This window comes from Streptomyces sp. MGP-BFMKR1 (assembly GCF_057766585.1).
Genome location: NZ_CM173408.1, coordinates 4,902,501 through 5,129,048, shown reverse-complemented (window position 1 = coordinate 5,129,048; position 226,548 = coordinate 4,902,501). Strand labels below are relative to the sequence as shown.

Genomic DNA, 226,548 nt, shown 5'->3' with positions numbered 1-226,548 from the left:
GGGAGCGGCCGTTGCGGGGCGCGGCCGGGGCCGACGCGCCCCCGGGCGACGACCCGCGTTCCCGGCTGGCCCGCTGGGCCCTCGCCGAGGCGGAGGAACTCGGTGTGACCGGTCGCGGGGCGCTCGCGGCGCACGGCCGCGCGCTCACCGGCCCGAGCGCGCCGCCCGAGCCGACCCCGACGGCCGACGCACCCACCGAGCAGGCCGACCCCGCCGAACAGCCGGTCCCCACCCCGACCCCCGCCGAACTGGCGGCCTCCGGCGCCGCCGCCGCGCGGCTGCTGGCCCCGCTGCTCCCGCAGCCGCTGGACCACGTACTCCTCCAGGCCGACCTGACCGCCGTCGCGCCGGGGCCGCTCGAACGCCACCTCGCCGACGTGCTCGGCGTCCTCGCCGACGTCGAGTCCAAGGGCGGCGCGACGGTCTACCGCTTCACGCCCACCTCCGTACGCCGCGCGCTCGACACCGGCCGCACCGCCGCTGACCTGCACGCCTTCCTCGCCGAGCACTCCCGTACGCCGGTGCCGCAGCCGCTGGCGTACCTGATCGACGACGTCGCGCGCCGGCACGGCCAGTTGCGGGTGGGCGCGGCCTCCGCGTACGTGCGCTGCGACGACGACGCGCTGCTCGCCGAGATCCTGGCCGACCGGCGCTCGTCGGGGCTGCGGTTGCGCCGGCTCGCGCCGACCGTGCTGGCCGCCCAGGCGGACCCCGCGGTGCTCCTGGAGCGGCTGCGCGAGATGGGGTACGCGCCCGCGGCCGAGTCGGCGGAGGGCGACGTGCTGGTGACACGGGCCGACGCGTACCGCACCCCGCCGCGCTCCGCGCCGGCCCCCGTGCCCGACGGGCCGCCGGTGCCGGACGAGACGCTGCTGCACGCGGCGGTACGGGCGATCCGCGCCGGCGACCTGGCGGCGACGGCCGCGCACAAGCCGGCGGCGACGAGCGACGACGAGGCCGGTCCCGCCGCCGCCCCGGGCCAGGCCGCCGACCAGCCCGCGCCGGCGGCTACCGGCGCGGGCCAGCTCCCGCGCACCACGTCCGCCGAGACCCTGGCCACCATGCAGGCGGCGGCGCTCACCGGCTCCGCCGTGTGGATCGGCTACGTCAACGCGGACGGCGCCGCCAGCCAGCGGGTGATCGCCCCGGTGCGGGTCGAGGGCGGGTTCGTCACGGGGTACGACCACACCGCCGACGAGGTCCGCACCTACCCGCTGCACCGCATCACGGGCGTCGCCGAATTGGCCGACGACGCGCTGTGAGCCGGCGGGGCCGCGACCAGCCCCACCCCGACGCCCCAGCCCAACCTCGCAGGTCAGCGCCCGCCCACCACCCCCGCCAGCGGCCCGCCTCCGCCACGTCACCACCCCCGCGTGACCGATCCCACCCCGGCGCCCCGCCGCGATGAGCGACACTGGCTGTTTGGCCGCCCATCGCGCGGCGGCCCCCGGACGCCGTACCTGCCGCCGCCCCCGCGGCGCGCTCGCGCGGTCCAGGGCGGCCCGGGTGGTCGCCGATGCCAGCCGGTCACCAGTGGAACCGGTCACCAGCGGAAAGGGCGAGGCAACGTGAACGGACCCCTCATCGTCCAGAGCGACAAGACACTCCTCCTGGAGGTGGACCACGACCAGGCCGACGCCTGCCGTCGGGCCATCGCCCCGTTCGCGGAGCTGGAGCGCGCGCCGGAGCACATGCACACCTACCGGGTCACCCCGCTCGGCCTGTGGAACGCCAGGGCCGCCGGGCACGACGCCGAGCAGGTGGTGGACGCGCTCGTGGAGTTCTCCCGGTACCCGGTGCCGCACGCCCTGCTCGTGGACGTCGCCGAGACGATGGCCCGCTACGGACGGCTGCGGCTGCTCAAGCACCCCACGCACGGGCTGGTCCTGGAGAGCAGCGACCGGCCGGTGCTTGAGGAGGTGCTGCGCTCGAAGAAGGTGCAGCCGCTGGTCGGGGCGCGCGTCGACGAGGACACCGTCGTGGTGCACCCGTCCGAGCGCGGGCAGATCAAGCAGACCCTGCTCAAGCTGGGCTGGCCGGCCGAGGACCTCGCCGGGTACGTGGACGGCGAGGCGCACGCGATCGAGCTGGACGAGAGCGAGTGGTCGCTGCGCCCGTACCAGAAGCAGGCCGTCGAGGGCTTCTGGCACGGCGGCTCCGGCGTGGTCGTGCTGCCCTGTGGCGCGGGCAAGACGCTGGTGGGCGCCGGCGCGATGGCCGAGGCCAAGGCGACCACGCTGATCCTGGTCACCAACACCGTCTCGGCCCGGCAGTGGAAGCACGAACTGGTACGGCGCACCTCGCTGACCGAGGACGAGATCGGCGAGTACAGCGGCACGAAGAAGGAGATCCGGCCGGTCACCATCGCCACATACCAGGTGCTGACGACCAAGCGGAAGGGGATCTACCCGCACCTGGAGCTGTTCGACTCGCGGGACTGGGGGCTGATCGTCTACGACGAGGTGCACCTGCTGCCGGCGCCGGTGTTCAAGTTCACCGCCGACCTCCAGGCGCGCCGCCGGCTCGGTCTGACCGCGACGCTCGTACGGGAGGACGGCCGCGAGTCGGACGTCTTCTCGCTCATCGGCCCCAAGCGCTTCGACGCCCCGTGGAAGGAGATCGAGGCGCAGGGCTACATCGCGCCCGCCGACTGCGTCGAGGTGCGCGTCAACCTGACCGACAGCGAGCGCCTCACGTACGCGACCGCCGAGGCCGAGGAGAAGTACCGCTACTGCGCGACCACCGCCTCCAAGCGGCGGATCACCGAGGCGCTGGTCAAGCGGCACGAGGGCGAGCAGACGCTGGTCATCGGGCAGTACATCGACCAGCTCGACGAACTCGGCGAGCACCTGGGCGCGCCGGTGATCAAGGGCGAGACGACCAACGCCCAGCGGGAGCGGCTGTTCGACGCCTTCCGGGCCGGCGAACTGTCCGTCCTCGTCGTCTCCAAGGTGGCCAACTTCTCCATCGACCTGCCCGAGGCGACGGTGGCCATCCAGGTCTCGGGCACGTTCGGGTCGCGGCAGGAGGAGGCCCAGCGGCTCGGTCGGGTGCTGCGGCCGAAGGCGGACGGGCACGAGGCCAGGTTCTACTCGGTGGTCGCCCGCGACACGATCGACCAGGACTTCGCGGCCCACCGCCAGCGGTTCCTGGCCGAGCAGGGTTACGCGTACCGAATCGTCGACGCGAGCGAACTCCTCGCGGACGAGGACGTGTGAGGTCGTCGTGAGGTACAGGTCGGTCGGGTACGGGCGGCTCGGGTACGAAGGGGTCGGCTGGGGCTACTTCTTCTTCACGCCCGCGTCCTCGTAGTCGCCGAGCACGGCCACGCTGAACGCGGCGCCCGCGAAGGCCCGCACCGCGTGCAGCGCGGTGCCCAGCGGGCGGCGGGAGCGCGGGAGTTCGCCGGTGCGCGGCGTGGAGGCGGTGGCACAGGCGGCCGTCGACCCGGGGTTCACCGGGGCGGAGCCGTAGCCACTGGTCGTCGGGGCGAGGGGCGCTGAGGTGATGGTCGCGATGCTCATGTACTCCATCATCGATTCCGCGAGCGGCTCGGGCATCGGCCTGCCGATGTAAACGTCGGTGGGCGCCCCTCCCCCTGCGGTCCTATGGCATCCCCTACGGGAGGTGGAGACCAACCCCGAGATTCCCGTCCCGCCCGCACCCGAGCCGGAGCGGAGAACCGCAGTCGGCCTCGTAAAAAACCGGTCGCGTCCGCCTGTCCTCATGGTTAAACTCTCGCTCTTCCCCGGCCATGCCGGGTTCCCCGCCTCCCTCACCGCCAGGGAGCGCCGCCGTCCGGACGGAAACCGGGCGGTCTTCGCTCACATCCGCGCGTAGGCGTCATGCGCCGACGTGCGCCCTCGCGCGCCCGTCGGCACACGCGGGCGCCCACGCGCGCTTGGTACGCCCTCGTACAACAGCCGGAGGCCACACCGTGCCGTCGCACGCCCAGCAACCCGCCGCACCCCTGCCCACCAGCGCCGACGAACCGCCCGAACCGCCCTCGGGCGGCGCGGGCGCGGCCGGCGAGGCCGACACCGCCGACGGTGGGCCGCTCGCCAGGGAGCGCGCGCACCTGGCCGCCTCCCGGGCCGCGCTGCGGGCCATGCGCCAGGACGCGGAGGCGCTCGACACGCGGGACACGGCCGGGAACTGGGTGAGCGCCGAGTCCCTGCGGCACACCATCGACGAGCGGATCAAGGCGCTCGCCGACCTGTCCGACACCCCGCTGTTCTTCGGCCGCCTCGACTACGGGCACGACCACCACACCACCGAGACGCCCGCCGCGCCCACCCCGGCCGACCGGCCGGCCGCGGGGAGCACGGTGGACGAGGTCGGCGACCGGTTCTACATCGGGCGCCGGCACGTACACGACGCCGACGGCGAGCCCATGGTCATCGACTGGCGCGCGCCCATCTCCCAACCCTTCTACCAGGCGTCCCCGAAGAAGCCGATGGACGTCGTACTGCGCCGGCGCTTCGGCTACACCGGCGGAGAGTTGACCGCGTACGAGGACGAACCGCTCAGCGGTCCCGGCGCCGACGGCGGCGAACGGACCAGCAGGCTCCTCCAGTCCGAGATCGAGCGGCCCCGCGTCGGCCCGATGCGCGACATCGTCGCCACGATCCAGCCGGAACAGGACGAGATCGTCCGCGCCGGCATCGGGGGCACGGTCTGCGTGCAGGGTGCGCCCGGCACCGGGAAGACCGCCGTCGGCCTGCACCGGGTGGCGTACCTGCTGTACGCGCACCGCGAGCGGCTGGCCCGCACCGGCACCCTGGTCATCGGCCCCAACCAGTCCTTCCTGCACTACATCGAGCAGGTGCTGCCGGCGCTCGGCGAACTCCAGGTCAAGCAGGCGACGGTGGCCGACCTGGTGGCGCACGTGGAGGTGCGCGGCACGGACAGCGCGGAGCGGGCCCGGATCAAGGGCGACGCGCGCATGGCCGAGGTGCTGCGCCGCGCGCTGCGCTCCGGGGTGCGGATGCCCCAGGAGTCGGTGGTCGTGGTGCGCGGCTCGCGCCGGTGGCGGGTGCCCGCGTACGAAGTGGAGGAGATCGTACGGGAGTTGCTGGCCCGCGACATCCGGTACGGGGCGGCCCGCGCGGCCCTGCCGCAGCGCATCGCGCACGCCGTACTGGTGCGCATGGAGCAGTCCGGCGAGGCCCCGGACGACCGGGTGCAGGACGCGGTGGCCCGCAACGCGGCGGTGAAGGCGGCGGTCAAGGAGATCTGGCCGGCGGTCGACCCGGTCAAGCTGGTGCTGCGACTGCTCTCGGACGCCGACGCGCTGGCCGAGCACGCGGCGGGCATCCTCACCGAGGAGGAGCAGCGCACGCTGCTGTGGGAGAAGCCGGCCCGCGGCCCGAAGTCGGCGAAGTGGTCGGCGGCGGACGCGGTGTTGATCGACGAGGCGGCCGACCTGATCGAGCGCACGCCCTCGCTCGGGCACGTGGTCCTGGACGAGGCGCAGGACCTGTCGCCGATGCAGTACCGCGCGGTGGGCCGGCGCTGCACGACGGGTTCGGCGACCATCCTCGGCGACATCGCGCAGGGCACCACGCCGTGGGCCACCGGCAGTTGGGCCGAGGCGCTGCACCACCTGGGCAAACCGGAGGCCCGGGTCGAGGAGTTGACGCGCGGCTTCCGCGTGCCGCGCGAGGTGATCGCGTACGCCTCGCGGCTGCTGCCCTCGATCGCCCCGGACCTGACGGAGGCGACCTCGGTCCGGGAATCCCCGGGCTCGCTGGAGTTCCACCGGGTAGCGCCGGAGGACGCGGGCGGGGGAACAGCGGCGCTCGACGCGGAGGTGGTCGCGGCCTGCCAACGCGCCTTGGCCCAGGAAGGGTCGATTGGTCTCATCGCCGCCGACGCCCGCGTCCCGGCCCTCGCCGAGGCCCTCGCGTCGGCCGGCCTCAACCACCTCTCCCCCGGCGAGGAGACCACGGCCGACGCCCGCCTCACCCTGGTCCCGGCCTCGCTCGCCAAGGGCCTGGAGTACGACTACGTGGTCCTCGACGAGCCGGCCGCGGTGGTCGCGGGCGAGCCGCTGCTGTCGGGCCCGCCGGCGCAACCCACCACCGAACCCGCTGGTGAGGCCGGTGCCGCCCGCCCGCCCCAGGTCCCCGCCCACCGCACGGGCCTGCGCCGCCTCTACGTCGCCCTCACCCGCGCCGTGTCGGGCCTGACCATCGTCCACGCGCAGCCGCTACCGGCGGAACTCGCGCGGGGGAAGGGGTGGGTGGGGGTGTAGCCCCGGGAGTCGTGAGGCCCATGGTGCACACGGTCACTCTCAACGTCCCGCAGTTCGAAGTCATATTCCAACTGACATATCAACTAGTGGAGGTGAGAGAAGCAGTTCTCGCCGAACGAGGATGTTCGCGAGAAGACGTGCGAGTGCTCTTGTCAGCCGTTTGGGACATGCGCGCCTTCGTCGATCGCGCACGCGCGGGTGACACCTTGAGTATCAGCATCGGGATCAACGAACACGCGACGGTTGAGCGAGGTAACCCACCCACCTCCGTACAGGATGCGGGAATCTCACCGACCGAGCATCTAACGCTGCTTCCGCGGCGGCTGGCTCTCCTGTGGCCCATTCTCCTGAGAACCACGGCTCACGCCCTGGGTGAGATGGAAGTCTTCTATCGGACCGGTTACAGAGACGCCGAGGTTGATGCCGCGTTGCGGGCTCTGACCTCGGGGCGAAGCGGAGGACCGACATCGTGCAGGTGACAGCCCCATGAGGGACACGCTGATCCTGTTCACCGGCGTCACGCACCACCCCACGCTGGTCACCCGCCTCCGCAGCTTCCCCCGCCTAGCAGCAGGGCCGCAATTCGAGCGCTACGCGTGCGGCGCCTGTACGTTCGGGGTGGACTTCAGCCAGGACGTCCTGGACGAATGCGATGAAAGCGAACTCGCCTGGATCGCGGAGCGGATAGGGACCTTCCGCGCCACACTGATCGAATACGAGGACATGGCGTGCGCTCGCACGCTTCTTGAGCGTGCGATCCCGGACCTGAATGGCGTTCTGGATACCAACTACGAAAGCCTGGTCAGTTTTCCCGACGCCATGCGCTGGCTGACACTCCACCCTTATCGGCACTTCCGGGAGGGCCCGCCACCAGACCTGCTGACCGATGACGGCTGACGACCCGCACAAGCGGCCCACGAAAAGCGCCGCCTGACCGTTCACACCCTGCGCCACTCAACCCCGCCTCCCCACAAGGACCCCCGTGCGCTGCCACATCGCCGAAGCGGTGACCGCCCACCTGCACGCGGTCGGCACGGGCCCCGGGCTGGGCGATGGCATGCGTCACTACCCCCGGTACTCGTTGAGTGGCGGGTACGTAGCCGTGGGCCCGTACCGCGACGCCCGAGAGCGCGAGGAACACGCGCGGGTGACGTCGGGGAGTACCGACTGGCTGTGGGCCGATGGAGACGAGATGCGGTTCGAGAAGCAGAGCGGGCTGCTGACGAGTGCGTTTCTCGCCGTGCCGGAGGAACCGTCGCAGGATGACGGGGAAGGCGCGGAGTGGCTGTCCGTGCCTGTCCGCCCGGGCGGGTTGTCCGTCACGCCGGGCACGGACTTCGATCGAAGTCGGGCGGAATCTCGCTGGTGGGACGAGACGGCTGCCGCCCTGGTGTGCCACTACCCCGAGCGACCCACCCGCCCTCGGCAGCGGGTGCGGCTCGCCGTCGCGCCGGGGCTTTCCCTGCTGTGGGGGAACGGGCGGCTGTCGGGCTGGATGCTGGAGGACCCGGCGCGCTACCTCGTCCACGGCTGGGAACCGGCGGCCGACACACCCAGCACGGCCGACACGCGAGCGCTGCTGAGCGCGTACGTCTCCCTGCTCTCACCAGCGTCGATCGACGCGATGCACGCGGGCGACCCGGGCGCGCTGCGGCGGCTTGAGGAACTGCGCGACGCCATCGCCGCCAGTGGCTCCTCGGACGTGCCCCGGAAGGACGTGCTGCTGCACGCCGTGCGCGAGCTGATGGAGCACTGGTACGACCGAGGGGCGTAGGGCGAGCCCCGCTACCCACCACCCCCGCCGTGATCTTGCGCCCACCACCACCGTCACCGAGGATGGCCCCACGGAACGTACGGGCGTTCGAGTCCGTGGCGGGGAGTGGAGGGGAAGCGTGGTCGATCACTGGGTGCGGTTGGAGCTCGACGTGGCGGCGTTCGACGAGGGGCGTTTCGCGTCGTACGTGCGTGGCTGTCAGGCCGCTGGCCTTCGGCTGACCACGCTCGCCGAGTTGGGGGACGCGCCGGACCACCGGCGGGCGTTGTACGAGCTGAACAAGGAGTGTTCCGCCGACATACCGGAGCGCGGGGAGTTCTTCTCGTACGAGGAGTTCGTTCGGCGGCGCTTCGACGATCCCTCGTACGACCCGCGCGGCGTCGTGCTCGCGTTGGACGGCGACGTGTGGGTGGGGATGGCGGCCACCTCGCGGCACAGCACGTTCGCGATGAACGAGATGACCGGGGTGCGCGCCGCCTACCGGGGGCGGGGCCTCTCGCTGGCCATGAAGACGTACGGCATGGCCTTCGTGCGGAAGTGCGGGCTGCCCACGGTCCGTACGATCCACCATCCGGCCAACGCGAGCGCGATCGCGATGAACCGGAGAATGGGGTTCGTCGACGCGGCCACCTGAGTCACTCCCGTACGGGTCTGCCCCGGCCGGGTGCTGTCGTCGCACGGGATCCGTGCGCCCGAGCGCGTGCCGGGTGGCCCGCGCCGCTCCGCGCCTCAGTGTCTACCGCCCCGCACGGAGCCCGGGCCGCCCCGCGTCGCTCGGCGCCTCAGCCCACGCTCACCGGCGTGTCCAGCGCCGCGCGCCAGGCGGCGACGGACTCGGTGTCCACCGGGCCTGACCAGCCCTGGGGCCGGGCGGCGCCGCCGATGTGGAAGGCGTCGACGCCCGCCTCGCGGAGCGCGGGCAGGTGGTCCAGGCGCAGGCCGCCGCCGACGAGGATGGTCGGCTCGTAGCCGGGTTCGCCGGTCGCGCCGCGCTTCGCCTCGGCGACCAGCGTGGCCAGTCCGGCATCCACGCCGGCCGCCGCGCCGGCCGTCAAGTACGTGTCGAGGCCGGGCAGTTCGATCAGCCGCTTGCGGGCCAGGTCGCGGTCGGCGGCCCGGTCGATGGCGCGGTGGAAGGTCCACGGGGCGCCGTCGATGGCCTCGGCCAACGCGCGCACGGTGGCCAGGTCGGGCTGCCCCGCCTCGTTCAGGAAGCCGAAGACGAACTGGTCAGCGCCCTCGGCGCGGAGTGCTCGCGCGCTCGCGCACAGGGCGGCCACCGCGCTCTCGCCGCCCGCGGCGAAGCCGTCGGCGGAGCGCAGCATGACCCGCAGCGGGAGGTCGACGGCGGACCGGATCGCGGCGAAGCCGTCGAGCGTGGGGGTGAGCCCGTCGGCCGCCATGTCGGTGACCAGTTCGAGGCGATCCGCCCCTCCGGCCTCGGCCGCGATCGCGTCGTCCACGCCGAGCGCGATCACCTCAAGAATTGGTCTAGACATGTAACACAGCCTGCCACATCCCGGCCCGGGACCGGAAGGTGTACCTCACAATTGGCCTATGCCAGCCCCCGTGCCACATCCCCATTCCCCTTCCGGCGACGCCTCCTTCGGCGACCGCCGCGCCGGCCGGCCCCGGCGCCAGGACCCGGGCGCGTCGTCGCCCGAGCCGCGCCCCGCGACCCCGGCCGAGCCGGACGACGCCGCTGCCGACGCCGATGCCGCTGCCGCTGCCGCTGCCGACAATGCGGCCACCACCGCCGCCGCGACCGGCTCCCCGCACCCCGCGACCGACGCCCTGCTCTCGCGCTGGGCGCAGGCGCTGATCAACGCGCGCGGGGGCGGCGAGGGGCCCGACCCGCTCCCGTACGGCGAGAACCTGCTCGCCCGCTGGGCCGAGCCGCACCGCCGCTACCACACCACCGACCACCTCATCGCCGTGCTCAACCGCGTCGACGAGTTGGCCCACCACGCGGACGACCCCGACGCGGTGCGGCTCGCCGCCTGGTTCCATGACGCGGTCTACCTGCCGGACCGCTCCACCAACGAGGAGCGCAGCGCCCGGCTGGCCGAGCGCGCGCTGCCGGAGGCGGGCGTCCCGCCGCAGACCACCGCCGAGGTGGCCCGCCTGGTGCGGTTGACCGTCGAGCACGACCCGGCCGAGCGGGACCACAACGGCCAGGTCCTGTGCGACGCGGACCTGGCGGTGCTGGCGGGCGGGCCGCAGGAGTACGCGGCGTACGCGGCGGCGGTGCGCGCGGAGTACGCGTTCGTGCCCGACGACGCGTTCCGCGCCGGGCGCGCCGACGTGCTGCGTCAACTCCTCGGCCAAGAGCACCTGTTCGGGACGCCCACCGGCCAGGCCCGTTGGGAGCGAGTGGCGCGCCGCAACCTCACCACGGAGCTGGAGCTGCTGAGCGCGTAGCGCCGGCTCGGTTCGGGGCAGGTGTGGTGCGGGGACGGGTGCCGGCTCGGTTCGGGGCGCGACGCGGGGACGGGTGACGGCCCGGGCACGGTTTCGGGGGCGCGCGGGCGAGCTGGCCGGACCAGGCCCAGGCCGGGCCCAGACCCGGCGCCGGCCGTGTCGTCCGACCGCTGACGGGGGCGTGACCTGCGGAAAGACACCAGGTAGCAGCGGCGTACCGGGAATGTCAGGCGGCGGCGAACTGTTCTTGCCTGTCATGCCCGTCCCCACTGAACCCACAGCGCCCCACCCTGCCCCCGCACCTCCCGCTTCCCCCGAGTCACCCGCGGCGCCCCACCGCATGCCCATCGCCGTGTACGTGCTCGGCCTCTCGGTCTTCGCGCTCGGCACCTCGGAGTTCATGCTCTCCGGGCTGCTCCAGCCGCTCGCCCGCGATATGGGCGTCTCCATCCCCCAGGCCGGTCTGCTCGTCTCCGCGTTCGCGGTCGGCATGGTGGTCGGCGCCCCGGTGCTGGCCGCCGCCACCCTGCGGCTGCCGCGCCGGACGACCCTGATCGCCCTGCTGACCGTCTTCGGGCTCGGCCAGATAGCCGGCGCGGTCGCCCCCACGTACGCCGTGTTGTTCGTCTCCCGCGTCATCAGCGCGCTCGCGTGCGCCGGGTTCTGGGCCGTGGGCGCTTCGGTGGCCGTCTCGCTGGTGCCGGTGACCGCGCGGGCCCGGGCGATGGCCGTGATGGTCGGCGGGCTGAGCATCGCCAACATCGCCGGCGTGCCCGCCGGCGCGTTCCTCGGCCAGCACGCCGGCTGGCGGGCCGCCTTCTGGGCGGTGGCGGGGCTGTCCGCGCTCGGGCTCGTCGGCGTCATCGCCCTCGTGCCCCGTACGGCGCCCGCGACCGGCGACGACGCGCCCTCGCTCCGCCGGGAGCTGCTCATCTACCGGGACCGGCAGGTGTGGCTCGCGCTGGTCACCACGGCCCTGAACGGCGGCGCCGTCTTCGCCCTGTTCTCCTATCTCGCGCCGCTGCTCACCGACACCGCGGGCCTGAAGGAGAGCTGGGTGCCGACGGTGCTCGGCCTGTTCGGCGTCGGCGCCCTGATCGGCACCGCCATCGGTGGGCGCATCGCGGACGCGCACCTCTTCGGCACCATCTACGGCGGCATCATGGCCTCCACGGCCGTGCTCACGCTGCTGGCGCTCACCGCTCAGTGGCCGGCCGCCGCCGTCACCCTGTCGCTGCTGCTCGGCGTCACCGCCTTCACCACGGCACCGGCGCTCAACGCCCGGATGTTCAACGTCGCGAGCGCGGCGCCCACCCTGGCCGGGGCCACCACGACCTCGGCGTTCAACATCGGCAACACGGTCGGCCCCTGGCTCGGCGGCCTGGTCATCGGCGCCGGCTGGGGCTACCCGGCCGTCGCCTGGACCGCCGCCGCGCTGGCCGCCCTCGCGGTCGGCACCACGGCCGTGGCCTCCCGCCTGCACCAGCGGAGCGCCGCCACCGAGCCCGGCACCCGCGTGGTGGCCAGCTCGGCCAGCTCGGCCAGCTCCGCGCCGAAGCCCGCCGCCCTGGCCAAGACCGACACCACCACGGCGGCGGAGCCCTGCTCCACCACCTGAGCCCGCACCGGCCAGCGGGCGGGCGGCCCTGAACCCCGGGCCCGCCCGCCCCGGCGGCCCGGCGACGTTTACGCAGGTCGCGCGGGCCGCGCAACCGCGTGACCACGGGACACCGGGTTGCGGACCCTGTGGGCCACGGGACCACGACTACGGGGCGGCGCCGCCCGCCGAGCCCGGGTCGCCCAGGCTGTCGTCGCGCAGCGGGGCCGCGCCGTCGGTGCCCTGCTTCGGCCGGCGCAGCCCGGCCCCGGTGAGCCGGCGCACCAACTCCTTGCTGCTCACCTCGATCGCGCCGGCCTCCACCGCCGCCGCGTAGCTGGCCGACGGCAGGTCGTAGTGGTCGCGGTCGAAGCCGCGCCGTGGGACGCCGATGCGCTCGGCGAACTCGTGCAGCTCCGCGTACGAGACGTCGCTGATCAGGTGCGACCACATGCGGCCGTGCCCGGGCCACACGGGCGGGTCGATGTACACGGCCATCAGTGCTCGTCCTCGGCCTCGCGGTCGCGTCTCGGGCCGCGGCCCCCGCCGCCCGACACCACGGAGCCCAGCGCGCCCACCCGGGCGACCGCGACCGTGGTCTTGGCGCACACCCAGTGCGGGTCGGCGCCCAACTCGGGCTCCACCTCAAGGGCGTGCGGGTCGCCCCCGCCCACGCACACCGGGCACAGCGGCCACCGCCCGTACCGCTCAAGCAGGGCGTCCTGGACGTCCTGGGCCACCAGGCCGGCCACGAACTCCGAGCCCTCGGGCCACTGCTCGACCCACCACCGGCGGTGCGCCACCGCGTCCTCCACGAGCGAGACCACGTCCGCCCGTGCCACGTCCCCCGCCGACAGATCGGCGAGCACCAGCGCCCGCGCCATGTGCAGTGTCTGTTCGAGCTCCATGCCTCCATTGTCAGGGGCACCAAGGGTTGACGCCCGCCACGACTGAAAATACCTTTCAAAGAGTGAGCAGCAGACTGAAAGAAACTTTCACCGGCGGCGGTGGCCCGCGCGGTGCCGCCGCGCCGTCCGGGCCGCTGGCCCCGGCCGCGGCTCCGGCACCGGCCCCGGCGGCCCTGACGGCCAAGGTCCGCGCCCTGGCCCCGACCATGACCCGTTCCATGCAGCGGGTCGCCGAGACGGTCGCCGCCGACCCGGCCGGCTGCGCCGCGCTCACCGTCACCGGCCTCGCCGCGCGCACCGGCACCAGCGAGGCCACCGTCGTGCGCACCGCCCGCGTCCTGGGCTACCCGGGCTACCGGGACCTGCGGCTCGCCCTCGCCGCGCTCGCCGCCCAACAGGCCGCCGGCCGCGCGCCGGCCGTCACCGCCGACATCGCGGTGGACGACCCGATATCCGACGTGGTCGCCAAGCTGGCCCAGGAGGAGCAGCAGTGCCTGGCGGACACCGCCGCCGCCCTCGACCCGGTCCAGCTCGACGCGGCCGTGGCGGCGCTGGTGGCCGCCCGCCGCGTGGACGCGTACGGCATCGCCGCCTCCGGACTGGTCGGCCAGGACCTGGTGCAGAAGCTGCTGCGGATCGGGCTGATCGCGCACGCCCACACCGACCCGCACCTGGCGGTCACCAACGCCGTGCAGCTCCGGCCGGGTGACGTGGCCATCGCGATCACGCACTCGGGTCGCACCATCGACGTCATCGAGCCGTTGCGCACGGCCTTCGACCAGGGCGCGACGACGGTGGCGATCACCGGGCACCCGGAGGCCGAGGTCGCCCAGTACGCGGACCTGGTGCTGACCACCTCCACCGCCCGCGAGAGCGAGCTGCGACCGGCCGCGATGTCCAGCCGTACGAGCCAACTCCTCGTCGTGGACTGCCTGTTCGTCGGCGTCGCGCAGCGCACGTACGCCACCGCGGCCCCGGCCCTGTCGGCCTCCTACCAGGCGCTGGCGCACCGCCACGACCCGCGCCCGGGCCACTGAGCCCCACCCGCCGCTCCCGTACGCCGACCGCGAGACCCCGCCCGCGCGGCGTCGCCCGCACCCGCACCCGCGCCCGCGCCCGCGCCCGCGCCCCCGAACCCGTACGCGCACCAGCCGTACCGGCCGCGCCATCCGCACCAGCTCTCTCCTGCGAACCTCCCTCATCCGTACCGAGAAAGAGCCCCCGTCGCATGAACCCCAGCACCCAGGGCCAAGCGCCCGACCGGCTCCGTGCCGAGCTCGACACCCTCACGACCGAGGCGTTCCGCCCCGAGCTGGCCGACGTCGACCGGCTCAACACGCTCGCCATCGCCCGCCTGATGAACGCGGAGGACGCCGCCGTCCCCACCGCCGTCGCCGAGCGGCTTCCCGAGGTGGCCGCCGCGATCGACGCGATCGCCGCGCGGATGGCCGACGGCGGCCGGCTGATCTACGCGGGCGCGGGCACCGCGGGCCGGCTCGGGGTGCTCGACGCCAGCGAGTGCCCGCCCACCTTCAACGCGGCCCCCGACCAGGTCATCGGCCTCATCGCGGGCGGCCCGGACGCGCTGGTGACCTCGATCGAGGGCGCCGAGGACAGCGCCGAGCTGGCCGCCGCCGACCTGGCCGCGCTGAAGCTGACCGACCGCGACAGCGTGGTGGGCGTCTCCGCGTCGGGGCGCACGCCGTACGCCGTCGGGGCCGTGACCTACGCGCGCGAGCGCGGCGCCCTGACGGTGGGGCTGGCCTGTAACGCGGGCTCGGCCCTCGCGGCTGCCGCCGAGCACGGCATCGAGGTCGTGGTCGGCCCCGAAATGCTCACCGGCTCCACCCGGCTCAAGGCGGGCACGGCCCAGAAGCTGGTGCTCAACATGGTCTCGACGCTGACCATGATCCGCCTGGGCAAGACGTACGGGAACCTGATGGTGGACGTGCGGGCGTCGAACGAGAAGCTGCGCGCCCGCTCGCGCCGCATCGTGGCGCTGGCCACCGGCGCGCCGGACGACGCGATCGAGGCGGCTCTCGCGGCCACCGGCGGCGAGGTGAAGAACGCCATCCTCACCCTCCTCGCGGACGCGGACGCCGCGACGGCCGAGCGGCTGCTCGCGGAGGCGAACGGCCACCTCAGAGCGGCGATCGACGCCGCCCGCGCGACCTGAGCCCGGCGGATCGGGACAGCCCGCACGCACGGCAGCCCACACGGCCCGACGGCCCACACGGCACGGGCAGCCCGCACGGTCCGCGCGGCCTGAGCCTCCCGCGCGGCCGGAGGCCGACGGCCCGCGCGGGCCCAGCCGGGCCCGACCCGCGCCGCCCGGGCCCGGTCCCCGGGAAATCCGCCCCGATGAACCGGGCCCGGACGCGCCCGAGGGCGGCACCCGCGGGGGGTGCCGCCCTCGTTCGTAGGAACAGCCGATCCGCGAGGCGGATCAGAAGTCCATGTCACCGCCCGGCATGCCGCCCGGCGCGCCCGCGGGGGCGGCCTTCTCCGGCTTGTCGGCGATGACGGCCTCGGTGGTGAGGAACAGCGCGGCGATCGACGCGGCGTTCTGCAGCGCGGAACGCGTCACCTTGGCCGGGTCGATGATGCCCTCGGCCACCAGGTCGACGTACTCGCCGGTCGCGGCGTTCAGGCCGTGACCCGGGGTCAGGTTGCGCACCTTCTCCACGACGACGCCACCCTCAAGGCCGGCGTTGACCGCGATCTGCTTGAGCGGGGCCTCCAGGGCCAGGCGCACGGCCTGCGCACCGGTGGCCTCGTCGCCCTCCAGCTCCAGCTTCTCGAAGACCGAGGAAGCCTGCAGCAGGGCCACGCCACCACCGGCGACGATGCCCTCCTCGACGGCGGCCTTGGCGTTGCGCACCGCGTCCTCGATGCGGTGCTTGCGCTCCTTCAGCTCGACCTCGGTGGCGGCACCGGCCTTGATGACGGCCACGCCGCCGGCCAGCTTCGCCAGGCGCTCCTGGAGCTTCTCGCGGTCGTAGTCCGAGTCCGAGTTCTCGATCTCGGCGCGGATCTGGTTGACCCGGCCCTGGACCTGGTCGCTGTCGCCGGCACCGTCGACGATGGTGGTCTCGTCCTTGGTGATGACGACCTTGCGGGCGCGGCCCAGCAGGTCGAGACCGGCGTTCTCCAGCTTGAGGCCGACCTCCTCGGAGATGACCGTGCCACCGGTGAGGATGGCGATGTCGCCGAGCATGGCCTTGCGGCGGTCACCGAAGCCCGGGGCCTTGACGGCGACGGACTTGAAGGTGCCACGGATCTTGTTGACCACGAGGGTGGACAGGGCCTCGCCCTCGACGTCCTCGGCGATGATCAGCAGCGGCTTGCCCGACTGCATGACCTTCTCAAGGAGCGGGAGCAGGTCCTTCACCGCGGAGATCTTGGAGTTGACGATCAGGATGTACGGGTCGTCCAGGGACGCCTCCATACGCTCCATGTCCGTCGCGAAGTACGCGGAGATGTAGCCCTTGTCGAAGCGCATGCCCTCGGTGAGCTCCAGCTCAAGACCGAAGGTCTGCGACTCCTCGACGGTGATGACGCCTTCCTTGCCGACCTTGTCCATCGCCTCGGCGATGAGCTCGCCGATCTGGGTGTCAGCGGCGGAGATGGAGGCGGTGGAGGCGATCTGCTCCTTGGTCTCCACGTCCTTGGCCTGCTCGAGGAGCTGCGCGGAGACGGCCTCGACGGCACGCTCGATGCCGCGCTTGAGGGCCATCGGGTTGGCGCCGGCGGCGACGTTCCGCAGGCCCTCCTTGACGAGCGCCTGGGCCAGGACGGTCGCGGTCGTCGTGCCGTCACCGGCGACGTCGTCCGTCTTCTTCGCGACCTCCTTGACCAGCTCGGCGCCGATCTTCTCGTACGGGTCTTCGAGCTCGATCTCCTTGGCGATGGACACACCATCGTTGGTGATCGTGGGCGCGCCCCACTTCTTCTCAAGGACGACGTTGCGGCCCTTGGGGCCGAGGGTGACCCGGACGGCGTCGGCGAGCTGGTTCATCCCGCGCTCGAGACCGCGCCGTGCCTCCTCGTCGAACGCGATGATCTTGGCCATGTGAAGTGGTCCTCCCAGGACTGGGGGTCCCCCCGGCCAGTGGCTGGGGGAGGGTGGATACTCCGGACCGCGCGCGGCGCCCGCGACGGACGGCCTGCCTGCCGAGTGGTTCCTTCCCACCCGACCTGCGGGCCTCACCGACCCGGTCCTGCTGTCACTCTCGACATCAGAGTGCTAACGCCAATGATTAGCACTCGGCACCCCCGAGTGCAAGGCGCGCTCCGCAGGAGCGTCGATGAGGGGTGGTGGTCGGGGACGCCATCAGTGGGTGTCGCTCCGCAGGAGCGTCGATGAGGGGCGGTGGTCGGGGACGCGGTGGGCGCAAGGCGCGCCCCGCAGGAGCGTCGTTGAGGGGTGGTGGTCGGGGACGCCATCAGTGGGTGTCGCTCCGCAGGAGCGTCGATGAGGGGCGGTGGTCGGGGACGCCATCAGTGGGTGTCGCTCCGCAGGAGCGTCGTTGAGGGGTGGTGGTCGGGGACGCGGCGGGCGCAAGGCGCGCTCCGCAGGAGCCTCGCTGCGAGGCGGTGGTCGGGGACGCCGTTCGCAGGTGCGCCACCACGGGAGCCCCGACTCACATTCGCCGTACGCAGTCGCAACGCCCGGGAAGAAAAGGCGGGCCGCCGGGGCGCGGCCCGCGGGGCGCCGGGGGCCGTACGAGCCGTCGGCGGGGGCGCCCGGCGCGGTGGTGTGGGCCGGGGCGGGTCGGGGTGGGACAGGGTGAGCGTGCGCCGTGTGCGAGCCGTACACGCGGCGGCCACGTCCCCGACACGAGCCGGTCCGCCCGCCCGTGCGCCAGCGGTCGTGGACGCGCGCGCCAGCGGGTTCCGAGGGGCGCGCCAGTCGCGTACCACCGCGCGTGACCCGGGCCGCCAGCGGGGCGTGCCGTGGGGTCAGGGCGGGCCGGGGCGCGCGAAGGGCCCGCACCCCCCTGCCGAGGGTGCGGGCCCTTGTTCGCGCTGCAGTCGGTCGGCGCTCAGCCGGCCACGCGGACCATGTCCGCCTGCGGCCCCTTCTGGCCCTGCGAGATCTCGAACTCGACCCGCTGGCCTTCCTCAAGGGTGCGGTACCCGTCCATCTGGATCGCGCTGTAGTGGACGAACACGTCCGCACCACCGTCGACCGCGATGAAGCCGTACCCCTTCTCCGCGTTGAACCACTTGACGGTGCCCTGAGCCATTCCTAACTCCCCTATTGCTGGCCCTTGCGCAGGACCGCACTCCGCGGACCCGGGTCAGACCTCACCCCTGAGAAACCCCAACCTTGCGGAAAGGGGACCCCTGGGGCGTGCGCCGGAACGCGTCGACCGCCGCTGAATGTATCTGCCCAGATGCCCAGAGCAACAGGTCAATCGGACGAGAATTCTGGGCGCGCGTCATCGGCCATACGAGGTGAACTCCGGTGATTACCGGTCAAGTCGGGCCGGACATGGCGGGAGCAACCCGGCAAATCATGTCCACACTTCACGCACATTTTGACGAGCCGCTGCCGCTTCCGCGTGCGGGCCCGTAAGAGAGGGAGGGAGATCAGTTCAACCTTATCGCGGTTTCAAACGCGGAATTGCCCCGTCCGCTTTCTCGTGGACGGGGCAATTCGGGCAGCTCGCGATGCGGAATGCGCGGGTCAGCCGCCGGCGACGGCGGGAATGATGGAAATGCCCGCGCCGTCCGGCGTCGCCGTCTCAAGTCCCTGGGCGAAGCGCACGTCGTCGTCGTTGACGTACACGTTCACGAAGCGGCGCAGCTTGCCCTGGTCGTCGAGCACCCGGGCGGCGATGCCCTGGTGGTTCTTCTCCAGGTCCGCCAGCACCTCGCCGAGGGTCGCGCCCTCGGCGGGCACCTCGGCCTTGCCGCCGGTGTAGGTGCGCAGGATGGTCGGAATGCGAACGTTGACGCTCATGAGGGGGCCACCTTCGTGAAAGAACGGAAAGCTTGCTGATCGCGACGGACGGGGCGCCGGCCGGGTCGTGTGGCCGGCGCCGCGGGCGTCAGCCCGCCAGGCCCGCCGCGCGGAACGCGTCGAGGCTCGGCTTGATCGTCGCGGTGGGCCCGGTGGTGGGCGCGACGGCGTCCAGCGTCTTGAGCCCGTCGCCCGTGTTGAGGACGACGGTGGTGCGGGCCGGGTCGAGCTGACCGGTCTCGATGAGCTTCCTGGTGACGCCGACGGTCACGCCGCCCGCGGTCTCCGCGAAGATGCCCTCGGTGCGCGCGAGCAGCTTGATGGCGTCCACCACCTGCTCGTCGGTCACGTCCTCGACCGCTCCCCCGGTGCGCCGGGCGATGTCCAGCACGTACGGGCCGTCGGCCGGGTTCCCGATGGCCAGCGACTTGGCGATGGTGTTGGGCTTCACCGGGCGCACCACGTCGTGCCCGTTCTTGAAGGCCCGGGAGACCGGCGAGCACCCCTCGGCCTGCGCGCCGAAGATCTTGTACGGCTTGTCCTCGACCAGGCCGAGCTTGATCAGCTCCTTGAGCCCCTTGTCGATCTTCGTGAGCTGCGATCCGGAGGCGATCGGGATGACGATCTGGTCCGGGATCTCCCAGCCGAGCTGCTCGCAGATCTCGTACGCCAGCGTCTTGGAGCCCTCGCCGTAGTACGGGCGCAGGTTGACGTTGACGAAGCCCCAGCCCTCGCCCAGCGAGTCGCCGATCAGCTCGCTGCAGAACCGGTTGACGTCGTCGTACGTGCCCTCGATGGCGACCAGTTCGCCGCCGTAGACCGCGGCCATGACGACCTTGCCGGCCTCCAGGTCGTGCGGGATGAACACGCAGGAGCGGAAGCCCGCGCGGGCGGCGGCGGCGCCGACCGCGCCGGCCAGGTTGCCGGTCGAGGAGCAGGAGAGCGTGGTGAAGCCGAAGGCGCGGGCGGCCTCGACGGCGATGGCCACGACCCGGTCCTTGAAGGAGTGGGTCGGGTTGCCCGAGTCGTCCTTGACGTACAGCCCGCCGGTGACGCCCAGCTCGCCGGCCAGCCGGTCGGCCTTGACCAGCGGGGTCAGGCCGGGGTTCAGGTTGGGCTTGGACGCGACGTCGGCGGGGACCGGCAGCAGCGGCGCGTACCGCCAGATGCTGTTCGGGCCGGCCTCGATGCGCTCGCGCAGCCCCTGCGGGTCGCCGGTCGGCAGGTCGTACGCCACCTCAAGGGGGCCGAAACACAGCGCACAGGCGAAGATCGGGCCGAGGTCGAAGCGTTCGCCGCACTCGCGGCAGGACAGCGCGGCGGCGGGGCCGAGGTCCACGGACGCGGCGGACGCGTCCGGCGTGGCGGGGGCGGTGGTGCTTTCGGTGACTTGCACAGCCATGGAGGCGAGGCCCTTTCTCCTCATCTTCCTCGCGACGCATCTCGCCACGAGACGGAATTGGCACCTTCCCCGCCGGGAGCCTCGCGGTGCGAGAAACCGACTGGAGGGTTGCCGGGGCTTCAACGGGCCGTGTCCCTCTGCCCCTCTGGATGAGCGGTATGGCAGCGGCTCCTTGGAGCCGAGCGTTTGTTGGCGTGATGACCCCGGCATGCGACGGTCATCCGCGTTGTTCAAGACTGTAACCGAAGGCTGGGACCCGGGTGAGGGTCGTCCAAACCACGAGATGAACGTAACATCGAGCGCCGCTCGGCGCGCAAAGGAGTCACGCAGGTGCTGGAAGAGGTGGAGCACTGGCTCAGTCGCCGGTCCTGGTCCGCTGCCGACCGTCCGCTCGACCTGCTCCTCGCGGCGAAACGGGCCGGTGGCACCAGCGTCAGCGTGGTGCTGCCCGCGCTGAACGAGGAGGCGACGGTCGGGGCGATCGTCGACGCGATCCGGCGTGACCTGATGCGGGCGACCCCACTGGTGGACGAGTTGGTGGTACTCGACTCCGGCTCGACGGACGGCACGGCCGAGGTCGCGCGCGCGGCCGGCGCGCGCGTGGTGCACCGGGACAGCCTGCTGCCCCGGGTGCCGGCGGTGCCGGGCAAGGGCGAGGTGCTGTGGCGTTCGCTGCTCGCCACCAGCGGCGACATCGTCTGCTTCGTCGACGCCGACCTGCGCGACTTCTCCGCCACCTTCGTCTCCGGGATCGTCGGCCCGCTGCTCACGGAATCGGATGTGCAGTTCGTGAAGGCCATGTACGACCGGCCGCTCGATCCGGCGCACGGGGCCGAGGCCGGTGCCGGGCCGGTCGGGCAGGGCGGCCGGGTGACCGAGCTGGTGGCCCGGCCGCTGCTGAACCTGCACTGGCCGCAGCTCGCGGGCTTCGTGCAGCCACTGGGCGGCGAGTACGCGGCGCGCCGTTCGCTGCTTGAGCGGCTGCCGTTCCCGGTCGGCTACGGCGTGGAGCTGGGCCTGCTCGTGGACGCGCTGCACACGGTCGGCCTCGACGCGCTCGGCCAGGTGGACGTGGGCGTACGCCGCCACCGCCACCAGGACGGCCAGGCCCTCGGCCGGATGGCGGCGGCCATCTACCGCACGGCCCAACTGCGCCTGACCCGGGGGCACTTGGTGCGCCCACGGCTCACCCAGTTCACCCGCGGCGCCGGCGGCGGGTTCGAGCCGCTGACGCACCCGGTGGACACCGAGGAGCGCCCGCCGATGATCGAGGTCCAGGAGTACGCGGAGCGCTGGGCGGCGTAGCGGGATCGGCGGAGCGCCGTCGTACGGAGGCACACGGGGCGGGCGGGGCGGACGGCGTGGACGCGTCGGGCGGGGCCCGGGTGGGTGGCGGGTGACCGGCCGGGTGGGTGGGGCGGACCGGGTCCGTACGTTTGAGCGGTTCCGGTGCTGGCTAGGCTCGGCACATGGTCTCCGAGCACTCCGAGCAGGACGCCGCCGAACCCGCGCGCGACGCCGACCCCGGGCCCGGCGCCCAGGTGCTGGTCGCGTCGAACCGCGGGCCCGTCTCGTACGCCCTGACATCGCCACCATCCCGTTCGCCATCGCGAACACCGGCCCCCGACGACGCGGGCGCGCCAGAGCCCGAGCCGCCCGCGCTGACCGCCAAGCGCGGCGGCGGCGGGCTGGTCTCCGGCCTCTCCGCGATCGGCGCCGACGCGCGGGCCGTGTGGGTGTGCGCCGCGCTCGGCGACGGCGACCGGGAGGCGGTGCGCCAGGCCGCGGCCCGCGCCGCCGAGGCCGACGGCCAGGAAGAAGCCGGCGGCTCGGCCGGGGCGCTGCTCGACCCGGCGGAGACCGGCGGGCAGCGGGTGCGGATGCTGGACATCGCGCCGGAGGTCTTCACCGCGGCGTACAACGGCATCGCCAACTCGGTGCTCTGGTTCGTCCACCACCTGCTGTACCAGACGCCGCTGGAGCCGGCCTTCGACGCGGAGTTCCGGCGCGAGTGGGAGGCGTACGAGGCGTACAACGCCGCCTTCGCGGACGCGCTCGCCCGCGAGGCCGCGCCCGGGGCGGCCGTCCTGGTGCAGGACTACCACCTCTCGCTGGTCCCGGCGCTGCTCCGGGAGCGCCGCCCCGACCTGCGCATCGGGCACTTCTCGCACACGCCGTGGGCGCCGCCGGACTACTTCCGGATGCTGCCGGACGACGTCGCCGACGCCGTGTTGCGCGGCATCCTCGGCGGCGACCGGGCCGGGTTCCTCACCGCGCGCTGGGCCGAGGCGTTCGCGGACTGCTGCGCCCGGGTGCTCGGCGCGCGCGTCGAGCGGGACGCGGCGTCGGGCGAACTCACGGTCGAGCTCGACGGGCGCACGACCCACCTCGGGGTGTACGGCCTGGGCGCGGACGCGGAGTTCCTGCGCGAGCGCTCGCACGCGGCCGACGTCGAGGAGCGCCGCACCGCGCTGCGCGCGCAGGTCGAGGGCCGCGACGCCGACGCCACGGCCACGCCGTCCGAGGGCGGAGCGGGCGAGCCGGCACCGGACGCGGGCGGCGGGCGGAAGGTCATCGTCCGGGTGGACCGCACGGAGCTGTCCAAGAACATCGTGCGCGGCCTGCTCGCCTACCGGCGGTTGCTCGCCGACCGTCCCGAGTGGCGGGAGCGGGTGGTGCACGTCGCCTTCGCCTACCCGTCGCGACAGGACCTGGCGGTGTACCGGGAGTACACGCAGGAGGTCCAGCGGGTCGCGGACGCGATCAACGAGGAGTTCGGGACGCCGGGTTGGCGGCCGGTGGTGCTGCACGTCAAGGACGACTTCGCCCGCTCACTCGCCGCGTACCGGATCGCCGACGTGGCCCTGGTGAACCCGATCAGGGACGGCATGAACCTGGTGGCCAAGGAGGTCCCGGTGGTCTCCGACGCGGGCTGCGCGCTGGTGCTCTCCCGCGAGGCGGGGGCGTACGCCGAGCTGGGCGACGACGCGCTGACGGTCAACCCGTACGACGTGCGGGCGACGGCTGACGCGCTGCACGAGGCGCTGACGATGGACCCGGACGAGCGCGCCGCGCGGACGAAGCGGCTGGCCGCGGCGGCCACGGCGCTGCCGCCCAAGCAGTGGTTCCTGGCCCAACTGCGCGCGCTGGGCGCGGCGTAGTCGCCGCGTCCCACCACGGGCAAGCCGGCCCGCCGTGACCGGCCACCGCTGAGCCGCCCCCGACACCGGGGGCGGCTCAGCGTGCTCGGAGCGCGCTCAGCGCAGCTCGTGCGCCAGGGACGAGAGCAGGTCGACCACGCCGCGCGGGCCGTCCACGACCAGGTCGGCCCGCTCGGCCAGCGCGGTGACCTCGGCGCTCCCGCTGCCCACGAGCAGCCCCGGCAGCCCCTTGGACCTGCGCCGTTCCACCGCCTCGAAGGCCGCGATGTCACCGAGGTCGTCCCCCGCGTACAGCACGGCCTCCGCGTCCACCTCCCGTACGAACTCCTCGAGCGCGACGCCCTTGTCCATGCCGGGCGGGCGCAGTTCGAGGACCAGCCGGCCCGGTTCGACGATCAGGCCGTGCCGGTCGGCGAGCGCGCCGAGCGGGCCGCGCAGCGCCTCGAACGCGCCCTGCGGGTCGGCGGCCCGGCGGGTGTGCACGGCGATGGCGCGGCCCTTGTCCTCGACCCAGGTGCCGTCGGCCGCGCCGGCCCTGGCGAACACCTCGGCCAGCTCGGCCTGCGCGGCGGCCACGCCCGGGTGCGGCTCGGGGGCGCGCAGGTGGCCGGTGGCGGCGTCCCAGCGCTCGGCGCCGTAGTGGCCGAGTACGACCAGGTGTTCGAGGCCGGGCACGTCGGCGAAGCCGCCGTAGCCCACCGCGACCTCGGCCGGCCGGCCGGTGAGCACGAGGACCGTGCCGACCAGCGGGGCGAGGGCGGCCAGCGCCGGCACGGCCGCGGGGTGGGCCCGGGCCTGCTCCGGGTCGGGCACGATCTCGGCGAGGGTGCCGTCGAAGTCGAGAGCGATCACGGCGCGTTCGGGCCGTGCGAGCAGCGCGGCGAGGCCGTCACGGCCCGCGGCGGTGGAGGGGACGGGAATGGCCATGCGGCCGACCCTACCGGTGCGCCCGCGCGCCGTCGCCGGTGCCGGCTCCGGCCAGCGACGGGGCGTCAGCGGCGGGAGCGGCGGGCGGCGCGCAGCCGGCGCAGCCGGTTGACGGTCACCGGGTCGTACCGCAGGGCGCGCGGGTCGTCGAGGAGGGCGTTGAGCACCTGGTAGTAGCGGGTCGGCGACATACCGAGGCGCTCGCGGATCGCCCGCTCCTTCGCGCCGGGCCCCGCCCAGCCCCGCCGCTCCAGCGCCAGCACGGCCACGTCTCGCGCGGAGAGTTCGCCCTGCTCGGCGGGGTCCGCCGGGGCGGTGGGGTCGGCGGCGGGCGACTCGGGGTCGGCCTCGGGCCCGGCGCTCGCGGCCGGCTCGGCATCGGCGGCGGGCGTTCCCTCGGCGGGACCGCCGGCGGTCGGGCCGTCGGGAGCCGGACCGTCGGGGGCCGGACCGTCGGGGGTCGGGTCGCCGCCGGTGGGTGGGGGGCCGGGCTCGGCGGGGTGTGTCACGCCGCCAACCTAACGTTCCTCGTTCTCCGTGGCGTCGGCCGCGCGCTGGATCTCGCCGAGCGCGGTCGACGGGTCGCCGCCCTTGGCGACCATGGTGCCCACCGAGTCCCGCAGCTTCTGGTTGACCGTGGCCCAGGACGTCTTGTCGAACGGGTAGAACTGCGCGGTCTCCAGGCCGTCGAGGAACTGCCAGAGGCTCTTGAACTCGTCGTTGCGGCGCATCGTGTCGGACGCCTCGGTGGTGACCGGCAGCAGCCGGTATTTCGCGCAGAACTCCACGACGTTCGGCTCGCTGTAGACGAAGTCGAGGAACTCGCCTATCTCCTTGCGGTGGCCGTTCTTCTTGAACGCCATCATCCAGTCGGCCACGCCCATCGTGGTCGACGCGGGGCCGTCGCGCCCGGGCAGCGGGGCCACGTCGTACTCGATGCGGTGCCCGACCACCTGCTGCATCAGCGTCGGGTGGCCGTTGAGCATGCCGACCTCGCCGCGGGTGAAGGCGTTGAAGGCGTCCTGGCGGTTGAGCTTGCCCGGCGCGGTGGGCCCGGTGAGGCCCTTGCCGACGAGTTCGTCGCGCAGCCACTCCAGCGTCTCGACGTTCTCCGGCGAGTCGAGCATGTAGCTGCCGTACCCGTCGGTGTAGCCACCGCCGCCGCTGAGCAGCCAGATCAACGTCTCGGCCTGGGCCTCCTCGCGACCGAGCGGCAGCGCGTACGGGTACTTCACGCCGATGGCCTTGAGCTTCTCGGCCGCCGCCTGGAGTTCGTCCCAGTCGGTCGGCGGCTTGAGCACGCCCGCCTCGCTGAACAGCTTCTTGTTGTAGAAGAGCAGCCGGGTGCTGGCGCCGAACGGCATCGCGTACTGCACCCGCTTCACCTCGCCCGCCCGCGTGATGGCGGTCGGGAAGGACGCCTGGGTGCGGACGGAGAGGATCTGGTCGGCGCGGTAGAGCATGCCCTTGGCGGCGAAGTCCGCGTACGTGCCGAACTGGACGAGGTCCGGGGTGTCGCCGCTCTCGATCATCTGGGCGACCTTCTTGTCGATGTCCGCCCAGCCGAAGACGTTGACATCGATCTTGATACTGCCGTGCTTCGTCTCGAACGCGCGGGCCAGGTCGCCCCAGTAGTTCAGGGAGCTGTTGGTGCTGGTGTCCCCGTAGTCCGCCGCGACGAGCTTGAGCCGTACGTCACCGGAGTCCGAGCCGGCACCGCAGGCGGCGAGCGTCGGAGTCACCGCCGCCGTCGCGGCACCCGCTGCCGTCAGACTCAAGAACCGCCGCCGCTGCACAACCGGTACCCACCCTCGTGCTCTGCTCTGTTTCCCGGAATCTGCCGGAGTGTCACTCTCCGACACGAGTTGCGAGTCTCCCCCCGCAACCCCCCTAAGGTCTACACCACACCTGGTCTCGCTTCGGTATCACCTGTGGCCACTTCCGCGTCACCCACACCGGCTATGGCGGCCCGGAACGCGCCACTCCGCGGAGCGCCACCGAACCCGCTCAGACTAAGCACGACTGTCTCCGGCGAGCGGGGCCATCCCCACCCGAAGCCGGCCACACCCGTATCCCATACAGGATGATTTCCGGGCCATTCCGGCGCCTGGCCGCGCGACCGTGTGCGGTTTCACAGATCGTTTACCGGCCGCCGCCGCTCAGCCCGCGCGCCGACCGCCGTTCACGGCGACGTCGCCGACCCCGTGCGCGGCGCCGGCCCCGCCCCGCGCCGGGCCGCGACCCGCCGGCGCCCCGCGCGGCGCGCGGCGCGCGTCGTCCGCTGGGGTGTTCGGGCCGCCGCCGCTGCCTGACCGCATGCCCGACCGGATGCCCGACCGGATGCCCGACCGGTGGCGAACGGGCGCCATCCGGGCACGGCTTCCGGCCGCCCGCGCGCGGCCGAGAACCCGTGCGGCGACAGGGCGCGACACTCCGCGAAGGCGAAGTGGCCTAGACCTCTAGTGGGGAATCGCGCGAGACTGTCCCGCGTGAAACACGTCATCGCCCTCGATGTGGGCGGCACCGGAATGAAGGCCGCCCTGGTCGGGGCGGATGGCGAGCTGCTGCACACGGCCCGGCGGCCGACGGAGCGCGAGCGCGGGCCGGACGCCGTGATAGCCGGAATCCTCGACTTCGCGGCCGAGCTGCACGCGATCGGCACCGAGCGGTTCGGCACGCCCGCCGCCGCTGCCGGCGTCGCCGTGCCCGGCATCATCGACGAGGCGGCCGGGGTCGCGGTGTACGCCGCCAACCTGGGTTGGCGCGACGCGCCGCTGCGCGCCCTGCTCTCCGAGCGGCTGGCCGGCGTCCCCGTCGCGCTCGGCCACGACGTACGGACCGGCGGCCTGGCCGAGGGGCGCATCGGCGCCGGCGAGGGGACGGACCGCTTCCTGTTCGTGCCGCTCGGCACCGGCATCGCCGGCGCCATCGGCATCGACGGCCGCGTCGAGGCCGGTGCGCACGGCTACGCCGGCGAGATCGGGCACATCGTGGTGCGCCCGGGCGGCCCGGAGTGCGGCTGCGGCCAGCGCGGCTGCCTGGAGACCCTCGCGTCGGCGTCCGCCGTCAGCCGGGCCTGGGCCGCCGCCGTGGGCGACCCGGAGGCGGACGCCGCCGACTGCGCGAAGGCCGTCGCCTCGGGCGACCCGCGCGCGCTGGCCGTCTGGCAGGACGCCGTGGCCGCGCTCGCCGACGGCCTGGTCATCGCCCTCACCCTGCTCGACCCGCGCCGGCTGATCATCGGCGGCGGGCTCGCCGAGGCCAGGGACACGCTGTTCGTGCCGCTGCGCGCGGCGGTGGCCGAGCGGGTCACGTTCCAACAGCTCCCCGACATCGTCCCGGCGGCCCTCGGGGACACCGCCGGTTGCCTGGGCGCGGGTCTGCTCGCCTGGGATCTTCTCGCTACGGAGGTATCCGCCTGATGGCCGAACGAACAGCTCTCGCGGGCGCCCGCGTCGTCCTACCGTCCGGGATCGTGGAATCCGGCGTGGTGACGGTCGCGGACGGCCGCATCGTCAGCGCCGGCCCGGACGCGGCAACCGCCGCGAGCGGCGGGGCCGGCGGGGCCGGCGACCGCGTCGACCTCGCCGGCCACTGGGTGGTCCCCGGCTTCGTGGACCTGCACGTGCACGGCGGCGGCGGCGCCTCGTTCTCCTCCGGCACCGCCGAGGAGTCCCTGCGGGCCATCGCCACCCACCGGCGGCACGGCACCACCACGATGCTCGCCTCCACCGTCACCGGCGACCTGGACGAGGTGGCCCGGCAGGCCCACGCCCTGTCCGAACTGGTCGAGCAGGGCGAACTGGCGGGCGTGCACTTCGAGGGCCCGTTCATCTCGCCGCACCGCTGCGGCGCGCACGAGCCGACGCTGCTGCGCGACCCGGACCCGGCCGACGTGCGCAAGCTGGTCGACGCGGCCCGCGGCACGGCCAAGATGATGACGCTGGCACCCGAGCTGCCCGGCGGCCTGGACTCGGTGCGGCTGCTGGTGGAGGCCGGCGTCATCGCGGCCGTGGGCCACACGGACTCCACATACGACGCGACGCGCGACGCCATCGAGGCCGGCGCGAGCGTGGCCACCCACCTGTTCAACGCGATGCCCTCCCTGCTGCACCGCGCGCCGGGCCCGGTGGCCGCCCTCCTGGAGGACGAGCGGATCACCGTCGAGCTGATCAACGACGGCACGCACCTGCACCCGGCCACGCTGGAACTGGCCTTCCACCGCGCCGGCGCCGACCGGGTGGCGTTCATCACCGACGCCATGGGCGCGGCCGGCATGGAGGACGGCATCTTCCCGCTGGGCCCGATGAAGGTCGAGGTCAAGGACGGTGTGGCGCGCATCAGCGACGGCCCGACGGCGGGTTCCATCGCGGGCTCCACGCTCACCCTCGACCAGGTCTTCCGGCGCGCGGTGACCATCGACGGGCTCTCCGTCGAGCAGACCGTACGCGCCCTGTCCGCAACCCCGGCCCGGGTGCTCGGGCTCAGCGACCGCGTCGGCTCGATCGAACCCGGCAAGGACGCCGACCTGGCGGTGCTCGACGAGGACTTCGCGCTGGTCGGCGTGATGCGCCGGGGCGCGTGGGTGGTCCGCCCGACGACCGGCTGACCCCGGCGCCGTCGGCCGACCACCCCCCGGCCGAGGACGCGCAGCACGCCCGCCCACGGGCGACGGCTCCGGAGCGGGGCCGCAGCGCAACCAGCCGCGGCCCCGCTCCCGCGCTCCCCGCGACCCGTCCGCGCGGGGCGGGGCGCGTGCGCGCGACAGGCAGGCGGAATGCGTCGACAACGGTTCATAACGCGTCGAAGCCGCGCGGTTGGCCTACAGGGGTGGGACAACCGCTCCGGCTTTGGCATGATCGCTGCCAGTAAGCCAACCGCTCCGAGCGCCGCACCGCGCAGCACGGACCCGGCGCGCTGGACCGGACCCCCGGCCCATGGGAACACCGCGCCGGCCGGCCCGCGCCGCGCCGCCGGGGCACCGTCACGACCACCACCAACGGGAGGGGGAGCCCGCAGTGATCCTGACCGTGACGCTCAACGCTGCCCTCGACATCACCTACCGCGTGCCACGCCTGCGGCCCCACCACAGCCACCGCGTCTCCGAGGTCATCGAGCGCCCCGGCGGCAAGGGCCTGAACGTCGCCAGGGTGCTGGCCACGCTCGGTCACGAGGCGGTCGCCACCGGCCTGGTCGGCGGCGCGACCGGCGCCGCGCTGCGCGACCAGCTCAACGCCTACCCGGGCGTCACGGACGCGTTCGTGCCCATCGCGGGCACCACCCGACGCACCGTGGGCCTGGTGGACGCCTCATCCGGCGACACCACGCAGCTCAACGAGCCGGGCCCGCAGGTCACGCCCGCCGAGTGGGCCGCCTTCGCGGACCGCTACGCGGAGCTGCTGGAGGGCGCCGCGGCGGTCGCGCTGTGCGGCAGCCTGCCCCCGGGGCTACCGGTCGGCGCGTACGCCCAGTTGATACGTACCGCGCGGACCGCCGAGGTGCCGGTGCTGCTCGACACCAGCGGCGAGCCGCTGCGCCGGGGCATCGCCGCCCGGCCCGACATCGTCAAGCCGAACGCGGAGGAGCTGGCCGCGCTCACCGGGTCCACCGAGCCGGTGCGGGCCGCGCGCGACGCCAGGCGCCGGGGCGCGCACGCGGTCGCCGCCTCGCTCGGGCCCGACGGGCTGCTTGCCGTCACCGGCGACGGCGCCTGGCGCGCGAGCCCGCCGAGCCGGATCGCCGGCAACCCGACCGGCGCGGGCGACTCGGCCGTCGCCGGCCTGCTCTCCGGCCTCGCCGAGGGGCTGCCCTGGCCGGAGCGCCTCGCCCGGGCGGTGGCGCTGTCGGCGGCGACGGTGCGGGCGCCGGTGGCCGGCGAGTACGACGCGGCCACCTACGACGAACTCCTCCCCAAGGTGCGCGTCGCCAGCCACCCGGCAGCGGCGTGAGACCCCCCTCTTCGTGCCGGGCCCCCGCCCACCAGGGCCGGGGCCCGGCACGAGCGCGACCGGCAAGGACGCCGCACCGCGCGCACAGGTCGCCGGGCCGTGGCCCGGCGCGCGAACGACCGCCCGGGTGGGCCACGCGCGCGGGCTGGGTCAGCCGCGCCGTCGCCGCCGCCCGCGCGGGCACGAGGGGCCGAGCCCGGCCCGGAACGAAGGACGGACATGCCACTGGTCAGCACTGGTGAACTCGTCGGGCAGGCGCGGTCCGCGGGCCGCGCGGTCGCCGCGTTCAACGTCATCTCGCTGGAGCACGCGGAGGCGATAGCCGCCGGCGCCGAGGCGGCGGGCGCGCCCGCGATCCTCCAGGTGTCGGAGAACGCGGTGCGCTTCCACGGCGGGCGGCTCGCCCCGATCGCCGCCGCGGCAGCCGCCGTGGCCCGCGCGTCGAGCGCGCCGCTCGCGCTCCACCTCGACCACGTGGTGAGCGTGGAGTTGTTGCGCGCCGCGCACCCGGAGGGGTTCAGCTCGGTGATGTTCGACGCGTCGAAGCTGTCGTACGAGGAGAACGTGGTGGCCACCGCCGACGCCGTGCGCTGGGGTCACGAGCGGGGCATCTGGGTGGAGGCCGAGCTGGGCGAGGTCGGCGGCAAGGAGGGCGAGGCGCCGCTGGACGCGCACGCCCCGGGGGTGCGCACCGACCCGGTGGAGGCCGCGGCGTACGTGGCGGACACCGGCGTGGACGCGCTGGCCGTGGCGGTCGGCAGCTCGCACGCGATGACCGAGCGCACCGCGGCGCTCGACCACGAGCTGATCGGCCGGTTGCGGGACGCGGTGCCGGTGCCGCTGGTGCTGCACGGCTCGTCGGGCGTGCCGGACGAGGAGATCCGGGCGGCGGTGACCGCCGGCATGGTCAAGATCAACGTCGGGACGGCCCTGAACACGGCGTTCACCGGCGCGGTGCGCGAGGTACTGGCGGCCCAGCCGGCCCTGGTGGACCCGCGCAAGTACGTGGGCCCCGGCCGGGACGCGATGGCCGAGACGGTGGCCCGCTTCCTGGCCGTGGTGCACGCCGACTGACCGGTACTACGCGGGAGGGGGGCCGGCCCGGGCCGGCCCCGCGCCGGGCGGCCCCGGCCCCGCTGGGCGGACTCTGGTCCAGCCGAGGGCGGAAGCAGCCATTCCGGCCGGAGGCGGAGGCGGAAGCCACCAGTCCGGTCGGGCCGAGGGCGGAAGCCGCCGGTCCGCGGCCGGGGGGTGGGTCGCGGTCAGCCTTGGGCGAGCCAGACCTGGTCGAGGTTCACGTCACACTTGTTGCCGGCCTCGCAGGACAGCCGCACCGTGTTCGTCCCCTTGTTCAGGTTGACGATGGCCCAGGTGTGGGTCCAGCCCTTCGCCCAGTCGCCCTTCTTCGCGAGTGCGAAGTTCTTCATGCTGACGGCGCGCGGGTCTCGCTTGCTGTTCACCGTGAGGCTCAGGTTCTGGTCCTCGCCGGGTACGCCGTAGCCGACGTACAGCCGGTACTGGCCGGCCTTCTCGACGTCCACGGTCCAGGTGGCCCCGGCGCCCGGCTTGTTGATGCCGGCGACGTACTCGCCGCCCTCGGCCTTGGCGCCCGGTATGTCGGACGCCAGGGTGGTGCCGCCGTCCAGGCGCATGGCCGAGGCGTCCTCGGTGGGCAGCGGCTCCGGCTTCTTCGTCGGCTTCGGGTCCTGGCTGGGCTCGACGGTCTCGGCCGCGGTGGGGCTGGTGTTCTGGGTGGGCTCGGCCTTGTCGTCCTTGCCGCCCGAGTTGTTGGAGATCATCGCGACGGAGATGCCGATGATCACGACGACCACCACGGCTATCGCGCCGATCAGCAGGCCCTTGCTGTTGGGCCCGCGCCCCCCGCCGCCGTGCCCCGCGCCGCCGCCGCCGTGCCCGCCGCCGTAGCCCGCGGGCGCGCCCTGCCCGTGCGCGGCCTGCCGGGGCGGCACGCCACCGGGCGGCGGGGCCCCGTGCGCGCGCTGCCGGGCCTGCTGGGGCAGCGCCTCGGGGGCGGTGTAGTGCGCGTTGTGCTGCGGGTAGCCGTAGCCGCCCTGCTGCGGCGCGGGCTGCTGCTGGCCGTACTGCTGCTGACCGCCGTACTGCCGCTCGCCGACCGCGCGTACGTGGTTGTACGAGGTCCGGGGGACGCCCGGCTGCTGCGGCCCGGGATAGCCGTAACCGCCCGTGCGTGACGAACCCTGGGTGCCCTGACCCGCGCCCCCGTCGCCGCCCTCTTGGCGGTACAGGTAGGCGAACGGGTCGTCGTCCTGCGGCACCCCCGAGCCGTTATTGCCGGCCGTCATCCCCTGGTCACTCCCACTTCGTCCCTGATGGTCATCCGCGCTGCGGCACTCGCGTGCCAGAACAGCTCTTATCAGGGCCGGGGCGGCCGAAATAGCCGTGCGCTGTCCGGATGGCCAATATTCACGATCGATTCATTCTCGGCAGCCATGCCGACCGGCGCAGCCTACCCCGCCGTGCAAGGCCCGCGCGGCCCGTCCACGGGGCCGCGCCCAGCCATCCCCTGCCCAGCTTGCTAACCCGCACGCCGATTCGCCTTCGACCGCGACCGCTTTTCCACGTACATGCGCTGGTCAGCGGATTGCAGCACTTCCTCGGCCGACATCCCGCAGGCCGCCCAGCTAATACCGAAACTCGCCCCCACGCGCACCGCGCGACCTTCGAAGCGAATGGGCGGAATGATCGCGTTTCGCAGCCGCACGGCGAGATCCTGCGCGTCGGCCCGGCCCAGTCCATCGGCCAGGACCACGAACTCGTCGCCGCCGAGCCTGGCCACCGTGTCGCCGTCCCGCACGCCGTGCGAGAGCCGGCGGGCGACCTCGATGAGCACCGCGTCGCCGGTGTGGTGGCCGAACCTGTCGTTGATCGACTTGAAGCCGTCGAGGTCGCAGAAGAGCACCGCGAGCCCCTTGGTGCCGTCGTCCTCCTCGCCCTCGGCGGGCGCGTAGGTGTGCACGTGGTGGTCGAACGGGCCGCCGTCGGAGCCGCCGGTGAGCCCCTCCAGGGCGTCGGCGTCGAGCCCGGCGAAGCCGCCCAGGCCGCCGAGGTCCACCGCCGAGTCGAAGCCGTCGAGCCCGAACCCCTGCACGTACGCGTCCTGCTCGACACTGCCGACGAGGGCCGCCTCCCGCACGGCCGCCCCGGCCTGGTACGCGCCGTCCGGGCCCACGCCGGCGCTCTCCGCGCCCGCGTAGGCGGGCTGCGGGGGGCGGGCGCACAGCCGGGCGCCGAGCCGGGTGCGCAGCTCGGCGCTGTTGGGCAGCCCGGTCAGCGAGTCGTGGCTGGCGCGGTGCGCGAGCTGGAGCTCGTGCCGCTTGCGCTCCTCGATGTCCTCGACGTGGGTGAGCAGGAAGCGCGGCCCGTCGGCGGCGTCGGCGACCACCGAGTTGCGCAGCGAGACCCACATGTACGTGCCGTCACGCCGCACCAGCCGCAGCTCGGCGCGGCCCCCCTCGGCCGAGGTGCGCAGCAGGGTGCCGATGTCCTCGGGGTGCACGAGGTCGGAGAAGGAGTAGCGGCGCAGCGCGGTGGCCGAGCGGCCGAGCAGCCGGCACAGCGCGTCGTTGGTGCGCAGCAGCCGGCCGTGCTGGTCGCCGCCCATCTCGGCGATGGCCATGCCGCTGGGCGCGTACTCGAACGCCTGCCTAAAGCTCTCCTCGCTGGCCCGCAGCGCCTGCTGGTCGCGCTCCAGGCGCATCAGCGCGCGCTGCATGTTGGCGCGCAGCCGGGCGTTGCCGATGGCGATGGCCGAGTGGAACGCGTACATCTGCAGGGCCTCGCGGCCCCAGGCGCCGGGGCGGCGGCCGTTGCGCGGCTTGTCCACGGAGATCACGCCGAGCAGCTCGCCGTGCGGCGAGCCGGCCGCGCGCATCGGCGCGAACAGCCGGTCCATCGGGTGCCACTCGTCGGGGAACCTCGGCGCCGGACCGGCGACGTGCCACTGCGGCACGTCGTCGTCGTCGAGCACCCAGCCCTCGGTGTACGGGATGAATCTCAGGTCGCCCCAGCGCTCGCCCATCGAGAGCCGGCGCTCCCAGGACGTCCGCGAGCCGACCCGGCCCGCCATGAGCGCCTCGGCCCCGGGGCTGCCGCTGACCGCGGCCACCACCAGGTCTCCGTCCGGGCGGACCAGGTTGACGGCTGACAGCTCGTATCCCAGGCCCTGGATCACTCCGTCGGCGACGGTTTGCAGGGTCTCCGCCAGACTGCGTCCGGTGTTCAGTTCTGCGACTACTTGATGTAGCTGTCGCAGGGTCGCAAGGCGGATGTACGGCTCCGACTCGGTCTCCATCGATCGCTCTCCCCCGAGACCTCGACAGCAACTCCAGAATTTCTCGTCGTCTCTCACTGCCACGGCCACTGAATCACAGCGAGCTGTCCACCCGGTACACAGGGTCAACAATTACTGCCCGTTGTGACTCATGTCACAGCGTGTGTCCGGCGTGGGGATAAAGCCGTTACACGGGCTCAGACGGGCCGTGCGATATTTCCAGAAAGCAAATCCGGAATGCGATTACGTTTACCGGGGGCGACTGTTTCGAATATCGGTGCGGATTTGCGCGCACCTCGCGAGCGCCCCCACGACGCCCCGCCAGCGCCCCGTCAGCGCCTCTTCAGCGCCCCCCAGCGCCCCCTCAGCGTCCCGCCGGCGGCCCGCCAGCGCTCAGCCCAGGGACCTAGGGCTCCCCTCCGCCGGGAGCCCGATGCGGCCGGGCGGGGCGGGGGGTTAGCGTCGAAGGCGTGTTGCGAACCTCGTCCTCTTCGGTCCCATCCGCCCCGTCCGGCCCAGACGTCGCCTCGGCCGCCGCCCCGGGCGCCCCTGACGCCCCGAGCGCCCCGGAGGCCACGCCCGCCCCGGGCGCCAGGCCCCAGGCGGAGCCGGCGCGCGCCGTCCCGCATGCTGGTGGGGTGAGCGAGGACGAGTTCCGGGCCGCCCTGGCGCGGCTGGCGGCCGGCGTGGTGTTGGTGACGGCGCACGACGAGGAGGAGGGACCGCGCGGCGAGGACGTCGGCATGACCGCCACGGCCTTCCTGTCGGTCTCGCTGGACCCCCCGCTGGTGATGGTGAGCGTCCGCAACGAGTCGCGGATGGACGACGTGCTGGAGCGGCAGCCGCTGTGGGCGGTGTCGCTGCTCGCCGAGGGCCAGCGGCAGATCGCGGGCCGGTTCGCGATGAAGGGCCGGGTCAGCGACCGGCTGCTGTTCGAGGAGCTGTCCTACACCCGCGGCGAGGCGTCCGGCGCGCCGCTGATCAGCGGCGCGCTGGCGACCCTGGAGTGCCGCACGGAGCAGCGCGTCGAGGCGGGCGACCACACCCTGGTGGTGGCCCGCGTCCTGACGGCGCACACGCCCAGCGCGGCGAGCGGCCCGCTGACGTACTTCCGCGGCCGGTACCGCCACCTGAGCTGAGCCGCGCCGGGGCCGCGCGCACTCGCGGAGCCTCCCACGCCCCCGCGTCCCCCTGCGTCCCGTGGGACCCGAGCCCCGCCCCACGGGCCGAGCCCTCTCCTGACGTAACTGACAGACCATCAGCTACCCTTCATCTCAGCGTCGTCGCTCCGCGGGCGGGGGTTCGCCCGCGGGCCATGAGGGGGCAGGGGTGGCCGGTCCGACACCTCCGCACGTCATCTCGCCGGGACGGGCACCAACGGCCGACGCGCGCACGCCCCCTCGCGCCGCCCGTACCACCCGCACCGCTCGCGCGACCGCTCACACACCCGCCGCCGACCCGGCGCGCGGCGGGCGTCCGGCGCCCCTTGCCACACCCGGCCGGGCGGCGCGATGGCATGCTCGATTCCGTACCGGAAGGGGTGTCGGACAGCACGCTCTCGCTGTCGGGAACGGGTGTGCGTGATATGCCTGGCGCGACTGCCGTGGCAGCGACGCTAAGTGCCCGACCGGGCAGCGCCGGTGGTACGTACGGCTGTTCGCATACGAGAAGCGGCCGGGCCCGTAATGGCGCCTCGATATCGCCGCGCGGCGGGCCGCCGGCGCTTTGTGATCCACCCTGGCAATAGCCGGCAATTCCGCTCCCGGAGGCGCCGCGATTTCCCCGGGAAACGGGTGGTCGGCGCACTCCCGTACGGCCGGGCGCCGGCGCGATCGGGCGGGGAAACCGTTTCTCGTGGGACGGCGGAGACGGGGTCCCCGGCGCCGTACGACGACGACTCCGCGGCCCGTAACGAGACAGCCCGGGGCCCGCACGAGAGGGCTAGTGCCAGTCGCGCCCGGAACGGCCCCGCTTGGTGTCGCCGCGCTGCTTCTTCTCGCGCAGCCGGCGCTCGTTGATGCCGCGCGGGATGCGGGTGGGGCGGCGCGGCTTGGGGGGCGGCGCGGTGGCCTCGGCGAGCAGGGAGGCCAAGCGGACGGCCGCGGTCTCACGGTTGCGCCACTGGGAGCGGTGCTCCGACGCCCGCACGGACACCACGCCGTTCGCCAGCCGCCCGGCCAGCCGCTGGAGCGCGCGCTCCTTCCACACGGGCGGCAACGCCTCGGTCGCGGCCAGGTCGAACCGCAGCTCCACCTGACTGTCGCTGGTGTTGACGTGCTGCCCGCCGGGCCCCGACGAACGGGAGAAACGCCAGATCAGCTCGGCCTCCGGCAGGGAGACCGAGCCACGGATGACATAGGGGCCGGGCATGCCCCCATGCTCCCGCGTTGACGCGCTCCCGTCACCCGCATTTCCCGCCCGCCCCGCACCACGCGCCCGGCGCGCCCAGCCATCGGCCGGGCCGCCACGCCCGGCCTCCACGCCCGGCCTCCACGCCCGACCTCCACCCCGACCAAATGCGGAACGATTCACTCCGTACCGCCAGAGTTTGGCAAAGAAAGTAAAGGGGGCTGGAACCCTGCGGTCCCCTGCTGGCGTTGTGAGGGGTGACGGTAGCTTCGTGGTCGTCACGAAGACCGACCATCGACCAGTACAAGAAGGGGACACCCCATGGCTGTAAGCCTGTCCAAGGGCGGCAACGTCTCGCTCACCAAGGAGGCACCGGGCCTGACCGCCGTCACGGTGGGCCTCGGCTGGGACGTCCGCACCACCACCGGCCAGGACTTCGACCTGGACGCCAGCGCCATCGCCGTGAACCCGAGCGGCAAGGTCTACTCGGACCAGCACTTCGTCTTCTTCAACAACAAGGCGACGCCGGACCAGTCGATCGTGCACACCGGTGACAACGTCACCGGTGAGGGCGAGGGCGACGACGAGCAGATCAACGTCAACCTGGCCGGCCTGCCCGCCGACGTCGAGAAGATCGTCTTCCCGGTCTCCATCTACGACGCCGAGACCCGCAGCCAGAACTTCGGCCAGGTGCGCAACGCGTACATCCGCATCCTCAACCAGGCCGGTGGCACGGAGATCGCCCGCTACGACCTGAGCGAGGACGCGGCGACCGAGACCGCCATGGTCTTCGGCGAGCTGTACCGCAACGGCGCCGAGTGGAAGTTCCGCGCCGTCGGCCAGGGCTACGCCTCCGGCCTCACGGGCATCGCGCAGGACTTCGGCGTCAACGTCTGAGACTCGACGTCACCGTCTGAGTAGGGGACGGGCTCACCGCCCGCCACCTCGATGAGTCGAGGCATCCCCAGGCCAGGGGCCAGACCTTCGGGTCTGGCCCCTCCCCGCTTCCACGGCCCGCCGCCGGCACGCGTGCTGGTCTGGTGCTGGCTGGTGCTGACTGGTGCTGGTCTGGTACTGGCTGGTGCTGACGTGGCGTCGACTGGCCAGCCGCGCGTCCACACCCGCTCACCCGTCAACCCGACGCCCCCTGCGGTCGGCCGATGACCTGGCCAGGGTCGTCCAGCCAGACGTGCTGGCCGCGCTCGTCCACCGTGAGGCCGAACCGGTCGTACGCGGGCTCGCCGTGCGCCACCCACCAGGCGTGGGCGTCCGCCACCTCGTCCCACAGCCGACGCGGTCCGGCCTGGTAGACCTTGGCCCGCTCGCGGTCGTCCCGGAAGACCACGACGGCCCAGGAGCGGTCCGTGAGCCCGTAGAACCAGACGGCCCGCTGCCCGTCGTGCTTGCGATCGACGTTCCTGGCGACGTGGGGTACCCGCAACCCCAGTGCGAAGTCGACCGCGTCGAAGCTTCCCGTGCCGAGGAGTTGGGCCTCCGTCAGCGTTGTGGACGACGTGTCGGCGGCCGATACCGCGCCGGGTGGGACGTAGTCGTCGTGTCGCGGCCAGACCAGCCGCTGGGAGCGCATCCGCATGAAGGCCACGGGCCGGGTGAACGGGCCGCTGGCGCCGCGTCCGTCCGGCGCGACCACCAGGCGCGCCGTCGCCTCGCCCGGCCCGTAGTACGTCCCCCACGGCACGAGCAGCACTCCACCCGGCCGCACCTGTGCCACCCAGGCGTACGGGATCTGGCGCAGCCCGCAGGTGGCGATCAGGCGGTCGTACGGTGCCCCGTCGGCATGTCCGAGGAAGCCGTCGCCGTGCACCACCCGCACCGGCAGCCCGAAGTCCGTCAGGCGCCGCCGGGCCTCATCGGCCACGGCCCGGTCCACCTCGATGGTGACGACGTTCTCCGCGCCCAGCCGGTGCGCCAGCAGGGCCGCGTTCCAGCCGGTGCCCGTGCCGATCTCCAGCGCGCGCTGTCCCGGCCGCGCGTCGAGGTCGGCCAGCATCGCGGAGACGAGGCTGGGCATGGACGAGGACGAGGTGAACGACCGTCCGGGCGCTTCGCCCCGGTGGTTGCCGTCGTCCCACTGGGTGACGATGGGCTCGTCCGCGTCGGCGTGCCGCTGCCACGCCCGCGGGTCCCGCGCCCTGTCGACCGAGGTGGTCTCGCCGGTCGCCATGTCATGGGGCCATATGAGGTCGGGCAGGAAGCGGGAGCGCGGCACGGCCTCCAGTGCCGAGGCCCAGGCGTCCCGCGCGGCGAGGGTGTGCGGGGCCAGCAGCGCCGGCCTTCCCCCTGCGGGACGGCATGTCCCTGCGGCGCCGGGTGCCGCTTCGGCCTTCCGCGTCACTTGCGGTGCGTCCCGTCGCCGGGGGGCGTCGATCCGTCCGGGTGGGGCTCGTCCGTTGGCTGCCACGGCTGCCCGGGGTGACCGTCACCGTCCTCGTCGCCGTCGCCGTGGCCCCGCTGGGGGCGTGTGGACGTATCCCGCGCGGTCATCTGTGCCTCCGTACGTGGTGAGGTGGCCCGGGAGTGCCGGGTGAGAGCGACGCTCGTGTCGCAGCCCTACGGGTACGCCCGCACGCGGTCGCCGATGCGAACGGGCGGGCGGCGCGCCGGCGTTGTCGCTCGGCTCGCCCAGTGTCGCGGCTGCGGCCAGACCCCCACAACGCCTCCCGCCCGGCGCGCGGGTGCACGCCCAGAGCGTCCACGGCCAGCCCCCACTCCCCACCCCTCCCCCACCCCACCTGCGAAAACCCCGTGACCGGCAGCCGGCCCGGGTGTCATAGTCCCGCCGTGAACACGACCCGCGCCGAGTGTGCGCCCCGCGAATTGCCCGATGGACTCGTCCTGCGCGAGGCGCTCCCCGGAGACCTGGAGCAGATCGGCGCGTTGCTCGCCGCGCGCGGTGCGGAGGAGGACGCACTCGATCACCGGCTGGTGGTCACCGATCCCGACGCCGGCTGGTCCGCGTGCGCGGTGGTGGTGGACGGGGATCGGGTCGTGTCGACGGGGACGCTGCTCGACGAGGAGGTCCGGGTCGGGGACGTACGACTGCCGGCCGGGCAGGTGGAGTTGGTCGCCACCGACCGGGCGTACGAGGGGCGGGGGCTCGTGCGGGCGCTCATGGGGTGGGCGCACGAGCGCTCGGCCGCGCAGGGGCACGTCGTCCAGGTGATGATCGGCATCCCGTACTTCTACCGGCTGTTCGGCTACGCGTACGCCATCGACATCCCGCCCGCGCTCGCCGTCACCGTCCCGCCGTCCGGCGACGGCACGCCCCCGCCGCGCGCCGCGCGACCCGACGACGTCCCCGCCCTCGCGGCGCTCCAGGACGCGGCCCAGGCCCCCTTCGACGTGGCGGTGCCGCACTCGGCGCCGCGCTGGCGCTGGCTGCTCGGGCACGACGCGAGCGACCTGTGGGTGCTGGAGCGGGGCGGCGCCGTCGTGGCCTCCGCGCGCACCACGCTGCCCGGCGACGGCGTGCTGGTGGCGGAGGCCGCGGCCGTGGACGAGGCAGCCGCGCGGGAGTTGCTGCGCGGCGTCGCGGCCCGGTGCCCGGGGGCGGGGCTGCGCGTCGTCCACCGGGCCGGCACCGTGCCGGCCGCGGCCTGGCGGGAGTGGGTGGACCACACGCCGCGCGGCCGGGCGAACCAGTACTACGTCCGCGTACCGGACCCGGCGGCGCTCCTGGACCGACTGCGCCCGCTGCTGTGGCGGCGCCTCACCACGACCGGCGTCGACCTGCCCGACGGCGACATCGTGCTGTCCACCTTCCGCGCCCACTACCGCGTCCCGGTGCTCGCCGACGGCCTCGGCGAGGTCGTCACGGGCGGCCCGCGCCAGTACCCCGGCAAGGGCGGCGCCGCCGTGGCCCCCGACCACCTGCCCGCCCTGTTCTTCGGCCCGCACGGCATGGCCGGCCTCACCCAGCTCCGCCCGGACGTGTACGCGACGCGGCGCGAGTTGTTCCACACGCTGTTCCCGCCGCTCACGGCGGACGTGCTGAGCTACTACCTGCCGCACTAGTCCTCCCGTGCCGTACTGGTCCTCCCGTACGACAGGTCCGTCCCGCCAGCCGACCGGCCCGGCCCGGCACGTTCGCGTGCGGCCGACCAACGCCGGCGGAAGCGGCGCGCGTTCGGTGCCACGGGCGCGTGCCCGGCGCCGGGGAGGAAGCCCGGGAGGGGCGCCGCGTCGGCCTGACTGCCGGGCCCGGTGGCCTGACTGCCGGGCCCGGTGGCGTGACCGCCGGACTGGGTGGCGTGACCGCGGGCCCGGCCCTTGACGTACGCGCCACCGACGGCCAATTCTCCGCTGGTTGGGTCACGACGTGCACACGCACCGCGAACGAGAGGCTCCCCCATGCCCACATCCGAGTCCGCAGCCGAGTCGGCCCCCGAGTCCGTGCCCGAGCCCACGGCCGGTCCCGTCGCCGATGGGCGCTCCGCACCCGCCATCTCCCGGCGCAACGCCGGCCGGTTGCTCGGCGGCGCGGCGGCGGCCTCGCTGTTCGTCGGCGCGCGGCCGGCGTTCGCCGCCGCGTCGGGCAAGGCCGACCTGGTGTTCCGGAACGGCGACGTGATCACGATGGACCCGCGGCGGCCGAGGGCGTCGGCCGTCGCCGTCCGGGCGGGCCGCATCGCGTACGTCGGCGACGACGCCGGCGCCCGCGCGTTCACCGGGCCCGGCACCGAGGTGGTCGACCTGCGCGGCGGCAGCCTGCTCCCCGGCATCAACGACACCCATCTGCACGCCGCCGTCTACCGGTTGAACCTGCCGCCGTACGTGGTCGACCTCGGCCCGACGGCGGTGCGGTCCGTCGCCGACATCGTCGCCGCGGTGGCCGCCGAGGCCGGCCGGTTACCGGCCGGGCAGTGGGTGCGCGGCGCCGGCTGGAACCCGAGCCGGCTGGCCGAGCAGCGCGGCCCGAACCGCGACGACCTGGACCGCGTCTCGCCCGACCACCCGGTCTTCCTCCAGGACAGCGGCTACCACGTCAGCGCGGTCAACTCGCGCGCCCTCACCCTCGCCGGGATCACCGACGTCGGCCCCGGCGACCCCAGACAGCCGGGGGTCGAGTACGACGCGAACGGCCGCCCCACCGGGGTGTTGCGGTACGGGGCGCAGGCGCTGGCGCAGTTGCTGCTGCCGGCCCGGTCCCGGGACGAGCGCAAGGAGGCCGTGCGGGACGCGGTCGCCCGCCTGCACGCCCAGGGCATCACGAGCTTCACCGACCCGGGCCTGGGCCCCGGCGGTGACGGGCTCGGCGGCGGGACGCAGGGGATGGAGACCCTGCACGCGTACGCGGACCTGGCGCGCTCCGGCGAGTTGCACGCGCGGGTGAGCACGCTCTTCCTGCCCTGCTCCCAGTCCGGCGGGTCCGCCGCCGCGGTCGACGCGGCGCTGCGCGGCTTCACGCCGCCGACCGGCGTCGACCCGCGCCGGTTGGCGGTACGCGGCGTCAAGCTGTTCTCCGACAGCGGCGGCGACCTGCTGGTGGAGGGGGACACGAACGAGGAGCGGGCCGCCGAGCTGACCGAGATGATCCGGATCGCGCACGCGGCGGGCTACCAGTTGGGCGTGCACTGCTACCGCTGGGTGCCCACCGTCGTGGAGGCGCTCGTCGCCGCGCTGCGCGGCCACCCGCGACCCGACGCCCGACACGTCGTCATGCACGGCCCGTTCGTCCCGACGAGCCTGTTGCCGACCATGGCCGAGCACCGGATCGGCCTCGGGCCGCAGGCCCAGAGCTGGGCGAACGTGGTGCACGGCGCGGCCCAGGGCCCGGAGGGCGACGCGTTCGTGCCGTGGCGTTCGGTGGTCGACGCCGGGGTGCCCTTCGTCGGCAGCTCGGACGCCCCGGTCAACGAGCCCGACTGGCGGGCGGGCGTACGGGCCCTGGTGACCCGCGTCGGCGCCTGCGGCGAGGTGCACGGACCGGAGCAACGCCTCACCCTGGACCAGGCCCTGGCCGCCTACACCACCGCCGGCGCCTGGCAGGACTTCGCCCAGGGTTGGAAGGGCTCGGTGAGCGTGGGCAAGGTCGCCGACCTGTGCGCGCTCGGCGCCAACCTGCGGACCACGCCCCCGGAGGACATCACCTCCGTGCCGGTGTCGATGACCGTCTTCGACGGGCGGGTGGTGTACGAGGGCGCCGCGGGCTGACGGGTCGCGGGGCCACCGCGGGTCAACTCGCGCTCCACGTCCCGTTGGAGTTCCCCGGCGGCGGCGCCGGAACGGCAGTCGCTGCCGGGGCTCGCGCTACTTCGCCGGGAAGAGCCGCAGCTTCGCGGTGTCCCCCGTGATGGCGAGTACGGAGATCGACAGTTCGTTGACGGTGGAGGGTCCGCCCTGGTCGGGGCGCTGCCCGAGCAGGTTGGAGGTGAATCCGCTCGGGTCGACCGAGCTGATGTCCACACCCTCGGCCCCGACGGCGCTCACCGTGAACGGCCCCGCGCGCAGGCCGGCGGCGCGCGGGAGTTCAGTGCCCTTGGTCACGACGACCGTGCAGCTTCCGTCCGCGCACGCCCGCAGCTCGGCCGGTGACGAAGGCTTCATCGGCTTCGCCTCGGTCGGCGTCGGCGACGCGGAGGATCGCGTGGGCGTGGGTGTGGGTGTGGGCGAGGCGGGCGACGGTTCGGCCGAACGCGAGGGCGCGGCCGGCCCGGGCTCCCCCGCGTCGCCGCCCGAGTCGGAGCCGCAGCCGGTCAGCGCGGCGGCGAGGGCCAGGACACAGACGGCCCCCGCCGCCGTGCCGTGCGCCACGGACAGCCTGGTCCCACGGCGGCGGGCCGGTGATTCCGATGTGGTCATGGGGCCGTTCTATCCGCGCGCGCCCGGGAGGGGTCCCGGGCACCGACCACCCCGGTGTCGGGCCGGCCTCCCCTCCGCGCCCGGCTCGGCTGTCGAGGGGACGCGGGTGGCCGGGGGGTGATGCGCGTACGGTGCGCCGACCCAGGGCCCGGCGCAGCGCGGTGGGTGTCGATCAGCGGGTGGGGAACAACGCCAGGGCGAGGTCCCACTGGTCAGCGGCGCGCAGCAGAGCGGCCGTACTCATCTGGGCCGCCACGAAGTACTGGTAGACGTCCGCTCCGTCGTCGCCCCGCCGCCACGGAGGTGCCGCCTCCATGGACAGGTGCACACGCATCACCGCGCCGTCCTCGCTCCGCTCGACGAGACTGAAGGCCAGGGCCGGCTCGACGAAGCACGTGTCCGGGGACAGCCAACCCTCGGCATCAGGCCCGGTCACCGCGACCGTCCCCGCCGCCACCGCACGCAGCCAAGCGGACACCTGGCGGGCCTCATCGGTCAGCAGACAGGGATCAGCGAAGGACCAGATGCCCTCCGGAGCCCGCACCTCACCACCGATGACCAGCCAGTTGTCGTCGTACGCGTCGCCGCGGAGCGCGGAGAACTGGTACCGCAGCGGGCGGAGCTCGACACCGCTTGTCTGATCACCCAAGAGCATGGCCGAAGGGTGTCACGGGCCTTGGCGACGCCGCACAACTGCGTCGCGTGGGCGGACCACGACGTCCGATGCCCGCCAGCACCACCCCGCCGGGAACACCATGCTGGCGGCATGACGATGTCACCAGCGGCGGACGCCGCGACGGTCCTCACCGGGATGTACGCGGCCGAGGCCGCGTATCTGGCGGCCGGCGGGCCCGGCGAGGCGTCCTTCGCACTCCTCGCCCCCTTCTTCGCGCCGGACGTCACGCTGCACCAGGCCGTCGGCCTGCCGTACGGGGGCACGTGGCGCGGGCACGACGGCATTCGGCGGTTCTTCCTGGCGATGGCGCGGACCTGGGAGTCGTTCGAGATGGTGGAGCAGGAGTTCCTCGCCACCGGTGAGACCGCGGTCGTCCTCACCCACGTGCGCGCCCGCGCGCGGGCGACCGGCCGTGAACTCGCCTTCCCGATCCTGCAGACGGTCACGGTCGAGGGTGGCCGGATCACCGAGGTCCGCCCGTTCTACTGGGACACCCTGGCCATCGCGGACGCCTGCGGCACATCGTCCCCAGCGGCCTGAGACGCCGCGGCCCCGACCGGTTCGCCCGGCCGGGGCCGCGGTGCGGGCGTACGTCAAGCGCCGGGGAACGCACCCGACTTGGGGCCGGCCACGAGCGTCGACCAGGCCGACGCCCCGGAGGGCGGGGGCCCGGTGCCCCTACAGCGCCCGCTCCAGGGCCGTGGTCAGGGCGACCGGTGTGATGTCGAGGCGGTCGAAGCGCCAGCCGGCGTCGGTGCGGCGGGCCCGGTAGCGGTGGATGCCGGCGGCGACGGCCTCCGTCGTGTCGTCGATGACGAAGACGGCGATGTCGTGGGCCCGCACCGTGGCGGTCGCGCCGTCGATCTCGATGACGAGGTTGGCCTTGTTGTGCAGCGTGCGGGCGTAGTCGTCGTGGCGTGCGCGGACGAGGTCGACGAGTTGCTCGATGCCGTGGGCCTCGCCGCGCAGCGAGGTGACCACGACGTCCTGGGTGAAGAGGCGGTCGGTCTCGTCGTAGCGGCCCTCGTCGATCCACAGGCTGTGGCGGGCGACCAGGTCGGACAGTTCGGCACGGTCGGCGAGTTCTCGGAGCAGGGTTTCGGTGCCGGTCATGGCGGCCTCTCAAACGGTTAGTGCTACTAACGTTCGGATTCCTTACGAACGTATATCGTTAGGGGCACTAACGCAAACGGCTAGGCTGTCGGCATGGAGACCGGCGACGAAACGCGTTTCGACCGCGGTGACGCGACCCCCGAGCGGCTCAAGGGCCAGCTCTCGCGCCTCGTCGGGATGACCGCCGCGCAACTGCGGCGCGTGGCGGGCGAGGCGCTCGGCGCGGTGGGGGCCCGCAAGGACCACTTCGTGGTGCTCGCCACGCTCGCCGAGTTCGGGCCGGCGAGCCAGGCGGCCCTCTCCGACCGCACCCGGATCTACAAGAGCGACCTCGTGGCCGTCCTCAACGACCTCGCGAACGGCGGCTGGGTGCGCCGCGCCCCCGACCCGGTCGACAGGCGCCGCAACGTCGTCACCCTCACCGACAGCGGCGAGCACCGCCTCGCGGAACTCGACCGCGTCCTCGCCGACGTCAACGAGCGCGTCATGACCCCGCTCGACCACGACGAGCGCAGGCAACTCTTCGCCCTGCTCGGCCGCGTCAACGCGCACCTCGACACCCCGCCGGGCAGGCCCGGCCACGCCTGAGCGCGCCGCGCGCGCCCGCGCGTACCCGTTCCGCCGGGCCGCGCCCGATCGCACCCACGCTCGTCCGGCCCGCACCCGGTCGCGCCCAACGCGCGCGGTGGCCGGCTCGGCGGCGCCACGGGCGGCGCGAGCCGGGCGGTGGCTCTCCGTATCGCTCACGGCGAGTCGGGCACACAGCGCGACGGAGCGGGTACGCGGACACCACGCGGCCCCCTGGTGGCGGGCGCGCCCCAATGCGAGAGTGGCCGCGCTAGCGGTCACGGTCGTGGCCGGGGCCTGGGCAACCGCCCTGATGTGCGCGGATTTCCCTAGTTTCCGCATAGTTGCCCCCACAGGAGAAGGGAACACGGCAGGTGAGCCAGGAACGCGAGTGGAATCAGGGTGTGGCGGCCCTGTTGCGGCACACCGCGTGGCAGCACCCGAAGCGGTACGTGGGGCCGCACGGCGACTCGTGCTACGTGGCCAGCGAGGCCGCGGACAGTCCCCTGGCCAACCTCATGCAGAGCATGGAGGACGGCGCGCTCGACCACGTGGCGTCGGTGACCGAGCACGCCCGGGCCACCCTGCACGGCACGGCGTCGGAGGACCAGCTCCGGTGCGCGCTGAGCGAACTGGTGCTCTCGTCCGAGAAGGCCCTGCGGATCGCCGCGTGCCGGGGCGAGCGGTTGACCGCTGACGCGGTGGACGAGCCGGCCGACGACGAGGACGCCACCCCCGCCCGCTGATCCCTGCCCCCTGACCCTTTTCCCCGATCCTTTCCTCTCCCTCTCCTCCCGGCCCCGTACGGCGGTCTCGCCCGGTCTCGTCCGGCCTCGTCCGGTGCCATCCCGTTCTCATGCACTCTCGTATGGTCTCGTACGTCTCGCATGGATTCCCTTCCAGTCCGGTGTGGTCTCGTACGGTCGCTGGCGCGCGGGCTCGGGGTGGCGGGGCGTGGGGGCTGACGCCGGGCCGGTTCGCCGACGTCGCACGTCGTGGCGTGGGCCGCGTCGGTTGGACGGTCGGGGCGTGGCGTACGAGAGTGGGGGCCGCGCGGTGCGCGGAGGTGGAACCGCGGGGCGCGAAACGTAGAGAGAGGTAGCTCGCATGGCACAGCAGGTGCGTGGCGTGGTGGCCCTGGGCAAGGGGCAGCCGGTCCGGGTGGAGACCATCGTGGTGCCCGACCCGGGTCCGGGCGAGGCGGTCGTACGGGTCCAGGCGTGCGGCGTGTGCCACACCGACCTGCACTACCGTGAGGGCGGCATCAACGACGACTTCCCGTTCCTGCTCGGGCACGAGGCGGCGGGCGTCGTGGAGTCGGTCGGCGACGGGGTGAGCGACGTGGCGCCCGGCGACTTCGTGATCCTGAACTGGCGCGCGGTGTGCGGCCAGTGTCGGGCGTGCAAGCGGGGCCGCCCGTGGTACTGCTTCGCGACCCACAACGCCACCCAGAAGATGACCCTGGCCGAGGGTCCGTCGGCCGGCGCCAAGCTGACGCCGGCGCTGGGCATCGGGGCGTTCGCGGAGAAGACGCTGGTGGCCGCCGGCCAGTGCACCAAGGTGGACCCGGCCGCCTCGCCGGCCGCGGCCGGCCTGCTCGGCTGCGGCGTGATGGCCGGCATCGGCGCCGCCATCAACACCGGCAACGTGGGCCGAGGCGACTCCGTCGCCGTCATCGGCTGCGGCGGCGTGGGCATCGCCGCGGTCGCGGGCGCCCGGCTGGCGGGGGCCGCCAGGATCATCGCGGTGGACCTGGACGACCGCAAGCTGGAGCAGGCGCGCGGACTCGGCGCCACGCACACCGTCAACGGGCGCACCACGGACGTGGTCGAGGCCGTGCGCGGGCTGACCGACGGCAACGGCGCCGACGTCGTCATCGAGGCGGTCGGCCGCCCGGAGACGTACCAGCAGGCGTTCTACGCCCGCGACCTGGCCGGCACCGTCGTCCTGGTCGGCGTGCCGACGCCGGAGATGAAGCTGGAGCTGCCGCTGCTCGACGTGTTCGGGCGCGGCGGGGCGCTCAAGTCGTCCTGGTACGGCGACTGCCTGCCCTCGCGCGACTTCCCGATGCTCATCGACCTGTACCAGCAGGGGCGGCTCGACCTGGACGCGTTCGTCAGCGAGACGATCACGCTGGACGACATCGAGGAGGCGTTCGCCAAGATGCACCGCGGCGAGGTGCTGCGTTCGGTGGTGATCCTGTGACCGGCGAGGCGCGCATCGACCACCTGGTCACCTCCGGGACGTTCTCGCTCGACGGCGGGACGTGGGAGGTGGACAACAACGTCTGGCTGGTCGGCGACGACCGCGAGGTGTACGTCATCGACGCCGCGCACGACGCGCGGGCCATCATCGACGCGGTCGGCGACCGGCGGCTGCTCGGCATCCTGTGCACGCACGGCCACGACGACCACATCGACGCGGCGCCCGAGGTCGCCGACGCCACCGGGGCGCCCATCCTGTTGCACCCGGAGGACGAGGTGCTGTGGCGGATGCGGCACCCGCGCCGGGCGCCGGACGGGCGGCTGGTGGAGGGCGACGTGCTCACCGTCGCCGACACCGAGTTGCGCGTCCTGCACACGCCCGGGCACTCCCCCGGCGCGGTGTGCCTGTACGCGCCGACGCTGACGGCCGGGGCGCCGGACGAGGGCGGCCTCTCGGGCGTGGGCACGCTGTTCTCGGGCGACACGCTGTTCCAGGGCGGGCCCGGCGCCACCGGGCGCTCGTACTCCTCGTTCCCGACGATCATCGACTCGATCCGCGACCGGCTGCTGACGCTGCCGGCCGAGACGGTGGTACGTACCGGGCACGGCGACTCCACGACGATCGGCGCCGAGGCGCCGCACCTGGAGGAGTGGATCGCGCGCGGCCACTGAGCGCGGCTCGGCGGGGGCCGGCGTGGGGTGTGACCCCGGCGTCGGCCCTCGCCGCTGTCGTTCTCGGTCGCACCCGATCGTGGGAAGAAAAAGGGGAAAAAATTTGGACATACCCGAACCTTTCACCCCGAGTGCCGCGTCCTCGCTTGTGTAGTCCCGACTCTCACGCCCCGGCAGTCGCCGGGCGTGACGACGCAAGGAGATGAGTGACATGGCAGCAAGGACGCGACGCGCCCGCCTGACGGCGGCGACCCTGACTCTCGGCGTGGCGGCGGGCGGTGCGGCGCTGGCCTTCGGCACGGCCTCCGCGCAGGCCGCCGACACGACGAGGGCCGCGGCCCCGGCGAAGCCGCACGTAACCGTCGACACCCGCGGCACGAAGCCGCTCAACGTCCGGATGTACCCGAGCGAGGACGCCACGGACGCCGGCAACCTCAAGAACGGCACCGTCGTCGGCGTGGACTGCAAGGTCCGCGCCCAGCAGGTCCAGGACAGCACCTACTGGTACAAGATCCGCGGCAAGGAGCAGTGGATCACGGCCGAGTTCACCAAGAACCCGTCCGGCACCGCGCCGCTGTGCAAGGACTTCTTCCCGGCCAAGCAGGCCACCCAACAGGGCAAGGCCGTGGGCTGATCCCGCTCGCCCACATAACGCGACACCGGGCCACATCCGACGGCCTTGCCCGGGCCAGCACCGCTGGCCGGCACGCCCCGCCGGGCGCTGAACCACCAGCGCGCCGACGGGGCGTTCCTCTTGCCCGCCGTCGCCCAGCAGCCGCCCCGTCGTCGCTCAGCCGCCGCGCTCAGGGGGTGGCCGGCGGCTCCCAGGCGGCGACCAGGTCGAGGAGGCCGGGGAAGCGGTCGTTCAGGTCGGCGACGCGGACGTGGCTGCGCCGCTCCAGGCCGTACTGGCGCTGCCGGATCAGGCCCGCCTCGCGCAGCGCCTTGTAGTGGTGGGTGAGCGACGACTTCGGCCGGTCGATGCCCAGCCAGGAGCAGGGGTGGTCGAACCGCTCCGACTCCAGCAGCAGCTTGCGCACGATGAACAGGCGCAGCGGGTCGCTCAGGGCGCCCAGGACCGTCTCCAGGCGCAGTTCCGCCGGGGCCGGCTCCGGCAGCGGAGCGGGCAGGTCGGCGGGCTCGGGCAGCACCCGGGCGGCCGGAACGGTGTGCGCACTCGACGGCATGGGCCGCCTCCCGTCGCTCGATTCCCTCAGTACGGACGGTACGGATCGTACGGACCGCGCCGACGCGGCGCGGACTCAGTACGAGATTAATCGTACTGCATGCTAAGTTCGACTCAACTCGTACTGGAGACGGCGAAGGGGGCGGGCATGTCGGGACGGCGTACGGCCGCGGGGGCGGTGGTGACGGTGCGGGGCGGCGGACTCCGCCGCGCCGACGCCGTGGGAGGGCCGGCGGACGGGCGCGCGGCGGTGCCGCTGTGGTGGGTGTGGCTGGCGGCCTGGCCCGTCACGGCGGTCTTCGCGCTGTCGAACGCGGCGACGCCGCTGTACGTGCTGTGGCAGGACGAACTCGGCTTCTCCGGCGGCACGTTGACCGTCGTCTTCGCCAGCTACATCGTCGGCCTGCTCGCGTCGTTGCTCTGCTGCGGCGTGCTGTCCGACCGGTTCGGCCGCCGGCCCGTGCTGCTGCCTGCCCTTGGCCTCGCCCTGGCCGCCTGCCTCATGTTCGCCACCGCGCACCACGTCGCCGTGCTGATCGTGGCGCGGCTGCTCACGGGGCTGGCCGTCGGGGCGGCCGTCTCCGCGGGGATGGCCGCCGTCACCGACGTGGCCGGCCCCGACCGGCGCCGGCTCGGCGCCCTGTTGGCCTCCTCCGCCATGGTCTTCGGCGCCGGCCTCGGGCCCCTCCTGTCGGGCGTGCTGTCCGAGACACTGCCTGCGCCGACCGTCACCGTCTTCGTCGTGGAGGCGGCGCTGCTCGGCACGGCCGCGCTGGTCGTCTGGCGGATGCCGATCCGCCGCCCGCGCGCGCCCGGCGCGCCCGACGCACCCGGCGAGGTCGCGGCGTCGGGGCCGGCGGGGGCGGACGGGGGCGGCTCCAGGGGCGGGGGCGCCTGGGTGCGGGTGCCGGGTGTGCCGCGGGGCAGTGGGTGGCATCTCGCGCTGGGCGTCGCGGTGTTCGGGCCCGGCATCGTGGCGACGTCGTTCGTGCTCTCGCTCGGGCCCTCGCTCCTGACCGACCTGCTCGACAGCGACAGCCGGATCGTCCCGGGCGCGCTGGCGTTCTCGATGTTCCTCGCCTCGACGTGCGTGCAGTTCGCGGTCCAGCGGCGCTCCCGGCACACGATCCTGGTCGGCGGGGCCGTCAGCGTCGTGCTCGGCATGGTGACGCTGGTCGTCGCCGTGCACACCGCGGCCGTCTGGGCGCTGGTCGCCGCCGCCGTACTCGCCGGGGCCGGCCAGGGCATGGGCCAGCTCGGCGGCCTGTCCCTGCTCACCTCCAGCGTCCCGCCCCACCGGCTCGCCGAGGCCAACGCCGCGTTCAGCGTCGGCGGTTACGCCCCGGCCGGCGTGCTCGCGGTCGGCGCCGGATACCTCACCGACGCCGTCGGGCTGACCAGCGCGGCCACCACCTTCGGGGTCACCCTGGCGACCGCGGCCGGCCTCGGCGGCGCCCTCGTCCTCGCGCGCCGGAGCCGCGAAGGGCGCGGCGGGCCCGCACCGCGCTGACCCCGGCCCTCACGGGGCGATCTCGCGGGCCGGCGATACGGGGCGGCCTCACGGGGCGGCCTCGCCGGTCCGGTGGGGGCGCCGCGCCCGGCAGGGGTCCCCGCCGTGCGCGGCGCCCTGACCCGCCGTCAGCCGACGAGGGTCGTCCAGGTCTTCGGGCCCGCCTCGCCGTCGACGACCAGCCGGTTGGCGCCCTGGAAGGCGCGGACCGCGGTGCGGGTCACCGAGCCGAAGCCGCCGTCGACGGCCAGGCCCGCGCTGTGCTTGTTCAGCACGGTCTGCAGACCCCGCACGTGCGCGCCCGAGTGGCCCTGCCGCAGCGCGTACACCAGGTGTGGCCACGTCTTCGGGCCGACCTGGCCGTCGGCCACCAGCTCGCGGGCCGACTGGAACGTCCTCACCGCGCGCACGGAGACCGCGCCGTAGTCGCCGTCGGCGACCAGCTCGTGGCCGCGCCGCGTCAGCACGTACTGGAGGGCCTTGACGGTCGCGCCCCCGGCCCCCGGGTCGAGGGTCGGCCAGCCGCCACCCAGGTCCACGCCGCGGGCGGCGAGGTAGCTGACGGGGTTGGTGATGCCGCCGAGGCCGCCCGAGTGGACCTCGAAGTGCAGGTGCGGGCCGGTCACGTTGCCGGTCGCGCCCATGTCGGCGATCCGCTGGCCGGCGCCGACCCTGGCGTTCAGGCCGACGCGGAACCGGTGGAGATGCCCGTAGTAGGTGTACCGACCGCCGCCGTGCGAGATGACCAGGCCGTTCCCGCTGCGCCCGCCGAGCACGCCCGAGCCGCGCCGGATCACGGTGCCGGCCGCCGCGGCGTAGATGGCCGTGCCGACCGCGTTGGTGACGTCCTGGCCGGCGTGCGGGCCGCCGCCGCGCGGGGCGCCGTAGTGGCCGCCCTTGGGGAAGTGGCCACGGGCGGGGTTGCACCACTGGCCGTTCCTGAGGGACCCGGTGGCGGGCGTCGCGGCGGACGGCGCGGCCACCGCCGGCGACGCGAGCCCCGACGCGCCCGTCAGGACCACCCCGAGGCCGGCCCCGGCGCCGAGCAGCAACCCCCTGCGCGAGAGGCCCACGGGGCCGAGGTCCGCCGCTTCCCGTTCCGCGCCGTCGGCCGGACCGCACTGCTCACACATGTCCCATCCTCCTGAAGTCGCTGTCGGCCGGTACGCGTCGGCCGCCGGTCGTCGACCGACGCGGGTCAGCCGGTCGGTCGTCGCTCACCAGGCGGGCCGCCGACCGGCCCGGGGTGGCCGACGCCCCTCGGGAGCCGGCCGTACGCAGGCGATGTCCCGGCGCCGAGGTCGCGGTGGAGCTGGTTCTACGCGCGTCACTCCAGGGGCGTGACGCACCCACGGCAGGGCGGCGGGAACTGTTGGTCGAGAGCATGACAGACAACGGCCGGATGCTCCACAGGTACGGGAGCGGCGGTGGGGTTTCCGGCGGCGGTTCACCGCCCGGGCCAACGGCCGCGGGCGCCCGTTCACTTCGCGTACGCGCGCCGCATCCGGCGCGCGCGGAACCGGCCGGTCGCGCGCGCCGGGCGGCGGCCGTCACGCGTCGCGGGTGGTCAGCGCCCGAAGCCAACCGGCCAGCGCGCCGGCGGTCACCACGCAGGCCAGCGCCGCCACCCACAGCGCCCCGTCCACGGCCCCCGCAGCCTGCCCCGCCCACGCGCCCGCGCCCGACTCCGCGCCCGCGCCGGCTCCCATGCCGGCTCCCGTGCCGGCTCCCGTGTCGGCGGGGTCGCCCGCCGTCGGGCCGACGAGTGCCACGCCGAGCCCCGCCGCCACGGTGACCACCGTCTTGGTGACCCCGGACGCCTCCCCCGCGCGCCGGGAGTCGATGACCGCCTGCGTGGCGGCCAGCGTCAACGCGTTGGCGAGGCCGAGGGCGGCGCCGGCGGCCGTGGCGGCGCACAGGTAGCGCGGGAGGGTGCCGGCGCCGGCCATCGCGCCGAGCCCCACGGCGCCCGCGACCAGGCACCCGGCCATCACGGCGACCGCGCGCGAGGGCGCGACCCGCCCCGCCACCACGCCCGCGCCGGCCATCGCCGTCGCGGGAGCGAGGAACGCGCACCCCGCCTCCCCCGCCGACAGCGCCCACGCGCCCTGGAGGGCCAGCGGGGTGACGTAGAGGAAGACGACCGTCGCCGCGTTGGCCACCGCACCGGAGCCGGTGAGCGCGACGTACGGGCCGTTGCGGAACAGCGACAGGTCCACCAGCGGATCGGGCGCCCGCCGCTGCCGCCGTACGAAGCCGGCCAGCGCCACCCCGCACGCCCCGAGCGTCGCGGCGCTCGCGCCCGACCACCAGCCCCAGGCGGGCCCGCGGTCGACGAACAGCCCCAGCGCGGCGAGCGCCGCCGTGCCCGCGACCAGCCCCGACCAGTCCCAGCGCCGCGCGCGCCCGCGCTCCCGGACGCCCGCACCACCCCGCCGCCGCGCGCGCCACCCGCCCCGCGCCGACCGCGCACCCCACCCCGCGCGCGGAGACCGCCCAGCGCGCCGGGACCGCGCCGGGCGCTCGGCGGCCCAGGCGGCCAGCGCGGCGCAGCAGACCAGCGGCACGTTCAGCCAGCAGACGGCCCGCCACGACAGGGCCTGGGTCAGGGCCCCGCCGACGAACGGGCCGCACGCGGTGGCCACCCCGCCGAGGCCGAGCGCCCAGCCGATCGCGCGCCCGCGCAGCGCGGGCGGGTAGGCGCCGGTCAGCAGCGCGAGCCCGGCCGGCATGAGGCAGGCGCCGCCGGCGCCCTGCACCACCCGGGCCGCCACCAGGGCCGGCAGCCCGGGCGCGAGCGCGCACGCGGCCGACGCCGCCCCGAACAACGCCAGCCCCAGGAGCAGCATCCGTCGCCGACCCCACAGGTCACCCAATCGCCCGGCCCCGACCATCAACGACCCGGCGGCCAGCAGATAGCCGCTCACCACCCACCGCACGCCCCCCGCCCCGCCCGAACCCGCCCCGCCGGCGGAGTCCGGCCCTCCGGACGCGTCGGGCAAGGCCGCCGGCGCGGGCGCCGGCGCCAGATCGGCCGCGATCTGCGGCAACGCCAGGTTCAGGGCGAACGCGTCCAGTTGCACGCAGCACACCGCGAGGGCCACCGCGACCAGCACCCGCCGCCGCCCCCGAACGGCACCGCCCGCTCCCGGAGCGCTGCCCGGGCCGCCGTCCGCCGCGCCCCTGCCCGCGCCGCCCGGGCCGCCGCCCACCACCGGGCCGCTGCCCGACGCCTCGTACGGCCCGGCCACGGCCTCCCCGTACGCCCCGGCGCGCTCGGCGCCCGCTTTCCCCCGCGCTCCCGGCGCGTCCCCTCGTCCCGCTGTCATGGCGTCGCCCTCCCGGCGTCCGTGGCCCACTCGTCCGTCCACCCGCCACCCGCGACGCGCGCGGCGGGGTACCGCTCCGGAGGGGGAGAGGGGCGCCAGACGCGGCGACGGCAGTGCGTCGCGGGGTGCGCGAGAAGTCGAGAGGTCGAGAAGTCGAGAAGTGGGAGCGCGGGACGCGTGGGTGCGAGCCGGCGCAGCGCCGGTGCGGGCGTCCGCGTCCGTACGGGGCCAGGGGCCGGAAGGGCCAGAGGATCCGGGTCGCGGGCCGGAGGGCGCGCGAGGCCGAAGGGGCCGGTCGTATGGCGGCGGCGCGGGCGACGGGGGCCGCGGGGCGGCGGGAGCCGCCGGGGCGCGCCGTGCCCGTCCACCGTACGCGGGCGGGTGTGGGTACGCCTACCCGTACGCGCACCCGGGCCGGGTGCCGGTCGGGCGGTGCTCGACGGGCCCGGCGGGCGGCGGGGTGCCGCGGCGTGGGGCGGGCCGCCAGCCCGTGACACCATCGGCAGGGTGATCGACCTCGGCTACTCCCTCTCCCCCCGCTTCCCCGACCCGCCGCAGACGGACTACCGGACGGCGGACGCGTACGCGCTGCGGCACGACCTGTTCTGCGGGGACGTGTACCTGGCCGACACGAAGGCGGACCGGGAAGTATCCACAGCCTGGGGATGGGTGCCGGTCTTCGACTTCGCCTGGGCACTGTGCGACATCGTGGAGCAGCTCGACCGCGACCCGCGCGGCAGCCGGTCCGCCCAGCCGGTCCACGCGGAGCTGGACTTCACCGAGTCCAGCGACCGGATGCTCTTCGAGCGCCGGTTCGGCTGGGTGGACGTCACGGCGGACTGGGTGCCGCTTGAGGAACCCCCGTTGACGTTCAACCACGCCGCGCTGCGCCGCGAGGCCCGCGACTTCCTGCACGACGTGATCGCGGACCTCACCGACATGCACGAGGGTCTGGCCGACAACCCCGTGGTGTGGGACGTACAGGCCCGCTTCCCCCGCGTCTGACCCCTCCCGCAGGGCCCTCCCGCACGGCCCCGGCCGTCCGTGGGGCTCAGGACCCGGGGCCCGGGGCCCGGGCCCCGGGGTCTCGCGACGTACGCCGGCACCCCCTGCCCCCCGTACGGTCAGGCCGCGTCGCGCTCCGCCATGTGCCGCGTGATCCGGTCGAACAGCACGGTCAACGGCTCGCCGACCTCCCGGCCGAACTCGGTGAGCCCGTACGTGACCTGAGGCGGCGTCGTCGGCTCGACCTCCCGCCAGACCAGGCCGTCCTGGACCAGCAGGCGCAGGGTCTGGGCGAGCATCTTCTCGCTGATGCCCTGGATGCTCTCGCGCAGCTCGTAGAACCGCAGGCCGCCCTTCCGCAGGGAGATCAGCACCCAGATGCCCCACCTGCTGGTCACATGGTCGACCACGTCACGCGCGGGGCACGCGGTGTGAAACACGTCATACCGCTCCCCCGCCTCAACTCGCCTGCGCTGCACGCCTTCCCCCATGTCATGAACTTACCTCAAGGTATGTCCTTACCAAAAGTTAGCCCGACTTCTAGCGTGCGGATCACAGCGGATCACAGAGCACGAACCGAGAAGGAGCTGACCATGATCGTGGTGACCGGGGCTACCGGAAACGTCGGACGGCCGTTGACGCGGGCGCTGGCCGAGGCGGGCGAGCAGGTGACGGCGGTGTCGCGGCACGCGGCGCGGGTGCCGGACGGCGTCCGGCACGTGGCAGCCGACCTCGCCGAACCGGCCGGGCTGCGGCCCGCGCTGGACGGCGCGAAGTCGCTGTTCCTGCTGCTCTCCGGCGACCTGCACGCCGTCGGGGCCAACCCCGCCGACATCATCGGCGAAGCCGCGGCCAGCGGGGTGCGCCGGGTCGTCCTGCTCTCCTCGCTCGGCGTGGTGACCAGGCCCTTCGGCACCACCCGGATCGCGTTGCGCGCGCTGGAGGACACCCTGCGGGACTCCGGTCTGGAGTGGGCCATCCTGCGGCCGGGCGGCTTCGCCTCCAACGCCCTGTGGTGGGCCGATTCGGTCCGCGCCCAGCGGGTCGTCGCCGCGCCGTTCGGCGACGTCGGGTTGCCGATCATCGACCCGGCGGACATCGCCGAGGTCGCGGCGGCCTGCCTGCTGGACGACCGGCACGCCGGCGGCGCGTACGAGCTGACCGGCCCGGAGGTGATCACTCCGCGCGAGCAGACGGCGGCCATCGCCGCCGCGCTGGGCTCGCCCGTGCGGTTCCAGGAGCTGACCCGGGAGGAGGCCAAGGCCGGCATGGTCCGGGGCATGCCGGCCGAACTCGCCGACGACACACTGGACATCATCGGCGCCCCGAGCCCGGCCGAGCTGCGCGTCAGCCCGGACGTCCAGCACGTCCTGGGCCGCGCCCCGCGCCCCTTCACCGACTGGGTGGCCCGCAACGTCGCCGCCTTCCGCTGAGAGCTGGGACCGGTCGGCGCCAGCCGCGCCGCCCCCTCGCCCGGCGGCCCGCCGCCGGGCGGCGAGGCCCGGCCCGACACCGTGGCCAACCGCCCCGCGTCGGGCCGCTCCGGGGCCGCGACCGACGCCACGACCGGGGCCGGGGCCGGGGCGCGTCGCCGGGGCGGCCGACCCCGCCCACCCCGGCGGCGACGCCCGACGGGCGGCGAGCCCAGCCGGCCCCCTCACCGGGCCGCCCGGCCGGCCCCCGCCAACCGCCGCCACCAGCCACTGCCCCCACCCACCGCCCACGCCGTCGCTACGCCTCCCCCGGCGGCCCCTCGTCGGCCACCCGGACGCCGAGCTGGGCGGCCATCGCCGGGGCCAGGTCGAGGAGTTGGGTGGGGCTGATGACCGCGCCGGAGAGGGCGTCCAGACCACGGGCGATGTCGAGTTCGACCACGCGGCGCAGGTCCACGTCCGTCATCCGGGCCGAGGTGAAGTCCACCCGGCGCAGCACGCAGTTCGCGAACGAGACCCGCTCCAGCGTGGCCCCGCCGAAGTCCGCCTCCACCAGGACGCAGCCGTCGAACGTCACGTCCCTGAGCTTGGCCGTGCGCAGGTTCAGGTAGTCGAACTTGCCGCCCCGGACCAGGACGCCCTCCCACGAGCCGCCGTGCGCCTGGGTGCCGCCCAGCCGGGCGTCGGTCAGCTCCACGTCGCGCAGCGAGGCCGACGACAGGTCCGTCCCCACGCCCCGCACCTCGGTGAGGACGGAGTCGATGAACCGGGCGCCCGCGAGCACCGTCTCGCCGAGCGCGCAGCGCCGCACCTGGCAGTCCAGGAACCGGGCGCCGCGAGCCGCCTGGTCGCTCAGGTCGAGGTCGGTGAAGTCCTGTCCGTCGTAGTCCCCCTCGGCCTCCAACGCGCCGCCCCCGTACGGCACCAGATGGGGCAGCGGCACTCTCGGGCGGCGCGGCGCCCGCACCCCGTCTCCGTCCCCGTCCCCGTCTCCTCGCCGGCCGCCCGCGCCCGCCGCACCGGCCCGCCGTCGCCCTCGCTCCGCCACGCCTTCCGCCCTCCGTCATCGCGCCCGCCACCCGACCACGCCCGCTTCTCGTCCCTGCCCTCACATCGTGCACCCGGGGTCTGACATCGCCCCGCGACCCGCTGTGACCTGCGGCGCTTGACTTCACCTTTGGTTGAAGTCGGACGCTCGTCGCATGAACGCGGCCCCGCGGGGCCCCGACCGATGGAGATCGCCATGCACGCCATTCGTCTGCACGCCTTCGGACCCGCCGAGAACCTCACGTACGAGCAGACGGAGGACCCGCGTCCCGCGCCCGGGCAGGTGCGGATCAAGGTCGCGGCGGCGGGGGTGCACGTCATCGACACCACCTTCCGCTCGGGTGACCCCAACGCCCCGTACGACCTGCCCGAGTTGCCGACGATCCCCGGCCGCGAGGTGGCGGGCACCGTCGACGGGCTCGGTGACGGCGTGGACGCCTCGTGGCTCGGCCGGCGCGTGGTGGCCCACCTCGGCCTGGTGCCCGGCGGGTACGCCGAACTCGCCGTGGTCGCCACCGAGAAGCTGCACGCGCTCCCCGACGACCTGCCCTTCGACCACGCCATCGCCATGATCGGCACCGGCCGCACCACGGTGGGCATCCTGCTCTTCGCCGAACTCACCGCCGACGACGTGGTGGTGGTCACGGGGGCCGCCGGCGGCATCGGCACGCTGCTGACGCAGTACGCCAAGCACGTCGGGGCCACCGTGGTGGGTCTGGCGGGCGGGCCGACCAAGGTCGCGCGGGTGGCCGAACTGGGCGCGGACATCGCCCTCGACTACGACGCCGCCGACTGGACCGAGCGGGCCCGCGCCGCACTCGGTGGCCGCGCGGCCACCCTCGTCTTCGACGCCGTCGGCGGCGAGCGCGGCCTGGGCGCCGTGGACCTGCTCGGGCGCGGCGGCCGGCACATCGTCTACGGCTGGATCGGCGGCCCGCTCGACCTGAGCGAGGCGGAGTTGGAGCGGCGCGGCATCACCTCGCTCCAGGTCGTCGGCAAGCCGATGCTCGACCGGATCGGCGGCCCGGCGGGGATGCGCAAGCTGGAGGAGGACTCGATGGCGTTGGCCGCGTCCGGCGTCCTGGTCCCGTCCGTACACCGCTTCCCGCTCGTCGAGGCCGCGGCGGCGCACCGCGCGATCGAGACCCGCGGCACGATGGGCAAGGTCGTGCTGATCCCCTAACCCCACCCGGGCTCCGGGTGAGCGGCCCGGGCCCCGGGCGAGTGGCCCGCTAGTCAGCGCGCCGGAAGCGGAAGGTCTTCGCGCCCGACGGGCCCGGCGGGACGGCCTCCAGCGTGTCCCCGTCGACCACGATCTCCAGGCTGGTCGGGACGTTGACCGACACGCACGGCGAGCCGAACGCGAGACGGTACGTCCGCTCGCCGCCCTCGCCCTCGTCCACCTCCGCCACCTCGGCGCCGCCGCACAGCCTCGTCGGCGAGGTGCCGAGCGTGGCCTCGCCGTCCTCGTCGACCTGGATCACGGCCTGGTCCGCGAAGTCGGCGTACCCGGGCGGCTGTGGCCCGTCCGCCACCCACTCCCCCTCGATCGGCTCCGGGGACGACTCCTCGGAACACCCGGCCAGCAACAGGGCCACGGCCAGGGCAGGCACGGCGAGCGCGCGGCGCATACGGATCTCCCGGGGGCGGACGACTGGTGGGCGGGCCACAAGTCAAGCAGGCACCTGCCCCCGTCCGCCGCCGGTTCGCCGCCTTCGCCGCCACCGCCGCGGGCGGGGCGGGTCTCAGTCCACGTACCGCAGCGCGTGCGAGGTGTTGTTGAGCCGCTGCCCGCCGGTCTCCGTACAGGTCACGATGTCCTCGATGCGGACGCCGAACCGGCCGCGCAGGTAGATGCCGGGCTCGATCGAGAAGCACATGCCCGGCACCAGCGGCAGGTGCTCGCCCTCGACCAGGTACGGCGGCTCGTGCGTGGTGACGCCGATGCCGTGGCCGACCCGGTGGATGAAGTACTCGCCGTAGCCGGCCTCGGTGATGATCCGGCGGGCCACCCGGTCGATCTCCTGGCAGGCGACGCCGGGGCGCACCGCCTCGAACGCGGCCTGCTGCGCCTCGCGCACGACGTCGTGCACCTTGTGCTCCTCCGGCGTCGCCTCGCCCACGTGCACGGTGCGGGTGGTGTCGGAGCCGTAGCCGTCCTTGAGGCCGCCGAAGTCAAGCACGACCATGTCGCCGTCCTCGATCACCCGCTCGCCCGCCTCGTGGTGCGGGCTCGCGCCGTTCGGCCCCGAGCCGACGATGGTGAAGTCGACCTGGCCGTGGCCGTGCGCGCGCAGCAGGTCGGCCAGGTCGGCGGCGATGTCGAGTTCCCGGCGGCCGGCGAAGCGCGCCGTCGAGATCTCCTCGTACACGGCGTCCGCCGCCGCTCCGGCCGCGGCCAGCCGCCGCACCTCGTGCGCGTCCTTGACCGCGCGCAGCATCGGCAGCACGGCGGTGAGCGAGTCGTACGTCGTGTCGGGGCGGGCGCGTCGCAGGGCGAGCAGGTGCAGGGCCCAGGCGGAGTCGGCGATGCCGTACCGGCCGCGCGGGTCGAGGAGCGTGCCGGCGATCTCGTACGGGTCGTCGCCGTCGGTCCAACTGACCAGTTCGACCGCGCCCGCGCCGACGGCGTTCGCGGCGTTGGCGCGCTCAAGCCCCGGCACGAGCAGGCACGGCGGCCGGTCCGGGGTGATGACCAGGGCGGTCAGCCGCTCGCTCGGCGTCACGTCGTGGTAGCCGCACAGGTGGGTCAGGTCGGGCCCCGGGGTGACGACCAGCCCGGCGAGGCCCGCGTCGAGCGCCGCCCGACCGGCCCGGGCCATCCGGGCGGCGTAGTCCTCGCGGGTGATGGGCGCCGGCTGGTCGGCGGCTTCGGCCATGTCTCTCCTCCGAGCGGGGCGGTGGCGGCTGACGGCGGCTGGTGACGGTCGGCGGCCGGTGGCGGCTGGTGTCGGGTCAGCTCAGCATCGCGCAGCCGGTTCCGCCCCGCGAGGGGACGCGGGACCCGACCGGCGAGCCGACGGCCGCACACCCGGCACACGCCCGCCCGCCCCCGGACCCTCGGCGCGGGTACGCCCCGACAGCCGGCCCCTCTGTGCGGGCACGCCCCGGCAACCCTCGGCACGAGTACGCCCCGACACCCCAGCGCCCGGCGACGCACACGCCCCTACCGCGCGCCGCGACGGCCCCGCGCGCCGGCGCGCGCACGGGCTCGGGCCGCCCGCGCGGCCCGCTCCCGGGGGCCGTTCACTCGGGGAAGCCGCGCCCGATCCGTACCGCCGCGTCCACCAGCTCGCTCACGTGCATCCGGCCGGCGCTGCTGGGCATCCGGTTGCCGGGCCAGTACGCGGAGAGGGCCGCGACCACCCGGCCGCCGGGCCCGTACACCGGCGCAGCGACCTCGGCGCCCTCGCGCTTGCGGACGTCGATGCTCTGCGCCCAGCCCTGCCGCCGCACGCTGGAGAGGGAGGCGGCGGTGAACCGCGACCCGCGCAGCATCTCGTGCAACACCTCCGGCTCCTCCCAGGCGAGCAGCACCTGCGAGGTGGGGCCGGCGTTCATCGGGAAGGCCGCGCCGACGGGCACCGAGTCGTAGGGGCCCGACGTGTCGTACGAGGGGGCGGGCGCCGCGGCGACGCAGATGCGCAGGTTGCCGCGGCGGCGGTAGAGGCGGGCGTTGGCCCCGGTCACGTCGCGCAGTTCGGCCAGGACCGGATTGGCCACCGTCAACAGCCGGTCCTGGCATGCCTGTACGGCCATCACCCCCAGTCGCGGTCCCAGGATGAACCGCCCGTGCTTGTCCCGTGCCAGCAGCCGCAACCGCTCCAGCGCGAGCACCAGCCGGTGGGCCGTCGGGCGCTTGAGGCCGGTGTCGGCCACGAGCCTCGTTAACGAGGCCGGGCCGGCTTCCAGGACCCCCAGCAGAAGAGAGGCTTTGTCGAGGACACCGACGCCGCTGAGCGGTTGCTCAGGGGCCAGCGTCTTCTCCGGACTAGTCGTCGTCATGCGTGTGTCTCCTCATCGGACCGGCCCCGCGGTGTGCCAGGACCGTCCACAACCACGGCTTCGTTGCGGATGTCGAGCGATAACGGGCGGAGGTCCGACGGGACTGGGGGAAGACAGCCGACCCTCCGCCACCGCTGGCGCTCCGGGAGGAGTTGCCACCGGTGGGATTCATCATCCTTAGTTGGCGCGGATTCCAATTCCCACGGACATGTCTATCCGCCCGGATCGAACACCCGCAATGACCACTACAGGAAGCTGCCAGCCCCAGTGGGACACCAGCAATAGTTTGCCTTTCGCGCATTCGGCCACCGCTCAACCCAAACGGCTGTTCTCGGCAACAGATGCCCCACCCGCCGCCACTCGCCCCCCACGGAGCCCCGCCGCCCCGCCCGCAACCGTCACGCACCCCGCCCTGGACACCGGATGCCATCCCGTACCCCGCACGCCCGCCTCGGCCCCGGGCGCCACCTCGTACCCCGTACGACCCGCACGCCGACCCCGCCGCCCACCCGCCCGGCGGCGGCTGCCACCGGGCGTGCCAGGTCGCGGGCGGTGCGGGCCACGGCGGCGTGCGGGCCACGGCGGCGTGCGGGCGCGCGACCTCCCCCGTTCAGCGCGGCTCCGGCACCGGCGACGGGGCCGATGCCGGGACCGGGGCCGATGCCAAGGCCGGGGCCGGGACAGGGGCCGGTCCCGGCGTTGAGCCCGAGGTCGGGGCCGTGCCCGTGCCCGAGCCCGGGGGTGCGGCCGGGGCCGCCGGGAGCAGGCCCAGTTCGGCCGCCCGGACGCCCGCCTGGAACCGGGAGTCGGCGCCGAGCAGCGACATCATCTCCGCCACGTAGCGCCGGTACGTGCGCACCGAGACCGACAGTTCGCGCGCGGCCACCTCGTCCGTGACGCCCAGGCGCAGCCACTCCAGGATCTGCCGGAGCATCTCCTTGCGGCTCCGGTCGCCGTCGTCCAGGCGTTCGCCCGCGGCCAGCGACTTGCGCCAGATGCCGGTGAACAGCGTCCGCATGGCCTCGATGACCCCGGGGTCGCGGATGGTCGACGCCCGTCGACCGACCGCCGCGTCCGCGCAGACCAGGGCCGCCCGGCCGTCGACCACGACGGCCGCGAGCAGCGGGATGCGGGCCACCCTGACCTCCAGCGGCACCGGTCCGCCGGCGTGCCGCTGCACGAACTGCCGGTCCAGCGCGCCCGGCGTGCACAGCAGCCGGGCGCGCACCGCGCGCCGCCCCGCGCCCTGCCCCCGGCCGGCGCCCCCCGCGGCGTCGGCGTCGGGTTGGGCGCGAGAACCGGCCACGGTGCCGACGGTTCCGCTTCGGGCCGCCGCGCGGGCCTCGTCCCCGGGGCGGCCGTCGCCGCCCTGCGCCGACAGCCAGTCGCCCAGCGCGGAGTACAGCACCTGGGCGTGCCCCGCGTCTCCCGCCAGGACGATGTCGACGCTTTCCCGCGCCTCGCCGAACAGCTTCTGCGCGGTCGCCAGAATGTCGTTCTCCTGACTGCCGACCGTCGCCACCCACGAATTGCGGGACTGTCGGTCCCGGTGCTTCACCACCGTCGACTCGACGAGCGCCCGCACCGCGAGGAGTTCCTGCGCTATGTCGTCCTCGGTCGACGGATTACTCGCGCCGGTCGCGGCGTGTACGAATTCCCTCAACTCATTCACCCCCGTGAATTCCACCCCGAGCGGTACGCCGGTTCGCGACGCCGACGGCCCGTTGGCCGGCAATCGCGGCCCGGGCCCCCGGCGGCCCCGCCGACGCGGCGTATTCGGCCGTCGTCGGCGGGCGAGCGCCGCCACCTCTCGGGTTCCTCTCTGGCTTCGCGGACCGAACCCGTCCGGCCCCTTCCCGCTGGCCCCTCTCCGGCTGATCCCGCTCCCGCCGATCTCGCCCTGGACGGCCCTCTCGGGCCGCCGCTCAGGCCGGGCCGAGCAGTCCGAGTTCGTACGCCCGAACGCCCGCCTGGAAACGGGAGTTGGCGCCCACGTCGCGCATGATGGCGGCGACGTGGCGGCGGTAGGTGCGCAGCGAGACCTGGATCTCCCGGGCCGCCACGTCGTCGGTGCGCCCGGCGCGCAGCCGGTCCAGGATCCTGCGTACGGAGTCGGTGCGCAGCCGGTCGGCCAGCCGCAGGTGCTCGGCCATCGGCATCGCGGTGCGCCAGGCGGCGGCGAACATCAGGTCGAGGACGCGTACGGACGCCGGGTCCTCGATCACCGAGGCGTACCGGCCCGGCTGCCCGGGGCCGGCGTGGACGAAGGCCGTCTGGCCGTCCACGATCACCCCGCCCTGCAGGTCGCCCGTCTCCACCCGCACCTCGTGGCCGGCCAGGCCGCGCCGCACGGCGGTCGCGACGCCCGGCGTCTCCAGCGCGTCCGCCGCGCACAGGACGCGCACCGCCACGCCCCGGTTCGCCACTCCGGAGAGCTGGTCGAGGAGCGGCGCGAGCGACTGCGCCTGGTCCGGGCAGCTCGACACGATGACGCTCACGCCGTGCCTGGCCTGGGCGATCAGTTGGTGCACGGTGCGGCGGGCGGCGGGCCCGTCGTCGGTGACGACCATTGCGGCGGGCTGCTCGCCGCGGCGGCGGTGCAGGCTGACGGCCGACTCGATGAGTTCGCAGACCTGCCGCAGCGCGTGCTCCACCGCGTCCGAGTCGCCCGCCTCGTCGCCCGCGCCGGCCTCGCGCCAGTCGGCGTCGGCCCGGCCCACTTCGCGCGCCCCGTCCGGGCTCCACGCGGGCGCGTTCCGCCCCGCCTGCCCGGGATCGGCCCACCCGAGGCCCGCCCGGCCCCCGTCGCCGCCCCGTACCTCGTCGGCCCACCCGTCGCCGCCCCGTACGCCGCCGGTCCACGCCCCGCCGTGTCGTACGGCGCCGGCCCGTGGGCCGTCGGCGCGGGCGGCGGCCGGGTGCTCGCGGGGCGCGTCGTCGGGCCGCTGCCGCACGTCGGCGGGGCAGGCGTACGCGGCGCCCGCGGCCTCCCGCTCCGCGCCGCTGGCCGCGCGCCGCGCGCCGGCCGCGCCCCGCCGCGCGGGTCCGCCCTGGGGCGGAACGCCGCGCTGCGGAACGCCGTGCGGTGAAAGGCCGCGCTGTGAGGGGCCCTGCGGCGGGGCGTCCGGTGCGGCGGCGCCGTGCGTGGGCGCACCCGCCACGGGGGCGAGGGGTTCGCCCGGGCCGCCCCCCGTAGCGGTCCGCGCTCCCCACCTCGCCCCCGCCGGTCCGCCGGGGGCCGTCCCCCGTCCCCCGTCCAGGTGGCCGTGCTCGCTTTCGTGTACGGAATCCGCCGCGCCGATCACCGCGGATTCCGCCGTGGAATCCCGTGCCGCATAGCGCGCGGAATGCGCGGCGGCCGGTGTCCGACGGAGTGTCGGCATTTCCGGGCGGCCGGCCTGTCCCGTATCCGGAAGGCCGACCGGGTGGGCGGATGCCGCGCCGTGCCGCACTCCCAGCGCGCTGTTCAGCGAAGCCCTTACGGGGTTCGCCAGCGGGCCTTTCCGTGGAGTGGTCGACGCGGATGGTTCTGAGTGGGTGGATGGGTCCGGATGTGGCTGGGTCAGTGGATTCGTATGCGGGCTCGTATCCGTGCTCTGTGACATCGTCGCCAGTTCTGCCATGACTCCCCCATGCGATGCGCGGCGCGGCGTTCCCGAACGTGTCGTCAACGCTTCGAACACACAGGTGGAGCGAATCGGCCGCGTTATCGACAGATTCGGTTGATGGAAAATGCGGTGACGGGTTCGTTGTTCTCCCCCGACGCCGCGTCCACCTGTGCGCCACTCGTTCTTCACTCACGAACTTCGCTCATGAGCCGGTGTGCATTTCCGTGGCTGGAATGACCCACCCACTGCGCCGCGAGATTAGTTCGCTGGCCGCGACCCAGTCAACGCACCCCAGAAGGCAAAGAAAAGGCAAAGACCCCGTTGTGTACCGGGTCCGTTACGGGGCTGCCCCGACGGCGCAACGCGCCTGACAGCAAACTGCCGGCGCCGGCCGAAACGTGCGCCCCTCGACGCCGCTTCCTCCACACGCCGCACACGCGTCGCTACGCCGCGCGAGCCCGCGCCAGCGAGTTGTCCGGTTGTGGACAGCCGCACCGCCCGATTGGCAAGTGTGTGTCAGTTACGGAATCCTTACCTGCCCCCGATCAACCACCGGTGGCGCGATTCCGCCCCCCTACCCGCGCGAGACCCCACCACGGCCCGCCGCCACGCCGCCGGCCGACGGGGCACCCGGACGCCGGAACCCCGGGACAACGGAACTCCGGAACCCCGGAACTCCGCCGAGCCAGCAGGTCCGCCAGGCCACCCGCCCGTACGCTCGCACACCCCGCCCCAGCCGGGCACCGCGCGACCGACGCACCGCCGGGCACCGCCGGGCACCGCCGGGCACCGCCGGGCACCGCCGGGCACCGCCGGGCACCGCCGGGCACCGCCGGGCACCGCCGGGCACCGCCGGGCACCGCCGGGCACCGCCGTACCGCCACGCGCCGAGCCCCCGCCCCACCGCGGTCCGCGCCGCGCCGCGCCGACACTGGTACCGCAGCCCAAGGCCAGGGCGCTTCGCCCGACGCGTAGGAGACCGCTCGTGCCCGACCCCCACCACCCGACGACGGACGGCCCCGACCCCGAACCCTCCCCGGCCCCGGGCAGGGGGCCGGACCCGGACCCGGACCCGCATCCGGACTCGGCCCCGGACTCGGACCCGGGTGTCGCCCCGGACACCGACCGCCCCGGCGCCGCCGGCGCACGCGCCGCCGCCCCGGGCGCGCCGCCGCCCGCCGGGCCTCCCCCGCCGGGCGCCCCACACGGCGCGCGGGCGGACGGCGAGCCGGCCCCGCTGCCCCCGTTCCTCGGCCGGCCGCGTGCGGGCACCCGGTGGCGGGTGCTCGCGGTGGTCGCCGCCGGCGGCGCGCTCGGCGCCAGCGCCCGCTACGGCGCCGGGCTGCTCTGGCCCACGGAGCCGGACGCCTTCCCGTGGACGACGCTGGGCGTGAACGTCGTCGGCTGCGCGCTCATCGGCGTCTTTCTCGTGGTCCTCCAGGAGGCGTGGCAGGCGCCCCCGCTCGTGCGACCCTTCGTCGCCACCGGGGTGCTCGGCGGGTTCACCACCTTCTCCACGTACGCCGTGGACGTGGAGCGCCTCGTCCACGACGGCGAGGTCGCCACCGCCCTGGGCTACCTGGCGCTCACCCCGCTGGCCGCGCTGACCGCCGTCTGGGGCGCGGCGGCCGGCACCGACCGGCTGCTCGCCGGACGGCGGGCCCCGGCATGACCTGGCTCCTGGTCGTGATCGGCGCGGCGGTGGGCGCCCCGCTGCGCTACCTGACCGACCAGCGGGTACGCGCCCGCTACGCCACGCCCATCCCCGGGGGAACGTTCCTGGTCAACGTGGTGGGAAGCCTCGCGCTCGGGCTGCTGACCGGCGCCGCCCTCGCGGGCGCCGCCGGCTCGCGGTGGCAGGCGCTGCTCGGCACGGGCCTGTGCGGGGCGCTCACGACGTACTCCACGTTCTCGTACGAGACGCTCCGCCTCGCCGAGACGCACCACCGCCGCCTCGCCGCCGCCAACGTCGCCGCGACGCTGCTCGTCGGCCTCGCCGCCGCCTTCGCCGGCGCGGCGCTTGGCCGCGCCCTGGGGGGCTAGCCGCCGGCTCCGGCGCGCGAGCCGGCGCTAGGCCCCGGCCGCCTGTACGCCGGGGCGCCGCCCGGCCCGTCGGGCGAGGGGGGCCAGGTGGCGCCACTGGTCCAGCGGGAGGGCGGCCGGGTGGGCGGGCAGGGCCTGGAGGCAGACGTGGTCGGCGCCCGCCGCGAGGTGGGCCGTGATCCGCTCCGCGATCCGCTCGTCGCCGATCGCCACGAGGGCGTCGACCAGGCGATCGCTCCCGCCGTCGGCGAAGTCCGCCTCCGTGAAGCCGAGCCGCTGCCAACTGGCCCGGTAGGGCGCGGCCGGCAGGTAGCCCGCGATGTGCTGGCGCGCCCGCTCCCGCGCCCGCTCGGCGGGCAGCCCGGCCACCACGGCCTGCTCCACGATCAGGGCGCGATCCGGGCCGAGCGCCGCCCGGGCCAGCGCCGTGTGCTCCGGCGTGACGAGGTAGGAGAACGCCCCGGCCGACCGCTCCCGGGCCAGCGCGACGGCGCGCGGGCCCAGCGCGGCGAGCACCCGGGGCGCGCCGGGCGCCTCGGCCGCCGGCGAGCCCTCGATGCCGGCCAGCGCGAGGAGCGGGTCGGGCGCGTCGAGTTGGTCCAGGTGTTCGCGCAGCGCCGTCAGGGGCCGCTCGTACCGCAGCCCCAGCACGCCCTCGACCAACCGCGCGTGCGAGGTGCCGAGGCCCAGCACGAAGCGCCCCGGGTGGGCGTCGAGCAGCGCGCGGGCCTGCCCCCTGACCATGCGCGGATGGCGCCCCCAGATCACCGCGATGCCCGTCCCGACGACCAGCGAACGGGTGGCCGCCAGCAGCGTGCCCGCCTCCATGAACGGGTCGCGGACGAGCCCTTCGCTGAGCCAGAGGGCGCCGTACCCGAGCGCCTCGATCTCGGCCGCCGCCGCGGCGGACTCCGCCGGTGGCCGCAGGTCCATGCCGGGCACCCAGAGGCCCACGGCGTTGAGGAAGGGCAGGGTCGGCTCCACGGGTGATCTCCCTACTAGAATCCGGAGTGGCACTCCGCATCGTACCGGAGCGCCACTCCGGTACGTTCGGGTCGGGCGGTGGAAAGGAAGAAGACGTGGTGCGGGAAGGCGACACGGCGGCAGCGGGCGGGGCGGCCCGACCGAGCGCGCCCCGGCGCAGGGACGCCCAGCGCAACCGGGCCCGCCTGGTCGAGGCGGCGAGCGCGCTCTTCGACGAGGTGGGGACGGAGGCGGCGGCGATGAACGACATCGCCCGCCGCGCCGGCGTCGGCCCGGGCACGCTGTGGCGCCACTTCCCGGACAAGGAGACGCTGACGGCCGAGGTCGTCGGCCAGAGCCTGGACGACCTCGCCGACCTGGCCGGCGAACTGCTCGCCGCCCCCGACCAACCGGACGCCCTCGCGCGGTGGGTCGCCGCGCTCGTCCGCCACATCACCCGCTACCGCGGCCTGGCCACCAGCTACGCGCAGGCCGCCCGCGCGGCGGACGGGCCGCTGGGCGCGCGCTGCCAGGCCGTCGAGCGGGCCGCCGCCGAACTGGTGGCCCACGCGCGCGAGCGCGGCCACGTGCGGGCCGACCTGACCGCGGCGGAACTCATCCAGCTCGCGACGGCGGTCGCCTGGGCCGCCGAGACGGCCGCCGGGCCCACCGCCCCGACGCGCCTCCTCGACCTGGTCTTCGATGGCGTACGCCCGCGCTGAACACGCCGCCGCCCCGCCCCGTCCGGCCGACACGGCGGCGGTACGGGGCGGGGCGGGACGAGAGGGGGCTGGTCGCGGCGGGTCGGTCGCGCGCGGGCGTGCGCGGGGCCGCTCACCTCGGTGAGGCGCCGCCGTCACCCACGAAGTCCGCCAGCGGGAAGGCCGCGACGTGCGCCGCGGGCCGGGACACGTACAACTGCGCGTGGTAGTAGCCCTCGTCCTCCTTGCCCCGTGGATCGGCGCCGGCCGCCACCACCCCGGCGATCGCGTGCCGGCGCTCGGCGACATCGGCGAACCGGCGCTGCCTGAAGGTGCGTTCGGGCCCCGCCGTCTCGGTGACGAGCCCGAACCTGCGCAGCGCCTCCGCCACCGGCTCGTACGACACGCCACGCAACACGAACGCCGCCACCCACAGCGGCCCCTCGATCGCCTCGGCCAGCCGGGAGACGGTGCGGCTGGTGATGTAGCCGATGCCGCCGGTGACCGTGATCAACCCGGCGTGCGCCACGGCGCGCCGCAGCTCGGGCCCCGGATCGGAACGCTCCAGGTCCTCTCCGAACGCCTCGTCCAGGAGGCCGGCGGCGCGCGCGTAGCCGACCGCGTGCTTCGCCGCGTCGAGCCCGATCACCCGCGCGGCGTCCGGCAACCGCCGCTCGGCGAAGAACTGACGGTCGCTGGCGATGAGTTGCTCCGACGTCAGGCCGGCTGTCTGCGGGTCGGTGTACCGCTCGTACAGCTCGTCCAACGTCACCTTGTGGTTGAGCAGCGCGGCGTTGATGCCGTACGAGCAGCACAGGTCCACCACGGTCGGCGGGCGCTCGGCCGGCTGAGCGGTCGACGCGTCGGCCAGGACGCGCGCGGCCAGCAGTTGCTGAAAGACCTCTTGCGCGTGCTGGGGAATCTGGTATGCGAGTGGCCGCAGCGTTCGGAAGTATCCGCGGGGATCGGGCAGGTTATAGATCTCATCGAAGCGGGCCTTTCCGCGCAGTCCGTCGTCCAAATCCACTCGTGCACCGGTCATGGCACCTCGTCTCTCACCAAGGCAGGTGACTCCCACCCGTTTCATGGCTAGTGCCTGAGGTGGGGCGAGGGAACAGTGCGGTGTGGATTTCAGCCAGGCACGGCCGTCATTCGGTCGCGCCTCGCATAGCGCCGGGGGCATGTGCGCCCCGGCGCCCGGACCGGGCCGCCGCGCCCCCCGCGCCACCGTGCGCGACCAGCGTCGATACCGGCCCGCGCGGCCCGCCCCTGACACGCCCCCCACGAACGACACCCTTCCGTCCGCGGACCGCCGCTCCCCCTGTCAGGAATCGACGGGACTTCGCCCCCGTACGAGCGGCGCAATGAGCCGGCACAATGCGTGAAACGCCTAAGAAACAAAGGATTTCAGACGATATAGGCAACACTTCCCGGAGTACGGGCGAGGATTTCCCTTTACGTCGGGCCGCCTGCGGCCGGCCGACCCACGCCCCCACCCGCACTCTCGCTACGCGCCCGGCGCACGCAGCCCGCGCCGCGCACGGCAAGCACGGCGCGCGGCGCGCATGGCCCGCTCGTCGCGGGCCAGCCGTGTACCCCGTACGCCCCGCGCATCACGACAACGGGGTACGGGACCGGTCACCGGACGGCCACGGGACCGGGTGCCGGGTGCCGGGCGGTCATAGGGCCGGACACCTGACGACCGCGAGATCAGCCCGCGCACGAAACCAGGCGCGGGGAGACGAACTCACGTCATCGTCCCCACGGAATCAGTCGAGGACGGCCGCCACGGACTCGATCTCCACGAGCTGGTCCGCGTATCCGAGCACGGTGACCCCCATCAGCGTGCTCGGCACGTCGTGGTCGCCGAACCCGTCCCTGACCACCTCCCAGGCGGTGACCAGGTCGGCCTGGCGCTGCGAGGCCACGAGTACCCGGGTGCTGATGACGTCCGTCAGCTCGGCCCCCGCGTCCGCGAGCGCGGTGCGCAGGTTCTCCAGCGCCTTGGCGGCCTGGCCCGCGTAGTCCCCCACGGCCGCCGTGCTCCCGTCAGCGTTGAGCGGGCAGGCCCCGGCGAGGAAGATCAGCCGTGCGTCGGCGGGCGCGGTGGCGGCGTACGCGTACTCGGCGACGTCGGACAGCGAGGCGGAACGGATGAGACGGACGGCACGGGCCATGGCGCGACTCCTCGCGGGGCAGCGGTCGAAACGGACGGTCACAAGCGGACGGTCGCGCCCCACGCGCGTGGCCGGCGACCGGGCCGGCGACCGGCTACCTGTGCCGGCAACGGGCGGGACCGACGACGCGCCCACCCGGCACCTTGCGGCACAGGTCAGCAGGCCACACGGCGTACGGATGGACATCGCCAGCCTGTCACGCACGGCCATGCCCCAGCCAACGCATTTTCCGCTGGCCCGCGAGACCGACCCGGGCGCCGGGGCCAGAGTCCGGGGCCGGGGGCGTCCTCGGGCGGGCCGGTCCGGGCGCCGGGGCCGAGGCGCCCGCCCGTGAGCCGCCCTCGGGCGACGGGACCCGCCGGCCCGGCGACGTCCGCGTAATCCGCCTACGTCAGGACCGGCCGCCGCCCAGCGCGGCCACCGCCACGGCCCGGACGTGGGAGCGGAACCAACGGTGCGCGTGGTCAGCGGAGTTACGGGGGTGCCAGGCCATGCCGACGGCCACCGGCGGGAGGTCCAGCGGCAGGGGGAACGTGCGCAGGCCCAGGGCGGCCATGGTCTCGGGCAGCCAGTCGACGAGGGTGAGTGAGACCAGGTCGCTGGTGCTGGCGAGCATCATGGCGCTGGTGTGGCTGTGCACCACGACGGCCACCCGGCGCCGCAGATCGCGGCGGGCCAGTTCGGCGTCGATCGGGCCGTGTCGCCGGCCGCGCCGGGAGACCCCGATGTGGTCGGCCTCGGCGAAGCGTCGCGCGTCGATCGGCCCGTCGAACAGCGGGTGGCCGCTGCGCGCGACGCCCACCATCGGCACCTCGGCCAGCGTCTCGGCGCGGGTCTCCGGGTCGAGGTGCCCGAGGACGCCCAACTCCAGGTCGGCGTGGCCCTGTCGCAGCGCGGGCCCGCCCTCCAGCGTCTCCGCCAGGAACACCACGTCCACCTGCGGCGCCGCGCCGTGGACCCGTTCGAGCAGCGGCCCGGCGAGGCCGGTCAGCAGCAGGTCGGCGGCCTGGACGGTGAACGTACGCCGCAGACCCGCGACGTCGAACGCGCTCGCCGGCCGGAACAGCGCGTCGGAGCGCCGCACCAGCGCGCTCACCTCCTCGCGCAACTCCAGCGCGCGCGGCGTCGGCACCAACTCCTGGCCCGCCCGGACGAGCAGCGGATCGCCCGCCGCCCGGCGCAACTTGGCGAGCATCCGGCTGGCGGCGGCGGGCGAGGTGCCCAGCCGCTCGGCCGCCCGCGTCACGCTGTTCTCCTGGAGCAGCGCGTCCAACGCCCGCAGTAGGTTCAGGTCCATCCCCACGCCACCCGTCCAGGGTCATTCCGCTGAGCGCAACAATGCCGTGCCCATCTTTGCATTGCCCGTGGCGTGGCCGACTGCCGAGAGTGGAGCCACCCGCGAACGAGCGGAACAGCAACCCACCGGGAGAACTCCGTGCAGCAGTCCGTCCGCGCCCAGTTGGCAGGCGACGTCGTGGCCGTGGTCAGCCAGAGCGGCCCCACCGTGTCGTTCTACGACGCCGCCACCGACCGGCACCTCGACACGGTCGAGGTCATCGCCGAACCGCACGAACTGTGCTTCGACCCGACCCAGCGCCTCCTGTGGTGCTCCACCGCGTACAACTCCGGCTACTACCACGCCAACACCGGCCGGCGCAGCGAACTCACCGTCATCGACGCCGACACCCGCCGCGTCGTCGAGGTCGTCGACCTCGCCCCCGAACACGGCCCGCACGGCCTGGCGCTCGACCCCGTACGCGGTCGCCTCTACGTCAGCGTCGAGGGCTCCGCCGACCGCCCCGGCGGCGTCGTCGTCATCGACACCGCCACCCGCCGCCCCATCGGACGCATCGACACCGACGCCCCCGGGCCGCACTGGTTCGTCATCGACCCCACGGGCACCGTGGGGTGCGCCAGCAACAAGGAGGCGCCCTTCGTCTCCCTCGTGGACCTCGAACGCGGCACCCTCACCGCCAAGGTCGAGGTGCCGGGCAGCGAGGGCCTCGCCTTCTCGCCCGACGGTGCGAAGGTGTTCGTCGCCGCCCCGTACGCGGCCTTCGGCCCCGCCGGCGACACCGCCGGCGCCCGCCCCACCCCCGGCGTCCGCGTCATCGACCCGCGGACCGCGACCGTGACCGACACCCTCACGACCGACCACGTCATGCTCCCGGTACACGCCACCGCCACCGGCAGACTCCTGGTCGGCGAGGTACGCATGGAGCCCGCCCCGGACTCCCCACTCGGCCGACACGCGCCCGGACGGCTCACCGTCTTCGCCACCGACGACCACGCGCGGCTCGGCAGCGTCGAGGTCGGCCTGGCCCCCCTGACCATCACCTCGTCACCCGACGGCCAACTCGGCTACGTCGCCTGCGCCGCGTCCTCCACCGTGGACGTGGTCCACCTCGACACGCTGGAACGGCTGGCCCGCCTGGAGATCCCCAAGCGGGGCGAGCCCGGCGCACACGGCATGGCCTACATCCCCCGTAACCCGTAGCCGCCCACTCCCCTCACTCGCGGGCCAGACAGGAGAGGGCGCGTGCGCGAGCAGCCACCCACTCGCACACGCGCCCTCGCCCACGCCACCCCACCCGTCAGAACGCGCGGCCCAACCGCCGCCTCGCACCGCAGTGGGTGGCACCCTCCCGCGTCAGCAGGTGGCCGCCGGCGTCTCGAACGTCTTCTGCCCCGAGACCTGGATCAGGCCCACGTACTTACGGCCGCACGGGTAGCTCATGTTCCAGGTGCTGTTGGCCCGCTCGCCCGTGCTGATCGTCTTCCACGGCCCGTAGCTCGTGCTGCTGGAACGGAAGCCGAGGCGGGCCTTGATGGCGGAGCCACCCTTCTTGGTGTAGAAGACCTCGATGCGCGACGGGCTGGTGTTCAACGAGATGCAGAGCTGCCCGTTGCTCATGCTGGTGCACTTGACCCGGTCGCTCCCCGACGCCAGCGACGGCGCCGACTGGGCTGACTGGGCCGAAGCGCCACTGTCGGCCGCGTACGCGGGAGCGGCGAGAAGCGAGCCACCCGCGGCGACACACGCGGCGATGGACAGTGCGATACGACGACTCATACGGTCGTTCCCCCTGGTGATTACCGGCCAAGATCAACAGCGGGAGACTACCCGGCCGCCCTCGCGTTTTCCACACCTCCACCCCTGTGACGTGCGCTTCTCCCCCCTCACCGCCCACACCCCGCCACTCACACCCACCCACGCACGCCCAGTTCCAGCCGTCACCGTCACGTGGGTTGGTAGTCCCAGAAGCAGTAGGCGCAGGCACCTCGCCCCTCCCCCCGCGCCTCGGCCAGCACGACGCGGCGCGGGGGGTGGTTCTCCATGCCCAGGCGAAGCGCGTAGTGCTGGCCCTCCCGCAGGGCCTTGCACCCCGACGAGCGATGGAAGACCGAACCCCCCGCCGTCACGAAGACGTGCTTCACGAGCCCCTCGGGAGCAGGCGCGCAGTCCACGCACTGCTCCACGACCATGTCGTGCATGCATCGCTCACTCATACCGCGAGGCTAACCGGGCCCACTGACAACGGAGTTGGTCCGCCCGTCGACACCAACACCCGGCGCGCGGCCGACAGCGACCGGAACGCGTCACCCCGCCCGGCAGGTCACACCGCCCGGTTGCCCTTCGGCTTTCCGTGCTGCTCCGGCGTGCCGTGCGGCGGCGGGTGGATGGGCTCGGTCGACGTGGCCGGGGACACGGGCGAACCCGCGCGGCGCGGCGGCGCCTGCGGACGCGGCGCGGCGGGGTCGGCCCCCGTCGGCTCGGCGCCGGACGCCAACTGCTCCAGCCGCGCCGTGAGCAGTTCGACGACGGCGGTACGTTGCCCGTGGTCCTGCTCGTACGCCAGCAGGGTCCGCAACTCCGTCGCGTCCAGAGCGCGGATGCGGTGCTGGAGTTCCCCGAGGGGGAGTCCGTCGTAGTCGGGCAGCGGAAGGTCGCTGCGGTTCGCTTCGCTCATCGTCGTTCGTCCTCCTCGCGTCGAGGGTGGTACCACCGCCCCGGGTTCCCGCCCGGCCGACCGTCACCCCCGAAACGGAGGTGAACATTCCACCCGGCCGACGGCGGCACGGGGCGCCGCCGAAGAGGCGGCGGGCAGCGGCGGACAGTGGGGATCGACGGGGCGGCGGGAATGGCACGATCGGTCCGGCTCAGGCAGCCCCGTTACGCCCCGGTCTCACCGGGTGTCGACCATCCCGCCGGTGACCGCGATCGTCTCGCCGATGGTGTAGCTGGAATCGGCGTCCGAGGCCAGGTACACGTACGCCGGAGCGATCTCCTCCGGCTGGGCGGGGCGCCCCAGTGGCGTGTCGCTGCCCAGTTGGTCCAGGCCCTCCTTGGGCATGTGGGGGTCGGCGTTGTTGAGCGCCGTCCACGTGGGACCGGGGGCCACCACGTTGGCGCGCACGCCGCGGCGGGCCAGGTGCGGGGCGATTGACTTGGTGAATATGATCACCGCCCCCTTCGAGGCCGCGTAATCGATCATGGTGACGCTGCCCTTGAGCGCCTCCTCGGTGGCCGTGGCGATCACCGCGTCCCCCTCCTTCAGGTGCGGCAGGGCCGCCATCACCAGGTGGAAGTAGGCGTAGACGTTGGTCTTGAACGTACGGTCCCAGTCCTCGGCCGAGAGCTGCTCCAGCTCCAGCTTGCTGTTGAGGTAGGCCGCGTTGTTGACCAGGATGTTGAGCTGCCCGTACTCCCGTACGGTCCGCTCGACCACCTCACGGCAGAACGCCGGGTCGCACACGTCCCCCGGGATGAGCAGGCAGGAGCGGCCGTGTTCCCGCACGGCCCGCTGGGTCTCCTCCGCGTCGGACTGCTCCTCCGGGAGGTAGACGATCGCCACGTCGGCACCCTCCCGCGCGTAGAGCACCGCCACGGCCCGCCCGATACCCGAATCGCCGCCGGTGATCAACGCGACCTTGCCGGCCAGCTTGTCCGCCGCCCGGTAGCGCTCGGCGCGGTAGTGGGGCCGGGGGTCCATCTCGGACTCCAGGCCGGGTCGGGACTGCTTCACCGCATCGAACGGCGGGGCCGGCTCCGAGGTGACCTGCGGCGCCGCCGTCCCCCGGTCGCCATCGTTCGGTGAGCTGTCGTGCTGCACGATGCGCCTCCTGTACGGACTCCCTACAACGTCCGCGAGCAACTGCTCGCACCACGCCCCCGCGGGCCAACCCCACGGATTCGCTGGGCCCGGGTGCCCACACCACAAGGCCGACAAACGAACCACGCTCCCCCGTGTGCACAGCCGTGCCCCGGGGTACCCGTCGACCACTCGAACCCGGACAAGCGACACACACCGCACCACCACCACACCCCCACGAACGGAGGGACGATGACGACTCCCGAGGAGAGCCGCCGCAAGACCCCGAAGACGGACGACGTACTCGGCGACCCGGACACGCACCAGCAGGACGAACAGCAAACCCCCGGCGCGACGGGCCGAACCCTGCGCGAGGCGATGGACGAGGCCAACATCACCCCCGACGACTACGAGCAGGAGCCCGACGACAATCAAGGCTCACGCCCCTGACCCGCGCCTGGCCCTCTCCTTCCCCACCCGCCACCCGGCGCCTCCCGCGAGGGCGCGGCATCCGTACGACCGCCAGCCTCGCGGGCACCAGACCGGCACCGAGCCGGGTCGCCAGCCCGGGCGGGCCGCGCGCGGCCGTTTCGGGCGATGAGCGTGTAGCCGTTCCCGGGCCAGCGCGTGGCCGTTTCGGGCGGTGAGCGCGTAGCCGCCGACGCCCTGCCTCACGGCGCGAAACGGACGCCCCGGAGAGCCCCAAACCAAACGCCCCGGACCAACCCGGCCCGGGGCGTTTCGCGCGGCTCAGCGACGTGGCCACGCACAGAGCCGACTGTCGGGTTCGAACCGACGACCTTCGCTTTACAAGAGCGGTGCTCTACCAACTGAGCTAAGTCGGCGCATCCCCAGCAGTGTACCCACGCTCACGGCGTGCCCCAGACGCAATTTCCCCGGACCCGCGGACCGACCAACCCAAGCCCGAGCCCCCTCCCACACCCCGCCCACACACACGCCCACCCAGCACACGCCCGCCCGCACCCGTGGCCGCGCGCCGCACCCCGCCCCACCACCGAACCCCAGCCACCCAACCCAGCCACCACCCACCCACCGCCGGCACCCGCCCCCGCCCTCACCCAGCACACCCACCGACCGCGCCCACCCCCTCCCGCCGCACCCACCAACCACCTCCACCAACCACCCCCACCCAGCACACCCACCCACCCCCACCACCCGAAACTTCTCCGGCGGTGGCTACTGACATGGGGGCCCTGGCCAGGTACCGTCACGGCAAGTCTGGTCAGTGGACTAGACCCCTTCCCCGTCTTCGTCGGCGTGCGGAAGGCTCCGCTCGACCTTTACTCGGATCGTCCGGCACGTTCCTGCCGGTGAAGGGAATGCACCATGGCTTCGGTCACGTACGACAAGGCGACCCGGATCTACCCGGGTTCCGACAAGCCCGCCGTCGACCAGTTGGAGATCGACATCCAGGACGGCGAGTTCCTCGTCCTGGTCGGCCCCTCCGGCTGTGGCAAGTCCACCTCGCTCCGGATGCTCGCGGGGCTCGAGGACGTCAACGGTGGCGCCATCCGCATCGGCAACCGGGACGTCACCCACCTGCCGCCGAAGGACCGGGACATCGCCATGGTGTTCCAGAACTACGCGCTCTACCCGCACATGACCGTCGCCGACAACATGGGCTTCGCGCTCAAGATCGCGGGCGTCAGCAAGAGCGAGATCCGGGCCAAGGTCGAGGACGCGGCGAAGATGCTCGACCTCACCGAGTACCTGAGCCGCAAGCCCAAGGCGCTCTCCGGTGGTCAGCGGCAGCGCGTCGCGATGGGCCGGGCGATCGTGCGTGAGCCGCAGGTCTTCCTCATGGACGAGCCGCTGTCCAACCTGGACGCCAAGCTCCGCGTGCAGACCCGTACCCAGATCGCCAGCCTCCAGCGGCGGCTCGGGATCACCACCGTGTACGTCACCCACGACCAGGTCGAGGCCCTGACCATGGGTGACCGGGTCGCGGTGCTCAAGGACGGGCTGCTGCAGCAGGTCGACTCGCCGCGGAACATGTACGACCGCCCGGCCAACCTGTTCGTCGCGGGCTTCATCGGCTCGCCCGCCATGAACCTGGTCGAGGTCCCGATCGCCGACGGCGGCGTGAAGTTCGGCAACAGCGTCGTCCCCGTCAGCCGCGAGGCCCTCGCCGTCGCGGCCGACAAGGGCGACAAGACCGTCACCGTCGGCGTCCGCCCGGAGCACTTCGACATCGTCGAGCAGAACGGCGGCGCCGCCAAGACCCTGACCAAGGAGAGCAGCGACGCCCCGGCCGGGCTCCCGGTCACCGTCAACGTGGTCGAGGAACTCGGCGCCGACGGTTACGTCTACGGCAGCGCCGAGGTCGGCGGCTCCACCAAGGACCTCGTCGTCCGCGTCAACGGCCGCCAGGTGCCGGAGAAGGGCGCCGTCCTCCACGTCGTCCCGCGCCCCGGCGAGACCCACGTCTTCGCCACCTCCACCGGCGAGCGCCTCACCGCCTGACGCCCCGTCGCCGTCCCTCCCCCCTCCCGGGATCGCCCAACCACCCCCGTACGGGCGGATTCCCGGGCGGGAACCGGGGGGATGACGGAGGCGTTGGGCACAGGTAGCCAACGCGCGCCGCGCATCTGCCGCATCGCGGATGCGCGGCGTTGTCGTTGCGAAATCCCCGCAGAACAGGCATTTCGAGCCGTGTGCGTCAACACGCGAATCGCATGTGGATGCCATGTCATCCCTCAACAGGGTGACTAAATGTCGCCAAATCATCACTGCTCGCTACGATCGCGGGCATGAACCAGGCCGCCCGCCGTATCGGCAGAACCCTCGCCTTCGTCCTCCCCGTCGTTCTCATCCTCTCCGGCACCCTGGCGGTCACCGCCGTGCCGTGGGCCGGGAACTCCGGGGACTCGGTGCTCACCGCCTCCTCCAAGAACGCCTCCAGCCAGGCCAGCCACCGCGCCCAGCACGAGGTGCTGCGCGACCAACTCCTCTCCGAACTCCAGGAGAAGGACCCGGGCGTGGCCCTCACGGGCCTCCAGGAGGCCATCACGGAGCGCCCCTCGCTCGCCCGGCACTGCGCCTCCATCGCGCGGGCGCTCGGCCGTGCGGCGGTCGCCAAGTACGGCGGCGCCGCCCACCGCGCCCACGCCTTCTCCCGGCCCGTGTGCGACACGTCGTTCGCCTCCGGCGTCGCACAGGCCAACTGAGGCCCGGCCACCGCAGACCCCGACGCGAACCCGACAGCGGGTCACCACCCGACATCCGACCGCCGGCCCGCCCTCGGCCCACCGCGTGAGGGGTGGCCCCACGTCCGAGGTGTGACCCCACGCCCGAGGCGTGCCGCCTCGTCCGAGGTCCGGGCCGCCGTCCGGGGTCCGGACCGGACGAGGCGGGGCCGGCCCGGGCGGGTGCGAGCGCCGTACGAGCCGGCCCGTACGAACTGACCCGTGCGAGCCGGCCCGTACGCGGTCCAGGCCCGCCGTACGGACCGCCGTACGGACCGCCGCACGGGCCACCGCACGCGTCGGCACGCGCGTCGGCATGCGAGGTCCGGCGTCTGGTCGGCGTCCGCGCCGGCCAGCACTTATCGTGCGGACCATGACCGACGATCCCATCCGTCCCACGACCCCTGCCGGCCCCGACGCGCCCCATCGGCGGCCGGCACCCGGCGGGCCCGCGCGCGCCGCCACCCCAGGCGCCGGCAGCGGCGCCGCCACGGGCCCGTCCGTGGCCGCGGGCTCCCCGCCCCCCGCCACGTCGCCCGAGCGCGCCCCGCGCCCCGTCGCGGACTCCGCCGCCCCGACCCAGGCCGTCATCCTCGCCGGCGGCCAGGGCTCGCGGCTGCGCCCGTACACCGATGACCGCCCCAAGCCGATGGTCGAGATCCCCGGCACCGGGACCCCGATCATCGGCCACCAGCTCAACTGGCTGGCCACCGAGGGCGTGACGGATGCCGTCGTCTCCTGCGGCCACCTCGCCGAGGTCCTTGAGGACTGGCTGGCCAGCGCCGATCTCCCGCTCCGCGTCACCACCGTCGTCGAGAACGAGCCGCTCGGCCGCGGCGGCGGCCTCAAGTACGCCGCCGCCTCGCTCCCCGACCCGGACCGGCCCTGGTACGCCACCAACGGCGACATCTGGACCCGGTTCTCGCTGCGCGAGATGGCGGGCTTCCACCACGAGCGCGACGCGGCGGCCACCCTCGCGCTGGCCAGGCCGCGCATCCCGTGGGGCGCGGTGGAGACCGACGAGTTCGGGCACGTCCTCGACTTCATCGAGGCGCCGCCGTCGCCCTACCTGATCAACGCCGGCGTCTACGTGTTCTCCGCCGACTTCACCAACCTGCTGCCCGACCGCGGCGACCACGAGCGGACCACCTTCCCCCGCCTCGCCCGCGAACGCCGGCTGGCGGGCTACCCGCTGCCGCACGGCGCGTACTGGCGCGCCATCGACACCGCCAAGGACCTCACGGAGGCCGCGAAGGAACTGGCTACCGGCGGCCCGGCGGACAAGGGCTGAGCCGGACACGGCTCACCGAGGCGCGGGGGCGTCGCGTGACGGCTGCGCGGGCTTCCACCGATGGCGGGCCCAACGGGTCCACGGTGCCCGTACGCCCGCGTGCGTACCAACGACAGCAGCGGCGCCCCGGTGGGCCGCCGCTGCTGTACGAGGAGGCGTACGGGCCGCGGAGGCCCGTACGCCGGGTGGTCAGCCGAGCAGGCCGCCGAGGGCGCCCTCGCGGCGCATGCCGCCGCTCGTGCCGCCGCCGGTGGTGCTGTCGTAGTCGCTGTCGAGGTCGCTGTCGCTGTCGGGGGGCGGGGCCTGCCGCTGCTGCTGGGGCGCGGACTGCGGGGCCTCCGGCTGCGCCTGCGGGGCGGTCTGGGCACCCGAGGTCTGGCTGCTGGTCTGGCCGCCGCCGACCTGGCCCTGTTGCTGCTGCTGGCGTACCCGGGGCTGGCTCGGTCCCGCGGTCAGGCCGCCGGGGGCCGGCTGCGGCTGGGTGACGCCCGGCGTGCTCGCCGCGCTGGGGGCCGACGAGGCGGGGCTCGGCGTGCCGCCGCCCGCGGACGGCGAACCGCTCCGCTTGTCCTCCGGGCTGCGGGTGCCGGGCGACTTGCTCGCCTCGGGCGTGCCCGGCAGCGTCTTGCCGGGCAGGTGGTTGGTCGGCGGCTCGCTCGGTCCTGGCACGCGCACGGTGTCCGAGGAGCGCACCGCGCCGCCCAGCATCGAGCCGATCAGCAGCGTCAGACCGGTGATCACGGCCGCCAGCACCGAGCCACGGCGCAGCACGCGGCGGCGCAGGTCGCGGACCTCGACGCGCGGCCCGAGCCGCCGCCACGCCTCGCCCGCGAGCCGGGCGTCCATCGAGTAGACCGGCGCCCCGGCGATGATCAGCGGGCTCCACGCGGCGAGGTAGATGATGTCGGGCGCGTCGTACGCCGCCACGGTCCGCCAGCTCACCGTCACCAGCAGCGCGGCCGACAGCAGCGCCCCGACCGAGGCGGCGAGCCGCTGCCACAGCCCGAAGACGGTCAACACCCCGACCACGACCTGCGCGAACGCGATGGTCAGGCCGGCGCCCACGGGGTGTTCGAGCGCGAAGTCACGCAGCGGGGACGCCACGTCCCACGGGTGCAGCGACTGCAGCCAGATCACCATGGACCCGCGCTCGCCGCCGTCGAAGTACACCGGGTCGCAGAGCTTGCCCATGCCCGCGTAGATCGAGATGAAGCCGAGGAAGACGCGCAGTGGGAGCAGCACGACGCCCAGGTTCATCCGGCGCCCGGGGTAGTACGCGTGGCGCACGGTGTCGGGGTTGCGCCGCCCGCGCGCCGCGCGCCGCGACTCGCCGGCGGGGCCGGTGTCCGTCTCGTCCGCCTCGTCGGCGGCATACGCCGCGGAGTGCCACCGCGCCGTGCCGTCGTCGTCGCCGGCGACGGGGCCGATCACGGTGGTGTGTTGGCCGGTGTCGAGGTCGTCGTCCGGCGGGCCGGCGTCCGGGCTGCCGTCGAACCGGCCGCGCGTGTACCGCGTGCCGCCCGGCGGGGTCTCGTCGTTGTACGGCGTGCGGGGCCCGATGACCAGGGCCTGGGCGGGGGGCTCGGGCTCTCCGACGGCGACGCGCGGCAGCACCTGGGTGGCGCCCACGTCACCGCCGGGACCGCCGGGGCCCTCGGGTTCGCCGTACGGGGTGGTCGCGGCGCCGGCGGTGGGGCTCGGCGGGCGCACGGTGCGCGTGGCGCCGGTCGTCGCGGTGGCGGCGAGGCTGGCCTCGGACTGTCGTACGGCCTGCAGGAGTTGGGTCGCCGCGCCGTCGCCCGGACTCGTACGACCGCTCCACACCACCGGGGCTCTGCGCCGCGCCGGGCGCGTCCCCAGGCCGGCACCAGCCCCGGCGAGCGCGGCCATCCGCGCCGTCTCCACGAGCGCTCTGCTCTTGACGGGGGTCGCGAGCTGCACGCGGAAACTCGCGTGCGCGACGACGACCTGCGCGGGGTCGCTCGGAACCTTCGCCATGTTCAGGCGCGGCTCGTCGTCGAATCCCGGTGAGCGTCCCCCCGGAGGTGTGCGGGGTGTTCTGGTGTCCACGCTCATCTAACCGAGTGACCCCCGGTTAAGACACTGCCTTGACCGCCTCGAAACTGTCCGAGACCCGTCAAGCCCGCCGTCGTCTCGCCCAAGCGCAGGCCAGCGCCGCCCGGCGGCACGCCACGCCCCGCGAAACGAGCCGCGCCCCTCGCCTCCCACGGGCCCGCCAGCACGCGACCGGGCCCCGTGCGGCGCGGCGGCGCCCAGGGGCGTGCGCCGGCGGGTGTCGGGGGCGCGGCGGCTGGCCCGGCCGGATGGCGGCAAGGCACCCTACGGTGCGCGGCGGCCCCGGGGAGCGCGCCGGCGGCCCGGCTACCGCCGCGAACCGGCGCGGCGCGGGCCGCCGCGCGGCGGCTCAGCGACGGCGGCGGCGAGCCGCCTCGTACAGCACCACGCCGGCCGCGACGCCCGCGTTCAGGGACTCCGCGCCGCCCGGCATGGCGATGCGTACCCGCAGGTCACAGGTCTCGCTGACCAGGCGCGACAGGCCCTTGCCCTCGCTGCCGATCACCACGACGAGCGGGCCGTCCAGCGCCTCGACGTCGCCCAGCTCCAGCTCGCCGTCGGCGGCCAGACCGACGACCGTGATGCCGGCCTTCTGGTACGCCTCCAGCGCGCGCGTCAGGTTGGTGGCGCGGGCGACGGGGGTGCGCGCCGCCGTGCCGGCCGACGTCTTCCACGCGCCGGCCGTCATGCCGGCCGCGCGCCGCTCGGGCACGACCACGCCGTGCCCGCCGAACGCGCAGACGGAGCGGACGACCGCGCCGAGGTTGCGCGGGTCGGTGACCCCGTCGAGGGCGACGATCAGCGGGTCCTCGCCGGCGTCGAACGCCTCGGCGGCCAGGTCCTCGGGGTGCGCGTAGTCGTACGGCGGGACCTGGAGCACCAGGCCCTGGTGGTTGAGCCCGTTGGTCATCCGGTCCAGCTCGGGGCGCGGGGCCTCCATGAGGTTGATGCCGCCGCGCTCGGTCGCCAGCCGCAGGGCGTCGCGCACCCGCTCGTCGCTGTCGATGAACTGCTGCACGTACAGCGCGCTGGCCGGCACGCCGTCGCGCAGCGCCTCGAAGACGGAGTTGCGGCCCACGACCAGCTCGTTGGTGCCCTTGGGACCGCCGCGGCGCGGCGCGGGCCGCTTGGACGCCTGGCGCACCTTGGCGTTGGCCGCGCGCTGCTTGACGTGTCCCTTGCGCATCTCGGCGGGCGGGGTCGGGCCCTTGCCCTCCAAGCCCCGGCGCCGCTTGCCGCCGCTGCCGACCGTCGCGCCCTTCTTGTTGGACGTGCGGCGGTTCCTGCGCTGGCTGTTACCGGCCATGGGTCACCTGTCTCTTACTGCTCACTGCTCAGCCCGTACTGCTCAGCAAAAAAGTCGATGTTACGGAAAGTGTGCCGCCCGGCGTACCGCGCGGCACACCGAGCCGTTCCGGCGTGGCTGCCCGTCCTGCTGTCCGCCCAGCTCAGCGGGGTCCCAGCTCCCAGCGCGGGCCGGACGGAGTGTCCTCAATCACCAGCCCGGACTGCTGGAGCTGGTCGCGGATGGCGTCCGCCGTGCCGTAATCCTTGCGGGTGCGCGCGGCCTGTCGCTGCTCCAGTACGAGGCGTACCAGCGAGTCCACCACGCCGTGCAGGTCCTCGCCGCGCTCGCCGCCCGAAGACCAGCGCTCGTCCAACGGGTCGAGGCCGAGCAGCCCGAGCATGGCGCGCACCTCGGCGAGCCGGGCGACCGCGGACTCCTTGTCGTCGGCGGTGAGCGCCGAGTTCCCCTGCCGGACCGTGGTGTGGATGATCGCGAGGGCCTGCGGGACGCCGAGGTCGTCGTCCATCGCCTCCGCGAAGGCCGGCGGCACCTCGGCGGCGGGCTCTACCGGGCCGGCCTTCTCGACCACGCGCTGGACGAAGCCCTCGATCCGCGCGAACGCGGACTCGGCCTCGCGCAGGGCCTCCTCGCTGTACTCGATCATCGACCGGTAGTGCGGGGTGCCCAGGTAGTACCGGAGCACGATGGGGCGCCAGCGCTTGACCATCTCGGAGACGAGCACCGAGTTGCCGAGCGACTTGCTCATCTTCTCGCCGCTCATGGTCACCCAGGCGTTGTGCACCCAGTAGTCGGCGAAGCCGTCGCCGTACGCCTTGGCCTGCGCGATCTCGTTCTCGTGGTGCGGGAAGATCAGGTCGATGCCGCCGCCGTGGATGTCGAAGCGGCGGCCCAGGTACTTGTGCGCCATCGCCGAGCACTCCAGGTGCCAGCCGGGTCGGCCGCGGCCCCAGGGCGTGGGCCAGCTCGGCTCGCCGGGCTTGGCCGCCTTCCACATCGCGAAGTCGCGCCCGTCGCGCTTGCCGGCGCCGACGTCGCCGGCGTTCGGCAGGTTGTCCAACTCCTGGTTGGACAACTGGAGATACTCCGGGAAGGACCGGACGTCGAAGTAGACGTTGCCGTCGACGGCGTACGCGTGACCGCGCTCGATCAGACCGCTCATCATCTCGATCATTTCCGGGACGTGCCCGGTCGCGCGCGGCTCGTAGGTGGGCGGCAGGCAGCCGATCGCCTCGTACGCGTCGTTGAACGCGCGCTCGTTGCGATAGCCGATGGACCACCACGGCTCGCCGCTCTCGGCGGCCTTGACCAGGATCTTGTCGTCGATGTCGGTGACGTTGCGGATGAACGTCACGTCATAGCCGCGATAGGTGAACCAGCGGCGCATGATGTCGAAGTTGAGGCCCGACCTGATGTGCCCGATATGCGGTGCGGCCTGCACGGTCGCGCCACAGAGGTAGATCGAGACACAGCCCGGCGTCAGCGGGGTGAAGTCACGGGTCTGCCGGGCGCTGGTGTCGTACAGGCGAATGGTCACGCCACAAGGGTAGTCGGAACAGGGCAGTGCCCCGCGACCCCCGGGGCCGCGCGGACACCGAAGCGTGATACTCGGCGCGCTTCGGTCAGGTCACGGCGCGCCGTGCGGCGCGGGCGGCGGGGGTGCGGTGAACGCGGTGGCGACGCGGGCGGGCGACGGCCCGGCCGACGTCAGAGCCGGCCGACGACCTTGCGCGGCGTCACCCGGATCACGACGCGCTCCGCGTCCTCCCCGCTGCGCGGGTTGAACTCGGCGTACGTCTTGCCGGTGTACTTCAGCGACAGCTCGTCGATCAGCTCCTGGCCGCCCTCGGTGCTGACGGTGGCGGTGCCGCGGATCTCGGCGTAGGTGTACGGCGCGTCCGCCGGGTTGACCAGCACGGTCACCCGCGGGTCGGCGGCGAGGTTCTTCTCCTTGCGGCGGCCGACGGTGGTGGAGATCAGCAGGTCGTCCCCGTCGCGCTTGACCCAGACCACCGAGAGCTGCGGACTCCCGTCGGGCTGGATGGTCGCGATGGTCACGAAGACCGGCCCGTCGAGGACGCGCTTGAGGTCGTCGGAGAGTACGGCTGACACGGTGGGTCCTTCCGTCACGTCGATCGCCCGGCGGTGTCGCCCGGCAGTGGATCACGGAGCAGGTTCCTCGATGGGTACCCAACAGCCCCGGGCCCACCCGCATTCCCGACGCGAGCGTGATCCGTACGGAGCAGCGCGACCGGCACCGGCCGGCCGCGAACGGACCCGGTCCGGCGCGCGCCGCCGGGCACGCGTGGGGGCGGTGACGCGCGTGCGTCACCGCCCCGGGTGGGCGCTCGGCGGCGCGGCTCAGCGGCGTACGACCAGGGCCGTGGCGATCGCGGCCAGGCCCTCGCCGCGGCCGGTGAAGCCCAGGCCGTCGGTGGTCGCGCCGGAGACGGAGACGGGGGCGCCGACCGCCGCGGACAGCACCTCCTGGGCCTCCTCGCGCCGCTTGCCGATCTTCGGGCGCGGGCCGATCACCTGCACGGCCACGTTGCCGATGGTGAAGCCCGCCGCGCGCACGACGCGCGCCGCCTCGGTGAGCAGGGTCAGGCCCGAGGCGCCGGCCCACTCGGGGCGGCCGGTGCCGAAGTGGGCGCCGAGGTCGCCGAGACCGGCGGCGGAGAACAGGGCGTTACACGCGGCGTGGGCGACGACGTCCGCGTCGGAGTGGCCCGCGAGACCCGGCCCCTCCCCCTCCCAGCGCAGGCCCGCGCACCACAGCTCGCGGCCCTCCTCGAAGGCGTGGATGTCGGTGCCGACACCGACCTGGGGCAGCACCACGGCGGGCTGCTCGGCGGGCGGCTCAGAACCCATCGTTGGCCCTCCTGCGGGCGAGTACGGCCTCGGCCAGGACCAGGTCCAGCGGCCGGGTCACCTTGAACGCCTCCTCGTGGCCGGGCACGACCACCACGTCGCGGCCGATGCGCTCGACCATGCCCGCGTCGTCGGTGGCGCCCTCGCCCGCCAGCTCGACGCGCTCGTGCGCCTCGACCAGCGTGGCCCGGTCGAAGCCCTGCGGGGTCTGGACGGCACGCAGCCTGGCCCGCTCCGGGGTGCCGACGACCGGTTCCGGCTCGCCGCCGGGGCGCGGATCGACCTGCTTCACGGTGTCCGCCAGCGGCAGCGCGGGAACCACGGCCGGCGCGCCGGCGCGCACCGCGCCGGCCACCGCGTCCACGACGTCCACCGGCACCAGCGGGCGCGCCGCGTCGTGCACGAGGACGACGGTGACGTCATCGGGGAGGACGGCGAGGCCAAGACGTACGGACTCCTGGCGGGTCTGGCCGCCGGGAACGACGACGACCTCGGTCTTCTCGGCGACGGACTCGGCGAGCGGGTGCGCGTCGAGCAGTCTGCGGACCTCGGTGGCGCCGTCCGACGGCGCCACGACGACCACGAGCGAGACGGCGCGCGAGGCGGCCATCGCGCGCACGGCGTGGACCAACATGGGCGTGCCGTTCAGGGCGCGCAGCGCCTTGGGCGCGCCCGGGCCGAGGCGGACGCCTCGGCCGGCGGCGGGAATGACGGCGGCGGTGCGCACGGGACGCGTGTCGGTGGAGTCGGCACGGTCTGCTGCGGACATTGCGTTGGCGTTCAGGTTTGCTTCCTCGGCCGAGTTGGGTATGGCCAGAGCGTGCCGGGCGCAGCGGCCCGATCAGCCCCTTCCGTGACGACTGGTCGAGCCAGTGCCCGAGCCCGGCACACCAATCGCCGCACAGGTGATGTAACCGCACACAGTGTGGCGAAGCGAAGCGCAAGAACTTGCCAGTTGCCCGCCCCCTCGCCCCTGACCGCCGCCGACCGCCTGGGCCACATGGCTCTCGGGGTGGCGGCGTATCGGCATGCGCGTCTCGCGGACGGTGTCGCTTCGGGCGGACACCGCCGTGTGACCGGACGCCGTGTGACCGGACGCACCCGCCCCACGACACCGCGCCCCCACACACCGGGGCCGGCCCGACGATCGGCAACGCGCCGCCGGACGAACCGCCCCTGTGAAGGGTCGGAACCGTCGCCGTGGCCGCCGGCCCTCGCGGTGGCCGGCGAACGCGAGACGCACCCGGTCAAGGCCGCCGTGAGGCGTCGGTGACGCGTGCGGGTGGTGGTGCGTTGAACTGCCGAGATGCGCTGTACTGCCAGAGCGTGCTGCCGAAACGTGCTGCGTAAAGCTGGGTGAACGCGTGCTTCACCGGCGCGCGTGCGCCGACAGGTGCACATCGGACGACAGATGCCGCAGTGCCCGGCGCGGGGATCGCGTCCTCGGGACGCGACCGCCACTCGGGCACTGCGGCAGGTGTACGTCCGTCAGAACGTCCCGGACACCGGCAACGACCCCGTGTCCGTGGGTTCGCAGAAAGTCCTCAGGATGCGAGAACTTCGTCGAGCAGGGCCTCAGCCTTGTCTTCGTTGGTGCTTTCCGCGAGAGCCAGTTCGCTCACCAGGATCTGCCGAGCCTTGGCGAGCATGCGCTTCTCACCGGCGGAAAGACCGCGCTCACGCTCACGACGCCACAGGTCGCGCACGACCTCGGCGACCTTGATCACGTCGCCGGACGCGAGCTTCTCCAGGTTTGCCTTGTAACGACGGGACCAGTTCGTGGGCTCCTCCGCATACGGTGCGCGCAGCACCTCGAAGACCCGGTCCAGCCCGTCCTGGCCGACCACATCGCGTACGCCGACGAACTCCGCATTGTCCGCTGGTACACGAACCGTCAAGTCGCCTTGGGCGACCTTCAGCACCAAGTAGGTCTTGTCCACGCCTTTGATCTGGCGAGTTTCGATGGCCTCGATCAGCGCGGCCCCGTGATGGGGATAGACCACGGTGTCGCCAACCTTGAACGTCATGTGACAGGTACCCCTTCCGTGGCTATCCAGAGTAACACGTGAACGCCCCGTTCTGAATGGCGTTTTCGCAGGTCAGGGCATATCTCGGGGCTTGACAACAGCACTCGGAACGTGCTGCGAGCGGCGTCGGGAAGGGGGAATTCGCAGGTGGGAGCCACTGTCCGGGCAGGGGGAAACGCGCCCGTCACATCCCGCGACACCCCCGCCCGACAGGCCGTACGTCCCGGTTTGCCGGACTCTGAGCGTGCGAGTTCCGCTACTCCGTTCGGTCTGGGGTCGGCCACTCCGCGCCGTTTCCGCGAATTGATCAGGCCACGTAGATCACCTTCGTGATCAATTCACGCGACCGTCACGGAGCGCCTGCATTCCGCGCCGATATTCATCCCGGCGAGCGGCGGCCGATATTCGGCGCGGGGTCCGCGCGCCGGTGATTGCGGGGCGTTCTCCCCGCACTTGTTCAACGACTGTTCACAGGCGTGTTCGCCGGGTGGCGGGTGCCGCCGGGAGGAGGTCGGCGGGGATACGCGGGCGGCGCGTGCCGTACCCGACCCCCAACGGGCCGGCTTCGGCGCGGCGGCCCGAGCGCGGCGGGGGGCCGCCCGGTGCGGGAGGCGGGTCGGGTGCATGCTCTCGACGGCGGGTCGGTAACCTAAGCGCGCTGATAGATCCTTTTACGGGCAGCTCACCGCCGCCCCCGCCGTCCATCCGCGACCGGGCCCAGCGTTCGGCCGCCGAAGCTCGTCCTAGGAGATGCCGCCGCCGTGAGCAGCAGCCTTCGACGCGGCGCCCTCGCCGCCACCGCCCTCGTGCTCTCGATCGCCCCGCTCTCCGCCTGCGCGGCCGGGAACGACTCGCAGACGATGGAGGTCAACCCCGACCACGCCCACAAGACCGTCGGCGACATCGCGGTCCAGAACGCCACGGTGATCACCCAGCCGGAGCTGGACGACGAGGGCCCCGCCGCCCTCACCGCCAAGATCTTCAACAACGGCTCGTCCGACCAGGTCCTGCGGGCCGTCACGGTCGACGGCAAGAACACCGAGGTCAAGCTGAAGCCCGCGAAGGGCTCGGGCCCGCTGGTCGTGCCCAAGGGCGGCTCGCTGATCCTCGGCGGCAAGGGGAACGCCTCCGCCGAGATCGTCGGCGGCCACGAGGCGGCCAAGGTCGGCGACGCCCAGAAGATCGTCTTCGACTTCAGCAAGACGGGCGACGTCACGTTGCGCGCGCTGGTGGTCCCCGCCAAGGGTGACTACGCGAAGTGGGGCCCGAGCCCCGCGCCGACCGCCAAGCCCACCGAGGCCGGGAAGCCCTCGGGCAAGCCGGGCGACAAGGAGTCGGGCAAGCCGTCGGACGACGAGAGCGGCGACGCGACCGACAAGCCGGGCCAGGACGAGCAGTCGCCGACGGGCACGCCGACCGGCACGCCCACCGGCGACGCGCAGGACGAGCAGCAGGGCCAGCAGGGCGCTCAGGACGGCGCCCAAGGCGAGGAAGCCCCGGCCGGCCACTGAGCCTTTGCGCACCGGCGCCACGGCGCGACCCCGCCCCCATTCGGCCGGGCCCGCCCGCGCGCCGGTGCGACCGGCGTCGTAGGGCCGCGACTCGGCCCGTGCGGCGCCCTCGCCCGCCCGGCGGGCCCGTACGTACCGCGACGCCGCGAGGGCGGCCCCCGACCGTGGGGGCCGCCCTCGCGGCGTTGCGGGGTCGGCGCCGGTGGGGCGCCGCCCGGTGCGGCTTACGGCTCGAACTTGTAGCCCAGGCCGCGGACGGTCACCAGGTAGCGGGGCGCTCCCGGGTCGGGCTCGATCTTGGCGCGCAGCCGCTTGACGTGCACGTCGAGGGTCTTGGTGTCGCCCACGTAGTCGGCGCCCCAGACGCGGTCGATGAGCTGCATCCGGGTGAGCACGCGGCCGGCGTTGCGCAGCAACATCTCCAGCAGGTCGAACTCCTTGAGCGGCAGGTCCACCTTGCCGCCGGAGACGGTGACCACGTGTCGGTCGACGTCCATCCGCACCGGGCCCGCCTCCAGGGCGGCCGGCGTGACCTCCTCGGGCTCGCCACGGCGGCGGAGCACCGCGCGGATGCGGGCCACCAGCTCGCGGGACGAGAACGGCTTGGTGACGTAGTCGTCGGCTCCTATTTCCAGGCCGACCACCTTGTCGATCTCGCTGTCCTTGGCGGTCACCATGATGACCGGGACGTTGGAGCGTCCGCGCAACTGACGGCAGACCTCCGTGCCGGGCAGGCCGGGCAGCATGAGGTCGAGCAGCACCAGGTCGGCGCCGTTCCGCTCGAACTCGTCCAACCCTTCGGGGCCCGTTGTCGCGATGGCGACCTCAAAACCCTCCTTGCGGAGCATGTACGACAAAGCGTCGCTGAACGATTCCTCGTCCTCGACAACGAGCACTCGGGTCACGGAAGGACCTCCGGGGCGAACTCAGGGGCGCGAAGCGCCTTCCAGCTACGGGTGGTGGGCGACGGGAGGGGGTTCATTGGTGAAGGTCTCATAGGAACGGTCGGGGTCCTCGTCGTCGAGGTCGTCCGGCTCGATCAAGGAGTTTCCGCCCTTGCGCCGCCCGGAGGCGGCCGCGGCCTCGGCCCGGTCGCGTACGCCACCGGCTTCCGGGAGCCGCAGGGTGAAGGTGGAGCCCTGACCCTCAGCGCTCCACACCGTGACCTCCCCGCCGTGCGAGGCGGCCACGTGCTTGACGATGGCGAGGCCGAGGCCGGTCCCGCCGGTGGCGCGCGAGCGCGCCGGGTCGACGCGGTAGAACCGCTCGAAGATCCGTTCGCGGTCCTTCTCCGAGATGCCGATGCCCTGGTCGGTCACGGCCACCTCGATGAGGTCGCCGCCGGGGGCCGCGATGCGCCGGGCGGCGATGCCGACGCGGGTGCGCGCCGGACTGTAGTTCACCGCGTTCTCCACCAGGTTGCCAAGGGCCGCGGCGAGCTGGCCGCGATTTCCCCACACGTGCAGGTCGGCGGTGCCGCCGGTGGCCATCGTGATCTGCTTGGTGCCGGCCTGGTGGCGGCAGCGGTCGATGGCCTCGGCGACGAGTTCGTCCACCCGGACCGGCTCGGCGTCCTCCAGCGGGTCGTCGTTCTGCACCCGGGAGAGGTCGATCAGCTCCTGGACCAGGCTGGTCAGCCGGGTCGCCTCGATCTGCATGCGACCGGCGAAGCGGGTCACGGCCTCCGGGTCGTCCGAGGCGTCCATGACGGCTTCGGACAGCAGCGACAGGGCGCCGACCGGGGTCTTGAGCTCGTGACTGACGTTGGCGACGAAGTCGCGGCGTACGGCCTCGATGCGGCGGGCCTCGGTCAGGTCCTCGACCAGCAGCAGCACCAGGCGGGAGCCGAGCGGGGCGACCCGGGCGGAGACCGCGAGGGCCTCGCCACGGCCCGTGCCACGGCGCGGCAGGTCCAGTTCCACTTGGCGTATCTCACCGTCGCGACGAGTGTCGCGGGCCATGTGCAGCATCGGTTCGACAGCGAGCTTTCCGCCTCGCACCAGACCGAGCGCGTACGCCGCCGAACTGGCCTTGACCACCGCGTCCTCCTCGTCGAGGACGACCGCGGAGGACCGCAGCACGGAGAGCACGGTGTCGACACCGGGCGGCAGCGCGGCGTCGGTATGGAGTGAGGAGCGCGTGGGCTTCGCCTGGTCGCGCTCGCTCCAGCGGAACGCCAGCATGGCGATGACGCCGGTGCAGAGCCCGGCGATCGCTGCCACAGCGGCGATTGCCGCGTCCACGTTCATGGCTCCAGGTTAGGCGCCTGCTCGGACGCCTCCACAGCCGAATGGGGGTCGACCAGGTGAGACGTTGCCGATAGTTCACCACGAGGACGTGACCGGTTCACTATCGAGGCTTCAGGTCGGGACGTACGACACCGCTCGGACCATGAGGGTTGCCGAGAGTTCACCGTTAGGTCGTGATGGGTTTACTTGGCGGGCCGGAACCAGACTCGTTTCGGCCACACCGTGGGAGCGTGGGGCTGACAGCCCTACGGGACCCCCAGCGAGAGAAGGTAAGTGATGCGGGACGCGTACCACGAGGAGCTCGATTCGATCGGTGAAAGTCTGGTCGAGATGGCCCGGCTCGTCGGCTCGGCGATCGGCAGGGCCACCACGGCCATGCTGGATGCGGACCTGAAGCTCGCGGAGAGCGTCATCGCCGCCGACCAGAAGGTCGACGACCTCCAGCACGACCTCGAGGCGCGGGCGATAGCCCTGCTCGCCCGCCAGCAGCCGGTCGCCACGGACCTGCGGATCGTGGTCACCAGCCTGCGGATGAGCGCCGACCTGGAGCGCGCCGGCGACCTCGCGCAGCACGTCGCGAAGCTCGCCCGGCTGCGTTTCCCGGAGTCGCCCGTCCCCCGCGACCTGGCCGCCACCATCCTGGAGATGGGCCAGCTCGCCCAGCGCCTGATGGCCAAGGCCGCCGAGGTGATCATCACCAAGGACGTGGACCTGGCGCTCCAGTTGGAGCAGGACGACGACGCCATCGACATGCTCCACCGCACGCTCTTCCAGCACCTGATGGACGACCGCTGGAAGCACGGCATCGAGACGGCCGTGGACGTGACGCTCCTCGGCCGCTACTACGAGCGCTTCGCCGACCACGCGGTCTCCGTGGCCAAGCGGGTCGTCTACCTGGTCACCGGCGAGCACGCGGACGAGATCGCGCCGGCCACGCCGGTCGCACCGGTCGACACCGAGTCACCGGCGTAACCCGAGTAGCCCCGCGCATCCCGGGTAACCCGGGTAACCCCGCGGCCGGGCCGCTCCGGCCGCCGTGCGGGCGCCGGGCCCCCTCCCTGAGCCCGGCGCCCGCCCCTCTCCTCCTGCTCGCCCTCCTCCCCCTTCTCCCCTCTCCCTCCTCCCCTGCTCTCTCCCTCCTCCGCTCGTTCCGCGCACCCTCCCATGGGCCCGCGCCCCGGCCGCCCGTCCGGCCGGGGCGCGGGCCTTTGGTGCGTACGGGCGTACGGCCCGGGGCCCGGCCCCTGTTTCGGTACGGCTCCGCGTACGGGCCCGGCCCCGGGGCGTACGCGGTCGGTCCACGTCCCGGGCCGGGCCGGGCGCCCTGAAGTAGGGGTGGAGGTTGGCTGGTGCGCGGGTCGGATCCGGGTGGGGCCGGCGCGGGTGGTGGTGCGCGGGGCGCGGCCGGGCGGGGTGGGTCCGGCGGGCTGCCGCGCAGGTCGGGCCGGGTTGCGGGGGCGGGGTGGGGCGGGGCGGGTTTTGGTGGCGTAGCGGTGGGCGTGCGGGCATTCGCGGCGTACGAACCGCGATGCGCCTACGCGCCGCTTACGCGCCGTTCCGCGCCCCTCGGGGCGCGACGTTCACTGGAGGCTCCGCGGTACGCCTGCGAGGAGGACTTCCATGTCAGACACCCCGACCTCCAACCCCACCCCGACGGAGCAGCCGACCACCCCGACCCCGGCCCGGCCACTGCTCGGCAACTGCGGGTGCGGCTCGGGTTGCCAGTGCGGCTGCCAGTCGGGCGGCCCGTGCAGTTGCTCCGGCGGCTGCAGCTAGCGGTAGGCGGCTGCGCCGCGGGTCGCGCGCCACGCGCCCGCTGCTACGCCGAACGGCCTCCCACCCGCGCGGAAACCGCGAGTGGGAGGCCGTTGCGTAGGGGCGCGCAGTGAATGCCACCTTGTGCGACTCGGCTGACCGCAGCACGGTCTAAGGGGAACGCTGCTCGGTGCTCTGCCGCAGGACCACCTGAGAAGGGCGGTACGTCGTGGGTTCGGCCAGCCAATGGGCACGTGAGACCTTCGGAGACATAGCCGGTGAACTGGCGGACATCGTCCCGGCCTGCCTCCGCCGGGCCCACGAACGCGCCCGGACCGGGCATGAGGGCGTGCACACGCAGACGCTCGAAGCCTACGGGCATGGTCTCTACGCGGTGCAGTACGAGGAACTGGCCGCCGGCCTCTCCGAACTGGGAGAAGCCGTGCGGATGCAGGGTCGCACGATGATGCTCGTCCGCGGCCACCTGATCTACCCACTCCGCTACGCGAAGAAGGACGTCCCCGTCACCACCGCGCGGCTCCGTCGAGCGTCCGGCTTCCGAGCGGACCTGATCCGCCGTCATGGCCCGCCTCCCATGCAGCAGGCACTCGACCTGGGCTTGGAAGAACTCGATGACTCCGAGGTACACCCAGACCTGGAGCTGCTCCCCGAGGACGTGCGGCTCGTCCTCGTCGCCTATGCCTGCTCGATGGAGGCGGGCGTCATGCGCGTCGAGTGGGGTTCCGCGGAGTTGCGTCGTGAGGACCGGTACCTGGTCTGGCACCGACACGAGCCGCTGCCGCCCAACGGCTGACGCCGGCCGGGGCCCGTGCCGTGCGACGGGGGCTGGCCCGGGGCGGCGTCGACGCGCAGGGCGAGCGGCCCGTGGCCCGGCTACGGGAACGGCCCGCCACCGGGCGCGATGGCGCGGGTGGGGGGCCGTTCGGGCGTTGGGGCCGAGGAGGCGGGGCTACTTCTTCTTGCCCTGGTTCTTGACCGCCTCGATGGCGGCCTTGGCCGCCTCCGGGTCGAGGTAGGTGCCGCCCGGGTTGGTCGGGCGGAAGTCGGCGTCCAGCTCGTAGGAGAGGGGGATGCCGGTGGGGATGTTGAGGCCCGCGATGTCGGTGTCGGAGATGCCGTCGAGGTGCTTGACCAGGGCGCGGAGGCTGTTGCCGTGCGCGGCCACCAGGACGGTGCGGCCCGCGAGGAGGTCGGGGATGATGCCGTCGTACCAGTACGGCATCATCCGCACGACGACGTCCTTGAGGCACTCCGTGCGCGGGCGCAGCTCGCTCGGGATGTCGGCGTAGCGCGGGTCGTCGCTCTGGGAGTACTCGGCGCCGTCCTCCAGCGGGGGCGGCGGGGTGTCGTACGAGCGGCGCCAGAGCATGAACTGCTCCTCGCCGAACTCGGCCAGGGTCTGCGCCTTGTCCTTGCCCTGGAGCGCGCCGTAGTGCCGCTCGTTCAGCCGCCAGGAGCGGTGCACGGGAATCCAGTGTCGGTCGGCGGCTTCCAGGGCGAGCTGCGCGGTGCGGATGGCGCGCTTCTGGAGCGAGGTGTGGACCACGTCGGGCAGCAGGCCGGCCTCCGTCAGCAGCTCACCGCCGCGGACCGCCTCCTTCTCGCCCTTGTCGTTGAGGTTGACGTCCACCCAGCCGGTGAACAGGTTCTTCGCGTTCCACTCGCTCTCGCCGTGGCGGAGGAGGATCAGCTTGTACGGTGCGTCGGCCATGCCCCGAGCGTAATGGACGCCCCGTGGCGGGCCGCTGCCCGCCCGGTAGGACGGACGGGCTCCGGACGGCCGGTTCGGCGGCTCGCGCGGGGCGCGGGCAGCCGCGTGACCAGCGCAACAGTTGACGGTTTCTGCCAAATGACTGGAAGTCGAGAGCCCGTTCGACGTAAGTTACGGATGCGGGTAGAGACTCTTACACAGCATTCCGCGCTCCTGGACTCCCACCCGCTCCCCCACATTCATCCGTTGTTGCGCCCCCTCGGAGGATTGTCATGTCCGCTACCGCCATGAGACGGGCCGTGCGCGAGAGCGTGTCCGGTCTGCCGCGGGAGTTCTGGTGGCTGTGGACCAGCACCCTGGTGAACCGCCTCGGCGGCTTCGTCGCCACGTTCATGGCGCTCTACCTCACGTTGGAGCGCGGCTACTCGGCCACCTTCGCCGGGCTCGTCGCCGCGCTGCACGGGCTCGGCAGCGTGGTCTCGTCGCTGGGCGCGGGCGTGATGACCGACCGGCTCGGGCGGCGGCCCACGATGCTGATCGCCCAGCTCTCCACCGCCGTGTCGGTGGCCGTGCTCGGCTTCATGACGCACCCGTTGGCGATCGCCGCGGTGGCCTTCGTCGTCGGGATGGCCAGCAACGCGTCGCGGCCCGCCGTGCAGGCGATGATGGCCGACATCGTCCGCCCCGAGGACCGGGTCCGGGCCTTCGCCCTCAACTACTGGGCCATCAACCTGGGCTTCGCGTTCTCCTCCATGGGCGCCGGCTTCATCGCCGAGTACAGCTACCGGGCCGGGTTCGTCGGCGAGGCCGTCATGACGCTGATCTGCGCCGTGCTGGTCTTCGTCAAGCTGCCCGAGTCTCGTCCTGAGCGCGCCAAGGACGCCAGCGGCGCCGTGGTCGAGCCGGAGATCGGGCTCGGCACGGTGCTGCGCGACGGCCGCTTCATGAGCGTGGTCGGGCTGTCCTTCCTCATTGCCCTGATCTTCCAGCAGGGTTACGTGGCGCTGCCGGTGGCGATGGGCGCCGACGGGTTCTCCAGCTCCGACTTCGGCGTGGCGATCGCCGTCAACGGCATCCTGATCGTGGCCCTCCAGATCCCCGTCACCCGCTACATCGAGCACCGCGATCCGCAGCGGCTGCTGATCATCTCCTCGCTGCTGGCCGGTTACGGGTTCGGGCTCACCGCGTTCGCCGGGTCGATCGGGGTGTACGCGCTGACCGTGTGCGTCTGGACGCTGGCCGAGATCGTCAACTCCCCCACCCAGATGGGCCTGGTCGTCCGCCTCTCGCCCACCCACGGCCGGGGCCGCTACCAGGGCATGTACACCATGTCGTGGTCGGTGGCCGCGCTCGCCGCGCCGCTGATCGCCGGTCAGGTCATCGACCGGTACGGCGCCGAGTGGCTGTGGGGCGGCTGCGCGGTCGTCGGCTCGGCCGCGGCGCTCGGCTACTGGCTGCTGATGCGCGCCCTGCCGGCGGAGGACGCGGCGGCGAACGCGGTGGTGGAGGTGCTGAAGCCGGACGCCGGGGCGGCGGGCGCCGTGGACGCCCCGGCGGCGGGCGCCGCGCAGGCGCCGGCGCCGGGTACCGCCAACGCGCCGGTGGCGCCCGGCGCGGAGCCGGCGGGCGCGCCCGCCGCCCCGTGAGCCCGCCGCCCCGTGAGCCCACTGCCCTGTGAGCCGGCCGCCCCGTGAGCCGGCCGGCCGCTGGCACGGGCCCGCTCGACCCGGCGTACGCGTACGGCTGACGGCCGTACGGGACCGGGCCGGGCGAGCCGTTGCCCGCGGGTCGTCACCGGCGGGTCGGTGGGACGTCACCGGCGGTCGCCCGCAGGTCGTCGCCCGCAGGTCGTCACCGGTGGGCCGTCACGGGCGGGCCGTTACGGGCGGGCCGGCGGCGGGTGTGAGCCGGGGGCCGCTACCGGGCCGGGCTGGGTCAGCCGCACTTGGGCAGGTGCGAGTGGCGGATGTTGGTGGCGTCGTGCGAGACGTGGCCCTTGACGCCGTCGACGTCGAAGCGGACCCAGTACCACCACTTGTCGTCCGCGCCCCAGCGCTTACACGAGGCGAGGATCGTGTCGTCCTCGTAGGTGACCCCGATCTTGTTCTGGAAGGGGTTCACCTTCTCCCAGATCGAGTGCCCGCCGTGCACCGTGCCCCGGACGGAGGCGACGGAGACCTCCGACCGGTCAGTGGCTGCGGTGGTGGTGGTCGCGGTGGCGGCCGGTGCCGCCGTGGCCAGCGTTCCCGCCGCGAGGCCGAGCGCGGCCACCGCGGTGGCCATCCTTGCCCTGTTCATGGTCCAACCCCCTGGAAGTGGAACGGGTCGAGTGGAGCGGTGCCTGCCGCGGCGCTGTCGAGTCTCGCGGACGACGCCCGGCCGGTGGTGCGCAGCGCGTGCCCGACCGTTAGCGCTCGGCGCACACCGTCGGCGCCCCGGCCAGCCGCCGGTACTCGCCCGGTGAGAGCCCGTACGCCGCCCGAAACGCCCGGTTGAAGTCGGCCGGGCGCGGAAAGCCCCAGGTGGCGCCGATGGCGCGGACGGTACGCCGGGACAGGGCGGGGTCGGCGAGGTCGCGCCGGCAGCGGTCGAGGCGCCGGGCGCGTATCCAGCCGGCGACCCCGAGCCCCACCGGTTCGAAGAGCCGGTGCAGGGAGCGCAGCGAGACGTGGTGCGCGGCGGCGACCATGGCCGGGGAGAGGTCCGCGTCGCCGAGGTGCCGCTCGATGAACGCCTGTACGCACAGGAGTTGGGTCTCCCGGCCGCTGGCGGCCACGGCCGCGCCGGGGCGCCGCTCGTACTGCCGGCTGAGCAGGGCCGTCAGCAGGTCGGTGAGGACGAGGCCGAGCCGGCCCGCGTCGGTCGCGGTGTACGGGGCGAGGCCGGCTCCGGCGGGGCGGGCGACGGCGTCGATGAACTGCCGCAGCAGCACCCCGACCGGGTCGTCCGGCGGCACCCGCGTGCCGAGCAGGCCGTCCGCCCGGTCGCGGTCCATCGGCAGCAGTTCCCGTGGCACCTGGACGACCACCGACGAGGCGGCCACCTCGCCGGTGCGGATCTCGGCGGTGAAGGGGTGGGAGGAGTCGTAGAAGAGCAGTTCGCCGTGGCCGAGCGCCAGTTCCCGGTCCCGCCAGGTGATGCACTGGCGCCCGCCGCGTACCAGGGCGAGCTGGTACAGCTCGGGGTCGGCGGCCCGGATGAGCGCCGGCGTGCGCCGCGAGCGCAGGCTCTGGTACGTCATGGCCGACACCTGGACGGGCCCGAGGCCGCCCGCGCGCAGCGTGGCCCGGAAGTCCGCGGCGCGATCGCTGTCCATCAGCGTCCTGAGCACCGCCTTGCCGCTCAACTCCCGCCAGGCGTCGAAGCGTTGCTCTGCCGGCAGGTCATCACCGCGGAACACCATGGACAGCACGCCGGCCCCCTCCGCCCGTCGCGATCCCCCACGCGTCGGCGACGACCGTAGGCACGCCCGGCGACGGAAGGCTGCATGCCGGATGAACCAGACATGTCCCGACGGACGAGGGTCCGGGGGTACGGGGTTACGGGGGTACGGGGTTACACGGGGTCGGACGACGCCGGGCCGCCACCGCCCGGACCGCCGCGCTCCGCGTCCGGGCCCGACCGCCCCTCGCCGGTCAGGTGGGTGAAGGCGGCGAGGTTGCGGGTGGACTCGCCGCGGGCCGTGCGCCACGCGTACTCCTTGCGGATCGCCGACGCGAACCCCAGCTCAAGGAGGGTGTTGAAGCTGGCGTCGGCGTTCTCCAGGACGGTGCCGAGCAGCCGGTCGATCCCGTCCGGGGTCACCGCGGCCAGCGGGAGGCGGCCGACCAGGTAGATGTCGCCGAGCCGGTCGATGGCGTAACTCACCCCGTACAGGCGGGTGTTGCGTTCCAGGAGCCAGCGGTGCACGGCCGCGTCGTTCTCGTCGGGGTGTCGGATGACGAAGGCGTTGACGGACAGCGAGTGTCGCCCGACGCGCAGCGAGCAGGTGGTGGAGAGCTTGCGGGTGCCGGGCAGGGTCACGACGTACGCGCCGTCGGCCGCCCGCTCCCACTCCAGCTCCGCCGCGCGCAGGGTGCTCTCGATGACGGCTTCCGCGTCGTTGACCGGGCCGGCTTCCGCGTGGTTACCCATGCGTAGATCGTAGGCGACCGCGCCGCTCGTGCAGCGCCGCGCCGTAGACGTCCGCGGTCGCGGCGGCTGCCGCGTCCCAGCCGAAGGACTGCGCGTGGCGCGCGGCGGAGGCGCCCATGCGGGCGGCGAGGTCGGGGGCGATGACGAAGCGGTGCAGCATGCGCGCGTAGTCGGCGGGGTCGTGGCCGTCGACGAGGAAACCGCTGACGCCGTCCCGCACGGCCACCGGCAGTCCGCCGACGGCCGCCGCGATCACCGGCGTCCCGCACGCCTGCGCCTCGGCCGCCACCAGGCCGAACGACTCGCTGTACGAGGGCATGACCAGCACGGACGCCGCGCGGTACCAGTCGGCCAGCCGCTCCTGCCCGACCGGCGGCCGGAACTGGACCAGGTCCGCGATGCCCAGCCGGGCGGCGAGCTTCTGCAACCCCTCGGGCTTGGCCAGGCCGCTGCCGCTCGGGCCGCCGACGACGGGCAGCACGACGCGGTCGCGCAGCGACGGGTGCTCGGTGAGCAGGTGGGCCACGGCCCGCAGCACGACGTCCGGGGCCTTGAGCGGCTGGATGCGCCCGGCGAACAGCGGCACCAGGGCGTGCTGCGGCAGCCCGAGCCGCTCCCGGGCGGCGGCCCGGCTGGCGGCGACGGCCTCGGGGGAGGTCTCGGGGGACGTCTCGCGGTAGACGTCGAGGGCGGAAGCGGCCAGGTGCTGGTGCGGCGGCGCGGGGCGGAAGCGGTCGAGGTTGACGCCGGGGTGGACGACGGCGACCTTGTGCGGCTCCGCCTCGTAGTGCCGTACGAGTTCGCCCGCCTCCTCGGCGGTGTTGGCGATGAGCCGGTCGGCGGCCCGGACGATCTGCGTCTCGCCGATGACGCGGGCGGCGGGTTCGGGGGTGTCGCCGGCGGCGAGCGCGGCGTTCTTGACCTTGGCCATGGTGTGCATCGCGTGCACGAGCGGGGTGCCCCAGCGCTGGGCGGCGAGCCAGCCGACGTGGCCGGAGAGCCAGTAGTGGGAGTGGACGAGGTCGTAGTGGCCCGGGCGGTGGCCGGCCCAGACCTGCATGACGCCGTGCGTGAAGGCGCAGAGCTGCGCGGGCAGGTCCTCCTTGGCCAGCCCCTCGTACGGGCCCGCGTCCACGTGCCGGACGAGGACGCCGGGGGCCAGTTCCACGGTGGGCGGCAGGGCGCCGGTGGTGGCGCGGGTGAAGATCTCCACCTCGATGTCGATGGCCGCGAGCCGCCTGGCCAGCTCGACGATGTACACGTTCATGCCGCCCGCGTCGCCGGTGCCCGGCTGGTGCAGCGGCGAGGTGTGGACGCTGAGCATCGCTATCCGGCGTGGCACCGAGCGCCCGAACGTCCGGGGACGCCGGGCCGCCGCCCTGCTCAGCAGGCCACTGCGCGGCTTCGGAAGCGGCGACCGGGAGCCTTGCCGAGGTGCGTACTGACTCACCGCGCGTGGCCTCCTTAGACGGCGTGAGGTCCCTCCGGACGACTGCAACAGCGGAATGCATCGTTCCCATTTCCATTTTGCCAAGTTGTTACGCGGGCTGGCCGGGCGCGGTGCCTCCGGCCGGAATCGGCCGTCGGGGGGCGAGCCCTATCCGCGGGGTCGGCTTGAGGTACGCGCGGGAGCCGGCCGCGCCCCTGGCGCACCGGCGTGCGCCGGCGCTGGCGCGCGGGGCGGCTAGGCTCGCCCGTATGCCGTCCCGTACCCCGCACCGTCCCGTGGGGTCGGTGACCCGCGGCACCACCAACCCGAACCGGCTGCGCCGCATGGACCGCTGGATCGTCGCCGCCCACGGGCGGGAGCTGCGCCGCAGCGACGACCCGGTGGCGGTCGACCTGGGGTACGGGGCCGCGCCGTGGACCGCCGTCGAGCTGCTCGGCCGGCTGCGCACGGTACGGCCCGACACCGAGGTCGTCGGCGTCGAGATCGACCCGGCGCGGGTCGCGGCGGCCCGGGCCTACGAACGCCCGGGACTGCGCTTCGCGCACGGCGGCTTCGAGGTGCCGCTGCCGGGCCCGGCCGGGCGTGCGCCGGTGCTCATCCGGGCGGCGAACGTGCTGCGGCAGTACGACGAGGACGAGGTGGCCGCCGTGTGGCGGCGCCTGTGCGCCCGGCTCGCGCCCGGCGGACTGCTGGTCGAGGGCACCTGCGACGAGATCGGCCGCCGCCACGTGTGGGTGGCCCTCGACCGCACCGGCCCGCGCACGGTCACCTTCGCGGCCCGCCTCGCGTCCCTGGAGCACCCGTCCGACCTGGCCGAACGCCTGCCGAAGGCGCTGATCCACCGCAACGTGCCGGGCGAACCCGTACACGCCTTCCTCCGCGACTTCGACCGCGCCTGGGCGGCGAGCGCCCCCTACGGCGCGCTCAGCGCCCGCCAACGCTGGATGCGCTCCGTCCGCCTGCTCGCCCCGGACTGGCCCCTCACGGACGGCCCAGCACGCTGGCGCCAGGGTGAGGTCACGGTGGCGTGGGGGGCGTTGGCGCCGGGTGGGTGAGGTTCTGGTGGGTGAGGACTCTCTTCTCGGTCCTTCCCGGCCCCGCCAGGCCGGGGAACGTCGCAGCCCCCTGCTGGCCGCAGGGGGCTGCGTGGATGAACTCCCCGTACGGCGTTGATGGCGCCTCGGACTACGTGAGCCCTCGGTGCCGCGTCCATTCCTGAGCTGCCGTAACCATGGCGCCTAGCCACGCCTCGTCAGGCCGGCCCTCTGCTCGCGTGACCCACATCCGGTGCGTGGCGCGAGCGAAGGCGTCCAGGGCCGCGGGATCGGCCTTCGCCCACCCTTCGCATTGACCGGCCCACGTCTCGGCCTGTGCCGGTGTGTGACCGGCGGAGATGAGTTGCACGACCATGCAGGCCGGCGTAATGAACGCGGCCCCCACCGTGGGCCACGCCCAGTCCACGAGCCACGAACGCCCGTCGTCGACCATGACGTTGCTGGGGTGGATATCCGTGTGCAGGAGCGTCCCGCCGCGGAAAAGTTGTGCCGTCTCGGGATCGGTGAAGCGATCCCACCGGTTCTCCTCCCACGTCTGCGCCACGTTGGGCGCGGGCAGCGTGCGAAGGTGATTGATCAGCTCAGCTAGGACCGACAGATCTGGAGAGTCGGTGGTGAAGTCCGCTCGACGCCCGGAGACGACTTCGTATCCGAGGACGATCCAGTCATCGTCTTCCGCTTCCCACACGAGTGCCGGCGCGATCGGGCGAACGGTAGACGCGATGGCCCGCTCTCGCAGGATCGAGCTGCGCCGGCCGCCCTGGCGGTTGCGCATGGCCTTGACGAAGAACGGGCCCTTCTCGCACTCGACCACGGCCGTGAAATCCGAACCAAAGCCCCTCTCGGTGCGGTTTACGGAGGTGCGCTTTCCCGTGAACGGGTGGATGAGTGACCAGAACTCTGGTCCAGGACTGTCGTGTTGCATGCTCAGTTCCTCGGATGACATTCGGTGCCCGGATACCTGGGCCTGTACTCCTCGTCGGGGGTCGCGACGACGCGTCGTTCCGTGGCCGTGTACTCACCGGGGCCCCCGCCCCACGCCGCCCGTGCCGCCGCCGCGAGGTCCGTGGCCAGTTGGGACGGGTTGGCCACGTGCCGGCCCTTCCAACCACGCGGCACTACCCACCGCACGCCCGCCCCCGCCTCGGGCCGGCCGGCCTGGGGGACGGCCAGGAGTCCGCTCGCGACGTGCCGTACGCCGGGCACGCGCCAGGCGGTGCGGTACGCGGCGGCCTCCTCTGCGGGCAGCAGCCAGATCGCGTGCTGGGCCGTGGCGATGTGGGCGGCCTTCTCCGTACCGTTCGTCCGCATCCACGCGCCGAGGTCGGCGGGGGCGCGGACGGCCTCGAACTGAGCGCCGATGGGCAGCAGGTGGAAGCCGCGCCCGGCGGGCGGGGACCACGCGTACGCCCCGGAGCGGGGCCGCCGCGCTACCACCTGGCCACCTCCGCCGCCTCCCGGTGCACCTCGGGCCCCAACACGGCATGCGCGCACGTCGGGTGGGTCTCCAGGTGCTGGAGCGGGTCGCCCCGGCGTAACCGTCCCACCGTGGTCACCATGGACGCCCGGTCCATGGCGCGCTCGCACACCACACACCGCGGCGCCAGTCCCGTGGGCCCGTGCGCGCGCACCACGGCGGTTCCCAGCACGGCGGCCAGCAGGTGCGCCTGCGTCACGTAGGACCCGGACCACGCGGCGGGCACGTGCCACCGGGGCCCGCCCCCGTCACACAGGTGACCGGCCGGCACACCCACGTAGTGCACGGTGGGCCCGGCCGTCAGCACGGTGACGTGTTGGCGCAACCGCTCCCAGTCGTCGTACGGGGCCCGCGCCGCCTCACCCGGCGGCACCAGCCAGTGCACGCTGCCCGTGTGCGAGTCCACGATCGCGGCGCTGCGCTCGATCGCGTCGAGAAACCCGAACGCCCACCGCGCGGTGCGGGTATCGGTGCGCACGGCGTCCCAGTGACGACCGGCGGGCAGCACGGTCAGACGGTCGCAAGGGGGTGGAGTCCAGTCGCGGTCATTCACGGAACTCTCCGAGGGCGAGGGCGGGTTATCCGGTCCGGCCAGTCACACCGTCGTGGGGTGCGGTGTTTCCGTTCCAGAGAACTGGCACGGCGCACACGGCGGTACCGTGGGATGAGTTCCGGGACTTAAGATCGGTTAAGAGCGTTGGCGCGCGAGGAGCGTGGAGCCAGATGCCACCATCAGGGCCGAACACCGAGCTCGAAAAGATTTTCCAAGAGACCGGCTGGACGCTTCGCCAGTTCGCGCAGGCCGTCAACCGCGCCGCGACCGAAGCGGGCGCACCCACGAGGTACCGCGAGCCATCCATCCATCAGTGGCTCAAGGGGCACCTGCCTGTTCAGCGCGTGCGTCCGCTGGTCCTGGAAGCGTTATCCAGAAAGCTGGGACGGGCGATTTCGCTCGCCGACGCGGGCTTTCCCGCGCTCCCAGCCGAAGCAGGGAGTGCCCCTCACAAAGACCTTGTCGAAGATCTGATTGCTCTGGGAAGGCAGGACATGGACCCCTCGCGTCGGACCATACTGAGCGCCAGCGTCTTCTCGGCGACTTTCGCCGTGCCCTCCTGGGCGGAGGCCGTAGAACGCAGCAGCCTCGTCACCTCCCATCAATTCGCCCGCATCGGCACGTCCGACGTCACCCTGATCCGATCCATGATCAGGCACTTCTCCCAGTTGGACCATGCCATGGGGGGTAAGATAACCCGCCCTAGCGCGGCTGCTTTTCTGGTCAACAACGTGGCCCCACTTCTTCACGCGCCCGCGAAGGAAACCGTACGGTCGGACCTGCTCTCCGCCGCCTCCGAGTTCTGCTACCTCCTTGGTTACATGGCGGTCGACGAAGGCGCACACGGGCTTGCTCAGCGCTACTACTCAAAGGCCCTCGAACTGGCCGGAGGCGCCGGCGATCCCTCCCTCTACTGCCTGACCTTGCACGGAATGAGCTCACAGGCGGTCAATGCAGGGAATGCGCCAGCGGCCCTCAGGTTGGCTAACGCAGCCGCCGGGACCGCCCAGGAGGTGAGCGTCAACATGCGCGTGCACCTCTACGCGCAGCAGGCTTATTCCGCCGCTGCCGTGCACCACAAGTCCGAGGCGTTTTCCATGCTGCGACAGGCTGAGAGTTCTCTGAGCAAAGCGGAACCCGAGTCAGGTAAGTCCGTCGTCGGTCTCGCGAATCCGGGCCTCCTCGCCTATTACCGTGCCCAGGTCGAGTACAGCCTGGGCAACGTCTCCCGTTCTGTCACCGAGATGCACGAGGCACTGAAACCACTACGTGGCCAGGGGCGCCTGCGACGTCGAGTTCTGGACACCAGTCGACTAGCGGACCGGCAGTGCCAGAGCGGATTGCTGGAAGAAGCCTGCGCCACGTGGGGTCTGGCCCTCACGGAATACCCCCACGTGCGTTCGGGGCGCTGTGATGAGCAAATGCGTGTCATGTTCGCCCGCCTCCGCCCGTACCTGCGCAACCCGCACGCCCGCGCCCTCTTCGAACGGGCTCGTGACGTCGTTCCCCGTCACCTAGCGCCCAGGTAGTTCACTCACGACTCATTTATCCGCACGCGTCACACTGCTGGAATGCGGTACGAGATACCTCGTGCGTCACGTAGGAACAAGACGGCGCGGCAGAACGTCAGTTACCGGTGCGATGTCAGGTGGAGGACCACGAGGATGGCCCCATGGGCATCGGGGAACTGATCCGCGAGCTGCGTTCGGCGCTTGGCTGGTCGCAGGGGCGCTTGGCGTCGGAAATCAACAAACAGTTCGGGACCACGCTGAGCCGGGAGTACGTGAGCGGCTGGGAGTGTTCGAAGCACGAGCCGGGGGCGTTCTACCTCCGCGCCCTGTCGGCGGTCCTCGACATCCCCCTAGCTGTCCTGGAGAACGAGTTGGAGCGGCGCACCTTTCTCACCGATGTCGCCGGGGTCGCCATAGCGCCCGTGGTGGCCTCGGATCTGTTGTCCCAGGGTTTCGCTGCCCGGCTTCGCGGCGGCCCGTCGGTAGACGACTGGGAAGGCAAGCTCTCCGCCTATGGCACGGACTACATGTCCATGGGGGCGGCCGATATTCAGCGGCGTGTGTCCGGAGAACTCGTGGTCGTGCAGAAACAGTTGGACTCTCCTCAACTGTGGTCCGTGGCCGCACGGTTCATGACGCTGTACGCCAAGACGTTCCCCGGCTCGGACGGCTCCAAGGCCGTCTACTGGTATCGCATGGCGGCCAGGGCGGCCGACGAGTCGGGGGACGAGTCGGCGCGGGTGTGGGTGCGCGGCCGGGCCGCCATTGCCCTGGGGTACGAAGGGGCGTCGCTGCCAGTGGCCGACGTGATCGCCGACCAGGCGGTGGCCCTTTCAGACCGGCCGTCGCTCGGCCTCCTCAACGCCGTTTACGGCAAGGCGCACGCCGCCGCCATGCGGGGCGACCGCGCCACGGCGCTCGAACTCGACGCTCGCGGACAACGTGTTTTCGACGCGGTGGGTTCACACGAACAGACCTCGGACTACGCCGTACCGTACTGGCGGCTGAACGTCTTCCGGTCGCTCCTGCTGGCCCGTCTCGGCGACGAGAAGGGCGCCGTGGCGGCCCAGGAACAAGCCCACCGCGAACTCCCGCCGACACTCCCCCGATTCGCCACCCACCTGGCCCTGCACAGGGGCCTGATGCTGACCCGTTCCGGGGACCGGGCCGGAGGCGTGGCGGTCGCGCGGGCGGCCATGGACGCCCTGCCGCCGGCGAAGCACTCGCTCACGCTGCGGATGTTGCTGGCCGAGGTGCACGCGTAGCGCGGCCCCCGGGCGGGGAGGTCCCCTCGCGCGAGCAGATGCGAATGCCCCTGAAAGGGAGCGAGATATGCGCCTCCGTACGTACAGCCACACAGATGCCACCCACATCCGGGAGTTGATCCTGGATCTCCACGACGCCGTTCACAGCGGTTCAAGTGACCCCTTCCTTTCCCGCGAGCGCTTCAGTTGGTTCTACGAGAGGTGGAGCGGGAAGCCGTCGTGGTCGTGCGTCGTCGGCTTTGACGACGAGGTTCCGACTGGATTCGCGTACGGAGCGTCTTTCGCCCCGGGTGGCTGGTGGAAGGGCTCCGAGCGGCCGGGTTCCGTGCCGGAAGGTGTGCCCGTCTTCGGGCTTTCCGAACTGCTCGTACTCAAGGAGTGGCGCAAGACGGGCACTTCGCGGCGGCTGCACGACGCGGTCGTGAGCAGCCGTGGCGACGAGGTCGCGACACTGCTCGTTGACGTGGCGCACCCCAAGGTGGTTGAGCTGTACGAGCGGTGGGGTTACGAGAAGGTGGGAGAGCAGAAGCCGTTCGAGGATTCGCCCGTCTTCGGCGTCATGGTCAAGAGGCTGAACCCGTAGACGGCAGGGCACTCCCTACCCCTCCCCCACCAACCTTGACGCCTCCCTAGCGTGCGGCGGAAGTAGGGTGAACAGGTGACCGCTCTGCCGGCCGATCGGCCGCCACTGATCAGTGAAGATGACCGCGACGCGGCCGTGCGGCGGCTGCGGGAGGCGTATGCCGAAGGGCGCCTCACGCACGCGGAGTTGGACGCACGCCTCGACCAGGTGCTTGTCGTCACCACGCGGCCGGAGCTTGCCGCGGCGCTGGACTCGCTGCCGGCGGAGAAGGCGGAGACCACGTCCACGATCGGGGCCGCCGGTGGGCGGATTCAGCGGCGTGGGGTGTGGCAGGTGCCGCGCAAGCTCAAGGTCGAGTCCGCGTTCGGCAGGGTGCGTCTGGATCTGTCGCGGGCGGTCATCGAGCATGCTGCCGTCGATATCGAGCTGCGACTCGGCACCGGGCGGGCGAAGATCACGGTGCCGCGCGACGCGGTCGTGGATGTCGAGGGCCTGGAGACGGAGTGGAAGGACACGACGTACAAGCCTCCGCGTCGGCCCCGGCGCCCCGGTGGGGTGAAGATCAATATCTCGGGGGTCATGGGCTTCGGGCGGCTGACGATCCGGCACGCCCGACGCTGAACGGGCCGACGCCCCGAACCCCGTACGCCCAGCGCTTTACGGCCCGGCCCGACGCTGAACGGGCCGACACCCCCGAGACCGTACGCCCGACGCTATGGCCCGGCCCGGCGCTGGACGGGCCAGCTCCAAAGGCCCCCGCCCCCGCTCAGGCCGCAAGGCCGCTGCGCCGCAGCGCCGCTACGCCGCAGGCCGGGCGAACAGGGCCACCTCACACGCACTGGACCTTCACGCTCCGCGAAGCGGTCCACGATGCTGACGGCGGCCCGACCGTCCACACGGGGAGACACCAGCGCATGAACGCGACACCACCGCCAGCGACGCCACCACCAGCGACACCGCCACCGCCACCGCCCCGGGGAGCGGACCGGTCCGCGGCAGCGAGCATTCGGGTCGGGGCCCTCGCGCCGCTGTCCCCGCCCGGCTGGGTCGAGGCCGGCCAGCACCTGCTCGTGGGGGCTGAGTTGGCCGTCCGGGACGTCAATGACGCCGGTGGCATCGGCGGGAGGCCGTTGGAGCTGGTGGTGCGGGACACCGCAGCCGATCCGGAGCGGGCCACGGCGGCGGTGGCGGAGTTGGCGGGGCTCGGGGTGGCCGGCGTGGTCGGGGAGTACCACAGCGTCGTCGCGCGGGCCGCCGCCGCCGAGGCCGACGCGCGGGGGGTGCCGTTCCTGTGTTCGTCGGCGGTGCTCGACGGGCTCACCGAGGAACCGACGGAGTGGGTCGCGCGGCTGGCGCCGGCGCAGTCGTACGGCTGGCGGATCTACGCGGACGCGCTGCTCGACGCGGGTCACCGGCGCGTCGCCGTGGCGGCCGAACCCAGCGTGTACTGGGCCTCGGGCACGCGCGTCCTGCGGGACCACCTCGGCCCGCGCGGCGGCACCGTGGTCGAGCTGGACGCGCGGGCGCTCGACCCGGCGGCCGTCTGCGACGCGCTGGTCCAGCACCGCGCCACGGCGCTGCTCCTGCTGGTCGGCTTCCCGGAGCCGGCCGTGTCGATCGTCAGGGCCGTACGCCGGGACGCGCGCCTGGCCGAGGTCACGGTGGGCGCGCCGGCCGGGCAACCGGAGTTCGCGGAGTGGGCCGCACTGTTGGGGGACGAGGGCGCGGGGGTGCCGTTCCTGCGGTACCTGCCCGAGCGGCTCACGTCGCTCGGGGTGCGGGTCGAGGCGGCGTTGCGTACGCGGCTCGCCGGGGAGCCGTCGTTCGTGGCGTACGAGGGGTACGACGCCGTTCTGGTCCTCGCCGACCTGCTGCGTACGCACGGGGTGGACCGGGCGGGGGTCGCCGCCGCGTGGTCGCGGGTCGCGACGCCGGGGACGCGGGGGACGGTGCGGTTCTCCCGGCCGGACGGCAGCGGCGTGTGGCAGTGGGCCTGGCCGCCGGTGCGGGTCGTGGACCGGGACCCGGGCCGGCCCGACCGCTACCGGGTGCTCCGTACCGGCTGAGCGGGGCCGGGGCGCCGGCCCACCGGTTCCTGGGTCAGCCAGCCAGCCGATCCCCCAACCGACCGGCCGCCCCCTCAGCCGGCCCAGCCGGCCCAGCCGGCCCAGCCGGCCGGCCGCTCAGCCGTGAGAAGTCTCCCCGGCCTCCGCGAGGGCGACGAGCAGCGCGTCGACCAGGTCGCGGTCCCGCTGCTGGGTGAGGCGGGCGCGGGCGGCGGGTGGGGGGAGCCAGATGAGGCGGTCCACCTCGCGGTTGGGGATGAACGTGTCGTCCAGCGCGCGGGCGGCCCAGTAGCGGACCTCCTTGGGCCGCCCGTCCACCACGTAGTGCGTGCTGGGCAGCGGCGGGCCCGGCACGCAGTCCATGCCGGTCTCCTCCGCGACCTCGCGCACGGCGCCGCGCAGCGCGTCCTCGCCGCGCTTGAGCTTGCCCTTCGGGTGCGACCAGTCGTCCCAGCGCGGCCGGTGGACGAGGGCGATCTCCAGGCCGGCGCCGCGCGGCGAGCGGCGCCACAGGACGCAGCCCGCCGCGCGGATCGGGCCGGTGGCGGCCCCGGGCTCGGTCACGGCGTGGTCGCCGCCCGCTGCCAGATGCGGCCGAAGGCGAACCGGGCCGCCTCCACCTCGTGCCGCTGGTCCGCGTGCAGGATGCCGAGCGCGTACGCCGTGGCCGGGGCGATGCGCGGGGTGCGGGCCGCGGCTGCCGCCGCCGCTGCCGCCTCGGCCGCGTCGCGGTGCCGCTCCAGGGCCTGGCTGGCCGCGAGGAGGCGGACGGCGAGCGTGGGCTCGGCCTCGGTCGGGCCGGTGCCCAGCGGCTGGTGCTCGTCCAGCACCTCAAGGGCGTAGCGGCCGATCCGTACCAGCCGGCGCACCTGGTGCCACGGCGCGTCCTGGGCCTCGCTGGCCGGTGGGGCGTCGGCGCTGGGGGTGGCGGCCAGGCCGTGGGTGAGGGCCTCCGCGTTGTACGGGTGGCCGGCGCGGCCGAGCGGCAGCGCGTCGATGGCATCGAGGAGGCGGCGGTGGGCCAGCTCCGCGAGTGGCGGGAGGGCGGTGTCGGCCGGCTCGTCGGCGGCGGACGCGATCAGCGGGACGTCGGAGGCCAGGAGGGCGACGGCGTCGGCGACCGCGTGGAAGCGGGACGAGCCGAGGGCCTGGAGCGCGGCGGTGTGGGCGCGGGTCCTGGCGAGGGTGAGTTGGCGCTCCAGGAGTGCGCCGGCGCGGGCGGCGCCGACGGTCAGGGCGCCCGGGCGGGCCTCGTCCGCCTCGCCACGGGTGCCGGCGGGGCCGCCGGCCGGGCCGGCCGGGCCCGGGGTCGCGGTGCCGGCGCCCGGGGCGCGGCCGGTCGAGCGGGCGGCTCCGGCGCGTTCGCCGGGGAGCGCCTCGCGCCCGTCCCGGCCGCCCCGGGCCGCCTGCGCGTCGCGGGACCGTTGCTCGCCGAGGCGGCCGGCGCGGACCGCGCGTCCGCCCGCGCCGTCGGCCGGGAGCTTCGCCGACACGGCCGGCGCGCCGGCGGCGCTCGCGCCGTGGCTGCGCGCGCCCCGCGCGGTGCGCCCGGCGGCGCCCGGCGCGGCGCCGTTGTCCGTGCCGGCCACCCGCGCCCGGCCGGCGCCGGGTCCGGGTGGCGGGTCGGCCGGCCGGTCGGCGCCCTGCTCGGGCAGCGGGGCGCCGGAGAGCCGGTGCAGGGCGCCGCGCAGCCGGGCCAGGCGGGCGGCGTACGCGTGCTCGCGCGCCAGCATCCCCGACAGCCAGGCAAGTTCGGCCCGGAGCTGGTCGGCCCAGACCGGGTCGGTCAGCGGCCGGTAGGTGTGCAGCACGCCGCTGATGCGGCGCGCGGACTGCCGTAGCAGCCGGGCCGCCTCCACCGCCTCCTCCGCGTCCGAGCCGCTCTCGCGGTGCAGCCGCAGGCTCCGCAGGAAGTCCCCCGCCTGTGCGTGCAGGTAGCGGGAGAGCACGTCGCCCGCCGTCGTCGCCTGGCCCTGGTCGCCGCTCGTGACCGCTGAGCCCATGGCGTAGTCCGTCATTTCGTGTCCCCTGGTACCGGAGGCGGTACCGGTGACGGGTCCCTGCCTGGCCCCCGTAACCTCAACCGCCAGGTCATGTCGCTGTTGAACCACGCCGGCGCCTCCGGGCGTCGATGAGCATCTCCTGTACGTGCCGCAGTGGCCGGTCGTCCGCGTCCACGGCGTGCCGGGTCCAGTCGCCGCTGGGTCCCAGGCGCCAGGACGCCGTGGAGTCCGAAACCCCGGTCTCCAGCAGTCGGTTGAGCGCGGCCCGGTGGGCGGGGTCGACGACGCTGACCAGCGCCTCGATCCGCCGGTCCAGATTGCGGTGCATCATGTCGGCGCTGCCGAGCCAGACTTCGGGCTCGCCGCCGTTCCCGAACACGAACACCCGCGAGTGCTCCAGGAACCGGCCGAGCACGCTGCGCACCCGTATGTTCTCCGAGAGGCCCGCCACGCCCGGGCGCAGCGCGCAGATGCCGCGCACCCACACGTCGACCGGCACGCCGGCCCGCGAGGCCCGGTACAGGGCGTCGATGATGGCCTCGTCCACCATCGAGTTCACCTTGATGCGGACGTACGCGGGCTTGCCGGCCCGGTGGTTGGCGACTTCCTTGGTGATCCGCTTGATCAGCCCGTCCCGCAGCGACTTGGGCGCGACGAGCAGCCGCCGGTAGTTCTCGCGCAGCGAGTAGCCGGAGAGCCGGTTGAAGAGGTCCGAGAGGTCGGCGCCCACCTCGGAGTTGGCCGTCAGCAGGCCGAGATCCTCGTACAGCCGGGCGGTCTTGGGGTGGTAGTTGCCGGTGCCCACGTGCGAGTAGCGCACCAGCGACTCGCCCTCCTGCCGCACCACGAGCGACAGCTTGCAGTGCGTCTTGAGGCCGACGAGGCCGTAGACGACGTGGCAGCCGGCCGCCTCCAGCTTGCGGGCCCACTTGATGTTGGCCTGCTCGTCGAAGCGCGCCTTGAGCTCCACCAGGACCAGCACCTGCTTGCCGGACTCCGCCGCGTCGATCAGCGCGTCCACGATCGGCGAGTCGCCCGAGGTGCGGTACAGGGTCTGCTTGATGGCCAGCACGTGCGGATCGGCCGCGGCCTGTTCGAGGAACGCCTGCACGGAGGTGGAGAACGAGTCGTACGGGTGGTGCAGCAGCACGTCGCGCTCGCGCAGCGCCGCGAAGATGTCGGGCGGCGACGCGGACTCGACCTCGGCGAGGTCCCGGTGCGTGCCGGCGACGAACTTCGGGTACTTCAGCTCGGGCCGGTCCAGCGAGCCGATCTTGAAGAGCCCGGTCAGGTCGAGCGGCCCGGGCAGCGGGTACACCTCGGACTCGGCCACGTCCAGCTCGCGCACCAGCAGGTCGCGCACGTACGGGGCGATGGTCTCCTCGACCTCGAGGCGCACCGGCGGGCCGAAGCGGCGCCGCATGAGTTCCTTCTCCAGGGCCTGGAGCAGGTTCTCCGTGTCGTCCTCCTCGACTTCGAGGTCCTCGTTGCGGGTCACCCGGAACATGTGGTGCGCCAGCACGTCCATGCCCGGGAACAGGTCCTCCAGGTGGGCCGCGATGACGTCTTCGAGCGGCACGTAGCGCTGCGCGGACGCCTCAAGGAAACGGTTGAGCAGCGGCGGCACCTTGACCCGCGCGAAGTGGTCGTGGCCGCTGACCGGGTTGCGGACGACGACGGCCAGGTTGAGCGAGAGCCCCGAGATGTACGGGAACGGGTGCGCCGGGTCCACCGCGAGCGGCGTGAGCACCGGGAAGATGCGCTGCTTGAACAGCGCGGTGAGCCGCTCCTGCTCCTTGTCGGTCAGCTCCCGCCAGCGCACCAGGTGGATGCCCTCCTCGGCGAGCGCCGGGCCGACGTCCGTCTGGTAGCAGGCGGCGTGCCGGGCCATGAGTTCGCGGGTGCGGTGCCAGATCAGGTCGAGCACCTCGCGCGGCTGGAGCCCGGAGGCGGAGCGGGTGGCGACGCCGGTGGCGATGCGGCGCTTGAGGCCCGCGACGCGGACCATGAAGAACTCGTCCAGGTTGCTGGCGAAGATGGCCAGGAAGTTGGCCCGCTCGAGCAGCGGCGTGTTCGGGTCCTCGGCGAGTTCGAGGACCCGCTCGTTGAACGCCAGCCAGCTCCGCTCGCGGTCCAGGAACCGGCCCTGCGGCAGCTCGTCGCCGTCCTGGGCCTCGTACGCGTCCAGGTCGGCGTCGATGTCCGGTTCCAGGTCCCGCACGGGCGGGGCGCCGACCGCGTGGGGGCGGTGCGCGGCTATGGAGCCGATGGAGGGCTGGGGGGCGGGGCGTCCCTGCTGGTCGGTATCGGGCGTACCGTGTGCGCCGTGAATGGCCAGTGCTCCGTTGCTCGTGGGGACCACGGGTGGGGTGGTGGCGTGCGGGCCGGTGCCGGGGTGCGGTGCCGCGCCGTCGGGGCGGGCCGCTGGCGGGGACGGTTCGCCCGCGTCGTGCGGGGAGGTCTCCTGGGTCGTCCCCTGGCCCTGCGGCCGGGCCGGGGCGGGGGCGCTGGTTTCGTGGGGGTAAGGGGCACGTTCCCCGGAAGACTGCTGCATGTCCTTATTCTCCCGCGCATCGAGCCGTGCGGGCTCGGCGACGGGAGCGGGAGGCGGAACTGCCTGGAGCCTCCGGTTGCGGGCATTGGGCACAGCGGGCTGCATTCAGCGATGCTCGCAAGCGACGTTGAATCGCCGGTAACGGGCACATGGCTGTCAGGCAAGCGGGTCCCCTCGCCAGGGTGGCCATGACACGTCCCTGGACGGCCGCGCCGCCCGTACTCGCCCCACCCCGCGCGCCCCGCGCGCCCCGCGCCCTGCCGGCGCCCCGGGTATGTGCCCGACTGTCGCGGTTTCACGCGTGCGATTCACCCAACCGAGCGGCGCACTCCGGCATTTCGGCCACCGGGGCGCGGAGGCCGGGCGCGCGGGCGGCGCCTGCCGACCGCCCCGGACACCGGGCCTGAGCGCGCCTTCGGCGGTGCTGGCCAGGTCGCGGCCCGGTGGTGGAGGGGCGGGTGGGGCGCGCGGGAGCGCACGGGGGTGCGCGGACGGAGCGCGGGCGCGCGGACCCTCGCCACCTCGCACGGACCGTGATCGCGCGCGAGCGGTGGGTGGCGAGGGGCCCGACCGGGGCGGGGCTGCCCGGGCCCGGAGCGGTCTCCGAGCGGCCCCCGCCGGGGAGCGGACCCGACCCCGGTGATCCGGCACCCCGATCGCCAGCTCCCCCGCCGCCCACTCCGCCCCCGGCGGTCAGCTCTCCGCGCGGTACATCAGGTCCGTCTCGTACGTCGTGAAGCCGAGCCGCTCGTAGACGGTGACGGCCGCCACGTTGTCCGCGTCGACGTACAGCATCCCGGTCGGCAGCCCCCGCTCGGCCAGGTGGCGCAGGCCGATGGCGGTGAGCGCCTTGCCGAGGCCGCTGCCCTGCTCGTCGGGGTGGACGCCGACGACGTAGACCTCGCCGATGTTCTCCTCCGCGTGCACCTTCGTCCAGTGGAAGCCGACGAGCCGGCCCGCGCGCTCGGCCAGGAAGAAGCCGGCCGGGTCGAACCACGCCTCGGCCTTGCGGTCGTCCAGGTCGCGCTGGGTCAGGGAGCCCTGCTCGGGGTGGTGGGCGAAGGCCGCCGCGTTCACCGCGAGCCAGGCCGCGTCGTCCTCGCCGGGGACGAAGGTGCGCACGGTCACGCCGGCCGGCAGCGTCGGCTCGGGGATCTCGGTCAGCGCCGGCTCCCCCAGCGGGCGCCGGAGCTGGCGCAACTCGCGGAAGAGGGCGAGGCCGAGCACCTGCGCGAGGTGCCGGGCGGCGGCGTGGCCGCCGTGCGCCCAGATCCGCAGCCGCTTGCCGGACTCGGCGAGCAGGGCGTTGCCCAGGGCCCGGCCGTGCCCGTGGCCGCGCCGGCCGGGGCGCACCACGAGTTCGGCGGCGGGCGGCTCCACCGGGTCGGCGCCCTCCAGTTGCGCGTAGCCGACCAGCGTGTCGCCGTCGACGCGCAGCACCAGGTGCCGTACGCCCTCCCGGCTGCCGCCGCGCAGCCGCAGCCTGCCCTGTTCGGAGACGGCGGGCTGGCCGTCGTTCCTGGCCGCCTCCGCGATGAGTTCCAGCACCTCGCCGGCCACCTCGGGCGGCAGCTCGTCCACGATCTCGATCCGCCGCGCCCGGCCCGGCTCATCCACCACGTCAGTCATGCGCCCGAGCCTACGACCCCGCGCCCCGCCGCCCCAGGGAGCCGTCGCCCGGGTCACTCCGGTCCCGCTGGTCACTGCCGCCCAGCGGGCCCGTGCCGCGCGCCAAGGCGCAACCAACTCGTCACCTCAACCCCCCTGACCTGCTACGCGCGTCAACCGTATGCTGCGGCCCGACCCCGCGCGGCATCCGGTTCGCCATCGGCCGGCCGGTCCCGCCGCGCCGCACCCGCAGCTTCGAAGGGAAGCCCATGCCAGCCACACCCGAACGGCGTCGCGCGGCGCGCAGACTGGCCGCGACCGCGGCCGTCCTGGCCTCGGCGGCGGGCGTGCTCGCGACCGCCCTGCCCGCGGGCGCCGACACCGAGACCGCCGCGCGCGGCGCGAACCACAGCGGCCACAGCGGTCACGGCCGGACCGTGGACGTCCAGTTGCTCTCCTTCAACGACCTGCACGGCACCCTGGAGCCCCCGCAGGGCTCGGCCGGCACCGTCACCCAGACCCAGCCGGACGGCACCACCAAGGCGATCCCGGCCGGCGGCGTCGAGTACCTGGCCACCTCGCTGCGCGAGGCGCGCGAGGGCCACCGCTACTCGGTGACCGCGGCCGGCGGCGACATGATCGGCGCGAGCCCGCTGCTGTCCGGCCTCTTCCACGACGAGCCGTCCGTCGAGGCCATGAACAAGCTGGGCCTGGACGTCTCGGCGGTCGGCAACCACGAGTTCGACGAGGGCTCGGCGGAGCTGAAGCGGATACAGAACGGCGGCTGCCACCCCGAGGACGGCTGCTACGAGAAGGGCAAGCGGTTCCCCGGCGCCGACTTCCCCTACCTCGCGGCCAACGTGACCAGCGAGAAGACGGGCAAACCGATCCTCAAGCCGTACACCGTGTGGAAGCACAAGGGCGTGCGGATCGGCTTCATCGGCGTCACCCTCGAAGGCACGCCGGACGTCGTCACGGCCGAGGGCGTCAAGGGGCTGAAGTTCCACGACGAGGTCGAGACGATCAACAAGTACACCCGGGAACTCCAGCGCCAGGGCGTGAAGTCGGTCGTCGCGCTCATCCACGAGGGCGGCATGCCGGCCTCCGGCTCGTACAACTACGACTGCGACAGCCCGGGCCCGGGCGACGGCATCTCCGGCCCGATCGTGGACATCGCCAAGAACGTGAGCCCGCAGGTGGACGCGCTGGTCACCGGGCACACGCACCAGGCGTACGCGTGCTCCATCCCGGACCCGAACGGCGTGCCGCGCACGGTGACGTCGGCCGCGTCCTTCGGCCGGCTCTACACCGACACGACGCTGACGTACGACCGCCGCACCCGCGACATCGTGCGCACCAGCGTGAAGTCCGCCAACCACGTGGTGGACCGGGAGCAGCCCCGGGCCAAGGACATGACGGCGCTCATCAAGCGCTGGAACGCGCTGGCGGCGCCGGTGGCGAACCGGCCGGTCGGCTACATCTCGGCCGACATCCCGGGCCGTGGCCTGAACGCGTACGAGACGCCGCTCGGCGACCTGATCAGCGACGCGCAGCTCGCCGGGCTCGCGCCGGCCGACAAGGGCGGGGCGCAGGTCGCGTTCATGAACCCCGGCGGCATCCGCGCCGACCTCGCGCACAAGGCGTCGGGCGACGAGGGCGACGGCGTGGTGACGTACGGCGAGGCGTTCACCGTGCAGCCGTTCACCAACATGACCAACGTGCTCGACCTGACCGGCGAGCAGCTCCTGACCGTACTGCGGCAGCAGGTCAGCGGCGTCAACGAGAAGCAGCCGCGCGTCCTCCAGGTCTCCAGGGGCCTCACCTACACGCTCGACCTGCGCAAGGCGGGCGCGGAGCGGATCGTCACCGACTCGGTGCGGCTGAACGGCGAGCCGATCGACCCGAAGAAGACCTACCGGGTCGCGGTCAACGAGTTCCTGGCCGGCGGCGGCGACGGCTTCCCGGTCCTCAAGGAGGGCAAGAACAAGCTGGTCGGCCCCTCCGACCTGGACGTCTTCACGGCGTACCTGACGGCCAACTCCACGCCGGACGCCCCGCTCGCGCCGCCGAAGGCGGACCGCATCACGATCGTGAAGTGACGCACCGCGCCCACGGACCGTGATCCGTCGGCGAACAGCCGAGGCCCGCGACCGCGACGAGCGGTCGCGGGCCTCGGCCGTGGGGGCCGCACGGGCGGGCGCGCCGCGGAACACCCGCCTTCACCGCGTGTCCGCTACGCCACCCACAGCTCGGCGCCGCGCGCCGCGACGGCGGCCACGACGCGGTCGATCACCGCGTCGACGGGCTGCGCGGCGAAGCGCCGCCCGTCCCGCAGCCGCACCGCGAGCTGCCCCGCCGCGGCTTCGCTGGCCCCGATGACGACCTGGTACGGGACCAGCCGGGCCTGCCGGACGCGGGCCCCGAGGGTGCCCCGGTCCGGCTCGGCGACCTCGGCCCGCAGGCCCCGCTCCAGGCACTGCCGCGCGACCTCGCGCGCCCGGTCCACCTCAGCGTCGGTGACCGGCAGGACCACGAGCTGCACGGGGGCGAGCCAGCCGGGGAACGCGCCGCCGTGCACCTCGATGAGGTGGGCCACGGCGCGTTCCACGCTGCCGATGACGCTGCGGTGCACCATCACCGGCCGGTGCTTCGCGCCGTCCGCGCCGACGTAGCGCAGGTCGAACCGTTCGGGCTGGTGGAAGTCGACCTGCACGGTGGACAGGGTGGACTCCCGGCCCGCCGCGTCGGCGATCTGCACGTCGATCTTCGGCCCGTAGAACGCGGCCTCGCCGGGCTCCGCCTCGTACCCGATGCCGGACCGTTCCAGCGCCTCGACCAGCAGCTCGGTGGCGCGCCGCCAGGGCTCGGGGGCCGCGGCGTACTTCTGGCCGGCGCCCGGGAGCGAGAGCCGGTAGCGGGCCGGGGTGATGCCGAGCGCCGCGTAGGCCCGCCCGATCAGGTCGAGCGCGCCCCGCACCTCGTCGACGACCTGCTCCGGGGCGCAGAACACGTGCGCGTCGTTGAGCTGGATCGCCCGCACCCGGGTCAGCCCGCCGAGCACCCCGGACAGCTCCGAGCGGTACATGCCGCCCAACTCGGCCATGCGCAGCGGCAGTTCGCGGTAGCTGCGGGAGCGGGAACGGTAGATGAGCGCGTGGTGCGGGCACAGGCTGGGGCGCAGCACGGCCTGCTCGCCGCCGACGTCGATGGGCGGGTACATGTCGTCGCGGTAGTGCGCCCAGTGCCCCGAGATCTCGTACAGCTCCCGCTTGCCGAGCACGGGCGAGTACACGTGCTGGTAGCCGGCGCGGCGCTCGATGTCGCGTACGTACTCCTCCAGCGCGTGCCGTACGGTCGCGCCGGCCGGCAGCCAGTACGGCAGGCCCGCGCCGATCAGCGGGTCGGTGTCGAACAGGTCCAGCTCGCGGCCGAGCGAACGGTGGTCGTGCATGGCGTCGTGTGGGGCGGCGTGTGGGGTGTCGTGCATGGCGGTCTCCTCGCGTGTGGGGGGCGAGCGAGTGGGCCGCCGTGCGGGCCCGAGCCCCACGACGACAGCCCCGGGGCGCTCGCCCCGGGGCTGTGTTTCGCGGACAACGATCAGCGCGCCGGGACTCCGTCCGGCGTCGTCGTGTTCGCGGCGCGCTGCATGCGGTGCACCGTAGCGCGGGCCGGCGGGGGCCGACCAACGCTTTTCCCCGCCGGCCCGCCCTGGTCCGGCGGCGGGTGGGGGTGGCCGCGCGGGCTAAATCGCGTTGCCGGGCGGGGCGGCGGGTGCTGTGGTGTGCCGCATGGAACACAGCGAGGCACACCCCGCCCCTGACGGCGACCCGCGCGAGCGCGCGGCCGACCGCACGCACGACGACTCCACCCGTGACACGCCCGCCTCCCAGGACGCGGCCCGACGGGAGGCGCTGCGGGCGGAGTTCGACCGGCAGTTGCGGCAGGGCGTGCCGCCCGACGGTGCCGACTCCCGCGTCGAGCGGATGGCCGACATCGTCCGGCAGACCAGCACCACCGACGGTTGGAACGGTGTCCTCTGGTCGCGGCTGACCCCGGAGACGGCCGACGCGGCCATCGCCGAGCAGGTGCGCCACTTCGGCGCGGCCGGCGTGGAGTTCGAGTGGAAGCTGTACGACTACGACGAGCCGGCCGACCTGGGGAAGCGGCTGCTGGCGGCGGGCTTCGTGCCCGAGCCGGCCGAGGCGCTGATGGTGACGGAGGTCGAGCGGATGACCGGTGACGTCCCGCTGCCGGAGGGCGTCACGCTGCGCCCGGTCCGCGACGCGGCCGACGTGGGGCTGATGGCGGACGTCCACGCGCGGGCGTTCGGGACGGACGCGACGCGGCTGCACCACCGCATCGCCGAGCAGTTGGCCGACGGCACGGACACGATGGTCGCCGTGCTCGCCATGGCCGGCGACGAGCCGGTGTGCGCGGCCCGCATGGAGTGTTACCCGGGCACCGACTTCGTCGGCCTGTGGGGCGGCGGCACGGTGGCGGCCTGGCGCGGCCGGGGCATCTACCGCGCTCTGATCGCCTACCGCGCCCGCGTCGCGGCCGAGCGCGGCTACCGCTACCTCCAGGTCGACGCCTCCGACGACAGCCGCCCCATCCTGCACCGCCTGGGCTTCGCCCAGTTGGCCACCACCACACCGTACGTGCACGGCGCCTGACCGGACCCGTACCCAGACCCGTACCCGTACCCGTGCCCGTGCGCGTACCCGTGCCCGTACGCGTGTCGGCGGGAAGGGCGCCGCGCCCCCAGCGGGAGGCGGTGCTGGGGGCGCAGCAGCGGGCGACCGCCCGGGCGCGGCGGTGCGCGGGGCGGGGCGGGAGCCGGGGCGCGGCGCCCGCACCCCGCGCCGGGGCGGAGCCCGCGGCCGTACGACGACGGGGTTACGGGGTGACAACCCCCGGGCTACGACCCGGGGACCACACCCCCGGGCCCGCGGGGGTACGCCCCGCGGGCTACGGGGGTACGCCCTGCGGGTTACGTCGACTCGGTGGTCAGGGCGAAGACGTCGTGGTCGCAGCGGGTGAGCCGGTCCACCGTGGACCAGCCCTCGGTGAGCGAGTCCCGGATCGCCTCCCAGCCCGCCGGGCGGGCCTGGTCGAGCCAGCCCTCGGCGGCCGTGAAGTAGCGGCGCACTCGCTCCAGTTGGCAGCCGACGAGATCACGCAGCGGCTGCGAGGTCTGTCGGGCCGCGACGGTCGACTCCAACTCGGCGCGCTCCAGGCCGCAGCGGCGCAGGTCGTCGAGGGGGACGTAGAGCTTGCCCAGACGCAGGTCCTCCTCGATGTCGAGCAGGAAGTCCAGCGTCTGGAGCCCGAACCCCCAGGATATCGCCGCGTTCTCGGCCCCCTCCGCCAGATCCTGACCGCGCGGCGCGAGCAGGATGGCGAGCCAGCGCGAGGGTTCGCCGCTGACGCCGAGCATGTACTCCTCCAGCGCGTGCGCCGTGTCGTACGCCTCGGTGGTGATGTCCGTCCGCAGCGCCTGGCCGGCCTGGCGGACGCCCGTCTCGCACAGCCGCCAGGTGTGGACGAAGTCGCAGAACGCCAGCGACACCAGGCGCACCCCGTCCCCGGCGGAGCGCCGGCCCGGCGTGCCGGGCAGCGGGCCGAGCACGGTGGCGGGGCTGGCCTGCCGCGTGGCGTGCAGCATGCGGAAGAAGTCCTGGGTGAACGCGTCGTAGCGGCGCAGCCGCTCCGCCAGCGGCACGTTGTGCGCGTCGACCAGGTCGTCCGCGTGCCCACAGAAGGCGATCATGGCGTCCCAGTACGGCCTTCGGTCGGGCGGCAGTTGGTCGCGCATCCAGGTGTGGGACGCGTGGTTCTCCTCCTGGAGGAGGGTCTCGCACAGCGCGTACGCCTCCCGGAGGAGCGGGTCGCGGATCTCGGCCGCGTCCAGTTCCCGGCGGGTCATGACGCGGGCCGGGTGACGAGGAAAGCCTGCTGGTCGTCGCGGCGCAGGGGGGTCTGGCCGGCGTAGATCCGGTCGATGAACTCCAACCGGTGCTGGTAGATGGCGGTCGAGCTGGTCACGCCCATGACCCGTGGCGTGTTGATCAGGAAGGGCGTCTCGGCGATCAGGTAGCGCGCGGCCTCCGCGGCCTGCTCCTCGGTCGGCTCGGCCCCGGCCAGGTGGTTGCGCAGCACCTTGCGCACCACCCGGTAGTAGCTCTCGCGCGTCTCGGGGTCGTCGGCCAACGCCTTCTCGCTCTCCCGGAGCAACTCCTGGTAGTGGGGGCGCTCCTCGATCTGGGAGAGCCGGTAGGCGCCGAACTCCACGTCGGGCACCTCCGCCGCCTGCCAGGCCCGGTTGACCCGGTTGAAGATGCGCGACGACTCGTTGTGCGACTTGCGGTGCGACCGGCCGGGCGTGTAGCCGAGCGCGAGCCAGGTGTGGCGCTGTGCCGAGTCGGGGATCATGACGTCCACCCGCCGGAAGAGGCTGCCGGCCCAGCGGAACAGTTCGGTGAGCCGCTCCTCGCTGAAGTAGCTGTTGCCGGGCGACACCCCCACGAGGGCGTGCTCACCCCGAGCGCAGACGTCCCGGCAGTTCTCCGTGAGGGGCTCGGTGGTGAACGTGGGCATGACCGTCGAAGGGTTGGTGTTCGTCACAGCGAAGCATTCCTTTCGATGTCCCGGAGTTCGGACCGATCGCCGGCGAGCCGGCCGCTCTCGCGCTCCCTGCGCAGTACGGCGGAGAGGGCGGCGATGTACGCCACGTCCAGCAGGACGCAGGCCACCGTGCAGTACGGCAGCCAGGGGCCGGGGTAGACCGAGGTGTCGAAGAACCAGGCGAGGCAGGTGGACGTGGTGCCCACGAACTTGGCCACGGCGATGCCCATCGACTGGCCGCGGCTCGACTGCCGGACGGCCAGCATCGCCAGGAACAGCCCGGACATGGCCACGTTCATGCCGAAGCTGGTGAGGACCACGTCCCCGTCGTCGAACTCCCGGGAGAGCACCTCGATCCCCGCGTAGGCCAGGCCGAGCACGACGACGAAGCCGGCGTAGAAGACGCGGCGCGGCAGGTAGGGGAATTCGTTCGGGCCGAATCGGAAAACGGTGTACAACAGGCCGCAGTCGACGATGAGCCAGATGATGCCGATGAACACCTCGGCGCCCTCGACCTCGGAATTACTGCCCGACATGTGTTCGGCGGATCGGAAGAAGACGAACTGGAATTCCCAGCAGATGTTCATGGCGAGCGCCACGAGCGGAATGCAGTACGTCTTGTCACGCAGTCCGGTCCGTACCGCCAGCACGTACGCGATGGTCCAACCCAGGCCGCATACGGCGGCGAGCGTCATACGGATGCCGTCTACCATGTCCCCCCTTGGAGCTGTGCTGGTCGCTCGTCACTGATCGCGGCGACCGCATTCGATTGCACAGCGGAATACCGCAACGTCACAACGGCGTGAGGGAGCACTCCGGGCGGAGTACGTAGACGGCTTAGCGCCCGCGAGAACCCCTATAAATATGCTTTTCACAGAAGCCGAAATGGCCCATCTCGGGCACGGCTCTGCCCGCGGACGCGCGTGCGGGCGCACCGCCGGGCGCTCGCGGGGCGCGACGACGGGCCCGGCGGCCACGCCAGCGCGGTACGGGGACAATAGGGGCTCCCCCCAACGCGCGGGGGCGACAGACCCCATCCCTACCTCGTGGGAAGTACAGACGTTGGTACAGCGACGACACGCCCCGGCCCCGCACCACGCCGGACGACCGACCGCGACCGGCCGCCCCGACGCGGCGCCCGACCGGCCGAACAGCACGCCGAGCGGCACGCCGGGCAGCACCGCGCACAGCGCGCCGAGCAGCACCGCGCACAGCGCGCCAGGCAGCGCGACGGGCGGCACCGTGAACGGCGCGGAGGCCGGCACGGCCGGCGGCGACGGCGCGCTGCGGGCCGACTGTTCGCGGTGTTTCGGGCTGTGCTGCGTCGCGCTGCCGTTCGCCGCGTCGGCCGACTTCCCGGTGGACAAGCCCGCGGGGCGGCCCTGTACGAACCTGCGCACCGACTTCCGCTGCGGCATCCACGCGGACCTGCGCGGACAGGGCTTCTCCGGGTGCACGGTCTTCGACTGCTTCGGCGCCGGGCAGCAGGTATCCCAGGTCACCTTCGGCGGGCGGGACTGGCGGCGGGCCCCGGAGACCGCGCGGCACATGTTCGACGTGTTCGCGGTGGCCCGCCAGGTGCACGAGGTGCTCTGGTACCTCACCCAGGCGCTGGACATGGCACCCGCCCGGCCGCTCCACGGCGAGCTGCGCCGGGCCGCCGACGAGACGCGGCGGCTCACCCGTGCCGACGCCGACACCCTCGCCGCCGTGGACGTGGGCGCGCTGCGTCAGTCCGTGAACCCGCTGCTGCTACGGGCCAGCCAGCTCGTCCGCGACCAGACCGTTCCCGGCCGCAAAAAGAACCGGCGGGGCGCCGACCTGGTCGGGGCGCGGCTGGCCGGAACGTCGCTGCGGGGCGCCAACCTGCGCGGGGCGCTGCTCATCGCCGCCGACCTCACCGACGCCGACCTGCGCGGGGCCGACCTGATCGGGGCCGACCTGCGCGACACCGCGCTGCACGGCGCCGACCTCACCGGCGCCCTCTTCCTCACCCAGGCCCAGCTCAACGCCGCCCGGGGCGACGCCCGTACGACCCTGCCGGCCGGCCTCACCCGCCCCGGCCACTGGTAGCTCACCCGAGACGGCCGGTCACGGGGCGCGGCGGGCCCGGCGACGCGGCACCGGCGCTCGACCTCGGGTCCTCAAGTGGTGGACGCCGTCGCCGAGTTGGGCTACTCCGCGCGGAGCTTCGCCAGTCGGCGCGTACTCCGCTCGGAGCACGGCGGCAGCCGCCCGGGGGACGACGCGCCGGGGGCGGGCCGGCCACGACGCTGGGGGCAGCCGGTTCGCCCCGACGTCCGCGTGGCCCGTTAGCCCGTGGCGCCGTCGGGCCGGACACCGTCCGACCACCAGGAGGCCGCCATGCCCTCCCCGTCCACCCTCTCCTCGCCGGGCCGCCCCGGCGCCGCCCCCTCACCCCGCGGCCGGCGGCGGGACGCCGAAGCCCCGGCCGGCCTCCCCGGCCTCCCCGGCCTCCCGGCCCGGCTCGCCGCGCTGCGCGAGGCGGCGGGCCCGTACGCCGTCGCCGCCACGCGCTGCGTCCTCGGGCTGCTCTTCTTCTGCCACGGCAGCGCCGGCTTCTTCGACCTGCCGGAGATGCCGGTCAACGGCGGCACGACCGAACTCACCGCGTGGCCCGCCGGGCCGGCCGCGGTCATCCAGATCGTCGGCGGCGCGATGCTGATGCTCGGCCTCGGCACCCGCACGGCGGCGCTGGTCTGCTCGGGCTCGATGGCCTACGCGTACTTCGACGTCCACCAGCCCACCGCGCTGTGGCCGATCCAGAACGGCGGCGAGGACGCGGCGGTCTTCTGCTGGGCCTTCCTGCTGCTGGCCTTCACCGGCCCCGGCACGCTCTCCGTCGACGGGCTGTTGCGGCGCCGGGGGATCACCGGTCCCGGCCGGAAGACCTCCCGCGCCGCGCCGTACCCACGGTAGGACTTGCGTTCGAGGCGGGCCGTTGTGGTGGGATACGTCGATGCGACCCCCCACACGCATACCCTCACCCTCAGCTCGTCCGCAGTTCACCGAGGCGTCAGCGCCGCCGGGAGCCCACGCCGGGGAGCCCGACGCCGACCCCCACCCGGCGCACGCCCCGGCGCGGGCCCGACCGGACGGGCCGGCGCCCCGCCCGTACAACCCGTACGCCGCACTCGCCGCGCTCGCCGACCCACCCCCGGACCCGGACCCGGACCGCGACCAGAGCCGGGGCCGGCGCCGGCGCCCCGGCCCCGACGAGCCCCACCCACCGGCCGACCCCGGCCACGGCGGCCACGGCGGCCACGGCCACAATCCCCACCCCTACCGCACCACCGGCCACCGCCACGAGTCCCGGCACGACTACGCGGCGGACCGCGCGGGCGAGACGTACGGGCCGCGCGGCCACGGCGAGCACCGCGAGCACACGCCCGCCGCCGAGCACGCGCCCGCCGCCGAGCCGGTGCCCGGCCCCGAGCCCGGCCCGTTCGCGTGGGCCGACGGGGAGCCGCTCGGCCTCGGGGGGCGGCTCGGGCTGCGGTCCGACGACAAGGACGACGAACCGTGGTCGCCGCCCAACCACCGCCGCGCCAAACGCGGACGCAGCCGCTTCGCGGCGGTGCCGCTGACCGCGAAGCTGCTGGTCGGCGTCGTGGTCTGCGCGCTCGTCCTCACCCTGGCCGACCGCTGCGCGGTCCTGTACGCCGAGCGCGAGGCGGCCGAGCGGCTGCGCGCGGACCTCGACCTGGCCGCCGCGCCCGAGGTGGAGATCCACGGGTTCCCGTTCCTCACCCAGGTCGCCCAGCAGCGCGTCGACCGGGTCGACGTCACCGTGCCCGACGTGGCCGCCGATCGCGTCTCGCTGGCCCGGGTGCACGCGACGGCCGAGGACATCGAGTTGAGCGGCGACTCACCGGCCGCCATCGACGGCGCCCTCATCGGCGCACTGCGCGGCGACGTCCTGCTCTCCTTCGACGACCTCGGCCGCGAACTCGGCGCCTCCCAGGTGCGCTACCGCAGGCTCGACGACAACGCCGTGCGCGCGGACGGCACGGTGCCGGTCGCGGGGCAGATGCTGCGCGTACGGGCCGACGCGCGCCTCCAGCGGGACGGCGGCCGTGGCGTCTCCACGCAGATCAGCAACATGCTGCTCGACGTCCCCGAGGTGGCCAGCTACCGGCCGGGCCCGGACGCCGGGCTGCGGCTGCACCGGCCGGCCGCCGAACGGATCGTCCGCGACGCCGCGAAGGCGCGCGCCCTGCTGTCCGTGCCCGCGATCGCCGACCGGATCGGCGTCCCGCAGCGCCGCGTCGACCAGGCGCTGCGCAGCGACGCGCGGTTGACCGAACTCGTCGGCGCGCCGCGCTTCGTCCAGCTCCTGATGGGCGTCAACCTGGTGGACGTCGTACGGGACCACCCGTGGCTCCTGGAGAAGCTGGGCCTGGACCCGAAGCTGCTGACAGCGCTCACCGCGCTGCGGCTGCCCGAACTGTCCGAGCGCCTCGCGCTCTCCTTCCACCTGCCGAAGCAGGCGCGTGACGTGCGGCTATGCGACGTCGTCGTCCGCGCGGACGGCATCCACGCCCAACTGACGGGAAAAAGCCTGCCGTTCGGCGCTGCGCGCGAGCGCTAGCCCGCCGCCGGTCACTTGGGTGGGGCCGGTGGGGCCGCCGCGCGTGGCGGCGCCCCGCCGGCCCCACCCCGTCCCGGCGCGCCCCGCCACGCCGCCGAAATGCCGTGGACGGCCGGCGCCGCCCCCGGGCACGATGGCGACCGCCAACCCGGGGAGTACACCGTGCCGACGGACGACGTGGACGTGTTCGTACGGACCGAGCGGCTGACGCTGCGCCGGTTCACCGCCGCCGACGTGGAGAACCTGGTGGCGTTGGACAGCGACCCACGGGTGATGCGGTTCCTCACCGGCGAGCCGACGCCGCGCGCGGTGATCGAGAACGAGGTGCTGCCGAAGATCCTGCTCGACTACCGCCTCGGCCCGGCCGGCCGCTGGGCCGCCGTCGAGCGGGCCACCGGGTCCTTCCTGGGGTGGCTGAGCCTCCAGCCCCCGGCCGACGGCAGCGTCACGGACGTCGAACTCGGCTACCGGCTCAAGGCGTCGACCTGGGGCCGGGGATTGGCCACCGAGGGGGCCCGGGCGCTGATCGACAAGGGGTTCGCCGAACTCGGCGTCCAGCGCGTGTGGGCCGAGACCATGGCGGTCAACACCGCCTCGCGACGCGTCATGGAGAAGGCCGGCCTGCGCTACGTCCGCACCTTCCATGTGCACTTCGACGACCCGCTCCCGGGCACCGAGCACGGTGAGGTCGAGTACGAGCTGCGCCGGGCCGACTGGGCCGCACGGCGGGCGGTCACGGCCGAACCGGCGGCCGACGCGTCAGGCTGAGCGCGGGCGAAGGGGCTCGGGGTCGCCGATGGCCCCGCGTCAGTCGGTCGGGGCCGCGCCCGCGTCGAGCAGGGTCGTACGGGAGGCCAGGGCGCGGGCCGAGTCGGCGAAGAACTGCTCGTCGGCGCCGTGGGCCAGGCCGAGGACGACGCCCTGGGTGAGCCCGACGAACAACGCCCGCAACGCGGTGACCAGCCGCTGCGCCTGCCGCTCCGTCACGGCCCCGCCGGCGTGCGCCCGGCCGGTGAACAGCGCGACCAGTCGGCGTTCCTGGGTCCGGATGGACTCGGCGAGGCGGGAGCCCAGCTCGCGGTCGTGCACGGCCATGTCGAGCAGGGTGATCTGCAACGACAGCTCCGACCTGGCGGCGGGGTCGTCGGAGCCGCGCCGGTAGTACCGGGCGAAGGCGTCGACCGCCGCCAGGAGATCCAGGTCCGCCGGGACCGCCTGCTCGATCTCCGCGTAACTCGGCTGGAGGTAGTCGGTGACCAGGGCCGCCACCAGGCCCCCCTTGCTGCCGAACAGGGAGTAGACGGCGCCGGTCGTCAGGCCGGCCAGCTCGGCGATCTCGTCGAGCCTGGCCCGGTACCCGTCGCGGGAGACGACCTGGAGGGCGGCGTCCAGCAGGGCGCGGCGGTTGTCTTCCTTGGCCTGCTCTCTCGTCTTTCTCATAACTCCATTATCCTCATAACGAAGTTACGAACGTGGCACCTGGCCCAGGCAGTGGAGAGGGACGCTCATGACGCAGGCCCGAACTGTGACATCGACGGCGGAGCGCCACTGGGCGGGGATCATCGCCGACGGGGTCTTCAAGGTGGTGCTCGGCGCCGGCTTCGCCATCGGCGCCACCCGCCTCGACGCCCCACTCGGCGTGCCCGTCTGGCTGCTGGTGACCACCGGCGTCGCGCTGCTGATCGGCGGCGGGATCGAGCTGCGGTACGTACGCGGGCGCCCGGCCCGTACCTACATCCGGCTCATGATCGGCTACGACGGCGGCTGGGCGCTGGCCACGCTCGCCGGCCTGCTGGTGGCGTGGCGGGGCGGCACGGCCGGGGGCGAGGTCTGGCTCGGGTACCAGGTGGCCGCCCCCCTCGTGCTCGCCGCGCTCCTGGTGGCCGCAGCGCCCGCACGGCCGGACGCGCGGCCCGCCACCCACTGACGGCCGGAGCCCCGCCGCCCACCAGCGGGCGGGCCCGGCCCCGACCGGGCCCGCCCCCACCGGGCTCGCCTCACCCGGCCCCGACCGGGCCCGACCACACCGAATCCGCCCTACCCGGCCCCGACCAGGCCGGGTCCGCCCGTACCGGTCAACCCGCACCAGGCCCGACCGGCCCAGCCGACTCGCTCGTCCCACCCGTCCCACCCGACCCACCCGACCCAGCCGTCCCGGGCGGGGGCTCCTCGGGTGGGGGGTGGGGGGCGCCGGGCAGGCGGACGAAGGCCACCGTGCCGCCGCCGTCGGCCGGCCGCAGGGACACCTCGCCGCCCGCGCGCTGCACCGTACGGGCCACGATCGACAGGCCGAGGCCCGAGCCCGGCATGCTGCGGGCCGACGGGGAGCGCCAGAACCGGTCGAAGACGTGCGGCAGTTCGTCGGCCGGGATGCCCGGGCCGTGGTCCCGCACGGTCAGCACGCCGTCGTGCAGTACCACGTCGACGGTGCCGCCGGGCGGGCTGAACTTCACCGCGTTGTCCAGCAGGTTGATCACGGCCCGTTCCAGCGTGGCGGGCTCGGCCGGCACGTACCAGGGCGCGAGCCGCGCCGTGATCCGCACGTCCTTGCCGCGCAGCCGGGCCCGCTCCACCGCCGCGCCCGCCGCCTCGTGCAGGGCGGCGACCGGGGGCGGGCCGCTGCCGGGCGGGGCGTCGGCGCGGTTGAGTTCCTGGAGGTCGCCGATGAGCGAGGCCAACTCGGTCATCTGCGCCTTCACGCTGGCCAGCAGCTCCCTGCGGTCCTCGGGCGGCAGCGCGCGGCCCGTCTCCTCGCTGCGGGCGAGCAGTTCGACGTTCATCCGCAGCGAGGTGAGCGGGGTGCGCAGCTCGTGCCCGGCGTCCGCGATGAGCTGCTGCTGCCGGTCGCGGGACGAGGCGAGGGCGGCGGTCATCGAGTTGAACGAGCGCGAGAGCCGGGCGATCTCGTCCCGGCCCTCCACCGGGATGGTGGTGGCCAGGTCCTCGGTGCGGGCGATGTGCTCGACGGCCCCGGTCAGCCGGTCCACCGGGCGCAGCCCGGCCCGGGCGACGGCGAGGCCCGCGGTCGCCGCGCCGAGCACGCCGATCCCGGCGACCACCGCGAGGACCAGGGCCAGCGTGCTCAGCGCGCTGTTGGTCTCGGCCAGCGGCCGGGACATGGACACGGCGAACACGGTGTCGCCGACCGCGTAGTTCTTGGTGAGCACCCGCACCGGCGCGCCCCGGTCGGTCCGGCCGTCCCGCAGCACCTCGTCGTTCAACCCGCGGGCGACGTGGATGTCCTCGTTGTCGACCTTCACCGGCTTGGAGCCCGGGCCCACGCACCGGCCGCCGTTCGGCCCCACCGTCTGGACGTACACCAGGCTCGGCCCGGCGTCCCGGCTCGGCTCGGGCTCGCCCTGCGGGCAGCGCTCCAGGGTGGCCTGGAGGTAGGAGGGTTTGACCTCAAGGCCGCTCAGCGAGTTGTCGATCTCGTCGCGGAGCTGCTCGCGCGTGATCACCCAGCAGGCGACGGCGGACAGCGCGACCGCGAACGCCACCGCCAGCGCGGTGAGCAGCGCGAGCCGCGAGCGCAACGGCAGCCGGGTACGCCACGACCGCCGCCCCCCGACGTGCGGCGCCGCCGTACTGCCGGCCGGCGGGGACGGGCTCGGGGTCCGGGTCGAGTCGTACGGAGCGGCGGGGCCGGGGCCGGCGGGCTGGTGCGGGGGGTGCGCCGGGGGCGGCGGCGGGACGCTCACGCGCCGGCCCCGCGCTCGGGGCCGTGCCGGTGGACCTGGCCCTGGCCGTGACCGTGGTCGTCGGCGCGCAGCACGTAGCCGACGCCGCGCACGGTGTGCACCAACCGCTGCTCGCCGCCCGCCTCGGTCTTGCGCCGCAGGTACATCACGTACACGTCGAGCGAGTTGGACGACGGCTCGAAGTCGAAGCCCCAGACCGCCTTGAGGATCTGTTCCCGGGTGAGCACCTGGCGCGGGTGGGCCAGGAAGAGTTCGAGAAGGGTGAACTCGGTACGGGTCAGCTCCACCCGCCGCCCGCCCCGGCTGACCTCCCGCGTCGCCAGGTCCATCCGCAGGTCGGCGAATTCCAGCACCTGGCCCGCGTCCGGCTCGGCCGCCCCGCCGGCGGCGGCGGTCGCGTACGAGCTGCGCCGCAGCAGGGCCCGGATGCGGGCCAACAGCTCGTCCAGCTCGAACGGCTTGACCAGGTAGTCGTCGGCCCCCGCGTCCAGACCCGTGACCCGGTCCCCCACCGTGTCGCGCGCCGTCAGCATGAGGATCGGCACGGTCACCCGGGCGGCGCGCAGCCGTCTGGCCGCCGTCAGCCCGTCCATCCGGGGCATCAGCACGTCCAGCACGATCAACTCCGGCGCGCAGCCCTCGGCCTTCTCCAACGCGTCGAGCCCGTCCACGGCCTCGACGACCTCGTACCCCTCGAACGCCAGGCTGCGCCGCAGCGCCCCGCGGACGGCGGGCTCGTCATCGACGACGAGGATGCGGGCGGGGCCGGGACGCTCACCGTGCTCGGCGGGACTCATCGACGCTCTTCCTTCGCGGTGACGGGCGCGGAACGCGCGGCCCGCCCACGAGCGGGGCGGGCGGGTGGTGGCTTACGGGTGGCTCATGGGTGACCTACGGGCGGAACGGGACGGATGCCCCACGGGGAGCGTACGCAGGGGCGCGCGCAGCGCGCCGACAGTCGAGCCGAGAGGCCCCTGCCGGGCAGCCGGTCCACCGCCGGCCCCGCCCGTGGTCGCGGGGCCCCGCACAGGCAGGCGCACGGCCCGCCGCGCCGGACGGACCACCCCCCACGGGGGCCCACCCGGCGGACGAGGCCGTGCGCCTCGGCCGGTTCGCTCCGGCTACCGCCGCCGGCGTGCTGGTTCGCTCCGACCACCGCCGGCTCACCGGTTCGCTCCGGCTACCGCCGACTGCCCGGTGCGGGCGGCCTCACACGTTGGTGCCGCCGCCGCGCAACGCGTTCAGGTCCTGCTTGACCGTCTCGCTCGGGATGGCGAAGCCGAGCCCGACACTGCCGCCCGAGCCGCCCGCCGACGCGGGCGAGGAGATGGCCGAGTTGATGCCGATGACCTCGCCCTTCATGTTGATGAGGGCGCCGCCGGAGTTGCCGTGGTTGAGCGAGGCGTCGGTCTGGATGGCCCGGTAGCTGGTCTTGGACTGGCCCACGTCACCGTTGTACTCGCGGCCCTCGAACTCGAACGGCCAGCCCCCGTCACCTCGCGGCCCCGGCTGCTGCCCCTCGTCGCTGGCCACCGTCACCTCGCGGTCGAGCGCGGAGACGATGCCGCTGGTGACCGTGCCCGTCAGCCCCTCGGGCGAACCGATGGCCACCACCTCGTCGCCCACCTTGACCGCCTTGGAGTCGCCGAGCTTGGCGGCGCGCAGCCCACTGGCGTCCGCCACCTTGATGAGCGCGAGGTCCTTGGACGCGTCGGCGCCCACCAGCGACGCCTTCTTCTTCGTGCCGTCGCTCAGGGTCACGGTGATGTCCTGGGAGCCGGCGACGACGTGGTTGTTGGTGACGATCTCGCCGTCCTCCGAGATGATCACCCCGGAGCCGAGCGACTGCCCCTGGTTCGTACCCGCCGTGATCTCCACGATGCTGGGCGCGAGCGCCTTCGCCACCTCGGTGACGCTCCCCACGGCCCCGTCCTTGGCCCCCGCGCTCACCACCGGCGCCGCCGACGTACTACTCGACCCCCCGTCGTGCCGGCTCCCGACGAACGCGCCGGTCGCCCCCGCCACCACCGCCGACACCAGCGCGACCGCCGCGAGCAACACCCCGGTCCGCCGCCCGCGCGACCTCCCCGGCCCGGCCCCGTGCGCCCCGCCGTGCGGGGCGTCCGGGCCGAACGTGGCGTACGGCCCGGTCGCGGCGGTCCCGTTGCCGCCACCGCCCGCGTGCCCGCCACCCGGCCACATCCGCACGCCGGACGCGGTGGTCACCGCACCGGCCGGCTCGTACGCCGGGGCGGCCGGCGGCACGGGCGCCGCAGGCGCCACCGGCGGCCCGGGAGCGTGCGCGGGCGGCGGGGGCGGCGTCGCGCCGCCCGCACCGGTTGTCGCGTACGGGTACCCCGAACTGTCCGCCGACGCGGCGGAGGAAGCGGAGCCTGCTACGGGGGCGGGGCCTGCGATGTCGCCGTCGCGGCGGAGGTTCTCGGTCATGGCTACGACTGTGCTGGGCGTTTATGAGAACTCTCTGAGACCGGCCTGAGAAGGCCGACAGAAGCGCGTAGGGCGGGTGTAAACGCGGGGCCGGGGCGCGCCCCGGCTGTCCCCCGGGGGACAGGAGTCGCTTCCTGCCAGACTGGCCGCATGCAGGACAACTACTTCTCGCTGACCCGCGTCCGGCTGCGGCACTACCGGAGCATCGCGGCGGCCGACGTCGAGCTGGGCCGGTTGCTGCTGCTCGTCGGCCCGAACGGAGCGGGCAAGAGCAACTTCCTCGACGCGTTGCGGCTCCTCTCCGAGTCCTTGCAGACCTCACTCGACCAGGCCCTCCGCAGCCGCGGCGGGGTGACGGAGGTGTGTCGCCGGACCGCCGGTCACCCGGCGCGCTTCGCCGTCGACCTGGAGTTCCGGGCGCCGGACTTCCACGGTGAGTACGGCTTCGAGGTGGCCGCTGTGGAAGGTGGCGGCTTCCGGGTCGCCCGCGAACACTGCCACGTCTGGCACGGCGTACGGTCTGACCCGGAGGAGGGCCGCCCGGCCGCCAGCTTCCGCGTCGTGGACGGCGAGATGACGCACACGACCGAGGCCGTCATGCCCCCGGTCGGCGAGCAGCGTCTCACCCTCGTGACGGCCGCCGGCCTCGAACCGTTCAGACCCGTGTACGACGGCCTCGCGGGCATCAGCGTGTTCAGCCTCAACCCGGACGTGATGCGTCAGCCCCAGACGCCGGATTCCGGAGAGTTCCTGCACCGCGACGGCTCCAACACCGCCAGCGTCCTGCACCGCCTCCAGCGCAGCGGCCGGGGCCGCGCCAATCAGGCCCGCATCGAGGAGTACCTGCAACAGATCGTCCCCGGCATGCGCGGGGTGACCCGCGCCGAACTGGGCAACTGGGAGACGTTGGAATTCCTCCAGGACGCCCCGGGTGCCCAGAGCCCCTGGCGCTTCCAGGCGCAGTCCGTCTCCGACGGCACCCTCCGCGCGCTCGGCGTCCTCGTCTCCCTCTTCGCCGGCACCGGCAGCACGCTCAGCACCATCGGCATCGAGGAACCGGAAAGCGCCCTGCACCCGGCCGCCGCCGGCGTACTCCTCGACGCGCTGCGCGACGCGAGCGAGCGCCGGCAGGTCATCGTCACCAGCCACAGCCCCGACCTGCTCGACCGCCACGACTTCGAACTCTCCGAACTACGGGCCGTCCGCGCCATCGACGGCGAGACCCGGATCGGCCCCCTGGACGAGGCAGGGGCCCTCGCCCTCCGCGAACACCTCTACACTCCGGGCGAACTACTGAGGAACGACCAGCTCTTGCCGGTTTAGGCGCGTTTCTTCGGAGGGGTACAGCGATAGCCCCCCGCCCCTGCCCGGGCCACCGTCGTGGAAGGCCGCAGTGAGGTTCATCGGTGCGCGAAGTCATCCGTTGCGTTGTCCTCATGCTGGAGTCCTGTTCTTCTGAGAGGAGTCACGCACGAGCCACAAGGAGGCGGAAGGTGCCAGAAAACGATTGGCAGCGTTCATCGTTCTGCGGCGGGGGCGGAAACAACTGCTTCGAGACGTCGTTGCAGGACGGCCTGATCCTGATGCGCGAGAGTCAGGCTCCCGAGGTCGTCATCAGCGCGACGCCGGAACAACTCGCCGCCTTCGTCCAAGGCGCCAAGGCGGGCGAGTTCGACCACCTCACCAACTAGCGCCCAACGCCCCCGCCGGCGCCCCGGTGGAGGCGAGCCACAACAGCCAGCCCGCCCCACCCCACGCCTTCGGGGACGGGCCGTCCTGTCGTGTCCGTGCGTCAGAGGTTCTGTGACGCACCGCCGCGCATCGCGGACGCCGGGCTCCGAGGAGCGCGCGGCACCGGTTGGTCGGGGTGGTCGAGCCAGACGTGCTGGCCCGTGCGGGTGACGGTGAGCCCGTAGCGGGTCCGCGCCGGCCGGCCGGCGGCCGCCCACCACTGGTACGCGTGCTCCACCTCGGCCCACAGGCGCCGGGGTCCGCGCTGCGTCACCTCGTACGCGTCCGCGCCGGGGGCGACGTCCACGCTGGCCCACGATCCGGTGGCCGCGTCCGCCAGCCAGAGCGTCCACTCCGTGGGGTCCCGCGGGTCGTACCCCACGGTGCTGCGACAGTCCACCATGACGCTGACGGCGTGGAGTGCGTCGTCGTCACCGAACGAGTCGTGCGGGTCCAACCGTGTCTGCGAGGTCGTTTCGCCGCCGCCGCTGGCGTGCACGGTGGCCATGACGTCCCGGTGCGCCGGGGCCTGGGCTCGCATCCACATGAACGCGCTGTCGTCCACGACCGGGCCCCACGCGACCAGCTCGCCCGACACCGAGCGGACGGTGAGGCGCAGCAGTACACCGTTGCGTAGGGCGGTTCCCCACGGGGTCACGATCACCGCGCCCGGGGCGGCCTGTTCGACCCACGCGTAGGGCACCTGGTGGACCGCGCAGGTGGCGATGATCCGGTCGTATGGGGCGTCCGGTGGCCACCCGCCTTCCCCGTCGGCGGTGATCACTGTCGGGTCGAGCCCCTGCGCGGCGAGTGCCGACCGGGCCCGCCGCGTGAGGTCCGGGTCGATGTCCACCGTGGTCACTCGCCGGCTCCCCAGGCGGTGCGCGAGCAGCGCGGCGTTGTAGCCGGTGCCGGTTCCGATCTCCAGCACCCGGCTGGTCTCCTCGGGGGCCAGTTCCCGCAGCATGGTGGCCACGACGCGGGGCATGCTCGCGGAACTGGTCGGCACCCGTTCCGCGCCCGGGCCGTCCGTCATCTGTGTCACCAGGGCGGTGTCGGAGTGGGCCAGGGCCTCCCACCGCTCCGGATCATCCGTACGGGAGCACGGGGTCCAGCCGTCCCCGTCGCGGGTCCAGATCAGGTCGGGCAGGAAGCGGCGCCGGTCCACGGCCGTGACGGCCTCCCGCCACTCGTCCGCCAACACCCCGGCGGCGTCGAGCTCTCCGACCAGGGCCGGCGTGGTCATTTCTTGGGCTGGGGTGGTGGGGGCGCGGCCGGTGGGATGGGTTTGTCGGGCTTGTGGCCGTCGCTCTCGGCGGTGTCCGGCTTGCCTCCATGCTTGCCCATGGCGTCCTCCATCGTGGGTCGAAGTCGTCGTGCTGCGGCCAGGCGGGTTCCGTGGCCGGTCCGTCAAGGAACTCTGGTCAGTGGGAGCCGGCGGCGAGCGGGCGCGCACAGCCATCGTGCCCCGCACCTCGTCACACCACGCCGTCTCGGCCCGCCGACTCATCGAGCACGAACCACACCCGCTTGCGGGAGTGTTCGCAGTTGGACGGCCAGGTGACGCCCCACTCGGCGCACAGGTGCTGGACGAGCAGCAGGCCGCGCCCCCGTTCCTCGTAGGTGACGCCGTCGCGGCCCGGGGCGGGGTGCCGGTCCCAGGCTTCGTCCCAGACGGCGACCCGTACGCGACCGGGGTGCAGCGTGACGTCGAGGTACACCAGTGACGTGTGGGTGTGGCGGTGCACGTTCGTGATGACCTCGCTCACGCATACGCGGGCGTCGTCGGCGACGATCCCGTGCCCGGTGGTGACCAGGAGCGTGGTGACGAGGTGGCGCAGGATCCTGGGCGCGAGGTCCGAGTTCGGCACGACGAAACGGGCCGTCGTCGCCGCTTTGAGCGGTGGTGGTGCGGTCTGGCTCATGTCGATGTCTCCCAACGTCCCAGCGTGACGTGAGCGCCGGCTGCACGGCCGTCCGTGGCTCTGGCCATCCCCCGGGGAGCCCTCAACGGGCGTGCGGATGACTGCACTTCGGGTCTTCCCGGCGTGCTGGCGCGGTGTGTGACGTGACCGTAGGGTGCAATCATGCTCCGTAGCAAGGTAGTCGCTCAGAGTTAGCCCTACTGGGTGGACCGTGGCACCGTTACGCGCAAGACTGTGAGCGGACAGGGAAGGAACGCATGCCGCCGAGGGACAGCCCAACTGCTCGCCAGGCACGGCTTGGTGGCGAGCTACGCAAGCTGCGAGACCGAGCCGGAAAGACCGCCCGCGAGGCGGCGGGGATGATCTCCACCGACCAGGCCAAGATCAGCAACATCGAGGCCGGTCGCATCGGCGTGAGCGATGCGCGAATTCGCAAACTCGCGGTTTTCTACGCCTGCGACGACGAGCCCCTCATCGAGGCGTTGTGCGCCATCGCACGCGAACACCGCGGCCAGCACTGGTGGGACGAGTACCGGGGTGTCCTCGCGCCCGGTTTCCTGGATATCGCGGAACTCGAACACCACGCGACGGCCCTGCGCTGCCTGCAACCGGTGACGTTCCCCGGAATACTCCAGACCGAGGATTACGCGCACGCGCTGTTCGCCGGCGTCATCCCGCGACTCCCCGAGGACGAGGTACGGGCGAGGGTCGAGCACCGCATGCGTCGGCGCCGCGTCTTGGAGCGGGAGAACCCGCCGCAGTGCGAGGTGATCGTGCACGAGGCGGCCCTGCGCATGCGGGTGGGTGGACGCAAGGTCGCCCGCGCCCAACTCGAGTACGTGCTGACCGTCGCCGAGCGCCCCGGGCTGACCGTACAGGTGATCCCGTTCACCAACGACGAGTTCTTCGAGGTCGCGCAAACCGTGATGTACGCGAGTGGAGTCGTGCCCCAACTCGACACCGTTCATGTCGACAGCCACTACAAGGGCGCCTTCCTCGACATGCCCGCCGATCTGGATCGGTATCGCAGCCTGCTTGACGCCGCCAAGCGGGCCGCGCTCTCCCCGGAGGAGTCGCGCAGCCTCATTCACCACATCGCACGAGAATTGTGAGAGCAAGGAAATGACCAGCGAAATCAAGTGGCAGAAGTCGAGCAAGTCGACCGGCGGCGAGCAGTGCCTCGAACTCGCGGAAGACGCAGGCGAAATCCTCGTACGAGAGAGTGACGACCCGAACGTCATTCTCAAGACCACGCCCGTCAAACTCCGCGCCTTCATCCAGGGCGTCAAGGCCGGCGAGTTCGACCACTTCGCCGGCTAACGCCCAGCGCACAGGACGCCACCGCGCGCCCTCCGCCTGAACCAGGCGGGGGGCGCGCGCATATGCCAGTACGCATGCATGCTCCGGAGCAGTCTTGCTCTCTCGCTCGACGTAGCGCTACGGTCGCGGTGCGTCGCCGCCGCAGGTCGATTCCCCCGTACGACCACACCTCAGGCGGCGCGCGACTCCCCCGTTTTCGCGCAGCAATGGGGGGAGTTCCTCAAAAGTGCCCTCACCCGTCGCTCCCCGTCGACGGGTGAGGGCAACCTTGCGCCCCAGGCTGGGCGCCCCATCCCACCCGGCGATAGGACACCCCCGTGAGCCCCACCCCCTTCGACGCCGCCCGCCCCCACCTGCCCGCCCTGGTCGAGCGGCTACAGAAGGACGCGGCCATCCGCTCCGCGCGCTGGGCCGAGGCGTTCGCGGACGTACCCCGGCACGTGTTCGTACCGCGCTGGTACGAGAGGGAGACCGACTCCCGAGGCATCACGGCCTGGCGAGCGCAACACACCATCGCCGCAGGCGAGTTGGCCAACATCTACCGAGACGTCACCCTCGTCACCGCGCTCGACCCGAACACCGCCGAACAGGTCGACACCGGCGCCTGGACCGGCGTCCCCACCTCCTCCAGCACCCAACCCAGCCTGATGGCCGGCATGTTGGAGGACCTCCACCTCCAGGACGGGCAGCGGGTGCTGGAGGTCGGTACCGGCACCGGCTACAACGCGGCGCTGCTCTGCGCCCGCCTCGGCGACCACCTCGTGCACTCCGTCGACATCGACCCCGACCTCGTCTGTGCCGCCCGCGAACGCCTGCTCACCCTCGGCTTCGCGCCGGACCTCGTCGCGGGGGACGGCCGGGCCGGGCACCCCGCCGGCCGGCGGTTCGACCGCACCATCGCCACCTGCTCGGTGCGCCGCCACCTGCCGGCCGCGTGGATCGAGCAGAGCAACCCCGACGCGGTCATCGTCGCCGACGTGGCCCTGGGCATCGAGGGCGGGCTCGTACGCGTCAGCGTCGACGCCGCCGGGCGCGCGTACGGGCACTTCACGCAGACCAGCGGCCGGTTCATGGCCGCCCGCGACCACGCCACCACCTACCCGGCGCCGCAGCCGCGCGCCCCGTACGCCGCCGAGACCGTCACCCGCACGACCACGGTCGTCGCGGCCGACGTGCGCAACCACTACCCCTTCCGGCTGCTCCTCGCCCTCGAACTGCCGGAGGCCGAACTCGTCCACCACCACGACGACGACGGGAACACCGCCCTCCAGCTCCAGACCCCGGACGGCACCTGGGTCCGCGCCCCGCTGACCGACGACGGCAGCGTCACGTACGCCGGCGAGCGCGATCTGTGGCGTACGGTCGAGGCCGCCTGGCGGTGGTGGCACGAGCAGGGGCGGCCGAGCCAGGACCGGTTCGGCTACGCCCGCGAGCCCGACGGGGCGACCCGCGTCTGGCACATCCCCACGGGGCGACGCTGGGACCTGTGACCCCACAGACCGGCCCGGGGCTGGCAACCACTCCCCACAGCGCCAGGCCCCTTCGGCGCCGCCGGGCGCCGAACCCGCTACCCGCGGACCGCGCCCGCTCAGCCGCACCCGCAGGAGCGCCGCACCACCAGCGCCGACGGGAACTGCTTCAGCCGCTCGCGGCGTGAGCCCGCCACCCGGAGGCTGTCGTCCAGGACCAGGTCGACCGCCGCGCGGGCCATCGCGGGGCGGTCGGAGCCGACCGTGGTCAGCGGCGGGTCGGTGAGGCCGGCCTCCTTCACGTCGTCGAAGCCGGCCACGGCCAGCTCGCCGGGGACGTCGATGCGCAGTTCGCGGGCGGCCCGCAGGACGCCGATGGCCTGGTCGTCGGTGGAGCAGAACACCGCGGGCGGCCGGTTCGGGCCGGCCAGCAGGTCGAGCGCCACCTCGTACGCGTCGTAGCGGTTGTAGGGGGCCTGGAAGAGGCGGCCCTCGGTGGAGCGGCCGGCCTCCAGCATCGCGCGCCGCCACCCCTCGATGTGGTCGGTGACCGGGTCGCCGACCGACGGGGTCTCCTCCGTACCGCCTATGCAGGCCACGTACGGGTGGCCGTGCTCAAGGAGGTGGCGCACGGCGAGTTGGGCGCCGCCCACGTCGTCCAGGACGACGGCCACGTCGTCGATGGCCTCGGGCCGCTCGTGCATCAGCACCACGCGCGCGTCCCACGCCTCGATCTCGGCCGCCGCGTTCTCGCTCAGGCCCTGGCTGATGAGGATCAGCCCGGAGACCCGCATCCCGAGGAAGGCGCGCAGGTAGTGCACCTCGCGCTCGTCCAGGTAGTCGGAGTTGCCGACCAGGACCATCTTGCCGCGCTCGGCGGCGGCCTGTTCGACGGCGTGCGCCATCTCGCCGAAGAACGGCTGCCGGGCGTCGGGCACGATGAGCCCTATGAGGTCGGTACGGCGGGACGCCATCGCCTGCGCGACGCGGTCCGGCCGGTAGCCCAGCTCCTTGATCGCTGCGAGTACCCGCTCGCGCGTGGCCGGGGCGACCGGCCTTGGTCCGTTGTTGATGACATAGCTGACGACCGCGGTCGACGTCCCCGCAAGCCGTGCTACATCATCCCGCGTCACCTTGGCCACGCGCGGAAGTCTACGCGGGTCCCCCTAGCCGTTTACCCGGCGTGCGACCCCTGCTTTCGCTCCGTCGGCCGCGCGAGAGCGACCATCGACCGCGTCGCGGGGGTTTGTCCCCTTCGCACCGTGGGCACCGCCGGCACCATCCGTACCGCCCTCGCCCGGGGTCGCCGCCTTCGTGCTCTCCGCGGCGCGTTCTGCGGCGCGCTCGACCTTCTCCGGTACGACGAAGCGGTAGCCCACGTTGCGTACGGTGCCGATCAGCGACTCGTGCTCGGGGCCGAGCTTGGCGCGCAGCCGCCGCACGTGCACGTCCACGGTCCGGGTACCGCCGAAGTAGTCGTAGCCCCACACCTCCTGGAGCAACTGGGCCCGCGTGAAGACCCGGCCCGGGTGCTGGGCCAGGTACTTGAGCAGCTCGAACTCCTTGAAGGTCAGGTCCAGGACCCGGCCCTTGAGCTTGGCGCTGTACGTCGCCTCGTCCACCGACAGGTCACCGTTGCGGATCTCCATCGGGCTGTCGTCGCTCACGATCTGCTGGCGGCCCATCGCGAGCCGCAGCCGCGCCTCGACCTCCGCCGGGCCCGCCGTGTCGAGCAGCACGTCGTCCACGCCCCAGTCGGCGGTGACGGCGGCCAGCCCGCCCTCGGTGACCACGAGCAGCAGCGGACAGCCGGGGCCGGTGGAGCGCAGGAGCTGACACAGGCTGCGTACGTGGGGCAGGTCACGGCGGCCGTCGATGAGGATCACGTCGGCGCCCGGGGTGTCCACCAGGGCCGGTCCCTCGGCCGGCGCGACCCGTACGCCGTGCAGCAGCAGGCCGAGGGCGGGGAGCACCTCCGTTGAGGGTTGGAGCGCGTTGGTCAGCAGAAGCAGTGAGCTCATCCGCGACCACCTGCCCCGCTGCCGCTGGTCGTCACCCTGCACGCCCTGCCCGTGCCGTTGTGCTCGTGCTCGCTTGCCTTGCCCATGACGTCGGTTCCTCCTCGGTCCCTGCGTGGGGCACCACCCAGGAGCGGCCTGGGGGATTTCGCGGCCTTGCTTCGTACGGTGGCGATCAGCCGGGGGTGCGTGGCTGAAAGCACAAAAGGACCTGGGGGCTGCTTTGCCCAGGTCCTCTGCCCAGCAGGATAGCCCAATCGCCGGCCAGGCCCGCGGCCGAATGTGCACCTTCCGTTGTTCCCTCGGTCACGCGACGGCCCACGCAAACGCCCAGCGACGGGCCGCGCGGGGGACATTTCCGGGGATTCACGGGCAAGACGCACCCGCCCTGGCCACGCCCCGAATCCGCCCCGCCACCGGGCCCGCCGCGTACGCCGGGTGCCGTGGCGCCCGGCGCCCGCGAGCAGGGCGGGCCCGGCCGAGCGGTACGGGGACCGGGTCCCGCCCGGCCCGGCTACGCAGCGCGGCGTGGGCCGTACGGGGCGTGCGGGCCGGGAGGGAAAATCAGCCGCCGCGACGAGCTGAGGCGCGAGGGGCGCATCGTTGCGTGCGCGCACTTTTCTGGAACGCGGGTCTTGCCATCGTCCGTACGGGTGGGTTAAAGGCGAGCGCACGGGGCTCGGCGCCGTCGCCGCCTCACAGCGCGTCGGCCAGCTCCCGGAGCAGCCGCCGCTTGGGGCGGGCGCCCACCATCGACGCCACGGGCTCACCGTCCCGGAAGAGCATCAGCGTGGGCATCGCCAGCACCCCGTACGCGGCGGTGGTCGTCGGGCTGGTGTCCACGTCGAGCTGGACGACCCTGATCCGGCCGGCCTCCTCGGCCGCGACCGCGCTCAGCACCGGCGCGATCTGCCGGCACGGCGGGCACCAGTCGGCGGTGAACTCCACCAGGACCGGCAGCGTCGCCGTCAGCACCTCGTCCGCGAAGGTCGCGTCCGTCACCTCGTCCACACCCTCGGCCTTGATCATCGCCGTCTCCCTCTCGTCGTTTTCGCGTTCCCGCGTTTCCACGTTGCCGCGTTCCCGCGTCCCCTGGTCCCGTCAGCCCGTCAGCCCATGAGTTCGCACCGTGGCGCGGGGCCGTCCGACAGCAGGGCCTCGGCCTGCGACAACTGCGCGGCGACCTGCTCGCGCACCGACCGCAACTGGGCCACGATCCCGTCGAGTTCGGCGAGCTTGCGCCGGTAGACCGCGAGCGAGGCGGGACACGCGTCGCCGGCCGGGTGCCCGGCGCGCAGGCACTCCACGAAGGGCCTGGTCTCCTCCAGGCCGAACCCGAAGTCCTGCAGCGTGCGGATCTGCCGCACCAGCCGCAGGTCGTCGTCGCCGTACACGCGGTGGCCGTTGCCGCCGCGCCGGGCGGGCAGCAGCCCGCGGGTCTCGTAGTAGCGCAGCGTCCGGGTGCTTACGCCCGCCCGCTCCGCGAGTTCGCCGATGCGCATGGCCCTGACGCTAGAGGTTGACGCCGACGTCAAGGCAAGGTCCGGGCGACGGCCCAGTGCGGGGGGCACGGGCGATGGTCGAGTGCGACGAGCCCGGCCGGGCGGGTGCTCGGCCGGGCCGCCGGTCAGCCGCCGAGGGCCGGCTGTGGTGCGGCGGACGCGGACTCCTCGCCGGCGAACTGGGCCGCGTACAGCCGGGCGTACGCGCCCCGCGCCGCCAGCAGCGACGCGTGCGTGCCCTGCTCCACGATCGCGCCCGCCTCCATCACCAGGATCAGGTCCGCGTCCCGGATGGTGGAGAGACGGTGGGCGATGACGAAGCTGGTGCGGCCGGTGCGCAGCGACGCCATCGCCTGTTGGATCAGCACCTCGGTCCGGGTGTCGACGGAGCTGGTCGCCTCGTCCAGGACCAGGATCGCCGGCTCGGCCAGGAACGCGCGGGCGATGGTGATGAGCTGCTTCTCGCCGACGCTGACGCCCCCGCCCTCCTCGTCGATGACCGTGTCGTAGCCGTCCGGCAGGGTGCGGACGAAGCGGTCCACGTGGGTGGCCCTGGCCGCCGCCACGACCTTGTCCATGGGCAGGCCCTCGGGCGCGCCGTAGGCGATGTTCTCCGCGATGGTGCCGCCGAACAGCCAGGTGTCCTGGAGCACCATGCCGATGTGCGAGCGCAGTTCCTCGCGCGGCAGGGTGGAGATGTCGACCCCGTCCAGGGTGATCCGCCCGCCGCTGACCTCGTAGAACCGCATCAACAGGTTGACCAGGGTGGTCTTGCCGGCGCCGGTCGGGCCGACGATGGCGACCGTCTGGCCGGGCCGCACCGTCAGCGACAGGTCCTCGATCAGTGGCGTGTCGCTCGCGTAGCGGAAGCTGACCCGCTCGAAGGCGACCTCGCCGCGCACCGGGCGGGCCGCGCGGCGGGAGTGCTCCGCCCGCTCGGCCTCGGGTCGTACGGGGTCCCCCGCCTCCGGTCGTACGGGCTCAGCTCGCTCGGCCTCCGGTCGTACGGGAGTCCCGGACTCGGGTCGTACGGGGGCGGCGTCGGGGCGCTCCTCGTCCGCGTCGAGGAGTTCGAAGACCCGCTCGGCGGAGGCGACGCCCGACTGCACCAGGTTGGCCATGCTCGCCACCTGCGTGAGCGGCTGGCTGAACTGCCGCGAGTACTGCACGAACGCCTGCACGTCACCGATCGACAGCGAGCCGCTGGCCACCCGGAGCCCGCCGACGACGGCGACGAGCACGTAGTTCAGGTTGCCGATGAACATCATCGCGGGCTGGATGATCCCCGAGATGAACTGGGCCCGGAAGCTGGACGCGTACAGCCGCTCGTTCTCCGCGCGGAAGACCTCCGCCGACTCCCGCTGCCGGCCGAAGACCTTGACCAGGTCGTGGCCGGTGTACATCTCCTCCACGTGCGCGTTGAGGGTGCCGGTGGTCTTCCACTGGGCCACGAACTCCGGCTGCGCGCGCTTGCCGATCCGGGTCGCGACGACCACCGAGACCGGCACCGTGACCAGGGCCACGAGCGCGAGCAGCGGGGATATCCAGAACATCATCGCCAGCACGCCCACGATGGTCAGCAGCGAGGCGATGATCTGGCTGGATGTCTGCTGGAGGGTCTGCCCGACGTTGTCGATGTCGTTGGTGGCGCGGCTGAGCACCTCGCCGCGCGGCTGCCGGTCGAAGTAGCTCAGCGGCAGCCGGGCCAGCTTCTCCTCGACCTCGGTACGCAGTCGGAAGACCGTGCGCTGCACGACGTACGTGGCGATCCTGGCCTGCGCGAAGGCGCCGATGCCGGCCACCACGTAGATCGCCAGCACCCACAGCAACGTCACCCCGACCGCGTCGAAGTCGATGCCCTGGCCCGGGACGACGTCCATCGCGGCGACCACGTCGGCCACCGTCCCGTCGCCGCCCTCGCGCAGCCGCTGAACGGCCTCCGCCTTGGTCTGCCCCTCCTGGAGCTGCCGGCCGACGACGCCGGCGAAGATCAGGTCGGTGGCGTGGCCGAGGAGCTTGGGGCCGATGACGTACATGGCGATGCTCACCACGGCCAGCGACACGACCGCGACGATGCTCGGCTTCTCGGGCCGCAGCATGGCGAGCAACCGGCGGCTCGACCCCGCGAAGTCCATGGTGCGCTCGGTGGGCTGGCCGCCCATGAACCGCGCGACCCCGACGCCGGGCCCCGGCCCGCGCGGCGCGGCCTTGGCCTTGGGGGTTCCCTGGCCGCTGGCGTCCCTGGTGCCCTTGGTGCCCTTGGTGTCCCTGGTGTCCCTGGTGTCCTTCGACAGGGCGGCGGCGGTCGGCGGCTTTGGCGCCTCCGGGTCGGACTCGGTGGGGCTCATGCCGCCTCCTGCTCGGTGAGCTGGGAGAGGACGATCTCCCGGTAGGTCTCGTTCGAGGCCATCAGCTCGGTGTGGGTTCCGGTGCCGACGACCCGGCCCTCGTCCAGGACGACGATCTGGTCGGCGTCCCGGATGGTGGCCACCCGCTGCGCGACGATGATCACCGTCGCGTCGGCGACCTCGCGGGCGAGCGCGGCGCGCAGCCGGGCGTCGGTGGCGTAGTCGAGCGCGGAGAACGAGTCGTCGAAGAGGTAGATCCGTGGCGCGCCCACCAGCGCCCGCGCGATGGCCAGCCGCTGCCGCTGTCCGCCGGAGACGTTGCCGCCGCCCTGCGCGATGGGCGCGTCCAGGCCCCCGTCGAGCGCCGCGACGAACTCGCGGGCCTGCGCGACCTCCAGGGCGTGCCACAACTGCTCGTCGGTGGCGTCCGGGTTGCCGTACCGCAGGTTGGAGGCGACGGTCCCGCTGAACAGGTACGGCTTCTGCGGTACGAGCCCGACCCGGGAGCCGGCCTGTTCCGGGTCGAGGTCGCGGACGTCCTGCCCGTCGATCAGCACGCTGCCGCCGGTCGCGTCGAACAGCCGTGGGACCAGGCCGATGAGCGTGGACTTGCCGCTGCCGGTGCTGCCGATGAGGGCGGTGGTGCGGCCGGGTCTGGCGGTGAGCGAGATGTCCCGCAGCACCGGCTCCTCCGCGCCGGGGTAGCGGAACTCGACGCCGCGCAGCTCCAGCTCGCCGCGCTGGTCGAGTGGGGTGACGGGGTCGACCGGGTGCGCCGGGGGTACGACGCTGCTCTCGGTGTCCAGCACCTCCTGAATGCGCTCGGCGCACACCTCGGCCCGGGGGATCATCATGAGCATGAAGGTGCCCATCATCACGGCGGTCAGGATCTGCATCAGGTAGGAGAGGAAGGCCGTCAGGGCGCCGATCTGCATGCCGCCGTCGTCGATGCGCTGGCCGCCGAACCAGACCACGGCGACGCTGGAGACGTTGACGACCAGCAGCACCAGCGGGAACAGCAACGACATCAGCCGGCCGGCGCGCAGCGAGACGTTCATCAGCTCGGTGTTGGCACCGGCGAACCGCTCGCGCTCGTACGCGTCGCGGACGAAGGCGCGGATGACCCGGATACCGGCGATCTGCTCGCGCAGCACCCGGTTCACCCGGTCCACGCTCTTCTGCACGCCCCGGAAGGCGAGCCGCATCCGGCGTACGACCAGCGTGACGATCACGCCCAGGACCGGCACGATGACCAGCAGCAGCGCGGAGAGCGGCACGTCCTGGTTGAGCGCCATCACGATGCCGCCGACGCACATGATCGGCACCGTCACCATGAGCGTGAACGTCATCAGGCACAGCGTCTGCACCTGCTGCACGTCGTTGGTGGTCCGGGTGATGAGCGAGGGCGCGCCGAAGTGCCCCAGCTCACGGGCGGAGAAGGACTGCACGCGGTCGAAGACGGCGGCGCGTACGTCGCGGCCGAGCGCCATGGCGGTGCGGGCGCTGAAGTAGACGGCGCCGATCGCGCAGACCATCTGGAGCAGGGTCACGGCGAGCATGACGCCGCCGACGCGCAGGATGTAGTCCGTGTCGCCCTTGACGACACCGTTGTCAATGATGTCGGCGTTCAGGGTCGGCAGATAGAGGGTGGCCAGGGTCTGGATGAACTGGAGCGCCACGATCGCGGCGATCGGGCGCGTATGGGGCCGCAGATACGCCCGCAATAGTCGGACCAACACATCGCGCACCCTACGGGGAGGGCCACGCGCCCTGCCCTTGAGTTTCGGCCCGGGGCCAGGTGGAAGGTGGCGGGGCGGGCCTCGCGGCGCGGGAGCGTACGGGCCGTGCGGGGGGCGGGGCGGACGACGGGTGCGGGCGACGGGTGCGGGCGGGCGGCGGCGAAGGGGTCGGGCGCGAGGCGTCATGATGGAGGGCGGCACGCGCCCGGCGCGCTGGCGGGCCCGGCCCGCGCGGGGGCGGGCGAGCGGCGACGACGAGCACGCCGCGAAGGACACGGACGAGAAGAGGAGTCCCATGGCGGCAACGGACACGGTGGCCCCGCCGACCGGGACCATCCGGTACTGGGCGGCGGCCAAGGCGGCGGCCGGCACCGCGGAGGAGCCGTACGCCGCGCACACGCTCGCCGACGCGCTCGCCGCGGCCCGCGACCGGCACCGCGCGGAGCCGGAGTTCGCCCGGGTGCTGCTGCGCTGCTCGTTCCTGATCGACGGCGACCCCGTCGGCACCCGCGACCACCACGCGGTCCAACTGGCGGACGGCGGCACGGTCGAGGTGCTCCCCCCGTTCGCGGGAGGGTGAGCCCCAGGCCATGAGCGACCAGCCACACGATCCCCAGCAGCCGTACGAGGGCGCCGGCTACCCGCCGCCGCACGAGGGCTACCCGCCGCACGCCCCGCAGCAGCCGTACCCGCCCTACGACCCGGCGCCCGCCGACCACGCGGACCAGCGGCACCCGGCGGCCCCCGCCCCCGACCCGTACGCCCAGCAGCCCGGCTACGGGGCACAGCCCGGCTACCTGGAGCACCCGGGCTACGGCGGACACGACGCGCAGGCCGGGTACGGGGCGCAGGCGGGCTACCCGGCGCAGCCCGGGCACGACCACGGCCACGGGCAGCAGGCCGGTGACGGGCCCCAGGCCGGATACGGAACGCAGCCCGGCTACGGTCACGGGCCGGGGTCCCAGGCCGGCTACGGCGCCCCGCAGGGCGCGGGCGACCCCGGCCAGGGCGGCTACGCGGCCTACCCGAACGAGCCGGTCTGGCCCAGCTACGACGACGAGCCCACCGCCTACCCGCCGCGGCAGCCCCACCCCACGCACCACCAGAACGCCCCCGGCGGCTACCCGCCGAACGGCGGCTACCCGGCCCCCGCCGCGCCCAACGGCCCCCAACCCCCGCCCAGGCAACGGGAGTTCGGCGACCCCGCGCAGGCACCGGCCGGCCAGCCGTGGCAACAGCCCCACCCGGGCTACGGCGAAACGGCTTCGATCCACCAGGCCCACCCGAACCAGCCGCACCACCCGAACCAGCCGCACCACCAGGCCCACCCATCGCAGCACGCGCCCTACGCGCCCGGGGCGGGCGCCCCGGCGCACGGGTACGGCGCCGACCCGTACGGCCAGAGCCAGCCGTACGCGCAGAGCCAGCCGTACGCGCAGAGCCAGCCGTACGCACAGAGCCAGCCGTACGGCCAGGGCTACCAGGACCAGCAGGCGCACCAGGGCCAGCAGGGGCACCAAGACCACCAGGGATACCCGGGTCAGCAAGGACACCAGAACCACCAAGGGCACCAGGCCCCCGCCGCGTACGCCCCGTACGAGGGCGCTCCGCAGCACGCGGCCCCCGCTGCGGACCCGCACGGCGGCGGCGGTCGCGACGGCGGTGCCCCGGGCGGCGGCGACACGGCGACCGAAGCGCCGGCCGGTGCGTCGACCGAAGCGTCGGCCGATCCGCCCGCCGCCGCGCCGATGACCGCGGCGGAGAAGGCGCGGGCCGAGGGCCGGCCGCAGATTCTCGGGCCCGGGCTCCAGCCCGCGCTGCTGACCGCCGTGCTGGCCGGGCTGCTCGCGGTGGCCGCGCCGGTGGCGGAGCCGGCGCTCGCGGTGGCCGTGGTGCTGTTGCAGGCGGTCACGGCGGCGGGCTGGTTCCGGCTGAACGGCATGTGGCCCGCGCGGCAGGGCATCGCGCTCGCCTTCCTCGGCGGCGTCGCGGCCGACATCGGGCTGCTGGCCACCGACCGGGACCAGGCGCCCACCGTGCTCATCGGCACCCTCGGCTGCTGGCTGCTGCTGGTGATCGTGCTCCAGTTGCGCAACCTCAGCCCGCCCGACGAGCGGCTGTACGGGCTGACCGCCACCGCGACCTCGGCGGCGCTCGCCGTGGTCGCGGCCGGGTACCTGGCCACCGACGCGGACCCGGTCGTGATCGGCGCGGCCGGCGTGGGCATCGCCGCACTCGCCCGCGCGCTGCCGCTGCCGGGCGCCGTCTCCGTGCTCCTGGCGCTGGCCGCGTCGGGCGGCGCCGGCTTCGCCGTCGGGCGCGCCACCGACTTCGGCACGTCCGGCGCGGCCCTCGGGCTGGCCGCCGGGGCGTGCGCGCTGATCGGACTGCGGGTGGCCAGCTACGACTACCCGTCGCGGTTCGTGCACCTCACGGCCGGCGTCGCGCTGCCGCTCACGGCCGCGGCCCCGGCGGTCTACCTGCTCGGCCGGACCCTCGGCTGACCCGCACGCCCCCCGGGGGCCGGCCGGGAGTGTGGACCGGCGGCCCCGGGGGGATCCGGGGCGTCGGGCGGGCGAAGGCCGCGCGACGGGTGCGGAAACCGGCCGAACTTCGACAGAACGGCCCTCGGATACGAGCGAACGTTCGGCCGATTTCGGACGCGTGCGGCTAGGCTCACAGCCTCAAGCACAGACCTGACCGAGACCCTGGGGGGCGAAGCATGTCGGACGCGGCGCATACGGACGCAGCGAGCAGGGGCGGCCCGGGCGGCGCGCCGTACCACCAGGGAGCCGGTGGCTATGGCGGCGGATACGACGCCTACGGACCCGGGCAGCCCGCGGGCGGCCACGGCGGTGACGACGACTACGACGACCGCGCGGCCCCGCCGCCCCGCCGCCGCCGACGCGGGCGCGGCCTGCGGGTTCTGCTGATCCTCCTGGTGATCCTGGGCGGGCTGTTCGTCGCCGCCGACCGGATCGCGGTCAACGTCGTGGAGTCCGAGGCGGCCAAGAAGATCAAGAGCAAGGAGAACCTGACCGGCACCCCCGAGGTGTCGATCAAGGGCTTCCCTTTCCTCACCCAGGTGGTCAGTAAGAAGTTCGACGAGATCGAGGTGACCTTCGACGGGCTGACCAGCGAGGAGAACGGCCGGGCCATCCGCATCACCGAGATGAAGGCCACCATGCGCGACGTCAAGGTGTCCGACAACTTCTCCTCCGCCGTCGCCGACCACGCCGTCGGCCGGGCCCACGTCAGCTACGCGGACCTCTCCAAGGCCGCCGGCCCCGGCATCACCGTGGGCTACGCCGGCAAGGACGACACCGGCAAGAGCCGGGTGAAGATCAGCGGCGGACTGCTCGGCTTCAAGATCAGCGCGTACGGGACGGTGAGCGTGGTCAACGGCGACACGATCCGGCTGCGCGCCGACAAGATCCCCGCCGGCGCGGTGCCGGGCTGGGAGGACAAGGTCCGCGAGCGGACCGACATCGACCGCAAGGTGGACGGCCTGCCGGCCGGCCTGGGGCTCAAGGCGATCGAGACCACCCCCGAGGGCGTGGACATCGAGGCCGAGGGCCACGCGGTCGAGCTGACGGGCTGACGCCCTGACGAGATGCCGCGCTGACGGGATGCCGCGCCGGCCGCGCCGATGGGCTGCCGCACTGGCGGGATGACGTGCCGGCGCGGTGACGCGCCGGCGGGCTGACCGGGTGCCGGGCCGATCGTCTTCGGGCGCGGCCCGGCACCGGCCGTTCGGGCCCGTCCACGCACTGAGACAGCCGAGTCCGCAGTGCAGATGGCGTTCGCGAAAAGCCCGCCCCGTCCCGGGCTCCGGGCCCGGCGGACCCGTCAACCGTCCCGCATCGCAGACATATTCGTCTCACCATACGACACACCGGTGACACGCCCGCCCCCCGTCCTTACGATCGAACGCATGAAGCGACAGGCGGATCTCACGAAGCGGCGGGCAGTAGACCTGTGCCGCGTCGCCGCCATGCTCTGTCGCCCTGTCTGACCGAGGCCGCTTTTCCCTGGTTTGCCGGGCTCGTACCGCGCACATCCCGCGGGTTCGCCCCACTTTCCCCGCAAGCTGGGCCCGGCTTCGTATCGCCCCCGTGCAGCGCCGCGCGCATCCCCGTCGCCGCCTGCCGGTACGCCAATCCGCGTCACCGTGCACCATCCGTATCTGCCCCGGAGGAGAACAGCATGAGCCGCAGCGACGTCCTGGTGGACGCCGAGTGGGTCCAGGCCCGTATCGATGACCCGAAGACGGTCATCGTCGAGGTCGACGAGGACACGTCGGCCTACGACAAGAACCACATCAAGAACGCCATCCGGATCGACTGGAAGAAGGACCTCCAGGACCCGGTGCGCCGCGACTTCGTGGACCAGGCCGGCTTCGAGAAGCTGCTCTCCGAGAAGGGCATCGCCAACGACGACACCGTCGTCCTCTACGGCGGTAACAACAACTGGTTCGCGTCGTACGCCTACTGGTACTTCAAGCTGTACGGGCACCAGGACGTCAAGCTGCTCGACGGTGGCCGCAAGAAGTGGGAGCTGGACTCGCGCGACCTGGTCGCCGAGGTCCCCACCCGCCCGGCCACGGAGTACAAGGCCAAGCCGCAGGACAGCTCGATCCGCGCCTTCCGCGACGACGTCGTGGCCGCCATCGGCTCGCTCAACCTGGTCGACGTGCGCTCCCCCGACGAGTTCTCCGGCAAGCTGCTCGCCCCGGCCCACCTCCCGCAGGAGCAGTCGCAGCGCCCCGGCCACGTGCCCAGCGCCCGCAACATCCCGTGGTCCAAGGCCGCGAACGACGACGGCACGTTCAAGTCGGACGACGAGCTGAAGGCGCTCTACGAGGGCGAGGGCGTGGACCTGGCCAAGGACACCATCGCCTACTGCCGCATCGGTGAGCGCTCCGCCCACACCTGGTTCGTCCTGCACGAGCTGCTCGGCCAGAGCAACGTGAAGAACTACGACGGCTCCTGGACCGAGTACGGCTCGCTGGTCGGCGTGCCGATCGAGGTCGGCTCGGGCTCCTGAGCCCCCGGGCTCCCGGGCCCCTGGCCCCGCCCAGCCCTCCCCTCCTCCGGTCCCTCGCGACCTTCTCCCTCCCCGACGTAAGGACAGACACTCATGTGTGGAGCCCAGGCCGGCGGCCCCGACGCGGCGACCATCAAGCCCGGTGAGACCACCATCCAGGGCAGCGTGACCCGCGACGGCCAGCCCGTCACCGGTTACGTGCGCCTGCTGGACAGCACCGGCGAGTTCACCGCGGAGGTGCCCACCTCGGCCACCGGACAGTTCCGCTTCTACGCCGCCGAAGGCACCTGGACGCTGCGCGCCCTGGTGCCCGGCGCGACCGCCGACCGTACCGTCGTCGCCCAGCGGGGCGGCCTGGCGGAGGTCGCCATCACCGTCTGACGCGTGACGCGCCAGCGTGGCCGGAGGGCCGCACCCCAGGGGTTGGACGCCTTGTACTGGGGAGCGGCCCTCCGCGCGTGCGCGCACCGGGGCCGCGCGTGCGCGCGTCGAGGCTCTGGGTACGGGTCGGGACTTCGGCGCGCCTTCGGTGGCGCCGCCGGGGCATCGCGCTGCCCGCACGGGGGCGGGCAGCGCGACGGGCAGGGCCGGTGCGGGGCGGGGAAGTGTCCCCACACCGTCCAGGCCACACACCAGGTGCGGGCCCGACGACCAGTCGTACGCTGGAGGCATGTACGCCCGGCGGCGACGTGGCTACTTCCTCATGATGGGTGCGTGCCTGACGCTCTTCGTGTCGGCATGGGCCGTGGTCCGGCTGTGGTCCGTCCCGGTGGCGGTCGGCATGTGCGTGGTGGCCATGGTGATTCCGCCGGTCGCGGCGATCGTGGCCAACCGACGCGGCCCCGACGACCGGTGGTTCGACGAACCGGGCGCGCGGCCACCGGGCCAGCGCACCGACCCCGCGCCCGGCACCGCCCCCGATCTGGGCCTGTGGCCCGACCCCAGCCAGGACGCGGCCCCGCAGCCGCCGCCCCCGGACCCCGGCGCGCGCGGCGGCGCCTCCACCGAGCCCGGCGCCCGCACGGGCGACCCGCAGTCCGACGCGTGGTGGGACGAACTCGACGGCAAGCACCACCCGTAGCGCCCGGGGCGCGCCCGGGACGGGCCCCGCACTCAGTACGGGGCGCGCACTCAGTACACGAGCGCCTGCACGCCGTCCGGCATGACCTCGCTCACGAAGACCTGCGCGCCGGCGATGCGGGCGCCCGGGATGAGGTCGGACTCCTCGATGTCGCGGCGGGCCGCGCACTGCGTGCAGACGGTCAGCGCGCCGCCGCCGCTCAGGATGCCGTCGATCAGGTCGGGCAGCGGCGCCGCGTGCGGCAGCTCGAACTCGGCCGCCCGGCCCGGCAGCGCGAACCACGAGGACTCCCCGGTCAGCCACAGCGAGACCTCGACGCCGCTGGCCACGGCCACGGCCGCCACCGTGAACGCCTGCGAGCACCGCTCGGGCGCGTCCGCGCCCGCCGTCACCTTGATCACGAGCTTCTTCGCCATGGGCTCACTGTAGGCGCGCGCCCACCCCGCTCGCGCCGGGCGTCGGCGGGCGCGGCCGGGGGGCGGTGGACCTCACAGCGCCGGCCGTCGTGGCGCGGACTAGACTCGGGCTCGGTCCGTAACACCACACACTGTGTCCGAGGAGCGCGCTCGTGCTTGAGACAGTCTTCACCCTGCTGCTGGCCTTGATGGCCGTGCTCATCGCCGCCTTCGCGGGGCTCACCCTGTTCAAGCTGTACCAGGGCCAGCGCTGACGGACCCCTCCGCGCCCGCGCCGCCGCGCGGGCCCCTGCGGCAGTGCCCGGCTCTGAGCGGGCCAACGCGCCGTCTCCCGTCCTCACTACAGATCGCCTGAGCTCATGATCGAGATCCCGTCCGACCTTCACCCGGACCTCGTGCCCCTCGCCTTTCTCCTCGGTAACTGGGAGGGCGCGGGCGTCTTCGACTTCCCCGGCGCCGAGAAGTGCAACTTCGGGCAGGAGGCGACCTTCACGCACGACGGCCGCGACTTCATCGAGTACGTCTCGCACACCTGGGAGCTGGACTCCGAGGGCAAGAAGGTCCGCCCGCTGGAGACCGAGTCCGGGTACTGGCGGATCGACAAGGACCGCAAGGTCGAGGTCGTCATGATCCGCGACCAGGGCGTCGTGGAGATCTGGTACGGCGAACTGGCCGACCAGAAGCCGCAGATCGACCTGGTCACCGACGCCGTCGCGCGCACCGCCGCCGCCGGCCCGTACACGGGCGGCAAGCGGCTGTACGGATACGTCAAGAGCGACCTGATGTGGGTCGGCGAGAAGGCCACCCCCGAGGTTCCGCTGCGGCCGTACATGTCGGCGCACCTGAAGAAGGTCGTCGACCCGCGCGAGTGGGCCAAGGACCTCAAGGACCTGCCCGACGACGGCATCGCCTTCTTCCGGTAAGCCTGGCAGTCTCCTGTCGTAAGCCCGACAGCACCTCACCCCGGCCGCGTGCGGACCAGGCCGGCCGGGCACGCACCCGCTCCACAACTGCATACGCGCCCCGCGGGGGAAGTCCGGTGAGAGTCCGGCGCTGACCCGCAACGGTAGGCGGAGCCACGCATCCCCCGGGATGCGGGCACCGCGAGCCCGATCACCCGCGGCGGCGCATGTTCCAGGACTACTCGCCGCGGACTGCGAGGGGACGCACCCGGGGCCACGCCCCGGGCCACTCCTTCACCGTACGGTCGCGGCCCGAGGTGAAGGGGGAGCCCGCCGTGGCGACCACGACCGAGGATGCCGCCCCGCCGCGCGCGGGCCAGGGGCCCGGCGCGCCCGCGCCCCGGCGCCCCCCGCGCCGCCTACCACTGCTCCCGCTGATCGTCGCGCTCGTCGTCGCACTCCCCGTCTCGCTCGTGTGCGGCGTCGCCTTCGGCTCCGCCGGTCTCTCCTGGGGCGAGGTGACGCGGTACCTCGGCGCCGGGCTGACCGGCGGCACCATCGAGTCCGACGAGACCGCGGCGTACACCATCGTCTGGGAACTGCGGTTCCCCCGGGCGCTGCTGGCCGCCGTGGTCGGAGCGGGCCTCTCGGGCATCGGCGTGGCCGTGCAGGCCATGGTCCGCAACGCGCTGGCCGACCCGTTCGTGCTGGGCATCTCGTCGGGCGCGGCGGTCGGCGCCAACGCCGTGCTGCTGTTCGGGGCGCTCAGCGGGCTCGGCATCTGGGCGCTGTCCACCGCCGCGTTCGGCTCGGCGCTGGCCTCGATGGCCCTGGTGTACGCGGCGGCCCGCACCCCGCAGGGGCTGACCCCGCTGCGCCTGGTGCTGACCGGCACGGCCATGTACTACGGCTTCTCCGCCGTCACCACCCTGATGGTCTTCAGCGCCGAACACGGCGAGGCCGCGCGCTCGGCGATGATGTGGCTGCTCGGCAGCCTGGGCGGGGCGACCTGGGACTCGTTGCCGATCGCCACCGTCATGGTGGTCCTCGGCCTGACCCACCTGATGTACTCCGCGCGCCGGCTGAACGCCATGGCCATGGGCGACGAGACCGCGGCGGCGCTCGGCGTGGACGCCCGCAGGCTGCGCGGCGAGCTGTTCCTGTCCACGGCGGCCGTCACCGGCGCCGTCGTCGCCGTCAGCGGCGCGATCGGCTTCGTCGGCCTGATGGTGCCGCACTTCGCGCGGATGCTGGTCGGCGCCGACCACCGTCGGGTGCTCGCGGTCGCGCCGCTGCTCGGGGCGGTCCTCCTGGTGTGGGTGGACATCCTCTCGCGGGTGCTGCTCGCCCCCGTCGAACTGCCGGTCGGCGTGATCACCGCCGTGGTCGGCGTGCCCTGCTTCGTGCTGCTGATGCGGCGCCGCGGCTACACCTTCGGAGGCGCGTGATGCGCACCGCCCCCGCGCTCTTCACCGCCCCCGCGCCCCTCGCCATTCCCGCGCCCTTCACCGTTCCCGCGTCTCTCGCCGCCCCCTCGCCCGCTTCGTACCCCTACTCCGGAGGCGCCTGATGCGCATCGACATCGAGCACCTGTCGGTGCGGATCGGCGGCGCCGAGCTGGTGGCCGACGCCACCGTGCGGGCCGCCAGCGGGCAGGTGGTGGGGCTGGTCGGGCCGAACGGCAGCGGCAAGTCCACGCTGCTGCGCTGCGCGTACCGGGCGCTGCGGCCCAGCGCCGGGGCGGTGCTGGTGGACGGCGACGACCTGCACGCGCTGAGCCCGCGCGAGGGTGCGCGGCGGCTCGCGGCGCTGCCGCAGGAGTCGTCCAGCGAGTTCGACTTCACGGTCGGCGAGGTGGTGGCGATGGGTCGGATGCCGCACCAGAGCGCCACCGGGCGCGTCTCGGCGGCCGACGCGCGGGCCTGCACCGAGGCGCTGGCCACGGTCGGCGCGGGCCACCTGGTCGACCGAGGCTTCCTGACCCTGTCCGGCGGCGAGAAGCAGCGGGTGCTGATAGCCCGCGCACTGGCCCAACAGCCGCGCATCCTGGTCCTGGACGAGCCGACCAACCACCTGGACATCGCCCAGCAGCTTGAGGTGCTGGCCCTGCTCCGGGCCGCGCCGGGTCCGAAGGCCGAGCCGGGGCCCGGGCCGGGGGCCGCCGCACCGGGGCCCGGCGCCGAGCCGGGGGCCGTCGCTCCGGCGGGGGCCGCGGCGACCGCCACAGCCGTCGAGAGCGGCCCCACCGGCGGCCTGACCGTCCTCACCGCGCTGCACGACCTGAACCTCGCGGCCCAACACTGCGACCTGCTGTACGTCATCGCGCACGGCCGCATCGTCACCTCCGGCCCGCCGCACGAGGTGCTGACGCCGACGCTGCTCGCCGAGGTGTTCCAGGTCCGCGGCCACCAGGTGCGGCACCCGGTGAGCGGCGCGCTGCAACTCCTCTTCGACCGCCTCCCCCACCAGTCCGCCACCACCGTCCCCGCCACCCGCTGAGGAAGTGCCCCGTGCGCATCACCCGCCTCCGTACCCCCGCCACCGTCGCCGCGTCCCTCGCCCTGGTCCTCACCGTCGCCGGTTGTGGCGCGAGCGTCTCCGACGACAAGGACAAGCGGGACGAGAACGCCACCGCCGCCGGCGGCAAGGGCGGCCACTACCCGGTCACCATCACCAACTGCGGCACCGAGACGACGTACGACAAGGCCCCCGAGCGCGTGGTCACCAACGACGTCGGCATCACCGAGATCATGTTCGCGCTCGGCCTGGCGGACCGGATGGCCGGCTACGTCATGCCCGACGACAAGGGCGACCTGGACGCGGTGCCGTACAAGGACGCGTACGACAAGGTGCCCTGGCTCTCCAAGCGGGAGATCAACCGGGAACTGGTCCTCGACGCCAGGGCGGACCTGGTCTTCGCCGGGTGGAACTACGGGTTCCGCGAGTCGGAGGGGTTCACCCCGGCCGCGTTGAAGAAGCTCGGCGTCGGCTCGTACCTGCTCACCGAGTCCTGCCGGAACGGCGTCGGCAAGGCGCGCGGCGTGATGTCCCCGCTCGACGCGCTCTACACCGACCTGCGCACCCTCGGGAAGATCTTCGACGTGGAGGAGCGGGCCGAGAAGCTGGTGCGCGACTACCAGCGACAGATCGCCGACGCGGCGGCCAGGGCGCCGAAGGAGCGGCCGACGGTCTTCCTGTACGACGACGGGCGGGACAAGCCGTTCACCTCGGGCAGGTACGCCGGGCCGCACGACATCATCACCAAGGCGGGCGGCGACCACGTCATGAAGGACCTCAAGGACAGTTGGGTCACGGTCGGCTGGGAGACCGTGGTCGAGCGCGACCCCGAGGTGATCGTGATCAACGACTACGGGGACACCAGCGCCGCGCAGAAGAGGAAGTTCCTGCTCGACTACCCGCCGCTGGCCGGCGTCTCGGCGATCAGGAACAAGCGCATCTTCACCCTCGACTACGCGGACCTCGTGGAGAGCCCGCGCAACGCGGCGGCCGTCACCGCGCTCGGCGACTACCTGCGGTCGGTACGACGCGACGGAAACCGTCCGAGGTAAGGGAGACCTAAGTCACTTACACTGGCGGCGTGGCGACCACCGACTGGAAGAGCAACCTGCGGGCGCGCGGCTACCGACTGACCCCGCAGCGCCAGCTCGTGCTGGAGGCCGTGGACACCCTGGAGCACGCCACCCCCGACGACATCCTCACCGAGGTGCGCCGGACGGCGAGCGGGGTGAACATCTCCACCGTCTACCGCACCCTGGACCTCCTGGAGGAGCTGGGCCTGATCAGCCATGCCCACCTGGGGCACGGCTCGCCGACGTACCACGTGGCGGCGCGCCACCACCACCTGCACCTGGTGTGCCGGGACTGCACCGACGTGCTGGAGGCTGATCAGGCCATCGCCGAGACGTTCACCCGCCAGTTGCGGGAGAGCTTCGGCTTCGACACCGATTTGAAGCACTTCGCGATCTTCGGGCGATGTGCGAAGTGCACGGGCGGCGGGGAAGCCGGCGAGGAGCCGACGGCGGCGCCGTAGGCTGGGGGCATGCTGCGACAATCACCCGCCAGTCCGTTGCTGTCGCTCCCCGGCGCCGTACCGGCGGAGGGTCCGGACGAAGGGGTCGCCGGTCACTACGGCGACCTGTTCCGCGAACAGCGCACCCTCGCCGACGGCTCCGGCTTCGTCGACCTCTCCCACCGGGGCGTGGTCACCGTCACCGGCGACGACCGGCTGAGCTGGCTGCACCTGCTGCTCACCCAACACGTCAGCGAACTGCCCGTCGGGCACGCCACCGAGTCGCTGATCCTGTCCGCGAACGGCCACATCGAGCACGCGCTGTACCTGGTGGACGACGGCACGACGGTCTGGGCCCACGTGGAGCCCGGCACCCAGACCGAGCTGATCGCCTACCTGGAGAGCATGAAGTTCTTCTACCGGGTGGAAGTGAGCGACCGCACCGAGGAGTTCGCCGTCGTCCACCTGCCCGCGGGCTCCATCGCCGAGGTCCCGGACGGCGCGGCGGTACGCGAGACCGCGCACGGCCGCGACGTGTTCCTGCCCCGCGGCGAGCTGGCCTCGTTCGCGGACGCGCACGGCCCGGCGATCGGCGTGCTGGCCCACGAGGCGCTGCGCGTGGAGGCCCACCGCCCGCGGCTCGGCCTGGAGACCGACCACCGGACGATCCCGCACGAGCTGGGCTGGATCGGCACGGCGGTGCACCTGCAGAAGGGCTGCTACCGAGGCCAGGAAACCGTCGCCCGCGTCCACAACCTGGGCAAGCCCCCGCGCCGCCTGGTCTTCCTGCACCTGGACGGCAGCGAGGTCCACCTCCCCCCACACGGCACCCCGATCCGCCTCGCCTCCGACGGCCCCGACGGCCGCCAACTCGGCTTCATCACCACCTCGGCCCGCCACCACGAACTGGGCCCCATCGCCCTGGCCCTGGTCAAGCGCAACGTCCCCCTGGACGCCACCCTGCTGGCCGGCACGACGGCGGCGGCGCAGGAGGCGGTGGTCGAGCCGTAGCCCCTGGCGGGGGCGGCGATGGGGGCGCCGCCCCCTCAGACCTCCACCAGCACCGTGAACGGCCCGTCGTTCGTCAGGGACACCTTCATGTCGGCGCCGAAGCGGCCCGTCTCGACGTGGGCGCCCAACTGGCGCAGGGCCGCGATCACCTCGTCGACCAGGGGTTCGGCCACATCGCCGGGGGCGGCGGCGTTCCAGGTGGGGCGGCGGCCCTTGCGGGCGTCGCCGTAGAGCGTGAACTGGCTGATGACCAGGAGCGGGGCGCCCGTGTCCGAGCAGGACTTCTCGCCGTCCAGGATGCGCACCGACCAGAGCTTGCGGGCCAGTTGCGCGGCCTTGGCCGGGGTGTCGTCGTGGGTCACGCCGATCAGGACGCACAGCCCCTCGCCGACGATCTCCCCCACCGTCTCGCCACCCACGGTGACGCTGGCCCCGTCGACCCTCTGTATCACAGCACGCATGTGCACCATGATGCCCTGCCGCCATCTGGGCTGTTCGGGTGTTCCACCGGTGCGGACGGACCGCACAGAGTGGCACGATGCGTGCAGGCGGTGCGTTATGTGGACAACGCGACCAGCTCGCGCACCGTTTGAGGGGACGGAAACGCATGATTACACCCGGCGCCGGGCAGTCTCCCGGCTCCGTACCAACCGCTCGGTCGTCGTCCGCGACGAGCCCGGGGAGCCCCGCCCACCCGCCGCGGCCGGCACGTGCCGTGGCGGAGCCGGCGCCGGACGCCTGGTTCGGCGGGACGGTCGACGTGCCGCACACGCGCTCGCACAGCGGGCGCCCCGGACATCTGGCGGAGGCGACCGCGACCGTGTTGGCCCTGGACGGACTGCGCCTGGCCGAACTGCGCGCGCTGCGCCGCAGCTCGCAGGCGGAGGAGGCGGACCTGAGCTACGTACGCCGGCTGCTCCAGGGCCGGATCGACATCATCCGCGCCGAGCTGGCGCACCGCGCGGCGCCCAGCGCGCCGGCCCCGGTGGCCGACCCGCCGCGCACGGTGGTGGACCGGCTCTCGGAGATCCTGACCGACGGGCCGACCCGGTACCGCTCGTCCGCCCGGCACGTGACGCTGGGCGCGCCGCGCAGCGGCCCGTACCGGGAACTGGCCGAGGAGATGCTGGCCGAGGTCGAGCTGTCGGACCTGCGGGCCAGGACGGACGAGGAGCTGGACCGGGCGATGGGCCGGCTCACCGCCTACGAGCAGCGGGTCTCCGGGCGGCGGCAGCAGTTGCAGCGGACGGCGGACGATTGCGGGGCCGAGATCACCCGCAGGTACCGTGAGGGGGAAGCGCAAGTCGACGACCTGCTCCCGTGAGTGCCCGGGGAGGTCGCACCCCCCGCCCGCACCACCGACCAGGAAGCAGGAAGGCCGACGATGTCCTCCGCCCCCTCCTCTCCCTCCGCCGCCGCTGACCCCGCTCAGCCGGCCGCCATACCCCCGGTCCTCGCCGAGGTCGTACGCTCCGGCTTCGTCGAGGGCCGACACCGCGGCTCGCTCGTGGTGCTCGACGCCGACGGCGGCGTGGCCTGGTCCCTCGGGACGGTGGACGCGCCGGTCTTCCCTCGGTCGACCAACAAGCCGATGCAGGCGGCGGCCGTGTTGCGGGCCGGCCTCGACCTGGCCGGCGAGCGGCTGGCGCTCGCGGCGGCCAGCCACTCGGGCGAGGGCTTCCACCGGGACCTGGTGCACCGGATGCTGGCCGAGGCCGAGTTGCCGCCGGGCGCCCTGCGGACCCCGCCCGACCTGCCGCTCGACCCGGTCGAGGCGGAGGCGTACCTGGCCTCGGGGCAGGTCAGGGACCGCGTCACGATGAACTGCTCGGGCAAGCACACCGCCATGCTCGCGGCCTGCGCGCTGAACGGCTGGCCGCTGGAGACGTACCTGGAGCCCGAGCACCCGCTCCAGCGCCTGGTGCGGCAGGTGGTGGAGGAGACCAGCGGTGAGCGGGTGACGCGGGAGGGTGTCGACGGGTGCGGGGCCCCGCTGCTCGCGATCTCGCTGACCGGCCTGGCCCGCGCGTTCCGCTCGTTCGTGCGCGCGGAGCCCGGGACGCCGGAGCGGCGGGTCGCGGACGCGATGCGGGCGCACCCGGAGTACGTGGCGGGTACCCGCCGCGCGGACACCTGGTTGATGCGCGAGGTGCCCGGGACGCTGGCCAAGATGGGCGCCGAGGCGGTGCAGGCGGTGGCGCTGCCGGACGGGCGGGCGCTGGCGTTCAAGCTCGACGACGGCGGCACCCGGGCCCTTGGCCCCGTGCTGGCGCGGGTGCTGGCCCGGATGGGCGTGGACGCGCCGGTCGTCGCCCGGATCGCGGACGCCCCGCTGCTCGGTGGCGGCGAGCGGGTCGGCGAGGTACGAGCGGCCTTCTGAGGCTCCTGGGAAATCCCGGTGCACCGGGGGCCGCGGATACCTAGCGTGCTCCCATGGCCCTAGACATTCGCACCATCACCGACGCCGAAGTCCCCGACTGGCTCCGCGCCTGCAACACCGGTTTCCTCCTCGACCCCGTGATCAGTGAGGAGGAGGTGGAACTGCGCCGGTCCGGCCTGAACCTGGACCGTACGCAGGGCGCCTTCGACGACGGCCGGTGCGTGGGTTGCTTCCGCAGCTTCGCCCAGGAACTGACCGCGGTGGGTGGCGCGCCGGTGCCGGCCACCGCGGTCACCAACGTCAGCATCGTCCCCACGCACCGCCGCCGCGGCCTGCTCACCGAGATGATGGGCCGCGACCTGCGCGCCGCCAAGGAGCGCGGCGACGCGGTGGCCACGCTGTTGGCGGCGGAGTACCCGATCTACGGGCGGTACGGCTTCGGCCCCGCCACCTGGACCACCCGGTGGACGGTGGACATCGCCCGGGCCGGCCTGAACGCGGGCTACGCCAGGCCCGGGGACGCCCCGCTGGTCTCGGGCAAGGGGCGGGCGGCGCGGATCGCGGACCCGGGCGGGCGGGTGGACCTGGTCGACGCGGCGGAGATGCTGGTCGAGGGGCCGGCCCTGCACGACCGGCTGCGGGCCGAACGGCACGGGATGGTCAGCCGCAGCGAGCGGGTGTGGCGCCTGGAGACCGGCGACCTACGCTACCCGAGCACCCAGTGGACGGAGCCGTTCCACGCGCTGTACCGGGGGCCCGACGGCACCGTCGAGGGCCTGCTCACGTACACGATCGACCAGCACTGGGCCGCGAAGATGCCGGAGAACACGGCCCGGGTGCGCTCGCTGCTGGCCACCACGCCGGCGGCGGAGAGCGCGCTGTGGTACTTCCTGTTCTCGGTGGACTGGGTGGTCCGGGTCGACACCTGGTACCGCGCGCCGGACGACGTGCTGCCGCTGCTGCTCGGCGACCCGCGGGCGGCCGTGCCGCAGGCCCAGGCGGACTGGGTGTGGATACGCCCGCTGGACGTGCCCCATCTGATGCGGGCCCGCACCTACCCGGTCGAGGGCTCGCTGGTGCTCGACCTGCACGACGCGGCGGGCCTGGCCGGCGGGCGCTTCGCGCTGGAGGCCGGCCCCGACGGCGCGAGCTGCGTGCCGACCAGCCGCGACGCGGACCTCAGCATGGACATCGGCGAACTCGGAACGCTGTGGCTCGGCGACGAGTCGCCCACCCGGCTGGTCAGCCTCGGCCGCGTCGAGGAACATCGCGCGGGCGCCGCGGCGCGGGCCGACGCGCTGCTGCGGGCCGGGCGCCGCCCGTGGTGCCCGGACTCGTTCTGACACCCCTCCTGTGGGGCGGGCGGGACAGGCTCTGCTGGGTCCCGGCCCCGGCCCGGCCCCGGCCTCGCCGGACGGGCCGGGGCCGGGCGAGCGGCCGGGGTCCAACCTCACCGAGCCGGGGCCGCCCGGCATCGAGCCCCGCCCGGCACGCCGCGCCGTCCGCCCGCTCGTCAGACCGCGTCGTCGCAGCCCGTGCAGCACTCGTACTCCTGCACGGCGGCAGCCGGCACGGTGGCAGCCGGCATGGTGGCGGTGCGCGCGCCGGCGCTCTGCTCCGCGGCGACCGTACGCCGGGGCGCCGCCCGCCGTCCCCGCGCGCCACCGGCCGACCCACCGGCGGCCGACCCGCCAGCGGACGCGGCGGTCTGCTCCGGCTCGTCGGTCAGCAGTCGGCGCGGGCCGTTGCCCTCGGCGCCGAGTTGGTCGTACGGGTTGGCCAGCGCGCAGCGGTCGATGGACAGGCAGCCGCAGCCGATGCAGTCGGTGAGGTGGTCGCGGAGCTTCTCCAGTTGCCGGATGCGCGCGTTGAGGTCCGCCTGCCAGCACTGCGACACCTGCGCCCAGTCGTCGCGGTCGGGCGTGCGTTCCTCGGGGAGCAGTCCGAGAACGTCGCGGATGGTCGCGAGCGGGATGCCGACGCGCTGCGAGACCCGTACGAAGGCGACCCGGCGCAGCGTGTCCCGGGCGAACCGGCGCTGGTTGCCGCTGGTACGACGGCTCCGGATGAGCCCCTGTCGCTCGTAGAAGCGCAGCGCGGACGCGGGCACGCCGCTGCGCTCGGACAGCTCGCCGACGGTGAGTTCGTAGCGGTTCTTGGAAAGTTGCGTCATGTCACCCACCGTAGCTTGACTTCAACCATTGTTTAAGTCAGAGGCTCTGTGTATCGGCACCGAGGCGGGCGGTTCGCCCCCGCACCGGACCGAGCCCGGCCGCGCACCGTCGCGGCCGGGCGGCTGCCGCCATCCCGTACGGCCCGCGCCACGACCGGCCGTGCGCCACCCGCACGTTCACCTCCGAAGGAGAGCCTCCATGTCCGCTTCCACCCTCCGCCTCGCCATCATCGTCGGCAGCAACCGAGGTGGCCGTTTCGCGCCGGTCGTCGCCCGGTGGATCACCGAGCAGGCCCGCCAACACGGTGGCCTGGAGGTCGACGTCATCGACCTGGCCGACATCGCGCTGCCCACCTCGCTGCCCGCGTACGGGCAGGGGCCCGACCCGGATACGGCCGCCGAGTTGGCGAAGCTGACGCCCGGCCTCGCCGCGGCGGACGCGTTCCTCGTGGTGACCCCGGAGTACAACCACAGCTACCCCGCCTCGCTGAAGAACGCCATCGACTGGCACCACGCCGAGTGGCAGGCCAAGCCGGTCGGCTTCGTGAGCTACGGCGGGGTCTCCGGCGGGTTGCGCGCCGTGGAGCACCTGCGCGGCGTCTTCGCCGAGGTGCACTCGGTCACCGTCCGCGAGACCGTCAGCTTCACCATGGCCGGTGAACTCTTCGATGGTGAGGGCGAGTTGAGGACCCCGGAGCTGCCCAACGCCGCCGCCAAGCGCCTGCTCGACCAGCTCGTCTGGTGGGGCCGCGCGCTGCGCAACGCGAAGGAGGAGTTTCCGTACGGGGCGTGACGGGTGCCCCCGGCACCCGCACAGACGGACGGGCCCGCGGCCGAACCCCCTCCCCGGGGGCGCCCCTTCCGGGGAGCGGCGCGGGCCCACGTCGGCGTGGCGGACGGACGGTTACGGCGCGGCCCGACACGCCGGCGGGCCGACGCGCCCGGGCCGACACCCCTACGAACCGTTACGCCGCCGGGCGGCCGAGCACCTCGGCCAGGCGCTCGATGCCGTCGGTGCCGTTCCCCTCGTCGATGGCCCGCTGCGCCACCGCCCGCGCGGCCCGCAGCACCCCGGTGTCCATGCCGCGGTCGTCGGCCGCGTGGATGACGTGGTCGATGCCGGCCGCCACGGAGATGATGTGCGAGTCGTCGCCCGGGTAGACGCCGTCGTCCACGTTGCCCGCGAGCAGATCCATGATGGGCGGCAGGATGTCCAGGATTCCGCGGGCGAACGGCGCGAGGTCGCGCGCCGCGACGTCCTCCTTCTTACCCAGCGCGAACGCGTGCATCAGCCCGCTCACCGAGGTCCAGAAGAAGTCGAGCAGCGCGACGTCGTACGCCGCCGCGCGGCCGTAGTCCGCACCCTGGTAGGTGGCCGTGCCGCCGAGGCTGGCGAACGTCGCGCGATGCGTCTCGTACAGCGCCTCCGGGCCGCTGAACAGGAAGACGGCGTCCGGCGTGCCGATGGTGACGGTCGGGGTGAGGATCGTGCCGTCGAGGTAGTCGGCGCCCCGCTCGGTGGCCCAGGTGGCGGCGGCGCGGGCCCGGTCGGGCGAGTCGGCGGTGAGGTTCACCAGCGTGCGGCCCTTGATGGCGTCGCCCGCGGCCTCCAGGATGCTGCCCGAGGCGGCGTAGTCGATCACGCAGATGACCACCAGCTCACTCGCCGCGACCGCCTCCGCGGGCGTGCTCGCGGCCGTCGCGCCCTGGGCGACCAGCTCGTCGGCCTTGCCCTCGGTCCGGTTCCACACCGTGGTCGGGTGGCCGGCCGCGACGAACGCCGAGGCCAGCGCCCGCCCCATCGGCCCGAGCCCGAGCACGGTGACGGGGGCGGGCGCGGGGGTGGGGTTGCTCGCGGCGGCGTCGGTGGCGGTGGTGGTGGTGGTGACGGCGTCGGCGGCGGGCGTTTCGGGCGATGCGGACATGGCGGCGCTCCTTGGGTGGGTACGGGGTTGGCGGGTGGGTGGATCAGTGGACCGGTGGGTGGGGTGGCCGGTCGTGGGGTGGTCGGTGGGTGGCTGGTGGGTGGGGCGGGGCACGGGGATGGAACAGGTCGGCGTCGTGGCGCGTTGCGTGGGAGACGGGCCACGGTGAGGTGGGGATGAGCGAACAACCGCTGACCAAGAAGAACCGGCCGTACGTGTGCGGCCTCGACGCCGCCGTCGATGTCATCGACGGCAAGTGGAAGGTCCTGATCCTGTGGGCCCTCCACGACCAGCCGCGCCGCTTCGGCGAGACCAAGCGGTTGCTGCCGGGCATCAGCGAGAAGGTGCTGGCCCAGCAGCTCAGGGAGTTGGAGGCGGACGGCGTCGTGCACCGTGAGGTGTACGACGAGGTGCCCCCGAAGGTGGAGTACTCCCTCACCGACTCGGGCCTGGCGCTCAACGCGGCGCTCGGCCCGCTCGGCGCCTGGGGCACGCGCCGGATGACGGAGCTGGGCATCCCCTACCCCTCGCCCGCGCACCAGGCGGCGTGCTGACGCCTCGTCAGCGGCGCGGCGGAGCCGAACGGTTGACGTGTGGGGTTGGGTTAGCGGGGTGAGTGAGTGGGTGGGTGGGGTGGGTTACGGGGTTGAGTGACGGGGTTGCGTGGTGGTGTGGACTGATGGGTGGGCCGGCCGGGCACGGACGGGGGTCCTCACCCGCGCTGGCCCGGCCCTCTCAGCCTCTCCCGGCCGCTCGGGGGTGACAAGTACGTACAAAAAGGTGAGTGCTTACCTTGGAGTCACCGAGGGCCCCACTCCCCCGCGCGACCCGCACCCACCCGTCGCCGCCCCACTCCGGGCGGGGCGCGCCGCCAGCTCACGGCGCCCGCTCACGGTGCCGGCTCCCCCACCGACTCCCCCGCCAGGTCGTCGTCGCCGTACAGGTCGGTGATCCGCGCGGCGGTCGCGGCCAGCACGGCGCGGACCTCGGGTGGGTCGAGCACCTCCACGTCCGTGCCGAACTGGAGGAGTTGGCGGGCCGCGCCCACCACCGTGTACCCGATCTCGACCGTGACCCACTCGTCGTACGCGTCGCCCATGTCGTGCGCGTCGCCCACGTCGGCCGCTGAGGCCCCGACCGCCGAGGCCCCGTCCGCCGGGTCGCTGCGCTCCGCGTCGGCGCCCACGGGGGCGTCCGCCTGGGCGTCCCCGCGCGCGTCCGGGGCCGGGGCCGGGCCCTGCCGGTCAGGGCCCGGTTCGGGCAGCACCTCGACGCGGGTGGCGAGGAGTGAGCCGACGATGCGTACGAGCATGTCGAGGCGTGACCTGCGCACCCGGGCCCGTACGCGGACGGCCACCGGGCGTTCCTCCACCTCGCGGCGCAGGGACTCCCAGGCGTCGGCCAGTTCCACGCCCGGCCTGCGGCGCGCGGGGGCGTCGGTGACGGTCGCGGTGGCGATGCGGTCGGCGCGGAAGAGTCGCGGGGTGCCGCCACGGTCGGCCACCAGGTACCAGGTGCCGGCCTTGGCGACGAGCCCGTACGGGTCGACGGTGTAGGTGTGTGAGCGGGTCGCGCCGCTGTGCCGGTAGCGCAGCCGCAGTCGGCGGTCGGTGAACACGGCCGTCTCCAGCGCCTCCAGGTCAACCGTCGGGCGGGGCCCGGACATCCAGCGGTCGGGGTCGATGAGGATGCGACGGCTGGCGAGTTCGGCGGTGGGGCGGTGCGGCGCGGGCAGCGCCACCATCACCTTGCGCAGCGCGGACCTGAGCGCGCCGTCCAGGCCCAGCGCGCTGTGACTGCCCGGCGCGGTGAGCGCGAACAGGGCCCTGGCCTCGTGCGAGGTGAGCCCGGTGACGTCGGTGCGGTAGCCGGGGAGCAGGGAGATGCCGCCGTGTCGGCCGCGCTCGGCGTAGACCGGGACGCCGGCGGCGGACAGCGACTCGACGTCGCGGTAGATGGTGCGCACCGAGACCTCCAGTCGCTCGGCCAGTTCGGCCGCCGGGACCCGGGCCCGGGTCTGGAGCAGCAGCAGGATCGACAGCAGACGGTCCGACTTCATGCGCCGAGTTTCGCAGGCCGGCGGGGAAAACCTGACGGCACCTGTCAGGTGAGTGCGACAGCCTCCGTCGGGAGATCGGCGGTGCGCGCGACGGCGCGGCCGTGGTGCGGTGCGCCGCGCCCGCCCGGCCGCGCGCCGGCGCCGCCGGTCGCGCGATGACCGTGGTGACACCGAACGGAGAGAGCCCCCCGTGAGCCAGCAGAACGCAGTGCCCGACCCGCGCCCCCAGTACGAGCGCGCCGCCGACCAGATGGCCGCCCTGATCGACGCCGTGAGCCCGGACCGGTTGGGCGCCCCGACGCCGTGCGCCGAGTTCGACGTGCGGGCGCTCCTCGGGCACATGGTGCGGGGCACCCACGGCGCGGCCGAGCTGGGTGCCACGGCCGCCAGGACGGGAGCGGCCGGCGCGCCCGAGGGCCTGTCCGAGGGGTCGGACGCCGCGGTCGACGTGCCGGACGACGGCTGGGCCACGGCGTACGCGCGGGCGCGGGCCGAACTCGCCGCGGCCTGGGCGGATGACGCCGCGCTCGCGGCCCCGGTGCGGATGCCGTGGGGCGAGGTACCGGGGCGGGGCGTGTTGGCGGCGCACGTGCTGGACGTCGTCGCGCACGCGTGGGACCTGGCCCGGGCGCTGGGCGACCGCCGCCCGCTCGACCCGGAGTTGGCGCGGGTCGAGCTGGCCGGGGCGCGCCAGATGCTGCCGGCGGAGCGGCGGGGCGGGCCGGTGCCGTTCGGGCCGGTGCGGCCGGCGCCCGAAGGCGCGGACGCGTATGAGGAGTTGGCGGCCTGGCTCGGCCGTGACGCGTCCTGGACCGCCCCGGGCGCCCGGACGGCCGCCGACGCGGCGGCGGCAGCGGGCGCGCGGACGCTGGACGCCGCCGTCGACGCGCTGGCCGCCCTGGTCCGGGGGCCCGTCCTGCGGCCCGGCGACGCGGCGTACGACGTGGAGCGCGCCACCTTCAACAGCGCGGTGGCGCACCGGCCCGCCGTGCTCGCCGGGGTGGCGGACGCCGCCGACGTGAGCGCCGTGGTGGCCTTCGCCGGGGCCCGTGGGCTGCCGGTCGCCGTGCAGTCCACCGGCCACGGCCAGGCGCTCGCCAGCGCCGACGGCGTGCTGGTCACCACCCGCCGGCTGCGCGGGGTCCATGTGGACCCCGCCGCGGCGACCGCCTGGATCGGCGCGGGCGAGCGCTGGGGCGCGGTGGTGGCCGCGGCGGCGGAGCACGGCCTCGCGCCGCTGAACGGCTCGGCCCCGCACGTCGGCGTCGTCGGCTACCTCCTCGGCGGCGGCATCAGCCTGCTCGCCCGCAGCCACGGCTTCGCCGCCGACCGGGTGCGCGCCATCGAGGTGGTCACGCCCGACGCGGTGCTGCGCCGGGTCACCGCGACGAGCGAGCCCGACCTGTACTGGGCGCTGCTCGGCGGCCGGGACAACTTCGGCGTCGTCACCCGGGTGGAGGTCGAACTCGTCCCGGTGGCGCGGCTGTACGGCGGCGGGCTGTACTTCGACGGGGCCACCCAGGGCGAGGCCGTGCTGCGCGCCTACCGGGACTGGTCGGCCGGCCTGCCCGAGGCGCTGACCTCGTCCATCGCGTTCTTCCCGGCCCCCGACGCGCCCACCGTGCCCGAGCCGCTGCGCGGCCGGCTCGTGGCGCACGTCCGGGTGGTGCACACCGGCTCCGCCGAGGAGGGCGAACGCCTGGTGGAACCGTTGCGCGCGATCGGGCCGCGGCTGATCGACACCGTCGCCGAGATGCCGTACGCCGCGTGCGCCAGCATCTTCAACGAGCCGGCCGACCCGATGCCGTACCACGGGGAGACCGTGCTGCTCAGCGAGCTGACCCCGCGCACCCTGGAGGCGATCCTCGACGTGACCCGGCCGGGCGGGGTGCCGTGCATCGCGGAGGTGCGCCACCTGGGCGGGGCGCTGGCCCGCCGTGGGGAGGCCCCCAACGCGATCGGCCTGCGCGACGCCGCGTACCTGCTCGGCGTGCTCTCGCCGCTGCGCGGGCCGCTGACCCGCGACGTCGTGCGCCCGGTGCACGAGCGCCTGCTCACGGCCGCCGCGCCGGTCACCGTCGGCCGCTCGCTGCCGTTCATGGGCCCGAGCGGCGAGCGCGCGCCGGGCGCGGGCCCGGAGGCGGCCGGGGAGACGGCCGGGGAGACGGCCGGGGAGACGGCGGCGGACACAGCCGAGGAGGCGGTCCGCAGCGCGTACGAGGCGGAGGACTACGCGCGGTTGCGCGCCCTCAAGGCGACGTACGACCCGCACAACCTGTTCCGCCACAACCACAACATCCGCCCGGCGTAGCGGGGCGGCTGGCCGGGTGGGGGTTGGGACCCCGGCCCCGGCCAGCCGGGGACCGGGGTGGGCCGGCGGGCGGGGGCCGTGTTCGGGCCCCCGCCTCACCGGGCCCAGGTCGCCAGGGCGGCGCCGACGGCCACGGCAGCGGCGAGGACGCCCGTGGCCAGGGCGATGTGGCAGGTGAGGAGTCGGTGGCGCAGTTGGGCGTACCGCGCCTCGTACTCCCCGCGCAGCTCCTCGATCCGGCGGACCGTCACGCCGAGCATCTGCCGGGTGAGCGCGAGGCGCCGGCTGACGTAGTGCCGCACCAGGTCGTCCGTCTGCGCGCTGGTCAGCCACGGCAGCTCGGCGCAGAGCGCCTGGGCCTCGCGCCGGGCCTCGGCGTGGTGGGCGTGGGCCATCAGGAAGCCCTCCGCCTCGGTGGCGAGCGCCGTGGCCTCCTCGCGGCGGGAGGTCCAGGACCGGCCGCGCGTCACGACCGGTCGCCCTTGTGGCCGTCGGGGTCCAGGATGTCGCGCTGCCCGGTGGTCTCCGCCTGGTCCAGCTTGGTCACGTCGGGGTGGTGCAGGTCGAAGGCGGGGGACTCGGAGCGGATCTTGGGCAGGGTGACGAAGTTGTGCCGGGGCGGCGGGCAGGAGGTGGCCCACTCCAACGAGCGCCCGTACCCCCACGGGTCGTCGACCCGCACCCGCTCCCCCTTCTTGGCGGTCTTCCACACGTTGTAGAGGAACGGGAGCGTGGACAGGCCCAGGAGGAAGGCGCCGATGGAGGAGACGGTGTTCAGGGCGGTGAACCCGTCCGCCGCCAGGTAGTCGGCGTAACGGCGCGGCATGCCCTCGGCGCCCAGCCAGTGCTGGACCAGGAACGTGGCGTGGAAGCCGGTGAACAGCGTCCAGAAGTGCACCTTCTCCAGCCGGGTGTCGAGCATGGTGCCCGTCATCTTCGGCCACCAGAAGCTGAACCCGCCGAACATGGCGAAGACGATCGTGCCGAAGAGGACGTAGTGGAAGTGCGCGATCACGAAGTAGCTGTCCGTCACGTGGAAGTCCATCGGCGGCGAGGCCAGGATGACCCCCGTCAGGCCGCCGAAGAGGAAGGTGACGAGGAAGCCGACCGCCCACAGCATCGGTGGCTCGAACGACAGCGAGCCCTTCCACATCGTGCCGATCCAGTTGAAGAACTTCACGCCCGTCGGGACGGCGATGAGGAAGCTCATGAAGGAGAAGAACGGCAGCAGTACGGCGCCCGTCGCGAACATGTGGTGGGCCCATACGGTGACGGACAGTCCGGTGATGGCGATGGTGGCGCCGATCAGGCCCATGTAGCCGAAGATCGGTTTGCGCGCGAACACCGGGATGATCTCGCTGATCACCCCGAAGAACGGCAGCGCCAGGATGTAGACCTCGGGGTGACCGAAGAACCAGAACAGGTGCTGCCACAGGAGCGACCCGCCGTTCGCGGGGTCGAACACGTGTGACCCGAAGCGCCGGTCGGCCTCGAGCACCAGCAGGGCCGCCGCGAGCACGGGGAAGGCCAGCAACACCAGGATCGAGGTGAGCAGCACGTTCCAGGTGAAGATCGGCATCCGGAACATCGTCATCCCCGGCCCGCGCATGCAGACGATGGTGGTGATGAAGTTGACCGCGCCGAGGATCGTGCCGAACCCCGACAGCGCCAACCCCATGATCCACATGTCGCCCCCGACGGAGGGGGTCCGCACGGGTCCGCTCAGCGGCGTGTAGGCCGTCCATCCGAAGTCGGCGGCGCCCTGCGGCATGAGGAAGCTGCTCAGGACGATCAGCCCGCCGAAGAGGAACAGCCAGTACGACAGCATGTTCAGCCGGGGGAAGGCGACGTCGGGCGAGCCGATCTGCAACGGCATGATCGCGTTGGCGAAGCCGGCGAAGGTGGGGGTGGCGAACAGCAGCAGCATCAGCGTCCCGTGCATGGTGAACGCCTGGTTGTACTGCTCGTTGGACATGAGCTGCAGGCCCGGTCTGGCCAGCTCCGCGCGGATCGCCATGGCCAGCGCCCCGGCGATGACGAAGAAGAAGAATGAGGTGATCAGGTAGAGGTGGCCGATCTTCTTGTGATCGGTCGTGCTGAGCCACGAGACGATCACCTGCCCCGTGCCGCGCCGCCCCTCCGCCGCCGGGACGGGAGCGACGGGTTCCGTTGTACGTGTCGTCATCGAGATCCTCAATCTCCAGCGCGTGAGAGCCGCGCGGGTGCGCGGACGGCTCCTGAGGGACGTCGGGCCACGTGTAGCCAGCCGCGGGGAAACTAGTCCGTCTTCGCGCGGTTTTCGGGCCCACCTCGCGCACCTCGCTGAGAAGGGGCCCGGACGAGTGACGCGCCGCTTCCCCCATGGGCCGCATCGGGGCGCGCTGACGAGTGGTGTGCGCCGCCCGGAGCTGGCGGGGCGACCGCCGCGCGGGGCGATTGTCAGAGGGGGGTGCGACGCTGTTCGTCGGAAGTCAGCGGCGGGCGCGGTGTCCTGCCGACCGACACGAGGGAGACCGACGATGACCAGCGCGCACACCTCTCAGGACGGCAGCGGAGGGGCCCCGGCCCGGGTCACGGACGTGCGGCTGCGCGCCGTGGAGCGGGCGGACCTGGAGCTGTTCTTCGCCTTCGAGCAGGACCCGGAGGCGGCGCGGCGGGCGGTCTTCCCGTCCCGGGAGCGGGAGCGGTTCATGACGCACTGGGAGAACCGCGTGCTGGGCGACCCGACGGGGATCCAGCGGACGGTGGTCGCGGACGGCGAGGTCGCGGGCAACATCGTGTGCTGGGAGGACGAGGGCCGGCGCCTGGTCGGCTACTGGTTCGGCCGCTCCTTCTGGGGCCGTGGCGTCGGCACCCGCGCCCTGTCCCAGTTCCTCGACCTGGTGGAGCACCGCCCGCTGTACGCCGACCCGTTCGCGAGCAACGAGGCGTCGGTCCGCCTCCTGGAGCGCTGCGGCTTCCGCCACATACCCGACCCCGGCCCGGAGCACCATCTGGAGCCGGGCCAGGTGCTGCTGGTGCTGGAGGGGTAAGGCGGGCGCGGGGTGGGGGTGGGCGGGGGCCGGAGCGGGCGGGTGCGGCAGGGTCGCCGCTCGGCTCACCACCTGCCGCCCGGTCCGCCGCCCGCCGCTCGGCCCAGCCCGCCACCCGGTCCGCCGGCCGGCCCGGCCCGCCGTCGGCCACCCGGCCCGCCGCCCGCCTCCGCCGTCTGGGCCCGTCACGCCTCCGGGTGGGTGGCCGGTCCGTGCGGGGTGCTGCCTGGCCCGTACGGGTGGGTGGCCGGCTCGTGTTGGCGGGTGTCCGGTCCGTACGGGTCGGGGGTCTGGCTGTACGCGTTGGTGTCCGACCCACGCGGCTCCGGGGACTGGCCGTGCGCGCTGGTGTCCCGGCCGTGTGGGTTGGCGGTGGGGTCCCGGCCGTGTGGGTTGGCGGCGGGGCCCTCGGTGCTCAGCAGGACGAGGGTGGCCGTGGGGCCGAGGCCCAGGGCCGCGCGGCGGTCGGCCGCGCCCTCGCCGGTGAGCGCGGCCCGTACGCCGGCGAGCGAGGCCGCGCCGCACGGCCCGGACGGCACGCCGAGCGCGGCCAGGTCCCGTACCGCCCGCGCGGCCCGTGCCTCGGACACGGCCACCGCCGCGTCCAGTCCCGCGCGCAGGGCGGGCCAGGCGAGGCTGGAGGGGGTGCCACAGTTGAGGCCCGCCATGGCCGTGTCGCCGGTCGCGACGCTGACCCGTTCGCCACGACGCAGGCTCTCCAGCACGCACGCGGCGGCCTCGGGCTCGACGGCGAGCAACGCGGGGCCGGCACCAGCACCAGCACCGGCATCAGCACCGGTGTCCGGGGCCGGCGCGCGGTAGTGGGTGACGGCGGCCTGTGCGAGCGAGCCCACGCCCACCGGGATGGCGACGAGGTCCGGTGCGCCGGCCCCCGCCGCCGCCAGTTGGGCGTCGATCTCGGCGAACAGGGTGGCGTAGCCCTCGACGATCCACCCGGGAATCCGCTCGTACCCGGGCCGCCCGCTGTCCTGCACCAGGACGGTCGGCGACGCCTGCCGGCCCAACCCGCTCTCCGCGCCTGGCCCGTCCCCCGCGTCCTCCACCGCCCGGGCCGCCTCGCGCACGGCCAGGTCGTACGGCCCGGCCACCCGGGTCACGCGGGCGCCCTCGCCCTCGATCGCGGCCACGGCCACGGGGTGTACGCCGCGCGAGACGAAGACGTGGGCCCGCTGACCGAGGAGCCTGGCGATCCGGGCCACGGCCCGGCCGTGGTTGCCGTCGGTGGCGGTGACGAACGTGACCGGTTCGGCCGCCCCCGCCCCCGCCCCAGCCCCGGCAGGCCCGGCTGCCACCCCGGGCCCCGCCCCGGTAGGCCCGGCCCCCGCACCGGCGGGCCCGGCCGCCACGCGGGCCCCCGCGTCCATCGGTTCGGCCGCCCCGGTCGCGCCCGCCGTCGCGCCCCCGCGCTCGGCCAGGACGCGGTGCAGTGCCCAGGAGGCGCCGAGCGCCTTGAACGCCGGGAGCCCGAGCCGGGACGACTCGTCCTTGACGAAGACCCGGCCGACGCCCAACTCGGCCGCCAGGGAAGGAAGCTCCACCAATCGGGTGGGGGCGTAGTCGGGCAGCGCGGCGTGGAACGCGTGCGCGGCGGTCGGCGCGGGCGGGGCGGTCGGCGCGGGCGGGGCGGTCCAGTGCCGTGCGGCGGGCCGCGCGTACCACGAGCCCGGTCCGAGCGGGCCCCGCGCGCCGTCCGGATGGGCCGGCGCGGGCGGCGCCTCGGCGTTGATCGCGACGGGAGGGAAGATCTCGTTCATGCCTTCAGCCTGCGCTGACCTGCTCTTTCCGGTCCAGCGAATGTTTTCCACCTATATTCATCAGGAAGGCTGACGTAACGTCGCGGCGCACCCGACAGCGGCACGGAGGGGGACGGAGGGGCGGCGTGCGGGCCGCGAGAGCGCGGCCGGGACTGGCCAAGGGGCAAGGTCAAGGGCACGGGCGAGGCGCGATGTTCGATCTTCACCGGCTGCGGCTGTTGCGCGAGCTGAAGCACCGGGGCACGCTCGCCGCCGTCGCCGCCGCCCTCTCGTACAGCCCCTCCGCCATCTCGCAGCAGCTCGCCCAGTTGGAGGCGGAGGTCGGGGTGCCGCTGCTTGAGCCGGTCGGGCGGCGGGTGCGCCTCACGGAGCAGGCCGAGATCCTCGTCGCGCACACCGAGGCGGTCCTGGAGCGCCTGGAGCGCGCCGAGGCGGACATCGCGACCTCGCTCACGGACCTCACGGGCACGCTGCGGGTCGCGGCGTTCCAGACCGCGGCGCTCGCCCTGGTGCCGGCCGCGCTGACGCTGCTGCGCGCCGCGCACCCCCGGCTGCGCCTGCACGTCACCCAGCGCGAGCCGGAGCGGGCCCTGCCGGCGCTGCTGGCCCGCGACTTCGACGTGGTGGTGGCCGAGGAGTACCCGGGCAACCCCAACCCGCGCCCGGACGGCGTGGAGCAGGAGGACCTGTGCGCCGATCCGCTGCGCCTCGCCCTGCCGCCCGGCATCGCCGGGACCACGGTCGACGGGCCGCCCCGGGCGGCGCTGCGCGCGCTGGCCGCGCACCCGTGGGTGATGGAGCCGGCCGACACGGCGGCCCGGCACTGGGCGCTGACCCTGTGCCGGACCGCCGGTTTCGAGCCCGACGTGCGGTACGAATCCACCGACCTGCTGCTCCACCTGCGCCTCGTGGAGCAGGGCCACGCCGTCGCGCTCCTGCCCGACCTGGTCTGGAGCGGCCGGGAACCGAGTGTTCCGGTACGCGAGTTGCCGCGCGGGCAGCGGGCGCGCCGCCTGTTCACCGCCGTACGCCGGGGCAGCGGCCACCACCCGGCCGTACGCGCCTGCCGGCAGGCACTCCGCCAGGCCATGGGCGGCACCCCCTACCACGAAGGCGGCGCCAACCCGCCGTCACATACGACAGGTTGACGTAACTGAGGGGCGCTACGGCGCGCCCATCGACCAACCCGTCGTCACTCCTCGATCGCGCCGCCGACGACCCGCAGGTGGTCGCGGAAGGTCAGGGTCGGCGTCTCGCGGCGCTTGGCCAGGTACGCGTCGAACCGCACCTGGGCGCGGAGCATGTGGCCGGCCCGGATCTGGTCGGCCTGGCGCCGCTCGGTGTCGCGGATCGTCTCGGCGAGGGTGAGGAGTTCGTCGGCCCGCTCGGCGGGGGCGAAGACCACGCCGTCGTCGTCGGCGAACACCAGGTCGGCCGCGCTCACCGTCCAGTCGCCGACGGTGGCGGAGGTCAGCGCGTCGGCCGGGCGCTCGCGCAGGCTCAGCGGCCCGGTGGGGAGCGCGCCCGTGCTGAACACGGGCAGGCCGATGGCGCGGATGTCGGCCGTGTCGCGGTGCAACCCCCAGATCACGACCCCGGCGACCCCGGCGGCCTGGGCCTCAAGGACCGCGAGGTCGCCCACGCACGCCTCGTCGAGCCGCCCGCCGTTGTCCACCACCAGCACGTCCTCGGGCCGCGCGGCCTCGTACGCCTCAAGGAAGATGTCCACGCTGCCCACGTGTCGCGCCGGCAGCACGCGCCCGGCGACCCGGCTGCCCGGCGTCACGGCGCGCAGGGCCGAGGGCGCGCAGCGCACCGGGACCCCGGCGCGGATGCACGCGTCCGCCACGTGCGCCGTCGTCAGCGCCGCGAACCGCCGCGCCACGCCGACCCCGACGCCCGCCGAGGCGTCTGGTTCCTGGCTGTTCGGACCGTCCGGTACGGCAGCGCCGTCGGCCCCCTGGCCCCGCTCTTCCCGCCGTTCCAGGCCGCCCTGCTCGACCCGCCCGCCCTGCTCGTCCCGCTCGTCCCGCTGGATTCGCTCCCGCTGCGCCACGTGTGGCTCCTCGCCGTCCGGCTCCCCGCGCGGCTCGGTGCCGGGCCGCGCCCTTGGCCGCATTCTGCCGGGCCCGGGGCGGCGGCGGACCCCGTCAGCGCGCGCCGGCCTCCGCCCGCAGGTCCCGTACGAAACGCAGTCCGGGGCGCCCGTCCAGCGTCGTCTCGCCCGCGACGACGAAGCCGGTACGGGCCAACACGGCACGCGAGCCCGCGTTGTCGAGCGTGGTCTCGGCCTCCAGCGTGGTCAGCCCGTACTCCGTGGCGGCCCGTGCGCAGATCGCGCGGACCGCGGCCGTGGCCAGGCCGCGGCCGGCCGCGCGTTCGGCGATGCGGTAGCCGAGTTCGGCCGAACCGCCCGCCACGTCGACCAGGTTGACCCGGCCCAGCACCTCGCCGTCGGCCGCCACCAGCACGTGGAAGTAGCAGATGCCCAGGGACTGTTCGTCCAGCAGGGCGCGGTGGCGGGCGGCGAACTGCGCGAAGTAGGCGTCCCCACGGTCCGGGATCGACGCGGCGAAGTAGGCGCGGTTCGCGCGCTCGAAGGCGAGCACGGCCGGCGCGTGGTCGGCCCGCAGGGGTTGCAGCTCGAAAGCGGGCTCGGAAGCGGAACCGGGCGCGAGGCCGAGCGCCGACCGGGGGCCGGCGGGCGCGCGCCCCGGGCCTGGGACGGGCCGGGCGCGGGGGGCGGACTGTTGTTCGGGCACGAGCACAAGCGTACGCAGTTCCGCTTCGTGGCGCGGCGGCATTTACGGCACCACGCCCCGCCCCCGCCCGACGCCGGCCCCTGGCGGGCGCGCCATCAGGCCGGCGGCGCGCCCCAGTTGCTCGCCGGGTAGTCGACGTACCCCTCGGCGCCGCCCCCGTAGTACGTGGCCGGGTCGCCGGGCGACAGCGCGCGGTCGAGGGCGAACCGGGCGACGAGGTCGGGGTTGGCGACGTAGTGCCTGGCGTACGAGACGGCGTCGGCGACGCCGGCCGCGAGGGCGGCGTTCCCCGTCGCGCGGTCGAAGCCGTTGTTCACGATCAGCGGCCCCGCGAACCGGCTCCGGTAGCGCGCGAACGCGGTCAGGTCGGGGGCGGCCTCGGGTCCGGCGGGTTCGGGGCCGCGCAGGTGCAGGTAGGACACCGGGCGGTCGCCGAGTTCGGCCACCAGCTCGTCGTAGTCGGCGAGCAGCGGCTCGTCGGCGACGAACCGGTCGCCGTCGTGCCAGTACGGCGCGACGCGCACCCCCACGCACCCGTCCGGCCAGGTCCCGGCCACCGCGTCGACGACCTCCAGGAGCAGCCGCCGCCGGCCGACCCGGTCGGTGCCGTACGCGTCGTCGCGGTGGTTGAGCCGCGGGTTGAGGAACTGCGCGAGCAGGAACGTGCCGAGGGCGCCGATCTCGGCGCCGTCGAACCCCGCGCGGCGCGCCCGCTCGGCCGCCGAGCGGAACTCGGCGACCGTGTCCGCGATGTCGGCGCGGGTCATCGCGCGCGGCACGACGGTCTCCCGGAACCCGTCGCGGGTGAAGGACCGCACCCGTGGGTTGATCGCCGAGGGGCCCGCGGGCAGCGCGCCCCCGAGGTGGTCGGGGTGCGAGGCGGCGCCCGTGTGCCAGAGCTGGAGGACGATGCGACCGCCCAGCGCGTGCACCGCGTCGGTGACCCGCCGCCACCCGGCGACCTGCTCCTCCCGGTAGATGCCGGGGACGTGGGTGAAGCCGATGGCCCGCTCGCTGGTCCAGGTCCCCTCGGTGACGATCAGGCCCGCGCTGGCGCGCTGGGCGTAGTAGGCGGCGTGCGGCGCGCCCGGCGCCAGCGTCTCGTCCGCCGCGCGGGCCCGCGTCATCGGGGCCATCACCACCCGGTTGGGCAGCGTGAGCCCGCCGACGCCCAGCGGGCGCAGCAGCGGCTGCGCGCTCGCGGCGGTGGGCGACGGGTCACGGGTGGCGACATCCGTGGTCGTCAGGGTCGTGCTCATGGCGTGTCCCTCCTCGTCTGCGGGCCGTCCCCGACCGCCTGCGGCAGGCTCGGGGTCACCTCGGCCCGGTGGTGTACGTCATGAGGGGGACGGGGCCCGGCGACGAAAGGTGACCGATGGAGACGCAAGACCGGTTGGCAGAGCGGTTCGAGCCGCACCGCAGCCGCCTGCGGGCGGTCGCCTACCGGATGCTCGGCTCGGGCAGCGACGCGGACGACGCCGTACAGGAGACCTGGCTACGCCTGAGCCGGGCCGACACCAGCGAGGTCGCCAACCTGTCCGGCTGGCTGACGACGGTCGTCTCCCGGATCTGCCTCGACATGCTGCGCACCCGCACCGCCCGCCGCGAGGAGCTGATCGGCGCGCGGCTGCCCGACCGCTGGGACGGCGCCGGCCCCGGTGCCGACGGCGGCCCGGGGCAGGGCGCCGGCCGCGCCGGGGGCGACGGGCCCGGGGTGGACGCCGACCGGCCGCACCCCGGCACGGACCCGGAGCACGAGGCGCTGCTCGCCGACTCGGTGGGCCGGGCGCTGCTCGTCGTGCTGGACACGCTGACCCCGGCCGAGCGGGTCGCGTTCGTCCTGCACGACCTGTTCGCCGTGCCGTTCCAGCAGCTCGCGCCGATCGTGGAGCGCTCGCCCGTGGCCGCGAAGAAGCTCGCCAGCCGGGCCCGGCACAAGGTACGCGGCACCCCCGCCGTGGACGCGGCCGAGCTGGCCCGCCACCGCGAGGTCGTACGAGCATTCCTCGCCGCCGCGCGCGACGGCGACATGGCCGGCCTGCTCGCCGTCCTCGCCCCCGACGTCGTACGCCGGGCCGACCCCGCCGCGCTGCCCCCGGGCGCGCCGACGACGCTGCGCGGCGCCCGCGCGGTCGCCGAGCAGACCATGGTCTTCGGCCGCGGGTCGCGCCGCGCGGAGCCGCTCCTGATCGACGGGCACGTCGGCATCGCCGTGGCCCCGCGCGGCCGGCTGCGCCTGGCCATCACCGTCACCGTGCGGGACGACCGGATCGCCGCGTACGAGGTGATCGCCGACCCGGCCCGGCTCCGCCAGCTCGACCTGGCCCTCCTCACGGACTGACCTGGGCGGTTCGGACGGGGGTGGGGGTGGGGGTGTCCCTGTGGGCGCGTCGGCGGGGGTGCGTGCGGGCGTGCGGTGCGCGTACGGGCGCGGTGCGCGTACGGGCGGCGGGCCGGGCCGCAGAGGGCCGGCGGCGGGCCGGAGCGGACCCGGGGCCCGGGCGCGCGGCGGGGCGTTCGGGACCCGTCCCGGGCGGCGGCGCTACCGTCGGCCCCGGCCCGCCGCCGGCAGCCGCCGGGGGGCGCGGCCGTCGGCCGGTCGGGCTCGTCGCCCGCGCTCGCGGAGGCCCGCCTCGCCCCGTAGGGGCTGGCCGGCGGGCGCGGCCCGACCGGCCGTCCCGGCCGTCGGACGGACGCGGCGGGTCCGGCGGGCTCAGCGGGCTCAGCGGGCTCCGGGGAGTACGCCACGCGCCCGCCCGTACGCGGGCGCGTTCGCCCGCGTACGCCAGCGGAACCCTCGCCCCTCCCACGCCCACGCCCACGTCCACGCCCACGCCACGCGCCCGCGTGCGCGGGGCGCTCACGGGGCGGTCGGCGGCTCGGCCTCGTGGGCGCGGTGCAGCAGTGCGAGGAAGTCGGGGGCCGCGGGCAGCGCGACGGTGCCCAGTTGGCGGACCGGCACGCCGGGCGTCCACGAGTTCATGACCACGGCGCCGGACAGCTCCGGCAGGTCCGCGAGCCTGACCTCCCGGACGCGTTGCGGCACCCCGAGCCGCTCCAGTTGCCGGCTGACGACGCCCATCATGGTGCCGCGCAACATCTCGGCCTCGGGCCACACCACCGCCGAGCCGTCCCAGAAGGCCAGGTTCCAGATGGTGCCCTCGCTGATCCGGCCCTGCCGGTCGAGGAAGGCCGCGTCGTCGAAGCCCTGCTCGACGGCCTGCTTGAGGTAGTACGTCTTGGCCACCTCCCCGACGTGCTTGATGCCCGGCAGGTCCCGCTCGTGGTCGACCGCCGCCAGCGCCAGCGGGCCGGCCGGGCCCGACGCCGGCGGGCCGGTACGGACCAGGACGCTGGGCTCCACGTCGGCGCGCGGCGCGACGAACTCGCCGGCGTGCGAGTACACCGTGGCCAGCAGCGAGACGTCGGCCGGCCCGGCCGCGAGCGCCGCGCGCAGGTACTCCCGTATCCGCTCGTCGGGCAGCGCCCGCCCGAACATCTCGACCGACGCCCCGCGCAGCCGCGCCAGGTGCAGGTCGAGGCCGCGCAGCCGGCCGTCCCTGACCTGGGCGGCGGTGAAGTGCGCGTAACCGGCGAAGGCGAGCGGGGACAGCTCGTCGGCGGTGGCCGGCTGGCCGTTGAGGTGGACGACCGAGGACGTCATGCGTGGCTCCTGGAAGAGGTGGGCGGGAGGCCGGACCGGACCAGACCAGAACAGAGCGGTCCAGTCCGGCCTCCCGCGACGGTGCGCCAGACGCGCCGCGGCCCGCCGTCGGGCCGGCCGCGGGTGCGAAAGGCCAGGTCACGCCATGACGCTAAAGCCTGACACCAGTGCCAGGGTCAAGATCGGTCAGCACCGCCGGGGCCGCCGGGGCCGCCGGGACTCTCGCCGCCAGCCCCGCCGAGCCGGTCGAGCTCCTCGCCGATCGCCGCGCGCAGCGCCGCGTGCCGTGGGCCCAGCGTGTGCCGCGCGTCGCTCCACCGCTCGGCCGGGTAGAGCCACACCGGCTTGCGCGCCAACTCGTCCGGCTCCCACGCGTACCGGGGCCACACGTGCGCGTGCAGGAACGGGTCCGTGTTGCCCAGGATCTCCAGGTTGACCCGCCGGAAGGCCGGGTCGAGCCGCCGGCACGCGCGCTCGACGGCCTCGCCCAGCCGGTCCATGTCGGCCAGGAAGTCCATCCGCCTGCCGCGCGGCAGCTCCGACAGCCGCTGGACCGCCGGGTCGTCCCCGAGCAACACGGCGTACCCGGGCAGGAACTGCACGTCCCCGATCACCGCGAATCCCGCACTCAACCTGCGCAACACCGTGGGGTTCTCGCCCCGCATCGCGCTGCCGATCCGATCGCGCCGCCAGTCATCCGTCATGCCCGGCGACCCTACCCGCGCCCGCCGTCGCCCCCACGGGCGCCGTTACGGCCGGGCGTACGGCCGCGTCATCAGCTCCAGGTTGTGGCCGTCCGGATCGGCGAAGTACACCCCGCGCCCGCCGAAGAGGCGGTTGATCCGGCCGGGTTCGGTGTGCCGGGGATCGGCGTAGTACGTAACCCCCGCCGACTCCAGGCGGGCCACCATCGCGTCGAACTCCGCGTCGGGCACGAGGAACGCGTAGTGCTGGGGCTGGATCGGCTCGTCGCGCATCTCGTAGTAGTCGAGCGTGACGCCGTTGCCCAGGTCCACCGGTAGGAACGGCCCGAACGGGGCTCCCACCGTGAGCCCGAGGACCATCGCGAGGAACTCGGCCGAGGCCCGCCGGTCCCGGGCGTAGACGGCGGTGTGGTTCAGGAAAGCGACGCTGGTGGGGAGTTCGGCGGCGGGCTGCTGGTGCTGCTGGGCTGACTGGTGCGGCTGGGGTGGTTGGTGCTGCTGAGCTGAATCGTGCTGCTGGTCAGGTGACATGTGAGGCGAAGCTCCGTTGTGTCGTACGTCGAGGAGTCGAGGAGGGGACACGCCGCGGGTCGCCGCCGAGCGCGGGGCCGGCGAGCGGTGTGCGGTGGGGGCGAGCGGTACGGAGCGGGGTGGGCGGGGCTCTGGCCCGCCTCGCGCTCACGCCGAGGCCGGGCGCCTCACTCGTGCGTGGCCCATGGCCGACCCGGCAGTCACCCGGCCGACCCTAGCCCGCACCCCACCCCCGAGCAAGATCGCCCACTGCCCCCGCCCCGGCCGGCCCCTCGCCCAACTTCCCCGACTCTCCCGACTCTCCCGACTCCCGCACATTCCCCGGCCCCCCGTCCCCCCGTCCCCGTCCCCCGGCCCCCGATACGGCCCGTCAGCGCGAGGTCGCCCGGAAGGCCCGGCGGTAGGCGCCGGGCGTCGTGCCGAGGGCGCCGAGGAAGCGCCGGCGGAGGTTGGTCGCCGAGGAGAGCCCGACCCGGCGGGCGACGGCGTCCAGCGGCAGGTCGGAACCCTCCAACAGCTCCCGGGCCGCGCTGATCCGCTGCGCGAGCAGCCACTGTCCGGGGCTGGTGCCGAGTTGGTCGGCGAACCGGCGGGCGAGCGTACGCGTCGACAGGCCCGCGCGCGCCGCCAGTTCCGCGGTGGTCACGGGCTCGCCGAGGTGGCCGGTGGCCCACTCCAGGAGCGGCGCGAGCGTGCCGTCGAACTGCTCGGGGTGCGGCGGCGCCGCGTACTGCAACTGCCCGCCCTCGCGGTGCGGCGGCATGACCATGCTCCGGGCGACCTGGGCGGCGTACCGGGCCCCCTGGTCGCCACGGACCAGGTGCAGGCACAGGTCGATGCCGGCGCCCGCGCCGGCGCTGGTGGCGACGTCGCCGTGGTCCACGTACAGCACGTCCGGGTCGACCCGGACGGTGGGGAAGCGGGCGGCGAGGACCTGCGCGTGCCCCCAGTGCGCGGTGGCCTGCCGCCCGTCGAGCAGCCCGGCGTGCGCCAGCGCGAAGACGCCGGAGCAGATGCTGACCACGCGGGCCCCGCGGGCGTGCGCCCGGCGCAGGGCCCGTACCACGGCGGGCGACGGCGGCTCGTCGGTGGGCAGCCACCCGGGGACGACGACGGTGTCCGCCCGGTCGAGCGCGTCCAACCCGTCGGTCACGAGCATGTCGTACCCGGCGCGCGTCGCCACGGGCCCGGGGGTCTCGGTGCACACGCCGAACGCGTACCGCGTCGGGAGCCCCGGGCGCTCGACCCCGAACACCTCGGCCGCACAGGAGAGTTCGAAGGTCGACTGCGGGGGCCGGACCAGCGCCACGATCCGATGCATGGCAGGAAAGTACCGCATGATGTCTTGGTTGACACTCGGCGCCCGCGCCCCCACCCGCCAGGCTGGCCACATGACGACAGAGCAGCACCCGACCGCCCAGCAGCCGCCCGCGTACGTGTGGGCCACCGCCCAGGACACCCCGGCCCGCGAACTCTTCCCGGGCATCCGACTGCGCTCGCTCTGGAGCGGGGAGAACGGCGCGACCGCCCACGTACTGGAGATGGACCCGAACTCGTGCTGGGAGGGGATCGACGTGCACGAGCCGGGCCCCGAGGAGGTGTTCGTGGTCTCCGGCACCTTCAACGACGGCGTCCGCGACTACCCCGCCGGCTCCTTCATCCACGCCGCCGCCGGCACCTCGCACGTCCCCCAGACGAAGACGGGCTGCACGTTGTTCGTCTTCTACCCGGAGGGCTGACTCCCGCTCTTTTTCACGTTTTTTACGCGGCCCCGGGGCTCCCCCCGGGGCCCGCCCACAGCCGCCACCCGGCGCCCCTCACGCCGGCAACTGCCCCAGGGCCACGACCACCACGAACAGCGACCACTGCGCCCCCAGGCCGAATCCGCCCACCCGGCCCGGGCGGCGGGAGGCGACCATGCCGGCCAGCGTGGCGAAGGTGGCGAGGGGCACGCCGTACCGCGCCACGGCGATCAGCGCGTCGCCGTAGGCGAGCGTGCCGCGGACGCCGTCCTCGCACGTGTCGCAGGCGATGGCGAACAACGGCCCCAGGAACGTGATGAACACCCCGCTCACCAGGACCGCCGCCACGAGCACCGCCAGCCCGAGGCCACGGGCGGCGGCACGGGCGCGCTGGTCGCCGCCGCCGGCCGGCTCGGTGGGGGAAGCGGAAGCGGATGCGGATGCGGGAGCGGTGCCGGTGTTCTCCATGCGAGGGACGCTATGCGGCCCGAACCGCCGTACGGTATCCGCTCCCGTACTCAGCGTGGCGCCCCCGCGCGGTAGGTACCCCGCGCACCACCGCGCGGGGCGCGGGCCCGGGCCGCGCGGGTGACCCGCCTCGCGGCGCACCCGAGGCCGAGCGCGCCCCGGCCGTACGCCGTCACATCGCACGCTCCCGCTTCGGGGCCAGGGAGTCGCGCGCCGAGCGGGCGAGCAGCAGGGGGACGGCGCAGGCCAGGCCGACCGCGCCCAGGGCGACGGCGGCCGGCCGGGGGCCGAGCCACGCCAGTACGGCGCCGCAGCCGAGGACGCCGGCGGCGCGCACGGCCGCGTTGACCAGCCCGGTGGCGGCGGTGAGCCGGCCGAGCAACGCGGCCGGGGTGAGCACCTGGCGCGCGGATCCGGCCGTGACGAAGGCGAAGGCGGAACACGCGTCCATGCACAGGACCGCGCAGAACGCGTCCGCGAACCCGCGCGCCACGGACAACCACAGGAAGGACGCCGCGAGCCCGCCCAGCGCCACCCCAAGCAGCGGCCCCCACGGCAGGTGCTCGACGAACCGCACCACCACCAGCGTCACCAGCAGCCCTCCCACGCCCGCCGCGGAGAGGACCAACCCGACGCGGGCGGGACCGAGGTGCAGCGCCTGTACGGACAGCGCGACGACGACCAGCACGGCGGCCCCCGCGGTCACGTGCAGGTACAGGTAGGCCAGTTGCAGCACCCGCTGGAGGCGTTCCGTCGCCAGCAGCCGGAAGCCCGCGAACACGTCGCGCCGGCGCCCCGCCTGCGTCTCGGTGGGCCCTTCCAGGCCGGGGCCGGCGGCGGGCCGCACGGGCGCCGCCGGCAGGCGCGCGAGGAGGGCCGCCGATACGGCGAAAGAGCCGGCGTTCACCGCGAGGGCCACCGGGTGCGGGAGACGCGCGACGAGGAACCCGGCGAGCGCGGGCCCGGTGAGGGTGGCCGCCGCGTCGCCCGCCTCCACCGCCGCGTTGGCCCGCATGATGCGGGCGGACGGCACGAGGGCGGGCAGGTAGGCGTGGGCCGACACGGAGAACAGCACGTCGCCGCAGCCCATCAGGAAGGTCAGGCCGACCAGCAGGGCCACGGACGGCTCCGGCGCGGCCAGCGCCCACACCAGAGCGAGCCCCCACACCGCCCGCCACACGTCCGCGGTGACCATGAGCCGCCGGCGCTCGCGGGTATCGGCCAGATGCCCGACGGGAAGCGAGAGCAGTAGGGTCGGCAGGATATTGGCGGCCGTGACGAGGCCGGCGACCAACGGATCGTCCGTCACCAACAACAGGACGATCGGCAATGCCGCCTCGGCGGCCCGGTCACCGAGCAGGGAAAGCGTGCGCGCCACGACGAAACGGCGAAGTTGAGCGGACCGCATACGCCTCCCCCATCGACCGTCCCAGGGCGGCACCGCTCCCCTGCCAACGGCCCGGCATTCACCGGACGCCTGCCCCGAAGCACGTTATCCGCATGCGGAGTTGACCTGTCCGGCGGCAGCGCGCCGCCTCGTACGGCCGTGCAGTCGAGGGCCCGGCGAACGGCGGATGAGCCGGGAAACGCGCAGCGTACGAGCACAGCGCGGCGGACCAGCGACGGCCAACGCGGCAGTGCGGCAGTGCGGCAGTGCGGCAGTGCGACAACGCAGCGGCGGCGCGGCAATGCGCGAGCGTCCGAGGAGCCACGAGGGCGAGAAGGGTGAGGAGGGTGACCCGAGGAAGGAATGTCCGGGGAATACCGAACCCAAAAGCCAGCGGTCCGGGCTACCGGCCGCAAAAAGGGCGGATATTCGTTCTCCGCCACTCTCAACTTATAGCGCACCGGGGGGCTTGCGGCAAGGCCCAGGTCGTGCCGCAAGATGTCCGCCGCGGCCAGAACCTTCGGAATGCGGCGATTCACGACGTACGCGTCTCGCCCGTTCTGGTCCGCGGTACTTTTCCGTTCCCTGGGGGATTTCTTGCGTGACGTCATCGTGGTGGGCGCCGGGCCGACCGGTCTGCTGCTGGCCGCCGAACTGCGCCTGCACGGCGTGCGCGTGGTCGTGGTCGAGCGGGAGCCCGCGCCGACCGGGCAGGCTCGCGCGCTCGGCCTGCACGCGCGCAGCGTCGAGGTGCTGGACCAGCGCGGGCTGCTGGAACGCTTCCTCCCGCTCGGCCAGAAGTACGCGGTCGGCGGCTTCTTCGCCGGCATCAACAAACCGTGGCCCGAGCGGCTCGACACCGCGCATCCGTACGTCCTCGGCATCCCGCAGAACGTCACCGAACGCCTGCTGGCCGAGCGCGCCGCCGAACTCGGCGTGGAGTTCCGGCGCGGCCTCGACGTCGTCGGCCTGAGCCAGGACGCGACGGGGGTGAGCGTCGAGGTGGCGCCGACCGGCGCGCGTGCGCCAGGGGCGAGCCCGGCCGACGGCGACCCGGCCGGCACGGCTCCCGTCGGCGACGGGGCCACGCTGCGCGCCCGGTATGTCGTCGGCTGCGACGGTGGCCGCAGCACGGTGCGCAAGCTGCTCGGCGTCGGCTTTCCCGGCGAGCCCGCCCGGACCGAGACGCTGCTGGGCGAGGTACGGGTGGCCGTCACCCCGGAGGAGTTGGCGGCCGTGGTGGGCGAGGCCCGGAAGTCCTGCGTACGGTTCGGCGCGATGCCGCTCGGGGACGGCATGTACCGCCTCATCGTGCCGGCCGACGGACTGGCCGCGGACCGCTCCGCGCCGCCGACCCTCGACGAGCTCAGGCAGCGGGTACGGGCGATCGCCGGCACCGACTTCGGCGCCCACTCGCCGCGCTGGCTCTCCCGCTTCGGCGACGCCACCCGGCTGGCCGAGCGCTACCGGACCGGCCGCGTGCTGCTGGCCGGCGACGCGGCGCACATCCACCCGCCGACCGGCGGAATGGGCCTCAACCTGGGCCTCCAGGACGCGTTCAACCTGGGCTGGAAGCTGGCCGCCGAGGTGGCCGGCTGGGCCCCGGACGGGCTGCTTGACAGCTACCACGCGGAGCGGCACCCGGTGGCCGCCGCCGTCCTCGACAACACCCGCGCCCAGACCGAACTGCTCTCCTCGGAGCCGGGCGCCCGGGCGGTGCGCCGGCTGGTGGCGGAGCTGATGGACTTCGACGAGGTGAACCGGTACCTGATCGAGAAGATCACCGCGCTCCAGGTCCGCTACGACTTCGGCGACGGCCACCCGCTGCTCGGCAGGCGCATGCGCGACGTCGGCCTGGAGCGGGGCCGCCTCTACGCGCTGCTGCACGCCGGCCGCGGCCTCCTGCTCGACCAGACGGGCCGACTCTCGGTCACCGGGTGGGCCGACCGGGTCGACCACGTGACCGACCACAGCGAGGAGTTGCCCGCACCCGCCGTACTGCTCCGCCCCGACGGCCACGTGGTCTGGGCCGGCGACGACCAGGCGGACCTGCACGCCCACCTGCCCCGCTGGTTCGGGGCGCCCGTACCCGCCACCGCCGCCACGGCGGTGTAGGACCGCGTCAGGGCGCTGCCCCCCTCGGCCCCGCTACGTCGCCGGCCCCTTACTCCTCCACGGCGCCCTTGGCTTCCCCGGCTTCCCCGGCTCCCCCGGCCTCCCCGGTGGCGGGGCCGGGGAGCGCCGTCGGGCGGCGGCGCGGCGGGGCGCCGTGCGCCAGACGGCGAGCGCGCCGAGCGCGAAGCCGATCCCGATGGCCCACCACACGCCCGGGTGCTCCTCCACCCACATGCGCTGGCCCTCCGGCAGGGCGAGGGCGCCGGTGAGGCGGCCACCGCGCCCCCGGGGGAGGCAGGCCAGAGCGAGGAACGCCACGCACCACAGGGCCGCCGCGCCGGCGCCGCGTACCCACCGGCGCCGCCGCAGCGCGGCTGAGGCCAGCACCCACCAACAGAGGATGCCGCTGCCGCAGAACGCGCCGAAGGCGTAGCCGGCGCCAGGTCCGAGGCCGGCCACCGCCCGCCACAGGCGATCCCCCACGAGGACCGAGGTGACCCCGCCGAGGACCGCGACCCACGCGATCGTGGCGATGTGCCGTTCGGACATCTTGGCTATGAAGGACATTCCGCCAAGGTTACGACACGAGGGCACCGCCCCCGCCTCGCGAGAGGGGCGTTCACGCTGCTCACAGCGGTGCGGGCGGTCAGGAGCAGCGGCGGGCACGGTTCACGGAGGAGCTGGTGTCACACCCACACGCCCCGCGGTGTCTCCATGTCCAACAGGCCAACAGGCCAACAGGCCGCCGGGCCAACGGGCCGCCAGGCCACCAGTCGAGCGACCGACCCGACAGCCACCCAGGCACCCGGCCGCCCGGCCACCGGACAAGGAGCTGAGCATGACCCCGCGTATCCCGAAGGCAGAGATCCCCGCCGAGTTGAAGGAGAACCTGATCCAGCAGTTCGGTTCGGCGCCCGAACCGGTCGAGGTGGCGTTCAACCACCCCGGCGCAGCCGCCGCGTCCCTGGACTTCGCGGGCCGGATGAGCACGTGGGACGCGGTGGACGCGGGCCTCAAGACGTACGCGCACATGGCGGTCGCGGCGCGGGTCGGGTGCGGTTGGTGCCTGGACGTCAACTACTTCGCCGCGCTGAACCAGAACCTGGACCCGGCCAAGGCGAGCCAGGTGCCGCGCTGGCGCGAGTCCGGGGTGTTCACACCGCTGGAGCGGGAGGTGATGGAGTACGCCGAGGCCATGACCACCACTCCCACGACCGTCACCGACGAGCTGTCCGCGAGCCTGCTCGACCAGCTCGGGCCGGCGGGGTTGGTCGAACTCACCGTGTTCGTCGGCTTCGCCAACCTGTCGACCAGGGTGAACACGGCACACGGCATCACGTCACAGGGTTACTCCACCGCGTGCGCGATCCCGCTGGCCACCCGCCCCGAGCAGCCCCGCGTAGCGTCGCCGGCATGACCGGTGACCCCTTCGTCGACCACCGCGGCCTGTTGTTCACGGTCGCCTACGAGATGCTCGGCTCGGCGGCGGACGCGGAGGACGTACTCCAGGAGTCCTGGCTGCGCTGGGCCGACGTGGACCGCGCGCGGGTGCGCGACCCGCGCGCCTACCTCGTACGCGTCGTCACCCGGCAGGCCCTCAACCGGCTGCGCGCGCTGTCCCGCAGCCGCGAGGAGTACGTCGGCGAGTGGCTGCCCGAACCGCTGCTGACCAGCCCCGACGTCGCCGAGGACGTCGAACTCGCGGAGAGCGTGTCGATCGCGATGCTCACCGTCCTGGAAACCCTCGGGCCGACGGAGCGGGCGGTGTTCGTGCTCCGCGAGGTCTTCGAGATGCCGTACGGGGAGATCGCCGAGGCCGTCGGCAAGTCCGCGGCCACCGTGCGGCAGATCGGTCGGCGGGCCCGGGCGCACGTGGCGGCCCGGCGCCCGCGGATGCGGGTGAGCGGGACGGAGCAGCGGGCCGTGGTGGAACGGTTCCAGGCCGCGTTGAGTACGGGTCGGTTGCAGGAGCTGATGGAGGTCATGGCGCCGGACGTGGTGCTGATCGCGGACGGCGGCGGGGTGGCCACCGCCGCGCTGGCACCGCTGCACGGAGCCGCGCTGGTGGCGGGGGTGCTCGCACGGGCCAACCAGGCGATGGACTCGTTCGCGACGACGACCGTATGGCTCAATGGCGCGCCAGCGGTCCGCCTCGAGGTCGACGGCGAGCCGACGGCGCTGAGCGTCGTGGTGGACGGCGGCCAGGTCACTCGCGTCTACCTGATGCGCAACCCGCACAAGCTCACCCGCCTCGACCAACCGGCGCCCCTGGCCCGGTAGTCGGCCCGACGACGTGGCGGGCCCGAGGGCCCGCCACGTCAGTCGAGACAGAACTCGTTGCCCTCGACGTCCCGCATCACGATGCACGACTCGTTGACGCCGTCGGCGACCAGCAGCCGTACGCGCTCCGCGCCGAGCGCGACCAGGCGCGCGCACTCCGCCTCCAGCGCGGCCAGACGCTCGGCACCCACGAGCCCGGTGCCGACCCGCACGTCGAGGTGGACCCGGTTCTTGACGACCTTGCCCTCGGGCACCCGCTGGAAGAACAACCGCGGGCCCTCGCCCGAGGGATCGACACAGGCGAACGCCGAGTCCCGCCGCTCGGGCGGCAACGAACGAACGAAGTCGTCCCAGCTGGCGAAACCCTCCGGCGGCGGCGGTACCTCGTACCCCAACACCTCACACCAGAACCGCGCCACCCGCTCGGGTTCGGCGCAGTCGAAGGTGACTTGGAACTTCCTGATCACGGCCATCGGGCCACCCTAACGGCGGGCACTGACACACGCCGGGCGCGCTGACGCGTGTTGGGCACCACGACACCGGTCACCGCCCCGGCCTGGGCCTGGACCCGAGGTGGGGCATGCGCGCGCTGCGGGCCGCCGCACGGCGAGGCAGGGGGCGCCACAGTCCAGCCGCACGGTTTCGGACACCGGGAAGGGACCCGGTCGACAAGTGGGGCAGTGAGCTGTCCCAACTCTGTTTCTGCTGTGCGGAGTTGATACCCCTACTACCCTGAACGCGTCTGAGTGGGGCGCGTACGGAGGGGGCCGGCGTGGCGACGACAAGGAAGTTGGTCTGTCTGGCCAATTCCCGCAAACACCGCGAGCGATGCGTCGCGGGCATCGATATGCATGCGCGTTCCTGGGTCCGCCCGGTCAGCAACCGCCCAGGTCGTGGGGTATCCGCCAGCGAGCGGCAATTCCCGAGCGGAGCCGAACCGCGCCCGCTCGACATCATCTCCGTCCGGCTCGTCGAACCTAGGCCCTTCTCCTTCCACCAGGAGAACTGGCTCATTGATTCGAACGTCCGCTGGCAGCGACGGGGGCGGATCGGGTGGGACGAACTCTGCCTCCTGGAAGACCCGGGCACTCGCTTATGGCGGGACGGCTTCCACACCAAAGCCGGCAACAACGACCGCGTGCCAGTCGACCAGGAAGGCGCGGTGTCGGACTCGCTCAAGCTCATCCGGGTCGAAGGTGCGACGATACAAGTGGACCGCCCATGGGGCCAGGACGAGCCGGCCGTGCGGGTCCAGTTCCAACACGCCGGGTCCGACTACACTCTGAAAGTGACCGACCCGGTGTGCGAAGAGAAGTTCCGAGGGCGGGGTGTCGGGCATCATCCGCTCGGCGATACCTTCCTCACGATAAGTCTCAGCGAAGAGTTCAATGGCCACCTCTACAAGTTGGTGGCGGCCGTCATTGAACGATCCCAAGTGGAGCCACGTGGCAGGCGATGACATCCAGCACGATGCTGACCATCGGTCACTCCAACCACGAATTCCCGACCCTGGTCGAACTGCTCCGGCAGAACGGGGTCACGGCAGTCGCCGATGTCCGCTCCGCTCCTGCCAGCCGGTTCACACCCCAGTTCAACCGAGCGCCGCTGGAGCGCGGCTTGCACGAGGCGGGCATCAAGTACGTGTTCCTGGGCAAGGAGCTCGGAGCGCGCACCACGGACACCACCTGCTACGTCGACGGGCAGGTGCAGTACGGCCGCCTGGCGCAGACACCTGCGTTCATCAGCGGAATCGAGCGCGTGACGAAAGGCGTCCAAACTCAGCGGATCGCCATGCTGTGCGCCGAGGGTGAGCCCCTGGACTGCCACCGCACGGTACTCGTGTCACAGGTGCTCACCGAGCATGGCGTGTCGGTCGGCCACATCCACGGCGACGGGCACGTGGAAAGCCACGCCGCAGCGATGGAACGCCTCATGGCCAGGTTCGGACTGGCGGAGGACGAGCTGTTCCGGAGCCCCACCGAGCGCCTCAAGGAGGCGCTGATGCGCCAGGAACACCGGATCGCGTACGTCAGTGACGAATTGCGCGCCGGCAAGGCAGCGGGGTCATGAACATTTACACCATCGGATTCACGAAGAAATCCGCCGAGAAGTTCTTCGGCCTGTTGCGGACGTCGGGCGCGATGACCTTGATCGACGTCCGCCTCAACAACGTCTCCCAATTGGCAGGCTTCGCCAAACGGGACGACCTGAAGTTCTTCCTCGACAAGCTCTGCGGCATGACCTACACCCACCGCCCCGACCTGGCACCGACACAGCCCATGCTCGATGACTACAAGAAGCGGGTCATCGACTGGGAGACGTACGAACAGCGCTTCCTGGAACTCATGGAGAACCGATCCATCGAGGACGCCGGTCTACGGGACCTGGTCGACAACGCCGTCCTGCTCTGCAGCGAGGACAAGCCCCACCAGTGTCACCGCCGGCTGGTCGCGGAGCACCTCGCCGAGCGTTGGGGCAGCGTCACCATCGAACACCTGGTGTGAAGCCGCAGACCGGCGATCAGCTCGCGAGCTGATCGCCGGTCTGCGCGGCACCGACCTCTTAACAGCCCAGAGCCCCCCACCCGTGCGACACGCCACTTTTGCAAGCGGTCGCTTGCAAAAGTTAGCGACGGGCGGCAGCATCGCAGACATGGCAGCACTGAACGTCGGCAACCTCGGCGAGTTCCTGCGTGAGCAGCGGCGCACAGCCCAGCTCTCGTTGCGGCAGCTCGCGGACGCGGCGGGGGTGTCGAATCCGTACCTCAGCCAGATCGAGCGCGGACTGCGGAAGCCGAGCGCCGAGATCCTCCAGCAGTTGGCCAAGGCGCTGCGGATCTCCGCCGAGACGCTGTACGTCCAGGCCGGCATCCTCGACGCGCGGGACCGGGCCGAGGCCGAGGTCACCAGCGCGATCCTGACCGACCCGACCATCACGGAGCGGCAGAAGCAGGTGCTGCTCCAGATCTACGAGTCGTTCCGCAAGGAGAACGGTACCGAGGCGGGCCGCCCGACCGGCGCCGCCGACCACGACGGGCCCGCTCCCGACGCCCCGGCCAGCGCCGCGCCGGACGCCACCCGCGACGGCATAGCCGACGCCGCGGACAGCGGCCCCCAGCACCCCGCGAGCGGCACACCCGGCACCAACCCCGGCCCGCGCCCGGACGCCACACACCCGGGCGCGGCCACCCCGGCACCGGCACCCCCAAGACGCGGCGGGGCCCAGCCCCACACCCCCGATGAGGCGTAAGCCGCCGACGCCGCCCCGGCCCACCCGACCGGCTCGCGACCCGCGGCTCGCGGCTCGCGACCAGCAACCCGCAACCCGCAGCCGGAACAGCAGCCGACCCAGCAGAACAGCACCAACACGGCAGAACCGAACAGCACGGCAGCGCACCTTGCCCTGACCGATCCGGGAGGACACCCGTCATGGCCAGCACCGAAGATCTCCGCAAGCGCATCATCGACCCGACCCCGCTGTACGCCGTGGCCGGCGCCGCCGACCTCGCGGCCGAGAAGTTGAAGGAAGCCCCGGCGCTGCTCGACCGGCTCGTCGCCGAGGCGCCCGGGCGGATCGCGGCCGTACGGGACACCGACCCCAAGGCCGTCCAGGAGCGGGTCTCGCAGCAGGCGCAGCAGACCCAGGCCAAGCTGAGCGAGTTGCTGAGCGGCCTCGACACCGACATCAAGAAGCTCCGCGAGACGGCCCAGGACCTCACGTTGCAGGGCGTGGGCCGGGTCGCCGAGTACGCGGTGCGCGCCCGCGACACCTACGACGAGTTGGCCGTACGCGGCCGGGGTGCCGTGCAGACGTGGCGCGGCGAAACCTCCGAGGAGGAGGAGGTCGACGGCGAGACCGACGCGCCGGGCGAACTCGGTACGGCCCGGGACACGGCACCGCCCCGTACCCGCCCCACCCACCGCATCGCCACCCCGCCGCCCGCCACCCCGGCGCGCCCCGCCCGGCCGGCCCGGCCCGCAGCCGCTCCGGCGACCCCGGCCCCGGCCCCGGCCGACGGCGCGAAGGGCAGCGGGACGGTCGCTGGTGACGGGGCCGCGAAGGGCGGCGGGACGGCGAAGGCGAACGGCACCGCGAAGGCCAACGGCAGCGCCACCGCGAGCACCGGCGGCGCGGCGAGCGCCGACGCGCCCGCCACCACGCAGGACGCCACCACAAAGAACACCTCTGCCAAGAACACCTCGGCCAAGGACGCCTCCACCAAGAGCGCCCCCACCCAGGGCGCGCCCGCCAAGGACGCCCCCGCCACCACCAAGAGCGCCGGGGCCCCGGAGGACGGCGGCAGCGCGGGCGGGACCCGGCCGGCCGGTCAGCGGCCGGCGGCCCCGAAGCCGACGCCCCCGGGCGCGAACCCCAACCCGAACGCGAACCCGGGCGCGAACCCGAACGGCGACCCGACGGTGAAGAAGCCCGCGCCCAAGTCCGCGGAGTGACACCCCGGCCGGCACCGCCCAGGCCGGTCTCCAGCCCGTCCGCGTCCCCGACCCCGTTGGCCCGACGGGGCCGGGGACGTACGCGGCGGGGTCAGCCGGGGGCGGGCGGGCAACGGTCTGGCGGCGGGCCGAGCGTGCCCCGCGTGCCCGTTCCGCCGTACGGGTACCGTTGCCGCTGACACGCCCGACGGAAGCGATGGACGCTCACTACATCTCAGGCGGTGGATGACGTGCTGGTGCAGGGATTCAACGAGATTTTCTACTGGGTCTCCTGGGGGTTGCTGCTCTTCAGCCTGTTCGCCTTCGTCGACTCGGCGATCCGCCGTGAGGACGCGTACCGGGCCGCGGACAAGCAGACCAAGCCCTTCTGGCTCATCCTGCTGGGCATCGCGACGGCGGCGAACCTGTTCCTGTCCGTCATGTCCTTCATCCCGATCATCGGGCTCATCGCGACGATCGTGTACATGGTGGACGTACGACCCGCGCTGCGACAGGTCTCCGGTGGCCGTGGTCGGCGCGGCGGCTCCAGCTCGGACGGCCCGTACGGCCCGTTCAACGGCCGCTGAGCCCGCGCACCACCCACCCACTCCCCCACCGGCGCCAGTTCCCCCACGGGCGACGGGCCCCCGACGGGCGCCGGGTCCCGCGCCCGTCGCCGGCCCCACGGCTTCGCCCGTCAGCACCTCAGCCCCGGCACGCCGCCGCGCGGCGGCGCGGCGCGTCAGGCCCCCCTACGTCCCGTGCGGCCCGGTCACGCGCCGCCGCGATCCAGCAGCAGCACCGCCACGTCGTCCGTCAGCTCGCCGCCGTTGAGTTCGCGGACCTGCGTCACCGCGGCGTCCAACAGCGTCTCGCCCGACAGGCCGGCCGCCTGGAGCGCGCGGACGAGTTCGACCATGCCCTCCTCGCCCAGCCGGTCGCTGCCCGCGCCGACCCGGCCCTCGATGAGCCCGTCGGTGTACATCATCAGGCTCCACTCCGCGCCCAGCTCCACCTCCCGGCACGGCCAGCGCGCGCCCGCGAGCAGCCCGAGCGCGGGGCCGCCGTCCTCGTACGGAAGGAGGTCGGGGGCCTGTCCGTGGTGGGTGAGGAGCGGGGCGGGGTGTCCGGCCAGGTACAGCCCGGCGCTGCGCCCCTCGGGGGCGATGTCCACCGTGCACAGGGTGGCGAAGATCTCCTCGTCGTCCCGCTCGTGCTCCAGCACCTCCTGGAGCGTGCACAGCAGCGCGTCCCCGCTGAGCCCGGCCAGCGTCAGCGCCCGCCACGCTATGCGCAGCTCGACGCCGAGCGCGGCCTCGTCCGGGCCGTGCCCGCACACGTCGCCGATCATCGCGTGCACCACCCCGTCGGGCGTGCGCACCGTGTCGTAGAAGTCGCCGCCGAGCAGCGCGCGGCTGCGCCCCGGGCGGTAGCGCGCGGCGAACCGCAGGTCGGAGCCGTCCAGCAACGGCGTCGGCAGCAGCCCGCGCTCCAGGCGCGCGTTCTCCCGCGCGCGCAGCCGCGACTCGCTGAGCTGGCGGCGCGCGCTGTCGGCGCGCTTGCGCTCCACCGCGTACCGCACGGCGCGGCTGAGCACCCGGTCGTCCAGTTCGCCGCGGAACAGGTAGTCCTGGGCGCCGACCCGCACCGCCTCCGCGGCGCGCTCCGCGTCCTCCTCGGCGGTCAGCGCGAGCACCGCGTGGCCGGGGGCGATGCGCAGGACCTGGCGCAGCGTCTCCAGCGCGTCGGTCCCGCCCCCGCCCGCCTCGCCGTCGTCGGGCCCCGGCAGGGCCAGGTCGAGGACGATGCACTGGGCCTCGTCGGTGAGCAGCCGCTCCGCCTCGGTGAGGTTACGGGCGGTGCGCACCCGCACCGGTTTGCCCTCGGAGTCCGTGAGTTCCGGCATCGCGAGCGCCCCGGAGGGGTCGTCCTCGATCACCAGCAGGCTGATCCCGGCGTCCGGCCGCGGGCCCGGCGGCGCCGATAACGCGGCGGCCGATGCCTCTCGCTGGCGCGGCACGGGTACGGGTGCCGGTACGGGCATCGTTCCCTTTCCTTGTCTCCCCCGAGACGCGTCGCGGTCCGCCCCTCACCATGCGCCTGGCCACCCGTCGCGGCCGGCCCATGGTGCCCGGCGCGGCGCGGCTGGCCCATGGTGTGGGGGGCCTCCGAGCCCGGTCGCCACCGCCCCGCCGGCCGCGCGAGGCGGGCGACGGCACGCGGGCTGCTGGGCCCCGGGCGACACGAGGCCGCCCGCCCCGGCCACGCGCCGCAACCGCTGAGTCGGTAGGGCCCGGTGTGCTTGCCGGGTGTTGCCAGGCGACCCTAGCGAACCCTGGCGGCACAACGGAATGCCACCCGGCCCGCTGGTCAGGGTCATATGCCGTGGCCCGTACGGGTATGGGCGAACCCCCCATCCGGCGGGTACACGCCAACACCGAACGGCCGACCCACGCCCCCGGCACACCCGCGCCGCAGCCCGCCACCACAGCCCACGCCTCGACGCATCCGCGCCCCGGGCCCATCGGCGCGCGGCCCAGCCCACCCGCGTGGGCCAGCCCACCCGCGTGGCCCAGGACATCCGCAGGGCCCAGCCCACCCACGGCTCCCGGCACACCCGTGCTCGGGCCCACCCGCGCGGCCCAGCCCACCCGCACAATCCAGCCCACCCGCGCGGCCCGGCCGCCCACGCGGCCCAGCCGCCCACGCGCCCCCGCGCGGCCCGCCGCGCCCGGCCGGCTACTCCTTGGGCGCGCGCTCCTTCGCCGGTTGGCCCTTGGTCGGCTGCCCCTTGCCCGGTCGCTCCTTCGCCGGGTCGGGTGCCTGCTCGGTGGGGGCGTCGGGGCGGACGACGCCCAGGATCTCCATCGAGCCGGCGCCCGCCAGCGTCACGTTCCGGCCGGGGCGCGGGGCGTGCACGATGGTGCCGTCCCCCACGTATATGCCGACGTGGCTCGCGTCCCGGTGGTAGATGATCAGGTCACCCGGCCGCATGTCCTTGACGTCCACCTTGGGCAGTTGGCGCCACTGCTCCTGGGACGTGCGCGGGATGGCCTCGCCGGCCGCGCCCCAGGCCCGCAGCGTCAGCCCCGAGCAGTCGAAGGTCTTCGGGCCCTCGGCGCCCCACTCGTACGCCTTGCCGATCTGCTCCGTGGCGAAGGCGACGGCCCGCTCGCCGGCCGGGGTCGCCTTGCCCCTGGCGTCCTTGACCGCGCCCGAACGCAGCCATCTCGCCTGGGCCTTGGCCGCCTTCTCGGCCTCCAGTTCGCGCAGCCGCTCGCGCTCCTTCGCGGCGAGCTTGGACTCCAGCTTCTTCGCCGCGTCCAGCTTGGCCTTGACGTCCTTGCGCGCGGCGTCCCGCTGCGTGCGGGACTGTTCGAGCCGGGCCCACTTGGCGCTGGCGTCCTTGGCGTACCGGTCGAGGTCGGCCTGGGTGCGGGCCAGGCTGCCGAGCACGCCCTTGGTGGCGTGCTGGCCCTTGCGGGCGAGTGCCACGCCGTCGAGGAAGCCCTCCGGGTCGGCGTTGAGCCACACGCGCGCCTCGGGCGACATGCCGCCGCTGCGGTACTGCGCCCTGGCCATGGCCCCGGCCTGCTTGCGCAGCGCGGCCATCTCCCGCTGCGTCGCGGCGATGGACTTCGCGATGCGGTCCAGTTCCTTGCCCTGCTCGCGCTGGCGCTCCTGCGCCAGGTTGTACGCGTCGGTGGCCCGCTCCGCCTCGCGGTAGAGGGCCTCGACCCGGCGGTGCACCTCCGCGAGTTCCTTGGCGCTCCTGGGCTTGGGCTCGGCGGGGGCCGCCTGCGCCACCCCGGGCGTCGCCAGTATCCCGGCCACCGCGCACACCAGGGCCGCGGCCCGCGCCGCCCCGCGCCCACGGCGCGGCTCGCCGCGCTCGCCCGTACCCCGCTCCCGCGCCTGCTCCCGTCGCACCGGTCGGCCTCCGTTTCCCCGCGATCACCCGGACCTACTGATACGTAACGCCGGATCGTGCCACGTCACGCCCCCGAACGACAGGGGTGTGGAAAAACCCCACCAAGGGCCCACCCACCTTCCCCCACACGGGTCACGCCGAGCCCACCCGCCCCACCTCCACCCCCGCCCGGCCACGCGACCTCGCCCCCCGTACGCCTCCGTACGACCCCGTCCGACGCCGCACGACACCCGCCCCGCCCCCGCCCTCGTGCGACTCGGCCGACGCCCCCGCGAGCACACTCGACCCACCAGTCCACCGCGCCGCGCTCCGCCCCAGGGGTTCCGGTCCCCACCGCCTCACCCGTGCTCTCGCGCCCCAGCACGTCACCAGTGACACACGGCCACACAGGCATCCCTGCACCACCAAACGACCAGCTCAGCACCGCTGATTCACCCTCGCCGTCAGGTTCTCCGGGCAAGCCACCACACCGATGGGTGAGGTTCACCCTCCGTTCACTCACGCCAGTCGGCGGCTTCACCTGATCTGCCTAATTTCGGCCTTACACAGTGCGAGTCGCACCAACCAATGGGCATCGCGCCAGGCAGGGAGCACTAGCCCTGTCACCGACATCGACTCTCTCTTCGCACGCCGTCCCCACCGGCGGCTTCTGGAAGGAACTCCCGAAAGTGAAGCTTCAGCGCAAGAACCGGCTTCGCGCCATCGCCGCCGGTGCTCTCGCCGTGTCCGGCGCCCTGGTCCTCACAGCGTGCGGCTCGGACGACAACAGCGGCGGGGACGGCGACAAGAAGACCAACGGGGCGATCAAGTGCGACGGCAAGGGCAAGATCCTCGCCTCCGGTTCGTCCGCGCAGCGTGACGCCATGGACCTGTGGGTCAAGGACTTCGGCAACGAGTGCAAGGACATCAGCGTCAACTACAAGGGCACTGGCTCGGGCGCTGGCATCCAGGAGTTCCTGCAGGGCAAGACCCAGTTCGCGGGCTCCGACTCGGCGCTCAAGCCCGAAGAGGTCACCGCGTCGAAGAAGGTCTGCAAGACCGGCCAGGGCATCAACCTGCCGATGGTCGGCGGCCCGATCGCGATCAGCTTCAACGTCTCCGGCGTGGACAAGCTGACGCTCGACGCCGAGACCGTCGCGAAGATCTTCGACTCGAAGATCACCAAGTGGAACGACGAGGCGATCCAGAAGCTCAACCCGGACGCCAAGCTGCCCGACCTCAAGATCCAGGCGTTCCACCGCTCGGACGACTCGGGCACCACCGACAACTTCACCAAGTACCTCAAGGCCGCCGCCCCCTCGGCGTGGCCCTACGAGCCGGCCAAGGCGTGGGCGGGCAAGGGCGGCCAGTCCGCTGACGGCTCCTCCGGTGTCGCCGCGCAGGTCAAGCAGGTCAACGGCGCGATCTCGTACTTCGAGCTCTCGTACGCGGCCTCCAACGGCACCAAGACCGTCGACCTGGACACCGGCGCCGACGCGCCGATCCCGGCCACCGTCGAGAACGCCTCCAAGGCCATCGCCGAGGCGAAGATCGTCGGCACCGGCAAGGACCTCGCGCTGAAGCTCGCGTACGACACCAAGGCCCCGGGCGCGTACCCGATCACCCTGGTCACGTACGAGATCGCCTGCGACAAGGGCAACGACGCCGGCAGCCTGGCGGCCCTCAAGTCCTTCCTCGGCTACACCGCCAGCGAGGCCGGTCAGGGCTCGCTGAAGGAGCTGGGCTTCGCCCCGCTGCCGCCCGAGGTCGCCACCAAGGTCCGCGACACCGTCACCACCCTCTCCTAACCCCGAGCGCGGCTGGTCCCCGGTAGTCGCACCCCAGGTGGGCGTGCGGCACGAGAACGGGGGCCAGCCGCGCCTTCCGGTGCACCGCCGCGCCAGGAGCCGCACCCAGGCTCCGCAGACCGGAGAAACACATGGACATAACACCCACCTCCCCCACCAGCCCGCCACCCGAGAAGCAGCCGCCGCTCGCGGTGGACAAGGTGAGCTCGGGCAAGGCCACCCGGCCCGGTGACCGCATCTTCCTCGGCCTCTCCCGTGGCTCCGGCATCACCCTGCTGGTCGTCATGGCCGCCATCGCCCTCTTCCTGACCGTCCGGGCCGCCTCGGCGCTCAGCAAGAACGAAGGCAACTTCCTCACCACCTTCGAGTGGAACGCCGACAGCGCGGAGCCCAGCTTCGGCATCGCGGTCCTGCTCTTCGGCACCGTCGTCAGCGCCATCATCGCGATGATCATCGCGGTCCCGGTGGCCGTCGGCATCGCCCTGTTCATCTCGCACTACGCCCCGCGCGCCATCGCCGCGCCGCTCGGCTACGTGATCGACCTGCTCGCCGCGGTTCCCAGCATCGTCTACGGCCTGTGGGGCGCGCTCTTCCTGGTGCCGCACCTCGAAGGGCTCTACAAGTGGTTCGACGACTACTTCGGCTGGACCGGCATCCTGGCGTACAACGACGGCACGCCGCGTTCGCTGTTCACCATCGGCATCCTGCTCGCGATCATGATCCTGCCGATCGTCACCAGCGTCAGCCGTGAGGTCTTCCTCCAGTCCCCGAAGATGCACGAGGAGGCGGCGCTCGCGCTCGGCGCGACCCGCTGGGAGGTCATCCGGATGTCGGTGCTGCCCTTCGGCCGCTCCGGCATCATCAGCGCCTCCATGCTCGGCCTCGGCCGCGCGCTCGGCGAGACGATGGCCGTCGCCACGGTGCTCTCCACCAGCTTCGACATCCAGACCAGCCTGCTCGACGGCGGCGGTGGCACCATCGCCCAGAACATCGCGAGCGGCTTCAAGGAAGCCAACAACGACGGCCGTGACGCGCTGATCGCCTCCGGCCTGGTGCTCTTCCTGCTGACCCTCGTCGTCAACGGCGCCGCCCGCATCATCGTCGCGCGCCGCAAGGAGTACTCGGGGGCCAACGCATGAGCCACGCCCCCCTGGCCTCCCAGGCGCAGGCGCAGACGCAGACAGACCAGCTCGCCGCACCTTCGCGCCGTGTGGGCGGAGAGATCATCGAAAGGTGCGGGGCATGAACGACATCATGGTCGACAAGACCACCGACTCCGCCAGCGCTCCGAAGACCTCGACGCTGCGCCAACCGCGCCTGCCGGCCTGGTCCCCGATCGGCCTGGTCGCCCTCTCGGTCCTGCTCGGCTGCGGCATCGGCATCGCCGCCGACCTGGACAGCAAGATCCAGTGGGGCCTCATATCGGCCATCCTGTTCGTGGGCATCACCTTCGCCCTCACCGTGAAGGTGGAGGGCAAGCGGCAGGCCAAGGACCGGCTGGCCACCAGCCTGGTCTGGGTCTGCTTCCTGCTGGCGATCATCCCGCTGGCCTCGCTCATGTACGAGACGATCGACCGCGGCTCCAAGGTCCTCGACGGCGACTTCCTGTCCCACTCGATGTACGGCACCCAGAACCGCCTGCCGGGTGGCGGCATCTACCACGCGATCATCGGCACGCTGGAGCAGGTGGGCATCGCCACGCTGATCGCCGCTCCCATCGGCCTGCTGACCGCCGTCTACCTGGTGGAGTACGGCCGGGGCAAGCTCGCGAAGGCGGTCACGTTCTTCGTGGACGTCATGACCGGCATCCCCTCGATCGTCGCCGGTCTGTTCATCCTCAGCCTGTGGATCATCATCCTCGACTTCGGCTACTCGGGCTTCGCCGGCGCCATGGCGCTGGCCATCCTGATGATGCCGGTCGTCGTCCGCTCCACCGAGGAGATGCTCAAGCTCGTCCCGAACGAGCTGCGCGAGGCGTCGCTGGCGCTCGGCGTGCCCAAGTGGCGCACCATCCTCAAGGTGGTCCTGCCGACCGCACTCGGCGGCATCACCACCGGCGTCATGCTCGCCGTCGCGCGTATCGCCGGTGAGACGGCGCCGATCGTCCTGCTGGTCTTCGGCAACCAGGCCATCAACAACAACCCCTTCGACGGCGAGCAGTCCTCACTGCCCTTCTACATCTACGAGCAGTGGGCACTCGGCAACGAGGCGTCGTACGACCGCGCCTGGGCGGCTGCCCTCGTGCTGATCGCCTTCGTCATGATCCTGAACCTGGTCGCGCGCGGCATCGCCCGCTGGAAGGCCCCGAAGACCGGCCGCTGAGGCCCCGTACTCCGGCTCCGCCGCCGCGGGGTCGACGTAGAAAAGAAGTGATTCACATGGCCAAGCGCATCGACGTCAGCGGCCTCACCGCGTACTACGGCTCGCACAAGGCCATCGAGGACATCTCGATGACCGTCGAGCCCCGCTCCGTGACCGCCTTCATCGGCCCCTCGGGCTGCGGCAAGTCCACCTTCCTGCGCACCCTCAACCGCATGCACGAGGTCACCCCCGGCGGCCGGGTCGAGGGCAAGGTGATGCTGGACGACGAGAACCTCTACGGCTCCGGCGTCGACCCCGTCTCCGTGCGCCGCACGATCGGCATGGTCTTCCAGCGCCCCAACCCGTTCCCCACCATGTCGATCTTCGACAACGTGGCGGCGGGCCTGCGCCTGAACGGCTCGTACCGCAAGAGCGAGCTGAACGACGTGGTCGAGAAGTCGCTCAAGGGCGCCAACCTCTGGAACGAGGTCAAGGACCGGCTGAACAAGCCCGGCTCCGGCCTCTCCGGCGGTCAGCAGCAGCGCCTGTGCATCGCCCGCGCCATCGCGGTCGAGCCCCAGGTCCTGCTGATGGACGAGCCGTGCTCGGCGCTCGACCCGATCTCCACCCTCGCCATCGAGGACCTGATCGGCGAGCTGAAGGAGCGGTTCACGATCGTCATCGTGACGCACAACATGCAGCAGGCGGCCCGCGTCTCGGACCGTACGGCCTTCTTCAACCTCGCCGCCGTCGGCCAGCCCGGCAAGCTCATCGAGATCGACGAGACCGAGCGGATCTTCTCCAACCCGTCCGTGCAGGCCACCGAGGACTACATCTCCGGCCGCTTCGGCTGATCGGCCCGGCGCCCGCCCCGAGGTACGCGCCACGGGGCGGGCCGTGCAAGAGCAGCTTTGCGGTGCTGCATGGCGGTGCCACCGCAAGGCGAAGGGCCCGCCCCCTGGCTCCCGGGGGGCGGGCCGCACCATCCCCGGGCCCGGCACACCGGCGTACGACGCGCTCCCGCCGGCCCGAGAGCCCCGGCCCGAACCCGGCCCAGTTCCACCGATCCGCGGCCGAGCCGCGGCCGGACCGCGCCCCGCGCGTACCCGGCCGGGTGACGAGGGGGAGGCGGGTGGCGGGGAACGGAAGGCGGGCGGCAGAACGCGTCGCGGGCCCCCGCGACATCTGCCGCGAGGGCCCGCGTCACGGGGCAGCCGCCCCGAGGGGCGAGCCGCGTCCGCCGGGTCGTACGCCCCACCGGGCGACGGTCAGCCGGGCGAGGCGGATCAGCCGAAGGCCAGTTGCACGATCCAGTAGCTCACGGCGGCGACCACCGCCGCGGCCGGCATCGTGATGAACCAGCCCAGGATGATGTTCTTGGCGACGCCCCAGCGGACCGCGTTGACCCGTTTGGTGGCGCCCACGCCCATGATCGCCGAGGTGATGACGTGCGTCGTGGAGATGGGCGCGTGGAACATGAAGGACGCGGTGTACATCACCGAGGCCGCGGTCGTCTCGGCCGCGAAGCCCTGCGGCGGGTCCAGCTCGATGATCCGGCGGCCCAGGGTGCGCATGATGCGCCAGCCACCGGCGTACGTACCGAGTGAGAGCATCAGCGCGCAGACGATCTTCACCCAGACCGGGATCGGGTCGCCCGAGTCCTCGACGTCGGCGATGACCAGGGCCATCACCACGATGCCCATCGTCTTCTGGGCGTCCTGGAGACCGTGCCCGAGCGCCATGCCCGCCGCCGACACGGTCTGCGCGATGCGGAAGCCGCGCTTGGCCTTGTGCGGGTTGGAGTTCCGGAACATCCACATGATCGCGACCATCACCAGATAGCCGAGGATCAGGCCGACGAACGGCGAGACGAACATCGGGATGACGATCTTCTCGATCACCCCGGACCAGATGACATCGATGCCCCCGGCGAGCGCCGCGCCGACCATGCCGCCGAACAGGGCATGCGAGGACGAGGACGGCAGGCCGTAGTACCAGGTGACGAGGTTCCACACGATCGCCCCGACCAGCGCGGCGAAGAGGATGCCCATCCCCTTGTCGCCCTCGGGCGTCTGGATCAGCCCTTCACTGACGGTCTTGGCGACCCCGCTGCCGAGGAAGGCTCCGGCGAGGTTCATCACCGCGGCCATCGCCAGCGCGGCGCGCGGCGTCAGCGCCCGGGTGGAGACGGAGGTGGCGATGGCGTTGGCGGAGTCGTGGAAGCCGTTCGTGTACGTGAAGAAGAGCGCGACCCCGATGGTCACGACGAGCGCGAAGGTGTCCACCGTGGGTCAGGACTCCTTGACCGCGATGGTCTCGACGGTGTTGGCGACGTGCTCGAAGGCGTCGGCCGCCTCCTCCAACACGTCGACGATCTGCTTGAGCTTGAGTACGTCCATCGCGTCGTACTTGCCGTTGAACAGATGGGCCAGGAGCTTGCGGTGGATCTGGTCCGCCTGGTTCTCCAGCCGGTTGACCTCGATCCAGTACTCGGTGAGGTTGGTCATGGTGCGCAGGTTCGGCATCGCCTCGGCCGTCAGCTCGGCGGCCCTGGCCAACACCTCGATCTGCTGCTCGACGCCCTTGGGCAACTCCTCCACCTGGTAGAGGACGACCAGGTCAACGGCCTCCTCCATGAAGTCCATGATGTCGTCGAGCGACGAGGCGAGGGTGTAGATGTCCTCGCGGTCGAACGGCGTGATGAAGGACGAGTTGAGCTGGTGGAAGATCGCGTGGGTCGCGTCGTCGCCCGCGTGCTCCGCCGCCCGCATGCGCTCGGCGATCTCGGCCCGAGCGGAGGAGTCCGCCCCGAGCAGTTCCATGAGGAGCTTGGAGCCGGTCACGATGTTGTCCGCTGAGGCGGCGAACATGTCGTAGAAGCTCGTCTCCCTGGGGGTCAGACGAAAGCGCACTGGGGCATCCTCTGGGTGCAGCGGATTCGGTCTCGTTGATGCTAGGCACAACATCCGGCCATGGCTAACCGGCATTCCACCAGTGTCGCCTATCGGGCAGAGTGCCTATAACGGGGCCCGGCCGCCATCAGCTCCATTCGGTACCATGTACCCCGTAGGGGTATATGAGGCTCTCACCGGTCGAAAGGACGCCATGACGACGACGGCAGCCGACAGCGGGGCCGCCCGCGATGGCGACCAGCCCCAAGCTCCCAGCGACGCCCTGCCCGCCACCACATCAGCCGAAACCGGCGAGATCACGGCGGCGACGCAGGTCACAGTGTCCCGCGCGGACGGGGCCCACGACCAGACCCGTGACGCCACCTCGTCCTGCGCGGGCCATGCGAGCGAGGTCACAGGCGACACCGCTGCGGGCGGCCCGCCGGGACCGCACGGGTACACCAAGCAGCGCGACCAACACCTCAAGCGGCTACGCCGGATCGAGGGACAGATCCGTGGCCTGCAACGGATGGTTGACGAGGACGTCTACTGCATCGACATCCTCACCCAGGTCTCGGCCAGCACGAAGGCGCTGCAGTCCTTCGCGCTGCAACTGCTCGAGGAACACCTGCGGCACTGCGTCGCGGACGCCGCGGTGCGCGGCGGCGAGGAGGCCGACACCAAGGTCGCCGAGGCCACGGCCGCCATCGCCCGGCTGCTGCGCACCTGATCCGCGCCGCCGACCGGCCCGCCGGTTCGATCGGCGGCCGGCGCGCGCCGCGCGGGTCGCGGGTCGCGGGTCGCGGGTCGCGCCGAGCGACTCAGGAAGCGCTGTGGTCGCGGTCTCTCTCCTGCTCACGAGCCGGCTCAGAACTGGCGGAATTTGATCGGTCCACATGGACGCGGAGCACGGCGTCGATGTGGTCCGCGCTCATCCGCTCCTCGGCCACGCTCGACGCGGCGATCATCAACTCGCCGTACAGGTCGATCTCGACGAGGGCCACATGGTCCGAGACCGACGACCCCTGACGCGCCACCATGTGTGTCACCTCCTCCGAGCCCGGGCCTGTCGGCCGCTCTGGTCGCCGCCGTGGTCGCCGGACTTCTCGCCGGCCGTGTCGCCAGCGTTCCAGCGTAGGGACAGGCACACACCGCGCACATGGCACGGATGGGTCATTTCCATGGGCCGAACCCGTTCGCGGAGCTAATTCTTCGGCGAATCGACCGTGCCCGCGTAGATATCCGCGGGCTTGGGAGGACGCAGGGCGACCGCCGCGCCAAATGCGTACAACTCGGTCGTGGAGACCACGTCCGTCTCCCGGCGTTGCCCACCGGCGGCGTTGGTCATGGTGAACCGGTGCCGGATCTTCCGCAACCGGCCCTGCGCGTCGAGGAAGGCGTCGAAGCGCACCGCGTCGGTGGCGAACCCCCGCGCCGCGGCCCGCAACACCCCCCGGGCGTACGGCTCCGCGGCCCGCGCCGCCGCGTCCAGGTCGGCGACGCCCCGGTAGTGCCGCAGCCCGCCGCGCGCCGGCTCCCCGCGCCCGACGACGCTCACCTGCCGGGCGCCGCGCAGGAGTTGGGCCGCCACCAGCGGGTCGGTCGCGCCCCCGGTGACCAGGTTGCCGTCCGCGACCCGGGTGCTGTCCACCCGCACCCAGCGGTCGTCGGGCACCCCCGCGCCCCGGTTGAACAGGAACAGCTCGGCGGGCGCGAGGAGTTCGGTGATCGGCTCGTGCTCGTCGTCGCCCACCGCGTCCTTCGGCAGACGCACCCGCAGCCGCCCCATCCGCTCGACGAAGTCGTAGCCGCCGCTGCCCTGGATGGCGACCCGGGTCGCGCCGGCGGCCGTCTCCACCGACGTACGCACCCGGGCGCTACCGGCCCGCGCGAGCGCCCCCGCGGCCTCGCGCAGCACCGCCGGCGCGGCACCCACCTCCCGCTCGGCGGGCTCGGCGGAACCGGTGGGGTCCGCCCCCGGGGCGCCGCTCGGGCCGCTGTCGATGTCCCACTCGTCGGCGACGCGCTCCTGGGCCAGCCCCTCGCCGGCCTCCTCGGGGTCGGCGCGCGACGAGCACCCGGCCGTGGCCACCAGCGTGACCACGAGGCCGCCCGCCACGACGGCGACCGCGCCACCACCGCACCTGTGCCGCCGCACCGACATCCGGACCGATCTCTGGACCCTCATCGACGTCCGACCCCCTGACCGTTGTCGAGCCCGTGTCCCGCGCGTCGCGCCGCGCCCCGCGTACCGCACCGGACACAGCGCGGGCCGGGCCGTCATGACGACGGTGAAATATATTCCGTTCAACGATCGCCCCTGAGGGCCGTCACGGCCGGGTAGCGTGGGTACGTGCTTGACTCGGGCTCCGACATACACGAGACGACCACCATCGAAACGGGCGCCTTCTGCCTCGCCCGCTGCTCTTGCGGCTGGTCAGGACCCGCGCGCAGAGCCCGCTCCCGGGCTCGTACCGACGCCGACGAACACCACGCGACACGGGCGGCACGACCCGTGCCCTCCGTCCCCGCTCCCCCACACACCGGTCGCTGACAGCGCATCGAGGCCGCCTCGGGCGCGCCGGCCAGCCGCGCGCGCCCCCTCTCGGCCACCCGGCCCCAGCTCAACCCTCTCCGCGGATCCCGCATACTTGGCCGAGAATGTCATGGCCATGCCCCATCGCACGTGTCCGCGACCGCCGCCACGGAACCGGCACCCGCCGTACGCCCTCTGCGTAGAGGAGACCCACATCGAGAGGGAGGGCAGGATGGACAGGCGCACACTGCTGGCAGCCGGCACCGGACTGGCCGTGACGGCCACGGGAGCCGTCGCGTGCGACGGCGAGGCCAGCCCGCCTGCCCCGAGCAGCGAGGGCGGCGCCCCACGAACCACCCCGCGCGAGGCCACCTCACCCGCCACCACCTCGGCCTCGGCCCGCGCCGGCAAGCCCCGAGCCGCCGACTGGACCGCGCTCGGCAAGGGGCTGCGCGGCGGCCTGATCCGCCCCTCCGACGCCGACTACGCCCAGGCCAGGCAGCTCTACAACACCCGCTTCGACCACCAACGCCCGGCCGCCATCGCGTACGTGGCCCACACCTCCGACATCGCCGAGTGCCTGGCCTTCGCCCGACGCCACGGCACCCCCCTCGCCATCCGCAGCGGCGGCCACAGCTACGCCGGCCACTCCGGCGGCACCGACCGGCTGGTCATCGACGTCTCCCGGCTGCGCTCCATACGCACCGGCGCCGGCACCGCGACCATAGGCGCCGGCGCCAAGCTCATCGACGTCTACACCAGCCTCGGCGCCCACGGCGTCACCATCCCCGCCGGCTCCTGCCCCACCGTCGGCATATCGGGCCTCACCCTCGGCGGCGGCCACGGCGTGGTCTCGCGCGCGTACGGGCTCACCTCCGACAGCCTCGTCGGCGCCACCGTCATCACCGCGGACGGCAGGACGGTGCAGACCGCCAAGGACCGGGAGGCCGAGCTGTTCTGGGCGCTGCGCGGCGCGGGAAGCGGCAACTTCGGCGTCGTGACCGAACTCCGCTTCCGCACCCACAAGGCGGCGGCCGGCGTCAGCGCGTACCTCACCTGGCCCTGGTCGAAGGCGGCGGCCGTACTCCGCGCCTGGCAGGCGTGGGGCCCGACGCAGCCCGACGAGATCTGGTCCGCGCTGCACCTCTCCGCCGCCCCCGGCCGCACCCCCACCGTCTCGCTCAGCGCGTTCTCCCTCGGCACCTACGGCGACCTGCAGAACGCCCTCGACCGCCTCGCCGACGCGGCCGGCGCCAGCGCGAAGAGCGTGAGCCTGCGCCGCCGCGGCTACCTGGACGCCATGCGCGTGTACGCCGGCTGCTCCACCCACTCCACCACCCAGTGCCACCTGTCCGGCACCACGCCGGGCCGCGAGGCGACGGGCGCGCTGCGCCGCGAGACCTACGGCGCCCGCTCCGACTTCTTCGACCGCTCCCTGAACCAGCAGGGCATCCGCGCCCTGCTCGACCAGGTGGAGCGGTACGGCCGGGGCACCGGCGGCGGCGCGGTCAGCGTCGCGCTCACCGCCCTTGGCGGCGCGGTCAACCGCGTCGCCTCGCTGGCCACCGCCTTCGTGCACCGCAGGTCGCGGATGCTGGCGCAGTACACCGCCTCGTGGCCGGCGGGCCGTTCGGGCGCCACGCAGACGGCCTGGCTGGACAGCGCCCACGCGGCCATGCGCCGACACGCCTCCGGCGCGGCCTACCAGAACTACGCCGACGCGGGCCTCAAGGACTGGCGCACGGCCTACTACGGCGCCGCCGCGAACCGGCTCACCGCCGCGAAGAAGCGCTACGACCCGAACCGCCTCTTCACCTTCGCGCAGGCGCTGTAGGGCGGGGCCCGCGCGCGGACGCTGTGGGACGGGGTCGATCAGCGGACCCGGTCAGCGGAGGTCGTCGGCGAGTCGGTCAGCGAGGCCGGACAGCGGGGGTCGTCGGCGGAGCCCGCGCGGGGCCCGCGCCCGCGGGTCGCCGCCGACCGGAGCCCACGAACAGCGCGAGGCCCGGCGCCCACGGGTCGTGTGGGGCCGGGCCGGGGCGTCCGCGTCGGGCAGGCGGGCCGTCAGGCCGCCAGGTCGCTGTCGTGCCGCTTGTCGGTGACCGGCGTCACGGCGGGGCCGCCCGGCCCGCGCTGGGTCACCGACCCGGCCGGCTCCACCGCCGGGCCGCCGGCGTTGGCCCTCACCAGCCAGCTCCCGCGCGAGTTGGCCACGGTCGTGGCCAACGGGGTCAGCAGCATCATCGCCAGCGGGGCGAGCAGCAGCGTCACGGCCGTGCCGAGCGCGAAGCCGCCGATCACGTCGGTCGGGTAGTGCACGCCCATGTAGATCCGGCAGAAGCCCGCGAACAACGCCACGGCCAGCGCGAAGACGCCGTACTTCCGGTTGACCATGAAGATGCCCACGGCGATCGCCGCGACCAGCGTGGAGTGGTCGCTCACGAACGAGTAGTCGCTCTTCCCCGCCACCAGCACCTCGAGCTCCTGCGGGTGGTCGACGAAGGGGCGGGGGCGCTTGACGAAGCCGCGGATCGGGATGTTGGCCAACAGCGCGATGCCGGCCGCGAGCGGCGCCCACGCCAGGCCGGCCACGGCGCTCGCCGCGTCGGAGCGCTTGCGCGCGCTCCACCAGGCGCCGAGCAGCAGCGCGAGCAGGCCGAAGACGACGCCGAACTCGCCGATGAACTCCATCAACCGGTCGCACCAGTGCGGCGCGTCCTCGGCCAGGCCGTTGATGTCGTAGAGCAGGCTGACATCCGGGTTCGACCCTTCCCTGACGTCTGCTGCCAGGGGGGACCCCAGTGTGAGTCCAGCCATCTGCCGCGGCCCCTTATCTCTTGCACGTCACGCCCGTCGCTGCAAGCAACCGGCCGCCCCCGCGGTCCTCAACCAAGTGTGCTGCTATTCCACTCGAAGAAAACGCCCGTGTGGGGCAACGCGTTCCACTCTCCACCCAACGATCACCAGGACGTTATCGAAGGGTGACCCATCGTCGCAGCTCAGAAAGACGGCATCACGGAGAGTTCCAGCCACGCTACACCTCGACGGACGCCGTTGATCGGCTTCCGCTCAGCGCGCCAGCCCCGTCAGTAGAAGGGGCCCGCGCCATCTCAGGCTTCGCCATCCCGGGGCCCGGGGAGCGCTTTTGCGCCATCTTTGGTGACCCGGGTCGCCCCGATGTAGTCCGGCGTATCGATCGGGTCGTAACGGATGACCGCCCCCGTGTACGGAGCATTGATCATCTTTCCGCCGCCGACGTAGATCCCCACGTGGTGAATGGAGCGCGGGTCCTGTAGGTCGTACGCGAAGAAGACCAGGTCACCCGGTTGCAGTTCGTCGCGGCTGGGGTGCGGACCGGCGTTCCACTGGTCGTTGGCCACGCGCGGCAGCTCGATGTCCACCGAGGCGTAGGCGGCCTTCGTCAGCCCGGAGCAGTCGAACCGCCCGCCGTCGGCCGCCGTCCCGTTGCCGCCCCACAGGTAGGGCTTGCCCAGTTGCCGCTGCGCGAAGTAGATCGCCGCCGCCGCCTGCCTGGACGCGGCGACGGGCCGCTTCGGCGCCGCGAAGCTCTTGGCGAGCGTGGTGATGCGCTGCACGTAGTTCTGGGTCTCGTTGTACGGCGGCACCCCGCGGTACTTGACCACCGCGTACGAGCCGGCGTTGTAGGAGGCCAGCATGTTGGCCGTGGGGTCGCCCGGCACGTCCTTCACGTACTTGGCCAACGCGCAGTCGTAGGCCGCCGCGGAGGGGATGGCGTCCGCGGGGTCCCAGATGTCACGGTCGCCGTCGCCGTCGCCGTCCACCCCGTACGCGGCCCAGGTGCCGGGGATGAACTGCGCCAGCCCGCGCGCGTTGGCCGGGCTCACGGCCTTGGGGTTCCAGCCGCTCTCCTGGTAGAGCTGCGCGGCGAGCAGCGCCGGGTTGATGGCCGGGCAGCGGTTCCCGTGCTTCCGCACGAGGTCCACGTACGCGGCCGGAACGGTGCCCTCCGCGAGCTGGACGTCACCGCTGGAGCCGCCGCTCGTGGCCCTGCTCGCGATCATGTACGTACCGAGAACGAGCAGCACGACGAAGGAAAAGGACAGCCCCATACTGATGCTGACACCGAGCCAGACCTTCTTACGCACCGGGCCATCCTCCCCCATCCGGCCCCCACCGGGCGCTCCACGGACGTGATGCGCACGGTACGACGACGGCCCCCGCCTTGGCGAGAGGGCACCTGACGCGCCCCGACGCACACCCCGGAGCACGGGCGGCCACGCGGCGCACGGACCCGGGCGGCGACGGTGCCCGGGACCGGGTGACGGACGGCGCGGACGGCCGGCGGGCGACCACCGCCCCAGTCCGCGCGACTACAGTCCAACGTGCGGCCACACACCGCGACACGGGGGCGCGGCGGGGCGGGAGGGCGACCTCACACCCCGTCACCACCCCGTCAGCACACGCGACAAGGACGACCACGCGATGGACATGAACCAGCTCGACTGGCAGCGCGCCGTACCGGAAGGTGAGGACCCGCCCGAGTTCCTCGAGGTGGCCGCGGGGCCCGACGGCCGCGTCTACCTCCGGGAGAGCCGCGACCGGGACCAGGTGGTCGTCACCACCCGGGCCAAGTGGGACGCGTTCATCAAGGGCGTCAAGGCGGGGGAGTTCGACGACTTCGTGGCATGAGGCGGACCATCGGATAGCCGGGAGCGCGAGCGGGTACACCCGTAGACGCACCAGGCGGAGGCCACCAACCGCCGCACGGGCCCGCGTTGACCGCGCCCCACCCGGGACGCTTCCTCCACAGGCCACCACACATCCATTGCTCACCGTAATCGCACGTGATACACAGAGTGACGAACACTCGTCGCACCGACATTCCATCAGGCCGCGTTTGTACGGTTTGACCGCAGGTCAGAGCGGTGAAGCCCAGATCCGATACGAGATCCGCCAAGAAATGCCGCCAAATCGACATGCGACAGTGGCAACTTCGGCGAAGATAGAGACTGACCCGTGCCGCACGGCAAGGCGGTACACAACTACCCATAAGGGGCGGTGAGTTCACATGTACTTGGCAGCCGAAAAAGGCGACATCACCACCATCATCGGCGGAATCGCCCCCGACTGGGGGCCTTTCGGGAGCTTGGGCAACGAAGCGCGCATCATGATCGAGGTCGTGATGGCCGTCTCCATCCTGCTGTGCCTCGGCATCGCGATCTGGGGCGCGGCCAAGCAGCGCATCGGCGCCACGGCCCTGCGCGACACGTTCAGCGCCGAGCAGGGCAAGGGACTGATCGTCGCGGGCCTGACCGGCGTCTTCATCATCGGCTCGCTCGGCACGCTCTTCACCATCGTGTACGGCATGGCCGTCTAGGCCGCCGGCTTCCGCCCCACGCGGACGCGCTGCCCGCCGTCCGCACCGCCGCGCGGCGTACGGGCCCTCACCCAGCCCGTACGCCGCGCGAGCCCACCCCGCCCCCACCCGCCCGACCGTTCCACGCATACGAGCCCCTCTGCTCGTCCCTCCCCTCCCACGAGGCCGCAAGCTGATGCCCACACCCCCAGGCCACTCGGACCGCCACCCGCGCTCCCCGCGGCCCGGGCGGGACAGGCGACAGCCACGTCGCGCCGTCGCCACTTCGACCTCCCGCCTCTCCCCCGGTCCCGCTGCTGAGGTTGTGTCAGCCTGATGTGCACTCACACCATCGCCCCCGCGCTCCGCCGCGCGCCGCTACCGTCGTACCTGGGCGCCGCGAGAGCGGCGGCGGACGAGAGGACGGCCGGCACGGCGGCACACGGACGGGCCGCCCTCCGCGGGGCGAGCGCGGCCGAGCCGCGGTGCGCCGCGGAGACCGAGGCCATGGGTGAAGGGGCGGGCGCGCGATGAGTCCCCACGGTGATGATCACTACGACTCGTACGGCGGCGACCACGGCCCCGCCGGCACCGACGGACGGCTGACCCGCACCCGGCTCCCGGACGGCGACGGCGACGCGTTCGGCACCGGCCGCCGCCCCCGCCCGACCACCAAGCCGAGCCGCAGCCTGCTCACCGTCGTGACCGTGGTCGTCCTCCTCATCGCGGCCATCGCCTTCGCGAACCGCGGCGGCGGCGACTCCGACGACGGCGACGGTGGCGGCTCGGGCGACGCCAAGGGCAACCAGGCCCAGTCCACCGCCCCCACCGGCGAACGCCCTGTCAAGGGCAAGGACACCACCACGGGCATCGCCACCGGCTTCCCCCGCACGGAACAGGGCGCCCAGAGCGCGGCGGCAAACTACGCGGTGGCTCTGGGGTCGGCGGAGATGTACAACCGCGAGCGGCGGCGGGAGATCGTGCCGCTCATCTTCGCGAGCAACGCTGTCGCACGCATGCAGTCCGAGCTGGACAGGGCCTACACGAAGGATTCGCTGGCCGAGCTCGGGCTCGACGAGAACGGCAAGGCCCCCAAGGGACAGACCTACGTCTCACGAACCGCGCCCGTCGGAACCAAGATCACCGAATACGCGAACACCACCGCCACGGTGGAGGTGTGGTGCACCGGCGCGTTCGGCACCGCGGGCGAGGGGTCGAAGACTCCAGTGGCCAACGACTGGTTCACCACGACCCTCAAACTGCGCTGGTCAAACAACGACTGGAAAGTCGACAGTTTCGCTCAGAAGAACGGCCCGGCACCGGTCAATGCCGACCGAACGGCGTCCACCGCTGAGGAAATCACCAAGGCGGTCGAGGAGTACGGAGGGTTCACGTATGCCCGGTAGCCCGCGCCGCCGCGCCTTCACCCTCGCCGGTGTGCTGGCCGGACTGCAAGCAGCAGCCGTCCTCCTGGCCACCCGGGTCGCCGCCGACCCCTCCCCCAGTCCGTCGGGCAGCCCGCCCAACTGTGACTTCCTGCATGGGCAGACGAAGGAGAACTGCGAGAAGGGGCAAGGAGGTGGCGGCTCGGGAGGGCCTCCGGACCCCACCGCCCCCATCGACCCCGCCGCCTCCCTCGCCCGGTCCTGCGCCAAGGCCGCCTCCTGGCTCGTCGGAAAGCTCTCCGACATGGTCAACGAGACGGCGGCCGTCGACTTCACCAACGAGACGTTCCTGCGCCAGTACGCGATCGTCTTCGCCGCCTCCACCGTGCTCACCCTCCTCCTGTGGCTGCTCGCCGTCGCCAAGCGGGCGATCCGTGGGGTGCCGTTCATCGAGGCGATCACCGAGGCCATCGGGTTCCTCTGGCTCACCGTGCTGGCCTCGGCCTTCACACCGCTGGTGCTCTACACCGTCGTCTCGGCCACCGACGCCGTCACGGAAGTGATCTCCACCGGGACGGGGGCCGACAACGACGCGTTCTTCGGCTCGTTCGCCGAGGCGCTCAAGAAGGACGAGGACATCGGCGGCGGGCCGATCATGCTCATCGTCGTGTCGCTGGTGACCATCCTCGCGGCCGGCGTGCTCTGCCTCGAACTCGTCATCCGCGCCGCCCTGCTCTACGTCGGCGCCCTGCTCGGCACCGCCGTCTACGCGGGCCTGGTCGACAAGAACATGTGGGGCCACGTCCGCCGCTGGGCCGGGCTCATGATCGCGGTCATCCTGGTCAAGCCGGTGATCGTCATCGTCCTTGGACTCGCCGGAGCGCTCTCAGGCGACGAGGGGCCCGACGCGTTCTCGGCCGTGGTCTCCGGCCTGTCGATCATCATCCTCGCCATCTTCGCGAGCGCGATGATCTACCGCTTCGTGCCCGGCTTCGGCGACGAGATCATCAACAGCCGCAACGCCAGCAGCGACGCCGCGTCGCGCCAAGCCGCGGCGATCGTCAGCTCCCCGGCCGCCCTGGTCAAGCAGGGCATGAACGCCCACAGCAACCGCGCCGTCGGCCCGCCCATCGGCGGCGATGGCGGCGGCTCGTCCCAGCCGCGCTCCGCCAACCCCGTCTCCGGCGGCGTCGCGGCCCACAGCGCGCGCGGCGGCGACTCCGGCGGGGGCGGCAACCGCGCGCCCGCCGCCCCCGCGCCCCGTACGCCGAACCGCAACACGAACAGCAACACCAGTAACACCAGCAACACCTCGGGAGGTGACCGGCGTTGACGATTGAGGCCCAGTCCCACCCCATCGCGCCCCGCCGTACGTATCTGATCGGTCGGGCGCGCCCGAACGCGATCGTCGGCAAGAACCGCGAGACGGGCGAGATCGCCCTGATCATCGCGGGCGGTTTCGTCGGCATGATGTGCGGTTTGCTCGTGCCCGTCCTGATGCTGCGCATCATCACCCTGGTGGGCTTCCCCGCGCTGGCCCTCGGCGCGGTCTACGTCCCGTACCGGGGCCGCACGTTCTACAAGTGGTTCGAGATCAACCGCTCCTACCGCCGCATCACCCGCCGCGGCGCCACCTACCGCTCGGCCGTCGCCGAGGCCGGCACCCGCCTCGACGGCCGGGAGGTCGAGGTGGGCCCGCCGCCCGGCATCGGGCACATCAACTGGCTCGCGGCGCCCTTCGGGCCCGACGAGATCGCCGTCCTGCTGCACGCGGACCGGCGCACCGTCACCGCCGCCATCGAGATCGAGGGCCCCGGCGTGGGCCTGCGCGACAGCGAGGACCAGGAGGCGCTGGTCGACCGGTTCGGCACGCTCCTCAAGCACGTGGCCAACGGCGACGGCTTCGTGACCCGCCTCCAGATGCTCGCCCGTACGCTCCCCGCCGACCCCGACGCGCACGCCAAGGACGTCGAGCGGCGCGGCGACGCGAACTCCCCGGAGTGGCTCAAGGACTCCTACGACCAGCTCCAGTCGATGGTCTCCACCTCCTCCGAGCAACACCGCGCCTACCTCGTCGCCTGCATGCACTACACCCGCGAGCTGTCCGCCGAGGCCCAGGCCATGGCCCGCGCCTCCCGGCACAGCGGCAAGCGCATCGACCGCGACGCGGGGCTCGCCGTCGTCATGGCCCGCGAGCTGACCGACATCTGCGCCCGGCTCGCCGAGGCCGACATCCGGGTCCGGCAGCCCCTCGGCCAGAGCCGGCTGGCCTCGCTCGTGCACTCGATGTACGACCCGGACCACCCCATCGACCACATCCAGGCCATGACCCAGCGCAACGCCTGGCCCGCCGAGCTCGACGCCATGGAGCCCACCTACCTCCAGGCCAAGACCCGCGAGTCCAGCACCCGCGCCCCCTGGTGCCACGCCACCGCCTGGGTCAAGGAGTGGCCGATGACGCCCGTCGGGGTGAACTTCCTCGCCCCGTTGCTGGTCCACACCCCCGACGTGATCCGCACGGTCGCGGTCTGCATGGACCTGGAGCCCACCGAGCTGGCCATCGAGCGGATGCTGACGGAGAAGACCAACGACGAGGCGGAGGCCAGCCGCCAGGCCAAGATGAACCGCACCGTCGACCCGCGGGACATCGCCGCCCACGGCCGCCTCGACCAGCGCGGCGACGACCTGGCCAGCGGCGCGGCCGGCGTCAACCTCGTCGGCTACATCACGGTCTCCTCCCGCTCGCCCGAGGCCCTCGCCCGCGACAAGCGCACCATCCGCGCCTCGGCCGGCAAGAGCTACCTCAAGCTGGAGTGGTGCGACCGCGAACACCACCGGGCCTTTGTGAACACCTTGCCGTTCGCCACCGGCATCCGACGATAGGGGCTGCGCCGTGGTCGATCCGATGGGCGTCATCACCGAGGCCTTCACCAGTTTCGTCTTCGGGAAGGTGGAGACGACCCGGCTGCCGGTCCGCACCTCCACCGGCCAGGCCCAGGCCGTCTACCTGCCCACCGCCGCGCCCGGCCTCGGCGACTCCGGCGTGATCATCGGTCGCGAGGTGTACTCCGGCAAGGGGTACATCTACGACCCGTTCCAGTTGTACGGACAGCAGTTGCCCGCCCCGCACTGGCTGGTGCTCGGCGAGTCCGGCAACGGCAAGTCCGCCCTGGAGAAGACGTACGTACTGCGCCAGTTGCGGTTCCGGGACCGGCAGGTGGTGGTCCTGGACGCGCAGGGCGAGGACGGCGTCGGCGAGTGGAACCTCATCGCCCAGCAGCTCGGCATCACGCCCATCCGCCTGGACCCGATGGCCGCCCTCGACGGCGGCATCCGGCTCAACCCGCTCGACCCGTCGATCACCACGACCGGCCAGCTCGCCCTGTTGCGCACCATCATCGAGGTCGCGATGGGCCACGGCCTCGACGAGCGCGCCGGCTTCGCGCTCAAGGTGGCGCACGCGTACGTCAACGAGACCGTCACCGACCGGCAGCCGGTGCTCACCGACATCGTCGAGCAACTGCGCCACCCGGAGCCGGACTCGGCCGAGTCGATGAATGTGGACCTGGACGACGTACGGGCCTGGGGCCTGGACGTCGCGCTGGTCCTGGACCGGCTGGTCGACGGTGACCTGCGCGGCATGTTCGACGGGCCGACCACGGTCGGCATCGACCTGGACTCGCCGCTGATCGTCTTCGACCTCTCGCACATCGACCGCAACTCCATCGCGATGCCGATCCTGATGGCGATCGTCGGCGTGTGGCTTGAGCACACCTGGATCAGGCCGGACCGCAAGAAGCGCATCTTCCTGGTCGAAGAGGCGTGGCACATCATCAACTCGCCCTTCGTCGCCCAACTCTTCCAGCGGCTGCTGAAGTTCGGCCGCCGGCTCGGCCTGTCCTTCGTCGCGGTCGTCCACCACCTGTCGGACGTGGTGGACGGCGCCGCCGCCCGCGAGGCGGCGGCCATCCTCAAGATGGCCTCGACCCGCACCATCTACGCCCAGAAGGCCGACGAGGCGCGCGCCACCGGCCGGGTGCTCGGCCTGCCGCGGTGGGCCGTGGAGATCATCCCCACCCTCACCCCCGGCATCGCCGTCTGGGACGTCAACGGAAACGTCCAGGTCGTCAAGCACCTGATCACCGAGGCCGAGCGCCCGCTGGTCTACACCGACCGCGCCATGACCGAGGACTCGCTGACCGCCGCGCTGGCCGCCGAGGCGGAGGCCGAGGCCCGCGCCGCCGAGGCCGTCGAGCAGCGGCTCGCCGAGGAGGGCCTCGCGGGCGAGGCCGACGGATACGACAGGTACGGCCCGTACGCGCCCTACGGCCCACCCGCGTCCGGCACGTCCGAGTCCACGGTGGCCTAGGCGATGGCGGACCCGAGGCGGGACCGCGCGCCGGAGCGCGGCATTCCGGACGGCTTGCTCATCGGGGCGCTGCTGTTCCTGATCGGGCTGGCGCTGCTGACCTGGACGGCCACCGGCCTGGCCGGGCTGCTCGCGCACGGGGCCTGGCCGGAGAACGTGTCGTTCATCCGCACGCCGCAGGCCGCTCGGCACCTGGTGCAGGACCCGGGGGACCTCGCTGCGGCCTGGCCGCACACCCCGGAGGAGGAGCTTTCGGGGTACGGGCTGTTCTGGGGCCTGTTCATCAGCGAGGTGCTCGTCCTGCTCGTCGTCACGGTCTTCGTGGTCGGCACGGTCGCCCGCTACCGCCTGATGCGGGCCCGCCGCGCCGCCGACCGTCGCCAGGCCGCCGAGGAACGGGCCCACGGCCCGCGCCCGCGACAGCCTCAGGACACCGCCCCGAGCACCCGCCCCGCGGGCCCCGTCGAGGCGGTCCCGGCCCCGGAGCCGTACGCCGCACCGGCCGCGCCCGCCACGCAGCCCGCCGCCATGCCCGACCCGCAGCCGCCCATCGATCCCGCGGCCTACTTCACGGCCATCTTCCCGAGCCCACAGCCGGCCCCCGCGCCAGCGCAGCCAGCCGCCCCCACGGCCCAGCCGGCTGGCGCCGGCGGCCACGCCCAAGAGGCCGCGCCTCAGCCGCTACCGGCCCAGGCCCCGGCTCCGACCCCTGGGAAGGCTCCCGAGACCGCTCCCCCGGCCCCCACAGCGTTCGAGACCCACGCCTCGTCCCCGTACGGCCCCGCCACGCCCGGTGGCGTGCCCGCGCAGCGGGACGGCGCCTGGCCGGGCGCCGAGCCCCCGTCGCGGGTCCGGTACGGGACGGCCGCCGAACGTCAGGACGCGGCCCTGCACGCGATCCTGGAGGCGGCCGGCCCGACGCTGGTCACCAGCAGCGACGCGACACTGTGGGCGGAGACGACGGGCACGCGGGCCAAGCTGGGCCCGGTGCACGTCTTCGACCCGAGCCACCTGTTGGACACGCCGGCCCGCCTGCGCTGGAATCCCGCCAGCGGCTGCGAGGCGCGGGAGGTCGCCGCGGCCCGCGCGGTGGCGCTGCTGGCCCCGGTCCGCCCGGCCTCGCTCATCGACTCGGCGACGGCGGACGCGGCGGAGACGCTGCTGCGCTGCTGGCTGCACGCGGCGGCGGTGGACGGCCGCCCGTTCCGCCAGGTGCACCGCTGGGCTCAGGGCCACTCGGCACACGAGCCGGTACGCGTCCTGCGGACGAACCCGAAGGCGACCAGCGGCATGGCCGGCGAGCTGGAGTCGACGCTCACCGCGCACCCCGAGCGCCGTGACATGGCCCAGGAGCTGACGGCCCGCGCCCTGGCGGCGCTGTCCTCGATCCACATCCGGGACGCGTGCAACGCCAGCCGCGCCGACGCCCTCGCGCTGGAGTCGTTCGTCAGCGAGGGCGGGACGCTGTACGTGGTGGGCGAGTCGCTGGAGAACCCGCGGACGCAACCGGGCGCGATGCCGCTGCTCACCGCGCTGGTCGCCAGCGTCGTCGAGCACGCCCAGCAGAAGGCCAAGCGCTCCCCCGGCGGCCGGCTGGACCCGCCGCTCACGCTGGTGCTGGACGACATCGCCGGCGTGGCGCCGTTCCCCGCGCTGCCCGAGCTGATGACGAGCGGCCCGGCACAGGGCCTACAGGCCCTGGCCCTGATGCGCTCCCCGGAGCAGGCACGGGCCCGCTGGCCGCGCACGCACGGCAGCCTGGTGGGCTGAGACCCGGTTCCACGGCTCGCCACCCACTCCGGGCTCGTGCTTCACCCGGCTTACGTTCGGTACAGGGCCAGCTCGTACTCGGTCTCCTCCGGCCGGTTCGGGTACGGCATGGTTCTTCCGGTCTCGGCGAATCCGAGCTTGGCGTAGAAGGCGCGGGCGCGTTCGTTCTGCTCGTGCACCCAGAGCCGTACGCGTTCGACGCGGAATTCGGGCAGTTCCCAGGACCATTCCAGGGCGGCGCGGAACAGTTCGCCGGCGAGCCCGGTGCCGCGGCACTCGGGCCGGGTGTAGACGCCGGCCAGGTGGGTCTGTGCCCGGTCCCGTTCGACCAGTACGACGGCCATGCCCGCGAACGGCTGCTCCGCGCCCGGACCGTCGCCACCGGTCTCGGCGACGAAGGTCTTCAGCTCCTCGCCGGCCTCACCCTGTTCGGCGCGCTTCTGCCAGAACGAGTCCGGCTCCTGGGCCGCCCGCTCGTACGTTTCCACGAAGGCGACCCGCGCCACCGGATCGGCGAGTGCGGCCATGCGCAGTTCCCTGAGACGAGGCCACTCGTCGCTCTTGATGCCCCTGACCACGTAGCTCATGACCACAGGATCGCAGTACGGAGCGGGCTTCTCCAGAACTTTTCCGGTAAACGCAGAAGAGCCTTGTGACGGATCGAAATCCGTCACAAGGCTCTTCTAAAAGGAGTTCGGCGGCGTCCTACTCTCCCACAGGGTCCCCCCTGCAGTACCATCGGCGCTGAAAGGCTTAGCTTCCGGGTTCGGAATGTAACCGGGCGTTTCCCTAACGCAATAACCACCGAAACACTATGAAACAAACAACCGGACATGACACAGTCGTTATTTCAGAACCAACACAGTGAACGCGAGCAACTGAGGACAAGCCCTCGGCCTATTAGTACCAGTCAACTCCACCCCTTACGAGGCTTCCATATCTGGCCTATCAACCCAGTCGTCTACTGGGAGCCTTACCCCATCAAGTGGGTGGGAGCCCTCATCTCGAAGCAGGCTTCCCGCTTAGATGCTTTCAGCGGTTATCCCTCCCGAACGTAGCCAACCAGCCATGCCCTTGGCAGGACAACTGGCACACCAGAGGTTCGTCCGTCCCGGTCCTCTCGTACTAGGGACAGCCCTTCTCAAGACTCCTACGCGCACAGCGGATAGGGACCGAACTGTCTCACGACGTTCTAAACCCAGCTCGCGTACCGCTTTAATGGGCGAACAGCCCAACCCTTGGGACCGACTCCAGCCCCAGGATGCGACGAGCCGACATCGAGGTGCCAAACCATCCCGTCGATATGGACTCTTGGGGAAGATCAGCCTGTTATCCCCGGGGTACCTTTTATCCGTTGAGCGACGGCGCTTCCACAAGCCACCGCCGGATCACTAGTCCCGACTTTCGTCCCTGCTCGACCCGTCAGTCTCACAGTCAAGCTCCCTTGTGCACTTACACTCAACACCTGATTGCCAACCAGGCTGAGGGAACCTTTGGGCGCCTCCGTTACCCTTTAGGAGGCAACCGCCCCAGTTAAACTACCCACCAGACACTGTCCCTGATCCGGATCACGGACCCAGGTTAGACATCCAGCACGACCAGAGTGGTATTTCAACAACGACTCCACACACACTGGCGTGCATGCTTCACAGTCTCCCACCTATCCTACACAAGCCGAACCGAACACCAATATCAAGCTATAGTAAAGGTCCCGGGGTCTTTCCGTCCTGCTGCGCGAAACGAGCATCTTTACTCGTAATGCAATTTCACCGGGCCTATGGTTGAGACAGTCGAGAAGTCGTTACGCCATTCGTGCAGGTCGGAACTTACCCGACAAGGAATTTCGCTACCTTAGGATGGTTATAGTTACCACCGCCGTTTACTGGCGCTTAAGTTCTCAGCTTCGCCAACTCGAAAGTCAGCTAACCGGTCCCCTTAACGTTCCAGCACCGGGCAGGCGTCAGTCCGTATACATCGCCTTACGGCTTCGCACGGACCTGTGTTTTTAGTAAACAGTCGCTTCTCGCTGGTCTCTGCGGCCACCCCCAGCTCAAGGCGCAAAGCCCATCACCGGAAATGGCCCCCCTTCTCCCGAAGTTACGGGGGCATTTTGCCGAGTTCCTTAACCATAGTTCACCCGAACGCCTCGGTATTCTCTACCTGACCACCTGAGTCGGTTTAGGGTACGGGCCGCCATGAAACTCGCTAGAGGCTTTTCTCGACAGCATAGGATCATCCACTTCACCACAATCGGCTCGGCATCAGGTCTCACCCTCATGTCATCCGGATTTACCTAGATGACGGGCTACACCCTTACCCCGGGACAACCACCGCCCGGGCTGGACTACCTTCCTGCGTCACCCCATCACTTACCTACTACCCCCTAGGGTCAGCGGCTCCACCACTTCCCTTTGCCCGAAGGCTCCAGGACGGCTTCACGGCCTTAGCATCAGAAGATTCAGTATTGGGCGCTTCAAAGCGGGTACCGGAATATCAACCGGTTGTCCATCGACTACGCCTGTCGGCCTCGCCTTAGGTCCCGACTTACCCTGGGCAGATCAGCTTGACCCAGGAACCCTTAGTCAATCGGCGCACACGTTTCCCACGTGTGAATCGCTACTCATGCCTGCATTCTCACTCGTGAACCATCCACAACTCGCTTACGCGGCTGCTTCACCCGGCACACGACGCTCCCCTACCCAACCCAACAGGCGTTAGCCCTCTATGCTGGATTGACACGACTTCGGCGGTACGCTTGAGCCCCGCTACATTGTCGGCGCGGAATCACTTGACCAGTGAGCTATTACGCACTCTTTCAAGGGTGGCTGCTTCTAAGCCAACCTCCTGGTTGTCTCTGCGACTCCACATCCTTTCCCACTTAGCGTACGCTTAGGGGCCTTAGTCGATGCTCTGGGCTGTTTCCCTCTCGACCATGGAGCTTATCCCCCACAGTCTCACTGCCGCGCTCTCACTTACCGGCATTCGGAGTTTGGCTAAGGTCAGTAACCCGGTAGGGCCCATCGCCTATCCAGTGCTCTACCTCCGGCAAGAAACACACGACGCTGCACCTAAATGCATTTCGGGGAGAACCAGCTATCACGGAGTTTGATTGGCCTTTC

208 protein-coding genes, 1 tRNA gene, 2 rRNA genes and 1 riboswitch (2 of these 212 running past the window's edge) are annotated in these 226,548 nt (G+C 73.4%); of the genes, 106 read left to right on the top strand and 105 right to left on the bottom strand.

The genetic code is table 11. The features are described from left to right. A protein-coding gene (locus AC3CHW_RS20230; protein WP_488467390.1) for a helicase C-terminal domain-containing protein crosses the window boundary here: on the top strand, nt 1-1,262 show its final stretch. It extends 1,654 nt beyond the left edge of the window; the window shows 1,262 of its 2,916 coding nt (coding positions 1,655-2,916); its start codon lies beyond the left edge, outside the window; it ends in the stop codon at nt 1,260-1,262. Between the two features lie 306 nt (nt 1,263-1,568). Further along, the gene (locus AC3CHW_RS20225; RefSeq protein WP_187059674.1) at nt 1,569-3,218 is read left to right on the top strand and encodes a DNA repair helicase XPB; all 1,650 of its coding nucleotides are present in this window, start codon (nt 1,569-1,571) and stop codon (nt 3,216-3,218) included. A 63-nt stretch (nt 3,219-3,281) separates the two neighbouring features. Here AC3CHW_RS20225 and AC3CHW_RS20220 read toward each other — a convergent pair whose 3' ends face one another. Further along, entirely contained in the window at nt 3,282-3,524 is a 243-nt protein-coding gene (locus AC3CHW_RS20220; RefSeq protein WP_398607549.1) for a hypothetical protein, read from the bottom strand. Nucleotides 3,525-3,937: 413 nt separating this feature from the next. Here AC3CHW_RS20220 and AC3CHW_RS20215 point away from each other — a divergent pair, with 413 nt between their 5' ends. From AC3CHW_RS20215 to AC3CHW_RS20200, 4 genes are all read left to right on the top strand, one after another. Beyond that, nucleotides 3,938-6,256 (top strand): HelD family protein, encoded by a 2,319-nt coding sequence (locus AC3CHW_RS20215; protein WP_488467389.1) that lies wholly within the window; start codon nt 3,938-3,940, stop codon nt 6,254-6,256. A 486-nt stretch (nt 6,257-6,742) separates the two neighbouring features. Further along, nucleotides 6,743-7,153 carry a hypothetical protein gene (locus AC3CHW_RS20210; RefSeq protein WP_488467388.1) on the top strand — a complete coding sequence of 137 codons (411 nt, stop codon included), beginning with the start codon at nt 6,743-6,745 and terminating at the stop codon, nt 7,151-7,153. Between the two features lie 85 nt (nt 7,154-7,238). Continuing rightward, on the top strand, nt 7,239-8,030 hold the full coding sequence (locus AC3CHW_RS20205) for a hypothetical protein (protein WP_488467387.1): 792 nt from the start codon (nt 7,239-7,241) through the stop codon (nt 8,028-8,030). A gap of 118 nt (nt 8,031-8,148) precedes the next feature. Then, the gene (locus AC3CHW_RS20200; RefSeq protein ID WP_488467386.1) at nt 8,149-8,664 is read left to right on the top strand and encodes a GNAT family N-acetyltransferase; all 516 of its coding nucleotides are present in this window, start codon (nt 8,149-8,151) and stop codon (nt 8,662-8,664) included. A 148-nt stretch (nt 8,665-8,812) separates the two neighbouring features. On the opposite strand, the gene AC3CHW_RS20195 is transcribed toward AC3CHW_RS20200, so the two are convergent. Next, nucleotides 8,813-9,529 carry a copper homeostasis protein CutC gene (locus AC3CHW_RS20195; RefSeq protein WP_488467385.1) on the bottom strand — a complete coding sequence of 239 codons (717 nt, stop codon included), beginning with the start codon at nt 9,527-9,529 and terminating at the stop codon, nt 8,813-8,815. 295 nt (nt 9,530-9,824) lie between these two features. On the opposite strand from AC3CHW_RS20195, the gene AC3CHW_RS20190 reads away from it, so the two are divergent. Both AC3CHW_RS20190 and AC3CHW_RS20185 read left to right on the top strand, forming a co-directional pair. Next, nucleotides 9,825-10,451 carry an HD domain-containing protein gene (locus AC3CHW_RS20190; protein ID WP_398607729.1) on the top strand — a complete coding sequence of 209 codons (627 nt, stop codon included), beginning with the start codon at nt 9,825-9,827 and terminating at the stop codon, nt 10,449-10,451. A gap of 340 nt (nt 10,452-10,791) precedes the next feature. Next, nucleotides 10,792-12,069 carry a Cmx/CmrA family chloramphenicol efflux MFS transporter gene (locus tag AC3CHW_RS20185; RefSeq protein WP_488467384.1) on the top strand — a complete coding sequence of 426 codons (1,278 nt, stop codon included), beginning with the start codon at nt 10,792-10,794 and terminating at the stop codon, nt 12,067-12,069. Between the two features lie 147 nt (nt 12,070-12,216). Here the strand turns inward: AC3CHW_RS20185 and AC3CHW_RS20180 are convergent, their stop codons facing one another. Continuing rightward, nucleotides 12,217-12,546, bottom strand: a complete 330-nt coding sequence (locus AC3CHW_RS20180) for a DUF4031 domain-containing protein (protein WP_488467383.1) — start codon at nt 12,544-12,546, stop codon at nt 12,217-12,219. Beyond that, nucleotides 12,546-12,956 (bottom strand): hypothetical protein, encoded by a 411-nt coding sequence (locus AC3CHW_RS20175; protein ID WP_176162271.1) that lies wholly within the window; start codon nt 12,954-12,956, stop codon nt 12,546-12,548. The genes AC3CHW_RS20180 and AC3CHW_RS20175 overlap by 1 nt, the downstream gene beginning before the upstream one ends. Nucleotides 12,957-13,018: 62 nt before the next feature. Between AC3CHW_RS20175 and AC3CHW_RS20170 the strand changes: the two genes are divergently transcribed. Further along, entirely contained in the window at nt 13,019-13,993 is a 975-nt protein-coding gene (locus AC3CHW_RS20170; protein ID WP_488467382.1) for a MurR/RpiR family transcriptional regulator, read from the top strand. Between the two features lie 191 nt (nt 13,994-14,184). After that, a complete protein-coding gene (gene murQ, locus AC3CHW_RS20165) occupies nt 14,185-15,132 on the top strand; it encodes an N-acetylmuramic acid 6-phosphate etherase (RefSeq protein ID WP_488467381.1) in 948 nt (315 codons plus the stop codon). A 270-nt stretch (nt 15,133-15,402) separates the two neighbouring features. Here murQ and groL read toward each other — a convergent pair whose 3' ends face one another. From groL to thrC, 4 genes are all read right to left on the bottom strand, one after another. After that, on the bottom strand, nt 15,403-17,028 hold the full coding sequence (groL, locus tag AC3CHW_RS20160; protein ID WP_187059906.1) for a chaperonin GroEL: 1,626 nt from the start codon (nt 17,026-17,028) through the stop codon (nt 15,403-15,405). A gap of 973 nt (nt 17,029-18,001) precedes the next feature. Then, nucleotides 18,002-18,205, bottom strand: a complete 204-nt coding sequence (locus AC3CHW_RS20155; protein WP_003986833.1) for a cold-shock protein — start codon at nt 18,203-18,205, stop codon at nt 18,002-18,004. A 443-nt stretch (nt 18,206-18,648) separates the two neighbouring features. Beyond that, nucleotides 18,649-18,924, bottom strand: coding sequence for a ubiquitin-like small modifier protein 1 (locus AC3CHW_RS20150; RefSeq protein WP_176162274.1), 276 nt, complete (start codon nt 18,922-18,924; stop codon nt 18,649-18,651). Nucleotides 18,925-19,012: 88 nt separating this feature from the next. Next, nucleotides 19,013-20,326: a threonine synthase gene (gene thrC, locus AC3CHW_RS20145; RefSeq protein ID WP_488467380.1), complete on the bottom strand. Its 1,314-nt coding sequence runs from the start codon at nt 20,324-20,326 to the stop codon at nt 19,013-19,015. 17 nt (nt 20,327-20,343) lie between these two features. Continuing rightward, nucleotides 20,344-20,482, bottom strand: a riboswitch (SAM riboswitch). A gap of 174 nt (nt 20,483-20,656) precedes the next feature. Between thrC and AC3CHW_RS20140 the strand changes: the two genes are divergently transcribed. Continuing rightward, complete coding sequence (locus tag AC3CHW_RS20140) at nt 20,657-21,631, top strand: glucosyl-3-phosphoglycerate synthase (RefSeq protein ID WP_398607562.1); 975 nt, start codon at nt 20,657-20,659, stop codon at nt 21,629-21,631. A 164-nt stretch (nt 21,632-21,795) separates the two neighbouring features. Further along, nucleotides 21,796-23,487: an alpha,alpha-trehalose-phosphate synthase (UDP-forming) gene (locus tag AC3CHW_RS20135; RefSeq protein ID WP_488467379.1), complete on the top strand. Its 1,692-nt coding sequence runs from the start codon at nt 21,796-21,798 to the stop codon at nt 23,485-23,487. Between the two features lie 96 nt (nt 23,488-23,583). On the opposite strand, the gene otsB is transcribed toward AC3CHW_RS20135, so the two are convergent. From otsB to AC3CHW_RS20120, 3 genes are all read right to left on the bottom strand, one after another. Further along, nucleotides 23,584-24,414 (bottom strand): trehalose-phosphatase, encoded by an 831-nt coding sequence (gene otsB / locus AC3CHW_RS20130; RefSeq protein WP_398607564.1) that lies wholly within the window; start codon nt 24,412-24,414, stop codon nt 23,584-23,586. Between the two features lie 65 nt (nt 24,415-24,479). Further along, entirely contained in the window at nt 24,480-24,923 is a 444-nt protein-coding gene (locus AC3CHW_RS20125) for a DUF3263 domain-containing protein (protein ID WP_488467378.1), read from the bottom strand. Between the two features lie 9 nt (nt 24,924-24,932). Continuing rightward, nucleotides 24,933-26,192, bottom strand: coding sequence for an extracellular solute-binding protein (locus tag AC3CHW_RS20120; RefSeq protein ID WP_398607566.1), 1,260 nt, complete (start codon nt 26,190-26,192; stop codon nt 24,933-24,935). A 711-nt stretch (nt 26,193-26,903) separates the two neighbouring features. Between AC3CHW_RS20120 and AC3CHW_RS20115 the strand changes: the two genes are divergently transcribed. The 4 genes from AC3CHW_RS20115 (at nt 26,904) to AC3CHW_RS20100 (ending at nt 31,436) form a co-directional block, all read left to right on the top strand. After that, nucleotides 26,904-27,836, top strand: a complete 933-nt coding sequence (locus AC3CHW_RS20115; protein WP_488467377.1) for an ROK family protein — start codon at nt 26,904-26,906, stop codon at nt 27,834-27,836. Further along, nucleotides 27,836-29,023, top strand: a complete 1,188-nt coding sequence (gene nagA, locus AC3CHW_RS20110) for an N-acetylglucosamine-6-phosphate deacetylase (RefSeq protein ID WP_488467376.1) — start codon at nt 27,836-27,838, stop codon at nt 29,021-29,023. Before AC3CHW_RS20115 ends, nagA begins: the two co-directional genes overlap by 1 nt. 409 nt (nt 29,024-29,432) lie before the next feature. After that, a complete protein-coding gene (locus AC3CHW_RS20105) occupies nt 29,433-30,362 on the top strand; it encodes a 1-phosphofructokinase family hexose kinase (protein WP_488467375.1) in 930 nt (309 codons plus the stop codon). Between the two features lie 219 nt (nt 30,363-30,581). Beyond that, nucleotides 30,582-31,436 (top strand): class II fructose-bisphosphate aldolase, encoded by an 855-nt coding sequence (locus tag AC3CHW_RS20100; RefSeq protein ID WP_488467374.1) that lies wholly within the window; start codon nt 30,582-30,584, stop codon nt 31,434-31,436. Nucleotides 31,437-31,624: 188 nt separating this feature from the next. Here AC3CHW_RS20100 and AC3CHW_RS20095 read toward each other — a convergent pair whose 3' ends face one another. Next, entirely contained in the window at nt 31,625-32,686 is a 1,062-nt protein-coding gene (locus tag AC3CHW_RS20095) for a carbohydrate-binding protein (RefSeq protein WP_488467373.1), read from the bottom strand. A gap of 233 nt (nt 32,687-32,919) precedes the next feature. Next, nucleotides 32,920-34,695, bottom strand: coding sequence for a diguanylate cyclase CdgB (gene cdgB, locus AC3CHW_RS20090; RefSeq protein ID WP_187062351.1), 1,776 nt, complete (start codon nt 34,693-34,695; stop codon nt 32,920-32,922). Nucleotides 34,696-35,312: 617 nt separating this feature from the next. Between cdgB and AC3CHW_RS20085 the strand changes: the two genes are divergently transcribed. Then, nucleotides 35,313-35,813, top strand: coding sequence for a flavin reductase family protein (locus AC3CHW_RS20085; protein ID WP_488467372.1), 501 nt, complete (start codon nt 35,313-35,315; stop codon nt 35,811-35,813). Between the two features lie 802 nt (nt 35,814-36,615). Here AC3CHW_RS20085 and arfB read toward each other — a convergent pair. Further along, nucleotides 36,616-37,044: an alternative ribosome rescue aminoacyl-tRNA hydrolase ArfB gene (gene arfB / locus AC3CHW_RS20080; RefSeq protein WP_488467371.1), complete on the bottom strand. Its 429-nt coding sequence runs from the start codon at nt 37,042-37,044 to the stop codon at nt 36,616-36,618. Between the two features lie 300 nt (nt 37,045-37,344). On the opposite strand from arfB, the gene AC3CHW_RS20075 reads away from it, so the two are divergent. Beyond that, nucleotides 37,345-37,920, top strand: coding sequence for a TerD family protein (locus tag AC3CHW_RS20075; protein WP_381167343.1), 576 nt, complete (start codon nt 37,345-37,347; stop codon nt 37,918-37,920). Nucleotides 37,921-38,155: 235 nt separating this feature from the next. Here the strand turns inward: AC3CHW_RS20075 and AC3CHW_RS20070 are convergent, their stop codons facing one another. Further along, nucleotides 38,156-39,208: a methyltransferase domain-containing protein gene (locus tag AC3CHW_RS20070; RefSeq protein WP_488467370.1), complete on the bottom strand. Its 1,053-nt coding sequence runs from the start codon at nt 39,206-39,208 to the stop codon at nt 38,156-38,158. Nucleotides 39,209-39,375: 167 nt separating this feature from the next. Then, nucleotides 39,376-39,528 carry a hypothetical protein gene (locus AC3CHW_RS20065; protein ID WP_217195199.1) on the bottom strand — a complete coding sequence of 51 codons (153 nt, stop codon included), beginning with the start codon at nt 39,526-39,528 and terminating at the stop codon, nt 39,376-39,378. Between the two features lie 297 nt (nt 39,529-39,825). Between AC3CHW_RS20065 and AC3CHW_RS20060 the strand changes: the two genes are divergently transcribed. Together AC3CHW_RS20060 and AC3CHW_RS20055 are read left to right on the top strand one after the other, a co-directional pair. Further along, complete coding sequence (locus tag AC3CHW_RS20060; RefSeq protein ID WP_488467369.1) at nt 39,826-41,058, top strand: GNAT family N-acetyltransferase; 1,233 nt, start codon at nt 39,826-39,828, stop codon at nt 41,056-41,058. 336 nt (nt 41,059-41,394) lie between these two features. After that, the gene (locus AC3CHW_RS20055) at nt 41,395-43,197 is read left to right on the top strand and encodes an amidohydrolase (RefSeq protein WP_488467368.1); all 1,803 of its coding nucleotides are present in this window, start codon (nt 41,395-41,397) and stop codon (nt 43,195-43,197) included. 96 nt (nt 43,198-43,293) lie between these two features. On the opposite strand, the gene AC3CHW_RS20050 is transcribed toward AC3CHW_RS20055, so the two are convergent. Both AC3CHW_RS20050 and AC3CHW_RS20045 read right to left on the bottom strand, forming a co-directional pair. Beyond that, complete coding sequence (locus AC3CHW_RS20050) at nt 43,294-43,845, bottom strand: hypothetical protein (protein ID WP_488467367.1); 552 nt, start codon at nt 43,843-43,845, stop codon at nt 43,294-43,296. Between the two features lie 172 nt (nt 43,846-44,017). After that, nucleotides 44,018-44,500, bottom strand: coding sequence for a WapI family immunity protein (locus AC3CHW_RS20045; RefSeq protein WP_488467366.1), 483 nt, complete (start codon nt 44,498-44,500; stop codon nt 44,018-44,020). Nucleotides 44,501-44,611: 111 nt separating this feature from the next. Between AC3CHW_RS20045 and AC3CHW_RS20040 the strand changes: the two genes are divergently transcribed. Next, nucleotides 44,612-45,061 carry a nuclear transport factor 2 family protein gene (locus AC3CHW_RS20040; protein ID WP_488467365.1) on the top strand — a complete coding sequence of 150 codons (450 nt, stop codon included), beginning with the start codon at nt 44,612-44,614 and terminating at the stop codon, nt 45,059-45,061. 138 nt (nt 45,062-45,199) lie between these two features. Here AC3CHW_RS20040 and AC3CHW_RS20035 read toward each other — a convergent pair whose 3' ends face one another. Then, nucleotides 45,200-45,634 (bottom strand): nuclear transport factor 2 family protein, encoded by a 435-nt coding sequence (locus tag AC3CHW_RS20035; RefSeq protein ID WP_398607580.1) that lies wholly within the window; start codon nt 45,632-45,634, stop codon nt 45,200-45,202. A 93-nt stretch (nt 45,635-45,727) separates the two neighbouring features. Here AC3CHW_RS20035 and AC3CHW_RS20030 point away from each other — a divergent pair, with 93 nt between their 5' ends. From AC3CHW_RS20030 to AC3CHW_RS20010, 5 genes are all read left to right on the top strand, one after another. Beyond that, nucleotides 45,728-46,222, top strand: a complete 495-nt coding sequence (locus AC3CHW_RS20030) for a MarR family winged helix-turn-helix transcriptional regulator (RefSeq protein WP_488467364.1) — start codon at nt 45,728-45,730, stop codon at nt 46,220-46,222. Nucleotides 46,223-46,575: 353 nt separating this feature from the next. Continuing rightward, complete coding sequence (locus tag AC3CHW_RS20025; RefSeq protein ID WP_488467363.1) at nt 46,576-46,947, top strand: hypothetical protein; 372 nt, start codon at nt 46,576-46,578, stop codon at nt 46,945-46,947. A 361-nt stretch (nt 46,948-47,308) separates the two neighbouring features. Beyond that, nucleotides 47,309-48,406, top strand: a complete 1,098-nt coding sequence (locus AC3CHW_RS20020) for an S-(hydroxymethyl)mycothiol dehydrogenase (protein ID WP_488467362.1) — start codon at nt 47,309-47,311, stop codon at nt 48,404-48,406. Beyond that, nucleotides 48,403-49,077, top strand: a complete 675-nt coding sequence (locus AC3CHW_RS20015) for an MBL fold metallo-hydrolase (RefSeq protein ID WP_488467361.1) — start codon at nt 48,403-48,405, stop codon at nt 49,075-49,077. The genes AC3CHW_RS20020 and AC3CHW_RS20015 overlap by 4 nt, the downstream gene beginning before the upstream one ends. A gap of 211 nt (nt 49,078-49,288) precedes the next feature. Further along, nucleotides 49,289-49,711: a hypothetical protein gene (locus tag AC3CHW_RS20010; protein WP_488467360.1), complete on the top strand. Its 423-nt coding sequence runs from the start codon at nt 49,289-49,291 to the stop codon at nt 49,709-49,711. 169 nt (nt 49,712-49,880) lie between these two features. Here the strand turns inward: AC3CHW_RS20010 and AC3CHW_RS20005 are convergent, their stop codons facing one another. Then, nucleotides 49,881-50,264: an ArsR/SmtB family transcription factor gene (locus AC3CHW_RS20005; RefSeq protein ID WP_359322846.1), complete on the bottom strand. Its 384-nt coding sequence runs from the start codon at nt 50,262-50,264 to the stop codon at nt 49,881-49,883. Between the two features lie 147 nt (nt 50,265-50,411). On the opposite strand from AC3CHW_RS20005, the gene AC3CHW_RS20000 reads away from it, so the two are divergent. Then, nucleotides 50,412-51,773: an MFS transporter gene (locus AC3CHW_RS20000; protein ID WP_488471113.1), complete on the top strand. Its 1,362-nt coding sequence runs from the start codon at nt 50,412-50,414 to the stop codon at nt 51,771-51,773. Between the two features lie 128 nt (nt 51,774-51,901). Here the strand turns inward: AC3CHW_RS20000 and AC3CHW_RS19995 are convergent, their stop codons facing one another. Both AC3CHW_RS19995 and AC3CHW_RS19990 read right to left on the bottom strand, forming a co-directional pair. After that, nucleotides 51,902-52,906: a peptidoglycan-binding protein gene (locus tag AC3CHW_RS19995; RefSeq protein WP_488467359.1), complete on the bottom strand. Its 1,005-nt coding sequence runs from the start codon at nt 52,904-52,906 to the stop codon at nt 51,902-51,904. 417 nt (nt 52,907-53,323) lie between these two features. After that, nucleotides 53,324-55,102: an MFS transporter gene (locus AC3CHW_RS19990; RefSeq protein ID WP_488467358.1), complete on the bottom strand. Its 1,779-nt coding sequence runs from the start codon at nt 55,100-55,102 to the stop codon at nt 53,324-53,326. A 507-nt stretch (nt 55,103-55,609) separates the two neighbouring features. On the opposite strand from AC3CHW_RS19990, the gene AC3CHW_RS19985 reads away from it, so the two are divergent. Continuing rightward, on the top strand, nt 55,610-56,107 hold the full coding sequence (locus AC3CHW_RS19985; protein WP_187059548.1) for a hypothetical protein: 498 nt from the start codon (nt 55,610-55,612) through the stop codon (nt 56,105-56,107). A gap of 119 nt (nt 56,108-56,226) precedes the next feature. On the opposite strand, the gene AC3CHW_RS19980 is transcribed toward AC3CHW_RS19985, so the two are convergent. Beyond that, complete coding sequence (locus tag AC3CHW_RS19980; RefSeq protein ID WP_398607588.1) at nt 56,227-56,598, bottom strand: winged helix-turn-helix transcriptional regulator; 372 nt, start codon at nt 56,596-56,598, stop codon at nt 56,227-56,229. A gap of 102 nt (nt 56,599-56,700) precedes the next feature. Between AC3CHW_RS19980 and AC3CHW_RS19975 the strand changes: the two genes are divergently transcribed. Further along, on the top strand, nt 56,701-57,540 hold the full coding sequence (locus AC3CHW_RS19975) for an SDR family oxidoreductase (protein ID WP_488467357.1): 840 nt from the start codon (nt 56,701-56,703) through the stop codon (nt 57,538-57,540). Nucleotides 57,541-57,838: 298 nt separating this feature from the next. Here AC3CHW_RS19975 and AC3CHW_RS19970 read toward each other — a convergent pair whose 3' ends face one another. Further along, a complete protein-coding gene (locus tag AC3CHW_RS19970) occupies nt 57,839-58,507 on the bottom strand; it encodes a pentapeptide repeat-containing protein (RefSeq protein ID WP_398607733.1) in 669 nt (222 codons plus the stop codon). Nucleotides 58,508-58,783: 276 nt separating this feature from the next. Between AC3CHW_RS19970 and AC3CHW_RS19965 the strand changes: the two genes are divergently transcribed. After that, nucleotides 58,784-59,770: a zinc-binding dehydrogenase gene (locus AC3CHW_RS19965; protein WP_488467356.1), complete on the top strand. Its 987-nt coding sequence runs from the start codon at nt 58,784-58,786 to the stop codon at nt 59,768-59,770. Nucleotides 59,771-59,819: 49 nt separating this feature from the next. Here AC3CHW_RS19965 and AC3CHW_RS19960 read toward each other — a convergent pair whose 3' ends face one another. The 5 genes from AC3CHW_RS19960 to AC3CHW_RS19940 all read right to left on the bottom strand — a co-directional run bounded on the left by AC3CHW_RS19960 (nt 59,820) and on the right by AC3CHW_RS19940 (nt 65,753). Then, a complete protein-coding gene (locus tag AC3CHW_RS19960) occupies nt 59,820-60,218 on the bottom strand; it encodes a hypothetical protein (protein ID WP_488467355.1) in 399 nt (132 codons plus the stop codon). A gap of 114 nt (nt 60,219-60,332) precedes the next feature. Further along, complete coding sequence (locus AC3CHW_RS19955; protein ID WP_488467354.1) at nt 60,333-61,466, bottom strand: M24 family metallopeptidase; 1,134 nt, start codon at nt 61,464-61,466, stop codon at nt 60,333-60,335. 367 nt (nt 61,467-61,833) lie between these two features. Beyond that, on the bottom strand, nt 61,834-62,592 hold the full coding sequence (locus AC3CHW_RS19950) for an IclR family transcriptional regulator (protein WP_187060376.1): 759 nt from the start codon (nt 62,590-62,592) through the stop codon (nt 61,834-61,836). Between the two features lie 610 nt (nt 62,593-63,202). Then, nucleotides 63,203-64,255 carry a helix-turn-helix transcriptional regulator gene (locus AC3CHW_RS19945; protein WP_488467353.1) on the bottom strand — a complete coding sequence of 351 codons (1,053 nt, stop codon included), beginning with the start codon at nt 64,253-64,255 and terminating at the stop codon, nt 63,203-63,205. A gap of 262 nt (nt 64,256-64,517) precedes the next feature. Then, a complete protein-coding gene (locus AC3CHW_RS19940; protein WP_488467352.1) occupies nt 64,518-65,753 on the bottom strand; it encodes a helix-turn-helix transcriptional regulator in 1,236 nt (411 codons plus the stop codon). Nucleotides 65,754-67,185: 1,432 nt separating this feature from the next. Between AC3CHW_RS19940 and AC3CHW_RS19935 the strand changes: the two genes are divergently transcribed. Both AC3CHW_RS19935 and crcB read left to right on the top strand, forming a co-directional pair. Beyond that, nucleotides 67,186-67,872 (top strand): fluoride efflux transporter FluC, encoded by a 687-nt coding sequence (locus AC3CHW_RS19935; RefSeq protein ID WP_488467351.1) that lies wholly within the window; start codon nt 67,186-67,188, stop codon nt 67,870-67,872. Continuing rightward, complete coding sequence (crcB, locus tag AC3CHW_RS19930; RefSeq protein ID WP_488467350.1) at nt 67,869-68,243, top strand: fluoride efflux transporter CrcB; 375 nt, start codon at nt 67,869-67,871, stop codon at nt 68,241-68,243. Before AC3CHW_RS19935 ends, crcB begins: the two co-directional genes overlap by 4 nt. A 27-nt stretch (nt 68,244-68,270) precedes the next feature. Here crcB and AC3CHW_RS19925 read toward each other — a convergent pair whose 3' ends face one another. Continuing rightward, the gene (locus AC3CHW_RS19925; RefSeq protein WP_488467349.1) at nt 68,271-69,227 is read right to left on the bottom strand and encodes a TIGR03620 family F420-dependent LLM class oxidoreductase; all 957 of its coding nucleotides are present in this window, start codon (nt 69,225-69,227) and stop codon (nt 68,271-68,273) included. Nucleotides 69,228-69,322: 95 nt separating this feature from the next. On the opposite strand from AC3CHW_RS19925, the gene AC3CHW_RS19920 reads away from it, so the two are divergent. Next, nucleotides 69,323-69,928, top strand: coding sequence for a TetR/AcrR family transcriptional regulator (locus AC3CHW_RS19920; RefSeq protein ID WP_488467348.1), 606 nt, complete (start codon nt 69,323-69,325; stop codon nt 69,926-69,928). Between the two features lie 112 nt (nt 69,929-70,040). Here AC3CHW_RS19920 and AC3CHW_RS19915 read toward each other — a convergent pair whose 3' ends face one another. The 3 genes from AC3CHW_RS19915 to AC3CHW_RS19905 form a co-directional block, all read right to left on the bottom strand. After that, nucleotides 70,041-70,949: a hypothetical protein gene (locus tag AC3CHW_RS19915; protein WP_398607598.1), complete on the bottom strand. Its 909-nt coding sequence runs from the start codon at nt 70,947-70,949 to the stop codon at nt 70,041-70,043. A 727-nt stretch (nt 70,950-71,676) separates the two neighbouring features. Further along, nucleotides 71,677-72,084, bottom strand: coding sequence for a RidA family protein (locus AC3CHW_RS19910; RefSeq protein ID WP_488467347.1), 408 nt, complete (start codon nt 72,082-72,084; stop codon nt 71,677-71,679). A gap of 391 nt (nt 72,085-72,475) precedes the next feature. Beyond that, entirely contained in the window at nt 72,476-73,381 is a 906-nt protein-coding gene (locus AC3CHW_RS19905) for a LysR family transcriptional regulator (RefSeq protein ID WP_488467346.1), read from the bottom strand. 138 nt (nt 73,382-73,519) lie between these two features. Between AC3CHW_RS19905 and AC3CHW_RS19900 the strand changes: the two genes are divergently transcribed. Beyond that, complete coding sequence (locus tag AC3CHW_RS19900; RefSeq protein WP_488467345.1) at nt 73,520-74,581, top strand: YncE family protein; 1,062 nt, start codon at nt 73,520-73,522, stop codon at nt 74,579-74,581. Between the two features lie 153 nt (nt 74,582-74,734). Here AC3CHW_RS19900 and AC3CHW_RS19895 read toward each other — a convergent pair whose 3' ends face one another. From AC3CHW_RS19895 to AC3CHW_RS19880, 4 genes are all read right to left on the bottom strand, one after another. Further along, complete coding sequence (locus tag AC3CHW_RS19895; protein ID WP_488467344.1) at nt 74,735-75,157, bottom strand: hypothetical protein; 423 nt, start codon at nt 75,155-75,157, stop codon at nt 74,735-74,737. A 167-nt stretch (nt 75,158-75,324) separates the two neighbouring features. Then, a complete protein-coding gene (locus AC3CHW_RS19890; protein ID WP_381166838.1) occupies nt 75,325-75,594 on the bottom strand; it encodes a hypothetical protein in 270 nt (89 codons plus the stop codon). 107 nt (nt 75,595-75,701) lie between these two features. After that, complete coding sequence (locus tag AC3CHW_RS19885) at nt 75,702-76,055, bottom strand: DUF8129 domain-containing protein (RefSeq protein WP_398607603.1); 354 nt, start codon at nt 76,053-76,055, stop codon at nt 75,702-75,704. A 216-nt stretch (nt 76,056-76,271) separates the two neighbouring features. Then, the gene (locus AC3CHW_RS19880; protein ID WP_488467343.1) at nt 76,272-77,198 is read right to left on the bottom strand and encodes an SDR family oxidoreductase; all 927 of its coding nucleotides are present in this window, start codon (nt 77,196-77,198) and stop codon (nt 76,272-76,274) included. A gap of 231 nt (nt 77,199-77,429) precedes the next feature. Between AC3CHW_RS19880 and AC3CHW_RS19875 the strand changes: the two genes are divergently transcribed. After that, on the top strand, nt 77,430-77,627 hold the full coding sequence (locus AC3CHW_RS19875) for a hypothetical protein (protein WP_398607605.1): 198 nt from the start codon (nt 77,430-77,432) through the stop codon (nt 77,625-77,627). 322 nt (nt 77,628-77,949) lie between these two features. Here the strand turns inward: AC3CHW_RS19875 and AC3CHW_RS19870 are convergent. Next, nucleotides 77,950-78,022, bottom strand: a tRNA-Thr gene (locus tag AC3CHW_RS19870). Nucleotides 78,023-78,524: 502 nt separating this feature from the next. Between AC3CHW_RS19870 and AC3CHW_RS19865 the strand changes: the two genes are divergently transcribed. From AC3CHW_RS19865 to AC3CHW_RS19855, 3 genes are all read left to right on the top strand, one after another. Further along, nucleotides 78,525-79,661 carry an ABC transporter ATP-binding protein gene (locus AC3CHW_RS19865; RefSeq protein ID WP_488467342.1) on the top strand — a complete coding sequence of 379 codons (1,137 nt, stop codon included), beginning with the start codon at nt 78,525-78,527 and terminating at the stop codon, nt 79,659-79,661. Between the two features lie 287 nt (nt 79,662-79,948). Continuing rightward, nucleotides 79,949-80,365 carry a hypothetical protein gene (locus AC3CHW_RS19860; protein ID WP_398607619.1) on the top strand — a complete coding sequence of 139 codons (417 nt, stop codon included), beginning with the start codon at nt 79,949-79,951 and terminating at the stop codon, nt 80,363-80,365. Nucleotides 80,366-80,972: 607 nt separating this feature from the next. Then, nucleotides 80,973-81,674: a nucleotidyltransferase family protein gene (locus AC3CHW_RS19855; RefSeq protein ID WP_187062177.1), complete on the top strand. Its 702-nt coding sequence runs from the start codon at nt 80,973-80,975 to the stop codon at nt 81,672-81,674. 189 nt (nt 81,675-81,863) lie between these two features. On the opposite strand, the gene AC3CHW_RS19850 is transcribed toward AC3CHW_RS19855, so the two are convergent. The 7 genes from AC3CHW_RS19850 to AC3CHW_RS19820 all read right to left on the bottom strand — a co-directional run bounded on the left by AC3CHW_RS19850 (nt 81,864) and on the right by AC3CHW_RS19820 (nt 89,954). Further along, the gene (locus AC3CHW_RS19850; RefSeq protein ID WP_488467341.1) at nt 81,864-83,672 is read right to left on the bottom strand and encodes a DoxX family protein; all 1,809 of its coding nucleotides are present in this window, start codon (nt 83,670-83,672) and stop codon (nt 81,864-81,866) included. Nucleotides 83,673-84,099: 427 nt separating this feature from the next. Beyond that, entirely contained in the window at nt 84,100-85,056 is a 957-nt protein-coding gene (gene rlmB / locus AC3CHW_RS19845; protein WP_176162325.1) for a 23S rRNA (guanosine(2251)-2'-O)-methyltransferase RlmB, read from the bottom strand. 142 nt (nt 85,057-85,198) lie between these two features. Then, the gene (cysS, locus tag AC3CHW_RS19840; protein ID WP_187062174.1) at nt 85,199-86,593 is read right to left on the bottom strand and encodes a cysteine--tRNA ligase; all 1,395 of its coding nucleotides are present in this window, start codon (nt 86,591-86,593) and stop codon (nt 85,199-85,201) included. Nucleotides 86,594-86,763: 170 nt separating this feature from the next. Beyond that, nucleotides 86,764-87,168, bottom strand: coding sequence for a PPOX class F420-dependent oxidoreductase (locus AC3CHW_RS19835; protein WP_176162327.1), 405 nt, complete (start codon nt 87,166-87,168; stop codon nt 86,764-86,766). Between the two features lie 249 nt (nt 87,169-87,417). Next, the gene (gene ispF, locus AC3CHW_RS19830) at nt 87,418-87,927 is read right to left on the bottom strand and encodes a 2-C-methyl-D-erythritol 2,4-cyclodiphosphate synthase (RefSeq protein WP_488467340.1); all 510 of its coding nucleotides are present in this window, start codon (nt 87,925-87,927) and stop codon (nt 87,418-87,420) included. Continuing rightward, entirely contained in the window at nt 87,917-88,696 is a 780-nt protein-coding gene (gene ispD, locus AC3CHW_RS19825; protein ID WP_459250838.1) for a 2-C-methyl-D-erythritol 4-phosphate cytidylyltransferase, read from the bottom strand. Before ispD ends, ispF begins: the two co-directional genes overlap by 11 nt. A gap of 775 nt (nt 88,697-89,471) precedes the next feature. Beyond that, complete coding sequence (locus AC3CHW_RS19820; protein ID WP_009716930.1) at nt 89,472-89,954, bottom strand: CarD family transcriptional regulator; 483 nt, start codon at nt 89,952-89,954, stop codon at nt 89,472-89,474. Nucleotides 89,955-90,715: 761 nt separating this feature from the next. Here AC3CHW_RS19820 and AC3CHW_RS19815 point away from each other — a divergent pair. Beyond that, complete coding sequence (locus tag AC3CHW_RS19815) at nt 90,716-91,465, top strand: DUF461 domain-containing protein (protein WP_488467339.1); 750 nt, start codon at nt 90,716-90,718, stop codon at nt 91,463-91,465. Between the two features lie 224 nt (nt 91,466-91,689). On the opposite strand, the gene phoP is transcribed toward AC3CHW_RS19815, so the two are convergent. Both phoP and phoR read right to left on the bottom strand, forming a co-directional pair. Beyond that, complete coding sequence (phoP, locus tag AC3CHW_RS19810; RefSeq protein WP_466295925.1) at nt 91,690-92,361, bottom strand: two-component system response regulator PhoP; 672 nt, start codon at nt 92,359-92,361, stop codon at nt 91,690-91,692. A 54-nt stretch (nt 92,362-92,415) separates the two neighbouring features. Next, nucleotides 92,416-93,714, bottom strand: a complete 1,299-nt coding sequence (gene phoR / locus AC3CHW_RS19805; protein ID WP_176162331.1) for a two-component system sensor histidine kinase PhoR — start codon at nt 93,712-93,714, stop codon at nt 92,416-92,418. A 276-nt stretch (nt 93,715-93,990) separates the two neighbouring features. On the opposite strand from phoR, the gene phoU reads away from it, so the two are divergent. The 3 genes from phoU (at nt 93,991) to AC3CHW_RS19790 (ending at nt 96,283) form a co-directional block, all read left to right on the top strand. Then, entirely contained in the window at nt 93,991-94,686 is a 696-nt protein-coding gene (gene phoU / locus AC3CHW_RS19800) for a phosphate signaling complex protein PhoU (protein WP_459250840.1), read from the top strand. A 648-nt stretch (nt 94,687-95,334) separates the two neighbouring features. Continuing rightward, nucleotides 95,335-95,490: a hypothetical protein gene (locus AC3CHW_RS19795; RefSeq protein ID WP_176162335.1), complete on the top strand. Its 156-nt coding sequence runs from the start codon at nt 95,335-95,337 to the stop codon at nt 95,488-95,490. A gap of 208 nt (nt 95,491-95,698) precedes the next feature. Beyond that, a complete protein-coding gene (locus AC3CHW_RS19790) occupies nt 95,699-96,283 on the top strand; it encodes a hypothetical protein (protein WP_398607624.1) in 585 nt (194 codons plus the stop codon). A gap of 156 nt (nt 96,284-96,439) precedes the next feature. Here AC3CHW_RS19790 and AC3CHW_RS19785 read toward each other — a convergent pair whose 3' ends face one another. Continuing rightward, nucleotides 96,440-97,201: a phosphoglyceromutase gene (locus AC3CHW_RS19785; protein WP_176162336.1), complete on the bottom strand. Its 762-nt coding sequence runs from the start codon at nt 97,199-97,201 to the stop codon at nt 96,440-96,442. Nucleotides 97,202-97,473: 272 nt separating this feature from the next. On the opposite strand from AC3CHW_RS19785, the gene AC3CHW_RS19780 reads away from it, so the two are divergent. Then, nucleotides 97,474-98,847, top strand: a complete 1,374-nt coding sequence (locus AC3CHW_RS19780; RefSeq protein ID WP_488467338.1) for an MDR family MFS transporter — start codon at nt 97,474-97,476, stop codon at nt 98,845-98,847. Nucleotides 98,848-99,136: 289 nt separating this feature from the next. Here the strand turns inward: AC3CHW_RS19780 and AC3CHW_RS19775 are convergent, their stop codons facing one another. From AC3CHW_RS19775 to AC3CHW_RS19760, 4 genes are all read right to left on the bottom strand, one after another. After that, complete coding sequence (locus AC3CHW_RS19775; RefSeq protein WP_488467337.1) at nt 99,137-99,499, bottom strand: hypothetical protein; 363 nt, start codon at nt 99,497-99,499, stop codon at nt 99,137-99,139. 109 nt (nt 99,500-99,608) lie between these two features. Next, nucleotides 99,609-100,604 carry a helix-turn-helix domain-containing protein gene (locus AC3CHW_RS19770; RefSeq protein WP_488471112.1) on the bottom strand — a complete coding sequence of 332 codons (996 nt, stop codon included), beginning with the start codon at nt 100,602-100,604 and terminating at the stop codon, nt 99,609-99,611. A gap of 152 nt (nt 100,605-100,756) precedes the next feature. Then, on the bottom strand, nt 100,757-101,335 hold the full coding sequence (locus tag AC3CHW_RS19765) for a type III secretion system chaperone family protein (protein ID WP_488467336.1): 579 nt from the start codon (nt 101,333-101,335) through the stop codon (nt 100,757-100,759). Continuing rightward, nucleotides 101,328-102,785 carry a glycosyltransferase gene (locus tag AC3CHW_RS19760; protein ID WP_488467335.1) on the bottom strand — a complete coding sequence of 486 codons (1,458 nt, stop codon included), beginning with the start codon at nt 102,783-102,785 and terminating at the stop codon, nt 101,328-101,330. Before AC3CHW_RS19760 ends, AC3CHW_RS19765 begins: the two co-directional genes overlap by 8 nt. Before the next feature lie 248 nt (nt 102,786-103,033). Here AC3CHW_RS19760 and AC3CHW_RS19755 point away from each other — a divergent pair, with 248 nt between their 5' ends. Continuing rightward, nucleotides 103,034-103,840 carry a class I SAM-dependent methyltransferase gene (locus AC3CHW_RS19755; RefSeq protein ID WP_488467334.1) on the top strand — a complete coding sequence of 269 codons (807 nt, stop codon included), beginning with the start codon at nt 103,034-103,036 and terminating at the stop codon, nt 103,838-103,840. A gap of 130 nt (nt 103,841-103,970) precedes the next feature. Here the strand turns inward: AC3CHW_RS19755 and AC3CHW_RS19750 are convergent, their stop codons facing one another. Genes AC3CHW_RS19750 through AC3CHW_RS19740 form a run of 3 tightly spaced genes read right to left on the bottom strand, consistent with a single transcriptional unit; the run spans nt 103,971 to nt 105,870 of the window. Then, nucleotides 103,971-104,765 carry a protein kinase family protein gene (locus AC3CHW_RS19750; RefSeq protein WP_488467333.1) on the bottom strand — a complete coding sequence of 265 codons (795 nt, stop codon included), beginning with the start codon at nt 104,763-104,765 and terminating at the stop codon, nt 103,971-103,973. A gap of 2 nt (nt 104,766-104,767) precedes the next feature. Then, the gene (locus AC3CHW_RS19745) at nt 104,768-105,277 is read right to left on the bottom strand and encodes a hypothetical protein (RefSeq protein WP_488467332.1); all 510 of its coding nucleotides are present in this window, start codon (nt 105,275-105,277) and stop codon (nt 104,768-104,770) included. Beyond that, entirely contained in the window at nt 105,271-105,870 is a 600-nt protein-coding gene (locus AC3CHW_RS19740; RefSeq protein ID WP_488467331.1) for a hypothetical protein, read from the bottom strand. Before AC3CHW_RS19740 ends, AC3CHW_RS19745 begins: the two co-directional genes overlap by 7 nt. A gap of 170 nt (nt 105,871-106,040) precedes the next feature. Between AC3CHW_RS19740 and AC3CHW_RS19735 the strand changes: the two genes are divergently transcribed. The 5 genes from AC3CHW_RS19735 (at nt 106,041) to AC3CHW_RS19715 (ending at nt 111,295) form a co-directional block, all read left to right on the top strand. Further along, on the top strand, nt 106,041-107,399 hold the full coding sequence (locus AC3CHW_RS19735) for an NsdA family TPR-like regulatory protein (RefSeq protein ID WP_488467330.1): 1,359 nt from the start codon (nt 106,041-106,043) through the stop codon (nt 107,397-107,399). A 143-nt stretch (nt 107,400-107,542) separates the two neighbouring features. Further along, nucleotides 107,543-108,646 carry a helix-turn-helix domain-containing protein gene (locus AC3CHW_RS19730; protein WP_488467329.1) on the top strand — a complete coding sequence of 368 codons (1,104 nt, stop codon included), beginning with the start codon at nt 107,543-107,545 and terminating at the stop codon, nt 108,644-108,646. Between the two features lie 67 nt (nt 108,647-108,713). After that, entirely contained in the window at nt 108,714-109,229 is a 516-nt protein-coding gene (locus AC3CHW_RS19725; protein WP_488467328.1) for a GNAT family N-acetyltransferase, read from the top strand. A 75-nt stretch (nt 109,230-109,304) separates the two neighbouring features. Then, entirely contained in the window at nt 109,305-109,850 is a 546-nt protein-coding gene (locus AC3CHW_RS19720) for a DUF1707 SHOCT-like domain-containing protein (protein ID WP_488467327.1), read from the top strand. 293 nt (nt 109,851-110,143) lie between these two features. Further along, the gene (locus tag AC3CHW_RS19715) at nt 110,144-111,295 is read left to right on the top strand and encodes an ABC transporter substrate-binding protein (RefSeq protein ID WP_488467326.1); all 1,152 of its coding nucleotides are present in this window, start codon (nt 110,144-110,146) and stop codon (nt 111,293-111,295) included. Nucleotides 111,296-111,412: 117 nt separating this feature from the next. Here the strand turns inward: AC3CHW_RS19715 and AC3CHW_RS19710 are convergent, their stop codons facing one another. The 4 genes from AC3CHW_RS19710 to mshD all read right to left on the bottom strand — a co-directional run bounded on the left by AC3CHW_RS19710 (nt 111,413) and on the right by mshD (nt 117,481). Continuing rightward, nucleotides 111,413-111,859 (bottom strand): NUDIX hydrolase, encoded by a 447-nt coding sequence (locus AC3CHW_RS19710; RefSeq protein ID WP_488467325.1) that lies wholly within the window; start codon nt 111,857-111,859, stop codon nt 111,413-111,415. Further along, nucleotides 111,856-113,313, bottom strand: a complete 1,458-nt coding sequence (locus AC3CHW_RS19705; RefSeq protein ID WP_488467324.1) for a CHAD domain-containing protein — start codon at nt 113,311-113,313, stop codon at nt 111,856-111,858. The genes AC3CHW_RS19710 and AC3CHW_RS19705 overlap by 4 nt, the downstream gene beginning before the upstream one ends. A 73-nt stretch (nt 113,314-113,386) precedes the next feature. Further along, nucleotides 113,387-115,852, bottom strand: a complete 2,466-nt coding sequence (locus AC3CHW_RS19700; protein WP_488467323.1) for an RNA degradosome polyphosphate kinase — start codon at nt 115,850-115,852, stop codon at nt 113,387-113,389. Between the two features lie 693 nt (nt 115,853-116,545). Then, nucleotides 116,546-117,481 carry a mycothiol synthase gene (mshD, locus tag AC3CHW_RS19695; protein WP_488467322.1) on the bottom strand — a complete coding sequence of 312 codons (936 nt, stop codon included), beginning with the start codon at nt 117,479-117,481 and terminating at the stop codon, nt 116,546-116,548. Between the two features lie 248 nt (nt 117,482-117,729). Here mshD and AC3CHW_RS19690 point away from each other — a divergent pair, with 248 nt between their 5' ends. Then, entirely contained in the window at nt 117,730-119,559 is a 1,830-nt protein-coding gene (locus AC3CHW_RS19690) for a bifunctional metallophosphatase/5'-nucleotidase (protein WP_488467321.1), read from the top strand. Between the two features lie 134 nt (nt 119,560-119,693). Here the strand turns inward: AC3CHW_RS19690 and thrS are convergent, their stop codons facing one another. After that, the gene (gene thrS, locus AC3CHW_RS19685; RefSeq protein ID WP_488467320.1) at nt 119,694-120,947 is read right to left on the bottom strand and encodes a threonine--tRNA ligase; all 1,254 of its coding nucleotides are present in this window, start codon (nt 120,945-120,947) and stop codon (nt 119,694-119,696) included. Nucleotides 120,948-121,248: 301 nt separating this feature from the next. On the opposite strand from thrS, the gene AC3CHW_RS19680 reads away from it, so the two are divergent. After that, nucleotides 121,249-122,133, top strand: a complete 885-nt coding sequence (locus AC3CHW_RS19680) for a GNAT family N-acetyltransferase (RefSeq protein ID WP_488467319.1) — start codon at nt 121,249-121,251, stop codon at nt 122,131-122,133. Nucleotides 122,134-122,450: 317 nt separating this feature from the next. Here AC3CHW_RS19680 and AC3CHW_RS19675 read toward each other — a convergent pair whose 3' ends face one another. The 3 genes from AC3CHW_RS19675 to AC3CHW_RS19665 are packed head-to-tail and all read right to left on the bottom strand — an operon-like array spanning nt 122,451 to nt 124,797. Then, nucleotides 122,451-123,386: a squalene/phytoene synthase family protein gene (locus AC3CHW_RS19675; protein WP_488467318.1), complete on the bottom strand. Its 936-nt coding sequence runs from the start codon at nt 123,384-123,386 to the stop codon at nt 122,451-122,453. Next, nucleotides 123,383-124,084 carry a tRNA-dependent cyclodipeptide synthase gene (locus tag AC3CHW_RS19670; protein WP_398607647.1) on the bottom strand — a complete coding sequence of 234 codons (702 nt, stop codon included), beginning with the start codon at nt 124,082-124,084 and terminating at the stop codon, nt 123,383-123,385. Before AC3CHW_RS19670 ends, AC3CHW_RS19675 begins: the two co-directional genes overlap by 4 nt. After that, nucleotides 124,081-124,797, bottom strand: a complete 717-nt coding sequence (locus AC3CHW_RS19665) for a transmembrane-type terpene cyclase (protein ID WP_488467317.1) — start codon at nt 124,795-124,797, stop codon at nt 124,081-124,083. Before AC3CHW_RS19665 ends, AC3CHW_RS19670 begins: the two co-directional genes overlap by 4 nt. Nucleotides 124,798-125,326: 529 nt before the next feature. Between AC3CHW_RS19665 and AC3CHW_RS19660 the strand changes: the two genes are divergently transcribed. The 4 genes from AC3CHW_RS19660 to AC3CHW_RS19645 all read left to right on the top strand — a co-directional run bounded on the left by AC3CHW_RS19660 (nt 125,327) and on the right by AC3CHW_RS19645 (nt 129,464). Continuing rightward, nucleotides 125,327-126,157 carry a pentapeptide repeat-containing protein gene (locus AC3CHW_RS19660; protein ID WP_488471111.1) on the top strand — a complete coding sequence of 277 codons (831 nt, stop codon included), beginning with the start codon at nt 125,327-125,329 and terminating at the stop codon, nt 126,155-126,157. A gap of 291 nt (nt 126,158-126,448) precedes the next feature. Then, nucleotides 126,449-127,024, top strand: coding sequence for a DoxX family protein (locus AC3CHW_RS19655; protein ID WP_488467316.1), 576 nt, complete (start codon nt 126,449-126,451; stop codon nt 127,022-127,024). Nucleotides 127,025-127,064: 40 nt separating this feature from the next. After that, nucleotides 127,065-128,696 carry an LmeA family phospholipid-binding protein gene (locus AC3CHW_RS19650; protein ID WP_488467315.1) on the top strand — a complete coding sequence of 544 codons (1,632 nt, stop codon included), beginning with the start codon at nt 127,065-127,067 and terminating at the stop codon, nt 128,694-128,696. Between the two features lie 162 nt (nt 128,697-128,858). Then, nucleotides 128,859-129,464 carry a GNAT family N-acetyltransferase gene (locus AC3CHW_RS19645; RefSeq protein ID WP_488467314.1) on the top strand — a complete coding sequence of 202 codons (606 nt, stop codon included), beginning with the start codon at nt 128,859-128,861 and terminating at the stop codon, nt 129,462-129,464. A 39-nt stretch (nt 129,465-129,503) separates the two neighbouring features. On the opposite strand, the gene AC3CHW_RS19640 is transcribed toward AC3CHW_RS19645, so the two are convergent. Next, on the bottom strand, nt 129,504-130,136 hold the full coding sequence (locus AC3CHW_RS19640) for a TetR/AcrR family transcriptional regulator (protein WP_488467313.1): 633 nt from the start codon (nt 130,134-130,136) through the stop codon (nt 129,504-129,506). A 67-nt stretch (nt 130,137-130,203) separates the two neighbouring features. Between AC3CHW_RS19640 and AC3CHW_RS19635 the strand changes: the two genes are divergently transcribed. Continuing rightward, the gene (locus AC3CHW_RS19635; RefSeq protein WP_488467312.1) at nt 130,204-130,623 is read left to right on the top strand and encodes a hypothetical protein; all 420 of its coding nucleotides are present in this window, start codon (nt 130,204-130,206) and stop codon (nt 130,621-130,623) included. Nucleotides 130,624-130,771: 148 nt separating this feature from the next. On the opposite strand, the gene AC3CHW_RS19630 is transcribed toward AC3CHW_RS19635, so the two are convergent. The 3 genes from AC3CHW_RS19630 to AC3CHW_RS19620 all read right to left on the bottom strand — a co-directional run bounded on the left by AC3CHW_RS19630 (nt 130,772) and on the right by AC3CHW_RS19620 (nt 134,845). Then, nucleotides 130,772-132,238 (bottom strand): sensor histidine kinase, encoded by a 1,467-nt coding sequence (locus tag AC3CHW_RS19630; RefSeq protein ID WP_488471110.1) that lies wholly within the window; start codon nt 132,236-132,238, stop codon nt 130,772-130,774. A 155-nt stretch (nt 132,239-132,393) separates the two neighbouring features. Then, complete coding sequence (locus AC3CHW_RS19625) at nt 132,394-133,194, bottom strand: response regulator transcription factor (RefSeq protein WP_459248904.1); 801 nt, start codon at nt 133,192-133,194, stop codon at nt 132,394-132,396. Between the two features lie 412 nt (nt 133,195-133,606). Next, entirely contained in the window at nt 133,607-134,845 is a 1,239-nt protein-coding gene (locus AC3CHW_RS19620) for a S1C family serine protease (RefSeq protein WP_488467311.1), read from the bottom strand. Between the two features lie 150 nt (nt 134,846-134,995). On the opposite strand from AC3CHW_RS19620, the gene AC3CHW_RS19615 reads away from it, so the two are divergent. Both AC3CHW_RS19615 and AC3CHW_RS19610 read left to right on the top strand, forming a co-directional pair. Continuing rightward, a complete protein-coding gene (locus tag AC3CHW_RS19615; protein ID WP_488467310.1) occupies nt 134,996-136,168 on the top strand; it encodes an AAA family ATPase in 1,173 nt (390 codons plus the stop codon). A 170-nt stretch (nt 136,169-136,338) separates the two neighbouring features. Next, entirely contained in the window at nt 136,339-136,536 is a 198-nt protein-coding gene (locus tag AC3CHW_RS19610; RefSeq protein ID WP_488467309.1) for a DUF397 domain-containing protein, read from the top strand. Nucleotides 136,537-136,637: 101 nt separating this feature from the next. Here AC3CHW_RS19610 and AC3CHW_RS19605 read toward each other — a convergent pair whose 3' ends face one another. Further along, a complete protein-coding gene (locus AC3CHW_RS19605; RefSeq protein WP_488467308.1) occupies nt 136,638-137,822 on the bottom strand; it encodes a methyltransferase domain-containing protein in 1,185 nt (394 codons plus the stop codon). Nucleotides 137,823-138,054: 232 nt separating this feature from the next. Next, the gene (locus tag AC3CHW_RS19600; RefSeq protein WP_488467307.1) at nt 138,055-138,501 is read right to left on the bottom strand and encodes an ATP-binding protein; all 447 of its coding nucleotides are present in this window, start codon (nt 138,499-138,501) and stop codon (nt 138,055-138,057) included. Nucleotides 138,502-138,758: 257 nt separating this feature from the next. Between AC3CHW_RS19600 and AC3CHW_RS19595 the strand changes: the two genes are divergently transcribed. The 3 genes from AC3CHW_RS19595 (at nt 138,759) to AC3CHW_RS19585 (ending at nt 141,311) form a co-directional block, all read left to right on the top strand. Continuing rightward, nucleotides 138,759-139,613 (top strand): helix-turn-helix domain-containing protein, encoded by an 855-nt coding sequence (locus tag AC3CHW_RS19595; RefSeq protein ID WP_398607658.1) that lies wholly within the window; start codon nt 138,759-138,761, stop codon nt 139,611-139,613. Between the two features lie 10 nt (nt 139,614-139,623). Beyond that, nucleotides 139,624-139,821 (top strand): DUF397 domain-containing protein, encoded by a 198-nt coding sequence (locus tag AC3CHW_RS19590; RefSeq protein WP_398607659.1) that lies wholly within the window; start codon nt 139,624-139,626, stop codon nt 139,819-139,821. 317 nt (nt 139,822-140,138) lie between these two features. Then, complete coding sequence (locus tag AC3CHW_RS19585) at nt 140,139-141,311, top strand: methyltransferase domain-containing protein (RefSeq protein WP_488467306.1); 1,173 nt, start codon at nt 140,139-140,141, stop codon at nt 141,309-141,311. A gap of 98 nt (nt 141,312-141,409) precedes the next feature. Here the strand turns inward: AC3CHW_RS19585 and AC3CHW_RS19580 are convergent, their stop codons facing one another. The 6 genes from AC3CHW_RS19580 to AC3CHW_RS19555 form a co-directional block, all read right to left on the bottom strand. Further along, the gene (locus tag AC3CHW_RS19580) at nt 141,410-142,432 is read right to left on the bottom strand and encodes a LacI family DNA-binding transcriptional regulator (RefSeq protein WP_488467305.1); all 1,023 of its coding nucleotides are present in this window, start codon (nt 142,430-142,432) and stop codon (nt 141,410-141,412) included. 24 nt (nt 142,433-142,456) lie between these two features. After that, on the bottom strand, nt 142,457-143,311 hold the full coding sequence (locus AC3CHW_RS19575; protein ID WP_398607662.1) for a winged helix-turn-helix transcriptional regulator: 855 nt from the start codon (nt 143,309-143,311) through the stop codon (nt 142,457-142,459). Nucleotides 143,312-144,004: 693 nt separating this feature from the next. Further along, entirely contained in the window at nt 144,005-144,337 is a 333-nt protein-coding gene (gene trxA / locus AC3CHW_RS19570) for a thioredoxin (RefSeq protein ID WP_488467304.1), read from the bottom strand. 80 nt (nt 144,338-144,417) lie between these two features. Then, nucleotides 144,418-144,810: a MerR family transcriptional regulator gene (locus AC3CHW_RS19565; protein WP_488467303.1), complete on the bottom strand. Its 393-nt coding sequence runs from the start codon at nt 144,808-144,810 to the stop codon at nt 144,418-144,420. A gap of 125 nt (nt 144,811-144,935) precedes the next feature. Next, complete coding sequence (locus tag AC3CHW_RS19560) at nt 144,936-146,972, bottom strand: ABC transporter ATP-binding protein (protein ID WP_488471109.1); 2,037 nt, start codon at nt 146,970-146,972, stop codon at nt 144,936-144,938. 182 nt (nt 146,973-147,154) lie between these two features. Beyond that, entirely contained in the window at nt 147,155-148,897 is a 1,743-nt protein-coding gene (locus tag AC3CHW_RS19555; protein WP_488467302.1) for an ABC transporter ATP-binding protein, read from the bottom strand. 295 nt (nt 148,898-149,192) lie between these two features. Here AC3CHW_RS19555 and AC3CHW_RS19550 point away from each other — a divergent pair, with 295 nt between their 5' ends. The 6 genes from AC3CHW_RS19550 to AC3CHW_RS19525 all read left to right on the top strand — a co-directional run bounded on the left by AC3CHW_RS19550 (nt 149,193) and on the right by AC3CHW_RS19525 (nt 155,024). Continuing rightward, nucleotides 149,193-149,477: a MoaD/ThiS family protein gene (locus AC3CHW_RS19550; protein WP_176162374.1), complete on the top strand. Its 285-nt coding sequence runs from the start codon at nt 149,193-149,195 to the stop codon at nt 149,475-149,477. A gap of 10 nt (nt 149,478-149,487) precedes the next feature. Then, complete coding sequence (locus AC3CHW_RS19545) at nt 149,488-151,401, top strand: hypothetical protein (RefSeq protein WP_488467301.1); 1,914 nt, start codon at nt 149,488-149,490, stop codon at nt 151,399-151,401. A 218-nt stretch (nt 151,402-151,619) separates the two neighbouring features. Continuing rightward, nucleotides 151,620-152,498 carry an LmeA family phospholipid-binding protein gene (locus AC3CHW_RS19540; RefSeq protein ID WP_488467300.1) on the top strand — a complete coding sequence of 293 codons (879 nt, stop codon included), beginning with the start codon at nt 151,620-151,622 and terminating at the stop codon, nt 152,496-152,498. 605 nt (nt 152,499-153,103) lie between these two features. Then, entirely contained in the window at nt 153,104-153,943 is an 840-nt protein-coding gene (locus tag AC3CHW_RS19535) for a sulfurtransferase (protein ID WP_387600859.1), read from the top strand. Between the two features lie 93 nt (nt 153,944-154,036). Continuing rightward, nucleotides 154,037-154,324 (top strand): DUF1416 domain-containing protein, encoded by a 288-nt coding sequence (locus AC3CHW_RS19530; RefSeq protein ID WP_176162378.1) that lies wholly within the window; start codon nt 154,037-154,039, stop codon nt 154,322-154,324. A 289-nt stretch (nt 154,325-154,613) separates the two neighbouring features. Further along, a complete protein-coding gene (locus AC3CHW_RS19525) occupies nt 154,614-155,024 on the top strand; it encodes a DUF3099 domain-containing protein (protein WP_488467299.1) in 411 nt (136 codons plus the stop codon). Nucleotides 155,025-155,074: 50 nt separating this feature from the next. Here AC3CHW_RS19525 and AC3CHW_RS19520 read toward each other — a convergent pair whose 3' ends face one another. Next, nucleotides 155,075-155,440 (bottom strand): DsrE family protein, encoded by a 366-nt coding sequence (locus AC3CHW_RS19520; protein WP_176162380.1) that lies wholly within the window; start codon nt 155,438-155,440, stop codon nt 155,075-155,077. A gap of 359 nt (nt 155,441-155,799) precedes the next feature. Here AC3CHW_RS19520 and AC3CHW_RS19515 point away from each other — a divergent pair, with 359 nt between their 5' ends. From AC3CHW_RS19515 to ygfZ, 6 genes are all read left to right on the top strand, one after another. Next, entirely contained in the window at nt 155,800-156,363 is a 564-nt protein-coding gene (locus AC3CHW_RS19515; protein WP_176162381.1) for a heme-binding beta-barrel domain-containing protein, read from the top strand. Nucleotides 156,364-156,767: 404 nt separating this feature from the next. After that, a complete protein-coding gene (locus AC3CHW_RS19510; RefSeq protein WP_488471108.1) occupies nt 156,768-157,790 on the top strand; it encodes a FecCD family ABC transporter permease in 1,023 nt (340 codons plus the stop codon). 121 nt (nt 157,791-157,911) lie between these two features. Continuing rightward, a complete protein-coding gene (locus tag AC3CHW_RS19505) occupies nt 157,912-158,841 on the top strand; it encodes an ABC transporter ATP-binding protein (protein ID WP_488467298.1) in 930 nt (309 codons plus the stop codon). Between the two features lie 17 nt (nt 158,842-158,858). Further along, nucleotides 158,859-159,911 carry an ABC transporter substrate-binding protein gene (locus AC3CHW_RS19500; protein ID WP_488471107.1) on the top strand — a complete coding sequence of 351 codons (1,053 nt, stop codon included), beginning with the start codon at nt 158,859-158,861 and terminating at the stop codon, nt 159,909-159,911. 29 nt (nt 159,912-159,940) lie between these two features. Next, complete coding sequence (locus AC3CHW_RS19495; RefSeq protein WP_187064266.1) at nt 159,941-160,393, top strand: Fur family transcriptional regulator; 453 nt, start codon at nt 159,941-159,943, stop codon at nt 160,391-160,393. A gap of 9 nt (nt 160,394-160,402) precedes the next feature. Further along, complete coding sequence (gene ygfZ, locus AC3CHW_RS19490) at nt 160,403-161,383, top strand: CAF17-like 4Fe-4S cluster assembly/insertion protein YgfZ (protein ID WP_459248926.1); 981 nt, start codon at nt 160,403-160,405, stop codon at nt 161,381-161,383. Between the two features lie 35 nt (nt 161,384-161,418). Here ygfZ and dtd read toward each other — a convergent pair whose 3' ends face one another. Beyond that, the gene (dtd, locus tag AC3CHW_RS19485) at nt 161,419-161,844 is read right to left on the bottom strand and encodes a D-aminoacyl-tRNA deacylase (RefSeq protein WP_488467297.1); all 426 of its coding nucleotides are present in this window, start codon (nt 161,842-161,844) and stop codon (nt 161,419-161,421) included. A 146-nt stretch (nt 161,845-161,990) separates the two neighbouring features. Between dtd and AC3CHW_RS19480 the strand changes: the two genes are divergently transcribed. Genes AC3CHW_RS19480 through AC3CHW_RS19470 form a run of 3 tightly spaced genes read left to right on the top strand, consistent with a single transcriptional unit; the run spans nt 161,991 to nt 165,106 of the window. Continuing rightward, complete coding sequence (locus AC3CHW_RS19480) at nt 161,991-162,707, top strand: RsiG family protein (RefSeq protein ID WP_459248928.1); 717 nt, start codon at nt 161,991-161,993, stop codon at nt 162,705-162,707. A 60-nt stretch (nt 162,708-162,767) separates the two neighbouring features. Beyond that, complete coding sequence (locus AC3CHW_RS19475) at nt 162,768-163,763, top strand: asparaginase (protein WP_488467296.1); 996 nt, start codon at nt 162,768-162,770, stop codon at nt 163,761-163,763. A 53-nt stretch (nt 163,764-163,816) separates the two neighbouring features. Beyond that, entirely contained in the window at nt 163,817-165,106 is a 1,290-nt protein-coding gene (locus AC3CHW_RS19470) for a GNAT family N-acetyltransferase (RefSeq protein ID WP_488467295.1), read from the top strand. Between the two features lie 170 nt (nt 165,107-165,276). Here AC3CHW_RS19470 and soxR read toward each other — a convergent pair whose 3' ends face one another. Beyond that, nucleotides 165,277-165,936 carry a redox-sensitive transcriptional activator SoxR gene (gene soxR / locus AC3CHW_RS19465; RefSeq protein WP_488467294.1) on the bottom strand — a complete coding sequence of 220 codons (660 nt, stop codon included), beginning with the start codon at nt 165,934-165,936 and terminating at the stop codon, nt 165,277-165,279. Between the two features lie 199 nt (nt 165,937-166,135). On the opposite strand from soxR, the gene AC3CHW_RS19460 reads away from it, so the two are divergent. Further along, nucleotides 166,136-166,729, top strand: coding sequence for an NADPH-dependent FMN reductase (locus AC3CHW_RS19460; protein WP_488467293.1), 594 nt, complete (start codon nt 166,136-166,138; stop codon nt 166,727-166,729). A 172-nt stretch (nt 166,730-166,901) separates the two neighbouring features. On the opposite strand, the gene AC3CHW_RS19455 is transcribed toward AC3CHW_RS19460, so the two are convergent. Then, nucleotides 166,902-167,861: an NAD(P)-dependent oxidoreductase gene (locus AC3CHW_RS19455; protein ID WP_488467292.1), complete on the bottom strand. Its 960-nt coding sequence runs from the start codon at nt 167,859-167,861 to the stop codon at nt 166,902-166,904. A gap of 176 nt (nt 167,862-168,037) precedes the next feature. Between AC3CHW_RS19455 and AC3CHW_RS19450 the strand changes: the two genes are divergently transcribed. Beyond that, entirely contained in the window at nt 168,038-168,415 is a 378-nt protein-coding gene (locus tag AC3CHW_RS19450; RefSeq protein WP_398607678.1) for a winged helix-turn-helix transcriptional regulator, read from the top strand. 335 nt (nt 168,416-168,750) lie between these two features. Here AC3CHW_RS19450 and AC3CHW_RS19445 read toward each other — a convergent pair whose 3' ends face one another. Next, complete coding sequence (locus AC3CHW_RS19445) at nt 168,751-169,920, bottom strand: helix-turn-helix transcriptional regulator (RefSeq protein WP_488467291.1); 1,170 nt, start codon at nt 169,918-169,920, stop codon at nt 168,751-168,753. A 190-nt stretch (nt 169,921-170,110) separates the two neighbouring features. Here AC3CHW_RS19445 and AC3CHW_RS19440 point away from each other — a divergent pair, with 190 nt between their 5' ends. Continuing rightward, nucleotides 170,111-172,231: a TIGR03086 family metal-binding protein gene (locus tag AC3CHW_RS19440; protein ID WP_488467290.1), complete on the top strand. Its 2,121-nt coding sequence runs from the start codon at nt 170,111-170,113 to the stop codon at nt 172,229-172,231. A 95-nt stretch (nt 172,232-172,326) separates the two neighbouring features. Here the strand turns inward: AC3CHW_RS19440 and AC3CHW_RS19435 are convergent, their stop codons facing one another. Both AC3CHW_RS19435 and ctaD read right to left on the bottom strand, forming a co-directional pair. Next, nucleotides 172,327-172,701 carry a hypothetical protein gene (locus AC3CHW_RS19435; RefSeq protein ID WP_398607681.1) on the bottom strand — a complete coding sequence of 125 codons (375 nt, stop codon included), beginning with the start codon at nt 172,699-172,701 and terminating at the stop codon, nt 172,327-172,329. Further along, a complete protein-coding gene (ctaD, locus tag AC3CHW_RS19430) occupies nt 172,698-174,416 on the bottom strand; it encodes an aa3-type cytochrome oxidase subunit I (protein WP_398607682.1) in 1,719 nt (572 codons plus the stop codon). The genes AC3CHW_RS19435 and ctaD overlap by 4 nt, the downstream gene beginning before the upstream one ends. Before the next feature lie 334 nt (nt 174,417-174,750). Between ctaD and AC3CHW_RS19425 the strand changes: the two genes are divergently transcribed. Then, the gene (locus AC3CHW_RS19425) at nt 174,751-175,263 is read left to right on the top strand and encodes a GNAT family N-acetyltransferase (RefSeq protein ID WP_488467289.1); all 513 of its coding nucleotides are present in this window, start codon (nt 174,751-174,753) and stop codon (nt 175,261-175,263) included. A gap of 185 nt (nt 175,264-175,448) precedes the next feature. On the opposite strand, the gene AC3CHW_RS19420 is transcribed toward AC3CHW_RS19425, so the two are convergent. Further along, complete coding sequence (locus AC3CHW_RS19420) at nt 175,449-177,038, bottom strand: pyridoxal-phosphate dependent enzyme (protein WP_488467288.1); 1,590 nt, start codon at nt 177,036-177,038, stop codon at nt 175,449-175,451. A gap of 191 nt (nt 177,039-177,229) precedes the next feature. On the opposite strand from AC3CHW_RS19420, the gene AC3CHW_RS19415 reads away from it, so the two are divergent. Further along, nucleotides 177,230-178,186 (top strand): LysR family transcriptional regulator, encoded by a 957-nt coding sequence (locus AC3CHW_RS19415; RefSeq protein ID WP_488467287.1) that lies wholly within the window; start codon nt 177,230-177,232, stop codon nt 178,184-178,186. Nucleotides 178,187-178,230: 44 nt separating this feature from the next. Here the strand turns inward: AC3CHW_RS19415 and AC3CHW_RS19410 are convergent, their stop codons facing one another. From AC3CHW_RS19410 to AC3CHW_RS19400, 3 genes are all read right to left on the bottom strand, one after another. Continuing rightward, the gene (locus AC3CHW_RS19410) at nt 178,231-178,923 is read right to left on the bottom strand and encodes an RraA family protein (RefSeq protein WP_488471106.1); all 693 of its coding nucleotides are present in this window, start codon (nt 178,921-178,923) and stop codon (nt 178,231-178,233) included. Between the two features lie 265 nt (nt 178,924-179,188). Continuing rightward, entirely contained in the window at nt 179,189-179,680 is a 492-nt protein-coding gene (locus AC3CHW_RS19405) for a GNAT family N-acetyltransferase (protein WP_398607742.1), read from the bottom strand. Nucleotides 179,681-179,895: 215 nt separating this feature from the next. Further along, complete coding sequence (locus AC3CHW_RS19400) at nt 179,896-181,059, bottom strand: oxidoreductase (RefSeq protein WP_488467286.1); 1,164 nt, start codon at nt 181,057-181,059, stop codon at nt 179,896-179,898. 116 nt (nt 181,060-181,175) lie between these two features. Between AC3CHW_RS19400 and AC3CHW_RS19395 the strand changes: the two genes are divergently transcribed. Continuing rightward, on the top strand, nt 181,176-182,141 hold the full coding sequence (locus AC3CHW_RS19395; RefSeq protein WP_488467285.1) for a sigma-70 family RNA polymerase sigma factor: 966 nt from the start codon (nt 181,176-181,178) through the stop codon (nt 182,139-182,141). A gap of 519 nt (nt 182,142-182,660) precedes the next feature. Here AC3CHW_RS19395 and AC3CHW_RS19390 read toward each other — a convergent pair. The 4 genes from AC3CHW_RS19390 to AC3CHW_RS19375 all read right to left on the bottom strand — a co-directional run bounded on the left by AC3CHW_RS19390 (nt 182,661) and on the right by AC3CHW_RS19375 (nt 186,020). Then, the gene (locus AC3CHW_RS19390) at nt 182,661-183,464 is read right to left on the bottom strand and encodes an aminotransferase class IV family protein (RefSeq protein WP_488467284.1); all 804 of its coding nucleotides are present in this window, start codon (nt 183,462-183,464) and stop codon (nt 182,661-182,663) included. A 176-nt stretch (nt 183,465-183,640) separates the two neighbouring features. Then, nucleotides 183,641-184,168: an HIT family protein gene (locus tag AC3CHW_RS19385; protein WP_488467283.1), complete on the bottom strand. Its 528-nt coding sequence runs from the start codon at nt 184,166-184,168 to the stop codon at nt 183,641-183,643. Nucleotides 184,169-184,213: 45 nt separating this feature from the next. Further along, nucleotides 184,214-184,699, bottom strand: a complete 486-nt coding sequence (locus AC3CHW_RS19380) for a VOC family protein (RefSeq protein WP_488467282.1) — start codon at nt 184,697-184,699, stop codon at nt 184,214-184,216. A gap of 370 nt (nt 184,700-185,069) precedes the next feature. Continuing rightward, a complete protein-coding gene (locus AC3CHW_RS19375) occupies nt 185,070-186,020 on the bottom strand; it encodes a helix-turn-helix domain-containing protein (RefSeq protein WP_488467281.1) in 951 nt (316 codons plus the stop codon). Nucleotides 186,021-186,090: 70 nt separating this feature from the next. Between AC3CHW_RS19375 and AC3CHW_RS19370 the strand changes: the two genes are divergently transcribed. After that, complete coding sequence (locus tag AC3CHW_RS19370) at nt 186,091-186,438, top strand: cupin domain-containing protein (RefSeq protein WP_232109959.1); 348 nt, start codon at nt 186,091-186,093, stop codon at nt 186,436-186,438. Nucleotides 186,439-186,516: 78 nt separating this feature from the next. On the opposite strand, the gene AC3CHW_RS19365 is transcribed toward AC3CHW_RS19370, so the two are convergent. Together AC3CHW_RS19365 and AC3CHW_RS19360 are read right to left on the bottom strand one after the other, a co-directional pair. After that, nucleotides 186,517-186,909 carry a hypothetical protein gene (locus tag AC3CHW_RS19365; protein WP_488467280.1) on the bottom strand — a complete coding sequence of 131 codons (393 nt, stop codon included), beginning with the start codon at nt 186,907-186,909 and terminating at the stop codon, nt 186,517-186,519. Nucleotides 186,910-187,081: 172 nt separating this feature from the next. Then, nucleotides 187,082-188,317, bottom strand: coding sequence for an MFS transporter (locus tag AC3CHW_RS19360; RefSeq protein WP_488467279.1), 1,236 nt, complete (start codon nt 188,315-188,317; stop codon nt 187,082-187,084). A gap of 576 nt (nt 188,318-188,893) precedes the next feature. Between AC3CHW_RS19360 and rox the strand changes: the two genes are divergently transcribed. Then, entirely contained in the window at nt 188,894-190,411 is a 1,518-nt protein-coding gene (gene rox, locus AC3CHW_RS19355; protein ID WP_488467278.1) for a rifampin monooxygenase, read from the top strand. A gap of 33 nt (nt 190,412-190,444) precedes the next feature. On the opposite strand, the gene AC3CHW_RS19350 is transcribed toward rox, so the two are convergent. Beyond that, on the bottom strand, nt 190,445-190,978 hold the full coding sequence (locus tag AC3CHW_RS19350) for a hypothetical protein (RefSeq protein ID WP_488467277.1): 534 nt from the start codon (nt 190,976-190,978) through the stop codon (nt 190,445-190,447). A gap of 271 nt (nt 190,979-191,249) precedes the next feature. Here AC3CHW_RS19350 and AC3CHW_RS19345 point away from each other — a divergent pair, with 271 nt between their 5' ends. Next, nucleotides 191,250-191,828, top strand: a complete 579-nt coding sequence (locus AC3CHW_RS19345) for a carboxymuconolactone decarboxylase family protein (RefSeq protein ID WP_488467276.1) — start codon at nt 191,250-191,252, stop codon at nt 191,826-191,828. After that, nucleotides 191,825-192,691, top strand: coding sequence for an RNA polymerase sigma-70 factor (locus AC3CHW_RS19340; protein ID WP_488467275.1), 867 nt, complete (start codon nt 191,825-191,827; stop codon nt 192,689-192,691). Before AC3CHW_RS19345 ends, AC3CHW_RS19340 begins: the two co-directional genes overlap by 4 nt. 38 nt (nt 192,692-192,729) lie before the next feature. On the opposite strand, the gene AC3CHW_RS19335 is transcribed toward AC3CHW_RS19340, so the two are convergent. Continuing rightward, on the bottom strand, nt 192,730-193,164 hold the full coding sequence (locus tag AC3CHW_RS19335; protein ID WP_488467274.1) for a VOC family protein: 435 nt from the start codon (nt 193,162-193,164) through the stop codon (nt 192,730-192,732). A gap of 299 nt (nt 193,165-193,463) precedes the next feature. On the opposite strand from AC3CHW_RS19335, the gene AC3CHW_RS19330 reads away from it, so the two are divergent. The 6 genes from AC3CHW_RS19330 to AC3CHW_RS19305 all read left to right on the top strand — a co-directional run bounded on the left by AC3CHW_RS19330 (nt 193,464) and on the right by AC3CHW_RS19305 (nt 197,708). Further along, nucleotides 193,464-194,150 carry a dual OB domain-containing protein gene (locus AC3CHW_RS19330; RefSeq protein ID WP_488467273.1) on the top strand — a complete coding sequence of 229 codons (687 nt, stop codon included), beginning with the start codon at nt 193,464-193,466 and terminating at the stop codon, nt 194,148-194,150. 11 nt (nt 194,151-194,161) lie between these two features. Beyond that, nucleotides 194,162-194,761 carry a DUF488 domain-containing protein gene (locus AC3CHW_RS19325; protein WP_488467272.1) on the top strand — a complete coding sequence of 200 codons (600 nt, stop codon included), beginning with the start codon at nt 194,162-194,164 and terminating at the stop codon, nt 194,759-194,761. Next, the gene (locus AC3CHW_RS19320) at nt 194,758-195,195 is read left to right on the top strand and encodes a DUF488 domain-containing protein (protein WP_488467271.1); all 438 of its coding nucleotides are present in this window, start codon (nt 194,758-194,760) and stop codon (nt 195,193-195,195) included. Before AC3CHW_RS19325 ends, AC3CHW_RS19320 begins: the two co-directional genes overlap by 4 nt. Nucleotides 195,196-195,343: 148 nt before the next feature. Continuing rightward, nucleotides 195,344-195,940: a helix-turn-helix domain-containing protein gene (locus tag AC3CHW_RS19315; protein ID WP_488467270.1), complete on the top strand. Its 597-nt coding sequence runs from the start codon at nt 195,344-195,346 to the stop codon at nt 195,938-195,940. Between the two features lie 179 nt (nt 195,941-196,119). Next, entirely contained in the window at nt 196,120-197,142 is a 1,023-nt protein-coding gene (locus tag AC3CHW_RS19310; RefSeq protein ID WP_488467269.1) for a hypothetical protein, read from the top strand. A 230-nt stretch (nt 197,143-197,372) separates the two neighbouring features. Continuing rightward, nucleotides 197,373-197,708, top strand: coding sequence for a DUF2516 family protein (locus AC3CHW_RS19305; RefSeq protein ID WP_176166184.1), 336 nt, complete (start codon nt 197,373-197,375; stop codon nt 197,706-197,708). Nucleotides 197,709-197,893: 185 nt separating this feature from the next. Here AC3CHW_RS19305 and AC3CHW_RS19300 read toward each other — a convergent pair whose 3' ends face one another. Both AC3CHW_RS19300 and AC3CHW_RS19295 read right to left on the bottom strand, forming a co-directional pair. Further along, entirely contained in the window at nt 197,894-199,165 is a 1,272-nt protein-coding gene (locus AC3CHW_RS19300; protein ID WP_488467268.1) for a PP2C family protein-serine/threonine phosphatase, read from the bottom strand. 695 nt (nt 199,166-199,860) lie between these two features. Beyond that, nucleotides 199,861-201,051 (bottom strand): C40 family peptidase, encoded by a 1,191-nt coding sequence (locus AC3CHW_RS19295; RefSeq protein WP_488467267.1) that lies wholly within the window; start codon nt 201,049-201,051, stop codon nt 199,861-199,863. Between the two features lie 669 nt (nt 201,052-201,720). Between AC3CHW_RS19295 and pstS the strand changes: the two genes are divergently transcribed. The 4 genes from pstS to pstB all read left to right on the top strand — a co-directional run bounded on the left by pstS (nt 201,721) and on the right by pstB (nt 205,994). Continuing rightward, nucleotides 201,721-202,839: a phosphate ABC transporter substrate-binding protein PstS gene (pstS, locus tag AC3CHW_RS19290; RefSeq protein WP_398607705.1), complete on the top strand. Its 1,119-nt coding sequence runs from the start codon at nt 201,721-201,723 to the stop codon at nt 202,837-202,839. A 131-nt stretch (nt 202,840-202,970) separates the two neighbouring features. Next, nucleotides 202,971-203,978, top strand: coding sequence for a phosphate ABC transporter permease subunit PstC (gene pstC, locus AC3CHW_RS19285; protein WP_398607706.1), 1,008 nt, complete (start codon nt 202,971-202,973; stop codon nt 203,976-203,978). A 103-nt stretch (nt 203,979-204,081) separates the two neighbouring features. Further along, entirely contained in the window at nt 204,082-205,161 is a 1,080-nt protein-coding gene (gene pstA / locus AC3CHW_RS19280; RefSeq protein ID WP_488467266.1) for a phosphate ABC transporter permease PstA, read from the top strand. A 56-nt stretch (nt 205,162-205,217) separates the two neighbouring features. After that, nucleotides 205,218-205,994, top strand: a complete 777-nt coding sequence (pstB, locus tag AC3CHW_RS19275) for a phosphate ABC transporter ATP-binding protein PstB (protein ID WP_187063272.1) — start codon at nt 205,218-205,220, stop codon at nt 205,992-205,994. 432 nt (nt 205,995-206,426) lie between these two features. On the opposite strand, the gene AC3CHW_RS19270 is transcribed toward pstB, so the two are convergent. Continuing rightward, nucleotides 206,427-207,425: an inorganic phosphate transporter gene (locus AC3CHW_RS19270; RefSeq protein WP_398607708.1), complete on the bottom strand. Its 999-nt coding sequence runs from the start codon at nt 207,423-207,425 to the stop codon at nt 206,427-206,429. Between the two features lie 6 nt (nt 207,426-207,431). Next, nucleotides 207,432-208,052: a DUF47 domain-containing protein gene (locus AC3CHW_RS19265; protein WP_176162428.1), complete on the bottom strand. Its 621-nt coding sequence runs from the start codon at nt 208,050-208,052 to the stop codon at nt 207,432-207,434. A gap of 319 nt (nt 208,053-208,371) precedes the next feature. Between AC3CHW_RS19265 and AC3CHW_RS19260 the strand changes: the two genes are divergently transcribed. Next, complete coding sequence (locus tag AC3CHW_RS19260) at nt 208,372-208,761, top strand: metal-sensitive transcriptional regulator (protein WP_488471105.1); 390 nt, start codon at nt 208,372-208,374, stop codon at nt 208,759-208,761. Between the two features lie 91 nt (nt 208,762-208,852). On the opposite strand, the gene AC3CHW_RS19255 is transcribed toward AC3CHW_RS19260, so the two are convergent. Together AC3CHW_RS19255 and AC3CHW_RS19250 are read right to left on the bottom strand one after the other, a co-directional pair. Next, nucleotides 208,853-209,071 carry a hypothetical protein gene (locus AC3CHW_RS19255; RefSeq protein WP_398607709.1) on the bottom strand — a complete coding sequence of 73 codons (219 nt, stop codon included), beginning with the start codon at nt 209,069-209,071 and terminating at the stop codon, nt 208,853-208,855. Nucleotides 209,072-209,235: 164 nt separating this feature from the next. Then, complete coding sequence (locus AC3CHW_RS19250; protein WP_488467265.1) at nt 209,236-210,219, bottom strand: hypothetical protein; 984 nt, start codon at nt 210,217-210,219, stop codon at nt 209,236-209,238. Nucleotides 210,220-210,384: 165 nt separating this feature from the next. Between AC3CHW_RS19250 and AC3CHW_RS19245 the strand changes: the two genes are divergently transcribed. Further along, a complete protein-coding gene (locus AC3CHW_RS19245) occupies nt 210,385-210,585 on the top strand; it encodes a hypothetical protein (RefSeq protein ID WP_488467264.1) in 201 nt (66 codons plus the stop codon). Nucleotides 210,586-210,799: 214 nt separating this feature from the next. Beyond that, complete coding sequence (locus tag AC3CHW_RS19240) at nt 210,800-212,401, top strand: FAD-binding oxidoreductase (RefSeq protein ID WP_488467263.1); 1,602 nt, start codon at nt 210,800-210,802, stop codon at nt 212,399-212,401. Between the two features lie 230 nt (nt 212,402-212,631). Here AC3CHW_RS19240 and AC3CHW_RS19235 read toward each other — a convergent pair whose 3' ends face one another. After that, nucleotides 212,632-213,384: a phosphatase PAP2 family protein gene (locus AC3CHW_RS19235; protein ID WP_488467262.1), complete on the bottom strand. Its 753-nt coding sequence runs from the start codon at nt 213,382-213,384 to the stop codon at nt 212,632-212,634. Nucleotides 213,385-213,677: 293 nt separating this feature from the next. Beyond that, nucleotides 213,678-214,658, bottom strand: coding sequence for a C40 family peptidase (locus AC3CHW_RS19230; protein ID WP_488471104.1), 981 nt, complete (start codon nt 214,656-214,658; stop codon nt 213,678-213,680). A gap of 373 nt (nt 214,659-215,031) precedes the next feature. Here AC3CHW_RS19230 and AC3CHW_RS19225 point away from each other — a divergent pair, with 373 nt between their 5' ends. The 7 genes from AC3CHW_RS19225 (at nt 215,032) to AC3CHW_RS19195 (ending at nt 223,429) form a co-directional block, all read left to right on the top strand. Further along, nucleotides 215,032-215,238: a DUF397 domain-containing protein gene (locus AC3CHW_RS19225; RefSeq protein WP_308118161.1), complete on the top strand. Its 207-nt coding sequence runs from the start codon at nt 215,032-215,034 to the stop codon at nt 215,236-215,238. Between the two features lie 379 nt (nt 215,239-215,617). Beyond that, entirely contained in the window at nt 215,618-215,926 is a 309-nt protein-coding gene (locus tag AC3CHW_RS19220; RefSeq protein ID WP_176162433.1) for a hypothetical protein, read from the top strand. A gap of 509 nt (nt 215,927-216,435) precedes the next feature. Then, a complete protein-coding gene (locus AC3CHW_RS19215; protein WP_488467261.1) occupies nt 216,436-217,311 on the top strand; it encodes a DUF8175 domain-containg protein in 876 nt (291 codons plus the stop codon). Further along, nucleotides 217,301-218,623: a hypothetical protein gene (locus tag AC3CHW_RS19210; RefSeq protein ID WP_488467260.1), complete on the top strand. Its 1,323-nt coding sequence runs from the start codon at nt 217,301-217,303 to the stop codon at nt 218,621-218,623. Before AC3CHW_RS19215 ends, AC3CHW_RS19210 begins: the two co-directional genes overlap by 11 nt. A gap of 2 nt (nt 218,624-218,625) precedes the next feature. Beyond that, complete coding sequence (locus AC3CHW_RS19205; RefSeq protein WP_176166188.1) at nt 218,626-220,173, top strand: SCO6880 family protein; 1,548 nt, start codon at nt 218,626-218,628, stop codon at nt 220,171-220,173. 22 nt (nt 220,174-220,195) lie between these two features. Further along, nucleotides 220,196-221,659: an ATP-binding protein gene (locus AC3CHW_RS19200; protein WP_398607745.1), complete on the top strand. Its 1,464-nt coding sequence runs from the start codon at nt 220,196-220,198 to the stop codon at nt 221,657-221,659. A gap of 3 nt (nt 221,660-221,662) precedes the next feature. Beyond that, nucleotides 221,663-223,429 carry a P-loop NTPase family protein gene (locus AC3CHW_RS19195; RefSeq protein ID WP_488467259.1) on the top strand — a complete coding sequence of 589 codons (1,767 nt, stop codon included), beginning with the start codon at nt 221,663-221,665 and terminating at the stop codon, nt 223,427-223,429. 50 nt (nt 223,430-223,479) lie between these two features. Here the strand turns inward: AC3CHW_RS19195 and AC3CHW_RS19190 are convergent, their stop codons facing one another. The 3 genes from AC3CHW_RS19190 to AC3CHW_RS19180 form a co-directional block, all read right to left on the bottom strand. Next, entirely contained in the window at nt 223,480-224,016 is a 537-nt protein-coding gene (locus AC3CHW_RS19190) for a GNAT family N-acetyltransferase (protein ID WP_488467258.1), read from the bottom strand. Between the two features lie 105 nt (nt 224,017-224,121). Continuing rightward, nucleotides 224,122-224,238 (bottom strand): 5S ribosomal RNA (gene rrf, locus AC3CHW_RS19185). Between the two features lie 71 nt (nt 224,239-224,309). Continuing rightward, nucleotides 224,310-226,548 (bottom strand): 23S ribosomal RNA (locus AC3CHW_RS19180) (it continues 885 nt past the right edge of the window).

Coding starts and splice junctions, on each gene's coding strand:
- AC3CHW_RS20050 (WP_488467367.1), bottom strand. CDS start 43,845: ATGACCACATCGGAATCACCGGCCCGCCGCCGTGGGACCAGGCTGTCC.
- phoU (WP_459250840.1), top strand. CDS start 93,991: ATGCGGGACGCGTACCACGAGGAGCTCGATTCGATCGGTGAAAGTCTG.
- AC3CHW_RS19390 (WP_488467284.1), bottom strand. CDS start 183,464: ATGACGTCCTCGGTCGTCCACCTCAACGGCCAGCCGGCCACCGCCGAC.
- AC3CHW_RS19915 (WP_398607598.1), bottom strand. CDS start 70,949: ATGACCGGTGCACGAGTGGATTTGGACGACGGACTGCGCGGAAAGGCC.
- AC3CHW_RS19995 (WP_488467359.1), bottom strand. CDS start 52,906: ATGTGTGAGCAGTGCGGTCCGGCCGACGGCGCGGAACGGGAAGCGGCG.
- AC3CHW_RS20180 (WP_488467383.1), bottom strand. CDS start 12,546: ATGGCCGTGTACATCGACCCGCCCGTGTGGCCCGGGCACGGCCGCATG.
- AC3CHW_RS19400 (WP_488467286.1), bottom strand. CDS start 181,059: ATGAGCACGACCCTGACGACCACGGATGTCGCCACCCGTGACCCGTCG.
- AC3CHW_RS19625 (WP_459248904.1), bottom strand. CDS start 133,194: ATGAGTCCCGCCGAGCACGGTGAGCGTCCCGGCCCCGCCCGCATCCTC.
- AC3CHW_RS19385 (WP_488467283.1), bottom strand. CDS start 184,168: ATGACGGATGACTGGCGGCGCGATCGGATCGGCAGCGCGATGCGGGGC.
- pstB (WP_187063272.1), top strand. CDS start 205,218: ATGGCCAAGCGCATCGACGTCAGCGGCCTCACCGCGTACTACGGCTCG.
- AC3CHW_RS19875 (WP_398607605.1), top strand. CDS start 77,430: ATGACGACTCCCGAGGAGAGCCGCCGCAAGACCCCGAAGACGGACGAC.
- AC3CHW_RS19605 (WP_488467308.1), bottom strand. CDS start 137,822: ATGACCACGCCGGCCCTGGTCGGAGAGCTCGACGCCGCCGGGGTGTTG.
- AC3CHW_RS20030 (WP_488467364.1), top strand. CDS start 45,728: ATGGAGACCGGCGACGAAACGCGTTTCGACCGCGGTGACGCGACCCCC.
- AC3CHW_RS19225 (WP_308118161.1), top strand. CDS start 215,032: ATGGACATGAACCAGCTCGACTGGCAGCGCGCCGTACCGGAAGGTGAG.
- AC3CHW_RS20150 (WP_176162274.1), bottom strand. CDS start 18,924: ATGAGCGTCAACGTTCGCATTCCGACCATCCTGCGCACCTACACCGGC.
- pstC (WP_398607706.1), top strand. CDS start 202,971: ATGGACATAACACCCACCTCCCCCACCAGCCCGCCACCCGAGAAGCAG.
- AC3CHW_RS19735 (WP_488467330.1), top strand. CDS start 106,041: ATGCCACCATCAGGGCCGAACACCGAGCTCGAAAAGATTTTCCAAGAG.
- arfB (WP_488467371.1), bottom strand. CDS start 37,044: ATGCCCGGCCCCTATGTCATCCGTGGCTCGGTCTCCCTGCCGGAGGCC.
- AC3CHW_RS20045 (WP_488467366.1), bottom strand. CDS start 44,500: ATGCTCTTGGGTGATCAGACAAGCGGTGTCGAGCTCCGCCCGCTGCGG.
- AC3CHW_RS19770 (WP_488471112.1), bottom strand. CDS start 100,604: ATGGTGTTCCGCGGTGATGACCTGCCGGCAGAGCAACGCTTCGACGCC.
- AC3CHW_RS19530 (WP_176162378.1), top strand. CDS start 154,037: ATGTGTGGAGCCCAGGCCGGCGGCCCCGACGCGGCGACCATCAAGCCC.
- AC3CHW_RS19255 (WP_398607709.1), bottom strand. CDS start 209,071: ATGGTGGCGCGTCAGGGGTCGTCGGTCTCGGACCATGTGGCCCTCGTC.
- AC3CHW_RS20020 (WP_488467362.1), top strand. CDS start 47,309: ATGGCACAGCAGGTGCGTGGCGTGGTGGCCCTGGGCAAGGGGCAGCCG.
- AC3CHW_RS19690 (WP_488467321.1), top strand. CDS start 117,730: ATGCCAGCCACACCCGAACGGCGTCGCGCGGCGCGCAGACTGGCCGCG.
- AC3CHW_RS19505 (WP_488467298.1), top strand. CDS start 157,912: ATGCGCATCGACATCGAGCACCTGTCGGTGCGGATCGGCGGCGCCGAG.
- AC3CHW_RS19515 (WP_176162381.1), top strand. CDS start 155,800: ATGATCGAGATCCCGTCCGACCTTCACCCGGACCTCGTGCCCCTCGCC.
- AC3CHW_RS19415 (WP_488467287.1), top strand. CDS start 177,230: ATGTTCGATCTTCACCGGCTGCGGCTGTTGCGCGAGCTGAAGCACCGG.
- AC3CHW_RS19375 (WP_488467281.1), bottom strand. CDS start 186,020: ATGCATCGGATCGTGGCGCTGGTCCGGCCCCCGCAGTCGACCTTCGAA.
- AC3CHW_RS19895 (WP_488467344.1), bottom strand. CDS start 75,157: ATGAGTCGTCGTATCGCACTGTCCATCGCCGCGTGTGTCGCCGCGGGT.
- AC3CHW_RS19525 (WP_488467299.1), top strand. CDS start 154,614: ATGTACGCCCGGCGGCGACGTGGCTACTTCCTCATGATGGGTGCGTGC.
- AC3CHW_RS20055 (WP_488467368.1), top strand. CDS start 41,395: ATGCCCACATCCGAGTCCGCAGCCGAGTCGGCCCCCGAGTCCGTGCCC.
- AC3CHW_RS19705 (WP_488467324.1), bottom strand. CDS start 113,313: ATGACGGACTACGCCATGGGCTCAGCGGTCACGAGCGGCGACCAGGGC.
- AC3CHW_RS19395 (WP_488467285.1), top strand. CDS start 181,176: ATGGAGACGCAAGACCGGTTGGCAGAGCGGTTCGAGCCGCACCGCAGC.
- AC3CHW_RS19885 (WP_398607603.1), bottom strand. CDS start 76,055: ATGAGCGAAGCGAACCGCAGCGACCTTCCGCTGCCCGACTACGACGGA.
- nagA (WP_488467376.1), top strand. CDS start 27,836: ATGGCCGAACGAACAGCTCTCGCGGGCGCCCGCGTCGTCCTACCGTCC.
- pstA (WP_488467266.1), top strand. CDS start 204,082: ATGAACGACATCATGGTCGACAAGACCACCGACTCCGCCAGCGCTCCG.
- AC3CHW_RS19200 (WP_398607745.1), top strand. CDS start 220,196: ATGGGCGTCATCACCGAGGCCTTCACCAGTTTCGTCTTCGGGAAGGTG.
- AC3CHW_RS19700 (WP_488467323.1), bottom strand. CDS start 115,852: ATGCAGCAGTCTTCCGGGGAACGTGCCCCTTACCCCCACGAAACCAGC.
- crcB (WP_488467350.1), top strand. CDS start 67,869: ATGACCTGGCTCCTGGTCGTGATCGGCGCGGCGGTGGGCGCCCCGCTG.
- AC3CHW_RS19210 (WP_488467260.1), top strand. CDS start 217,301: ATGCCCGGTAGCCCGCGCCGCCGCGCCTTCACCCTCGCCGGTGTGCTG.
- otsB (WP_398607564.1), bottom strand. CDS start 24,414: ATGGCCATTCCCGTCCCCTCCACCGCCGCGGGCCGTGACGGCCTCGCC.
- AC3CHW_RS19850 (WP_488467341.1), bottom strand. CDS start 83,672: ATGGCGAAGGTTCCGAGCGACCCCGCGCAGGTCGTCGTCGCGCACGCG.
- AC3CHW_RS19360 (WP_488467279.1), bottom strand. CDS start 188,317: ATGCGGTCCGCTCAACTTCGCCGTTTCGTCGTGGCGCGCACGCTTTCC.
- AC3CHW_RS19755 (WP_488467334.1), top strand. CDS start 103,034: ATGCCGTCCCGTACCCCGCACCGTCCCGTGGGGTCGGTGACCCGCGGC.
- AC3CHW_RS19785 (WP_176162336.1), bottom strand. CDS start 97,201: ATGGCCGACGCACCGTACAAGCTGATCCTCCTCCGCCACGGCGAGAGC.
- AC3CHW_RS19220 (WP_176162433.1), top strand. CDS start 215,618: ATGTACTTGGCAGCCGAAAAAGGCGACATCACCACCATCATCGGCGGA.
- AC3CHW_RS19780 (WP_488467338.1), top strand. CDS start 97,474: ATGTCCGCTACCGCCATGAGACGGGCCGTGCGCGAGAGCGTGTCCGGT.
- AC3CHW_RS20195 (WP_488467385.1), bottom strand. CDS start 9,529: ATGTCTAGACCAATTCTTGAGGTGATCGCGCTCGGCGTGGACGACGCG.
- AC3CHW_RS20155 (WP_003986833.1), bottom strand. CDS start 18,205: ATGGCTCAGGGCACCGTCAAGTGGTTCAACGCGGAGAAGGGGTACGGC.
- AC3CHW_RS19795 (WP_176162335.1), top strand. CDS start 95,335: ATGTCAGACACCCCGACCTCCAACCCCACCCCGACGGAGCAGCCGACC.
- AC3CHW_RS19775 (WP_488467337.1), bottom strand. CDS start 99,499: ATGAACAGGGCAAGGATGGCCACCGCGGTGGCCGCGCTCGGCCTCGCG.
- AC3CHW_RS19715 (WP_488467326.1), top strand. CDS start 110,144: ATGAACGCGACACCACCGCCAGCGACGCCACCACCAGCGACACCGCCA.
- AC3CHW_RS20005 (WP_359322846.1), bottom strand. CDS start 50,264: ATGCCGTCGAGTGCGCACACCGTTCCGGCCGCCCGGGTGCTGCCCGAG.
- groL (WP_187059906.1), bottom strand. CDS start 17,028: ATGGCCAAGATCATCGCGTTCGACGAGGAGGCACGGCGCGGTCTCGAG.
- AC3CHW_RS19680 (WP_488467319.1), top strand. CDS start 121,249: ATGGAACACAGCGAGGCACACCCCGCCCCTGACGGCGACCCGCGCGAG.
- AC3CHW_RS20135 (WP_488467379.1), top strand. CDS start 21,796: ATGGTCTCCGAGCACTCCGAGCAGGACGCCGCCGAACCCGCGCGCGAC.
- AC3CHW_RS19380 (WP_488467282.1), bottom strand. CDS start 184,699: ATGTCACCTGACCAGCAGCACGATTCAGCTCAGCAGCACCAACCACCC.
- AC3CHW_RS19320 (WP_488467271.1), top strand. CDS start 194,758: ATGAACATTTACACCATCGGATTCACGAAGAAATCCGCCGAGAAGTTC.
- AC3CHW_RS19520 (WP_176162380.1), bottom strand. CDS start 155,440: ATGGCGAAGAAGCTCGTGATCAAGGTGACGGCGGGCGCGGACGCGCCC.
- ctaD (WP_398607682.1), bottom strand. CDS start 174,416: ATGACGACACGTACAACGGAACCCGTCGCTCCCGTCCCGGCGGCGGAG.
- AC3CHW_RS20095 (WP_488467373.1), bottom strand. CDS start 32,686: ATGACGGCCGGCAATAACGGCTCGGGGGTGCCGCAGGACGACGACCCG.
- AC3CHW_RS20220 (WP_398607549.1), bottom strand. CDS start 3,524: ATGAGCATCGCGACCATCACCTCAGCGCCCCTCGCCCCGACGACCAGT.
- AC3CHW_RS19475 (WP_488467296.1), top strand. CDS start 162,768: ATGTCCTCCGCCCCCTCCTCTCCCTCCGCCGCCGCTGACCCCGCTCAG.
- AC3CHW_RS19535 (WP_387600859.1), top strand. CDS start 153,104: ATGAGCCGCAGCGACGTCCTGGTGGACGCCGAGTGGGTCCAGGCCCGT.
- cdgB (WP_187062351.1), bottom strand. CDS start 34,695: ATGGAGACCGAGTCGGAGCCGTACATCCGCCTTGCGACCCTGCGACAG.
- AC3CHW_RS19425 (WP_488467289.1), top strand. CDS start 174,751: ATGACCAGCGCGCACACCTCTCAGGACGGCAGCGGAGGGGCCCCGGCC.
- AC3CHW_RS19300 (WP_488467268.1), bottom strand. CDS start 199,165: ATGCCCGTACCGGCACCCGTACCCGTGCCGCGCCAGCGAGAGGCATCG.
- AC3CHW_RS20185 (WP_488467384.1), top strand. CDS start 10,792: ATGCCCATCGCCGTGTACGTGCTCGGCCTCTCGGTCTTCGCGCTCGGC.
- AC3CHW_RS20010 (WP_488467360.1), top strand. CDS start 49,289: ATGGCAGCAAGGACGCGACGCGCCCGCCTGACGGCGGCGACCCTGACT.
- AC3CHW_RS19725 (WP_488467328.1), top strand. CDS start 108,714: ATGCGCCTCCGTACGTACAGCCACACAGATGCCACCCACATCCGGGAG.
- AC3CHW_RS19460 (WP_488467293.1), top strand. CDS start 166,136: ATGTCCGCTTCCACCCTCCGCCTCGCCATCATCGTCGGCAGCAACCGA.
- AC3CHW_RS19345 (WP_488467276.1), top strand. CDS start 191,250: ATGACCCCGCGTATCCCGAAGGCAGAGATCCCCGCCGAGTTGAAGGAG.
- AC3CHW_RS19595 (WP_398607658.1), top strand. CDS start 138,759: ATGCCGCCGAGGGACAGCCCAACTGCTCGCCAGGCACGGCTTGGTGGC.
- AC3CHW_RS19315 (WP_488467270.1), top strand. CDS start 195,344: ATGGCAGCACTGAACGTCGGCAACCTCGGCGAGTTCCTGCGTGAGCAG.
- AC3CHW_RS19620 (WP_488467311.1), bottom strand. CDS start 134,845: ATGACCGAGAACCTCCGCCGCGACGGCGACATCGCAGGCCCCGCCCCC.
- AC3CHW_RS20000 (WP_488471113.1), top strand. CDS start 50,412: ATGTCGGGACGGCGTACGGCCGCGGGGGCGGTGGTGACGGTGCGGGGC.
- AC3CHW_RS19650 (WP_488467315.1), top strand. CDS start 127,065: ATGCGACCCCCCACACGCATACCCTCACCCTCAGCTCGTCCGCAGTTC.
- AC3CHW_RS19765 (WP_488467336.1), bottom strand. CDS start 101,335: ATGGGTAACCACGCGGAAGCCGGCCCGGTCAACGACGCGGAAGCCGTC.
- AC3CHW_RS19730 (WP_488467329.1), top strand. CDS start 107,543: ATGGGCATCGGGGAACTGATCCGCGAGCTGCGTTCGGCGCTTGGCTGG.
- thrS (WP_488467320.1), bottom strand. CDS start 120,947: ATGCACGACACCCCACACGCCGCCCCACACGACGCCATGCACGACCAC.
- AC3CHW_RS19370 (WP_232109959.1), top strand. CDS start 186,091: ATGACGACAGAGCAGCACCCGACCGCCCAGCAGCCGCCCGCGTACGTG.
- AC3CHW_RS19230 (WP_488471104.1), bottom strand. CDS start 214,658: ATGGGGCTGTCCTTTTCCTTCGTCGTGCTGCTCGTTCTCGGTACGTAC.
- AC3CHW_RS19975 (WP_488467357.1), top strand. CDS start 56,701: ATGATCGTGGTGACCGGGGCTACCGGAAACGTCGGACGGCCGTTGACG.
- AC3CHW_RS20175 (WP_176162271.1), bottom strand. CDS start 12,956: ATGGAGCTCGAACAGACACTGCACATGGCGCGGGCGCTGGTGCTCGCC.
- AC3CHW_RS19560 (WP_488471109.1), bottom strand. CDS start 146,972: ATGGGCGGCCAGCCCACCGAGCGCACCATGGACTTCGCGGGGTCGAGC.
- AC3CHW_RS19565 (WP_488467303.1), bottom strand. CDS start 144,810: ATGCGCATCGGCGAACTCGCGGAGCGGGCGGGCGTAAGCACCCGGACG.
- AC3CHW_RS19420 (WP_488467288.1), bottom strand. CDS start 177,038: ATGAACGAGATCTTCCCTCCCGTCGCGATCAACGCCGAGGCGCCGCCC.
- AC3CHW_RS19235 (WP_488467262.1), bottom strand. CDS start 213,384: ATGGCTGGACTCACACTGGGGTCCCCCCTGGCAGCAGACGTCAGGGAA.
- AC3CHW_RS19905 (WP_488467346.1), bottom strand. CDS start 73,381: ATGGACCTGAACCTACTGCGGGCGTTGGACGCGCTGCTCCAGGAGAAC.
- trxA (WP_488467304.1), bottom strand. CDS start 144,337: ATGATCAAGGCCGAGGGTGTGGACGAGGTGACGGACGCGACCTTCGCG.
- AC3CHW_RS19910 (WP_488467347.1), bottom strand. CDS start 72,084: ATGGCCCGTGCCGTCCGTCTCATCCGTTCCGCCTCGCTGTCCGACGTC.
- ispF (WP_488467340.1), bottom strand. CDS start 87,927: ATGGGTTCTGAGCCGCCCGCCGAGCAGCCCGCCGTGGTGCTGCCCCAG.
- AC3CHW_RS19190 (WP_488467258.1), bottom strand. CDS start 224,016: ATGAGCTACGTGGTCAGGGGCATCAAGAGCGACGAGTGGCCTCGTCTC.
- AC3CHW_RS20065 (WP_217195199.1), bottom strand. CDS start 39,528: ATGACCGCGCGGGATACGTCCACACGCCCCCAGCGGGGCCACGGCGAC.
- thrC (WP_488467380.1), bottom strand. CDS start 20,326: ATGGCTGTGCAAGTCACCGAAAGCACCACCGCCCCCGCCACGCCGGAC.
- AC3CHW_RS19990 (WP_488467358.1), bottom strand. CDS start 55,102: ATGACAGCGGGACGAGGGGACGCGCCGGGAGCGCGGGGGAAAGCGGGC.
- AC3CHW_RS20035 (WP_398607580.1), bottom strand. CDS start 45,634: ATGACCGGCACCGAAACCCTGCTCCGAGAACTCGCCGACCGTGCCGAA.
- AC3CHW_RS19575 (WP_398607662.1), bottom strand. CDS start 143,311: ATGAGCTCACTGCTTCTGCTGACCAACGCGCTCCAACCCTCAACGGAG.
- murQ (WP_488467381.1), top strand. CDS start 14,185: ATGAACCCCAGCACCCAGGGCCAAGCGCCCGACCGGCTCCGTGCCGAG.
- dtd (WP_488467297.1), bottom strand. CDS start 161,844: ATGCGTGCTGTGATACAGAGGGTCGACGGGGCCAGCGTCACCGTGGGT.
- AC3CHW_RS19890 (WP_381166838.1), bottom strand. CDS start 75,594: ATGAGTGAGCGATGCATGCACGACATGGTCGTGGAGCAGTGCGTGGAC.
- AC3CHW_RS19640 (WP_488467313.1), bottom strand. CDS start 130,136: ATGAGAAAGACGAGAGAGCAGGCCAAGGAAGACAACCGCCGCGCCCTG.
- AC3CHW_RS19325 (WP_488467272.1), top strand. CDS start 194,162: ATGCTGACCATCGGTCACTCCAACCACGAATTCCCGACCCTGGTCGAA.
- AC3CHW_RS20075 (WP_381167343.1), top strand. CDS start 37,345: ATGGCTGTAAGCCTGTCCAAGGGCGGCAACGTCTCGCTCACCAAGGAG.
- AC3CHW_RS19445 (WP_488467291.1), bottom strand. CDS start 169,920: ATGAAGTCGGACCGTCTGCTGTCGATCCTGCTGCTGCTCCAGACCCGG.
- AC3CHW_RS19470 (WP_488467295.1), top strand. CDS start 163,817: ATGGCCCTAGACATTCGCACCATCACCGACGCCGAAGTCCCCGACTGG.
- AC3CHW_RS19450 (WP_398607678.1), top strand. CDS start 168,038: ATGAGCGAACAACCGCTGACCAAGAAGAACCGGCCGTACGTGTGCGGC.
- rlmB (WP_176162325.1), bottom strand. CDS start 85,056: ATGGCCGGTAACAGCCAGCGCAGGAACCGCCGCACGTCCAACAAGAAG.
- AC3CHW_RS19335 (WP_488467274.1), bottom strand. CDS start 193,164: ATGGCCGTGATCAGGAAGTTCCAAGTCACCTTCGACTGCGCCGAACCC.
- AC3CHW_RS19960 (WP_488467355.1), bottom strand. CDS start 60,218: ATGCGCCGCGCGCTCGCCGTGCCTGCCCTGGCCGTGGCCCTGTTGCTG.
- AC3CHW_RS19865 (WP_488467342.1), top strand. CDS start 78,525: ATGGCTTCGGTCACGTACGACAAGGCGACCCGGATCTACCCGGGTTCC.
- AC3CHW_RS19675 (WP_488467318.1), bottom strand. CDS start 123,386: ATGACCCGCCGGGAACTGGACGCGGCCGAGATCCGCGACCCGCTCCTC.
- AC3CHW_RS19250 (WP_488467265.1), bottom strand. CDS start 210,219: ATGAGGGTCCAGAGATCGGTCCGGATGTCGGTGCGGCGGCACAGGTGC.
- AC3CHW_RS19750 (WP_488467333.1), bottom strand. CDS start 104,765: ATGCAACACGACAGTCCTGGACCAGAGTTCTGGTCACTCATCCACCCG.
- AC3CHW_RS20210 (WP_488467388.1), top strand. CDS start 6,743: ATGAGGGACACGCTGATCCTGTTCACCGGCGTCACGCACCACCCCACG.
- AC3CHW_RS19550 (WP_176162374.1), top strand. CDS start 149,193: ATGGCGGCAACGGACACGGTGGCCCCGCCGACCGGGACCATCCGGTAC.
- AC3CHW_RS19215 (WP_488467261.1), top strand. CDS start 216,436: ATGAGTCCCCACGGTGATGATCACTACGACTCGTACGGCGGCGACCAC.
- AC3CHW_RS19980 (WP_398607588.1), bottom strand. CDS start 56,598: ATGGGGGAAGGCGTGCAGCGCAGGCGAGTTGAGGCGGGGGAGCGGTAT.
- AC3CHW_RS19540 (WP_488467300.1), top strand. CDS start 151,620: ATGTCGGACGCGGCGCATACGGACGCAGCGAGCAGGGGCGGCCCGGGC.
- AC3CHW_RS19240 (WP_488467263.1), top strand. CDS start 210,800: ATGGACAGGCGCACACTGCTGGCAGCCGGCACCGGACTGGCCGTGACG.
- AC3CHW_RS19455 (WP_488467292.1), bottom strand. CDS start 167,861: ATGTCCGCATCGCCCGAAACGCCCGCCGCCGACGCCGTCACCACCACC.
- AC3CHW_RS19655 (WP_488467316.1), top strand. CDS start 126,449: ATGCCCTCCCCGTCCACCCTCTCCTCGCCGGGCCGCCCCGGCGCCGCC.
- AC3CHW_RS19635 (WP_488467312.1), top strand. CDS start 130,204: ATGACGCAGGCCCGAACTGTGACATCGACGGCGGAGCGCCACTGGGCG.
- AC3CHW_RS19965 (WP_488467356.1), top strand. CDS start 58,784: ATGCACGCCATTCGTCTGCACGCCTTCGGACCCGCCGAGAACCTCACG.
- AC3CHW_RS19955 (WP_488467354.1), bottom strand. CDS start 61,466: ATGGCCGAAGCCGCCGACCAGCCGGCGCCCATCACCCGCGAGGACTAC.
- AC3CHW_RS19615 (WP_488467310.1), top strand. CDS start 134,996: ATGCAGGACAACTACTTCTCGCTGACCCGCGTCCGGCTGCGGCACTAC.
- AC3CHW_RS19600 (WP_488467307.1), bottom strand. CDS start 138,501: ATGAGCCAGACCGCACCACCACCGCTCAAAGCGGCGACGACGGCCCGT.
- ygfZ (WP_459248926.1), top strand. CDS start 160,403: ATGCTGCGACAATCACCCGCCAGTCCGTTGCTGTCGCTCCCCGGCGCC.
- AC3CHW_RS19665 (WP_488467317.1), bottom strand. CDS start 124,797: ATGGTAGACGGCATCCGTATGACGCTCGCCGCCGTATGCGGCCTGGGT.
- AC3CHW_RS19820 (WP_009716930.1), bottom strand. CDS start 89,954: ATGACGTTCAAGGTTGGCGACACCGTGGTCTATCCCCATCACGGGGCC.
- AC3CHW_RS20100 (WP_488467374.1), top strand. CDS start 30,582: ATGCCACTGGTCAGCACTGGTGAACTCGTCGGGCAGGCGCGGTCCGCG.
- soxR (WP_488467294.1), bottom strand. CDS start 165,936: ATGACGCAACTTTCCAAGAACCGCTACGAACTCACCGTCGGCGAGCTG.
- mshD (WP_488467322.1), bottom strand. CDS start 117,481: ATGACTGACGTGGTGGATGAGCCGGGCCGGGCGCGGCGGATCGAGATC.
- AC3CHW_RS19590 (WP_398607659.1), top strand. CDS start 139,624: ATGACCAGCGAAATCAAGTGGCAGAAGTCGAGCAAGTCGACCGGCGGC.
- AC3CHW_RS19860 (WP_398607619.1), top strand. CDS start 79,949: ATGAACCAGGCCGCCCGCCGTATCGGCAGAACCCTCGCCTTCGTCCTC.
- AC3CHW_RS19950 (WP_187060376.1), bottom strand. CDS start 62,592: ATGACGACGACTAGTCCGGAGAAGACGCTGGCCCCTGAGCAACCGCTC.
- AC3CHW_RS19310 (WP_488467269.1), top strand. CDS start 196,120: ATGGCCAGCACCGAAGATCTCCGCAAGCGCATCATCGACCCGACCCCG.
- AC3CHW_RS20040 (WP_488467365.1), top strand. CDS start 44,612: ATGACGATGTCACCAGCGGCGGACGCCGCGACGGTCCTCACCGGGATG.
- AC3CHW_RS20070 (WP_488467370.1), bottom strand. CDS start 39,208: ATGGCGACCGGCGAGACCACCTCGGTCGACAGGGCGCGGGACCCGCGG.
- ispD (WP_459250838.1), bottom strand. CDS start 88,696: ATGTCCGCAGCAGACCGTGCCGACTCCACCGACACGCGTCCCGTGCGC.
- AC3CHW_RS19365 (WP_488467280.1), bottom strand. CDS start 186,909: ATGGAGAACACCGGCACCGCTCCCGCATCCGCATCCGCTTCCGCTTCC.
- AC3CHW_RS19195 (WP_488467259.1), top strand. CDS start 221,663: ATGGCGGACCCGAGGCGGGACCGCGCGCCGGAGCGCGGCATTCCGGAC.
- AC3CHW_RS19480 (WP_459248928.1), top strand. CDS start 161,991: ATGATTACACCCGGCGCCGGGCAGTCTCCCGGCTCCGTACCAACCGCT.
- AC3CHW_RS19340 (WP_488467275.1), top strand. CDS start 191,825: ATGACCGGTGACCCCTTCGTCGACCACCGCGGCCTGTTGTTCACGGTC.
- AC3CHW_RS19545 (WP_488467301.1), top strand. CDS start 149,488: ATGAGCGACCAGCCACACGATCCCCAGCAGCCGTACGAGGGCGCCGGC.
- phoR (WP_176162331.1), bottom strand. CDS start 93,714: ATGAACGTGGACGCGGCAATCGCCGCTGTGGCAGCGATCGCCGGGCTC.
- AC3CHW_RS19350 (WP_488467277.1), bottom strand. CDS start 190,978: ATGTCCTTCATAGCCAAGATGTCCGAACGGCACATCGCCACGATCGCG.